The organism is Blastococcus sp. URHD0036 (assembly GCF_000701365.1).
Lineage (GTDB): Bacteria > Actinomycetota > Actinomycetes > Mycobacteriales > Geodermatophilaceae > Trujillonella.
On the sequence record NZ_JNIK01000021.1, the window covers coordinates 1 to 229,096 of the forward strand.

Consider the following 229,096-nt stretch of genomic DNA (forward strand, 5'->3'; position numbering starts at 1 on the left):
GCGCCCGGCTGCAGCCGGCGCAGCACGTGGAACAGCGCGATGAAGATCGGGATCTGCGGCAGGATCGGCAGACAGCCGGCCAGCGGGTTGACCCCGCGCTCCTTCTGCAGCTTCATCATGGCCTCGGAGAAGCCCTGCCGGTCCGACCCGTACTGCTTGCGCAGCTTCTGGATCTCCGGCTGGAGCTCCTGCATCGCCCGCTGGCTCTTCACCTGCTTGATGAACAACCGGAACAGCAGGATCCGGATCGTGACCACCAGCATCACGATCGACAACGCCCAGGTGATGCCCGAGGCGGGATCCAGGAACGTGGAGAACAGTGCGTGCCACTGCTTCATCACCCACGCGATCGCGGTGTACAGCCAATCGAGCATGAACGAACCTGCCTATCCGTCGAGAGGGCATGACTGACGGACGGCTGAACCCAGGGGCGCGCTACGCGCTCGGCGATCGGGGGGTCAGCCGCGGCAGGGCTGCGGTGCGCGCGGGAGCGGTCTCCCGGGCGCCGACGGATGACTCACCCGCTGGAAGACACCCTGTCGGTGCTGTTCCTCGCCGGAGACGCGAACGCCGGCGCGCAGCGAGGGCGCCTCACGTCGGACGGCACCCAGGGCGCGCGCCACGACGCTCGCGATGACGACCCCGAGAACTGCGATGCCCGAGACCGTGGAGGACTCGACCGGTGCCGCGCTGACCAAGAAGGGCAGCGTCATCAGCGCGACGAGGATCCCCGACCACTCACTCATGGCTGGGCGCGCGGGCACGTCGACAGTGTCTCGGGCTCCCCCCGGTTCCACAACCGCCTGCACCCGCCCGTATGGCGCGACGATTCGGACCTGAGCGGCTCCCTGAGCGACCGGCTCGAGGACACGACCGTCCCCCGAGGAGCCGCCGTCAACTGGCGACTATCCGCTGCACGAAGTCGGCCTTGCGAGCCGTGTACTCGCTCCAGTCGTCGGTCGATCGGGCGATCTCCCGCTTCAGCGCCACGTACGCCTCGAGCAGTGCCCGGTCCGCTCGCAGCGCGTCGCGGAACCTCGTCCGGCGACGCCACTCCGCCCCAGCGAGGTCCACGACGTGCACCACCGTCACGCGCTGCTGATCGACCATCCGTGCCAGCCAGGAGTGGCGTTCGCCCTCTGCCGTACGGCGTATCCCGTCCAGCTGGTAGCCCGCCTGCCTGAGGCGGGTTATCGCGGAGTCGTGCTGCTCGGGCTCGACGCCCACGAGGACGTCGACGACGTCCTTGCTCTCGATCGCCAACGCCGTCGAACCGATGTGTTCGATCTCCGGCACGTGCCCGAGACTCGCGCGGAGCACGGCCATCTCGTGGTCGAACCGGCGCGACCAGCCGGCGTCGTCTGGAGGGACCAACCGCACAGGGCACGGTAGAACGGACGCGCCGAGCACATCGCTCGAGCAGCCGACGGGGTGCGCGGAAGCCGCACTTTCCGCCTGGACATGCGGCCTCAGCGCACACGCTCGAGAACCGCCGAGTGCGTGGTGGCCGAACCTAGAAGCGGCGCTCGCCGGGATCGGTCTGCAGGGTCTGGCCCGACTCCGCGGGGCTCCCGGCCGGCAAGGCCTGGTCGCGACCCGCTTCCGGGGTGCGGCCGAGGTCCTCTCCGGCGGCCAGGAGAGTGGCCACCACGTAGACCAGGACGGCGACGAACGGGGCCACGGCCAGGGCCGGCATCGACGCCAGCTCCAGCCGCGTGGTGACCGTCGCGCCGACGTCGGTGAGGTCCTCGGCGGTCGGGCCGGGTCCCAGCAGCTCCCCCAGCTGCCAGGCCAGCACCCCGGCCAGGCCCGTGCCGACCGCGAGGGCGGCCAGCAGGGTGACCCCGCGCCGGCGGCGCAGCAGCCAGCCGCCGATCCCGGCCAGCAGGCCGAGCCCACCCAGGATCAGCACGAAGACGCCGTCGTCGGCGGCGAACAGCTCCGAGGACGTGTCGCCCAGCGCCTGCACCGCGCCGTCGGCGAGGACGCGGTAGTCCTCGCGCGGAGCCAGCAGCCACCACAGGAGGCCGGCGGGGATCCCGGCGAGCACGAGGACGGCGGTCAGCCGCAGCGCCGGCGCGAGGTCGGCACGCAGCTCGGCCACCCCGCCCCAGCGGCCGGCGACGGCAGCCGCCCGTCGCTCGACGTGCCGTCCGACGGTGGCCGGAACCCCCGCTTCCGGGGCAGCCGGCAGCGGACCGGCGGTGTCACTCACCCCTCCAGTGAACCCTCCCGAGCTGGACGTCATCGGCAGGGGCTCAGAGCAGCGCGACGCTGGTCGGCCCGAGCAGTGCCTTGATGTCACCCATCAGCGCGGTGCTCGGCCGCACCCGCAGCCCCTGGTCCAGCCGCAGCACCGTCTCGCGGGCGCCGTTGACCAGCTTGAGCTGCACCTCGGTGGTCCCCGGGTGGCTGCCGAGGACCTCGCGGAGCCGCTCGACCACCGGCGGGGTGCATCGGGCGGCCGGCATGGAGACGAGCACCGGCCCGCGCGGCCCCTCGGTGAGCTCGGGGACGGTCACCTCGGACCCGAAGAGCGACGGCTGGTCGTCGCGCCGGCTGATCCGGCCCTTGACCACGACGATCTGGTCGCGGACGACCTTCTCCGACACCTCGGCCCAGGTCTTGGGGAAGAACAGCACCTCGATGCCGGACTCGAGGTCCTCCAGCGTGGCGATGGCCCACGGTGCGCCCTGCTTGTTGGTGCGCGGGGAGACCGCAGTGAGGATGCCGGCGATCGTCACGTTCGCGCCGTCCTCGACGCCGCCGGCGTTGATCTCGGCGATCGGGGTGTCGGCGTGCGAGGTGAGCACGTGCTCGACCCCGTGCAGCGGGTGGTCGGAGACGTAGAGGCCGAGCATGTCGCGCTCGAACATCAGCCGCTCGTTCTTCGACCAGTCCGCCGTCGGGATGGTGATGTCCAGGGCCCCGGCGAACGGGTCGTCGGCCGGGTCGTCGCCGCCGAAGCTGCCGAAGAGGTCGAACTGGCCCTCGGCCTCCTTGCGCTTGAGGCCCATCGCGGAGTCGACGGCCTGCGCGTGCACGGCGACGATCCCCTGCCGGGAGTGCCCCATGGAGTCGAACGCGCCGGCCTTGGCCAGGGACTCGATGACCTTCTTGTTGCAGGCCACCGTGTCGATCTTCTTCATGAAGTCGGCGAAGTCCTTGAAGGCGCCCTTCTCCTCACGGGCCCGGACGATCGAGTCGACGACGTTGTGGCCGACGTTGCGCACCGAGGCGAGCCCGAACCGGATGTCGGTGCCGACGGCGGTGAAGTCCCAGGACGACTCGTTCACGTCCGGCGGCAGCACCTTGATGCCCATCCGCCGGCACTCGGCCAGGTAGACGGGACGGCGGTCCTTGTCGTCCTGGACGCTGGTGAGCAGACCGGCCATGTACTCGGCCGGGTAGTTGGCCTTGAGGTACGCCGTCCAGTAGGAGACCAGGCCGTAGGCGGCCGAGTGCGCCTTGTTGAACGCGTAGTCGGCGAACGGGACGAGGATGTCCCACAGCGTCTTGACCGCCGCGGCCGAGAAGCCGTTCTCCTTCATGCCGGCCTCGAAGCCGACGTACTCGGCGTCCAGGACCGACTTCTTCTTCTTGCCCATCGCGCGGCGCAGCAGGTCGGCCTTGCCGAGGGAGTACCCGGCGACCTTCTGCGCGATCGCCATGACCTGCTCCTGGTAGACGATCAGGCCGTAGGTCTGGCCGAGGATCTCCTCCAGCGGCTCGGCGAGCTCCGGGTGGATCGGCGTGATCTCCTGCTGGCCGTTCTTGCGCAGCGCGTAGTTCGTGTGCGAGTTCGCGCCCATCGGACCGGGCCGGTAGAGCGCGCCGACGGCGGAGATGTCCTCGAAGTTGTCCGGCCGCATGAGGCGCAGCAGCGAGCGCATCGGCCCGCCGTCGAACTGGAAGACCCCGAGCGTCTCGCCCCGGGACAGCAGCGCGTAGGTCGCCGGGTCGGTGAGGTCCTTGCTGATCTCGTCGAGGTCGATCGCGTCCTTGCCGTTGGCCACGATGTTGCGCAGCGCGTCGTCGATCACCGTGAGGTTGCGCAGCCCCAGGAAGTCCATCTTGAGCAGCCCGAGCGTCTCGCACGTCGGGTAGTCGAACTGCGTGATGATCGCGCCGTCGGCCTCGCGGCGCATGATCGGGATGCTGTCGATCAGCGGGTAGCGGCCGATGATGACGCCGGCCGCGTGCACGCCCCACTGGCGCTTCAGGCCCTCGAGCTTGCGCGCCTGGTCGACGACCTCGGCGGCACCGGGGTCGGACTCGTAGCGGGCGCGGAACTCCGCGGCCTCCTTGTAGCGGTCGTGCTTGGGGTCGAAGACGCCCGACAGCGGGATGCCCTTGCCCATCACGTCCGGCGGCATGAGCTTGGTCAGCTCGTCGCCCACCGAGAAGGGCCGGTCGAGCACGCGGGCGGCGTCCTTGATGGCGGCCTTGGCCTTGATCGTGCCGTAGGTGACGATCTGGCTGACCCGCTCCTCGCCGTACTTCTGCGAGACGTACTGGATGACCTCGCCGCGGCGGCGGTCGTCGAAGTCGATGTCGACGTCGGGCATGGAGACGCGCTCGGGGTTGAGGAAGCGCTCGAAGATCAGCCCGTGGGCCAGCGGGTCGAGGTCGGTGATGCCCATGGCGTAGGCGGCCAGCGAGCCGGCGGCCGAGCCACGGCCCGGACCGACGCGGATGCCGTTGTCCTTGGCCCAGTTGATGAAGTCGGCGACCACGAGGAAGTACCCCGGGAAGCCCATCTGGCAGATGATCCCGGTCTCGTAGTCGGCCTGCTTGCGCACGTGGTCGGGGATGCCGCCGGGGTAGCGCTTGTGCAGCCCGCGCTCGACCTCCTTGATGAACCAGGAGGTCTCGTCCTCGCCCTCCGGCAGCGGGAAGCGGGGCATGAGGTCCGCGCCCTCGGTGAACTGGACCTCGCACTGCTCGGCGATCAGGAGGGTGTTGTCGCAGGCCTCGGGCATCTCGGCGAACAGCGACCGCATCTCCGCGGGGCTCTTGAGGTAGTACCCGTCCCCGTTGAACCGGAAGCGGTTGGTCTCGTTCAGCCGCGACCCGGTCTGGATGCACAGGAGCGCGTCGTGGGCCTGCGCGTCCTCCTTGTGCGTGTAGTGCAGGTCGTTGGTGCCCAGCAGCGGGATGCCGAGGTCCTTGGCGATGGCCAGCAGCGCCGGCTTGGTCTTCTTCTCGATGGACAGCCCGTGGTCCATCACCTCGGCGTAGAAGTTCTCCTTGCCGAAGATGTCCTGGAAGTCCGCTGCGGCCTGGCGGGCCTTGTCCTCCTTGCCGGCACGCAGCCACATGTTGACCTCGCCCGAGGGGCAGCCGGTCGTGGCGATCAGGCCCTTGCCGTAGCGCTCCAGCAGGTCACGGTCGAAGCGCGGCTTGCGGTACTGGCCCTCCAGGCTGGCCAGCGAGGAGATGCGGAAGAGGTTGTGCATGCCCTCGGTGGTGCGGGCCAGCAGCGTCATGTGGGTGTACGCGGCCTTGCCGCGGTTGTTCCCGCCGTCGCCCTCCTCGTCGATCAGCTTGTCGCCGAAGTCGAACGGCGCCCGGTCGAAGCGGGAGCCGGGCGTGTAGTAGCCCTCCATGCCGATGATCGGCTTCACACCGGCCGCGTTGGCCTGCTTGTAGAAGTCGTAGGCGCCGAACACGTTGCCGTGGTCGGTCATCGCCAGCGCCGGCATCCCGTGCTCGGCGGCGGCCTTGGTCACCTCCGGGAGCTTCGCCGCGCCGTCCAGCATCGAGTACTCGGTGTGGACGTGCAGGTGGACGAAGGAGTCGGGGGTGCTGCTCACGGACGGTCGTGCTCCTCAGTGGTCGTGCCTGCCCGCCGTCGGGATCCGGCGGACGACCGGCGGGGAAGACCGGTGCTGCGGGTGCCCTGTGTGTCGCCGAGGGCGGGGTCGGACGGTGCCCCGATCCTCGCACCGAAGAGGTCTACTCCGGGGGACCGACAGGAAGGTGTCTCGACACAGTCGGACCGATCCCTCACAGCACCCGGCGCATGGTGACGTGCCGGATCCCCGCCTCCTCGAACTCCTCACCCACCGCCGTGTAGCCGGCCCGCTCCCAGAAGCCACGCGCCCCCACCTGCGCGTGGATCTCCACCTCCGGCAGGCCCCGCCGGGCCGCTTCGGCGTGCAGCACCGCGAGCACCGCGGCACCGTGGCCGCCGCCGCGGGCGCCGGCGTCGACCGCCATCCGGCCGATCACGCCTCTGCCGTCCCGCTCGAACAGCCGGCCGGTGGCGACGACCCGGCCGGAGTCGTCCCGGCCGACCGCGTGCACCGCCACGGCGTCGGTGGCGTCCTGCTCCATCTCCGGCGGCACGCCCTGCTCCTGCACGAAGACGCGGGTGCGCAGCGCCACCACCTCCGGCATGTCCGCCGGCTGCGCGACCGCCGCGCTCACCGCACGCCCGCCGAGGGCAGCGCCCGGCTGGGGACGGCGAGGAAGCGGAGGTCGATCAGCGCGTGGAGCAGGACGGGCAGCAGCAGCGAGCCGGTGTCGAGGTACAGCGCCGCCATGACCGCGCCGAGGACGGCGGTCGTCAGCACACCGCCCACCCCCTGGTAGGCGTGGGCCAGCCCGAACGCGACCGCGGCCACGGCCACCAGCGCGAGGTCGGGCAGGTCCCCGGCGATCGCCGTGACCACCGCCAGGAAGAAGCCGCGGTAGAGCCACTCCTCGCAGATGCCGGCGGTGAGCCCGACCACGGTGAACAGCCGCCGCTCCGACCGCGTCCGCGGCAGCAGCGCCAGGGTGGCGTGCACGGGCAGCTCCGCGTGCCGACCGGCCGCCGCGTCCGCCGCCGGCGCGGGGAGCTCGTGGAGCACGCCGCCGCGCAGCGCGCGGGTGGAGGCGACGACGAAGACGACGACCAGCAGCGCCAGCCCGCCGGCGACGGGGCCGGGCCAGCCGTCGGGCCAGGCCAGCCCCACCGCGGCGGCGTCGACGTCCGGCGCCGACCACCAGATGACCAGCGCCAGCAGCGCCAGCCCCCACTCCAGGATCAGCAGCCGGAGGTAGAAGGAGCGCCGCGCCCCGGCGTCGGTGCGCAGCCGCCCCTCGAAGCGGCGGTGCAGCACCGCGCCGACCACCGGTTCCCCGGCGACGAGGTAGACGGCGACGGCGACGGCCGACAGCGCCGCCGGACCGTAGTCGGCGAGCGACGTCGGCAGCCCGTCCATCCCTGACCCCGGTCCTACCCCTGGGCCTCGGCCCGGAGGATCGCCAGGGCGCCGGCCAGGTCGGCGGGGTAGTCGCTGGTGAACTCCACCCACCGGCCGTCCGCCGGGTGCGCGAAGCCGAGCCGGACGGCGTGCAGCCACTGCCGCGACACCCCGAGCCGGGCGGACAGGGTCGGGTCGGCGCCGTAGAGCGGATCGCCCACGCACGGGTGGCGCATCGCGGCGAAGTGCACCCGGATCTGGTGGGTGCGGCCGGTCTCGAGGTGGACGTCGACCAGGCTCGCGGCCCGGAAGGCCTCGATCACCTCGTAGTGGGTCACCGACGGCCGGCCGCCGCTGACGACGGCGAACTTCCAGTCGTGCTTCGGATGCCGGTCGATGGGCGCGTCGATGGTGCCCTTCGTCGGGTCGGGGTGGCCCTGCACGAGGGCGTGGTAGCCCTTGTCGACCGTCCGCTCCTTGAACGCCGCCTTGAGCGCGGTGTAGGCCCGCTCGCTCTTCGCCACGACCATCAGCCCGGTCGTGGCGGCGTCCAGCCGGTGGACGACGCCCTGGCGCTCGGCGGCACCGGAGGTGGAGACGCGGTAGCCCGCGGCCGCGAGCCCGCCGATCACGGTCGGCCCGTCCCAGCCCGGGGAGGGGTGGGCGGCGACCCCGACCGGCTTGTCGACGACGACGAGGTCGTCGTCGTCGTACACGACCGCCATGCCGGGGACCGGCTGCGGCGCGGCGGGCTCACCGGGCGGCGGCGGGAGCTCGACCTCCAGCCAGCTGCCGCCGGACAGCCGGTCGCCCTTGTCGCGCACCCGCCCGTCGACGACCACCGCGCCGGCGTCGGCGAGGTCCGCGGCGGCGGTCCGGGTCAGCCCGAACAGCCGGCTGAGCGCCTGGTCGACCCGCTGGCCCTCCAGCCCGTCCGGCACCGGCAGCGCGCGGTGCAGGCCGGAGGTCACGAGTCCATTGTGACCGGTGGGAGCGACAGCCGGACCCCGCTCGACGGACGCGGCTCAGCCACGGTCGCCGTCCGCATCGCCCGCGCCCGCCCGCGACCCGTCGAACTCGATCCCCCGCAGCGCCAGCACCGCACCCAGGATCCCGCCGCAGGTGATCGCCGAGTCGGCGAGGTTGAAGATCGGGAAGAACTCGCCACCCGGCGCGAACACCGAGATGAAGTCGACGACGCCACCGCGCAGGAACCCGGGATCGCGGAACACCCGGTCCAGCAGGTTGCCCACGGCGCCGCCGAGCACCAGGCCGAGCGCGATCGCCCAGCCCAGGGAGAACAACCGGCGGGACGCGCGCACGATGACGACCGCGACGGCCACGGCGATCAGCGTGAACACCACGGTGAAGCCCTCGGCGAAGGAGAACGCGGCGCCGGTGTTGCGTGCGTGGGTGAGGTGCAGCGCCCCGCCCAGCAGCCGGACGTCCTCCCCGCGGTCGAGGGTGGCGACCACGATCAGCTTGCTGGCGATGTCGAGCAGCAGGACGCCGGCGGCGATCGCCAGCAGCAGCCGGGTCCGGGGCCGGCGCTCCGGCGCGGTGCTCGCCGGGGTGGCTCCCGGCTCGTCGCCACGGGCGTCCTCGGACTCAGCGGACAGCACGCGCTCCAGGGATCTCGGGGGCCGGAGGTGGCCGGCCGGCGGCCCGACCTTACCGTTGAGCGGGTTCCCGCCCGGCCCGCCGCGGCCGGTCCCGGCGTACCACCGGCGTCCGCGTGATCCATGTCATGACGGGTACGACGCATCTCACACCGATGAGGGAGCGTGCCCGGGCCTGCGAGGGCCGATGGTCGGTGTTGGACCTTCTACCCGGCCAGAGAGGCAACGCGTGTCCACCGAGCTCGCCCCCGTCACCGATCCCGACGTAGTCCTCGTCGGCGGCGGAATCATGAGCGCGACCCTCGCGTCGCTGCTCGGCATCGTCGCTCCCGACTGGAGCGTCGCGGTCTTCGAGTCCGGCCCCTCGGTGGCCGAGGAGAGCTCCGGCCCGTGGAACAACGCCGGGACCGGCCACGCCGCGCTCTGCGAGCTCAACTACACGCCCGCCGGGCCCGACGGCCGGGTCGACGCGACCAAGGCCGCGACCATCAACGAGCAGTTCCAGCTGTCGCGCCAGTTCTGGTCGCACCTGGTCCGCCGCGGCATGACCGGCTCGCCCAAGGACTTCATCACCCCGGTCCCGCACATCAGCTTCGTGACGGGCGAGAAGGGTCGCGCGTACATGCGCAACCGGTACACCTCGCTCGTCGCGCACCCGCTGTTCGAGGGCATGGAGTACACCGACGACCCGTCGACGTTCGCCGAGTGGGTCCCGCTGATGATGGCCGGCCGCGACCCGGCCGAGGTGATCGCCGCGACGCGCGCCGTCGCCGGCACCGACGTCAACTTCGGCGCGCTCACCCGGCTGCAGCTGGAGGACGCGGAGAACCGCGGGGTGCACGTCCACGTCGGCCAGCGGGTCGACGACCTCGAGCGCATGGACGACGGCCGCTGGAAGGTGACCGTCGAGGACGCCGTCACCGGCGAGCACCGCACGGTGCGGGCCCGCTTCGTCTTCGTGGGCGCCGGCGGCGGCGCGCTGCCCCTGCTGCAGAAGGCCGGGATCCCGGAGATCGGCGGCTTCGGCGGCTTCCCGGTCAGCGGCCAGTTCCTGCGCACCCGCTCCCCCGAGCTCGTCTCCCGCCACCAGGCCAAGGTGTACGGCCAGGCCGCCGTCGGCGCACCGCCGATGTCCGTGCCGCACCTGGACCTGCGCCTGGTCGACGGCGAGTACTCGCTGCTGTTCGGCCCCTACGCGGGCTTCTCCCCCAAGTTCCTTAAGGCCGGGTCGATGTTCGACCTGCCGCTGTCGGTGAAGCCCAACAACCTGGGCTCGATGCTGGGCGTGGCCCGCACCGAGCTGGCGCTGACGCGCTACCTGATCGGCGAGCTGCTGCAGTCCCGCGCCGCCCGCCACCGCACGCTGCAGGGCTTCGTGCCGCTGGCCGAGCAGGGCGACTGGGACATGATCACCGCCGGTCAGCGGGTGCAGGTCATCAAGAAGGACCCGAACAGCGGCAAGGGCATCCTGCAGTTCGGCACCGAGCTCATCACCGGCGCCGACGGCAGCATCGCCGGTCTGCTCGGCGCCTCCCCCGGCGCGTCGACCGCGGTGTCGGCGATGCTCACGCTGATGGAGCGTTGCTTCCCCCAGCAGATCGACGGCTGGCGGCCGGCGCTGCAGGAGGCCATCCCCTCCTACGGCCGCAGCCTCGCCACCGACCTGACGCTGCTGCGCGAGGTCCGCGACGAGACGACGAAGACCCTGGAACTGGTGGGCTGACACCGAGCGACTCCGCTCAGTCGGCCTCGGTGGGGCTGCCGGTCTCGCCGCGCCAGGTCGCCAGGCGGCCGGCGCGGCTGACCGCCCGCAGCCGGCGCTCGGCCTCGGCCCGCGACCGCCGCGCCGACACCAGCAGCGCCTGGTCCCCCCGCATCAGCCGGGTGGTCGCGTCGGGCACGAACGACCGGCCCGCGCGCACGATGAGGACGACGGCGGCGTCCTCGGGCAACCGCAGCTCCGGCAGGTAGACGCCGTGCAATCGCGACCCCGCCGGCACGGTCAGCTGCATGAGCTCGGCGTCCAGCTCCTCCAGGGGCGCGGACTCCACCTGGACCTCGCGCGGGGTGATCGGCGCGGCGATGCCCAGCCGGCGGGCCACCCACGGCAGCGAGCGGCCCTGGATCAGCGTGAAGACGACGACCAGCACGAAGACGGTGTCGAAGACCTGCGTCGCCTCGGGGACGCCGGCCGCGACCGGGAACGTGGCGAGCACGATCGGCACCGCACCGCGCAGGCCCGCCCACGAGATGAAGGCCATCTGCGAGAACGGCATCCGGAACGGCGCCAGGCTGGCCACCACCGACAGCGGCCGCGCCACCAGCAGCAGCGCCCCGCCGACGACGAGCGCCGGCCCGAGCGCGTCGAGCAGCCGCTCCGGTGAGGCGAGCAGTCCCAGCAGCACGAACAGCCCGATCTGGGCCAGCGACGCCATGCCCTCGGCGAAGCCGATGCTCGCCGACCGGTGCGGCAGCGGCGCGTTGCCGAGCACCAGCGCGCACAGGTAGACGGCTACGAACCCGGAGGTGTGCAGCAGGTCGGCCGAGGCGAACGCCAGCACGCACAGCGCCAGGGTCGCCAACGGGTAGAAGCCCGACAGCGGCAGCGCCGAGCGGCGCAGGAGCCACGCGCCCGCCGCCCCGAGCGCGACGCCGATCACCGCTCCCCCGGCGAGCTCGCCCACCACCTCGAGCAGCGTCACCCACCAGGCGGCCGGCTCACCGCCGGTGAGCCGCTCGGCGAGGACGACGACGAGGAGGATGACCGGCGCGTCGTTGAGCCCGCTCTCCACCTCCAGGGCGGCGACCATCCGGCGGGGCAGCGGGAGCCGGCGGAGGGTGGCGAACACGGCCGCGGCGTCGGTGGAGCTGACGACGGCGCCGAGCAGCAGGGCGGAGGCCCAGGAGAGGTCGAGCAGGGCGACCCCGATCGCCCCGGTGACGGCCACGCTCACCGCGACGCCGACCGTGGACAGCGCGATCCCCGGCCCCACCGCGCGGCGCACGTCGGCCCACCGGGTGGTCAGGCCGCCCTCGGCGAGGATGACCACGAGCGCGGCGACCCCCAGCGTCTGGGTCAGCTCGACGTCCTCGAACTGGACCCCCGCGCCGCTCTCCCCCAGGGCCACCCCGAGCGCCAGGTACAGCAGCAGGCTGGGCAACCCCAGCCGGTCGGCCAGCCGCAGCGCCACCGCGGCGACGAGGACCACGAGGGCACCGACAGCGAGCGCGACGGTGACCGTCGTGTTCACCGCCCGGCCCCCGTCACGGGGGCAGTCTCCCGTACGCGCGTGTCGGTCCTGTTCCACCAGTGCGGGAGCCGCTCGACGCCTCGGGGACAATGGGAGCGTGAGCTCTCCCGGCCCCTTCCGCGCGCTGCCCCCGCAGGTCGACCTGCCCGCCCTGGAGCACGACGTCCTGCGCCGCTGGGAGGAGGCGGAGGTGTTCGCCCGGAGCGTGGCGGAGTCGCAGGGCCGGCCGCAGTGGAACGTGTACGAGGGTCCGCCCACGGCGAACGGCCGGCCGGGCACCCACCACATCGAGGCCCGCGCGTTCAAGGACGTCTTCCCCCGCTTCAAGACGATGCAGGGCTGGCACGTGCCCCGCCGCGCCGGGTGGGACTGCCACGGCCTGCCCGTCGAGATCGCCGTCGAGCAGGAGCTGGGCTTCGCCGGGAAGCCCGACATCGAGCGGTTCGGCATCGCGGAGTTCAACGCGAAGTGCCGGGAGTCCGTGCTGCGGCACGTCGACTCGTTCTCCGAGCTCACCCGCCGGATGGGCTACTGGGTCGACATGTCCACCGCCTACTGGACGATGGACCCGCAGTACGTCGAGAGCGTCTGGTGGTCGCTCAAGCAGGTGTTCGAGAAGGGCCTGCTGGTCGAGGACCACCGGGTGGCGCCCTACTGCCCGCGCTGCGGCACCGGGCTGTCCGACCACGAGGTGGCCCAGGGCTACGAGTCGATCACCGACCCCTCGGTGTACGTCAGCCTCCCCGTCACCAGCGGCGAGTGGGCCGGCCGGGCCGACCTGCTGATCTGGACGACGACGCCGTGGACGCTGCCGTCCAACACCGCCGTCGCGGTCAACCCCGACGTGACCTACCTCGTCGTCCGCACCACGCACGACGGCCGGGAGCGCACCGTCGTCGTCGCCGAACCGCTGGTGGACGCCGTCCTCGGTGCCGACACCCCGCGCGAGGTCCTGGCCACCACGACGGGCCGCGACTGGGAGCGCGTGCACTACCAGCGGCCGTTCGAGCTCGTCGACTTCCCCGAGGGCGACGCGCACTACGTCGTCCTCGCCGACTACGTGACCACCGACGACGGCACCGGCCTGGTCCACCAGTCCCCCGCGTTCGGCGCCGACGACCTCACCGTCTGCCGCGGCTACGGGCTGCCGGTCGTCAACCCGATCGACTCCAGCGGGCACTTCCTCGCCGAGGTCCCCCTGGTGGGCGGGCACTTCTTCAAGGCCGCCGACGACCGGCTCGTGGTCGACATGACCGAGCGTGGGGTGCTGTGGCGCGAGCAGCGCTACGAGCACAGCTACCCGCACTGCTGGCGCTGCCACACGCCGCTCATGTACTACGCCCAGCCGTCCTGGTACATCCGGACCAGCACCGTCAAGGACCAGCTGCTGGCGGAGAACGAGAAGACCCGCTGGTACCCCGAGACCATCCAGTGGGGCCGGTACGGCGACTGGCTGCACAACAACGTCGACTGGGCGCTGTCCCGCGACCGCTACTGGGGCACCCCGCTGCCGATCTGGCGCAACGACGCCGACCCGACGCGCGTGGTCGCCGTCGGCTCGCTCGCCGAGCTGTCGGAGCTGACCGGGCGCGACCTGTCCGACCTGGACCCGCACCGGCCGTTCATCGACGAGATCACCTTCACGCTGGACGGCGAGGAGGGCACCTTCCGCCGGGTGCCGCAGGTCATCGACGCCTGGTACGACTCCGGCTCGATGCCGTTCGCCCAGTGGGGGGCGCCGTACCGCAACCAGGAACAGTTCGAGGCCGCCTACCCGGCGCAGTTCATCTGCGAGGCGATCGACCAGACCCGCGGCTGGTTCTACTCGCTGATGGCGGTCGGCACGCTGGTGTTCGGGCAGAACTCCTACGAGAACGTCCTGTGCCTGGGCCACATCCTCGCCGAGGACGGCCGCAAGATGAGCAAGCACCTGGGCAACATCCTCGAGCCCATCCCCCTGATGGACCGGCACGGCGCCGACGCCGTCCGCTGGTTCATGCTGGCCGGCGGGTCGCCGTGGTCGGCCCGGCGCGTGGGGCACGAGACGCTGTCCGAGGTGGTCCGCAAGGTCCTGCTGACCTACTGGAACACCGCGAGCTTCTTCACCCTCTACGCCGAGACCAACGGCTGGGACCCGGCCACGACGCCGGCACCGCCGCGCGCCGAACGGCCGCTGCTGGACCGCTGGGCACTGGCCACGCTCGCCGAGGTCACCGAGGGCGTCACCGCCGCGCTCGAGGACTTCGACACCCAGGGTGCCGGCCGGCAGCTGGCGCAGTTCGTCGACGACCTCTCCAACTGGTACGTCCGCCGCTCCCGCCGCCGCTTCTGGGACGGCGACCCGGCGGCGCTGGGCACGCTGCACGAGGTGCTCGACGGGCTGACCCGCCTCATGGCGCCGTTCACGCCGTTCGTCACCGACGAGGTGTGGTCACGGGCGGTGGTCGCCGGTCGCGCGGGCGCCGTCGACTCCGTGCACCTGGCCACCTGGCCGACCGTCGACGCCGAGGCCCGGGACCCCCAGCTGGTCGAGCAGATCGCCCTGGTCCGCCGGCTGGTGGAGCTCGGCCGCTCGGCGCGGACGTCGTCGAAGGTCCGCACCCGCCAGCCGCTGGCCCGTGCGCTGGTCGCCGCCCCCGGCTGGTCCTCGTTGCCCACGGACCTGAAGGCCGAGCTCGCCGACGAGCTGAACGTGCAGGCGACCACCGAGCTGGCGGCCGAGGGCGGGCTCGTCGACGTCAGCGTGAAGGTGGACTTCCGGGCCGTCGGCCGGCGGCTGGGCAAGCAGGTCCAGGCCGTGGCCCAGGCCGTCGCCGCGGCCGACGCCGTCGGGCTCGTCGCGGCCTACCGCGCCGGGACGGCGTCGGTCGAGGTCGACGGCGCACCGGTGCCGCTGGAGGACGGCGACCTGGTCGTCACCGAGACCCCGCGCGAGGGGTGGACGGTCGCCAGCGGCGGCGGCCTCACCGTGGCGCTGGACCTCACGCTCACCCCGGAGCTGGAGCGCGCCGGGCTGGTCCGCGAGGCGGTGCGGCTGGTGCAGGAGGCCCGCAAGGCCACCGGCCTCGCGGTCAGCGACCGGATCGAGCTGCGCTGGACCGGCGAGGGCGCCATCGCCCAGGCGCTGACCGAGCAGGCGGACCCGGTGGCGGCCGAGGTGCTGGCCGTCGCCGTGCACGCGCAGACGGCGGGCGAGGGGCCGGGCATCGACGGCCCCGGCGGGTCGCGCTTCTGGGTGGCCCGCGCCGAGGGGTGACGGAGCCGATCCCGGGGCCCGGGCCGCGCGGAGCTACTTCTGCGCGGCCCTGCGGGCGCGGGCGATCTCGGCGAGGTGGCCGTCGGGGCAGCACACCGCGCACGGCGTGAAGCCGTCGCTGCGCGCCTCGGCGACCGGGAGCGGGATGGTCGCCCGCCCGCGCAGCCAGCGGCAGTCCGCCAGGTGGTAGCGCGGGTGCTCGTCGACGACGAGGACCTGGTCGCGCATGTCGACGACCATGAGCAGGTCGGTGAACTCGACCTCCTCCTCCGCGGGGTCACCCCCGTCGGAGTCCGGGCCCGCGTGCTGGCGGGAGGACCGGGCGGCGGAGCGTCCGGCCGCGACCGGCTCACCGGCGGTGGGGGTCTCCCCGGTCGCGGCGCCGGCCCGGTCGGAGTGCCGCCCGGTGGGCGCCTCCGGCTCCTGGGCGGGTGCCGCGTCGCGCTCGGAGAGCACCGGGGGGACGGTGATCGGCGGAGTGGTGGTCGGCCCCCGCGTCACCGGAGGGGTGGGCGGCGGCGCCGAGCGGGCCGCGAGCCGTTCCCGTGCGGCCCGGTCCTCGGCCTCCCGGCGCTCCTCGTCCGACGCCTCCGGGGCACGCGGGGCCACCCGCACGAGGACGAGGAGCGCGGCGGCCAGCGCACAGCAGGCGACGCACCCCCAGTAGAAGCTCGTCGTCCCGGTGGCGAGGCCACCCACGAACAGACCCAGTCCCGCGAGGACCAGCAGTCCGGCCGCCAAGATCACCGTTCGACTGTAGCGGCGGACGTCCACGCGGCGCGCCTCGAGGCTGCCCCGGCCGTGGACGCACGAGGGCCCCCGGACCGATGCGGTCCGGGGGCCCTCGTCGGGCGGTGCGGGCGTCAGGCCGACGCGTGCTGGTTCTGCCGGCCGGCCGGGGCGGGCTCGGCGGAGCCGCGGCCGTCCAGGTCGCGCAGGTGCGACTCGAGGTAGGACCGCAGGCGGGTGCGGTACTCGCGCTCGTAGGTACGCAGCTCCTCGATCTTGCGCTCGAGGCTGCTGCGCTTCTGCTCGAGGCCGCTGACGGCCTCGGAGTGCCGCCGCTCGGCGTCCTGCTCCAGGGCGGCGGCCTTGGCGCGCGACTCGCGCTCCAGGGTCTCCGCGCGGGTGCGGGCGTCGCCGAGCATCGTGTCGGCGCGCATCTTGGCCTCGCTGACCATCTGGTCGCTCTTGGCCCGGGCGTCGGACAGCAGCCGCTCGCTGTTGGTCTTGGCACCGGCCAGCATCTCGTCGGCCTGGGCCTTGGCCTCGTTGACGTACCGGTCGGCCGTCTCCGTGGCCAGGGCCAGCATCCGGGAGGCGCGGGCGCTGTCGTCCTCGCGCGGCGCGGCCGGCGGCGGCGCCTGCACGGGGGCGGGGGCCGGGGCGGGCGCGGGCTGCTCGACGACGGTCGCGGGCGCGCGGCCGGTGGTGGCGCGCAGCTCGTTGTTCTCCTCGATCAGCCGGGCGAGCTCGGCCTCGACCACGTCGAGGAAGGCGTCGACCTCGTCCTCGTCATAGCCGCGCTTGCCGATCGGCGGCTTCTTGAAGACGACGTTGTGGACGTCGGCAGGCGTGAGTGGCAACTAGCTCACCTCGGGTCGGACGGCGGGAACAGGGACGTTCTCGGACGGGCGGCGGCAGCCACCAGCCGACACGCGGCGACGCCGCGACGGGGACAGGGAGGCGCTCACGCGCGGAACGCCAGCCCGTCCACGATCCCCTTCAGGATGAACACGGCTATCAGGAGCACCATAAACCCGAGGTCCAGCCGGATGGCCCCCAGGTTGAGTGGCGGGATCACCTTGCGGACGGCCTTCAGCGGTGGGTCCGTGGTCGAGTAGACGACCTCCAGACCCGCCGCGACCAGCCCGGACGGGCGCCAGCTGCGGGCCAGCACCATCACCCAGTCGACGACGAACCGCGCGAACAGCAGGATGAGGAAGACGAGCAGCACTGCTGACAGGATCTCCCAGAAAACGGCCACGGTCCTCGTTCGTCCAAGGGCACAGGCGTGCCGCGGTGACCACCGGCCACGTGCGGCCGATGGCGCCTAGGACTGGTTGAAGAAGCCGCCCTCGCGGATCTTCGCCTTGTCCTCGGCGGTCACGTCGACGTCCCGCGGACTGAGCAGGAACACCTTCGCCGTGACGCGCTCGATACTACCGCGCAGCCCGAACGACAGACCCGCAGCGAAGTCGACCAGGCGCTTGGCGTCGGCGTCGTCCATCTCGGTCAGGTTCATGATCACGGGCCTGCCTTCGCGGAAGCTCTCGCCGATCTGGCGGGCCTCGTTGTAGGTGCGCGGGTGCAGCGTCGTGATGCGGTAGGGCTGCGGAGCCGGAGCCGGCTCGGGCACCGCGACGGCCACCGGCTCGCGCACCTGGGCGACCGCGGCACTCCCGGCCGACCCCAGCGAGGACCCGCCGGAGGAGCCGGTCGAGGACATCGGCGACGAGGCGGCCAGCCGGCCGGCCGCGGTCGAGCCGGCGGCGGGCGCGACACCGAGGCTCCGGGCGGAGCCGCCGCGACGCAGCACCACGGGCTCGGGCGCCGGCGGCGGCTCGGGCGCGGCCAGCTCCTCCTCGTAGTACTCGTAGTGGTCGCGACCCTCGAGGTGCCCGTCGTCGTAGCCGTCCTCGGGGAGGTATCGGCCGTAGCGGCGGTCGTCGTAGCGGTCGTCGGACTGGCGGGCGTCGTACCGGCCGTAGGCGCGGGCGTCGTCGTCCTCGACGAGCCCCAGGTAGATGCCCATCTTCCGCATGGCTCCGGCCATCGGACCTCCCCCTCTACTCGGACCCCCGGGGTCCGTGTGACTGGTGTGACTCGCGTGGCTGGTGAGCCGCATCTGACGGGGAGGGTAGAAGCCGCCGGCCGAAGATCGCGGTTCCGACACGCACGACGGTGCTGCCGGCCGCGACCGCCGCCTCGAGGTCGCCGCTCATCCCGGCCGAGATCCCGACGGCCTCCGGGTGGTCGGCGCGCACCCGCGCGGAGAGCTCGGCCAGCCGCCCGAACGCCGCCGCCGGCTCCTCGCCCCGGGGCGCCACCGCCATGAGCCCGGCCAGCCGCAGCCCGGCTTGTCCGGCGACGGCGTCGGCCAGCGCGGGGACGTCGCCCGGCGCGGCTCCACCGCGGGCGGCGAGCTCCCCCTCCGGGCCGCCGAGGTCCACCTGGACGTAGACCTCCACCGGACGACCGGCCTCCTCCCCCACCCGGCCCAGGACCGCCACCAGTGCCTCCCGGTCCAGGGAGTGCACGACGGCCCCGAGACGGGCGACGGCGGCGGCCTTGTTGCGCTGCAGCTGGCCGACGAAGTGCCAGCGGACGGCCACACCCTCCAGCTCCCGCGCCTTCGCGACGAGCTCCTGGACGCGGTTCTCGCCGAAGTCGCGCTGCCCGAGCGCGGCGAGGGAGGCCACGTCGTCGGCCGGCCAGGTCTTGCTGACCGCCAGCAGCGCGACCGAGGCCGGGTCGCGGCCGGCCGCCCGGGCGGCGGCGTCGACCCGGGCCCGCACGGTGCGCAGGTGCTCGGCGAGCTCGCTCATGCCGGGATCATCCCCGGCCGCGCGAGCGGGCCCTCACCCGAGCCAGACCACCCCGGCCTGTCGGCCGGTGACCCCGTCGCGTCGGTGGGAGAACAGCTGCCGGTCCTCGACGGTGCAGCGCGGGTCGTGCACCACCTCCGGGATGCCGGCCCGGCGGAGGATCTCCTCCACCCCGGCGCGCAGGTCCAGCCCCGGGGTGCCCTTCCGCGTCGGGACGGCCGCTGCGGGCGCCACCCGAGCCACCTCGGCCTGCATCTGCTCGGGCACCTCGTAGCACGCGCCGCACACCGCGGGGCCCAGCAGCGCCGACACGTGCCGCGCGCGGGCCCCCAGGCTCGCCATCGCCGACAGCGCGGCGGGGACGACGCCCTGGCGCAACCCCTCGCGGCCGGCGTGCACCGCGGCGACCACCCCGGCCTCGGGGTCCACCAGCAGGATCGGCACGCAGTCGGCGACCAGCACGCACAGCACGAGCCCGGGGGTCGCCGTCACCACGGCGTCGGTGGCCGGCAGCGGGCCCTCCACCGGCCCGTCGACGACGGCCACGCCGCGGCCGTGCACCTGGTCCATCCAGACCAGCCGGTCGCCGGGCACGCCGATCTCCCGGGCGAGCCGCTCCCGGTTGGCGGCGACCGCGGCCGGGTCGTCGCCGACGTGCCCGCCGAGGTTGAACGTGTCGTAGGGAGACGAGGACCGGCCGCCCCGTCGGTCGGTGACGACCCGGCGGGGTCGCACCGCCGAGGGGGCGGCCGGTACGGAACTCATGGGCCCGACGCTACCGGGCTCCTCCTCACTGGCGGAGGAACTCCGGGATGTCCAGCTCCTCCTCGAAGTCCTCGCTCGACAGCGGTCGCCGGCCGGCCGTGCTCGCCGACACCGGACCCGGGATGGGCGGCAGGGGCGGAACGGTGATCCCGCCGCCCTGCGTGCCCGGACGGGCCGCCACGGGTGCCGGAGCCGGAGCGGGCGCCGGAGCCGGCGCGGGGGCCTGCGGCAGCAGCCGCTCCCCCGTCGCCGCCGGGGCCGTCGCCGGGCGGACCGGCTGCGGCACGGCGGCCGGCCGCTGGGCCGTGGCCGGCGGAGCCGCCGGCGCCGCCGGCGTCACCGCCCCGAAGCTCGGGTCCTTGCGGGCGCTGGGGCGGCCGCTGTCGAACCCGGCCGCGATGACCGTGACCCGGACCTCGTCACCGAGGGCGTCGTCGATGACGGCGCCGAAGATGATGTTGGCGTCGGCGTGCGCGGCGTCGGAGACCAGCGAGGCGGCCTCGTTGATCTCGAACAGGCCCAGGTCCGAGCCGCCGGAGATCGACAGCAGGACGCCGTGGGCGCCCTCCATCGAGGCCTCCAGCAGCGGGCTGGCGATCGCTTGCTCCGCGGCCAGCAGCGCACGGTTGTCCCCGCGGGCGCTGCCGATGCCCATCAGCGCCGAGCCCGCCCCGGACATGACCGACTTGACGTCGGCGAAGTCCAGGTTGATCAGCCCGGGCGTGGTGATCAGGTCCGTGATGCCCTGGACACCGGACAGCAGCACCTGATCGGCGGTGCGGAACGCGTCCATGACGCTGACGTTGCGGTCACCGAGCTGCAGCAGCCGGTCGTTCGGGATCACGATGAGCGTGTCGCACTCGTTGCGCAGCTCCTCGATCCCCGACTCGGCCTGCACGGCCCGCCGCTTCCCCTCGAAGGAGAACGGGCGCGTGACGACGCCGATGGTGAGCGCGCCGAGCTTGCGGGCGATCGACGCCACGACGGGCGCCCCGCCGGTGCCGGTGCCACCACCCTCGCCGGCGGTGACGAAGACCATGTCGGCGCCCTTGAGCACTTCCTCGATCTCTTCGCGGTGGTCCTCGGCGGCCTGCCGTCCGACGTCGGGCTGCGCGCCCGCGCCGAGGCCGCGGGTGAGTTCGCGGCCGACGTCGAGCTTCACGTCGGCGTCGCTCATCAGCAACGCCTGGGCGTCGGTGTTGATGGCGATGAACTCGACCCCCTTGAGGCCGACCTCGATCATCCGATTGACCGCGTTCACCCCGCCGCCGCCGATGCCGACGACCTTGATGACCGCGAGGTAGTTGTGCGGAGGTGTCATGTTGGGGCTCCCGACCTCGACCCTCATCCTCAAGTAAAGCCTTATAGTTATGTCAACTGGGTCGACGCGGACGAAGCTAGGTGGGGCCAGAGGGGCCTACAAGCACCCTCACCGATGCGGCGTGTCGCACGGGCCAGACCTCACCGGGATCAGGCGGCGCAATCGTCACAACAACACCACTGATGGTGACGACCCGCTGCCCATCCGTCTCATGTGCGGGTGCAGCCCACCGGTCCCGCCGTCGGTGGCATCACCGCAGAACCTTTTTCGTGTCGGGCGTGTCGCGGGGCCGCGCGTGTCGGTGCGCAGGCCGTGCCGACGCCCGGGTCAGCGCAGGACGACGGCGGACGGCGCGCTGACGTCGATGGTCGCGGCCGGTTCCAGCGCCCCGGAGGCGATCTGGCCCAGCAGGGCGACCAGGACGTCGGCCTTCTCGCCGGACTCCTCCGCCGTGCCCCACAGCACGGTGGTGCCGTCGGTCAGCGTCAGCGTCACGTCGTTGGCCGACCGCGCGGTGACCGAGGCGAGCTGACCGCGCACGTCCCGGGGCAGCTCCACCAGTGCGGCGAGACCGGCGCGGGTCGCCTCGTCGTCGGGGCCGGGATCGGCGACCTCGAGCGGCACCGCCCCGGCCGGCGGCGCACCGGTGACGGTGTCGAACAGCACACCGTCGGCGTCCACCAGCGACCGCGTCCCCGCCCGCTCGACCACGGCGACGGCCACCCGCTCCTGCACGGTGACCACCACCGTCTGCGGCCAGCCGCGGGTCACCTGCACCGAGGCGACCTGGGGCAGCTGCGCGACGCGGGCGGCGGCGGCGTCGACGTCGACCCGCAGCAACGGCGTCCCGTCGGCGATCCCCGCCGCGGCCCGGACCTGGTCGGCGGTCAGCGACCCGGCGCCGTCCACCCGCACGGCGTCGACCGCCAGCAGCGGACTCCCCCACACGACCCACACCGCGGCGACCACCGCGGTCAGCGCCAGGCCGATGCGGACGGCGAGCCGGCGGCGGGGGTCCAGCGGGCGACGCCGGCGCGGCGACCGGTCCGGACGGCGGGCCTCGGGAGGCGCGCCCCGCGACCGGTCGCGGGTGGTGGCGGCCCGGCTCACCGGCCCGGGGCCGCGTCGCCGGGCGGCACGGCCTGGGCGCGCGGCGACGGAGGCGCCCCGGTGTCGCGGGCGGTCAGCGCCGCGATCACCTCGGGACCCACCATGGACACGTTGCCGGCCCCCATCGTGATCACCAGGTCGCCGGGCCGGGCACGGTCGGCCAGCGCCGGGGCCGTCGCCGACCACGAGGGCTCGAAGTGCACCCGCCCGGCCGGCAGCGGCACGGCGTCGGCCACCAGCGCGCCGGTGATCCCGGGCACCGGGTCCTCGCGGGCGCCGTAGACGTCCATCACCACGACCTCGTCTGCCAGCCCCAGGGCCTCCCCGAAGCCGGCGGCGAACTCCCGTGTCCGGCTGTACAGGTGTGGCTGGAACGCCACGACGACCCGCCCCGCCCCCGCCACGGCCCGGGCGGCCAGCAGCTGGGCACGCACCTCGGTCGGGTGGTGGGCGTAGTCGTCGTACACGCGGACGCCGCCCACGACGCCCTTGAGCTCGAACCGGCGGTGCACGCCGCCGAAACGGCCCAGCCCGGCGATCAGCCCGTCGGCCGGCAGCCCGAGCTCGAGGCCGGCCAGGAGCGCGGCGGCGCTGTTGCGGGCCATGTGCTCACCGGGCACGAGGATCGAGATCCGGCCGAGGGTCTCCCCGTCGAGCACCGCCGTCCAGGTCGTGGTCTCCGCGCCGACCTCGATGTCGACCATCCGCAGGTCGGCGTCGGGGTGGGTGCCGTAGGTGCGCACCCGGGCCGGCGTCGGCACCGACCGCAGGCGGGCCGCACCCGGGTCGTCGGCGCACAGGACGAGGAAGCCGTCGGGAGCCAGCGTGCCGAGGAACCTGTCGAAGGCCTCCTCGACGGCGGCGAGGTCCCCGTAGTTGTCGAGGTGGTCGGCCTCCACGTTGGTGACGATCGCGCCGTGCGGGGCCAGCAGCAGGAACGACCGGTCGCTCTCGTCGGCCTCGGCGACGAAGACGTCGCCCTGGCCTGCGTGGGCGTTGCTGCCGGACTCGTTCAGGTCGCCCCCGATGGCGAACGAGGGGTCCGCGCCGCAGGCCTGCACCGCGACGGTGAGCATCGACGTGGTCGAGGTCTTGCCGTGGGTACCGGCCACGGCCACGCTCCGCCGGCCGGCCATGACGGCGGCCAGCGCCACCGCCCGCGGGATCACCCGCAGCCCGCGCTCGCGGGCGGCGGCCAGCTCGGGGTTGTCGTCGCGGATCGCGGTCGAGACGACGACGGTGTCGGCGTCGCCGAGGTTCTCCGGCGCGTGGCCGAGGACGACCCGCGCGCCCAGCGCCCGCAGGGCCAGCAGCGTCGGGGTGTCGCGCCGGTCGGTGCCCGACACCCGCACACCGCGGGCCAGCATGATCCGGGCGATGCCGCTCATGCCGGCTCCCCCGATGCCCACGAAGTGGACGGCGCCCAGGTCGGCCAGCGCGGGGATCGGGTCCTTCCAGGCAGCCACCGCTGCGGCACTCACGGTCTCGCCACCTCCAGCACGATGTCGGCCAGCCGCTCGTCGGCGTCCGGGACGCCGGTGGCCGCGGCGTGCGCGGAGTACCCGGCCAGGGCCGACGGATCGGTCAGGAGCGGCACCAGGTGCTCGGTGATCCAGGCCGGGGACAGGTCGGCGTCCTCCACCAGCATGCCTCCCCCGGCCTCGACGACGGGCAGCGCGTTGCGGCGCTGCTCCCCGTTGCCGATGGGCAGCGGCACGAACGCCGCGGGCAGGCCGACCGCGGAGAGCTCCGCGACGGTCACGGCCCCGGCCCGGCACAGTGCCAGGTCCGCGGCGGCGTAGGCGAGGTCCATCCGCTCCAGGTAGTCCACGACCACGTACGGCGCCTCCCCGGCCGGGCGGGCGGGCACGGTGACGTCGGTGTTCTTCGGGCCCCGGGCGTGCAGCACCTGGACCCCCGCGGCGGTCAGCGCGTCGGCCGCACCGGTGGCCGCCCGGTTGAGCGAGGCCGCGCCCTGGGACCCCCCGAAGACCAGCAGCGTGGGCCGGTCGGCGTCCAGGCCGAAGGCGGCCCGCGCCTCCGCCCGACGTGCCGGGCGGTCCAGGGAGCTGATCGCCGTCCGCAGCGGCATGCCCACGTGCTCGCCGCGGTGCAGCGGCGTCCCGGGCATGGTGACCGCGACGCGGGCGGCGAGCCGCGCGCCGATCCGGTTGGCCAGCCCCGGCAGCGCGTTCTGCTCGTGCACCACGATCGGCACCCGCCCCCGGGCGGCGAGGTAGGCGGGCAGCGCCACGTAGCCACCGAACCCGACGACGACGTCCGCGGACAGTTCCCCGAGCAGGTCGCGGGTCTCCCGGACGGCGCGGCGGACCCGGCCGGGCACCCGCAGCAGGTCCGGCGTCGGCTTGCGCGGCAGCGGCACCGGCGGGATCAGCCGCAGGTCGTAGCCGCGGGCCGGCACCAGCCGGGTCTCCATGCCGCGGGCGGTGCCCAGGCAGGTCACCCGCACGCCGCCGGGGACGGCGCCGGCGCGGCGCAGCAGTGCGTCGGCCAGCGAGAGCATCGGCTCGATGTGGCCGCCGGTGCCGCCACCGGCGAGCACCACGCTGAGGGGCCGCCCGGTCGCACCGCTCACCGGGGACGCCTCGGGACGTCCGGTGCCGCGGCGCGGGCCCGGGCCGGCGGCTGGCGGCGCGCCTCCCCGGCCCGCGGGCGCTCGGGCACGGACCGCCGGTCGCGCGGCGCCGCGGCGCGGGGAGCCGCGGAGCCCCGGGCGGACGGCGCGGGCGGGACGCGCACGACGGTGCGGGCGCCCGCCGCCTGCCGGCGGGACGGCGGCTCGGCCGGCCGCCGCCGGCTGCGCGGGCGGACCGGCTCGACGGCGACGGTGGGGATCGGCAGGAGCAGCCGGCCCAGGCGGCCGGTCTCCCGCTGCTGCAGGTACTCGACGGCCGCGGGCTCGGACCGGGCGAAGCGGATCAGCAGGCCCACGATGAAGAGGGTGAGGACCAGCGAGGTGCCGCCGGCCGAGATCAGCGGCAGCGTCACGCCGGTCACCGGCCCCAGTCCCACCACGTACCCCATGTTCATCGCTGCCTGGCCGACCAGCCACACGGTGATGGCCACGCTCGACATCTGCACGAACCGGTCGGCCGAGCGGCGGGCGATCCGGAAGCCGGCCCAGGCCAGCACGCCGTAGAGCGAGACGACGACGAGGCAGCCCAGGAAGCCCAGCTCCTCGCCGATGATGGCGAAGATGTAGTCCGACTCCGCCTCGGGGAGCAGGTTCCACTTCATGGCGCTGTTGCCCAGGCCCACGCCCCAGAAGCCGCCGGTCGCCAGGGCGTAGAAGCCCCGGATCGCCTGGAACCCGGCGTTGGTCGGGTCGGCCTCGGGGTTCAGGAACGACGTCAGCCGCTCGAACCGGTAGGACGCCGACGTGACCAGGACGGCGGCGCCCACGGCGCCGGCGAGCAGGAGACCGGCCCACACCCGCCACGGGGCGCCGGCGGCCAGCAGCAGCCCGCACAGCACCAGGCCGAGGGTGACGCTCGCGCCGAAGTCCGGCTCCAGCATGAACAGCGCGCAGATCAGCACGAACACCGGGACGAGCGGCACGAGCAGGCTCTTCACGGTGAGGTAGCGGGCCCGCAGCGCCAGCATGTGCGCACCCCACAGGGCGAAGACGAGCTTGGCCACCTCGGAGGGCTGGAAGTTGGTGAAGCCGAGGTCGAACCAGGCGCGCGACCCGTTCAGCTCGGTGCCGATCCCGGGGACGGCGACCAGCAGCAGCAGCCCGAGGACGGCGAGCAGCGCGATCGGCGCCCAGCGCCGGAGGACCGCGGTCGGCAGCCGGACCGCCACCAGCAGGGCGACCACGCCGATGGCGGCGAAGACGAGCTGGTCGACGCCCGGTCGCCAGGCGGGCTGGTCGGCGAGTGCGGCCTCGATGGCCGAGGCGGAGAAGACCATCACCAGGCCGATGGCCAGCAGCATGCCGGCCGCCCCGATCACCAGGTGGCTGCTGGTCATCGGGCCGTCGATCCACCGGGGCAGCGCGAGCGCGCGCCGGCGGCGACCGTCGGTGGGGTCCATCCCGCCATCGTCGCCGGTACGGGCCGTCGCGCCCGGGAGCCGCCGGGCGTGTCGCGTGGGAGTCGAGTGGTGTGCGTGACTGGCGGGGGCCCCGGAGGCCGGCCTCACAGGCCGGTGAACGACAGCCAGTCGGCGTAGAAGAGCCCCAGCCCGAAGGCCACCGCCATCGCCGTGACCAGCCAGAACCGGACGATCACGGTGTTCTCCGTCCAGCCGGCCAGCTCGAAGTGGTGGTGCAACGGGGCCATCCGGAACACCCGCCTGCGGGTGGCGCGGAAGAAGGCCACCTGGATCACCACCGAGAGCGTCACCGCGACGAACAGGCCGCCCAGGACGACGAGCAGCAGCTCGGTCCGGGTGACGATCGCCAGCCCCGACATCAACCCGCCGAGGGCGAGCGAACCCGTGTCGCCCATGAAGATCTTGGCCGGGCTGGTGTTCCACCAGAGGAAGCCCAGGCAGGCGCCCATGGCGGCCGTCGCGACCAGCGTGACGTCCAGCGGGTCGCGCACCTCGTAGCAGCCCTCGACGGCTGCGGTCGCGCAGTCGTGGGTGAACTGCCAGAACGAGATGACGACGTAGGAGCCGAACACCATCGCCGAGGCGCCGGCGGCCAGCCCGTCGAGACCGTCGGTCAGGTTCACCGCGTTGGAGAAGCCGGCGATGAACAGGTACGCCAGGACGACGAAGAGCACCGGACCGAGTGCGAGAGGGGCGATGTCGCGGACGTAGGAGACCCAGGTCGAGGCGGGGGTGACCCCGTCGGACGAGAAGTTGATCGCCAGCACCGCGAAGGTCACGCCGACGACGAGCTGGCCGACCAGCTTCGCCGTCTTGTTCAGGCCCAGGCTGCGGCGGTAGCGGATCTTGAGGTAGTCGTCGAGGAAGCCGACGGTGCCCAGGCCCGCCATCAGGAAGAGCAGCAGCAGGCCGGTGGCGGTGACCCCACGGCCCTCCTGTCCGGCCAGGAACAGGTGCGCGACCAGGTAGCCGCCGACGGTCGCCCCGACGATGACGGTGCCGCCCATCGTGGGCGTGCCCTTCTTCGACAGGTGGCTCTCGGGGCCGTCGTCGCGGATCTCCTGGCCGAAGCCGAGCCGGCGGAACCGGTGCACGGCCACCGGAGTGGCCAGGATCGAGAAGATGAGCCCGAAGGCCCCGGCGATGAGGACGGACTTCACGCGGTCGTCCCGTCGTCGAGCAGGTCGGCGGCGAGCAGCTCCAGCCCGTAGGCACGGCTGGCCTTGACCAGCACGACGTCGCCGGGCACGAGCACCTCCGTCAGCAGCGCTCGGGCGGCAGCCCGGTCCGGCACGTGCACCGACCCCTCTCCGTCCGGGGCACCCGCGGCGCGGGCCCCGGTCGCTATCCCTACCGCATCGGGGCCCACGGCCACGACGATCTCGACGCCGGCGGCGATCGCGTCGCGGCCCAGCCGCTCGTGCTCCTCGGCCGCCGTGGGCCCCAGCTCACCCATCGCACCGAGGACGGCGACGCGGCGGGTGCCGCTCATCCCGGTCACCGCGGCCAGGGCGGCGCGCATGGACTCGGGGTTGGCGTTGTAGGCGTCGTTGACCACGGTCACGCCGTCGGCCCGGCGGGTGACCTCCATCCGCCAGCGGCTGCGCACCTGCGCGGCCGACAGCGCGGTGGCCACCGCGGCGGGCGCCATGCCGGCGGCGAGGGCGGCGCCGGCGGCGGACAGGGCGTTCGCGACCTGGTGCCCGCCGACCACCTGCAGCCTCACCGGGTGCTGCTCGCCGGCGGCGACGAGGGTGAACGCGGCACGCCCCTCGCCGTCGAGCGCGACGTCGACCGCCCGCACGTCGGCGCGGTCGCCGAGGCCGGTGGTGAGCACCTGCGCGCGGGTGCGGGAGGCCATGCCGATCACCCGCGGGTCGTCGGCGTTCAGGACGGCGGTGCCGTCGGCCGGCAGCGCCTCCACGAGCTCGCCCTTGGCCTGGGCGGTGCCCTCCGGGGAGCCGAACTCGCCGAGGTGGGCCGAGCCGACGTTGAGGACGACGCCGATGCGGGGCCGGGCCACGGCGCAGAGTCGGGCGATGTGCCCGATGCCGCGGGCGCCCATCTCCAGGACCAGGTAGCGGGTGGCGGCGTCGGCGGAGAGCACGGTCAGCGGCAGGCCGATGTCGTTGTTGAAGGAGCCGGGCGGGCTCACCGTGGGGCCGTCGGCGGCGAGCACCTGGCCGAGCAGGTCCTTGGTGGAGGTCTTGCCCGAGGACCCGGTGATGCCCAGCGTGACCAGGCCGTCGCCGGTCAGCCGGCCGTGGACGGCGGTGGCGAGCCGGCCCAGGGCGGCGACCGGGTCGTCGACGACGACGACGGGCAGCGCGTCGTCGGCGCGGGTGGCCAGGGCCCCGGCGGCGCCGGCGGCGGCCGCGGCGGGGAGGAAGTCGGCCCCGTCGACCCGCTCGCCCGGCAGCGCCACGAACAGGTCACCGGCGCCGACCGTGCGGGAGTCGATCGTGACAGCGCCGGTCACCGGCGCGCCGGCGTCCCCGCCGGTGAGCCGGCCGCCCACGGCGTCGGCCACCTCGGCCAGCGTCAGGGCGATCACGGGGCACCGACCCGGGTGAGCGCCTCGCGGAGCACCTCGCGGTCGTCGAACGGCGTCACCACTCCGGCGGTCTCCTGCCCGGTCTCGTGCCCCTTGCCGGCGACCAGCACGGTGTCACCGGGCCGCGCCCGGGACACGGCCTCGGCGATCGCGGCCCGCCGGTCGCCGATCTCCACGACGGCGGAGCGACGGTCGGCGGGCACACCGGCGAGCATGGCGGCGCGGACGGCGGCCGGCTCCTCGGAGCGCGGGTTGTCGTCGGTGACCACGAGCAGGTCGCTGCCGGTCGCGGCGGCGGCACCCATCGCCGGCCGCTTGCCCGGGTCGCGGTCGCCGCCGCAGCCGAGCACGGTGATCAGCCGCCCGGGAGTGGCGCCGCGCAGGGCCGCCAGCGCGGTGGCGACGGCGTCGGGGGTGTGCGCGTAGTCGACGACGGCGACGAACGGCTGGCCGGCGTCCACCGGCTCCATGCGGCCGGGGACGACCGTGCCGGCGATCCCCTCCAGGGCGGCGTCCACGGGCACGCCGACGGCGTCCAGCAGCGCGACGGCCAGCACCGCGTTGGCGACGTTGAACCGGCCGGGCAGCCGCAGCGCGGCCGGCCAGGACCGGCCGCCGGGGCCGTGCAGGGTGAACGTGGAGCCCCCGCCCGGAGCAGGCGCCAGGTCCGACGCCGTCCAGTCCGCGGGGCGCTCGCCGGCGCTCGCGACGGTCACCGCGCGGCGGCCGCCGAGCATGCCGGTGAGCCGCCGGCCATGGGCGTCGTCGACGTCGACCACCTCGACCGCGGCGCGGCCGTCGAACAGCAGCGCCTTGGCCTGGAAGTAGTCCTCGAGGTCGCGGTGGAAGTCCAGGTGGTCCTGGCTGAGGTTGGTGAAGCCGGCGGCGGCGAACGCCACACCGCCGACCCGGCCCAGCACCAGCGCGTGGCTGGAGACCTCCATGACCACCGACTCGACGCCGGACTCCGCCATCCCGGCCAGGAGCGCGTGCAGCACCGGCGCCTCGGGGGTGGTCCGGGCGCTCGGGATCGCCGTCGGCTCCGCGCCGGGCAGCCGGGTGCGCATCTGCACCGTGCCGATGAGCCCCGTGCCCCGGCCGGCGGCGACGAGGCCGGCCTCGACCAGGTACGCCGTCGTCGTCTTGCCGTTCGTCCCGGTGATGCCGATGACCTGCAGCCGGCGGGCCGGTTCCCCGTACACGCGGGCGGCGACGGCGCCGAGCGCCGCGCGGGGGTCGTCGGTCACGCAGACCGGCAGGCCGGTGGCGCAGGCGTCGTCCCGCCCGGTGGGGTCGGTGAGCAGCGCGCGGGCCCCGCGGGCAGCGGCGTCGGCGGCGAACCGGACGCCGTGGGTGCGGGCGCCGGGGAGGGCCGCGTAGAGGTCACCGGGGCGCACGTCGTCCGACGCGAGGGTGACGCCGGTGACCGCCGTGGCGGGGTCGCCCTGCACGGGCGCACCGATCAGGTCGGCGAGATCGGCGAGGGGCAGGGGCGCGGTCCCCGCGGGCCGGGGGGCCGCCCCGGGCGCGGTCGGGGTCACGGGGCTCCAATCTACCGGCGTACCGACCGGCGGCTGTGCAGCGCACGCGGGCAGAGCACGGCCCCCTCGCAGGGGCCCGCCGCGAGCCTGCGAGGGGTGGGGGGCGAGGGGGTCCTTCTAGTCGCCGGCGGTGAGGACGAACTCGGGCCGGGCGGTGCCGGAGGGGACGACGCCCCCGGCGGTGAGGGCGTAGCGCATGACGTCGGCGAAGACCGGCGCGGCGACCTGACCGCCCTCGGCGGAGCTGGTCGGCCGCTCGAGGTCGACGGCGACGACGTACTGCGGGTCGTCGGCCGGGGCGAAGCCTACGAACGTCGTCACGTACCCGCCGCCGTCGTAGCAGCCGCACTCGGGGTTGGCCCGCTGGGCGGTCCCGGTCTTGCCGGCCACGCGGAACCCGTCGACCTGGCCGAGCGGGGCGGTGCCGCCGGGGCCGACCACCGCCTCGAGCATGTAGGCGAGGTCGTCGGCGGTGTCCTCGCTGACCACCCGCGTGGGCTCCGGCTGCTCGACCGGGGTGACGGTGCCGTCGGCGGCGGTGACCGAGGAGACCAGGCGGGGCTCGACGCGGACGCCGCCGTTGGCGATGGCCTGGTACACCGAGGCCATCTGCAGGGTGGTGACCGAGACGCCCTGCCCGATCGGCACGTTCGCCGCGCGGCTGGCCGTCCAGTCCTCCGCCGGCTCGAGGATGCCGGCGCTCTCCCCCGGCAGCTCGACGCCGGTGGCGGCGCCGACGCCGAAGGCCCGCAGGTACTCCTCGAGCTTCTCGTCGCCCAGCCGGCGGGCCAGCATGATCGTGCCGACGTTGCTGGACTTGGCGAGGATGCCGGTCACGGTCCAGTCGACGGGGGCGTGGTCGTGGGCGTCGGTGACGACGGCGTCGCCGGCCTGGATGTGCCCGGGAACGGAGATCACCTCGTCGGGGGTGGTGAGCCCCTCCTCGATCGCGCCGGCCATGGTGACGGCCTTCATCACCGAGCCGGGCTCGAAGACCTGGGAGACCACCGGGTTGCCCAGCAGATCGGGGTCGGTGCTGCGGGCCGCGCCCGGGTCGTAGCCCGGACAGCTGCCCATCGCGACCACCTCGCCGGTGTGCACGTCGAGGACGACCGCCGAGGCGCGGGTGGTGGCGCCGTCGCTGCACGCCGCGGCCAGCCGCTGCTCCATCACGTACTGCACGTCCTCGTCGAGCGTCAGCTGCACCGAGCTGCCGTCGACGGCCGGGGTGGACTCGTCGATGCCCGACGGGATGGGGTTGCCGCCGCTGCCGACCTCGACGCGGCGCTCGCCGTCGGTGCCGGACAGCTGCGCGTCGAAGCGCTGCTCGATGCCGGCCAGCCCCTCGCCGTCGCGGCCGATGAACCCGACGACCTGGCCGCCCACGAAGCCGGCCGGGTAGAGCCGCATCGGCTCGTCCTCGAAGCGGATCCCGTCGAGCTCGAGGTCCTCGATCGCCGAGACCGTCTCCGGGGTCACCTGGTGGGCGAGCTCCACGTACCGGCCGTCGCGCTCCAGCAGCTCGGTGAGCTCCGACGCGGGGACGTCGAGCAGCGTGGTGAGGGCCAGCGCCGTCCGCTGGGGGTCGGCGACCAGCGAGGGGTCGGCGACGACGAGCGAGGCGTCGACGGTGTAGGCGAGCAGGTTGCCGTCGCGGTCGAGGACCTGGCCCCGCAGCGCCGCGATGTCCACGGTGCGCAGCCGCGCCTGGGACGCGGCCTCGGCGTACTGCGCGCCGTCCACGCCCTGCAGCAGGACGAGCTTCCCGGTCACCAGCAGCAGGGCGGCGGCGATGAGTGCCATGCCGACCCGCAGGCCGCGGGGACGGAGGACCGGCAGCGTCTCGCGCCGGCGGCGGCCCGGGTCGCGGCGGGGCACGAAGGCGCCCGTCGAGCGGGGCGGGACGTCCGATCCGGAGCGGACGGTGCGGCCCGGCGCCGGGCGGCGGCCGGGCGGCGGGCGGTGCGGAGTGGACACGGTCAGCCGCCGGGAGCCGGTGCGGGGGCGGGAGCCGGTGCGGGGGCGGGGGGCTCAGGGGCGGGCGGCGCCTCGGCGGGCACGGGCGCGCCGCGCAGCACGACCGCGCCGTCGGCGCCCAGCACGAGGTAGCCGGCGGTCCCGGCGGGGACGAGACCCGCCGCGGCGGCGGCAGCGGCCATGGCGGTCGGGGTGCCCGCGTCCACGACCTGCTGCTCGAGCTGCTCCAACCGCTGGGTGCGCTCGGTGTTGGCGGTGCGCGCCTCCGTGGCCTTGAGCGAGTTGACCGCGATCGCGGTGTTGAGGAACAGCAGCGCCAGGGTGGTGCCCAGCAGGAGGCCCACGACGAGCAGCACGAAGGGCGCCCGACGGGCGCTGGACCCGGCGGCGGCCAGCCGGCGACGACGGCTCGCGGGAGCGGCCACGGGCGCCGGGACCTCGCGGGGCACGGCCGCCGGGCGGGCGCGGACGGGGCCGGTGCGGACCGGCGCCGAGTGGGCGCGCCCCCGGACGGGAGCCGCCCCCGCGGCCGGTCGGGACGGTGCAGCGGTCCGGGGCGTGGCCGTCGTGGACGTCGCCTTCGGAGGCGCGGCCGTCGTGGCCGCCTTGGGCGTGGCGGTCCGCGGGGTGGCGGTCCGCGCGCTGGTGGCGCGGGCCGTGCCGATCCGGGAGCGGGGGGTGCCGGACCGCGGGCCGTCGTCCTCGGGACGGGCGGCGCGGGCGGCGGCGCTCATGCCGCCCGCCGGATGCGCTGGGCGGCGCGGACCCGCGCCGAGGCGGCCCGCGGATTGGCCGCGAGCTCGGCGTCGGAGGGGCCCTCTCCCCCGCGGGTGACCAGCTGCAGGACCGGGGCGAGCTCCGGCACCGGCAGCGGGAACTCCGGCGGGGTGCGGTCGGCGGCGCCGGCGGCGAGGACCTGCTTGACGATGCGGTCCTCGAGCGAGTGGAAGGTGATGACGACGACGCGGCCGCCCACGGCCAGGGCGTCGAGCGCCGCCGGCAGGGCCCGCTCGAGCACGCCGAGCTCGTCGTTGACCTCGATGCGCAGCGCCTGGAAGGTCCGCTTGGCGGGGTGGCCGCCGGTGCGCCGGGTCGCCGCGGGGATCGAGGCGCGCACCAGCTCGGCGAGCCGGCCGGTGCGGGTGAACGGCTCGGTGCGGCGCTCGCGCTCGATGGCGGCGGCGATCCGGCCGGCGAAACGCTCCTCGCCGTAGACGCGCAGCACGCGCGCGAGCTCGCCGGCGCTGTAGGTGTTCACCACGTCGGCGGCGGTGCGTCCGGTGCTCGGGTCCATGCGCATGTCGAGGGGGGCGTCGGCGGAGTAGCTGAAGCCGCGGTCGGGCCGGTCCAGCTGCAGAGACGAGACGCCGAGGTCGAACAGGACGCCCTGCACCTCGTCGATGCCCAGGTCCTCGAGCACCTGCGGCAGCTCGTCGAAGACGGCGGGCACGAGGGTGGCGCGGTCGGCGTGACCGGCGGCGGCGATCCGGCGGCCGGCCTCCGCGCGGGCGTCGGGGTCGCGGTCGAGGCCGACCAGGCGCAGGCCGGGGTGGGCGTCGAGCATCGCGAGGGAGTGACCGGCCAGGCCGAGGGTCGCGTCGACGAGGACGGCGCCGGGCGCGGCGCAGGCGGGGGCGAGGAGCTCGGTCACCCGCTCCAGCAGGACCGGGACGTGCACCGGGTCAGGGCGCGCGGAGCCCTGCGCGGGCTCGTCGCTGCTCATCGTCGGCTGCTCCTCGAACGGGTCGGATGCGGGCTCGTCCATGGTGGCGCGGAGCGGGGCGTCGGCGGTGTCAGCGGCCGGGCGGGTCGCCGGGAATTCCGGGAGGCCGGGGAGTGCGGGGGCGGGTCCCGGGCGCCCCGCGGAGCGTTCGCCTGGCGCCGGGGAAGTGCGTCAGGAGGAGTGCTCCGCGGGGGCGCCGGAGTCCGCGACCCGGCCGGGTGGCCGGGGAGCGACGTGCCGACCGGGGTCGGCGGATCCGCGCGGGGTGGACCGAGTTGCGGGGAAGGCGACTCGGGCCGGAGCCGGTCGAGCCGCGGGGAAGGCGGCTCGGTCGGACGGGGCGCGGAGGAGGTCGCGGGGCGGGGCGGCTCAGGACAGGGTGGGCATCCCCTCGCTCTCCATCGCGGCGTACGCGGCTTCCTGCTCGGCCACGTAGGTGTCCCACATGGCGGAGTCCCAGATCTCGAACCGGGTGTCGACGCCCACGACGACGACGTCACGGTCCAGACCGGCGTACTCGCGCAGGCTCGCCGGGATGGTGATGCGGCCGGTCTTGTCCGGCTCGACCTCGACCATGGAGCCGAAGCTCATGCGGGCGCGCATGCGCGCCGCGGCGGTGTCGGAGGGGGCCATCGCGGCGGCGGTGGCGCTCTGCTCGGCGACCCGGGCCATGGTGAGGCCGTAGATGCAGCGCTCCTGGCCCTTCTTGATCACCATGCCGTCGCCGACCTGCTCGCGGAAGCGCACCGGGAGGGCGAGCCGGCCCTTCTCGTCGAGGCGCAACGGGTAGCTGCCGACGAACACCGGATCACCTCCCCCATGGGTCCTCCCTGCCATCCGCGGGGACCCCGGGATGGGCCCTGCCTCCCCACCGGGCCACACAGTAACCCACTACGCCCCACTGGACACCACTCGACACCATGTCGTGATTCCGCTCCCCCACCGCGCGCACCGGCCGCCCCCGTGCAGGTCAGACGGACGCCGCAGCAGCGCCCCTCGGCGGCTCGCGGGGGTCTCCGAGCACCTCCCGAGGGGGCCGCGACCGCCCTGCGACGCCCGGCGAGGAGGCCCGGTGGACCCCGGGTGGGGACCGGTGGGGCGGCCGGGAGGTCCGGGGAGGGAGAGCCGTGGGGCGCGGTGGGGCCGGAGGTGGGGCGGAGTGGGGACGCCCGGTGGGGCGGGGTGGGGACGCCGGGAGGGACAGGGGCCCAGGCCCCGTGTGCGGAAGGCCCCCCGGCGTGGCGCGCGGCACGTACCGTGGTGCCGGTGACCGACGTGTACCGGCCCGTGCCGACGGCCGACGTCGCTGCGACCGGCGCACGCATCCTGGCCAACGTGGACGGCGTCGTCCGCGGCAAGCCCGAGGTCGTCCGGATGGCACTGGTCGTGCTGCTGTCCGAGGGACACCTGCTGGTGGAGGACGTGCCCGGCGTCGGGAAGACGACCCTGGCCAAGGCGCTGGCCGGGTCCATCGACGCGAGCGTGCGCCGCATCCAGTTCACCCCGGACCTGCTGCCCAGCGACGTCACCGGCGTGGCCGTCTACGACCAGGAGTCCCGGGAGTTCGAGTTCAAGCCCGGGGCGGTGTTCGCCAACGTCGTCGTGGCCGACGAGATCAACCGGGCCTCGCCCAAGACGCAGTCGGCACTGCTGGAGTGCATGGAGGAGCGTCAGGTCACCGTTGACGGCGTGAGCTACGAGCTCGCCCGGCCGTTCATGGTGGTCGCGACGCAGAACCCGATCGAGATGGAGGGCACCTATCCCCTCCCCGAGGCCCAGCGGGACCGCTTCACCGCGCGCGTGTCGATGGGCTATCCCGACCGCGAGTCGGAGCTGGCGATGCTCGACGACCAGACCGGTGTCGACCCGCTGAGCACGCTGCGCCCGGTCGCCGACGCGGCGACGATCCGCGACCTCGTCGCCGCGGTCGGCGGGCTCCACGTGTCCGACGCCGTCCGGCGCTACGTCGTGGCGCTGGTGGAGGGCACCCGCCGCTCGCCGGACCTGCGGCTGGGCGCGTCGCCGCGGGCCGGGGTGCAGCTGCTGCGCACCGCCCGGGCCGCCGCGGCACTGGCCGGCCGCGACCACGTGCTCCCGGACGACGTCCAGGAGCTGGCCGTCCCGGTGCTGGCCCACCGGCTGCTGCTGTCGGCCGACGCCGCCGGTGCCCGTCGTACCGGCGAGCAGGTGGTGACCGGACTGCTGCGCACCACCCCGGTGCCCCGCGGGCGCTGAGACCGGTGCCGGGACCCGTCGGCCGGGCGCTGTCGTCCCTCACCGTGCGCGGCCGCTGCCTGATCGCGGTGGGGCTGGCGCTGCTCGCGCTCGGCGCCCTGCTCGGTGAGCTGTCCCTGGTCCAGGTGGCCGTCTTCGTGCTCGCGCTGCCGCTGCTGTCGACGCTGAGCGTCGCCCGCCGGCGGTTCCGGCTCTCCACCCGCCGCACCGTGACCCCGGGCCGGGTGCCGCGCGGCGCGGTGTCCGACGTCCTGCTCGAGGTCACCAACGCCGATCGGCGGGCCGGGGGCCTGTGGCTGCTCACCGAGCCCGTGCCGCCCGAGCTCGGCCGGTCCCCGAGCTTCGTCCTGGAGCGGCTCCCTGCCGGCGCCACGGCCTCCCTCCCCTACCGCGTCGCCGGCTCCCGGCGGGGCCGGTACCCCCTGGGACCCCTGCGGCTGCGGCTGGTCGACCCCTTCGGCCTCGTGCTGCGCTCGGTCTCCGGCACGGACGCCGGCTCGCTGCTCGTGGTGCCCCGGGTGCGCCCCCTCTCCGCGGGCGGGCTGACCGGCGGCGCCGGCCGCACCGGCATCGGCGCCCGCCGCTCGATCGCCGTCCACGGCGAGGACGACGTCAGCACCCGCGCCTACCGGTCCGGCGACGACCTGCGGAAGGTGCACTGGCGGGCGACCGCGCGGACCGGCGAGCTGATGGTGCGCCTCGAGGAGCGTCCCTGGCGCTCGTCGGCCACCCTCGTGCTCGACACCCGGATCCGCGCCCACCTGCTCGCCCCGACCGGGTCGGCCCCGGCCGGCGACGACCCGGTGGACAGCCTCGAGTGGCTGGTCGAGGCGGCCGCGAGCATCGGCAGCGCGCTGGCCACCGGCGGAGCGGCGCTGCGGGTCGTCACCGACGCCGGCGAGCTGACCCCCGCCGATCCGCGCCGCGGGCTGGACGCAGAAGGGCTGCTCGACCGGCTCGCCGTCCTGCAGCCCTCGCGGCGCCCGGATCTCGCGGTCGCGGCCGAGCACCTGACCCGGGCCGGCGCGGACGGCCCGGTGGTGGCGTTGCTGGGCGCCGTCGGCACCGACGACGCCGCCCGCCTGGCACACGCCCGGTCGGGGCCGGGCGCGGACCTGGCCGTGCTGGTCGACGTCGGCGGCTACGGCGCGACCGGGGGGCGCAGCCGCCGTTCCTCGACCGAGGCCGCGCGCACGCTGCTGACCCGCCAGCAGGACGAGGTCACCACACTCCTCCGGGACGCCGGCTGGCAGGTGGCCGTCGCCCGCGCCGGGCAGCCCGTGGAGGACGTGTGGGCCGCCCTCACCGGCGCCCGGGGCGTGCTCGGGGTGGGCGCGTGAGCGGGGTCGTGGGCGAACGAGCGGCCCTGGCCGCGGTCGCGCGGGAGGACGCCGGGGCGACGCTGGCCGCCGCCGTGGCCACCGCGCTGGGGTCGGCGGCGCTGGCCCCGGTCTTCAGCGCGGCCGACTGGGTGCCGGGCGTGCTGGCGGCGGTCGCGGCGGTCGCGCTCAGCGGCCTGGCGCTCCGGCTGGCCGGCCCGGCGCTGTGGGCCGGGGTCTCCCGGAACGCCCCCGCGCCGGGATGGGCGGCACTCGCCGTCCCGCTCGTCGCCGTCGGGCAGCTGCTCGCGCTGGGGTGCGCGCTGACCGCCGTGTTCGCCTCGGACCAGGCGGTCCTGGGCGTCATCCCGACCCCGGGGAGCGTGGCCGACCTGGGCGGCGTCCTCGTCGACGGCAGCGCCCAGCTGCGCGAGCAGTTCACCCCCGCCGCACCGCTTCCCGGGCTGTGCGCCCTCACCGCGCTCATGGTCGGGGTCGTCGCGGTCGTGGTGGACCTCGTGGCGGTCGCCGGCCGGCAGCCGGCGCTGGCCGCCCCGGCGCTGCTCGCCCTGTTCTGCGTTCCGCTGGTCACGGTGACCGGCGGCGTGGGACTGGCCGCCGTCGCCCTCCCGACCGCCGGCCTCGCGCTGCTGCTGTGGTCCGACCAGCACCTCCGGCTGACCCGCGGCCCCCGTCGTCCCGGCGGGCCGCGGGCGGCGACCGGCGCCCTCACCGCCGTCCGCACCGCCCTGCTGGCTCTGACGGCGGCCCTGGTGCTCGGGTCGATGGTGCCGATCCTCGGGGAGGGCGAGCTGGCCGACCGGTGGGGCTCGGGCTCGGGTGGCCGCAGTTCCACCGGCACGTCGCTGGACCCGGCGGCCGCGCTGCAGGGCGAGCTGACCCGGGAGGACCCGATCGACCTCCTCCGGGTGCAGGCCTCCGTGCCGGACCCGGGATACCTCCGTGCGGTCGCCCTCGACGCCTACGACCCCGAGCGCGGCTGGGTCCTCGACGGCGACCTCGGCGACGCGCCGTCGCTGGAGGAGATCGGCGCGCTCGCCCCGCTCCCCCGGGGACTGCCGCGGCGGGTGGTCGACGCGACCGTGACGGTGCTCGAGCACGACGACCGGTTCCTCCCGGTCCTCTCCTCCCCCGTCGCCGTGCAGATCGCCGACGCCGGCGACTGGTCGTTCGACCCCGCCTCCGCGACCGTGTCCGGCATCGACGGGACGAGCACCTCCGAGGGGCTCACCTACGGCACCAGCGGTGAGGACCCCCGCCCGCTCCCGGAGCAGCTGGCCGGGGCGCCGGCGGTGTCCCCGGCGCGGCCGGAGGCGGCACTGGCCGACCCGCCGCAGCTGGACCCCTCGGTCACCGACCTCGTCAGCGAGGTGACGGGCGGGGCGGACACCACCGCGGAGGTCGTGCAGGCGATCTACGGCTTCATGACCGACCCGGCCAACGGCTGGGTGTACAGCCTCGCCACCGACCCCGGCACCACCGGCGACGACCTCGCCGACTTCCTGCAGAACCGGCGGGGCTACTGCGAGCAGTACGCCGGCGCGATGGCGGTGATGGTCCGCGAGGCCGGGGTGCCGGCCCGCGTGGTGCTGGGCTACACGCCCGGGCTGGTGCAGCCCGACGGCAGCCGGCTGGTCACCAGCAACGACGCGCACGCCTGGGTCGAGGTCTACTTCGAGGGCCTCGGCTGGGTGCCCTACGACCCCACCCCGATCGACAGCGACCGCGCCGTGACGCTGCCCTGGGCGCCCCGCCCGCCGGACCAGGAGGTGGACCCGCGGACCGACATCCCCGCGGCACCGCTGCCCGCGCCCGCACCGATCGCGCCGGAGGTCGACGCCGGCGCCGAGGACTCCGCCCGGGCCGCGGGCGCGGACGACTCGCTGGACTGGACCGGCACGGTGCTCCCGGCGACGGCCGCCGCGCTGCTCGGGGCGGCACTGCTGGCCGCGCCGGCCACGGCGCGGGGAGCGCAGCGGCGCCGTCGGCTGGCGACGGGCAGCGCGGCCGCCGCCTGGGACGAGCTCGCCGCCACGGCACTGGACCTCGGCCTGCCGTGGAACTCGTGGCAGACGCCTCGTCAGATCGGTGTCCGGCTGGGCCAGTGCCTGCCGACGCCGCCGCCCGCCGTCCGGGGCGCCGGCCCCTCCGACCCCGCCGCTGAGGCGCGTGCGGCGATCGCGTACCTGGCCCGTGCGGAGGAGGCCGCCAGCTTCGCCGCACCGGGTGCCGGGCCGGCCCCGGACGAGCTCGCCCAGGCGGTGCACCGCGCCCGCCGGGGGCTGCTGGCCGCGGCGGAGCGCGGGACGCGGCTGCGGGCGCTGCTCTGGCCGGCGTCCCTGCCGGCCACCGTGCTGGCCGACGCCGGGCGCGGTCGGGGACTGCTGCGGCGGCTGCGCCCGTCGTCCTGACGGCCGGCCGGGCTCCCGGCGGTCTCCCGGGAACGACGGCAGCCGCCGTCCCTCAGGGGGGACGGCGGCTGCCGGGAGTGCGGGGCTGGTGGTCGCTACTGGTCGTAGCGGCGGCGGAAGCGCTCCTCGAGCCGGCTCTTCAGCGGCTGCCGACGGGCCTTCCCCGCGCGGCCGCGGCCGGCGGGGCCGCTCGCGCCCGGTGCGGCGCCGGACGCCTGCTCGGGCGCACCGGTGGCCGATCGGTAGTTGAGGACGGCGAGCGCCGCGCCGGCGAACATCACGAGGAAGCCGACGACCCCGAGCGGGATCCACTTCGCGACGCCGCCGATGAGCAGGCCCAGGCCGATCAGCACCAGCAGGGCGCCGAGTTGCAGCTTTCGCCGGGCCTTGAGCCGGCGGTCGCCGGTCCGTACGGAGGAGGCGAACTTGGGATCGTCGTCGACGAGGGCGCGCTCGATCTGCTCCAGCAGTCGCTGCTCGTGCTCTGAGAGCGGCACCGGGACCTCCATGTGGGCGGAGCCATGGCCGTCGGAGGCTCCCGCCGACGGTGACACCGAGGATACGAGCCGTTCGCGGGGCGCGAAAGGCGAGTCTGCCTCGACCCGCCGAGTAGACACCCGAGATCACTCCCGGGGGGTGACTCCGGAGCTCCTCCGGGGCCTCCGCGCGGGGTCGCGGCGGCCTCGGGGTGGGTTTCGGGGCGGTTCGTGGCTGGTTCGTGGCCTCAGGGGATCCGACGAGCGGGAGGGGCCTGGGGTTCCCGGCGGCCGGGCACGCTCCGGTCCCGGTCCGGCGACCCGGTCCGGTCCCCCGCACGGTGCAGCAGCGTCGCGGGGCGCACCGCCCCGGCACCGAACCGGCGGGCGGCCCGGTCGGCGGCGAGCTCGGCGTCCCGGCGGCCGTGCTCGCGGGCTCCGAGCTCGAGCTGCTGGGGCGCGGAGCCGGCGTCGACCAGGCGCTCGGCGCGCACCCCGACCAGCCGGATCCGGGCCCGGTCCAGCCCCAGCGCGTCGAACAGCGCCCGGGCGGTGTCGTAGAGCTCCTGCCCGACGTCGGTCGGCACGTCGAGGGTGCGACTGCGGGTGATCGTGGCGAAGTCGGCGAAGCGGACCTTGATGCTCACCGTGCGCGCCAGCCAGCCGCCGGACCGGAGCCGGCCGGCGGTGCGCTCGGCCAGCCGCAGCAGCTCCCGGTGGATGACGACGGGGTCGTCGACGTCGGTGCCGAAGGTCTCCTCGTGACCGGCCGACTTCTCCGGCTCGCCGGGGACGACCCGGCGGGGGTCGCGACCCCACGCCAGCTCGTGCAGGTGGCTGCCGGCGGCCGCGCCGACCGCCCGCTGCAGCGTCCGGGCGGGCACGTGCGCCAGGTCGCCCACGGTGCGCAGGCCCAGCCGCAGGAGCACCTCCTCGGTCTTGGCCCCGACCCCCCACAGCGCGCCCACCGGCAGCGGGTGGAGGAAGTCCATGACCTCCGCGGGACGGACCACCCGCAGCCCGTCGGGCTTGGCGGAGGTGGAGGCGAGCTTGGCGACGAACTTGGTGCCCGCCACGCCCACCGAGCACGTGATGCCCTGCTCGTCGAAGACCCGCGCCCGGATGTACTCCCCGATCGCGACGGCGTCGCCGAGCCGGCGCCCGGCGCCGGAGACGTCGAGGAAGGCCTCGTCCAGCGACAGCGGCTCGACCAGTGGCGTGATCGACCGGAAGAGGGCCATGACCGAGCGCGAGACCTCCCCGTAGAGCGCGAGGTCCCCCGGCAGCACCGTGGCGGTCGGGCACAGCCGCAGCGCGCGGGCGGTCGGCATCGCGGCGTGCACCCCGTAGCGGCGCGCCTCGTAGGTGGCGGAGGTGACCACGCCGCGGTTGCCCTGCCCGCCGACGATCACCGGCGTGCCCGCCAGCTCCGGGTGCCGGCGCACCTCCACGCTGGCGAAGAAGGCGTCCATGTCCACGTGCAGCACGGTGCATCCCGCTGCGCGCTCCCCCGTACGCCCGACCGCCCGGACCACCCCGCACCTCCACTCTCTCGAACTGGTGTTCGACCCGATGGGAGGACAGTACGGCCCGTCCGGTCCGTCCGGCACGTCGGCGGCGTGTCGTGACCGACCCGTTGCCCCGCCCTCTCCCGGGCCGGATCTCCGCTGGTCAGCGCCTGTGTGTGAGGGCACGATGATCGAGGTAAGGCAGGTTCGGCGGGCCACCGTTCGGTGGCCCACGACGGATGGGAGCAGCATGGCGCTCGACGACGAGGACATGACCAGCACCGAGGGCCCGGCCGACGGCGGCGCCGTCGGCGGCGGTTCCGACGGCGGTGCTGACGGCGGTGCGGACGGCGGTGCCGACGGCGGCGCGGACGGCGGCGCGGACAGCGGTGCCGGTGACGGTGGCGCCGACGGCGGTGCCGACAGCGGCGCGAAGCACGGCCCGGCCGACGGTGGTGCCGGTGGCGGCGACGGCGGTGCCGACGGTGGGGCCGACGGCGGCGCGGACGGTTCCGCCTGACCTCCGACCTCACCGGACGGGGCCGGCCGGTCGTCGACCGGCCGGCCCTGCGCCGGTGCACCTCCCTCGACCCGCGGACCTTCGCCGCGGAGCACTGGGCCCGCCGGCCCCTGCTGACCCGTGCCGCCGACACCGGCGCGGACTTCTCCGACCTGCTCGACCTCGCCGCGATCGACGAGTTGCTGTCCCGGCGCGGCCTGCGGACGCCGTTCCTGCGCATCGCCAAGGACGGCGCCGTCGTCGACGCGAAGCGCTTCACCACCTCCGGCGGCGCGGGCGCCGAGGTCGCCGACCAGGTCTCCTCCGACGCGGTGCTGCGGCTGTTCGCGGAGGGCAGCACCGTCGTCCTCCAGGGGCTGCACCGGCTCTGGCCGCCGCTGATCGAGTTCGCCGACCAGCTCGCCGCCGACCTGGGGCACCCCACGCAGGTCAACGCCTACGTGACCCCGCCGTCGTCGCGCGGGTTCGCCGCCCACTACGACGTGCACGACGTGTTCGTGCTGCAGATCGCCGGCGAGAAGCACTGGCGCATCCACCCCCCGGTGCACCCCGACCCGCTGCGCTCCCAGCCCTGGGAGCAGCACCGCGACGAGGTCGCCGCCGCGGCCGAGGGCGAGCCGGTGATCGACGCGGTGCTGCGCCCCGGCGACGTCCTCTACCTGCCGCGCGGCTACCTGCACGCCGCCACCGCGCTCGGCGAGATCAGCGCCCACCTGACCGTCGGCGTGCACTCGGTCACCCGGTGGTCCGCGGCCGAGGCCGCGCTGGACCTCGTCCGCGAGCTCGCCGCCGACGACGTGGAGCTCCGCCGGTCGCTGCCCCTGGGCGTGGACCTGGCCGACCCGGACGCGACCACCGACGACGTGGCCGCCGTCCTCTCCGGGCTGCGGGACTGGCTGGACCGGGTGGACCCGGCCGAGGTCGCCGACCGGCTGCGCGGGCACGCCTGGGCGCAGGTCCGCCCCGAGCCGGTCTCCCCGCTGACCCAGGCCACGGCGGTCGCCGCCCTGTCGGCCGACACCGTGCTCACCCTGCGCACCCGGCTGCGCTGCCAGCTCCGCGAGCCCGACGGCGGCCGGGTCGTGCTCGTCGCGGGCCGCCGCCGGCACGACTTCCCCGCGGACACCGGGCCGGCACTGGCCGCTCTGCTCACGACCGGTGAGCTGAAGGTCGCCGACCTCCCGGGCCTCGACCGGGACGACCAGCTGACGCTGGCGCGCCGCCTGCTGACCGAGTCGATCGCGGTCGTCGCCGACGCGGTGCTGCCTCCCGCGTGAGGCGCGGTGCACGATGGGCCCCGTGACGGCGCTCGCGGGACAGGACGGGGACACGCCCGCCCCCCGCTCCCCCCGCCCGGCCGGGAAGCTCGACGAGACCCGGTGCTCGGTGCGGGCGGCGAACCGGGGCGACTCCCCCACCGCCACCGCCGCCCCGGCTCAGCGCTGGGTGCTGGTGGAGCAGCCCGGCCCGTGGGGGCGGGACGCGCTCCTGCAGTCGCGGATCGACCCGCTGGTGGCGGCCCGGCTGGCGCAGCGGGCGCGGTCGGAGGGCGTGCGGGTGCTGCTCATCCGGCGTCCGGACGCACGCGCGGGCGAGACCGGGCACCGCTGGGCCTACGTCGACGGCCGCCCGGGCCGGCAGGGCGCCTGGTGGTCGGTGCGCGGGTCCGACGCCGAGATCGCCGATGCGCCGTGGGACGGCAGCGTCGGCGAGCGCCGCGACGAGCTCAGCTACCTGGTCTGCAGCCACGGCGGGCACGACGCCTGCTGCGCCCTGCGCGGCCGGCCGGTGGCGCGCGGACTGCTCGAGGCCGGTGCGGACGTCTGGGAGTGCAGCCACCTGGGCGGCGACCGGTTCGCCGCCAACGTCGTCGTCCTGCCGCTGGGCGTCTACTACGGGCGGGTGCCCGGGGACGGCGCGGAACTGCTCGCCGCGCACGCGAAGGACCAGGTGGCGCTGCCCTGGCTGCGCGGGCGCGCCGGGCTGCCGCCGGCGGTGCAGGCCGCGCAGCACCACGCGCGGACCGAGCTCGGGCTGCTCGGCGTCGACGACCTGCCCGCCCGGCGGGCGACCCGGGTGACCCCCGCCGGCCAGCCCGTCGAGCGCTGGGAGGTCGCGCTCGCGGGGGCCGACGGCGACGTCCTCGTGACGGTCGAGTGCCGGCCGACCGAGCAAGCGTTCCGGCTGACCTGCTCGGCCACCCACGAGGCGCACGCCCGCGTGTGGGAGGTGGTCTCGACCGCCGTCTCCTCGGGCGGCCGGACGACGACCTCGACGGAGCGCCGCCGGCTCTAGCGCTGCTTGCCCTCGCGGAACAGCGCGAGCGCCTTGTCGATCCGCCGCTGCCGCGTCTCGGCCGTCTTCGCGCCGGTGACCTGGTCGCAGTGGTAGCGCTGCAGGCTGTTGGACAGGCCCGCGAAGAAGGCGCCGGCCGGAGGGTCAGCGGCGAGTGCCGCCGCGAGGTCGTCCGGGACGTCGACCTCGCGCGGGGTGTCGGCGACGGTCAGCGTGACGGTGACCGGGTCGCCGCCGGCCAGGCCGGTGGCCTTCCGGACGGCGGCGCTGACGCTCACCATCGCGGTGCCGCCCATGACGCCGACGGTGGTGCGGTACCCGTGGCCGTCCAGGTCGACCAGCACGGGCGGCCGCTTGCCGGCACCGAGCTCGGCGATCAGCTCGGCGGGCACTTCGATGCCGGTGTTGTTGCCGACCGCGGTGACGGTGGTCTGGAAGGTGACGCTCTTCGGCGCGGTCATGGGGTTCTCCTCGTCGTCACTGCAGAGCCCGGCCGCGGGCGAGCAACAGCGGGATGGCGAGCTCCACCCCGGTGAGGGAGCCGTGGTAGGCGGCGAGCCGGCTGGGACCGGGCTCCTGACGGGTGGCGGTGAGCGCCCAGCTGCCGCGGGCGAGAGCGACGACGTCGCCGATCCGGGCGGCCAGGGCGTCCTCGACCGGACCGAACACCCCGGAGGCGACGGCCTCCTCCCGCGAGACGACCCACGCCCGGTCACCGAGGACGGCGCGCCAGCGCTGCACCAGGTCCTCGGCGGCACCGGGGACGGCGTGCACGTAGCGGGCGCGCGGCTCGCCGGCGAGCAGCCGGACGCCCTCGAGCAGCTCCGGCTCGTCGTCGACGTCGAACCGGGTGTACTCGGGGACGTCGAGCATCCCGTGGTCGGCGGTGACCAGCAGGGCCGCGTCGTCGGGCAGGCCGGCGAGGACCTGCTCGACCAGGCGGTCGACCAGCGCCAGCTGGGCCCGCCAGGCCGGCGAGTCGACGCCGCGGACGTGCCCGGTGAGGTCCAGCTCGGGCGTGTAGCCGTAGGCGAGGGCGCGCGGGCCGGCCGCGAGCGCCTGCACCAGGCCGGCGGCGAGGTCGCCCGCGCCGACGGTGCCGCTGTAGGCCGCGCCCCGGTAGGCGGCGTCGGACAGGCCCGAGCCGCGGTAGGCGTAGGGCGCCACGGCCGTGACGGCGATGCCGGCGTCGGCGGCCTGCTCGAAGACCGTGCGCTGCGACTGCCACGCGCGCGGGTCGGGGTCGTCGGCCCACTGCGTGTGGTTGAGCGCGCGGTCCTCACCGGGAACCGCCGTCACGAAGCCGAGGATCCCGTGGCTGCCCGGCGGCAGGCCGGTGCCGAGCGTGGTGAGGCTGACCGGGGTGGTGCTCGGGCAGGGGGCGGTGAGGTCGCCGGCGGGGGTGTCGAGCGCGGCGAGCGTGGGCGCGATGCCCGCGTGCTGCCGCAGGAGGTCAGCGCCCAGCCCGTCGACCAGGAGGACGGCGACGCGGCGGGCACCGGCCAGGGCGCCCGTGAGGCCCAGGGGGTCGGGGGGCAGGTCCCCGCGGCGCACCGTCGCGCCGAGGGCGGTGGCTACGCCGGGCAGGACGTCGGCCAGCGTCGAGCGCCCGTAGGCGGGGGCGGCCAGGTCTGCGGGGAGGGCCGTGCTCACGGGCGGGTGGCTCACGGGCGGGTGGCGAGGACGTGCAGGCCGGCGGCGGCGTCCCGGTAGGGCGAGACCTCCGCCAGCCGGAGCTCCAGCCGGCGCACGGCGTCGGAGTCGGCACCGGAGGCGGCCCCGAGCAGGTCGGCGACGACGGAGACGCCGCGCCACTCCCCCGGCTCCAGTCCGGCGTCGCGGACGAGCGCCAGCAGGTCCCCGGGTGCGAAGCGGCGGGCGGCCGGACGGCTGCGGCCCGGCGCCGGGTCGCGGTCGTCGACCAGGGCGAGCGCCTCCACCGGGTGGCCGGCGAGCGCCCGCGCGAGGACGGCGCCGGCGCGGTTGGCGGTGGCGACGCTGACCGTGCCGCCGGAGCGGACGGCGCGGGCGACCTCGCCAAGGGTGACGGCGGGGTCGTCGACGACCTCGAGCACCGCGTGGCACAGCGCGAGGTCGTAGTCGCCCGCGGCGCCGCCGAGGGGCAGCTCGTGCAACCGGTCGCCGTCGCCCTGGACGGCGTGGACGTTGTCGCCCACCCCGGCGGTGTCGGCGCGGCGGCGCAGGGTGGCGAGGGCGTCGGCGCTCGGGTCGACGACGGTCACCTGGTGGCCGAGCCGGGCCAGCGGGACCGCGAGGGTGCCGCTGCCGCCGCCGACGTCGAGGACCCGGAGCGACGTGCCGCCGGCGACGAGCGGGTCGAGGGCGGCCCAGACGGCGGCGGTACGGGCGGGCAGCTGCTCCCCGGCGGGTGTGGCGGAGGCGGAGGGCGGCACCCGTCCGAGCCTAGTGCCGCCGTCCCCGACCGGCCGGAGACCTCAGGCCGGCACCGCGTCGGCGGCGCGCTCCAGGTCGGCGATGACGATCTTGCGCATCGTGAACATCGCCTGGACGGCGCGCTGGCGGCGGTCCGGGTCGGGGTCGGCCTGGAGCTCCATCAGCCGGGTGGGCACGACCTGCCAGGAGACGCCGAAGCGGTCCTTCAGCCAGCCGCACTGGCTCTCCTCGCCGCCGTCGGTCAGCCGGTCCCAGTAGTGGTCGACCTCGGCCTGGTCGGCGCACATGATCTGGAAGGAGATGGCCTCGCTGAAGGCCCAGTCCTGCTTCCCGCCGTTGAGGCCCATGTACTCGGTGTCGCCCAGACGCCAGCTCACGGTGAGCGGCTCGCCCTCCCGCTCCGGGTCCTCCTCGCCGTAGGTGAGGTCGTCGAGGATCTCGGAGTCGGGCCAGACGGAGGTGTAGAAGCGCGCCGCCTCCACGGCCTCGGTGTCGAACCACAGGCAGATCACGGTCTTCGGCATGGTGTCGTCCTTCTCTTCTGCGTGTCCCGGGCAGAGGTAGGACGTCCCGGGGGTGGCGGACTCATCGCGGTCCGGCGAGCCACCGCTCCCAGTGCGGGGAGACGAGGTCGGCCAGCACCGCGTAGCCGGCCGACCCGGGGTGGGCGCCGTCGCCGGTGGCGACCTCCCGCCGCCAGGTCGGGTCGGCGGCGAGCGCCCGCGCGACCGGGACGTAAGGCACGCCGGAGTCGGCGCAGACGCTGCCGAAGCGGTCGTCGAGGGCGGCGATCCGCTGGTTCTGGGCGTCGTCGGCCACGGACGGCGGGCCGACCACGAGGACCGGCCAGCCGGCGGAGGCCGCGCCGGTGAGCATCTCGCCCAGGGCGGCGACCGACCGCGCCGGCGCCAACCGCGGGGCGCCGTCCTCCTCCGTCGTGTCGTTGACGCCGAGGGAGAGCACCACCCGCGACTCCCAGTCCCCGCCGGTCAGGCGGGGCGCGCACTCGGCCGCCCACCGGGCGGCGATCTCGGCGCTGGTCTGCCGGCGGACGCCGAGGACGTAGCGGGTGAGCGGCCGGCCGTCGCGCTCGCTGCGGGCGGCCAGCCGGCCGGTCCAGCCGAGGTGCTCGGGGTCGCCGACGCCGGCCACGAAGGAGTCGCCGACGAAGCAGACGCGCAGGTCCCGGGTCACGGCTCCATCCTGACGGTCCGGGGATGCGTGCGTTTCGCATACATTGGGCTCATGGACGTCGAGGAGGACGGAGTCGTGCGCCGGTGGCACGCCGCGGTGAACGCGGGGAACACCGCGGCGGCGATGCGCACGGTGACCGATCCGGTGGTGGTCAGCGGGCCGCGCGGTGCGGGACGAGTTCCGGCCGAGGAGTTCGTCGCCTGGATCGAGCGGTCGCGGATCTCGATGGACGCGCGGCGCTGGCACCCGGTGGGCGCGCGGGTGACCGTGGTCGAGCAGCACGCCACCTGGCCCGAGGACCCGGAGGGGGCCGAGATCGCCACCTGCTTCGTCACCGCGGGCGAGCGGGTGTGCGCGGCGCTGCGGTACCCGTCCGCCCAGGAGGCGCTGCAGGTGGCGTCGGCGCTCGCGGAGGTCCTGGCGCTCGAGTCCGGCCTGCGGCCGTGACCGGGCCGGAGCCGCCCGGTCCGGGGCAGACGCTGTTCCGGTTCGTCCGCCACTGGTCGCGCCGCTGGACGGCGACCGGGGAGGCGGCCGGATCGGTGCGGGGCCGGGACGTGATGGCCGTCGAGGCGGTCTCGACCCGGGCGCCGGCAGCCGCGTCGGTGCGCGACGTCGCCGAACACCTGGGACTGGACCACTCCGGAGCCAGCCGCCTGGTCGCCGAGGCGGTCGGCCGAGGGCTGCTCGCGGACACGGCGGCCCGCGGGGACCGGCGGCAGCGACGGGTCGTGGTGACCGCCGCGGGCGAGCACCTGGTCGAGGCCGCCCACCGGTGGCAGGAGGAGGTGTTCGGCCGGCTCACCCAGGACTGGCACCCCGAGGAGGTCCGGCACTTCCACCGGCTCATGGCCCGGCTGATCGACGGCGGGTCCTGAGCTCCGCCGTCGGTCAGTGGCCACTGCTGCCGGGGCTGGAGTGCCACAGCTTCCGGGGCGCGGACGCCGCAGCCCGTCGCGCGGCGGTCCCGGCGTCCTCCCCGGCGGGCTTGATGTCGGCGTAGGGCGACATCCGGAAACCGGTGGGGTGGACGAGCACCGGCTTGACCACCACCGGCCGCGAGCCGTGCGAGGCGGCGGCCCCGGCGATGGCCTGCTCGGTGTAGGCGCCCGGTGCGGCCATCTGCTCGGCGACCGCGGCCAGGCCGCCGGTCTCCCAGGACTCGTACAGGGCCGGCAGCTCCCACGCCCCGGTGGCCCGGATCGACACCCCGCGCGGGCCGGTGCGCCGCAGCACCCCGCGGATCACCAGCAGCCACGAGTGGAAGACCGTCGCGGCGTAGGGCCCCTGCACGTCCTCGAAGAAGGTGGAGTCGGTGCAGCCGGTTCCGTCGTCGAGGGTCACGAAGACCACCCGGCGCCCGGAGCGGATGGGCGGGGTCTGGGTGGCCACCTTCACGCCGGCGACGAGCACCTCCGACCCGCTCCGGCAGCCCAGCAGCTCCCCGGCCGGCACCGCCCCGATGGCCGACAGGAAGCGGCGGTAGAAGTCGACGACGTGCCGGCTGGCGTCCAGGCCGAGCACCTCGAGCTCGGCGCGGACCAGTTCGGCGTCGGTGAACTCGGGCAGCCCGCTGCCGGCCGCCCAGCCGAGCGCGGTCTCCTCCGGCTCCCCGGTCCCGCTCGCGTCGGCCTCCGCCTCGTCGGGCAGGTCGACACCGAGCAGGTCGAGGCTCAGCTGGCCGACCGCACCGGCCCGGGCGCCGCTGCGGCTCCACCGGTCCAGCTCGCTGATCTGCAGCAGCAGGTCGCGGCGGGTGACCGCGGTACGGCTGCGGGTGGGCCGGCCGGCCTCGCGGTCGCGCACGCCGAAGCCGTAGAGGGAGTCGAACCCGCCGGCCAGCACCAGCCGCTCGACGACCGGCCGGGACACCGACGCGCGCTGCCAGAAGTCGTTGAGCGAGCGGTAGGGCTGGCCGGCGACGACCCGGGACACCTCGTCGCCGGAGATGCCCTTGACGTCGGCGAGGGAGAGCCGGATGCCGTGCCGGGAGGGGTCGGGCACCGCCGGTGGCATCCACTCCGGCCGCCGCCACCCGCGCGGGGCCTCCTCGTCGTCCTCCGGCCGGCCGGGCTCCACCCGCTCCACGCGGTAGGTGGCGCCGGAGGCGTTGACGTCCAGCCCGAGCACGCGGACGCCGAAGTTGCGGGCGTCGTCGAGGATCAGCCGCTTCGGGTACATGCCGGGGTCGTGGGTGAGCACCCCGGCGAGGAAGGCCGCGGTGTGGTGGGTCTTCAGCCACGCCGACTGGTAGGTGGGCAGGGCGAAGGCCGCGGCGTGGGCCTTGCAGAAGCCGAACGAGCCGAAGGCGACCAGGACCTGCCACACCTGCTCGACCACCTCGACCGGGTAGCGCCGCAGCGCCACCGGCATGAACCAGGTGCGCACCTCCTCGTGCAGGTCGCGGTCGCCCAGTGCGCGGCGGGCCTCGTCGGCCTGGGCGAGGTCGCAGCCGGTCATCTGCGACACGATCTGCAGCACCTGCTCGTGGAAGACCACCACCCCCGCGGTCTGCTCGAGGTAGGGCGCGAGGTCGGGGTGCGGGTACACCGGCTCCCGCCAGCCGTTCCGGGCCATGAGGAACGGGGTCACCATGTCGCTCTTCACCGGTCCGGGACGGAACAGCGAGATGTCGATGACGATGTCCTCGAACGACTCCGGCCCGAACTTGCCGACCAGCTCGCGCTGGCCGGGCGACTCGATCTGGAACATGCCGAGGGTGCGGGTGCTGCGGATCAGCTCGAACGTGGTCGGGTCGTCGCGCGGGATCGCGTCGATGTCGACGGTCTCCCCGTCGACTCGCGCCACCTCGTCGAGGGCGTGCGCGATCGCCGACTGCATGCGGATGCCGAGCAGGTCGAGCTTGAGCAGCCCCAGCTCCTCGACGTCGTCCTTGTCGAACTGGCTCATCGGGTAGCCGAGGTAGCTGTTCTCGACCGGGGTGCGGTCGAGCAGCGTGGCGTCGGACAGCAGCACGCCGCAGGGGTGCAGCGCGATGTGCCGGGGCAGCCCGTCGAGCCGGGCGACGAGGTCGAACAGCAGGTCGAGGTCGCCGGAGCCGCCGCCGCGCTTGGAGCCCATCCGGCTGGCGCGCAGCTCCGGGAGGTCCTTGAGCGCGGCGTGCACCTGGTTGGCCCGGATGTGCGGGAAGGCCTTGGCCACCGCGTCGACCTCGGCCGGGGGCAGCCCCAGGGCGGCGCCGACGTCGCGGATGGCGTGGCGCACCCGGTAGGTGTCCATCATCGAGATGCAGCTGACCCGGTGGGCGCCGAAGCGGTCGATCACCGCGTCGTAGACCTCCATGCGGCGGGCGGACTCCACGTCGATGTCGACGTCGGGCAGCTGGTGGCGCAGCGGGGAGAGGAAGCGCTCCATCAGCAGGCCGTAGCGCAGCGGGTCGACGTCGGAGATGCCCAGCAGGTAGGTGACCAGGCTGCCCGCACCGGATCCGCGCGCCGCCGCCCGGACCCTCAAGCTCTTGATGAGGTCGACGACGTCGGCGACGGTGAGGAAGTAGGAGGGGTAGCCGAGCTGCTCGATGACGGCGAGCTCCTCGTCCAGCCGCCGCTCGACCTGCTGCGACAGGGGCATCCCGCGCCGGCCCAGCCCCGCCTCGCAGCGGGCGCGCAGCACCTGCGCCGGGCCCATCCCGGCCTCGGCGGGCGTGGTGACGACGTCGAGCTCGGGGTAGCGCACGGTGCCGATGCCGAGGTCCTCCCGGACGTCGACCACGCACTGCTCGGCCAGCCGGGCGGTGCGCTCGAGGAGGCGGAGCGCGGCGGCGCGGTCGGGGCCGACGAGGTCCTCGGCGACGTCGGCCATCTCCTTGCCCGACTTCAGGTAGCCCTCGGCGGTGCGCCGGTCGACGTGCCGCTGGTCGAGGGCGACCAGGCGCCGGGAGGCGTCGAGCACGTCGGCAGTGGGCGCGTCCATGGCGTCGACGTACCGGACGGCGTTGCTGAGCACCACCGGCATGCCGGTCTCGTTGGCGAACCGCAGCATCGCCTGCGCCCGGGAGCGGTCGCCGCGACCGCGGTGGTGCACGACCTCCAGGGCCAACTGCCCGGGCCCGAACACCGCACGCCAGGCCGACAGGCGGGCGGCGGCGACGTCGGCCCGGCCGGCGGTCAGTGCCCGGCCCACCGGGGAGTCCGGCCCGAGCAGCGCGACCAGCCCGAGCGGGTGCTCGGCGGCCATCGCCAGCGAGCTGACCGGCTCGCCGCGGGTGCCGCGCAGGTGGGTGGCGCTGGTGAGCCGGCACAGCGACCGCCAGCCGGCGCCGTCGCGGGCCAGGAAGGTGACCCGGGGCAGGCGTGGGTCCACGCTGGCCCCGCCGCGGGCCGGTGACCGGCGGGGACTGCGCCAACTCTCACCCTCTCCCTGATCGTCCGGGTCGGGCGGGAGCGGCCGGCGCGCGCGGTGCCGGGCTCCCGCCACCCCCGACGGTCCGGTGCCGAGGGCGTGCGCGAGCGCCGGGGGGACGCTGCTGTCGACCGAGGCGGTGACGGCGAGGTCCACGCCGAACAGCGGGCGGATGTCGGCCGCCCGGCAGGCCAGCGCGAACTTGACCGCGCCGTAGAGGCCGTCGCGGTCGGTCAGCGCCAGCGCCTGCATGCCGTGCTCGGCGGCGCGGGTGACCAGGTCAGCGGGGTGGTTGGCCCCGTAGCGCATGGAGTAGCCCGAGGCGACGTGCAGGTGGACGAAGGGGTCGCTCACCGCCGGGGACGGGTGCCGCTGCCGGAGACACCGCCGCGGTGGGCGGTGCCGCCGACCACCCGGGGCCGGGGAGCCGGCTCCGGGAGCTGCGTCAGACCGGTCTCGAGCACGCCGAGGAAGGCCTCGACGTCGCGGACCAGGTCGTCGGCCTCGCGCTCGGTGACCGCGTGGGACAACCCGGCCTCGGCCGCGGCCCGCTTGGCGGCACCGGCGGCGAAGAAGGTGGCCCACTCCCCCATCTCGGGAGCGACCTCGCCGAGCAGCACCCAGGCGCTGCGCGGCCGCCGGCGGCCGCTCTCGGGCCGGGTGCGGGCGGCCAGCATCGCCGCGGCGCCCCGCAGCGCCGCGAGGTGCGCGGTGGCGTACCGCTCCCGCGGATCGGTCGCGGCGGCGGCCTCGATCAGCCCGCGCCGGGCCTGGTCGAGCAACCCGGCGGCGGCCGCCGGCACCGGCGGGGGCAGCGGCAGCTGACCGTCGGACCGGTCGTAGGCCAGACGCTCGTAGGACGGGCGGTCGTAGGGCATGGCTCGCAGCGCGCCCATCAGTCGTGCACCCGCACGAGGGACCAGCGGTTCTCCGTGGCATCCCAGGACAGGTCGTAGACACCGGCGAAGCTCATCCGCGACCGGCCGGCCCGCACCGCCTCCAACCGCCACACCTCCCGCGTGGAGACCAGGTCACCCGAGGCGCCGCCGGCGGTCGCGCGCTGCCACCAGGCCGGGGTCTCCACCCACGAGTCGAGCAGCTCCCCCACGACGTAGCGGGACTCGCCGCGCCAGAACTGGACCGGGCCGAGCGGGCCGCGCTCGACCTGGACCTCCTCGCCGACCCGACCGCCGACCTCGCTCAGCACCCGGCTCATGTCAGCCTCCCCACCGCTCGCACCCGGCGCGTCGACCCGCACCACGACCGCCGAGGGGGAAGACCCGGTGGACGCGGGGAGCGACGCTGTTCGAACGCGTGTTCGAACACGACGAGTAGACCCGACCCCCGCGACGCCGTCAAGCCGGACGCGCCCATCTGGGGACACCGCCCCGGACGCCACCTCCGGGACCGCACGGCAGCCATCCCGGTCACCGGCGGCCCGGGTCGGGTGGGGCGGTCTCGTCGAGCCAGGGTGGGTCGGGTTCGGGGTCGTGGGCCCAGCCGGGTGGTCGGGTGGTGCGGGTGACCCCTGCGGGGGTGCGGACGACGAGCCGGCCGTCGGGCAGCAGGGTGAAGGCCCAGCCGCGGGCGAAGGTCTTGATGCGGTGGTGGCGGCGGCACAGGCAGCACAGGTTCTCGCAGGCGGTGGGCCCGCCGTCGGCGTACGCCGTGACGTGGTCGAGGTCGCAGCGGCCGGGTGGTCGACGGCAGCCGGGCATGCGGCAGTGCCGGTCGCGGGTGGTCACAAGTCGGTGCTGGGCGGCGGTGTGGCGGTAGGCCGGCGTAGCTGGTGGCAGCCGCAGCCCCGGCCCGTCCGCGGTGTCGCGCTCGGGGCGGGTGCGGCCTCGGCGGCGGATGCGGCGGCCGGTCCCGGCTGCCCGCTTCAGTTCGGCGCGGGTGGCCACGGCGACGGTCTGGCCGGTGGTGGGGTCGTCGAGGGCGATGAGGATCGAGCCGCCGGTCGGCGGTGCGGTCAGGTCGAGCATGTCGAGGTCGGCCAGGACCTCGCGGCACTGGGCGGCCGTGACCACCTGCCCGTCCAGCTCAGCCGGCGGGGCGTCTGCCGCCGCGTCGGAACGCAGTGACGGGATCGCGGCGTGCACGGTCAGGACGGCGGTGACCGGCGGCCGAGAGGTGTCCCACGGGCGCAGGATCAGGTCGAAGGCCGTCGTCGACCGCAGCACGCCGATCGGACGGGCATCGCCGTCGGCGCGCCGCCAGCGGGCGTGCTGACCCAGCGCGTCGCGGGCGGCGTGCACCAGCGGAAGCGGGCCGTCGATGACCAGCTGGCCCATCCCCTCCGTCGTGCGCTCGACGTGGATGTCGGCCCTGCTCTCCGCCTCCCGGCGGCGACGGTCCTTCGCCTCGGCGTCGGCCCGGTAGAGGTGGTAGCGGGCCCGGTCGGCCAGCCGGGACGGCTCGCACTCCTCCGCAGCCGGGAGCACCTTCGCCTGCACGTACGCGGCCACCTCGTCCGACGCATCGCCGAGCAGGTCGAGCAGGATCCGTGCCTTGCGGATGGTGATCCGCCCGCACCACAGCTCCGACCAGGTCGCGGCCAGCTTGCCGGTCAACACGAGCGCCTCGACGGCCAACTTCGAGGCCTCGCCGTCCGAGCAGCCGCGGATGACGGCCAGCTCGGTCACGAAGTCCTCGGACACATCGGCCAGCGCAGCCGGCCGCACCGCCTGCGCATCCTGACCCGCCCCGCCGCGCGGCCCGGAGTCCGCATCCCGCGACACCCGCCGTCGCCGGGCGAGCTCGGCGATGACCGCCGCCTGCTTCGCGTGCTCGCGAGCCATGTGGGCGTCGGTGGACCAGATGTCGGCGACCAGCTCCAGGTCCGCCGACCGCGCCGACACCACCTCCGACGGCGACACCGCGACCGGCACGCCGACCAGCCGCGGCACCGACCCGATCGACATACCCGCACGCTAGGCCGGGGGTACGACAGTTCCCGCAGCTCAGGAGGCCGATTGGCGTCCCGTCGTCCCCCACTCGTCGGTGCCGGCTGACAACATGCGCGACGTGGACGAGACGACCGCCTGGACCACCATCGCCGCCGAGCGCACGGCCCTCGCCGACCTGCTGGAGACGCTGACGCCCGAGCAGTGGGCCACGCCGAGCCTCTGCGAGGGCTGGACGGTCCGACACGTGGCCGCGCACCTGATGGTCGGCCCCACCGGCTCGACACCCGGCTTCATCCGCGCGCTGGTCCGCGGCCGGGGTTCGTTCGCGCGCGCGAACACCCTCCTGGCCGACGATCGCGCGCAGCTCCCCACGCAGACGCTCGTCGACGACCTCCGCACCCGCGCCGGGAGCCGGTTCACCCCGCCCGGCATGGACTGGCACGCCCCGCTCACCGACCTGTTGGTCCACCGGCTGGACATCACCGTCCCGCTCGGCCTCGACCACGGCCGTCCGCTGCAGCCGTGGGCCGACGCCCTGGACCTCCTCACCAGCAAGCGCGCCTCTCCCGCCTTCATCCCGAAGGGCCTGCCCCACCTGACCTACGCCGCTCCGGAGATCGACTGGTCCCGCGGGAGCGGGGTCCGAGTCGAGGGGCCGGCCGAGGCCATCGCGCTCGCCGTCACCCGCCGCCCCGTCCGCCTCGAGCAGCTGACCGGTCCCGGTAGCGCGGCACTCAAGACCTGGGCCCGCGGCTGACGGTCCTCACCAGGCGGTGGTCGGCTGGAGCACCGCCTCGGTGAGCGCCTCGGTGCGGAAGCGGGTGAACTGCTGGTACTCCGGGTCGGCCACCATCCGGCTGAACGCCTCGCGGCTGGGATAGCGCACGAGCAGCACCGCGTCCCACGCCTGCCCCTCCTCGGCGACCAGCGGGGTGGCGCCGTCGCCGGCATAGACGACCTCGGCGCCGTATCGCGGGAGGAACGTCTCGCGGATCGCCGTCGCGTACGTCGCGTAGGACTCCCGGCCGCCTTCGGTGAACCGGAGCAGGTTGAGCATGACGACGGGTTCGCCCGGTTCCTCCTGGAGGAACCGCTTGAGGTCGGCGCCGCGCGGGTCGATGGCCATGGCCGGACGCTAGCCGGGGCAGCCCCGGAGCGGGTCGCCCACCCGACCGCACCCCGGGAACGGGTGGGAGGATCGCCGGCATGCCTGCCGCCGACTCCCCCCGGGTCGCCGAGGTCGTCCGCCGGCTCCGCGCGGCCGGTGCGACCGGCGAGGTGCGCGAGCTCGCCGAGAACGCCCGGACGGCCGCGCTGGCGGCGGCCCAGCTGGGCGTCCCCGTCGGGGCGATCGCGAACAGCCTGGTCTTCGACGTCGGCGGGAACCCGCTGCTCGTGCTGACCAGCGGCGCGCACCGCGTCGACACCCGGCAGGTCGCCGAGCTGCTCGGCGTCCCCGAGGTGCGGGTCGCGCGGGCCGACTTCGTCCGCGAGCACACCGGCCAGGCGATCGGCGGCGTCGCCCCGGTCGGCCACCCCGAGCCGATCGGCACGCTGGTCGACGTCGAACTGGCCCGCCACGAGACGGTGTGGGCCGCCGCCGGCCATCCGCACACCGTCTTCCCGACCACCTACGACGAGCTCCTCCGGCTCACCGACGGCACTCCGGCCGAGGTCGGTCCCGGACCGGCGGAGACGCTCTCCCCCGAGGCGGTACAGGCATGACCGGCACCAAGCCCGCCACGCGGGTCACCCAGCTGCCCACGGACTGGATCCGTGACCACATGCACGAGGCCCTCGCGATCTACGGCGCGGCCATGGGCTACTCGTCCTCGGTCGTCGCCGGCCGCTACGGCTACGCCATCCAGCACACCGAGCGGCCGGGCTTCCGCGCCGTCGGGGCGTTCGTCGCCGATCCCGACGGCGAGCGGATGGCCGGGTTCGGCTACGGGTACGAGGTCGCCCCCGGCCAGTGGTGGCACGACCAGGTCCGCGCCGCGCTGGACCGGCGGACGGCGAAGCGGTGGCTCCCGGGCGCCTTCGAGGTGTGCGAGCTGCACGTCCACCCCGACGCCCAGAGCGGCGGACTCGGCCGCCGGCTGCTGCACGCGCTGGTCGCCGACCTGCCCAACCCGGTGGCGCTGCTCTCGACCCCCGACGCCGACACCAAGGCCTTCCGGCTGTACCACGCCGACGGGTTCGTCGACCTCGCCCGCGGCCACCACTTCCCCGGCGACGCGCGGCCCTTCGCGATCCTCGGCGCGCACCTCCCGCTGCATCCACGGCCCCCCGCGGTACCGAACGACGAGGCGTGACCCCCGCCGATCCGCCGTCCCGCACCAGCGACCTCGACGCGATCGTCGTCGGCTCCGGCCACAACGGGCTGGTCGCTGCCTGCTACCTGGCCGCGGCCGGGCTGACCGTCGAGGTCGTCGAGCGCGACGAGGTCCTGGGCGGCGCGGTCTCCACCGTCGAGCGCTGGCCGGGCGTCCGCGTGGACCGCGGGTCGAGCGCGCACGTGATCGTGCGGCACAGTGGCATCGTCGAGGAGCTCGACCTCGCCGCCCACGGGCTGGACTACGTCGACTGCGACCCCTGGGGGTTCGCCCCGGCGCCGGTGCCCGGGGACGACGGTCCGGACGGGCGCCCCCTGGTCTTCTCGGTCGACCTCGACGCCACGTGCGCCTCCATCGCGGCCGCCTGCGGAGCGGCCGACGCCGCCGCCTACCGCCGGTTCGTCGCCGAGTGGGGCCCGCGCAGCCGCGCGGTCGTCGCCTCGTTCGGCGGCCCGCCCAGCCCCGGCCGGCTGGTGCGGGCGTTCTGGCCGCTGGGCGCCCCGCGCGACGGGCGGCCACGCACGTCCGGCGGCGACCTCGCGGTCGACTTCCTCTCCTCCGGCGACGCGCTGCTGGACCGCTGGTTCGCCAGCGAGCGGCTCAAGGCCGCCCTCGCCTGGTTCGGCGCGCAGTCGGGGCCGCCGATGAGCGAGCCCGGGACCGCGGCGATGGTCGGCTGGGTGGCGCTGCTGCACGACGTCCCCCCGGGACATCCCGTGGGTGGCTCCGGTGGACTGACCGCGGCCCTGCGCCGGCGGCTGGAGGCCGACGGCGGCCGGGTGGTCCTCGAGGACGCCGCGCAGCGGCTGCTGGTCGAGGACGGTCGCGTCGCCGGCGTGCGGACGGCGTCCGGGCGGGAGCTGCGCGCGCCGGTCGTGGTCGCCGCCTGCCACGTGCTGGCCACCCGCGACCTGGCCGGAGCTGCCGCTCCCCCCGCCCTCGCCGACGCCGCTCCGCCGCTGGGCAACGGGTTCGGCCTGGTGCTGCGCGCGCTGACCGACGCGCCGCCGTCCTACCCCGGCGTCCCGGACGAGCTCGCGCAGGGCGGGCTGCAGCTGCTGTGCACCGACCGCGCGCAGCTGGCCGCCGCCCACGGCGACTTCGCCGCCGGCCGCCTCCCGCGCGAACCGGTGCCGCTCGCGATGTGCTTCTCCGCGACCGACGACACCCTCGCCCCGCCCGGGCAGCACGTGGTGACCGTCTGGGGTCAGTGGTACCCGTACGACCTGGCCTCGGGCGAGGACTGGGACGCCCTCGCCCAGCCCGCGGCCCGGCAACTGCTGGCCGCCGTCGACGCGTACGCGCCGGGGTTCGCCGACTCGGTGCGGAGGCTGCACGTGCAGACGCCGGTGCTGCTGGAGCGCGAGCTGTCGCTGCCGCGTGGCAACGTCATGCACGTGGAGATGGGCCTGGCGAGCATGTTCTCGCTGCGACCCACGCCCGCGCTGTCGGGTCAGCGGGTGCCCGGCCTGCCCGGCCTCTACCTCGCCGGGGCCTCCACGCACCCCGGCGGCGGCGTCTCGGGCAACTCCGGGCGGACGGCGGCGCGGCTGGTGCTGGACGACCGCCGCCGCGTCCCGCGCGCCCGGCGGGCCCTGGCCGCCCGCCTCCGCCGATGACCGCGGTCCTCGGGGCGCGCACCGCGGGGCTGCGCGCGCTGGTGCCCTGGGCGCTGACCGCCCTGCTGGTGCTGACGGCCATCGCCTACCCGCTGACCGACGGCGACGCGCGCAACGCCGTGAGCTGGGCGATCGTGCTGCTGGGCGCCACGCTCTCGGTCACCCACGCCGCGCTGAGCCGTGGACTGCGCACCGGCGCCGGGGTGCTCGCGCTGGTCGCCGGTACCGCGATCGTGTTCGAGTCGCTCGGCCTGGCCACCGGCTTCCCCTACGGCGAGTACACCTACAGCGGCGACCTCGGACCGACCCTGCTCGGCGTGCCGTTCCTCGTCCCGCTGGCCTGGCTGATGATGGCCTGGCCCGCCTGGTTGCTGGGGGCGCTGCTGACCCGCGGCATGCGGACGGGCCGGCGCCCGGCGCGGGTGGGCGCCGCCGCGTTCGTCTTCGCCGCGTGGGACGTCGTCCTGGACCCGCAGATGGTGCAGGCCGGCTACTGGACGTGGGCGCACCCCTCCCCCGGCCTGCCCGGCATCGACACCGTGCCGCTGACCAACCTGGCCGGCTGGCTGCTCGCCGGGCTGGTGCTCATGGGCCTGCTCGACGTGCTCGTCGCCCGCACCGCCAGCAGGCCTCGGATCGGGGACGGCGCCCCGCTGGCCGCGCTCGCCTGGATGACCCTCGGCGGCGCGCTGGCCCACGCCGGGTGGCTGGACCTCCCCGGTTCCGCCGCGTGGGGGGCGCTCCTGGCGGTCCCCGTGCTGGTCGCGCTCGTGCTCCAGGCGCGCCGGTGAGCGGCCGCCTGGTCCGCGGGCTGTCGGCCGCGGCGGTGGTGATGGCCGCGCACGCGGCGGTGAACGTCCGGCTGCTGCGGCGGCCGCCCGAGCGGCACCCGCCGGTCATGCGGCCGGTGACGGTGGTGCTGCCGGTGCGCGACGAGGAGCGGCACGTCGGCGAGTGCCTCACCGCCGTCCTCGCGCAGCGCGGCGTGCCGGACCTGACGGTGGTCGTGGTGGACGACGGCTCCACCGACGGCACCGCCGACGCCGTCCGCGCCGTCGGCGACCCCCGGGTCCGGCTGGTGACGGCACCGCCGCCGCCGGCGGGGTGGCTGGGGAAGCCGCATGCCTGCGCGATCGGCGTCGCGGAGGTGCCGGCGGACCCCGACGGGGTGCTGGTGTTCCTCGACGCCGACGTCCGGCTGTTCCCCGACGCGGTGGCCCGCGCGGTCGCCGTCCTCGACGCGCACGCGCTCGACCTGGTCTCCCCGTGGCCGCGGCCGCTGGCCGGCACCCTGGCCGAGCGGCTGGTGCAGCCCCTGTCGCCCTGGCTGTGGGCGACGACGCTGCCGCTGCGACTGGCCGAGCGCTCCCCCCGTCCCTCGCTGACCGCGGCCAACGGCCAGTTCCTGGTGCTGACCGTGCCCGCGTACCTGGCGGCCGGCGGCCACGCCGCGGTGCGCGGCGAGGTCCTCGAGGACGTCGCGCTCGCCCGGGCGGTCAAGCGGGCCGGCGGGCGGGCGGTCCCCGTGGCCGGCGCGGAGCTCGCCGCCTGCCGGATGTACGACGGGTGGCCGGCGCTCTCGGCGGGCTACGCCAAGTCGCTCTGGGCCGCGGTCGGCGGCTCCCCGGCGGCGAGCGTCGGCGCCGCGGCGGTGCTCACCGCCATCGGCGTCGTCCCCGCCGTGGCCGCGCTGCGCGGGTCCCGGGCCGGCCTGGTCGGCTACGCGGCCGGGGTGGCCGGGCGGGCGGTGAGCGCGGCCGCGACCGGCAGCCGGGTGTGGCCCGACGCCCTGGCGCAGCCGGTCTCGCTCCTGGCCTTCGACGTGCTGCTGGCCCGCTCGGTCGCCGGGCACCGCCGCGGCACGCTCACCTGGCGCGGCCGCCCCGTCTGATCAGGGCTGCTCCTCCAGGTAGACCAGCCCGTTCCCATCCGGGTCGAGGAACGAGAACATCGGCGGCATCCCGTCCAGGCGCAGCACCTCGCCGTTGTGCAGCACCACCCCGGCCTCCCGGATGCGGGCGTGCGCGGCGTCGGCGTCCGGGGTGCCCAGCCGGACGGCGATCGGGATCTCGCTGTCCGGGGGGAGCAGCAGGATCGCGACCGACGAGCCGGGCGGCGTGACCTCCACCAGCCGGGTCCCGGGCCAGATCTCCGCGTCGAGCGTGAGCTCGCACCCCAGCACGCCGGTGTAGAAGGCGATGGCCTCGTCCTGGTCCCGCACCGGCACGGTCACGCTGATCACCCTGGTCGTCGTCATGCAGCAGGGACGGCGGGCGCGGCCGGAACTCATCGGACCCGGCGCGCTGCGGCCGGCCCGGTGGCAGAGGATGACCGGGTGACGGAGCAGCGCGAGCGGACCACCTTCGACCCGACGGCCATGGAGACGCGGGCCTTCTACCGGGTCCTGAACTCGGTGGTGGTGCCGCGGCCCATCGCGTGGGTGTGCAGCCGCTCCGCCGAGGGGGTGCACAACCTGGCGCCGCACTCCTTCTACACGGTCGCGTGCGTCGACCCGCCGGTCGTGCAGTTCACCTCGGTCGGCCGCAAGGACTCGCTGAACAACGTCGAGGCCACCGGGGACTTCACGATCAACCTGACGCCCGAGCCGCTGTTCGAGCAGGTCAACGCGACCGGCACCGACTTCCCGCCGGACCACAGCGAGGCCGAGCACACCGGGGTGCGCCTGGAGCCCAGCGAGACGGTGACGGCGCTCCGGGTGGCCGAGTCGCCGGTGTCGATCGAGTGCACGCTGCACTCGACCCTGCGGCTGGGCGACAGCACGGTGGTCTTCGGGCGGGTGCAGGCCATCAGCGCCTGGAGCAGCGCCGTGCGCGACGGCCGCCCGCGGATCGAGGAGCTGCGGCCGCTGGCCCGGCTCGGCGGCAACGAGTGGTCGACGATCGGCGAGGTGCTGGAGATCTCGCGGATCCCCTTCCGCGCCTGGGCCGAGGACCCCTCCATCGGCGAGAAGGTCCGCGACCGCTGAGCGCGGGTGCTCCGACGTCCTCCCTCGCCGTGCGGTGTCCTCCCGCGCCGCAGACCGTGAGGCAGGACGCGCGGGGATCAGGTCACCTGATCCCGGCGCGGCCCCGTCAGGCCGGGAGGTGCTCGGCGATCTCCGCGGCGGCGCCGGGACCGAAGGCCTCGGCGAAGCGGGCGAGGAACGGCTCCCGGTGCAGCTCGTACTCCTGGGTGCCGATCACCTCGACCGCCTCGGTCGCCACGGCCGAGCCCAGCTGGGTGGCCCGCTCGAGCGACAGCCCCCACGCGCGTCCGGCGATGAAGCCGGCGCGCAGGGCGTCACCGCCGCCGGTGGGCTCGACCGGCTTGGTCTCCGGCACCGCCTTGACCTCGATCGGCTCCGCGCCGGCCGTGCGGACGAGGACGCCGTCCGCGGCCCGGGTGGTGACCCACTGGCCCACGCGGGCGAGCACCTCGGCGTCGGTCCAGCCGGTCTTCTGCAGCAGCAGGTGGGACTCGTACTCGTTGGTGAACAGCAGCTCCGCGCCCTCGACGAGCTGCCGGATCATGGCGCCGTCGGCCCACGCCAGCTGCTGGCTGGGGTCGGCGGCGAAGGCGTAGCCGCGCTGCCGGCACTCCTCGGTGTGCCGGACCATCGCGGTCGGGTCGTTCGGCCCGATCACGACGAGGTCCAGCGACCCCACCCGGTCGGCCACCGGCGCGAGCTCGATCTCGCAGGCCTCGGCCATCGCGCCCGAGTAGAACGACGCGATCTGGTTGTTGACCTGGTCGGTGGTGCACACGAAGCGGGCGGTGTGCTTGAACTCCGACCAGTGCACGCTCGCGGTGTCGACGCCGTGGCGCTGGAGCCAGGCCTCGTAGTCGGCGAAGTCGCTGCCGACCGCGCCCACGAGGACCGGGCCGACGCCGAGCAGGCCCAGCCCGTACGCCATGTTGGCGCCGGCGCCACCCCGGTGCTGGACGAGGTCGTCGACGAGGAAGGAGAGCGAGACGTTCTCCATCTGGCCCTCGACGAACTGCTCGGTGAACTTCCCGGGGAAGGTCATGAGGTGGTCGGTGGCGATGGAGCCGGTGACGGCGACGGGCACGAGCGCTCCTCGACTGGGAGACCAGCGCCGGCGGCGCGGGATCGGGCCCGCCAAGAGTAGGAGAACTCAGTCCGGAAGTGCCCGCCGGATGCCGCGGCTGAGTTGAGCGACCGCCACGACGCCGAGCAGCGCCCCCACCGCGGTCCCCGCGGTGACCACGACCGCCGGCACGTCCGGGCCGACTCCGGCCACGACGCCGGCGCCGCCGAGGGTCATCCCGGCCATGGCCACGCGGGTGGGCCGCTCCCAGACCGAGATGTCCCCGGTCTCGTCGACCCCGGCCTGACCGGCGCGGGCCCGCAGGTAGTCGGGCAGCCAGCACAGCGCCCCGAAGACGACGGCGAGCCAGCCCGGCGCACCGGCGGCCCAGAGCGCCGCGGCGTACGCGGCCTCGGTGAGCCGGTCGACGGCGGAGTCGAGCACGAAGCCGCGGCGGGAGGCCCGGCCGGTGGCGAGGGCCAGCGCCCCGTCGAGGGAGTCGAGCAGGCCGGAGAGGCCCACCAGGGCCCCGGCCGCGACCAGCCAGTACCCGCCGGCCAGCGCCGGGCCGACGGCGGAGACCGCCACGAGCAACCCGGACGCCGTCGCGGCCACCGGCGGGAGGCCGGCGACCGGTCGGGCCAGCGCGTAGGCAGCGGACAGCCACCCGCGGACCAGCCGGCTCCCCGCCGGATCGGTGCCGCCGTGCCAGCGGGACCACTCGGCGAGGTACTCGTCGCGGCTCAGCACGCCCGGTCCGTCAGCCGGCCGGGGACGGCGAGGCCATGACCGAGCCCGCCACCACCCAGTCCGTGGAGACCAGGCGGGAGGCGATCAGCCACCGCTCGCCGACCGGGACGAGGGTGTCGCGGTACCGGCCCGCGTGGTCCAGCCCGATCTCGGTGACCACGGTGAAGTAGGACTCGGCCGTCGCCTCCTCCGGCGAGAGCGCCCGGAACCGGGTGTTGGTCAGCACGTGCCGGACCAGCTTCGGCCCGACCGGGCCCCCGGACGACGACCCCGCGGCCTCCCGCCCGGCGACGCCGCCGATGAAGTCCCGGATGGCCGCCCGCCCGCGGTGGGCCGCCCCGCCCCGCACCTGCAGCACCCCGTCGGGGGTGAACGCCGCCGACAGCTCCTCGGCGCGGCCGGCGTCGCCGGACCAGTTGTAGTGCGCCAGCGTGTCCCGGATCCGCTCCCGCGCGACCAGCTCCCACAGCTCCACCGGGTGTTCGTATCACCCGATCGGCCCCCGGCCCCGCATGACCGGGCGCCGGCTGTGGGTAGGGGTCCTCCATGGCCCCGCCGAACAGTGATGCCGCCGTCGTCGACGTGCTCCGCCGCGTCGACCGGCTGACCGCACCCCTGGTCCGCCGGATGGGGCGGCCGCCGCACCTGTCGCAGGCCGATCGCGACCAGTGGTGGGCCGACCGCGTCCCCGTGCTGGCGGCGGGGCTCTCGGCGGCGCCCCGCTTCCTCGGCCGGCTGGCCGACCTGCTCCCGCTGCAGAACACCGTCGGCTCGGCGGTGCAGTCCGTCGTCGTGCTGGGCGTGGCCGGCGAGCACGGCGTCGTGGACCCGGCCGAGCGCGTCTCGCTCCTGGCCAGGGTGCTGCTCGACCGCGACCTGCCGCCCGACCGCGTGCGGCCGCTGCTCGAGCGCAGCCGCGGCACCTACACCGAGGCGACCATCGGGGGGCCCGAGGAGCGCGCCGGGTTCCGGGGCCGGGCCCGCACGCTCTGGCGGGTCTCCCGGCTGCTGGGCCGGATCGACGACGCCCTCGACGCCCGCCCGAAGGGCCGGCTCGGCGCCCGCGCGCTGTCGAACATCCCCGTCGTCGGCGTGCTCGGCGGGTACGCCGCCGAGCGCGAGGGGCTCCGCCGCGCCGCGGCCCGGGCAGCGGCCCTGGCCGACGGCCGTGCCGCCGTCAGCTGACGGGCGAGGAGACGGCTTCGGGGACGAGGTTCGCGTAGACCTCTCGCGTCGCCGTCGACCTGTTCATGGTGATGAAGTGGATGCCGGGCACGCCCTCGTCCAGCAGGGTCGTGCACATCGCCGTCGCCACCTCGACGCCGTAGGCCCGGACGGCCGCCTTGTCCTCGGGCCGGTCGCCGTCGAGCTCGGCGAAGCGCGCCGCGAGCTCTGTCGGGAAGGCCTGGCCCGACAGCTGCACGATCCGGGTGATCTGCCGGGCGTTGGTCACCGGCATGACGCCGGCGATGATCGGCACCTCGCAGCCGGCGGCGGCCACCCGGTCGCGCATCCGCAGGTAGTCCTCGGTGCGGAAGAACATCTGGGTGATCGCGAAGTCGGCGCCCGCCCGGCACTTGGCGACGAACATCTCGACGTCGCTGTCGAAGTCCGGGGACCGCGGGTGCCGCTCCGGGAACGCGGCGACGCCGACGGAGAAGTCACCCATCGACCGGATCAGCTCGACCAGCTCCGCGGCGTAGGACAGCCCCTCCGGGTGGGCGATCCAGTCCGCCTGCGGGTCGGCGCCGGGCGGGTCGCCGCGCAGCGCCAGGAGGTTGCGCACCCCGGCCGCGGCGAGCCGGCTCACCACGTGCCGCAGCTCGCCGATGCTGTGGTCGACGGCGGTCAGGTGCGCGAGCGGGGTCATGGTCGTCTCGGTCGCGATCCGCTCGGTGACCGAGACGGTGCCCTCGCGGGTGCTCCCCCCGGCGCCGTAGGTGACCGACACGAAGGAGGGCCGCAGCCGCTCGAGCTCGCGCAGCGCGGTCCACAGCTGCTGCTCGCCCTCGGTCGTCTTGGGCGGGAAGAACTCGAAGGACCACGTGGGCGACCCCTCGGCCAGCAGCTCGCGGACGGTCCGGGTCATGGCTCGGGAGGATACGGCCGCCGCCGCGTCCCCGGTTCGCAGGACCGCTGCATCCAACCGCCGCCCCCGGCCGGAAGAGCTCTGAGCACCGGAACGAGGAGGCCACCGGCATGACCCCGCACCAGCTCCCCCGCCCCGCAGCTCGGCAGCGCACAACCCCCTGGGGCGATACTGACGCCGTGATCCCCGGTCCGGAGCGTCGCCGGCACGCGCTCCCGACACCGGTGCCGCTGAGCAGCGCTGCGCTGGAGAGCGCCGACCTGCCGCGGATCCGCAGCGCGGTCGCCGCCGCGCTGTCGGGGTTCCTCGAGGAGCAGCGCGCCGTCCTCACCGGCATGGACGCCTCCCTCGCGCCCGTGGTCGACGAGGTCACCGCCGTCGCCGACGGCGGCAAGCGGCTGCGCCCGGCGTTCGCCTACTGGGGCTGGCGCGGCGCGGTCGAGACCGTGTCCGGTCCGGCGGAGGACGACGCCGCGGTGCTGCGCGCCGTGGCCGCGCTCGAGTTCGTGCACGCCAGCGCGCTGGTGCACGACGACGTCATGGACGGCGCGCTGACCCGCCGCGGCCGCCCCGCCACCCACGTCGGGTTCGCCGCCCGGCACACCGACCACGACCTCACCGGCGACGGCACCACCTTCGGGGTGGGTGCGGCGATCCTCGTCGGCGACCTCGCGCTGGTGTGGTCCGACGAGCTGCTCCGCCGCTCGGGGATCTCCGCCGCCGCGCTGGCCCGCGCCCGTTCGGTCTGGGACACCATGCGCACCGAGGTCACCGCCGGCCAGTACCTCGACCTGCTGCGCGCCGCCGGCGGGCTGCCCGGCGCGGACGGCGCGCTCACCGTCGCCCGCTACAAGAGCGCCGGCTACACCGTGCAGCGCCCGCTCCAGCTGGGTGCCGCGCTCGCCGGCGCCGGCCCGCGCGCCGCGGAGGTCTACACCGCGATCGGCCTGCCGCTGGGCGAGGCGTTCCAGCTGCGCGACGACGTCCTGGGCGTGTTCGGCGACCCCGCGGTCACCGGCAAGTCCGCCGACGACGACCTGCGCGAGGGCAAGCGGACCCTGCTGGTCGCCCTCGCCGAGGAGGCCGCCGACGACGCCGGCCGCCGGCTGCTCGCCGAGTGCCTGGGCAACCCCGACTGCGACACCGCGGCCCTCGACGCCCTGCGTGCCCTGATGGAGAGCACCGGCGCCCGGGACCGGGTCGAGCAGCGGATCGCCGAGCAGACCGCGCGCGCCCGGGCCGCCATCGCCGACGCCCCCATCGCGGAGGAGGCCCGCGCCGCGCTCGACGCGCTCGCGGTCGCCGCGACCTCCCGCACCGCCTGAGGGCCGACGAACACCGTGCGAGTCGTCCCCGGGCGCACCGACCGCGTCGTCGTCGTCGGCGCGGGTCTGGCCGGGCTCTCGGCCGCGCTGCGGCTGCGGGGGGCCGGCCGCGAGGTCACCGTCGTCGAGCGCGGTCCCGGTCCCGGCGGCCGGGCGGGCGTGGTCACCGAGCGCGGCTACACGCTGGACACCGGCCCGTCGGTGTTCACCGCCCCCGAACTCGTCGCCGACGCCCTGGCCGCGGTCGGCGAGAAGCTCGACGACCGGCTCGAGCTGCTGCCGCTCCCGACGTCCTACCGGGCGCAGTACGCCGACGGCACCCACCTGGACGTGCACGCCGATCCCGACGCGTTCGCCGCCGAGGTCGAGGCGCTGTGCGGGCCGGCCGAGGCCGCCGCGCTGCGCCGCTACCTCGCCGACCTCGCCGAGCTGTACCGGCTGCAGCTGCGCACCTTCATCGACCGCAACCTCGACTCCCCGCTGGACCTGCTCGGCCCCGAACTCCTCCAGCTCGCCCGCCGCGGCGGGTTCGGCCGGCTCTCCACCCACGTCGAGAAGTACTTCGCCGACGACCGGCTGCGCCGGCTGTTCAGCTTCCAGGCGCTCTACGCCGGGGTCTCCCCGTACCGCGCGATCGCCGCCTACGCCGTCATCGCCCAGCTCGACATCGGCGCCGGCGTCTGGCACCCGGTCGGCGGGATCGGCGCGGTCCCGCGGGCCATGGCCGGCGCGGCCGCCGACGCCGGGGTGCAGTTCCGCTACGGGACGTCGGTCGACCGGCTCGACCTCACCGGGCGGCGGGTCACCGGGCTCGTGCTGGACGACGGCGAGCGGCTGCCCGCCGACGCCGTCGTCGTGACCGCCGACGCCCCGCACGAGCTCGTCCCCGGGCTGCGCGGCCCCCGCCGGCCGGTGTACTCCCCCAGCTGCGTCGCCCTGCACCTCGGCGTCGGCACCCCGCTGCCCGGCGCGGCGCACCACACGATCAGCTTCGGGCAGTCCTGGCGGCAGGTCTTCGACGAGCTCACCCGCGACGGCCGGCCGATGAGCGACCCCAGCCTGCTGATCAGCGCGCCGTCGGTCACCGACCGGTCACTGGCACCCGACTCCGCGGACGGACGACAGAGTCAGGTGCTCAGCGTCGTCGCCCCGACGCCGAACCTGGACCGGCGCAGCGGTGGCAACCCGGACCTGGACTGGACGGCGCTGGCGCCCCGCTACCGCGAGGAGCTGCTGGCCACCCTGGAGGCCCGCGGCTACACCGGTGTCTCGGACTCCATCGAGGTCGAGCACATGGACACCCCGCTGACCTGGGCCGAGCAGGGCATGGCCGCGGGCACCCCGTTCGCCCTCGCGCACACCTTCGGCCAGACCGGCCCCTTCCGTCCGCCGACCCTCCCCCGGCGCGGGCCGGAGAACGTGGTCCTCGCCGGCTCGTCGGTGCAGCCCGGCGTCGGCGTCCCGATGGTCGTCATCAGCGGGCGGCTCGCCGCCGAGCGCATCACAGGACGGATCTCCGCATGACCCTCGTCGAGCCGCCGCCCACCCGGGAGCAGCAGCAGGCCCAGCTCGCCGCCGCCTACCGGCACTGCGCGGCCATCGCCGCGGAGCACGGGAAGAGCTACTTCCTGGCCACCCGGCTGCTCACGCCCGACCGGCGGCCCGCGGTGCACGCGCTCTACGCCGCCGCCCGCGTCGCCGACGACCTCGTCGACCACCCCGGCGCCGACCCGGAGCGCGACCTCGGCGACTGGTCGCGCGCGGTGCTGGCCGAGCTGGAGACCGGGTGGTCGGCCGATCCGGTGCGGCTCGCCCTGGTGCACACCTACCGCCGCTACGGCATCGCCGTCGAGCACCTCGTCGACTTCCTCGCCGCGATGACCAGCGACCTCACCGTCACCGGGTATGCCGACATGGACGCCCTCGACCGCTACATGTGGGGCTCGGCGTCGATCATCGGGCTGCAGGTCCTGCCCGTGCTCGGCACCGCACCCGGCGTCCGCCGCGAGGAGGCCGCGCCGCACGCCGTCGCGCTGGGCGAGGCGTTCCAGCTGACCAACTTCCTCCGCGACGTCGGCGAGGACGTCGACCGCGGCCGGGTCTACCTGCCCGCCGACCTGATGGCCGCGCACGGGGTGACCCGCGAGCAGCTGGCGGAGAAGCGGCACGACGCCGCCTTCGCCGCGCTGATGCGGGAGATGATCGCCATCGTCCGCCGCCGCTACGACGACGCCGCCCCGGGCACCCCGTTGCTGGCCCCGGAGTCCCGCGACTGCGTGCGCGCCGCCACCGACCTGTACGGCGGGATCCTCACCGAGATCGAGAAGGCCGACTACCGGGTGCTCGACCGCCGGGTGTCGGTGTCCAAGCCCCGCCGCCTGGCGGTGTTCGCCCGCCGGTTGACCGCCGCCCAGCTGGCGAGGGTCAGGGTCACCATCGCGAAGCCGAACAGCAGGTCCTCCACCGGCGCGTAGGCGATCCGCGGCCCCCAGATGGCGTCGGAGTCGTAGACGACGACGTCCAGGCCGGTGAGGACGCCGTTCATCAGCAGCTGGAACGTGATGACGATGGCGTAGGCCGCCCAGAACACCCGCCGGGTGACCATCCGGGTGCGGTAGACGGCCAGGTCGACGACGAGGACGCCGACGACCGCGATCACCGCGAGGGCCGAGTAGCTCACGGGCGATCGGCCTCCTCAGCGGGATAGCCGGCGTCCCAGCCGGTCACCTTCCGCACCGCTTCCAGCGCCAGCACCGCGCACAGCGGGACGACGAGGAAGAACAGGACCTCCTCGACCGGGATCCCGCCGGGCAGCCGGACGTCGAGGGTGCGCTCGGCGGAGTAGTCCCAGTGGTCCTGCGCGATCGCGTAGAGCACCCAGACCACGAAGACGACGAACTCCGGCAGCATCGCCAGCAGCAGCCGCCGCCAGCGGGCGTAGACCCGCACCCGCAGCACCAGCTCGAGCGGCGCCGTGACCACCAGGCACCCGACGAGCAGCGCCAGGTACGTCAGGTGGCCCATCAGGCGACCGTCAGAACGCCATGGCCTGGGCGCGGCGGGTGACCTCGGTGTGCCGGTCGTCGCGCAGCGCCTGCACCGGCGTCCCCGGCAGCGTGTCGTCCTCCCGGAAGAGCCAGTCGAAGGCCTCGTCGTCGCGGAAGCCGCCGTCCTTGAGCACGGTGATCAGGCCGGGCAGGTGCTTGAGCACCTGTCCGTCCTGCAGGAAGTCGGCCGGGATGCGGCTGTTGCCGCTGCCGGGCACCGCCATGAGCTTGTACTCGCGCAGCAGCTGGCGGACCCGGTTGGGCGAGACCCCGAGGGCCTGGGCGACCTCCGCGGGGGTGAGCGTCTCCATAGGGTGCGAGCCTATGGCGCCCGCGGAGCACCCACCCACCCCGGACCCGGCCCACCCCTCCGTGGGGGCCGGGGCACCGGGTCACTCCCGCCGCGGCGAGGTGCTGCCCGACGATCCGGGCAGCCGGCCCGAGCTGCTGGACCTCGCCGCCCTGGAGGAGCAGGCCCGCGGGCTGCTCCCGCCCGACGTCACCGCCTTCTACGCCGGCGGGGCCGAGGGCGAGGTGACCCTCGGCGAGGCGACCCCCGCCTGGCGTGCGTGGCGGCTGCGACCGCGTGTGCTGACCGGCGTCGGCGCCGTCCGGCTCGGCACGTCCTTGCTGGGCAGCGAGGTCGCGATCCCGATCGGCGTCGCGCCGTGGGCCTACCAGGCCCTCGCCCACCCGGACGGCGAGCTGGCCACGGCCCGGGGTGCGGCCGCCGCCGGCGCCCTGATGACCGTGTCGACCTCGGCCACCGCCGCCCTCGCCGACGTCGCCGCGGCCGAGCCCACCGGGCCGCGCTGGTTCCAGCTGTACCGGCTGCACTCCCCCGCGTACACCGACGAGCTGGCCCGCCGCGCCGGGGCGGCCGGCTACCGGGCGCTGGTGCTCACCGTGGACCTGTCGGTGCTGGGCCGCCGCCTGCGCGAGACCGCGCACCGGTTCGCGCTGCCCGACGACCTGCCGCTGCCCAACCGCCCCGACGGCACGGTGCCGACGGCGGACAGCCCGGTCTGGACGCTCGACGACGTCGGCCGGTTCGGCCGGCTCTCCGGGCTCCCCGTCGTCGTCAAGGGCGTCCTCCGGGGCGACGACGCCGCTCGGTGCGTCGACGCCGGTGCCGCTGCGGTGTGGGTGTCCACCCACGGCGGGCGGCAGGCCGATCCCGTCGTCGCGTCGGCGGTGGCGCTGCCCGAGGTGGTCGCGGCCGTCGGCGGCCGGGCGGAGGTCTACGCCGACGGCGGGATCCGGTCCGGCTCCGACGTCCTCACCGCGCTGGCGCTGGGTGCCCGAGCGGTGTTCGTCGGCCGCCCGGCGATCTGGGGCCTGGCGACCGGCGGGGCCGACGGCGTCCGCGCCGTGCTGGACGGCCTGGCCGCCCAGCTGGCCACCACCATGCTGCTCTGCGGGCTGGGCGACGCCGCGGCCGTCCCACGGGACACGGTGACCCAGGCCCCCGGTAGCATCGCCGGCGGGCCGTGACTGGCGCATCGAGGTGGAGCCGACCACCGGGGAGCGGCCCTGCAACCCCGCCGGGCGCCTGGGCACACACTCCGACGACGCCGCGCAGGAGCCCGCCATGACCCACGCCACCCCCTTCGACGCCACCGCGGCCAGCACCGCCTACAAGGCCGCGCTGGAGGTCATCTCCGCCGTCGAGCCGCGGGTCGCCGCCGCGATCTCCAGCGAGCTGGCCGACCAGCGGGCGTCGCTGAAGCTCATCGCCAGCGAGAACTACGCCAGCCCCGCGGTGCTGCTCACCATGGGCAACTGGTTCAGCGACAAGTACGCCGAGGGCACCGTCGGGCACCGCTTCTACGCCGGCTGCCAGAACGTCGACACCGTCGAGGCGCTCGCCGCCGAGCACGCCCGCGAGCTGTTCGGCGCCCCCTACGCCTACGTGCAGCCGCACTCCGGCATCGACGCCAACCTCGTCGCCTTCTGGGCCGTGCTGGCCACCCGCGTGGAGTCCCCCGCCCTGGAGCGGGCCGGCGCCAAGCACGTCAACGACCTCAGCGACGACGACTGGACGACGCTGCGCCGGGCACTCGGCGACCAGCGGATGCTCGGCATGAGCCTGGACGCCGGCGGGCACCTCACCCACGGCTTCCGCCCGAACATCAGCGGCAAGATGTTCGCCCAGTCCTCCTACGGCACCGACCCCTCGACCGGGCTGCTGGACTACGACGCCGTCCGCGCCCGGGCCAAGGAGTTCAAGCCGCTCATCCTCATGGCCGGTTACTCCGCCTACCCGCGCCGCGTGGACTTCGCGAAGATGCGCGAGATCGCCGACGAGGTGGGCGCCACCCTCGTCGTCGACATGGCCCACTTCGCCGGGCTCGTCGCCGGCAAGCTGTTCACCGGCGACTTCGACCCGGTGCCGCACGCCCACGTCGTCACCAGCACCAGCCACAAGTCGCTGCGCGGCCCACGCGGCGGGTTCGTGCTCGCCCAGCCGGAGTACGCCGACGCCGTCGACCGCGGCTGCCCGATGGTGCTGGGCGGGCCCCTCCCCCACGTGATGGCCGCCAAGGCCGTCGCCTTCGCCGAGGCCCGCCGGCCCGACTTCGCGCAGTACGCGCAGGCCGTCGCCGACAACGCGAAGTCGCTCGCCGAGGGGCTGTCCCGCCGCGGCGCTGACCTGGTCACCGGCGGCACCGACAACCACCTGGTGCTCATCGACGTCACGTCCTTCGGCCTCACCGGCCGCCAGGCGGAGTCCGCGCTGCTCGACGCCGGCATCGTGACCAACCGCAACGCCGTCCCCGCCGACGTGAACGGCGCCTGGTACACCTCCGGCGTCCGCATCGGCACCCCGGCGCTGACCAGCCGCGGCTTCGGCGCGGCGGAGTTCGACCGGGTCGCCGAGCTGATCACCGACGTGCTGGGCGCGACGACGCCGACGGCGACCCGCGACGGCAGCCCGTCGAAGGCCAAGTACGCCATGGACGAGGGGCTGGCCGACAAGACCCGCGCCGCGGCCGCCGAACTGCTGGCCGCCCACCCGCTGTACCCGGGTCTGGACCTCAGCTGAGCTGACCGCGTAACCCGTGGGACTGCTGCTCCGGCCGGGAACGGGCGCCCGCGTGTGACGGCCTCGGCGGGCCGCCCGGCTCCTACACTCGGCCCGTGGACACCACTGTGACCGACCCCGTGGTGGGGCTGGTCCTCGAGGGGCGCTACCGCCTCGAGGAGCGGCTCGCGCGGGGCGGCATGTCCACCGTCTACGCCGCGACGGACCTGCGCCTGGACCGCACGGTCGCGGTCAAGGTCATGGCCGAGCACCTCATGCACGACCCGTCGTTCGTCGAGCGCTTCACCCGCGAGGCGCGGGCCGCGGCGATGCTCAGTCACCCGAACGTCGTCAGCGTCAGCGACCAGGGCAGCGACCAGGGGCTGGTCTTCCTGGTCATGGAGCTGGTCCGCGGCCGCACCCTGCGCGACCTGCTGCAGGCCCGGGGCCGGCTGACCGTCGCCGAGGCCCTCGCCGTCCTGGAGCCCATGCTGTCCGGGCTGGCCGCCGCCCACCGGGCCGGCATCGTGCACCGCGACATCAAGCCCGAGAACGTGCTGATCGGCCTCGACGGCGTGGTCAAGGTGGCCGACTTCGGCCTGGCCCGCGCCGTCGCCGGCACCGGTCAGACCAGCCACACCGGCGGCGTGCTGATCGGCACGGTCGCCTACCTCTCCCCCGAGCAGCTCGAGCGCGGCAAGGCCGACGCCCGCAGCGACGTGTACGCCGCCGGCATCGTGCTGTTCGAGATGCTCACCGGGCACCCGCCCTTCGGGGGCGACACCCCGCTGGCCGTCGCCTACCAGCACGTCCACCACGACGTCCCCGTGCCGTCGGAGGAGATACCCGGGCTGGCCTGGCAGGTCGACGAGCTGGTCGCCCGCACCACCCGCCGCGACCCCGTCGTCCGGCCGCTGGACGCCGGGGCCTTCCTCGCCGACCTCGAGGACGTCCGCAACGACGTCGGCATCCCGCGCGTCCCCGTGCCCACCGGCCGCAGCTCCGCCGGACCCGACACCATCCGGCCGACCAACCGGCCGCGCACCACCGCTCCGCAGCGGCACCCCAGCGCCCCCGGTGACGGCACCGAGGTGCTCGGCGCCAGCAGCCGGCGCAGCGGGTCCCGGACCAGCATGCTGCCCGGCATGGGCGTGGGCCCCACGACCGACGTCGCCGGCGCCCGCCCGGCACCGCCGCGCCCCCGCCCGGGCGTGCCCGACCACATCCGCCGCCGCCGGGCCCGCGTCGCCGTCGCGATCGTCGTGCTGCTGGTCGTCACCGTCGGCGCGGTCGGCTGGTGGTTCGGCTCCGGCCGCTGGACGACGGTGCCGAGCCTCGTCGGCCTCGACCGCGAGGCCGCCGTCGGCCAGCTGCAGGAGGCCGGCCTGGAGCTGGGCGCGGTGGAGGAGGTCTTCGACGAGACCGCCCCCGTCGGCCAGGTGATGTCCGCCGACCCCGACGGCGGCGACGCGATCCGCGGCACCGACGTCGACCTCGTCGTCTCCAAGGGCCCGGAGCGCTTCACCGTCGACCCGGCGCTCGTCGGCCGCCCGATCGAGGAGGTCCGGGCGGCGCTGGACGAGCTGACGGCGATCACCTACGTCGAGACCCTGGACTACGACAACGAGATCCCGGAGAACGACGTCACCGGCTTCGAGCCGGCGGCCGGGACCCCGCTCCCCCGCGATGCGCAGATCACCGTCTACGTCTCCCGCGGGCACGAGCCCGTCGCCGTCCCCGCGGTGGTCGGGGTCGCCGCGGACGACGCCCAGGCCACCCTGGAGCAGCTCGGCTTCACCGTCACGCGGGAGACCGGCCGTTCCCCCGACGTCGACGAGGGCGAGGTCATGGCCGTCACCCCGGGCACCGGCGAGGTGGTCCCGTGGCAGAGCACGGTGACCATCACCGTCTCCGAGGGCCTGCCCCGGGTCGAGGTCCCCGACGTCCGGGGCAAGGACGCCGACACCGCCACCGCCGAGCTCGAGGCCCTGGGCCTCCGGGTCGACCTCAACACCTTCATCGCGGGCTCCACCGTCCGCCTCCAGAACCCCAGCGGCGGGACCGTCGACTGGGGGACGACGATCCGGCTCGTCGTCACCTTCTGAGGGAGCACGTGCACACACCCCGAGTGGCGCCGCCCGTCGGCGCCCACATCCAGATCAAGGGCGGCCTGGCCAAGGGCGGGCTGCCGTACACCGACGCCACCGGCGCCCGCGCGGTGCAGGTCTTCGTCGGCAACCCGCGCGGCTGGAAGCTGACGGCCGGGACGCCGGCGCAGGACCTGGCGTTCACGGCCGGCTGCACCGAGCGCGGGATCCCGTCGTTCATCCACACGCCGTTCCTGGTCAACGTCGGCTCCCCGACCGAGGCCACCGTCGAGGCGTCGATCGCGAGCATCGCGCACAACCTCGCCCGCGGCGCCGAGCTCGGCTGCGCGGGCGTCGTGGTGCACGCGGGCTCGGCCGTCGGCGAGGACCGCTACGAGGCGGCGCTGCGGCAGCTGCACGAGCGGCTGCTGCCGGTGCTCGACGCGGCACCCGCGGACGGTCCCCGGCTGCTGATCGAGCCGACCGCCGGCGGCGGCAAGTCCCTCGCGGCGACCGTCGAGGACCTCGGCCCGTACCTGGCCGCGCTGGACATGCACCCGCTGGTCGGCGTCTGCTTCGACACCTGCCACGCGTGGGCCGCCGGGCACGACCTCGCGACGCCGGGCGGGATGACCGCGACCCTCGACGCGCTGGAGGCCGCCGTCGGACCGGGCCGGCTGGGGCTGGTGCACGCCAACGACTCCCTCGACGGCTGCGGGTCCAAGCGGGACCGGCACACGACCATCGGCGAGGGCTCGATCGGGGTCGCGCCGTTCGCCGAGCTGCTGGCCCACCCCTCGACGTCCGGCGTCCCGGTCGTCGTCGAGACGCCCAGCGAGGCCGACGGAACGCCGTGGGGCGGCCACGCCCGCGACATCGCGCTGCTGTGCTCGCTGCGCGACGAGGGGCTCGCCGAGGACGGCGCGGCTGCCTGACCAGCGGCTCTGCGATTCACCCGCGGTGACTCTTGGCACACAGGCAAGGCTCGGCTAACTTAGGGGCGCCTTCCCGTCGCCACCCTGGAGCGCGCCCGTGTACGTCTGCATCTGCTACGCCGTCACCGAGACCGAGCTGACGGGCGTCCTCGCGGCGGGCGCGCGCAGCGAGGAAGAGGTCGGCGACGCGTGCGGCGCGGGCACCGGATGCGGCAGCTGCCTGGACCGGATCTGCGACCGGCTCCGCGCGGTCGACCCGCTGCACGGCCTCCAGGTCGCGACCTCCGCGGCCTGACGGAGTGGCAAAACCGCAGGTGAGCCTGCCCTCTCTTAGTCTTACCTGACGAGGTGACACCCCCACGGCTCCGGCTAGCCTCGTCCCAGCCGGACCCCAGGGAGGACCCCATGCAAGGCGACGCACGCGTCATCCAGATGCTGAACGAGCAGCTGACGAGTGAGCTGACGGCCATCAACCAGTACTTCCTGCACGCGAAGATGCAGGAGAACTGGGGCTACAACAAGCTCGCCGCGTACACCCGCAAGGAGTCCATCGAGGAGATGGTCCACGCGGAGCGCATCACCGAGCGCATCCTCTTCCTCGAGGGCCTGCCGAACTACCAGAAGCTGCTGGCCCTGCGCATCGGCCAGACCGTGCGCGAGCAGTTCGAGGCCGACATGGCCATCGAGCTGGAGGTCGTCGAGCGGCTCCGCCCGGCCGCGGCCTACTGCGACGAGGTCGGTGACCGGGTCACCAAGAACCTCTTCGAGGAGATCCTCACCAACGAGGAAGAGCACATCGACTACCTCGAGACCCAGCTCCACCTCATGGACACGATCGGCGAGCAGCTCTACCTGGCCGGCCAGATCGACCACCCCACGACCGGCGCCAACTGACTCCCGTCGACGGGCCCGCACTCCCCCGGGGTGTGGGTCCGTCGTCGTTTCCGCGAGGAGGAGTGCCCGTGACCGACGTCCGGCTGGGCCCGCTCGGCGCCGCCGCCGCCGGTGAGCTGCTCACCCTCCAGCGCGCGGCCTACGTGACCGAGGGGCAGCTCTACGACGACGTCCGGCTGCCGGCGCTCGTGCAGTCCCTCGACGAGCTGACCGCCGAGCTCGCCACGGCCCGCTGCACGGGCGCCTGGCTGGGCACCCGCCTCGTCGGCGCCGTCCGGACGCGGGAGGACGACGGTGTCCTGCACGTCGGGCGGCTGGTGGTCGCGCCGGACCTGCAGGGGCGCGGCATCGGCAGCAGGCTGTTGCGTGCCGCGGAGGAAGACACCGACGCGGGGACGGCGGCGCTGTTCACCGGGCACCTGAGCACGGCCAACATCCGGCTCTACGAGCGCAGCGGCTACCGCGAGCAGCGCCGGCAGGTCGTGCACCCCGGGCTCTCGCTCGTGCACCTCACCAAGCCCCTGCGCTGAAGCCGGCGTCCGGGGCGACCGGACCGTTGGCCCTGCACCGGCCACTCTCCGGAGGATCCTGGCCGGTGGAGGGACAACGCCTCCGAGCGAGGCGGCTCACCGGCCGACCAGGCCGCCGACGACCTTCGCGGCGCGCTCGATCCCGGCACGGTCGACGTCCAGGTGGGTGACCAGCCGGATCCGGCGGGCGCTCACCTGGCCGACCAGCACGCCCTCGGCCTTCGCGGCCTCGGCGACCATCGGCGCGGCCACGTCGTCCACCACGACCATGTTCGTCTCGACGGTCGCCGGGTCCACGCCCAGCAGCTCGGCGAGGAGGCGCGCGTGCTCGTGGTCCTCACCCAGCCGCGGGAGGTGGTGCTCGAGCGCGTACGTGCAGGCGGCGGCGAGCACCCCGACCTGGCGCATGCCGCCGCCCAGCCGCTTGCGCCACAGCCGCGCCGTCGCGATCCGCTCGGCCGAGGAGACCAGCACGGACCCGACCGGCGTCCCGAGGCCCTTGGAGAAGCAGACGGAGGCGGTGTCGGCCAGTCGCCCGTAGGTGGCGAGATCCACGCCGGAGGCGACGGAGGCGTTCCAGATGCGGGCCCCGTCGAGGTGCACGGCGACGCCGGCGCCGCGGGACCACTCCCACAGCGCCTGCAGCTCACCGAGCGGCTGCACCCGGCCGAAGCCGCGGTTGTGGGTGTTCTCCACGGCGATCGCGGCGGTGGCCGTCAGGTGCCAGTCGTCGCGCGGCCGGACCTGGGCGATCAGCGCCCGGGCGTCGAGCAGCCCGCGGTCGGAGACGACGGTGCGGGTGGAGATGCCGAAGACGGCGGCCGCGGCACCCATCTCGTAGGTGACCACGTGCGCGTCGGCGTCGCAGAGCACCTCCTGGCCGGGCTCGCAGACCAGGCGCATGCCGATCTGGTTGCCCATCGTCCCGGAGGGCACGAACAGCGCCGCCTCGTGGCCGAACAGTGCCGCCACGCGCTCCTCGAGCGCGGTGACCGTGGGGTCCTCGCCGTAGACGTCGTCGCCGACCTCGGCGTCGGCCATCGCCCGGCGCATGCCGGGCGTCGGCCGGGTGACGGTGTCCGAACGGAGGTCGACGAGGTCAGCCACGCAGCATCTCGGCGACGAGGAACGCGAGCTCCAGGGACTGCCCGGTGTTCAGCCGCGGGTCGCAGGCGGTCTCGTACCGGCTGTTGAGGTCCTCGTCGCTGATCTCCATCGCGCCGCCGAGACACTCGGTGACGTCCTCGCCGGTGAGTTCGACGTGGATGCCGCCGGGCCAGGTGCCCAGCGCCCGGTGCACCGAGAAGAAGCCGAGGACCTCGTCGACCACGCGGTCGAAGTGCCGCGTCTTGTAGCCGGTCGAGGACTCGTGGGTGTTGCCGTGCATCGGGTCGCACTGCCAGACGACGGTGTGCCCGCTGGCGGTGACCTTCTCCACGATCGCCGGGAGGACGTCGCGGATCTTCCCGTTGCCCATCCGGCTGATCAGCGTCAGCCGGCCGGGGATGCCGTCGGGGTCGAGCCGCTCGACCAGCTCGACGGCCTGCTCGGGCGTCGTCGTCGGGCCGATCTTGACGCCGATCGGGTTGGCGATCCGGGAGAAGAACTCGACGTGCGCGCCGTCCATCTGGCGGGTGCGCTCGCCGATCCAGACGAAGTGCGCCGAGGCCGCGTAGGCCCGGCCGTCGTGCACGCGGGTCAGCGCGCGCTCGTAGTCGAGGATCAGGCCCTCGTGGCTGTTGAACAGCTCCACCCCGCGCAACGCGTCGGAGTCGATGCCGCAGGCCTTCATGAACGCCAGCGCCCGGTCGATCTCGCGGGCGATGACCTCGTAGCGCACGCCGGCCGGCGAGGTGGAGACGAAGTCCTTGTTCCAGTCGTGGACGGCGTGCAGGTCGGCCAGCCCGCCTCGGGCGTAGGCGCGGATCATGTTCATCGCGGCCGCGGAGTTGGCGTAGGCGCGGACCAGCCGGTTCGGGTCGGGGATCCGCTCCTCGAGCACCGGGTTCAGCGAGTTCACCATGTCGCCGCGGTAGGAGGGCAGACCCAGCGCGTCGAGGTTGGAGCTCCGCGGCTTGGCGTACTGACCGGCCACCCGGCCCACCTTGACCACCGGGACGCTGGCGCCGTAGGTGAGGACGACGGCCATCTGCAGCAGCGTCCGCGTGGTGCTCTGCAGGTGCGGCTCGGTGTTCAGGTCGAAGGTCTCGGCGCAGTCGCCGCCCTGGAGCAGGAACGCCCGCCCCTGGGCCACCTCCGCCAGCTGCGCCCGGAGCGCGTCGACCTCGCTGGGCGCCACGATCGGCGGCACGGTCGACAGCGTGCCGAGGACGGTGTCCAGCGCCGCGCGGTCGGGCCACTCGGGCTGCTGGGCGGCGGGCAGCTCCCGCCACCGGTCCAGGTCGGGGACCAGCTCAGCAGATTCGGTCAGGCTCACCCGCCCAGAGTACGGCGCCCGCTGCGCCGTCCCGGACGACGGCGCTCAGCCGAAGAACACCTCGGCCTCGGCGTACCTCTCCAGGGGGACCAGCTTCAGCCGCGCGGTGGCCTCGGCGAGCGGCACCCGGACGACGTCGGTCCCCCGCAGCGCGACCATGACCCCGCTCGCGCCGTCGTGCACGGCGTCGACGGCGGCGAGGCCGAACCGGGTGGCCAGCACGCGGTCGAACTGCGAGGGGGTGCCGCCGCGCTGCACGTGGCCGAGCACGACCGCGCGCGCCTCGCGGCCGGTGCGCTCCTCCACCAGCTGCGCCAGCGCCGCGCCGATCCCGCCCAGCCGGACGTGGCCGAAGGCGTCGGCCTGGCCGGTGGAGGTCACCAGGTCGCCGTCAGCCGGCCGGGCTCCCTCGGAGACGACGACGATCGGCGAGTAGCCGGACTCGAACCGGTGCAGGCAGTGGGCCACCACGGCGTCGACGTCGAACGGCCGCTCGGGGATGAGCACGATGTTCGCGCCGCCGGCCATCCCGGCGTGCAGGGCGATCCAGCCGGCGTGCCGCCCCATCACCTCCACGACGAGCGTGCGGTGGTGGCTGTCGCCGGTGGTGTGCAGCCGGTCGATGGCCTCCATCGCCACCCCGACGGCGGTGTCGAAGCCGAACGTGTAGTCGGTGCCCTCGAGGTCGTTGTCGATGGTCTTGGGGACGCCGACCACCTGGACGCCGTGCTCGCCGAGCCGGGCCGCGACGCCGAGGGTGTCCTCGCCACCGATCGGCACCAGCGCCTCGATGCCCAGCCGCTCCAGCGTGGCCAGCACCCGCTCGGGCCCGCCGTCGAGGGCGAAGGGGTTGGTCCGCGACGTCCCGAGGACGGTGCCGCCGCGGGGCAGCAGCCCGCGGACCGCGGCCACGTCGAGCGCGACCACGTCGCCGTCCAGCACCCCGCGCCAGCCGTCGCGGAAGCCGACCACCTCGTCGCCGTGCTGCTCGACGCCCTTGCGGACCACCGCGCGGATGACCGCGTTGAGCCCGGGGCAGTCGCCGCCACCGGTCAGGATGCCGATCCGCATGGGCTGCCTCCGGGAAGGATCCGCGCCGGTCAGGGGTTGGTCGGCGTCATGATGCTCCCGTGAACGGCACCGTCGCGGTCACCGGCGCGACCGGAGGGCTCGGCCGGCGCGTCGCCGAGCGGCTCTCGGCCGCCGGCGCCGACCTCCGCCTGGTCGTGCGCGACGCCGGCCGGTCCCGCTTCCTGCCCGGCTCGGAGGTCGCGGAGAACCCCGGCGGCTACGCCGACGGCGACGGGTTCGCCGCCGCCCTCGACGGGGTGCACACCCTCTACCTCGTGTCCGCTGCCGAGGCCGAGGACCGCGTGCAGCAGCACCGCACCGCGGTCGCCGCCGCGGCGCGGGCCGGGGTGCAGCGTGTCGTCTACACGTCGTTCCTCGGCGCCGCGCTGGACTCGGTGTTCACCCTGGGCCGCCACCACGCCGCGACCGAGGAGGCGCTCGCCGCCTCCGGCATGCGGTGGACGGCGCTGCGGCACTCGCTCTACGCCGACTTCGTGCCCGCGCTGGCGGTCCCGGGCGACGGCGGAGCGGTCATCGCCGGCCCGGCGGGCGACGGGCGGGCCAGCTTCGTCTCCCGGGACGACTGCGCCGACGTCGCGGCCGCCGTCCTGCTCGACGACTCGGGCGCCTGGGACGGCCGCAGCCCGGGCGTCACCGGGCCCGCGGCGGTGTCGCTGGCCGAGGCCGCCGCGGTCCTCACCGAGGTGAGCGGCGTCCCGGTCACCTACCGGGAGGAGACGCTCGAGGAGGCGTGGGCGAGCCGGCGCCCCTCCGGGCACCCGGACTGGGAGATCGAGGGCTGGATCACCAGCTACACCTCCATCGGCTCCGGCGAGATGAGCGCCGTCACCGACGCCGTCCCCACGCTGACCGGGCACCCGGCGCGCACGCTCGCCGAGCAGCTGCGCACCCATCCGGAGGACTGGGCGCACCTGCGTCAGGCCTGAGCGGCCTCGATGACCTCCCAGCGGGCCAGGTTGTAGCGGGCGTCGACCAGCGCGTCGTGCGTGCCGGTGGGCTTGGGCGGCAGCGGCGGCTGGCCGGCGTCGTCCCAGCGCTGCCGCAGCTCCCGGGTGAACCGCGGGATCGCCCGGGGCAGCGCCGGCATGGCGCCCCACAGCTGGGCCAGCGCGACGTGGTCGTAGGCGGCGAACCAGGCCCAGAGCTCGATCTCCTCGCCGGGCCCGGTCAGGAAGGCGAGCAGGTCGTCGCGGATCTGCCGCCGGCTGCGCCAGGCCTTGTCCGCGGGCGGCGGCAGCTGGTCGAGGACGTTGCGCCGGACCCACGGGATCGCCTTGCGGTCGTCGAACTCGGTGCTCACGGCGTAGAACTCGCGGCCGGTCTCGTCCACCACCCCGATGGAGACCAGGTCGATCGTCGTCCCGTCCTCGATGAACTCGGTGTCGTAGAAGAAGCGCCGCACGCGCGCCACCGTACGGGCGGTTAGGTTGCGGCTCATGCCGGTGCTGGCGATCGACGCAGGGACGACCGGGGTGACCGCGCTGGTCGTGGGCGAGGACGGCGGCGTCCTCTCCCGCGGCTACCGCGAGTTCGCGCAGCTGTTCCCTCGCCCCGGGTGGGTGGAGCACGAGCCCGAGGACATCTGGACGGCGACCCTGGCGGCCTGCCGGGAGGCCCTCGCCGGCGCCCCCGAGCAGCCCACGTGCATCGGCATCACCGACCAGCGCGAGACCGCCGTCGTCTGGGACCGGCGCACCGGCCGGGCCCCTCGGCCGGCGATCGTCTGGCAGGACCGGCGCACCACCGGCATCTGCGACCGGCTGCGCGACGCCGGGCACGAACCCCGGGTGGCCGAGCTGACCGGCCTGCGGCTGGACCCCTACTTCACCGGCACCAAGTTCTGCTGGCTGGCCGCCGAGGAGCCCCGCGTGTGGGAGGGCGTGCGCGACGGCGCGCTGGCGCTGGGCACCGTCGACTCCTACCTGATCGCCCGGCTGACCGGCGGCGCCGTGCACGTCACCGACGCCAGCAACGCCAGCCGCACGCTGCTGTTCGACCTGGTCGCCGGTACCTGGTCCGACGAGCTGTGCGAGCTGTTCGACGTCCCCCGGTCGGCGCTGCCCGAGGTGGTGCCCAGCTCCGGCGTCGTCGGCACCACCGACCCGGACGCGTTCCTCGGGCTGGAGCTGCCGATCGCCGGGATCGCCGGCGACCAGCAGGCCGCGCTGTTCGGTCAGGCCTGCTACTCCCCCGGCCAGAGCAAGTGCACCTACGGCACCGGCTCGTTCGTGCTCACCAACACTGGGACGACGCCCGTGCGCTCGGACGCCGGGCTGCTCACCACCGTCGCCTGGGACGTCGGCGACGGCCTGGTCTACGCGCTCGAGGGGTCGATCTTCGTCACCGGCGCCGCCGTGCAGTGGCTGCGCGACGGGCTCGGCCTCATCGACTCCGCCGCCGAGATCGAGGGCCTGGCCCGCACCGTGCCCGACTCCGGTGACCTCGTCTTCGTCCCGGCGCTCACCGGGATGGGCGCGCCGCACTGGGACCCGCACGCCCGTGGCGCGATCGTCGGCATCACCCGCGGCACCACCCGCGCCCACCTCGCCCGGGCGACGCTGGAGGCGATCGCGTTCGAGGTCCGCGACGTCGTCGACGTCATGGTGTCCGAGGCCGGGCTCGAGGTGCCGGAGCTCTCGGCCGACGGCGGCGCCAGCGCCAACGACCTCCTGCTGCAGCTGCAGGCCGACCAGCTCGCCGTCCCGGTGCGCCGTCCGCGGGTGACCGAGACGACGGCGCTGGGCGCGGCCTTCCTCGCCGGTCTCGGCACCGGCGTGTGGAGCAGCCAGGACGAGCTGGCGGCGACGTGGGCCCTGGACCGGCGGTTCGAGCCCGAGCCCGGCCGCCGCGACGACGGCCGGCACGACCGCTGGCGCGAGGCTCTCGGCCGCGCCGGGCACTGGACCTCCTGAGGAACGCGCCGGTTCCGGAGCGCCCTCGACCGCGGTCGGCGCCACTGCTACGTTCCCCGCTGAACGCGGCTCAGTGCAGAGCCGTTCGACGCACCGGGAGTGCGCACGTGAGACGTCTCGTCATCGCCCTGGCCTGCCTGGCCGTCGTCACGACGGCCTGCTCCGAGTCCGACGACGGCGACGCCGCGGACGAGGCACCCGAGAGCTCCGCGCCGGCCGAGCGCACCCCCACCGTCTCCGAGGCCACGATCTCCGACCCGCTGCCCGACGGGTTCACCCTCGCCTCGAACCCCACCATCGACTACGCCGCGCAGGGCTACGAGCAGGTCGAGTACCTGCTCTCGGGGACGGCGACCGCCTACAGCCCCACCGGCGAGCTGACGCCCGAGGGCGACTGGACCGTCGAGCCGTCGTCGGAGGCGCCGTACACGACCCGCGTCGTCGTCACCCGGCCCGTGGACGCCGACGACTTCAACGGCACCGCCGTCGTCGAGTGGCTCAACGTCTCCGGCGGCGTGGACGCCTCGCCGGACCTCACCCTGGCCCACGTCGAGCTGCTGCGCCGCGGCTACGTGCACGTGGCCGTGTCGGCCCAGCAGACCGGCATGGAGGCGACGAAGAACGCCGACCCGGCCCGGTACGCGGAGCTGTCGCACCCGGGCGACAGCTACTCCTACGACATGTACTCCCAGGCCGGTCAGGCGGTCCGCTTCGACGCCGAGACGCTCCTCGGTGGCCTCGAGCCCGAGCGGGTGCTGGCGATCGGCGAGTCGCAGTCGTCCTTCCGGCTGCTCACCTACATCAACGCCGTCGACCCGCTCGTGCACGTCTTCGACGGGTACCTGGTGCACAGCCGTTTCGGCGCCGGCGCGGCCCTGTCCCAGGCGCCGCTGCCGCAGGTCGACGCCCCGACGCCCACCAAGGTGCGGGAGGACGTCGAGGTGCCCGTGCTGGTGTTCCAGACCGAGACCGACGCCGCCGCCCTGCAGGCGCGCCAGCCCGACACCGACGTGTACCGGCTGTGGGAGGTCGCCGGGACGGCGCACTTCGACATGTACGGCCTGGCGACCGGGGCCTCCGACGCCGGCGACGTCGCCGGAGCCACCGCGTGGTTCGACGCCATGCGGGCGCCCAGCACGAACCCGGTCTCGATCCTCACCTGCTCGCTGCCCGTGAACGCCGGCCCGCAGACCTACGTGCTGCGGGCGGCGATCGCGGCCCTGGACGAGTGGGTCCGGACCGGCACCCCGCCGCCCAGCGCGCCGCGCCTCGAGGCGACGAACACCGACCCGACCAGCCCCGAGTACGCCGTCGACGCCCAGGGCATCGCGAAGGGCGGCATCCGCACGCCCGCCGTCGACGCCCCGGTCGCCCGCATCACCGGCCTGGGCCAGCCGGCCGGGGAGCCCGACCAGCTGCAGCGCTTCTGCCGCCTGTTCGGCGTGACCGTGCCCTTCAGCGCCGAGGAGCTGACCGCGCTCTACACCGACCACGACGGCTTCGTCGAGGCGTGGAACGCGTCGCTGGACCAGGCGGTCGAGGACGGCTACGTGCTGCCCGAGGACGCCGAGATGCTCCGCGAGGTGGCCGAGCAGGCGGCGATCCCGAGCTGACTCAGGCGGGCCGGCGCCGGCCGCCCACCGAGGAGCTGCCGAACTCGCGGCCCTGCAGCGCCTCGATGTCGCGCTCCAGCTGCGGCACCGCGGTGGCCGAGATGCGGGCCATGAGCTTCTCGGACACCGCTCCGGTGACCACCTGCCGCAGGGCGGCGATCGTGCCGACCGAGCGCGGCACGAAGACCCGGCGCCCGCGGGTCTCCAGGTTGTCGACCAGCGCCTCGGCGCAGTCCTCGACGGAGGTGAAGGCGCCCAGCGGGCCGGGCAGCCGCCTGCGCGTCTCGGCGAACGTGGGCAGCGCCGCCTCGGTGTCGCGGACCATGTCGGTGTCGATCCAGGTGGGGTGGGCGCTGGCGACGGTGACGCCGCGGTGGGCGACCTCCAGGCGCAACACGTCGCCGAAGCGCTCGACGCCGGCCTTGGACGCGCAGTAGGCGCTCATCCCCGGCAGCACGGTGAACGCGGCGGCGGAGCTGATGAGCAGCACGTGCCCCTTGCGCTTCTCGATCTCCGGCAGCGCCGCGTGCGCGGTCAGCATCGTGCCGATCAGGTTGACCTCGATCGTCCGGGACAGGGCGTGCGCGGAGCTGGTCATGACCGTCGTGAGCGGCGCGATGCCGGCGTTGGCGACGACGACGTCCAGCCCGCCGAAGGTGTCGACCACCCGCTGCACCGCGATCTGGAGCGCGTCGGCGTCGGTCACGTCGCACTCGACCCAGAGGTGCTCGGGCCCGAGCTCGTCGGCCACCTGCGCGAGCAGCTCCGGCTCCAGGCCGGCCAGGGCGACGCGGGCGCCCCGTGCGGCGGCCTTGCGGGCCAGCGCCGCCCCGATGCCGCGGGCCGCCCCCGTGATCAGGACGGTCTTGCCCGCCAGCGGCGTGCGGGTGCGGGACAGAAGCGCCATCAGGGGACTCCAGGGCTGTCGACGGGTCGGTGCGCTCGTGTTGAGCACTGCTCAACAGCCGTTGTAGCTTCTTGACCGTTGCTCAGCAAGCCGAGGCCACGAGGGAGCCCCCACACGGTGACCAGCACGCTCGACACCCAGCCCGAGGCCGCTGCGGCGGCTCCCCGCACGGTGCGGGTGGCCATCATCGGCACGGGCTTCGCCGGCCTCGGCATGGCCATCGCCCTGCGCCGCCGCGGCGAGGACGACCTCGTCCTCCTGGAACGGGCCGACGATGTCGGTGGCACGTGGCGGGACAACGCCTACCCCGGCGCGGCCTGCGACGTGCAGTCCAACCTCTACTCGTTCTCCTTCGCCCCGAACCCCGACTGGCCGCGCTCCTACTCCGAGCAGCCGGAGATCCAGGCGTACCTGCAGGCCACCGCCGACCGGTACGGCATCCGGGAGAAGTGCGTGTTCGGCGCGGAGGTGACGGCCGCCCGGTGGGACGACGCCGCCCGGCACTGGGTGGTCAGCACCGGCGCCGGCGAGTTCCGCGCCTCCGTGCTGATCTCGGCCGCCGGTGCGCTGGCCGACCCCACCTACCCCGACATCCCGGGGCTGGACTCGTTCGCCGGCACCGTCATGCACTCGGCCCGCTGGGACGCCGGCCACGACCTCACCGGCGAGCGCGTCGCCGTCATCGGCACCGGGGCCTCGGCCATCCAGATCGTCCCGGCGATCCAGCCGCGGGTCGACAGCATCGCCGTCTACCAGCGGACGCCGCCGTGGATCGTGCCGCGCACCGACCACCCGGTGAAGCCGTGGATGCAGCGCCTCTACCGCTGGCTGCCCGGCTTCCAGAAGCTGGTGCGCGCCGTCCTCTACGTCTTCCGCGAGTTCCTCGTCGTCGGCCTGGCCAAGCGCCGCCGGTTCCTGCGGCCCGTCGGCAGGCTCGCGAAGACGCACCTGACCCGGCAGGTCCGCGACCCGCGGCTGCGAGCGGCGCTGACGCCGGACTACACGATCGGCTGCAAGCGGATCCTGATCAGCAACGACTACTACCCGGCGGTGTCGGCACCCAACGCCGAGCTCGTGACCTCGGGCATCGCCGAGATCCGGCCGCACTCGATCGTCACCCGCGACGGGCTGGAGCGGCCCACCGACACCCTCGTGCTGGCCACCGGCTTCTCCGTGACCGACCTGCCGATCGCCCGGCGCATCACCGGCCGCGAGGGCCGCACGCTGGCCGACGTCTGGTCCGACGGCATGGTGAGCAACCGCAGCACGACCGTGGCCGGCTTCCCGAACCTGTTCCTGCTGGTCGGCCCCAACGTCGGCGTGGGGCACACGTCGATGGTCTACATGATCGAGTCGCAGGTGGCCTATGTCGACGACGCCCTGCAGACCATGGCCGCCGAGGGCCTGGCCGTGCTCGAGACGACCCCCGAGGCGCAGCGGGCCTACCGCGACCTGATCGCGGCGAAGTCGAGGAACACCGTCTGGCTGGCCGGTGGCTGCGCCTCCTGGTACCTGGACTCCCACGGGCACAACACCACGCTGTGGCCGGACTTCACCTTCCGCTTCCGGCGGATGACCCGGCGGCTGGACCGGGAGAACTACGTCGGCACCCCGGAGGCGGCGGCGTGACCTCCGCGCAGACGCGCGAGCGGCGCACGGCCGCCGTCCGCACCGACGACGGCGCGGTGCTGCACGTCACGATCGACGGCTCCGACGACGCCCCGGTCACCCTCGTGCTCGCCCACGGCTGGACGCTGTCGCAGGCTTCGTGGGACGACCCGGTCGGGCGCCTGGTCCCCCGCATCGCCGCCGGGGAACTGCGCCTGGTCCGCTACGACCAGCGCGGTCACGGCCGCTCGACCTGGGCGCCCGCCGACGACGACCCGGCCGCGGTCACCATCGACCGCCTCGGCCTGGACCTGGGCTGCGTGCTCGACCGGCTCGCACCCTCCGGGCCGGTCGTCGTCGCCGGCCACTCGATGGGCGGCATGACGATCATGTGCCTCGCCGCCGCGCGGCCCGAGCTGTTCGGCGACCGGGTGCGCGGCGCCCTGCTCGTGTCGACGTCGGCCGGTGAGCTCGGACCGCCGCCGGGCACCGCGAAGGAGCGGATGGCCCGCCGGTTCGCCCCGGGACTGGTCGCCGCCGCCGTGGGCGGGGCGCGCGTGATCGAGGGGTTGCGGCGGCTCACCCCGCCGGAGAGCCGGCAGCACCGGAGGATCGTCCGCGGCCTGCTGTACGGCGCCGACGCGACCGACGAGATGGTCCGCGAGGGCGCGGAGATCATGCACGCCACGACCGTGCGCGCCTTCGCCGTCTTCTACCCGGCGCTCGGCGACCACGACAAGCGGACCGAGCTGGCCGCCCTGGCCCGCGTCCCGGTCGAGATCCTCGTGGGCACCAGCGACGGGCTGACGCCGGTGCGGCACAGCCGGGCGCTCGCCGAGGCGCTGCCGGACGCCGTGCTGCACGTCGAGCCGCGCACCGGGCACATGCTGCTGCAGGAGCGTCCGCAGCTGGTCGTCGACGCGCTCGGCCGGCTGCTCGCCCGCGCCGCCGACCGGGTCACCGCCTGAGCGGGGACGACGTGGTCGCCCCTCCCCCGCCCCGGGTCCGCCGATCGGCCGGGGACCGGCGCGCCCAGCTGGTGGCGATCGGACTGGAGCTGCTGCCGGCGACCCCGGTGCAGGAGCTGACCATCGACGAGGTGGCGCGACGGGCCGGCATCAGCCGGAGCCTGCTGTTCCACTACTTCGCCAGCAAGCGGGACTACTACACGGCGGTCACCCGGGCGGCGGCCGACGTGCTGCTCGAGCACCTCTCCCCGCGCCCCGGCGTGCCCGCCGACGAGCAGGCCGCCGGCATGCTCGAGCGCTACGTCGGCTGGGTGGAGACCTACCGGGACGCGCACCTGTCGTTCGTCCGCGGCGCCGCGGCCGGCGACCCGTGGGTGGCCGAGGTCTACGAGGAGACCCGCGAGCAGCTGGTCGACCTGACGCTCGGCGCGCTCGGGCTGCCCGACGACCCCCGCCGGCGTCAGCTGGTCCGGGCCTGGTTCGCCTTCACCGAGGACCTCGTCGACCAGTGGGTGCGGGAACCCACGTTGGACCGCGCGGAGCTGGTCGCGCTGCTCCGGACGTTCCTCGACCGACTGCTCGTCTAGCTGGCGAGGGTCTCCGGGGCGCGGGTCGCGGCCTCCGACGGCGGCGGCTGCAGGCCGCTGACGGCCTCCGAGGCGCTGATGCCGGTGCTGTCCATCGACTTCTTCACCGAGGCGCCGTAGACGTCGACGTACTCCTGGCCCGACAGCGTCATGACCTCGTACATGATCTCGTCGGTCACCGAGCGCTCGACGAACCGGTCACCGGCCAGCCCCTCGTAGCGGCTGAAGTCCAGCGGCCGGCCGAACGTCACGACCACCTTCGGCAGGTGCCGGCCGATGACCGGGATGTTCCGCTTCCGGTAGACCATGGCCACCGGCACCACGGGCACCCCGGTCTCCAGGGCCATCCGCGCGACGCCGATCTTGCCGCGGTACAGCCGCCCGTCGGGCGAGCGCGTGCCCTCGGGGTAGATGCCCAGCAGCTTGCCGTCCCGGAGGATCGAGGTGCCGGTGCGGATGGCGTCCTCCGCGGCGGACGCGCTCGACCGGTCGATCGGCACCTGGCCGGCGCCGGAGAAGAAGGCCCGCTGCAGGAAGCCCTTCACGCCGGTCCCGGTGAAGTACTCCGCCTTGGCGAGGAAGGTCACCCGCCGGCGCAGCTGCAGCGGCATGAAGACCCAGTCGGCCGCGGAGAGGTGGTTGCTGGCGAGGATGGCCGCGCCGGTGCGGGGCACGTTCTCCACACCGTCGGCCTGCGGCCGGCAGGCGAGCGTCACCCACGGACCGATGCCCACGAACTTGAGGAACCAGTAGAACAACACGCCTCCCTCGACGAACTGTCAGACTAGGGAGCCGCGCCGCGGTTGGACAATCCGCCCGTCCCCGTACCGCACCCGCCGCCGGAGCCGAGGGTGCCGCCCGCCGAGGAGATCCGTGTCACCCACCGCACCGACCGGGGGACCGTCGACCGTCGTCCCCGGCGCCGAGCCCTTCGCCCTCGCGGGCGGACCGGCCGGTGCCGGCACCGGCGTCCTGCTGGTCCACGGCTTCACCGGGTCCCCGTTCAGCATGCGGCCGTGGGGCGAGCACCTGGCGGCCGAGGGCTTCGCCGTCCGCGCCCCGCTGCTGCCCGGGCACGGCACCCGCTGGCAGGACTGCAACCTCAGCACCGAGCAGGACTGGGTCGACGCCGTCACCGGTGCCTTCGACGAGCTGCGCGCCGAGTGCGACCGCGTGGTGGTGGCGGGGCTGTCCATGGGCGGGACGCTGGCGATCCGGCTGGCCGAGCTGCGCCCCGACGACGTCGCCGCGCTGGTGCTGGTCAACCCCTCGCTGCTCACCGAGCGGCTCGACGCCAAGCTCCTCCCCCTGCTGGCCCGGCTCACGCCGAGCTGGAAGGCGATCGCCAACGACATCAAGAAGCCCGGGGTCGACGAGCGGGCCTACGCCAAGCTCCCCACCCGCGCGGTGCTCGGGCTGCGCCGGCTGTGGACGGCGACCCGGGCCGACCTCGCCCGGGTGACCGCACCGCTGCTGGTCTTCCGCAGCGTCACCGACCACGTGGTCGAGCCCGCCTCCGTCCGGGTGCTCCTCGCCGGGGTCACCAGCACCGACACCACCGAGGTCCTGCTGGAGGACAGCTACCACGTGGCGACCCTCGACAACGACGCACCGGAGATCTTCGGGCAGTCGGTGGCGTGGCTGCGCGAGCGCTTCCCCGCGCCGGGGGCCGGCTCGTGAGCGAGCCGCGGCGCGGCCGGGGGCGGCAGGACAACGGCCTCGACGCGGCGCTGTGGTCGCCGCTGCGCGACGTCGACCCGCGGGTGGGCGAGCACCTGCTCGAGGTGCTGCGCGAGGCGGGCATCCCGGCCTACCTGGAGCCGGCCACCGACGTCGGCCCCTACACCCGCACGGTCTTCCTCCCGAGCCCGCCGATCGACCGGCTGTTCGTCGACCGCACCCGGGTCACCGAGGGCAGGGAGCTGGTCGCGCAGCACGGCGACGAGGACGCGCCGGCCCCCGAGCGCCCGGCTCCCCGGCGGGAGGTGGACGAGGAGGCCGAGTGGGCGCGGATCGTCTCGGCCTTCGAGGCGGAGAACGGCCGGCTCGTGGTGGACCGCGCACCGGCCGACCTGCCCCCGCCGACCCCGCACGAGGTGCCGGTGCTCGACCGGCCCGACGAGCACTTCGAGCCCCCGCCGCCCCCGCCGGTCGGGCTGCCCTCGCCGCACGTGCTCTACGCCGTCCTGCTCATCGCGGTCGGCGCCCTGCTCGTGGTCGCACCCGGAGTGCTCGGCCTGACCCTCGACGTCGGCCTCGTGCTGGGCGTGGCCGCCGTGGTCGGCGGCGTCTTCCTGCTGGTCTCCCGCATGCGCGAGCGGTCGGTGGAGGACGGCGACGACGGGGCGGTCGTCTAGCCGCTCTCGGCGCGGACGAGGTCGGCGGCACCGACCAGCCCCGCCTGCGGTCCCAGGACGGCGGCCACCACCTGCGGCCCCGGCCGGAAGCCCCGCCCCGGCAGTGCCCGCTGCAGCCGTTCGCGCGCCGGACCCAGCACCGCCTCGCCGAGTGCGCTGACCCCTCCGCCGATGACGACGACGTCGGGGTCCAGCACGGCCGACAGGTCGGCGATGCCCTGCCCCAGCCAGTGCCCGACCTCCGCGACGAGCTCGCGGGCCAGCGCGTCGCCGGCCTCCGCCGCCTGCGCCACGACCTCACCGGTCAGGTCGGCCGCGCGGCCCGACACCCGCTCGAGCAGCGCCGCGGCCGCCGCGGGGCTGCTGTGCGCGATCTCCCGGGCGGTCTGGGCCAGCGCGGTGCCACTGGCGTACTGCTCCCAGCACCCGCGGTTGCCGCAGGCGCACAACCGGCCGTCGGGGACCACGCGCATGTGCCCCCACTCCCCCGCCACCCCGTGCGCGCCGCGCTGCAGCCGGCCACCGAGCACGATGCCGCCCCCGATGCCGGTGCCCAGCGTGACCATGAGCGCCAGCTCCGCGCCCCGGGCGGCACCGAAGCGGTACTCGGCCCAGGCGGCGGCGTCCGCGTCGTTGCCCACCCAGAGGGGCAGCCGCAGCCGGCGCATGAGGTCCCGCCGCAGCGAGGTGTTGCGCCAGGCCAGGTGCGGACTGAACAGGATCGTGTCGCCGCTGCGGTCGAACCAGCCGGCCGCGCCGACCCCCACGCCGACCGGGAGCTCGTCAGCGGCAGCCGTCAGCTCGGCGACCACGGCCACGATGGCGCCCTCGGTCTCCGCCGGTGACGCCCCGGGCGTGCTGCGGCGTGCCGTCGAGAGCACCGTGCCGTCGGCGGTGACCAGCCCGCCGGCGACCTTGGTGCCGCCGATGTCGACGCCGACGGCGGTCCCCTCCACCTAGGCGATCTCGATGTGCTGCACCGCCGGGGCGCCGGGGCCGTCGGCGGTCCCCTCCTCCGGAGCGGCCTGCGGCGCGGTCCGCGGCGGCTCGGCGGCGAGCGTGCGCAGAGCGGCGGCCGCGGCGGTCAGCGCGTCCGCGATCGCCGCGGTCACCTCCGGCCGCTCGCCCCGCAGGACGCCCGCCGCCTGGCACAGCGGGCACCAGCGGCAGTCGCTGCCGTGCGCGGCACTCGCCTCGGGACCGGCGTCGCTCCCCTGCGGCGGCGGGCCGGCGGCGAGCGCCTGCCCCAGCCCGGTCACCAGCCGTCGCGCCTGGTCGAGCCAGTCGTTGCCCGGAGTCATGCGGTGCTCCCCTCGGCGGCCAGCAGGTCGGCCGGCCACTGACGCGGATCGGGTGCGAAGTCGACGACCAGCCGCGCCCCGGCGGTACCGGCGCCGGCCAGGGATCCGCCGGTGACCACGCAGCGGCGCAGCAGCGCGTCCAGCCGCAGCGACCGCCGGGCTCCGCCCACCGTGAGCACGAGGTCGTCGTCCCACCGGGTCAGCCCCAGCGCGTCGCGGCGGGCGAACGGCAGCGGGACGGTCAGCTGCCAGCCGCCGGCCACACGCACCGGCGCGGGCGCCCCGGGGGCAGCCGCGGGCGGCGGGGCGTCGTCGGCGACCAGGGCGGCCAGCGCGTCGGCGTCCGCCGGGGACGTCGCCCTCTCGGGCACGTGCGCCACGGGGGCCAGGTCGGCGAGCGCGTCGAGGGCACGGGCCTGCTCGGCCGTGCGCGCGGACCACCACTCGCCGGCGCCGCCGTCGGGCAGCACGCGGGCGTGCACGGCGACCGGCCGCTGGCCGTGCAGCGCGAACACGGGGAGCGCCTCGCGCAGGACGGCGACCGCCGACTCCCGGGCCTCGGTCACCAGCCGCACCTCGGTGGCCGCGGGGTCGGAGAGGTCGACCCGGGAGAGCAGCCGCTCCACCACCGGCACGGCGGCCAGGACGGTGTCGACCGGCCCGGACCGGACGGCCCCGGTGCGCACCGCCGCGGTGCGGACCGCGCCGAGCATCCGCAGCCGGGTCGGGAGCGCCTGTCCGAGCCACCAGTGCAGCGCGCCGGGGAGCGCGAGCAGGGCCAGCGCCGAGTCCAGCGGGCCGGCGTCCACCACGACGACGTCGGCCTCCGCGCGGGCGAGCTCGGCCATCAGCGCGATCTCGGCCGCACCCGGCGGCGCGACGACGGAGCTGGCCGGCGGCAGCGAGAGGTCGGGCACCGCGCCCGCGAGGGCCGGCCCCACCGAACCCCAGAGCTGCTCGAACCCCTGCTGCGGATCCGGGACGACCACCTGCAGGCCCTCGACCGGCCCGAACGGCGCCGGGCGGCGCGACACCAGCACCGTGCCGCTCCCGGCCCGGGCGGCACGGACGGCCAGGGCCGCCGCCACGGTCGAGGTCCCGGCCCCGCCGGGGCCGGTCACGAGCACGGTGGTCACGGGGATCAGCCCTCGACGCGCTTCTTGAGCTCCTTGAGCGCGGTGTCGAGGATGACCTTCTCGGCCTTGCGCTTGATCATCCCGAGCATGGGGATGGAGAGGTCGATGGTGATCGCGTAGGTGACGTCGGTGCGGCCGCCGGACTCGACGAGCGTGTACGAGCCTTCCTGGCGCTTCTGCATCTGCCCCTTGACCAGCGTCCAGGAGACGCGGCGGTCGTCCTCCCACGTGTAGTCGAGGACGTAGTCGTCCTTGACCGCACCGGCGTCGAGGACGAAGTGCACCCGCTTGGCCCGGCCGTCCGGGCCGGTCTCGACCACCTCGACCCGCTTGGCGGCCGCCACCCACGTGGGGTACGCGTCGAAGTCGGCGATGACCGCCATCACATCGGCTGCGGGCGCCTCGACGACGATCGACTGGGTGGACTGGTCGGCCATGCGGAGCAGGCTAGCCGTTCCCCCGTCCGCCGCCCCGGTGAGACGCCCGCCTCAGCTACTCACCAGTAGCCGGCTGCGGCTAGATTTGCAGGCCACACGTCCCCACCGGGACGGGCCGGGCGACGGTGCCCGGGTCCGGTGCGGGGAGAGAGGACCAGGCGTGCGCGAGTTCAGCGTCCCGGCGACGACCGAGGTGGGGCCGGACGAGGCCCTGACCGACATGCTGACCGAGAACGTCACCGAGCACGGCGACGAGGTGGGTCTGCGGATCCAGCGCGGCGGCCGCTGGGAGGACGTGACCTGGCGGGAGTTCGGTGAGCAGGTCCGCGGTGTCGCCAAGGGGCTGATCGCCGCCGGTGTGCAGCCCGGCGACCGCGTCGCCCTGCAGGCCAAGACCCGCTACGAGTGGACCGTCGTCGACTTCGCGATCTGGACGGCCGGCGGCGTCGTCGTCCCGGTGTACGAGACGTCCAGCCCCGACCAGGTCGCGTGGATCCTCTCCGACTCGGGCGCGACGGCCATGATCGTGGAGAAGGGCGAGCACGCCTCGGCGGTGGACGCCGTCCGCGACCAGGCGCCGGACCTCGGCCCGGTCTACGTGATCGAGGACGACGCCCTCGGCACCCTCACCGCCGCCGGCGCCGAGGTGCCCGACAGCGAACTCGACGCCCGCCGCGCCACGCTGAACGCCGACAGCCTGGCGACGCTGATCTACACCAGCGGCACCACCGGCCGGCCGAAGGGCTGCGAGCTCACGCACCGCAACTTCCTGTTCGAGATCGGCAACGGCATGAGCCTGCTCGACCGGTTCATGAACGTGCAGGGCTCGCTGCTGCTGTTCATCCCGCTCGCGCACGTGCTGGCCCGCGTCCTGCAGGTCGGCGCCGTCAAGACCCGCACCGTCATCGGCCACACCCCCGACGTGAAGAACCTCGTCGAGGACCTCGGGGAGTTCAAGCCGACGTTCGTGCTGGCCGTCCCGCGGGTGTTCGAGAAGGTCTTCAACCAGGCGAAGGCCAAGGCCGAGGGTGACGGCAAGGGCAAGATCTTCGACAAGGCCGCCCAGGTGGCCATCGACTGGTCGCGGGCCCAGGACACCGGCGGCCCCGGCATCGCACTGCGGGCGCAGCACACCGTCTTCGACAAGCTCGTCTACGGCAAGCTGCGCGCCGCGCTCGGCGGCCGCTGCCTGGGCGCGATCTCCGGCGGCGCTCCGCTCGGCGACCGGCTGGGCCACTTCTTCCGCGGCATCGGCGTGCCGGTGTTCGAGGGCTACGGCCTCACCGAGACGACGGCGGCCGCGGCGGTCAACCACGACGACGCGCTGCGCATCGGCACCGTGGGCCGGCCGCTGCCCGGCGTCGGCTTCGCGATCGCCGAGGACGGCGAGATCCTCATCCGCGGCGGCGTGGTCATGCGCGGCTACTGGAAGAACGACCAGGCCACGGCGGAGGCCATCGACGCCGACGGCTGGTTCCACACCGGCGACATCGGTGAGATCGACGCCGACGGCTTCGTCAAGATCACCGGTCGCAAGAAGGAGATCCTGGTGACCGCGGGCGGCAAGAACGTCGCCCCCGCCGTCCTCGAGGACCGGCTGCGCGCGCACCGGCTGATCAGCCAGTGCATCGTCGTCGGCGACCAGCGGCCCTTCATCGGCGCGTTGATCACCCTCGACGAGGAGGCCCTCCCGCAGTGGCTGGAGTCCAAGGGGAAGCCGGCCGACACCAAGATCGCCGACCTGGTCGACGACGCCGACGTGAAGGCGGAGGTCGACGCCGCGGTGGCCGACGCCAACAAGGCGGTCTCGCAGGCCGAGGCGATCAAGAAGTACAAGGTGCTGGCCACCGACTTCACCGAGGACAACGGGATGCTCACGCCGAGCCTCAAGCTCAAGCGCAACGTGGTGATCAAGGAGTTCGGCGACGAGGTCGAGTCCCTCTACACCCGTTAAGGACCCCCTCGCCCCCCACCGCTCGCAGACTCGCGGCGGGCCCCTGCGAGGGGGCCGCCGCGAGTCACTGGAGCAGACCGGCGAAGGTGTCGGCGATGTGCGTCCACGACCAGCGCTGCTCGACCCACGCCCGTCCCGCCGCTCCCATGGCCCGGGCCCGCGCGGGGTCGTCCAGCAGCCCGGACACGGTGTCGGCCACGACCTCGGGCGAGCGGGGATCGGTCACCACGCACCCGGTGATGCCGTCCCGCACCGCCTCGGGAGCGCCGCCGGAGGTGCCGGCCACCACGGGGAGGCCGCAGGCCGCGGCCTCGAGGTAGACCATCCCCAGTCCCTCGACGTCGAGACCGCCGCGCCTCGTGCGGCACGGCATGGCGAACACGTCCCCGGCGGCGAAGTGCTCCGGCAGCTGCCCGGGGGCGACCGGCCCGGTGAGGACGACGGAGTCCCCCAGCCCCCTCCCGCTCACCTCGCGCCGCAGGGCCGACTCCTGCGGCCCGCCGCCCACCAGCAGCAGGCGCGCGCGGGGATGCCGGGCCAGCACCCGGGACCAGCCGGCGACGAGGACGTCCTGCCCCTTGCGCGGGACCAGCCGCGACACGCAGACCACGACCGGGCCGTCGCCCAGGCCGTGCCGGCGGCGCACCTCCGTCCCGTCGACCGCCGGGGAGAAGACGTCGACGTCCACGCCCGGCGAGAGCTGGGCCAGCCGGCCGCGGCCGGCCAGCGCCGGTTCCAGCCGGCTGCGGGTGTAGTCGCTGATGTAGGTGAGGACGTCGAGGTCCCCGGCGATGCGCCGCATGAGCTGGCGGCCGCCGGGCACCGCCACCCAGCCCGTCTCGTGCCCGTGGGTGATGCCGATCTGGCGCTCCACCCCCGCCGCACGCAGCGCCGGCGCGAGCAGCCCCAGCGGTGCGGCCGCGCCGTAGACCGCGCTGTCGCAGCCGTACCGGCGGGCCAGTTCGACGGCGGCGCGGCGGGTGGCCGGCGTCGGCAGGAGCATGCCCGTGGGACGGCGGACCACCGGGTAGGGCAGCGCGGCGTCGTAGGCCTCCCAGCCCGGCGAGCGGGACGCCAGCACGACCAGCGACTCCGGCGGGCGACGGGCCAGGAGCGCGGCCACGAACGTCTGGATGCCGCCCTGCCGGGGTGGGAAGTCGTTGGTGACGACCAGGGTCCGGCTCATCTCCGGCCCTCCGCCCGGAGCCAGTCCTCGGCGAACGCCAGGCGCTGCGCCGTGGTCGGGTGCGAGCCGAAGAACCAGTGCCAGGCCGCCGGCGGATCGGGATCGGAGATGTTGGTGGCGGCCAGCCGCTCCTGCATGGCGGTGAACGCCGCGGCGTCGCCGGTGAGGTCGAGCGCGTGCAGGTCGGCGCGGGCCTCCACCTGCCGCGACACCAGGTTCTGCACCGGCGTCGCGACCAGCGTGCCGACGGCGATCAGGAACAGCAGGAGGGGCACGACCCGGGGGTCACCCGGGGAGTCGACGCCGGCCCGGCGCAGCAGCGGCGTCCAGCTGAGCAGCCAGCCCAGCAGCGCGACGGCACCCGCCGCGCCCAGGGCGCCCATCAGCGTCCCGGTGAGGACGTCGTCGTCGGACACGTGCCCCAGTTCGTGGGCGACGATCGACTCGATCTCGTCGTCGGGCAGCCGGTCGAGCAGCGTGTCGTAGAGGACGATCCGCCGGGTGCTCCCGAACCCGGAGACGTAGGCGTTCAGCGCCGTCGTCCGCCGGGAGGCGTCGGAGACCAGGACGTCGTCCACCGGGGTGCCGTTCTCCTCCGCCAGCTCCAGGAGGTCGGTGCGCAGCTGGCCGGCGGGCAGCGGCTGGAAGCTGTTGAACGCCGGCTCGATGACCACCGGGTAGAGGAACGAGCCGACGACGACGAGGGCGGCGGCTGCACCGGCCGCCCACGCCCACCACCACCGGGGCACCCGGCGGATGAGCCAGACGAGCAGCAGCAGGCCCGCACCGGTCAGCGCGGCGTCGATGGCCAGGGAGACGCCGACGTCGCGCAGCCACAGCGGCCAGCTCCGGGTCGACAGCTGGTAGCGGTGCCGCACGATCTCGCCGTAGACGGCGATCGGCAGCGTGACCAGCCGGCCGATCGCGAGGATGGCGAGCGTGCCGAGCAGGACCTGCCAGACCCAGCCGCCGCCCAGCGGACGGGCCACGGCCCGCACCAGGCGCGCGCCCAGCGGGGTGAGGCCCAGGACGGCGGAGACCGCGAGGCTCAGCACCAGCGCGGCCAGCGACGCCGGGCGCAGCGCTCCGGCGAAGGACTCCGCCCGCCGCACCACCTCGGCCGGCAGGCCGGCGGTGGGATCGGGACGGGTGGTACCGCCCGGCAGGTCGGGCAGCAGCGTCCACGGCGTCCGGAGCACCACCACGAGGACGAAGGCCGCACCGAGGACGACCGCGGCCACGAGCGCGGCCCGGCGGGCGGACACGCCCCGAGCTTAGAAGCACCGGGCCGGTGACCCCTGGAGGGATCACCGGCCCGGAGCGCGTGCGGGTGCGGGTGCGGGTGCGGGCTACACGATCCGGCGCATGGCGGTGATGCCGCCCATCGAGTCGATGCTGACGACCTTCACCGGCTGGCTCTCGGTGGAGGCGTGCACCATCTGGCCGTTGCCGATGTACATCGCGACGTGGCTGACCGGGCTGTAGAAGAACAGCAGGTCACCCGGCTGGAGCTCGCCCCGGGAGACGGCCCGACCCATCTGGGACTGCATGCGGCTGGAGTGCGGGAGGCTGACCCCGGCCGCGGCGTAGGCGTACTGCGTGAGGCCGGAGCAGTCGAAGGCGTCCGGTCCGCCGGCGCCGAACACGTACCGGTCGCCGACCTGGGCCAGCGCGGTGTCGACGGCGGCCTGGGCGGAGCCGCTGGCGGCCGCCGGACGGGCCACCGCGGCCGGTGCGACGGGACTGCCGGTGTGCACGACCTCGGCCTGCCGCACCTGCTGCTGCTGGGCGGCGGTCAGCGCGGCGAACTGCTGCCGGTAGTCGGCGATGTCGGCCTGGAGCTGGGCCTCCTGGGCGCTGAGGTCGTCCAGGGTCTGCTGGGCGGCGGCCGCGGCGGCGTCCGCGTCCGCCTGCGCCTGCTCGGCCTGCTCGGCGGCGTCGGACACCTCGTCCAGCACGCCGGTCGTGTGGCCGGCGATCTGGTCCAGCATCGACATGCTGCTGACGAAGTCCTCGGCCGAGTCGCTGGTCATGAGCAGGTCCAGCGTGGCGAAGTCGTCGCCGGTCCCGGTGTAGGCGCTGCGGGCCACCTGACGGATCTGGCCGTCGAGCGCGTCGAGCTGGGCCCGGCTCTGCTCGACCTGCTGGTGCGCGGCGAGGGCGGCCCACTGCTGCTGGGCCAGCACCTCGCGGGCCTCGTTCACCTGCTCGCTGAGCCCCTCCAGCCGCTGGCTGGCGTCGGCGGCGAGCTGGGCGGCCTGCTGGGGCGTGGTCGCGGTGGCCGGATCGGCGGCCGCGGTGCCGGGCAGCGTGGTGATCGCCAGCGCTGCGGCGGTCCCGATCAACACCCCGCGGGCGACCCGGCGGGAGGAGGGACGGGCGGACCCGGCCGGTCGGCCGGGATGGAGCTGTACTCGTGCATGCCCCAGGGCAGGGCGAGGCGTCGCCACGGTCGGCGGCTCTCCGTTCTTCCTCAATCACCGCCTACCGAGTTAGCTGACGGGTTCGGGCTGGGAAGACGTGCCCTATCTCTGCGCGGCCGTGAGGACGCACACGAGAACTCACCCCAGTGCTGCGGTGGGTCCCCGGCTCACCTCGGCGTTCACGCCGCCCGTGAGGGCGATGCGGACACCAGCGGTGACTCGGCGGTGTCCGGCCGAGGCCACCCCGTCGGGGGCGGCGACCACCCGGTCGGACGGGCCCACGCTACGGAGGACATGCACATGTGACAAACGGGGGCAGCGTGAGTTGTGGGAATCAACACGATTCGCAGGCTCGCCACTCCGGTGGGTCACCGACACGGCCGGTGGGTGCCCCGTCAGCCGATCCGCCGGTGCCCGCCGCTCCCCTCACCGGTGCCCGGGCGGTGCCGCAGCGGGGGCACCAGGCCCCCCTCGGCAAGCGCGCGGACGGCCCGGCGCTCGACCTCGTCGAGCTCCACGACGACGCCGCTCGCGGCACCCTCGTACGGCTGGTCCTCGGCGGCCGGGTGGGGCGCCCGGCGGGTCATCGGCACCACGGCCGGATCGGTGTCCTGCCATCCAGGCGGGACCCCCAGCAGCACCGTGACCACGCAGTCGGCGCAGCCGGCCCCGCGGGCGGTGCAGGTGTCGCAGTCGATCAGCATGGCCGCTCTCCTCCCGGTCCTCTCGTCGGTGAGAGCGACGCTAGGTCCGCCCACCGACAGTTCCGGTCAGGTCCCGGCGAACTCCCAGTGCCAGGGCTCCTCGCGGCCGTTGCCGGGATCGGCCCACGTGGGGTGCAGCCAGCCGAACCGGCCGGCGTTGGCGACCATCCACCGGTACTGCGGCGTGCCGTACCCGTCGATCCCCCCGCACAGGTCGACCGCCAGCCCCCAGCCGTGGTTGCTGGTGCCGGGCACCGCCGCGAGGGCCGGCTTCTCCCCGTAGAGCCGGACCTGGCCGGCGTAGGTGCGGTAGGAGTCGGTGATGCAGATGGGCGACCCGAACGCGGCGGTGTAGGCGGCGTCCATGGCCCGGTAGGAGGCCGCGGCGTCGCAGCGCAGCGAGTGCGCCCCGGAGCCGAGCTCGCACAGCGCGCTCGGCGGGATGAGGCCGTTCGGGTAACCGCCCCAGGACCGCGCCCCGTCGAAGCTGGGCGGGTAGACGGTGTTGCCGCACTCCACCCGCAGCGCTCCCGGGGTCACGCCGGGCGCGGCCTCCGGCGGGCGCTGCCCGAGCGTGGGCCGGCCGATCATGAGGACCTGGTCCATCGGCAGCGAGCGGACGACGACCGCCCCAGCACGCGCGTCCGCGGCCAGCATCGAGCGCGTGTCGAGCGCCAGGCCCACGTGACCGAGTCCCGCCTCGGGTGTCCCCAGGAAGACCAGGTCCCCCGGGAGCACGTCCTCCTTCGCGATCGGCCGGGTGACGGCGAACAGCCCGGCCTGGTCGCCCGGGAGCTCCACGCCGGCGGCGCGGTAGGCCGACTGCACCAGCGATCCGCAGTCGTAGGACTCCGGCCCCGCCGTCCCCGGCGCGTAGGGCAGACCCAGCCGGTCCATGACCGTGGTGACCGCCGTGACCGCCTCCCGGGGCAGCACCAGCAGCGACGTCGGCTGACGGGGCAGCTGGGCGGCACCGGGCTGGGCGCTGCCGGTGACCGAGCCGACCGGCGCCAGCCCGGCCGGGAGGCCCGCGATCGGGTCCAGCAGCTCCGCGGCCGGCGGCGAGGTGACCCCGGCCGCCACGAGTTCGTCGAGGTAGGCGCGCCAGTTGGCGGCGGTCTGCTCGTCGACCTCGACCTGCTGCCGCTGCAACTGCGCCAGTTGGCGGTCGACGTCGCCGAGCGCGGCGTCCAGCTCCCCGGTCACCGCGGTGGCGGCGTCCTCCAGGGCCTGCACCTCCGCCGCCACCTGGTCGGCGCGCGCCTGCGCCTGCGCCAGGGACGCCGCGGCGCGGTCCCGCTCGGCCACGGCCGCCCGGCGCTGCCGTTCGGCCGCGCCCACGACCTCGGCGGCGTGCGCGTCGACCGCCTCGAGGTAGCCCATGGCGGCGACGACCTCCCCCGGCTCGCCGCCGGAGAGCAGCAGCGTCAGGGGGGTCAGCGCCCCGCCGTCGCGGTAGACGGCGGAGGCGTAGTCGGCCACGGCCTCCTGGTACCCGGCCAGCTGAGTCTCGAGGTCGGCGACCACGGACTCCGCCGCGGCGGCGTCGTCCCGGGCGTCGGCGAGCGCCTGCTCGGCCGCGACGACCTCGCCCTGGTGGGCCAGGAGGTCGGCCTGGACCTCCGCCGCCCGCCGCTGCAGCTCGTCGAGGGCGTCGCTGTCCAGCACGCCGGTGGTGCCGCCGGGCTGGTCGCTCGGGGCGGCCGCGGCCGGCCCGGCCAGCGCCAGCACGGTGGCGGAGGCGACCGCCGCCAGGAGGACCGACGGACGACGTGCGCGCCACCGGGTGCGCGGGAGCATCGATCACCTCTTGCCGGGGCGGGGACCGCCCTGGTCCCCGACGTGCATGGTGACCCCCGTCATGGCGACGCGCCACCGCGACCAGCGCATTCGCCCGGCCGGGGGAACCCCGCACCGTCCTCCGGGCCACCGGACGGCCGTCGCGGGGCCGGCCGGGCACCCGGCGTGGGTCCCGGAGACTGTCGGTGGCCCGACCTACCGTCCGCCGCGTGCCACCGTCCACCGCTCCCGCCCCCGGGTGGGTCCCCGGGGCCTCCGCCGCCGGGGCCGGGCCGGCGCCCCGGTTCGACCCGGGCCCGCGGTACGTCCAGGGCACCATCGAGGAACTGGGCACCCCCCTCGCCGGGGTCACGTTCGTGGTGGTCGACCTGGAGACCACCGGCGGGTCCCCGCGCGACAGCGCGATCACCGAGATCGGCGCCGTCAAGGTGCGCGGCGGCGAGGTGCTCGGGGAGTTCCAGACGCTGGTCGACCCCGGCCGGGAGATCCCGCCCTACATCAGCGTCCTGACCGGCATCACGACGACGATGGTCACCGCGGCGCCGCGGATCGGCAGCGTGCTCCCCGCCTTCCTGGAGTTCGCCCGGGGCGCGGTCCTGGTGGCCCACAACGCCCCGTTCGACCTGGGTTTCCTCAAGGCGGCGTGCGCCGAGAACGGGATCGCCTGGCCCGCCGCGGCCTCGGTCGACACCGCCGTCCTCGCCCGCCGGCTGCTCAGCCGCGACGAGGTGCCCAACTGCAAGCTGGCGACCCTCGCGCCCTACTTCTCCGCCACCACCGATCCCTGCCACCGCGCGCTGGCCGACGCCCGCGCCACCGTCGACGTCCTCCACGGGCTGTTCGAGCGGCTCGGCCCGCTGGGCATCACCTCGCTGGAGGAACTCACCGGCCTCACCCGGCGGATCGACCCGGAGCGGCGCCGCAAGCGGCACCTGGTGGACGACGTGCCCGGCGGGCCGGGCGTCTACGTCTTCCGCGGGCCGAAGGACGAACCGCTCTACGTGGGGACGTCGAACGACCTGCGCAGCCGCGTGCGCAGCTACTTCACCTCCAGCGAGCAGCGCAGCCGGATCACCGAGATGGTGGCGCTGTCCCAGCGCGTCGAGGCCATCCCGTGCGCCCACGACCTGGAGGCGGCGGTCCGCGAGCTCCGGCTGATCGCCGAGCAGAAGCCCCGGTACAACCGCCGGTCCCGGTTCCCCGAGCGCGCGCTGTGGATCCGGCTGACCGACGAGGCCTTCCCGCGGCTGTCGATCGTCCGGCGGGTCCGGCCGGGGGCCGGGGTGTTCCTCGGCCCCTTCCCCGACCGGCGGGCCGCCGACGCCGCGGCCGCGGCCATCCACGAGTCCCTGCCACTGCGCCAGTGCACGCCGCGCCTGTCGGTCCGGGTCCTCGGCACCGCGTGCGCCCTCTTCGGCATGGGGCGCTGCGGTGCGCCGTGCACGGGCGCCCAGACCCCCGAGGAGTACGGCGAGATCGCCGCCGTGCTGCGCGCCGCGGTCGCCGCCGATCCGGAGGCGCTCGTGGCGCCGCTGCTCGCCCGGGTGGACCGGCTCGCCGCCGACGAGCGGTTCGAGGACGCCGCGGTGCTCCGCGACCGGATCGCCGTCCTCGTGCGCGCCGTGCGCCGCCGCCAGCGGCTGGAGTCGCTCGCCGCCGTCCCGCAGCTGGTCATCGCCCGGCCCGACGGCTCCGGCGGCTGGCACCTGTCCGTCATCCGCCGGGGGCGGCTCGTCGCGGCCGGCGGGGCGCCGCGCGGCACGTCCGTGCGGCAGACGCTCGCCGGCCTGTTGTCCACCGCGGAGACGCCGTTGGCCCCCGACGGCGAGCTGGCCGCCACGGTCGACGAGACGGAGCTGGTGCTGCGCTGGATGGAGAAGCCCGGCACCCGTCTGGTCGAGGTCGACGGCACTCTCGCCTGCCCCGTCCCGGGCACCGGCTCCTACAGCGCCTTCCTGGACCAGGTCGACGCCGGCCGCCGCGAGCGCGAGCCGTTCGCCGACGGCCGGGCGCTGGGCACGCGGGCCCGGCCGGACCGGGTCTCCCCGGCGCCGCGCGGCGCGGGCGGCCGGGTGCCGCCCCGGCTAGCATCCCCGGCGTGATCACCGCCATCGTCATGATCGACGCGGCCACCGACGCCATCCCCGAGGTAGCCCAGGCCGTGGCCGACCTGGAGGGCGTGAGCGAGGTCTACTCGGTCGCCGGCGACACCGACCTGATCGCGATCGTCCGGGTCCGCGAGTTCGAGCAGATCGCCGAGGTGATCGCCGGCCGGATCAACAAGGTCCCCGGCGTGCTCGAGACCGACACCCACATCGCCTTCCGGTCCTACTCCCGGCACGACCTCGAGGCCGCGTTCGCCATCGGCCTCGAGTAGCGCCCCGTCAGCGGGCCGGCGCGACCTCGCGGCTGACGGCCACCCACCGGTCCAGCAGCGCGGCGGCAGCCCCGTCGTCGACGGCCGCGGCCGCCCGCGTCATCGCGGCCGCCAGCGCACCGTGCAGGTCGTCGCCGATGCCGTCGAAGGCGGCGAGGGCGGCCGCCGCGTTGAGCAGCACCGCGTCGCGCACGGGCCCCCGCTCCCCGCCCACCACGCGCCGGAAGACGTCGGCGTTGAACGCCGGGTCGCCGCCCCGGAGCGCGTCGACCGAGGCCGGGGCGATGCCCAGGGCCGCCGGGTCCACCCGGTCCGGCCGGACGTCCCCGTCGCCCACCACCCACACCGCCGACGTCGTCGCGGTGGTCAGCTCGTCGAGGCCGTCGTCGCCGCGGAACACCAGCGCGCGGGTGCCGCGGCCGGCGAGCACGGCGGCCAGCACCGGGGCCATCCGCAGGTCGGCGCAGCCGATGGCGGCGGCCACCGGGCGGGCGGGGTTGGCCAGGGGCCCGAGGAAGTTGAAGACGGTGCCGATGCCCATCTCCCGCCGCGGCGCCCCCGTGAACCGGAACCCGGGGTGGAACACGGGCGCGAAGAAGAAGCCGATCCCGGCCTCCGCCACGCACCGGGCGACGGCGGGCGCGGGCAGGTCGATGACGACGCCGAGGGCCTCCAGCACGTCCGCCGACCCGGAGGACGACGACGCGGCCCGGTTGCCGTGCTTGGCCACGGGCACGCCTGCCGCGGCGGCGACCACCGACGCCATCGAGGAGATGTTGACGGTGTGCGCGCCGTCGCCGCCCGTGCCGACGACGTCCACGCAGTCCACGGCCAACTCGACGGGGGTGGCGCGGGCGAGCATCGTGGCCGACAGGCCGGCGACCTCGGCCGGCGACTCGCCCTTGGCCCGCAGTGCCACGGCGAAGGCGGCGATCTGCGCGGGGGTGGCCTCGCCGGCCATGATCTCGCGCATCGCCCAGGCGGCGTCGTCCGCGGTCAGGTCCTCCCGGCCGAGGAGCCGGGTGAGCAGGCCCGACCAGGTGGGGGTGCCCACGACGCTCAGCGGCGGACGGCCGGCACGCCCACCCGGGACCGCAGCACGTCGGCGACGACGCGGGGGGCGGTCAGCGGGTCGAGCGGCATCGGCAGCGTGGCGTCGGCCTGCGACCAGTGGGCCAGCCACCGGTCGGGCTGCCTCGCGATGAGGACGCACAGCGCCGGGCGGTCGGCGAGCTCGACCGTGATCTGGCGGGCGAGCGCCAGGCCACCGGTGGGCTGCGCCTCGCCGTCGAGGACGCAGAGGTCGATGCCGCCGGCGTCCACGGTGTCGATGACGTCCTCCCCCGTCGCGCACTCGATCCAGGTGATCGGGCCGACGTCGGCAGCGGGCCGGCGACCCACCACCGTGCGCACCAGCTCCCGCACCTCGGGCCGGGAGCTGTAGACCAGGACGGTGGCCGCGACGGCCGGGCTGGCTGAGGGCGAACTCACGTCGGGGAGCCTAGTGCCCGCGATCTCCCGGCACGGGGAGCGCGCGGGAGGATCTCGACCCGGTCACGGAGCACGCCACGCCCGATGACCCACGGTCGTCCCTGTCGGCGGGCGGTGCCATGATGGCGGCGTGACAACGGCTCCCGTCGCGAGCGGCACCTTCGACACGTCCAGGGTGCACTCCCTGACCCGACCGAACATGGTCAGCGTCGGCACGATCGTCTGGCTCTCCAGCGAGCTGATGTTCTTCGCCGGCCTGTTCGCCATGTACTTCACCGCGCGTGCCCGGGCGGTGGACGGCTGGCCTCCGGAGCCGACCGAGCTGAACCTGCCGTACGCGCTCACCTTCACCGTGATCCTGGTCGCGTCCTCGATCACCTGCCAGCTCGGCGTCTTCGCCGCGGAGCAGGGGAACGTCTACGGCCTGCGGCGGTGGTTCACGATCACCTTCGTGATGGGCCTGATCTTCGTGCTGGGCCAGGCGAACGAGTACCGCACCCTCGTCGAGGAGGGCACGAAGATCAACACGAGCACCTACGGGTCGGTCTTCTTCCTCACGACCGGGTTCCACGGCCTGCACGTGATCGGGGGCCTCGTCGCCTTCGTCTACCTGCTCATCCGGTCCACGATGGGCCGTTTCACGCCGGCACAGGCGACCTCGGCGATCGTGGTCTCCTACTACTGGCACTTCGTCGACGTCGTGTGGATCGGGCTCTTCGCCACGATCTACCTGATCCGCTAGGGAACCGGTGTCCACCACGAACCCGCAGTCCGACGCCCGGCCCGACGACGAGCCGCGCCGCGCACGCCTCCGCCGGTCCCGTCCGGCCGAGGGCACCCCGGCCGCCGCCGCGCGCTCGCGCCGGCTGTCCAAGACCCGCCGCCGGGTCGCCAACGTCGCCGGCCTGATGGCCGCCCTCGTGCTCACCGGCGGGCTCTACTCGACGATCGCCCCGGCCCAGGCCGAGGAGCCCGAGGCCGCCGGTGACCCCAACTACGAGGCCGGCCGGGAGATCTACGAGAACAGCTGCATCACCTGCCACGGCGACAACCTCGAGGGCGTCGAGGGCCGCGGCCCGTCCCTCATCGGCGTCGGTGGTGCCGCCGTCTACTTCCAGGTGCACACCGGTCGCATGCCGCTGGTCCGCCAGGGCGAGCAGGGTCCGGACAAGCCCGTCGTCTTCAGCGACGAGGAGATCGACCAGCTGGTGACCTACGTGCAAGCCAACGGAGGCGGCCCCGCCGTCCCCACCGGCGACCTGCGCGACGGTGACCTGGCGCTGGGCGGCGAGCTGTTCCGGCTCAACTGCTCCTCGTGCCATAACTTCGTCGGCGAGGGCGGCGCGCTCTCCTCGGGCAAGTACGCGCCCTCCCTCGAGGACGCCACCGACACCGAGATCTACACCGCGATGCTGACCGGGCCGGAGAACATGCCGGTCTTCGGGGACAACCAGCTCACCCCCGAGGAGAAGCGCTCGATCATCAACTACGTCCAGACCGTCAAGGAGATGCCGGACCCGGGTGGCGCGGGGATCGGCCGCACCGGCCCCGTCGCCGAGGGTCTGGTCATCTGGCTGGTCGGGATGAGCGCCCTGTTGTTCGGGATCTTCTGGATGGGGACCAAGGCGTGACCACGCACGACACCCGCCCCGGCTCGGCCGGCGGCGCGGACACCGCCGGACCGCTGCACGGTGGGCCGGACGACGACTACACCCCGGAACAGCTCGCGGCGATGCCCCGCGAGGAGCTGGACCGCCTGGGCGCCTCCTACGACGGCGTGCAGATCCTGCACGTCGACCCTGGCCCGGAGCCGGGCTCTGCCCTCGAGCGGCGCTCCGTCCGGCAGGTCGGCACCGTCTTCGCCCTCGCCGGTCTCGCCGCCTTCGGCTTCGTCGTCATCTACATCGGCTCCGGCTGGTTCCTCCCCGAGTGGGAGTGGACGATCGACAGCGGCACCTGGAGCTCGTGGTTCACCCCGATGCTCGGGGTCCTGATGGGTCTCGCGCTGATCCTCGTGGGCCTCGGACTCGTGCTCTACACCCGCAAGCTGCTGCCGCACGAGACCGCGGTGCAGGACAAGCACGACGGGTCCCACTTCGACCGGGTGACCACCGGGGCGACCCTGGTCGGCGGCCTGCACAACAGCGGCCTGGCCCGGCGCAAGCTCATCACCCGGTCGCTGGCCTTCATGGGCGGCGGCCTGGGCCTGATGCTGCTGATGCCGCTGGGCGGTCTGATCAAGAACCCGAACACCGGGAACCCGCTCGGCACCACGTCCTGGGCCCCCGGGGTGCGCCTGGTCCGCAACGACGGCACGCCGATCCGCCCGGGCGACGCCGTCCCCGGCTCGCTCGAGACGGTGTTTCCGGAGGTGCCCGGCGGCAACCGCGAGGCCGACGCCGCCACGATGCTGATCCGGCTGCGTCCGGAGCAGGTCGCCGTCGAGGAGCCCCGCGAGGGCCAGGACGGCTTCGGCTACGGCGACTACGTCGCGTTCTCCAAGATCTGCACGCACGCCGGCTGCCCGGTGTCGCTGTACGAGCAGGAGACCAGCCGCATCCTGTGCCCCTGCCACCAGTCGCAGTTCCTCGTCACGCAGGGCGCCAAGCCGGTCTTCGGGCCGGCCACCCGCGCGCTGCCCCAGCTACCGCTGGATGTCGACGAGGACGGCTACTTCGTGGCGCGCAGCGACTACCTTGAAGCCGTGGGTCCCACCTACTGGAACCGGGAGCGCATCTGATGGCTCGTACCGCCACGGCGCCCGGCGCCCCGACCAGCCGGCTCGGCAAGACCGCGCACGAGATCGACGACCGGCTGATCGTCGCCGGCCCGCTGCGCCGGACGCTGAACAAGGTCTTCCCCGACCACTGGTCGTTCCTGCTCGGCGAGATCGCGCTCTACTCGTTCATCGTCCTGCTGCTGTCGGGTACCTACCTGACGTTCTTCTTCGACCCGTCGATGCGCGAGGTCACCTACGAGGGCGCCTACGCGCCGCTGCGTGGCGTGGAGATGTCGGCGGCGTACGACTCGGCGCTCGACCTCTCCTTCGACGTCCGCGGTGGCCTCTTCATGCGGCAGGTCCACCACTGGGCCGCCCTGCTGTTCATGGCGTCGATCATCGTGCACCTGCTGCGCATCTTCTTCACCGGCGCGTTCCGCCGGCCGCGGGAGACCAACTGGCTCATCGGCGTCGGGCTGCTGGTCCTGGCCATGCTCGAGGGCGCGACCGGCTACACCCTCCCCGACGACCTGCTGTCGGGCACCGGCCTCCGGATCATCAGCGCGATCATCCTGGCCATCCCCGTGATCGGGACGTGGGCGCACTGGGCGGTCTTCGGTGGCGACTTCCCGGGTGAGCTGATCATCGGGCGGTTCTACATCGTCCACGTGCTGCTGATCCCGGCGATCCTGCTCGCGCTCATCGCCGTGCACATGCTGCTCCTGGTGAAGCAGAAGCACACCCAGTTCCCGGGGCCCGGCCGGACCGAGCACAACGTCGTCGGCAACCGGCTCTTCCCCACCTTCGCGGGCAAGGCCGGTGGTCTGTTCTTCATCGTGTTCGGCGTCATCGCCGCGCTCGGTGGGCTGGTGCAGATCAACCCGATCTGGCTGTGGGGTCCGTACAACCCGGCGCAGGTGTCCGCTGCCTCGCAGCCGGACTGGTACGTCATGTTCCTCGACGGGTCGACCCGGCTCTTCCCGGCCTGGGACATCAACCTGCCGGGCAACTACCAGATCCCGGCGCTGTTCTGGCCGACCCTCGTGCTGCCGGGCATCCTCTTCACGCTGCTGGCGCTCTACCCGATGATCGAACGGAAGCTGACCGGCGACACCGCGGCGCACCACCTGCTGCAGCGTCCCCGCGACGTGCCCGTCCGCACCTCGCTGGGCACCATGTCCGTGGCGTTCTACTTCTGGCTGATCATGTCCGGCGGCAACGACGTCATCGCCGACAAGTTCGACGTCAGCCTGAACGCGATGACGTGGGTCGGCCGGCTCGGGCTGATCGTGGTGCCGCCGCTGGTGTACGTCTTCACGTACCGCATCTGCCTCGGCCTGCAGAAGCACGACCGCGAGGTCCTCGAGCACGGCATCGAGACGGGCGTCATCCGGCGCCTGCCGCACGGTGAGTTCATCGAGGTCCACCAGCCGCTCGGCCCGGTGGACGAGCACGGCCACGGCCAGCTGGCCTACGGCGGCGCCTCCGTCCCGAAGAAGATGAACCAGATCGGTGGCGCCCGGCGCGCCATCCGGGGCTTCTTCCGGCCGATCGAGTCGCCGGCGGCCGTCGAGCTCGAGCAGCGGCAGGAGGAGCACGGCCTGGCCAGCGCGGAGTCCCGCGAGCTGACCAGCTCCGGTCGTCCCTCCGAGGGTGGCCGCCCCTCCGAGGGCGGCAAGCCGCAGGAGCCTCGCGACTGATCGACCCGTACGTCGAGAGGGCCCGGTGGACATCGTCCACCGGGCCCTCTCGCGTTCCGGGGCCATCGACCCGGCCCAGGTGGCGCCGAGGTGCCCTCATGGCCGTGGCCGACCCCAGGACGTGAGGTGGTGGCAGGAGGCGGTGGTCGTCGTCGGGACGGTCCCCTCCCCCGCTGCCGGGTCGTCCCTGGCGAGCGCCTGGACCGGAGGGGATCCGTGGGCGTGACACCGACCGATTCCCTCCGGGACCTCAGTCGGCCGGAGCGTCGTCCTCCAGCCGGCCATCCCCAGCACAGGAACGGCCGGCCGAGGGACAGCGCTCAGCCGTCGGTTGCGTCACAGACTCCTCGGCATGTCCCCGGCCCGAGCGGGTGCGCTGACGCGGCAGGAACGGTCCGGGAGCGCGGCGTGGGCGCACCCGCTCGGCGACGCCCACCTCCGGGCCCCACGGACAAACCCGGAGACGACGAAGGGCCCCTCCCGCCGGAGCGGGGAGGGGCCCTTCGTGGACGTACGGAGCGGATCAGCCGTGGGCGTTCTGGCCGACGTAGTACTCGAACAGGAGGCCGCCGACGGCGAGGATGATCGCCACGGCCCCCGTGATGATGAGCCACGGGTAGAAGAACGCCAGCCCCAGGGCCGTGGTCCCCACGGCGCAGGCGATGGTGAAGGGCCAGTAGCTGGCGGGGCTGAAGAAGCCCAGCTCGCCGGCACCGTCGGCCATGTCGGCGTCCTTGCGGTCCTCGGGCCGCGCGTCGATGCGCCGGGAGATGAACCAGAAGAACCCACCGACGAGGATCGTCAGACCCGCCGAGAGCGCCAGGGCCGTGGTGCCGATCGGCTCCTTCGCCCACACGCCGTAGACCACCGCGAAGGCGGCCAGGACGACGGAGATGACGCCAAAGACTGCTGCTTCGACCTTCACGAGCGTCCTCCCGGCTGCGTCGTGGTGGGGAACGTGTTCGGGGAGCCGGCGTCAGCCATCGGACCGCTGCGTGTCCTCGGCGAAGTCCCACGGCCGGGTGGCCACCGCTGCGCCACCGCGCTCCGGGTCCACCTCCTCCAGCGCGTCGAAGGTGCTGGCGCCGCCCTCGCGGAGCTGGAGGTAGCGGTCGTAGTCCTCACCGCTGAGCACGCGGACCTCGAAGTTCATGTACGCGTGGTAGGTCCCGCAGAGCTCGGCGCAGCGACCGACGTAGGCGCCTTCCTGGCCCTCCTCGATGGTGACCTGGAAGACGTTGTCCCGGCCGTTCTCGTTACCGGGGATCACGTCGAGCTTGAAGAGGAACTCCGGCACCCAGAAGGAGTGGATGACGTCGGCCGAACGGAGGAAGAACTGGATCGAACGGTCGGTCGGCAGGACGAGGATCGGGATCTCCTCGCTGTTGCCGACGGTGCTGACCTGGTCGGCCTCGTCCTCGGCCGTGTCGGCGTAGAGGAACTCCCAGTTCCACTTGAACGCCTGGACGGTGATGTTCACGTCCGGGTCGTCACTGCGGTCCTGGACCTCGTTCTGCACCTTCACCGTGAAGAAGAACAGCCCGGCGATGATCAGGAACGGGATGATCGTGTAGACGATCTCCAGCGGCAGGTTGTAGGCCGTCTGCCGGGGCAGCTCGTCGCCGCGCTTGCGGTGCCGCACGATCGACCAGCCCATGAGGGCCCAGACGAGGACGCCGACGATCAGGGCGGCGATGACCGACCAGATCCACAGGTCCTTGATGTCCTGCGACTGGTCCGTGATGCCCGCGGGCCAGCCCCAGCGCCAGAACTCGTTGTCGGGGGTGCACCCCGAGAGGGTCGGGACCCCCAGGAGACCGAGCGCGGCGACCCGCGCGAGCCTGTTGCCTCGAGCCACTGCTCGCTGCCTCCTCGTCCGCCGCCCGGAAGCCCGGACGGTCATCCCCGGCGGCGCCTCCCACCGGTCCGGGCGGGTGGTCGCGCACCGACCACAGTCTGCGGCGAGACTAGCCGACCCCGCTCGGCGGGTGAGCACCGGAGAGGTCCGACCCGCGGGGCCGTCGCCGGGTCGTGACCCGACGCCGGGGAACGCCCCGGGAGCGCCGACGACGCAGGCCCGCCGCGGTCGTGACGGCCCTCACGACCGGCACCGGACGCGACCGGCCGGCGGTTAGAGTCGGGGGGTGTTCTCCCGGCTGCTGACCCCCAAGTGGGTGGCGTTGCACCTGCTGGTGGCGGCGCTCTTCGTGGCCACGTTCTTCCTCGGGCACTGGCAGCTGTCCAAGGCCGAGGACGGCGGCGGCGCGGTGAACTGGAGCTACGCCCTGCAGTGGCCGCTCTACGGGTTCATGGGCCTGTGGTTCTACGTGCGCATGGTGCGCGAGGAGCTGCACCGCGACCCCGACGAGGACGAGCCGGGCAACGCGCTGGTCCTGTACCAGCGGCCGCGGATCGACACGACCGGCGACCCGGAGCTCGCGGCCTACAACGCCTACCTCGCCGAGCTCAACGAGAAGGCGCTCGGACAGGAGACCCCCCGTGGCCGTTGACACCCCCACCCTGACGCCGCAGGTCGCCGGGGCGCTCCTCCGGTACCGGGTGATGGCCTACGTCGTCGGCGTCATGCTGCTGGTGCTCGTGGCCGTGGCCATGCCGCTGAAGTACGCCGCCGACGTCCCCGAGGTCTCCGCGGTGGTCTCCCCCGTGCACGGCTTCCTCTACATCGTCTACCTGGTCACGGCCTTCGACCTGGCGCGGAAGTCCCGCTGGACGGCGAAGGGCACGGTGCTGGTGCTGCTGGCCGGCGTCGTCCCGTTCCTCTCCTTCTGGGCGGAGCGACGGGTCAGCACCCGTGTCCGCGCCGGCCAGCCGCTCTGACCGTCCCGCCCCGACCGACCTCCCCGGGAGACCCCTGCGCATGTGCGGCCTGCTGGCGTACCTGTCCACCGACGCCGACCGGGTCGGCGAGCCGCTCGTCGACGGCGTCCGCGAGGCGCTGCACTGCCTGCACCACCGCGGCCCCGACGACACCGCGGTCTGGTCCGACGCCAACGTCGTCCTCGGCTTCAACCGGCTGTCGATCATCGACCTCGAGGGCAGCCCGCAGCCGCTCCCCTATGCCCGGGACCGCTACCGGATCCTGTTCAACGGGGAGATCTACAACTACCTGGAGCTGCGCGAGGAGCTGCAGGCCGCCGGCGCGGAGCTCGCCACCCACGGCGACACCGAGACGATCGTCGCCGGCTACCACCTGTGGGGCCAGGACGTCGTCCGGCGGCTGCGCGGGATGTTCGCCTTCGTCATCTGGGACACCGAGACGCGGACGGCGTTCGGCGCCCGGGACCCCTTCGGCATCAAGCCGCTCTTCACCGCGCGCCTGGCCGACGGCGGGCTGGTCTTCAGCTCCGAGAAGAAGGCCGTGCTGGAACTGCTCGGCGGCAGCGCGGCCGCCGGCGGCGTCGACCCGGCCTCGCTGCAGCACTACCTGACGCTCCAGTACGTGCCCGAGCCCGCGACCCTGCACCGCGGGATCCGCCGGATCGAGAGCGGCACCAGCTTCACCGTCGTCGACGGCGAACTGCACACCAGCCGCTACTTCCACCCGGCGTGGGCACCGCAGCCCGTCCCCGCCGGCCGCGAGCAGGAGCTCTACGAGCGGATCGCCGACGCGCTGGACGAGTCGGTCGCCAAGCACATGCGCGCCGACGTGACCGTCGGCTCGTTCCTCTCCAGCGGCATCGACTCCACCGCGATCGCGGCGCTCGCGCACCGCTACAACCCCGACCTGATGACGTTCACGGTCGGCTTCCAGCGGCAGGAGCAGTCGGAGATCGAGATCGCGGCCGAGTCGGCGGGCATCCTCGGCGTCCGCCACGTCCCGGTCGAGATCACCGCCGAGGAGTTCGCCGACGCGATCCCGACCGTCGTCTGGTACCTCGACGACCCGGTCGCCGACCCCGCCCTCGTGCCGCTGTACTTCGTGGCCCGCGAGGCCCGCAAGCACGTGAAGGTGGTGCTCTCCGGCGAGGGCGCCGACGAGCTGTTCGGCGGCTACACGATCTACCGCGAGCCGATCAGCCTGGCGTGGGCGAAGAACCTCCCCGCACCCGGCCGCCGGGCGATGGCGCGGCTGGCCGACCTGCTGCCCGAGGGCGTCCGCGGGCAGGACCTGCTGCGCCGGGCGTCGATGCCGCTGGAGCAGCGCTACTACGGCAACGCCCGCAACATGCGCGACGACGAGCTGGCCGCCCTGCACCCCGGCTACGACCCGGACCTGTCGCACGTGGCCGTCACCGAGGACCTGTACCGGCAGACGCGCGCGGCCGGCTACGACGAGGTGACGGCGATGCAGTACGTCGACCTGTTCACCTGGCTGCGGGGCGACATCCTGGTCAAGGCCGACAAGATGACCATGGCGCACTCGCTGGAGTTGCGGGTGCCGTTCCTGGACACCGAGGTGTTCGAGGTCGCCCGCCGGATCCCGCTCGAGCAGCGGGTGCCCCGCCGCGGGGACGCGACGAAGTACGCGCTCCGTCAGGCGATGGCCCAGATCGTGCCGCCGCGGATCATGAACCGGCGCAAGCTCGGCTTCCCGGTGCCGACGGCGGACTTCCTGGCCGGGCCGCTGCACGACTGGGCGCGGGGCATCGTGACCGAGAGCCAGACCGACGAGTGGCTCGACCGCGACCACGTCCTCGGCCTGCTCAACCGGCTGCGGGAGGCCGAGGTGCCGAGCAAGCGGACCGCCCGCCAGGTGTGGGAGGTGCTGGTCTTCATGGTCTGGCACGGGATCTTCGTCGAGGAGCGGATCCGCCCGGAGATCCCCGAGACGGTCTACCCGGTCAGCCTGTAGGGACGACGAAGGCCCGGCCCCCGCACGGGGGACCGGGCCTTCGTCGGACTACGTCAGCTGAACGAGTCGCCGCACGCGCACGAACCCGTGGCGTTGGGGTTGTCGATCGTGAAGCCCTGCTTCTCGATGGTGTCGACGAAGTCGATGACCGCGCCGCCCAGGTACGGGCCGCTCATCCGGTCGACGATGACCTCGACGCCGTCGAAGTCGAAGGTCTGGTCGCCGTCCATGAACCGCTCGTCGAAGAAGAGCTGGTAGCGCAGACCCGAGCAACCGCCGGGCTGCACCGCGATCCGCAGCCGCAGGTCGTCGCGGCCCTCCTGGTCGAGCAGCGCCTTGACCTTGCCGGCTGCCGTCTCGCTCAGGACGACACCGGTCGCCGTGGTGTCCTGCACCGTCATGTGTGTTCCTCCCACGTCCGAGTGGTGCCTGCTGCGGCAGGTCCCGCAACACGCCAACACCGCCGCAGCGGGTCCTCTTCCCACTGTACGGCTCCGTGTCGCGGCAGGAGGGGAACGTGCGGGACCCCACGTAGACTCGATGGTGTGAAGCTCCGTCTGCCCGGCCGCCGCGACCAGGCCGCGACCACCTCGGACACGTCCGCCGACCTGACCGCCGAGCTGGTCCGCGCCGCCGGCAAGGGCCGGCCGACGCCCAAGCGCAGCGAGGCGCAGGTCCGCCGTGCCGGGCCGCCCCCGCCGCCGCCGACCACCCGCAAGGAGGCCTACAAGCGGATGCGGGAGCAGCAGGCCGCGCGGCGCGGCAGCACCCGCGAGCGCATGGCGATGGGCGACGACTCCTACCTGCCGGCGCGCGACCGCGGTCCCGTGCGCAAGCTCGTGCGCGACGTGACCGACGCCCGCCGCAACCTCGCGTCGTTCTTCCTGCCCTTCGCCGGGCTGCTGCTGGTCAGCTACGTCGTCCCACAGTTCCAGGGCATCGTGATGCTGATGTGGATGGCCTACTTCCTGGTGCTCATCGGCGACTCGGCGATGCTCGGCCGCCGGATCACGAAGACGGTGAAGGCCCGCTTCCCCGACGGTCAGCACAAGACCAAGGGCCTGATCTGGTACGGCATCAGCCGGTCGACGATGATCCGCCGCTGGCGCTTCCCGAAGCCCGAGGTCGCGGTCGGCGCCGACGTCTGAGCAGGCCGGGCCCGGCGTCGCGGGCTAGCGTCGGAGGACGTGGAACACCGACGCCTGGGCCGCTCCGGCCTGACCATCAGCGAGATCGCCTACGGCAACTGGCTCACCCACGGCGGCCAGGTCGAGGAGGACGCCGCCCACGCCTGCGTGGCGGCCGCGCTCGACGCCGGGATCACGACGTTCGACACCGCGGACGTCTACGCCGGCACCCGCGCCGAGTCCGTGCTGGGCCGGGCGCTCGCCGGTCAGCGGCGCGAGGGGCTGGAGATCTTCACCAAGGTCTACTGGCCGACCGGCCCGGGTCGCAACGACCGCGGGCTGTCCCGCAAGCACATCACCGAGAGCTGCCACGCCTCGCTGCGGCGGCTGCAGACCGACTACCTGGACATGTACCAGGCCCACCGGTACGACACCTCGGTCCCGCTCGAGGAGACGATGACCGCCTTCGCCGACCTGGTGCGGCAGGGCAAGGTCCTCTACATCGGCGTCTCGGAGTGGCGCGCCGACGAGATCGCCTCGGGGGCGGCGATGGCCCGCGAGCTGGGCATCCAGCTGATCAGCAACCAGCCGCAGTACTCGATGCTCTGGCGGGTCATCGAGCAGGAGGTCGTCCCCACCTCCGAGCGGGAGGGCATCGCGCAGATCGTCTGGTCGCCGCTGGCCCAGGGGGTGCTGACCGGCAAGTACCTCCCCGGCGAGCAGCCCCCCGAGGGCAGCCGCGGCGCCGACGCCGAGGTCGGGGGCTCGATGCGCGGCTTCCTGCGCGACGACGTCCTCACCCGCGTGCAGGGCCTGCGCGCCGTCGCCGACGACGTCGGCCTGTCGATGGCGCAGCTCGCCGTCGCCTGGGTGCTGCAGAACCGGAACGTCGCCGCCGCGATCATCGGCGCCAGCCGACCCGAGCAGGTGCAGCAGAACGTGGCCGCGGCCGGGGTGCGCCTGGAGGACGACGTCCTGGCCCGCATCGACGAGGTGCTGGGCGACGTGGTCGAGCGGGACCCCGCCAAGACCATGCGCGGCTGACTCAGCTCGGCGCGAGGCCCATCGGGCCGTAGACGAGGGTCTCCCCGTCGAACAGGGTGACGGCGGAGACCCCGCGGGCCAGCAGGTCGCGCCAGTGCTCGCCGAGCCAGGACTCGGCGTCGGCCTGGTTCTCCGACGGCGGCACCGTCACGTCGACCGCGACCGGGTCCACCGTCTCCCCCGCCGGGCCCTCGAGGCGCCAGGTCCAGCTCACGACAGGGTCCGGCTCGACAGCGTCCAGCTCATGACCGCGAGGCTAGCCACACCCGGGCGGCGGTGCCGGCGCCCGGGTGTGTCCGGTCCGTGATCACCGGCGGGTTACGGCGGCGACCGCCGGGGGCATGCAGGAGCGACCGCTCCCGAGAACCGGAGGACCCATGACCGACCCCTCCACCGCCGGCGCCTCGCGCGCCACCCCGCCGCCGCCGGCACCGGCCGACGCCTCGACCGGTGAGCTGATCAGCCGGCTCACCGAGCAGATCAGCACGCTCGTCCGCGACGAGGCGAAGCTCGCCCAGGCCGAGGTGACCCAGAAGGCGAAGCGGCTGGGGCTCGGTGCGGGGCTGTTCGGCGGCGCCGGGCTGTTCGCCTTCTTCGGCCTCGCGGTGCTCATCAGCGCGGCCGTCCTGGGGCTCGCCGAGGCCGTCCCGGGCTGGCTGGCCGCGGTGATCGTCGCCGTCGTCCTGTTCGCCGTCGCCGGCGTCCTGGCGCTGATCGGCAAGAAGGACGTCCAGCAGGGCAGCCCGCCCGTCCCCTCCCAGGCGATCGCCAGCACCAAGGCCGACATCGCCACCGTCAAGAAGGCGGCCTCGCGATGACCGACCCGACCGCGAACGGGTCACCGGACCCCGACGCCATCAAGGCCGAGATCGAGGAGACCCGCGCCCAGCTGGGCCGGACGGTCGACGAGCTCAGCGCCCGCCTCGACGTCCCCGCGCGGGCGAAGGAGGGCGCGGCGCGCGCCAAGGACACCGCGGTGGAGACGTACCGGGAGAGCCCGCCGGCGGTCATCGGCGCCGGCGCCGCCGTCGTCGGTCTCCTCGGGCTGCTCGTGTGGCGTCGGCGCACCCGCCCGCAGCGCCGGGCCCGGCGCGAGGTGCGGCGCGAGGCCAGGCAGGCGGAGAAGGCGCTGGCCGCCCGCCGGGCCGCGACTGAGAAGGTTGCCCGCAAGGCCGCGAAGAAGGCCGCCAGGACGAAGCGGAAGGCCAGGAGGGCAGCTCGATGAGCAAGCGCAGCAAGGCCGCGGACACACCGGGCAAGGAGAAGAAGAACAAGAGCAAGGGCAGCGCCCTGCTCTACCGCCCCATCGGGCTGCTCGGCGGCGTCGCGGCCGGCATGATCTCCGGCGCGGTGTTCAAGCAGGTCTGGAAGCTCGCGGCCAACGAGGACGACGCCCCCGGTGCGCTGCAGAGCGAGTACCGGATGCGCGAGGTCGTGATCGCCGCGGCCCTCCAGGGCGCCATCTTCGCCGCGACCAAGGCCGCCATCGACCGGGCCGGGGCCCGCGGGTACAGCAAGCTCACCGGTAGCTGGCCCGGGGACTGATGACCGGCACCAGGCCGCGCGAGAGCGCCGTCGACCGGATCCGCGAGCGGGTCGAGGAGAAGGCCGCCCGCCGGGCCGCGGCCCGGGAGACGGCCGACCGGGTCGCCGCCGGCGCCGCGGCCCAGGACCCGGGACTCCCGCCGCCGGGGTCCCCGGGACCCGACGCCCTGCCCGGCCTGCACGCCGACAGGCCCACGCAGATCCCGTGGCGCGGCTGGAAGCAGATCGTCAAGCGGGCGTGGGCGGAGAACAACGCCGACAACATGCCGATCATCGCCGGCGGCGTCGCGTTCTTCGCCTTCCTGGCGGTCTTCCCGGCGCTGATCGCGACCATCTCGCTCTACGGACTGGTGGCCTCGCCGGAGACGGTGGCCCGGCAGGTCGAGGACCTCGCCGACCAGCTGCCGGCCAGCGCGGCGGACCTCATCGGCGAGCAGCTCACCGAGATCACCTCCAACAGCGGCGGCGCGCTGTCGGTCGGGCTGGCGATCTCGGTGCTCGCGGCGCTGTGGTCGGCGGCCGGGGGCACCGGCAACGCCATCACGGCGATCAACATCGCCTACGACGAGGTCGAGACCCGCAGCTTCGTCAAGCGCAAGGGCCTCGCGCTCGGCCTGACGTTCGGCGCGATCGTCTTCGTGCTCGTCGCCTTCGCCCTGGTGGCCGTCGTGCCGGCGGTGCTCGACGCCCTGCCGCTCGGGATCGTCGGGACGGTGCTCGCCCAGGTGGTGCGCTGGGTGTTGCTGCTCGGTGTCTTCGCCGGGTCCCTCGCCGTGCTCTACCGGGTCGCCCCCGACCGGGACGCACCCCGGCTGAGCTGGGTCAGCCTCGGCTCGATCGTGGTGACCGTCGTCTGGGCGCTGGTCAGCCTCGGCTTCAGCTTCTACGTCGGGAACTTCGGGTCCTACGACAAGACCTACGGAGCCATCGCCGGCGTCATCGTGCTGATGCTGTGGCTGTACCTCACCTGCTACCTGGTGCTACTCGGTGCGGAGATCAACGCCGAGGCCGAGCACCAGACCGCGGAGGACACCACCGAGGGTGCGCCGGTCCCCATGGGGCAGCGCGACGCCGCCGTCGCCGACACGCTGCCCGATCCGCCGGAGCCGACGAAGGAGTCGCACCCGAAGCGTTAGCGGACGTGGGACTCCACGAACGGCGGGCGCACCACCGTGACCGGCTGCGGCTTCCCGCGGACGTCGACGGCGACCTCCGCGCCGTCCTCGACGCCCGCGGCGGTGTCCAGCAGGGCGAGCGCGATCCCGGTGCGCAGCGTCGGCGAGAACGTGCCGCTGGTGACCTCGCCGACCCGGTTGCCGTCGGCGTCCAGCACCGCCATGCCCGGCCGCGGGATGCCTCGCCCGGTCGCGCGCAGGCCCCACAGCACCCGGGCCGGGCCCGTCTCCCGCTCGGCCAGCAGCGCCTCCCGACCCCAGAACGCCGGCTTCTTCCAGCCGACCGCCCAGCCGCTGCGCGCCTGGTTGGGGGTGATGTCGCGGGAGAGCTCGTGCCCGTGCAGCGGGTAGCCCATCTCGGTGCGCAGCGTGTCGCGGGCGCCGAGCCCGCACAGCCGCAGCCCCTCGTCGGCGCCGGTGGCGACAAGCGCGTCCCACAGGACGGCGGCCCGGTCGGCGGCGACGAGCAGCTCGTAGCCGTGCTCCCCGGTGTAGCCGGTGCGGCAGACGGTCACCTCGGTGTCCCCGCCCCCGACCCCGGTGACGAACGACATGTAGCCCAGTTCCCCGGGCAGCCCCAGCAGCGACAGCACCTGCGGCGAGCGGGGCCCCTGGACGGCGAGGACGGCGACCTCCGCGTGCCGGTCGGTGACCGTCACCCCGGCCGGCGCGGCGTCGGTCAGCCGGGCGACGACCTCCGCGGCGTTGGCGGCGTTGGGCACCAGCAGGACGTCGTCGTCGGCGTGCAGGTAGACGATGAGGTCGTCGACCACGCCGCCGGCCTGCGGCTCGCCGTCGGGCACGCAGCAGAGCGTGTACTGCGCCTGCCCCGGACCGATCCGCCCGAGGTCGTTGGTCAGACAGGAGTCGACGAACGCCGCTGCCCCCGGCCCCCGCACGGTGGCCGTGCCCAGGTGGGAGACGTCGAAGAGGCCGACGCCCTCCCGCACGGCCGCGTGCTCGGCGAGGACACCGCCCCCCGCGTACTCGATGGGCATCGACCAGCCACCGAAGTCGGCCAGCTTGGCGCCGGCCGCGACGTGCCGGTCGTGCAGGGGCGAGGTGCGCGGATCCACGCGGGAACGCTAGCGCGGCCCCGCTGCAGGGGCCCGGGGCGAGCCTGCGAGGCCCGGGGGGCAGCGGGGTCCTTTGTCTAAGCTCTCCCCCGTGCCGCCGACGATCTCCGCCACCGACCGCCCGATCGAGAAGGTCCCCGGCGACGCCGTCGTCGTCGGTGTGGGCCGCGGCCCCGCCGGGCTGCTCGCCACCCCCGGCGCCGAGGCGGTGGACCGGCTGCTCGGCGGCCGGCTGCTCCCGGCGCTCGCCGACCTCGGTGCCCGCGGCGGCGAGGAGGAGGTCACCCGGGTGGCCACCCTCGGCCAGGCGCCCTTCCCGGTCGTGGCAGCGGTGGGTCTCGGCGCCCCCGACGCCGACGGGCGCTACGCCGCCGAGGCCGTGCGCCGCGCCGCGGGTGCGGCCAGCCGCGCGCTGACCGGCCGGGGATCGGTCATCAGCCTGCTGGCCGCCGTCGGCGGGGCCCCGGACGCCGAGCGGCTGCACGCCGTGGGCGAGGGCGCGCTGCTGGGCGCCTACGAGTTCACGACCTACCGCTCCGACCTGCCCGCCGACCGGCCCACCCCGCCGCGGGAGTACACGGTCGTCGTCCCGGACGCCGGCGACGCGAAGGCCCCGCTCGCCCGGGTGCGCGCGGTCGCCGCGGCGATCGAGCTGGCCCGCGACCTGGTGAACACCCCGCCGAACGACCTGCACCCCGCCGAGCTCGCCGCTCGCGGCGCCGCGGCGGGCAAGAAGGCCGGACTGTCCGTGGAGATCCTCGACGAGGACGCCCTGGCCTCGGGCGGGTACGGCGGCGTCCTCGCCGTCGGCGCCGGCTCCAGCCGCGGCCCGCGCCTGCTGCGCCTGACCTACCGGGGCAAGCGGGCCCGCAAGAAGGTCGCGCTCGTCGGCAAGGGCATCACCTTCGACAGCGGCGGCCTGTCGATCAAGCCCGCCGCGAACATGCACCACATGACCAGCGACATGGCCGGCGCCGCGGCAGTCATCGCCACCGTGTGCCTGGTCGCCGAGCTGGGCCTGCCGGTCGAGCTCACCGCGACGGTGCCGATGGCGGAGAACCTGCCCAGCGGCACCGCCTACCGCCCGGGCGACGTCCTCACCTTCCGCAACGGCAAGAAGGTGGAGATCACCAACACCGACGCCGAGGGGCGGCTGATCCTGGCCGACGCCATCGTGCGCGCCGCCGAGGACTCCCCCGACCTGCTGGTCGAGACCTCCACCCTGACCGGCGCCCAGCTCGTCGCCCTCGGCAGCCGCACCGCCGGCGTCATGGGCACCGACGCGCTCCGGGACGCCGTGGTGGCCGCCAGCCTGCGCAGCGGTGAGCCGATGTGGGCCATGCCGATGCCGAAGGAGCTGCGCAAGGGCATCGACTCACCGCTGGCCGACATGGTCAACGCCAACGCCGACCGGATGGGCGGCATGCTCGTCGCGGCGCACTTCCTGGCCGAGTTCGTGCCGGCGGGGCTGCCCTGGGCGCACATCGACATCGCCGGGCCGAGCTACAACACCGGCGGTCCGTGGGGCTACACGCCCAAGGGCGGCACCGGCGTCCCCGTGCGCACCCTCCTGGCCACGATCGAGGACGCGATCGCCGAGGCATAGGAAGCTATCCCCACGTCTCCGGGTCGGCGACGTGGGGAGAGGTTCCTATACCGCGTCACTCGAGGCGGTTGGCCTTCTGCCGCGCCGACCAGTCGCGCATCCGCTGGGGGTAGCCGGTGACCTGGGCGTCGTACACCGGGATGGCCAGGTCACGGGAGAGCTTGCGGGCCACATCCGGACCGGAGATGCGGCGGCGGGTCCACTCACCGTCCGCGGCGACGAGCAGGATCGTCGTCTCGGTGACGGCGGTGCGCGGCTCGACGTAGCCCTCGACGCCGCGGCGGCTGGCCACGAACTGCTCGAGGTGGCCGAGGTCCTCCCGGACCGAGGCGCGGTCCAGCGTGCCCCGGCGGTCCCCGCCCCCGCCCCGGCGCCTCCCCCGCAGTCGGCCGAACAGCCCCATCGCGCCGCCTCCGTCCCTCGGTGCCCCGCCCTGCTGAGCAGGTGTGTCGAAGCACGCCCGAGGACACCAACGGGGTGTCCGGCCGCACCGTTCCCGGGGTGGCAGGATGGACCTGACCATCCCCCGTCCGAGCGACACGGGGGCCGCAGGAACTCGAGGAGCCACTCGTGAGCGCACCCACCACCCCCGCCGACCTGGTCATCCTCGGCGGTGGCTCGGGTGGATACGCGGCCGCGTTCCGCGCGTCCGAGCTCGGGCTGGATGTCGTCCTCATCGAGAAGGACAAGGTCGGCGGCACCTGCCTGCACCGCGGCTGCATCCCGACCAAGGCGCTCCTGCACGCCGGCGAGGTCGCCGACCTGGCCCGCGACGGCGAGCAGTTCGGCGTGAAGACCTCCCTGGCCGGCATCGACATGGACGGCGTCAACGCCTATAAGGACGGCGTCATCTCCAAGCTCTACAAGGGGCTGCAGGGCCTGGTGAAGGCCCGCAAGATCACCTACGTCGAGGGCGAGGGGCGGCTCACCTCCCCCACCACGGTCGAGGTGGGCGGCCAGACCTACGAGGGCAAGCACGTCCTGCTGGCCACCGGGTCCTACGCCCGGTCGCTCCCGGGGCTGGAGATCGACGGCACGAAGGTCATCACCAGCGACCACGCGCTGAACCTCGACCGGGTACCCGCCTCGGCGATCATCCTCGGCGGCGGTGTCATCGGCTGCGAGTTCGCCAGCGCCTGGAAGTCCTTCGGCGTCGACGTCACCATCGTCGAGGCGCTCCCCCACCTGGTGCCGCTGGAGGACGAGTCCTCCTCCAAGCTGCTGGAGCGCGCCTTCCGCCGCCGCAAGATCGCCTTCGAGCTGGGCAGCCGCTTCTCCGGCGTCCAGAGCACGGAGAACGGCGTCAAGGTCTCGCTGGAGAACGGCAAGGAGATCGAGGCCGAGCTGCTGCTCGTCGCCGTCGGCCGCGGGCCGGTCAGCCAGGGCCTCGGCTACGAGGAGGCCGGCGTCGCCATGGAGCGCGGCTACGTACTCGTCGACGAGTACTGCCGGACCAACGTGCCGACCATCTCCGCCGTCGGTGACCTGATCCCGACCCTGCAGCTGGCCCACGTCGGCTTCGGCGAGGGCATCCTCGTCGCCGAGCGGGTCGCCGGGCTGAACCCCGCCCCGATCGACTACGCGGGCGTCCCCCGGATCACCTACTCCGACCCCGAGGTCGCCTCCGTCGGCCTCACCGAGGCGCAGGCCAAGGAGCGCTACGGCGACGTCACCACGCTGACCTACGACCTCGCCGGCAACGGCCGCAGCCAGATCCTGAAGACGGCGGGCGCGGTCAAGCTGATCCAGGCGCCCGACGGCCCGGTCGTCGGCATCCACATGGTCGGCAGCCGCGTCGGCGAGCTCATCGCCGAGGCGCAGCTCATCTACAACTGGGAGGCCGAGGCTGACGACGTCGCCAGCCTCATCCACCCGCACCCGACCCAGAGCGAGGCCCTCGGCGAGGCGCACCTGGCGCTGGCCGGCAAGCCGCTGCACGTGCACGGCTGACCCACCACCACCCCACCAGCGCCACCACAGAAGGAGCCCCGCACCGATGCCGACGTCCGTCACCATGCCCGCCCTGGGCGAGAGCGTCACCGAGGGCACGGTCACCCGATGGCTGAAGCAGGAGGGTGACCAGGTAGAGGTCGACGAGCCCCTCCTCGAGGTCTCGACCGACAAGGTCGACACCGAGATCCCCTCGCCCGCGGCCGGCGTGCTGTCGAAGATCCTGGTCGCCGAGGACGAGACCGTGGACGTCGGCGCCGAGCTCGCGGTGATCGGTGGCGACGGCGACGGCGGGAGCGACTCCGCGAGCGCGCCGCCCGCCTCGGCCGAGGACGCCGACACCACCCCGCAGACGCCCGACCAGCAGGTCCAGGACACCGACCCCGCCTCCGACGCCGACGCCGGCCAGCCCGCTCCGGCCGCGGAGGCACCCGCACCCTCCGGCGACGGCGGTCAGGCCGGTGGGGGTCAGGGCGGCGGCGAGGGCACCCCGGTGACCATGCCGGCGCTCGGCGAGAGCGTCACCGAGGGCACCGTGACCCGCTGGCTCAAGGCCGTCGGTGACGAGGTCAGCGCCGACGAGCCGCTGCTCGAGGTCTCCACCGACAAGGTCGACACCGAGATCCCCTCTCCCGTCTCCGGCACGCTGCTGTCCATCGCGGTCCAGGAGGACGAGACCGTCGAGGTCGGCGCCGAGCTGGCCGTGATCGGAAGCGCCTCCGGTGGCGCGGCCCCCGCCGCGCAGCCGCAGCAGGCCGCTCCGCAGCAGGCCGCGCCGGAGCCGAAGGAGGAGACCCCGACGGCCAAGCCGGCGTCGGAGACCCCCGGTGGCGACTACGGGTCCAGCGGCTCGCTGCCCTCGACGTCGCCCACGGACGCCCCGGCCCCCGCGCAGGCGGTGGCCCCGCAGGCGCCGGCCGCCCCGGCTCCGGCCGCATCCGCGCCGGCCCCCTCGGCCCCGGCCGCCGCGAGCGACGACGGCGGGCAGTACGTCACCCCCCTGGTCCGCCGGCTGGCTGCCGACCAGGGCGTGGACCTCTCGTCGGTGACGGGCACCGGCGTGGGTGGCCGGATCCGCAAGCAGGACGTGCTCGCCGCCGCCCAGCAGTCGGCACCGGCCGCCGCTCCGAGCGCCCCCGCCGCGTCCTCGGCTCCGGCAGCCCGGTCGGCGACCCCGTCCCCGGCCGCCCAGCCCGACACCTCGCTGCGCGGCCGCACGGAGAAGATGCCGCGGCTGCGCAAGGTCATCGCGCAGCGGATGGTCGAGTCGCTGGCGATCAGCGCCCAGCTGACCACCGTGGTCGAGGCCGACGTCACGAAGATCGCCACCCTGCGGAACCGGGCGAAGCGCGACTTCGAGGCCCGCGAGGGCGTGAAGCTGTCGTTCCTGCCGTTCTTCGCGAAGGCCGCGGTGGAGGCGCTGAAGTCCTACCCGTCGGTCAACTCGTCGGTGGACATGGAGGCCGGCACGGTCACCTACCACGACGCCGAGAACCTGGGCATCGCCGTCGACACCGACCGCGGGCTGCTCGTCCCGGTCATCCACGGCGCCGGCGACCTCAGCATCGGCGGGCTGGCGCGCAAGATCGCCGACCTCGCGGACCGGACCCGGAACAACAAGGTCAGCCCGGACGAGCTCGGCGGCGGCACCTTCACGCTCACCAACACCGGCAGCCGGGGCGCGCTCTTCGACACCCCGATCATCAACCAGCCGCAGGTCGCCATCCTCGGCACCGGCTCGGTGGTGAAGCGCCCGGTCGTCGTCTCCGACCCCGAGCTCGGCGAGGTCATCGCGATCCGCTCGATGGTCTACCTCGCGCTGACCTACGACCACCGCATCGTCGACGGTGCCGACGCCGCCCGCTTCCTCACCGCGGTGCGGGAGCGGCTGGAGGCCGGCCAGTTCGAGGGCGAGCTCGGCCTCGCCTGAGTAAGGACCCCCCTGCCCCCCACCACTCGCGAGCTCGCGGCGGGCCCCTGCACGGGGGCCGCCGCGACCTCCGTCCCTGAGGAGGGTCCATGAGAGTCGCCGTCACCGGTTCGTCCGGTCTGATCGGTTCCCGCCTCGTCCCCGCACTGACCGAGGACGGCCACGAGGTCCTGCGCCTGGTCCGCCGGACGCCGCGGACCGCCGAGGAGCACCGCTGGGACCCCCAGCACCGCCGGATCGACCCGTCGCTGCTCGCCGACGTCGACGCAGTGGTCAACCTCGCCGGCACCGGGGTCGGTGACAAGCGGTGGACCGAGAAGCGCAAGCAGGAGATCCTGCGCAGCCGGGTGGACGCCACGACCACGGTGAGCGCGGCACTGGCCGAGGCGGCGGCGAGCGACCCCGGGCGGGAGCGCGTCCTGCTCTCGGCCTCGGCGGTGGGCTGGTACGGCGACACCGGTGACCGGGTGGTCCGCGAGAACGCGCCGGCCGGGAAGGACTTCCTGGCGCACGTCTGCGAGCAGTGGGAGACCGCCACCGCACCGGCCGAGCAGGCCGGCGTGCGGGTGGTGCGGCTGCGCACCGGGCTGGTGCTGGGGCGCGGTGGCCTGCTAAAGCGGCTGGCCCCGCTCTTCCGGCTCGGGGTCGGTGGCCGGCTCGGCTCGGGCGAGCAGTACTGGCCGTGGATCAGCCTGACCGACGAGGTCGACGCCATCCGCTTCCTGCTCACCGCGCCGGTCTCCGGTCCGGTGAACCTCACGGGCCCGGCTCCGGTCACCAACGCGGAGTTCACCCGGGCCCTGGCGCAGGTCCTGCACCGTCCGGCGGCACTCCCCGTGCCCGGGGTGGCGCTGCGGGCGGTGGTGGGCGAGTTCGGCCCCGTCGGGATCCTGGGCGGCCAGCGTGCCGTTCCCGCGGCGCTCGAGGCGGCCGGGTTCACCTGGACCCACCCCGACGTGACGTCGGCGCTGCGCTCGGCGCTCGGCAAGGACTGAGCGCCCGCCTGTCGCCGCTCAGCCCGGGCGGCCGGCGGCGGCGATCCGCCAGCCGTCGGTTCCGCGGACCAGCTCGACCCTGACGGGTGCGACGGCCCGGGCCGGGACCTGCTGCACCGACCGATCCGGCTCCGCGGCCGACACGACCGCATACCCCTCCCAGCCGTCACGCGCCTCGATGCGCACCCGGTCGCCGTCCGCCACGACCGTGACCGGCCCCTCCACCCGCGGCGCGAAGCCGGCCAGCCGCTGCCCGGCCGCGGCCAGGCGGGCCACGGCGGCCTCGTCCGCCGCCCGCAGCGGGCTGCCGGGCGGGTAGACCGCGGCGAGCTCCGCAGGATGGGCCCGGGTGAACGCCTCGGCCCGCCGCGCGTACAGCTCCGTCAGGACGGCCAGCCAGTCGGTCTCCGCCGCAGGCGTGGGCGCGGGCGCGCCCGGCCCAGGAGGCGGCGCGGTGGTCGCCGCGGCCGGTCGCGCGGAGGCACCGGGATCGGCTGCCGAGCCGGCCCAGACGCCCCCGATCGCGGCGGCTGCACCCAGCAGCAGGGCAGCTCCCAGCAGCACCGCCACCGTCCGCGGCGCCCGCCCGGCGGGGATCCGGAGCTGCGGCCTCCGGCGGCGCTGCTGGGCCGCCGGGGCGGGACCTCTCCGGCGTGCGACCTGGTGCGTGAGCTCGGTGCGCGGCCCGCGTCCGGTGGCGCCCAGCTCGGCGTCGGGCACCCCCGCGCCCGGCAGCCGCACCGGCTCGGGACGGCAGGCGTGCCGTAGGTCCAGGGCGAACTCCGCCGCGGTGGGCCGGTCGGCGGGGTCGGCGGCCAGCCCCCGGGCGATGACCTCGCGCAGGGCGGGCGGTGCCTCCGGAGCGAGCAGGTCCAGGTCGGGCAGCTCCCCGGTCGCCGCGACGGCGAGGGTGTCGGCCGGAGTGGCCGCGTTCCAGGGTGCGACGCCGGTCAGGGCGTGGAAGGCGGCCGCGGCGACCCCGAAGACGTCCGACGCCGGCCCGGTCGCACCGCCGCGCGCCACGGTGGGATCGACGTAGGCCGGGGTGACCTCGCCGGACGACTGCTCACCCAGCACGCGGGCGACGCCGAGGTCGGTGAGCACCGGCCGGCCCTCGGCGGTGAAGACGACGTTGCCCGGGGAGAGGTCGCCGTGCACGATCCCGGCCCCGTGCGCGGCGGCCAGCGCGGCCGCGACCGGTGAGACGGCGGTGACCACCTCGCCCGGGCGCAGCCTCCCCCGCCGGGCGAGCAGCGCCGCGAGGCTGCCACCGGCCAGCAGCTCCAGCACGAGCGCGACCCGCGCCCGCCCCCCGCGCCGTGGCTGGTGCACCACCTCGATGAGCCGGACCAGGTGCGGGTGGTCGAGTTCTCCGAGGAGTGCCGCCTCCCGGGCCTGCCGTTCGGGGTCGCCGGTCACGAGGACCTTGACCGCCACCGGCTCGCCGCCACCGCGGGGCACCGCCCGCCACACCTCTCCCGAGCCGCCCCGGCCCAGGAGCTGCTCGAGGCGGTAGCCGGGGACGACGGGGGCCATGGGGACCGGGTTCTCGTCGGACACGGGCGGCACCGTAGGCGGGATCGGCGACCGCCCGCTGCCGCCGTCCACAGGGGGGCGGACGCTACAGCCGCTGTACCGGCGGCCCGCCGGGTGGCAGCCGCGGCGGCCCCTTAGGTTCGTGGCGTGGTCCTCCCCGCGCGCGCCGAGGTCGTCGTCATCGGTGCCGGCCTCGCCGGGCTCTCGGCAGCGGGTCGCCTGGCCCGGGCGGGGATCGACGTGCACGTGGTGGAGGCGGGCCGGCACGCCGGAGGGCGGCTGGCCACCGAGCGCATCGACGGCTTCGTCGTCGACCGCGGCTTCCAGGTGCTGAACACCGGATATCCGCGGGTGGCGGCCGACCTCGACGTCCCCGCGCTGGAGATGGGCTGGTTCTGGCCCGGCGCGGTGCTGCGCCACGAGGGCCGCACCTCCCGGGTCGTCGATCCCCGCCGGCACCCGGCCACCGCGCTGGAGACGCTGCGCGCGCCGATCGGGTCGATCGCCCGGAAGACGGCGATCGCGGCGTACTCCGCCCGGGTCGGGTACGGCCCCGTCGGCGGCGGTGGACCCGAGACGACGGCGGAGCAGCGGCTGCACTCGGCCGGTGTCGGCGAGGAGGCGCTGGAGCGGTTCTTCCGTCCCTTCCTCGCCGGTGTGCTGCTGGAGTCGGAGCTGGCGACGTCCAGCCGCTACCTGGACCTGCTCTGGCGGAGCTTCGCCCGCGGCCGCATCGGCCTGCCCCGGGCCGGGATGCAGGCGGTGGGCGAGCAGCTGGCCGCTCAGCTCGATCCGGCAACACTCCACCTCGACGTGAGGGTGAGCTCCGTCGCCCCGGGCGTGGTCACCTGCGCCGGGAGTCCGGTGCGGGCGGACGCCGTCGTCGTCGCCACCGACCCCGACACCGCAGCCGCCCTGCTCCCCGGCGTCGAGGCAACCGCGCCCCGGCAGGTCACCACCCACCTGCACGTGCTGCCGTCGTCCCCATGGGAGGACCCGCTCATCGTGCTGGGGACGCCGGAGGGGCGGCTGGTGAACAGCGTCGTCCTCACCGACGCGCAGCCGGCCTACTCCCCCGACGGCCGTGCGCTGATGGCCAGCTCGACGCTGGAGGTCACCACCGAGGCCGACGTCCGGGAGGAGATCGCCCGCCTGCACGACGTGCCGACCACCGACCTGCAACACCTCACGTCCGTCACGGTGCCGAACGCCCAGCCGGCCGCGCTCCCCCCGCTGCAGCTGCGCCGGCCGGTCGACCTCGGCGACGGCGTCTTCGTCTGCGGCGACCACCGCGACACCCCGTCCATCCAGGGCGCCATGGCCAGCGGCGCGCGGACCGCGCGGGCCGTGCTGCGCACCCTCAGGCCCCGGGAGACCTGACCGTGCCCGCCTCCGCGCCGACGATCCTCGCCACGAGCATCGGCTTCGACTCCCGGGGCCGCGGCCCGTACGACTGGTCGCCCGGGCCGGTGTTCGACCTCGCCGTCCAGCTCGCCGGCGCACCCGCCGAGCCGCGACTGTGCTTCCTCGGGACCGCCACCGGGGACGACCCGGCGCGCATCGCCGGCGTCTACGGCGCCTTCGCCGGCAGCGCCGTCCGGGTCAGCCACCTGAGCCTCTTCCCCATGCCGACCGTGCCCGACGTGCGGGCGCACCTGCTGGCCCAGGACGTCGTCTGGGTGGGCGGCGGGAGCGTCGCCAACCTGCTCGCGGTCTGGCGGGTGCACGGCCTGGACGAGGTCTTCCGCGACGTGTGGGGGGCCGGCGTCGTGCTGGGCGGGGTGTCGGCCGGGTCGCTGTGCTGGCACGTCGGCGGGAACACCGACTCCTTCGGCCCCGACCTGCGGCCGGTGACGAACGGGCTGGCGCTCATCCCGACGTCCAACAGCGTCCACTACGACTCCGAGGCCCAGCGCCGTCCGCTGTACCAGCGGCTGGTCGCCGACGGCACCCTGCCGCCCGGGCACGCCACCGACGACGGCGTGGGCCTGGTCTACCGCGGCACCGAGCTGGTGGAGGCCGTCGCCGACCGGCCGGGGGCGGGCGCCTACCGCGTCGAGCGGGGTGCCGACGGCACGGCGGTGGAGACCCGGATCCCACCCCGCCGCCTACGCTGAGACCGTGAGCGAACTGCAGGTGGTCCGGGCCGGCCTCGTCGACTACACCGACGCCTGGGCGCGGCAGCGGGAGATCCACGCCGAGCGCGTCGCCGGCGCCGTCCCCGACACGATGCTGCTGCTGGAGCACCCGCCGGTCTACACCGCCGGGCGCCGCACGGAGCCGCACGAGCGACCGTTCGACGGCACCCCGGTCATCGACGTCGACCGCGGCGGGAAGATCACCTGGCACGGCCCGGGCCAGCTGGTCGGCTACCCGATCGTCGCGCTGCCCGACCCGGTGGACGTCGTCGCCCACGTCCGCCGTCTCGAGGACGCGCTGATCGAGGTGTGCGCCGGGTTCGGTCTGCCCACCCAGCGGGTCGAGGGGCGCAGCGGCGTCTGGGTGACGGCCGACGACCGCGGTCCGGACCGCAAGGTGGCGGCCATCGGCGTCCGGGTGGCCCGCGGCGTGACCATGCACGGCTTCGCGCTCAACTGCGACCCCGACATGTCCGCCTTCGGCAACATGATCCCGTGCGGCATCCCGGACGCCGGGGCGACGTCGCTGACGGCCGAGCTCGGCCGCGACGTGACCGTGGCCGACGCGATCGACCCGGTCGAGACGGCGATGCGCCGGGTGCTGACGCTCCAGCCCGCCTGAGCGGAGTCGCTCGAGCGCGGGATCCGTCACCCAGCGACTCCGCCGGCGCGGTACCCCCACATCGACAGCTGCCCGGCGGGGACGAAGCCCAGCGCGTGGTTGACGGCGACCATCGGCTCGTTGCCCTCGAGGTTGTAGGTGGTGATCCGCTCGATCTGCGGGAACGACCGGCCCAGGTCCCGCAGCACGGCCGCCTTGAGCAGGGCGCCCAGGCGGTGACCCCGGTGCTCGCGCAGCACCAGCGTGCCGGCCTGGTGCGCCCGTCGGGACCCGGTCAGCGGTACCTGCAGGTCGGTGTAGGCCACGAGCCGGCCGTCGATCGTGGCGCCGGCGGAGAGCACGGTCCGGCCGCGCGCCACGTGGGCGGCCTCCTGCTCGCGCACCCGCGCCGCGTCCCACCGCTCGGCGCCCATCGGGATGTCGCCGTGCGGCGCGTCGGTGCTCATCCGCTCCTCGAGCAGCGCCCGGTCCTCGACCAGGTGCTCGGGGACGGCGTCCCGCCAGGTCACGACCTCGTAGTCCCGCGCCGCCGTCCGCGCCTCCGCCTCGACGGCGGCCAGCCGGACCTCGTCCGGCGGCAGCACGAGGTCGCGGCGGGTCTCCAGCAGGTCGCACGTCCACCCGTGCCGCAGCGCGAACAGCCGTCCGGGTGCGTCGGACGACGGCTCGTCGACCTCGGTCATGAACTCGGTCCGCCCGGCGGCCGCGGCCAGCCCGAGCGCCTCGTGGAGCAACGCGGTGCCCACGCCCCGACGCCGGTGCCCGGGATGGACGGCGAGGTCGACGATCGCGACGGTGGTGTTGTCCAGGAGCGGGAACAGCAGCCGGAGGGCGCCGACCACCTCGCCGTCCACCACAGCCGCCCGGTGCGTCCCGTCCCGCGAGCCACCGGGCGTGACGAGCCGGCGGCCGAGGGCGACGTGGTCGGTCGGCGTGCGGGGCGGGTCCGCCGGTCGGTCGGCGCGCTCGGACGCCGCCCAGACCTCGCACCAGGCGGGGAACAGCGCGTCCTCGGGGCCCAGCTCGACCAGCCGGAGGGATGTCGTCGTCACCCCTCGGGTCTACCGCCCCTGGCAACCGGTTTGCGGAGTGCGAGAGCGCAGGATCCCTGCGCTCTCGCACTCCGCATCAGCCGAGGACGAAGTTGACCAGGCGGCCCGGGACGGCGACCACGCGGCGGACCGTCTTCCCCGCGAGCTGACCGGCGATCTTCTCGTCGGCCCGGGCCGCGGCCTCGAGCGCGGCGGCGTCGGCGTCGGCCGGCACGGTCACCTGGGCCCGCACCTTGCCGTTGACCTGGACGGCGACCTGGACGGTGTCCTCGACGAGCCAGCGCTCGTCCGCGACCGGGAACGGCGCCCACGCGACCGACCCCTCGTGCCCCAGCCGCGCCCACAGCTCCTCGGCGATGTGCGGGGCCAGCGGGGCCACGAGCAGCACCAGGGGCTCGGCCACCGACCGCGGCACCGGCCGGTCGGCACCGAAGGTCTGGGTCAGCGTGTTGGTCAGCTCGGTGATCCGGGCGATGGCGATGTTGAACCGCAGCGTGTCCATGCCGTCGCGGACGCCGGCGATCGCCTGGTGCAGCGCGCGCAGGACGGCCTCGTCGGGCTCGACGTCGTCGGTGGCGCGGACCGCCCCGGTCTCCTCGTCGACCACCACGCGCCAGATCCGCTGCAGCAGCCGCTGCGAGCCGACGACGGCCTTGGTCTCCCACGGCCGGGACTGCTCCAGCGGCCCGGTCGACATCTCGTAGACCCGGAAGGTGTCCGCGCCGTACGCGCCGATCATCTCGTCCGGCGTGACCATGTTCTTCAGGCTCTTGCCGATCTTCCCGTACTCGCGGGTGACCGGGTTGCCCTCGAAGAGGAACTGCCCGTCCTTCTCCACCACCTCGGCCGCGGGCACGTAGAAGCCGCGCTCGTCGGTGTAGGCGTAGGCGGAGATGTAGCCCTGGTTGACCAGCCGGCGGAACGGCTCCTCGCTGGAGACGTAGCCCAGGTCGAACAGCACCTTGTGCCAGAAGCGCGCGTACAGCAGGTGCAGCACCGCGTGCTCGACGCCGCCGACGTACAGGTCCACGCCGCCGACGTCGCCGGGCTCGCGCGGGCCCATCCAGTAGCGCTCCAGCTCCGGGTCGACCATCCGCGTGTCGTCGCTGGGGTCCAGGTAGCGCAGGTAGTACCAGCAGGAGCCGGCCCAGTTGGGCATCGTGTTGGTCTCGCGGCGGTAGGGCTTCGGCCCCTCGCCCAGGTCGAGGGTGACCGTCGTCCACTCCGTGGCCCGCGACAGCGGCGGCTCGGGCGCGGAGTCGGCGTCGTCGTCGGCGAACGTCTTCGGCGAGTAGTCGTCGACCTCGGGCAGCAGCACCGGCAGCATCGACTCCGGCACGGCCTGGGGCCGGCCGTCCTCGTCGTAGACGATCGGGAACGGCTCGCCCCAGTAGCGCTGCCGGCTGAACAGCCAGTCCCGCAGCTTGTATGTGGTCGTGGCCTCGCCGGCGCCCTGCGCGACCAGCCACTCGGTGATCCGCGCGATCGCGCCGGCCTTGTCCAGCCCGTCCAGGGAGATCTCGTCGTTCGACGAGTTGATCATCCGGCCGGCGCCGGTCCACGCCCCGCCGTCCCAGTCGGCCGGCGGCTGGACCGTGCGCACGTGCGGCAGCCCGAAGGCCTCGGCGAAGTCCCAGTCGCGGGCGTCCTCGGCCGGCACCGCCATGATCGCGCCAGTGCCGTAGCCGGTCAGCACGTAGTCGGCGATGAACACCGGCAGCTCGCGGCCGTTCACCGGGTTGGTCGCGGTGACCCCCAGCCAGACGCCGGTCTTCTCGCGGGTCTCGTTCTGCCGGTCCAGGTCCGAGCGCCGGGAGGCCTGGCGCTGGTACTCGCGGACGGCCTCGGCGGGGGTGGCGGCTCCCCCGGTCCAGCGCGGGTCGGTGCCGTCGGGCCACGCCCCGGCGGTCAGCGTCTCGACCAGCGGGTGCTCGGGCGCCAGGACGACGTACGTCGCACCGAACAGGGTGTCGGGCCGGGTGGTGAAGACCTCGATGGTCTCGGAGCCGCAGCTGAAGCCGATCCGGGCGCCGGTCGAGCGGCCGATCCAGTTGCGCTGCATCTGCTTCAGCGAGTCCGACCAGTCCAGCCGGTCCAGGTCGCTGATCAGCCGCTCGGCGTAGGCGGTGATCCGCATCATCCACTGGGTCAGCGGACGCCGGAACACGGGGAAGTTGCCGCGCTCGGAGCGCCCGTCGGCGGTCACCTCCTCGTTGGACAGGACGGTGCCCAGCCCCGGGCACCAGTTGACCGGCGCCTGGTGCAGGTAGGCCAGCCGGTGCGCGTCGACCACCCGCTTGCGCTCGTCGTCGGAGAGCTCCGCCCAGGGACGGCCGGAGGGGTTGGTCCCGGGAGCGGGCTCACGGGTGCCCGCGTCCAGCTCGGTGACCAGCTCCTCGATGCGGCGCGCCTTGTCCGCGTCCTCGTCGAACCAGGAGCCGAAGATCTGCAGGAAGATCCACTGCGTCCACTTGTAGTAGCCCGGGTCGATCGTGGCGAAGCTGCGGCGGTCGTCGTGGTCGACGCCCAGCCGGCGCAGCTGCGCGCGGATCGCGGCGATGTTGGCCTCGGTGGTGATCCGGGGGTGCTGCCCGGTCTGGACGGCGTACTGCTCGGCGGGCAGACCGAAGGCGTCGTAGCCCATCGGGTGCAGCACGTTGTCGCCGTCCATCCGGCGGAACCGGCTGGTGACGTCGGTGCCCAGGTAGCCCAGCGGGTGCCCGACGTGCAGGCCCGCACCCGAGGGGTACGGGAACATGTCCATCGCGAAGAACTTGGGCCGGTCGGCCACCCGCTCGAAGCCCTCGGCCAGCCGGCCGACCGGGTTCGGGGTGTGGAACGTGCCCTCGGCCTCCCAGCGGTCCTGCCAGGCCAGCTCGATCCGCTGGGCCAGGGCCGGGGTGTAGCGGTGGCGAGGGATGTCCCCGCCCACCCCGTCGCCGGTCGGCTCGGTGCTGGCAGCGCCGGTCTGGCTGCTCGCCGTCTGGCTCATCGTCGGTGCTCCGGTCTCGGGTGCTGGGGCGCGATCGGGCGCGCACATGGAAAGACCCCTCGCACAGGAGGGGTCGCCGCGCTGTCCTCGCAGGTGGGGGTCAGCGCGGCCCGGTGAGGAGGAAGCGCCCGGTCACGCCGCTCACTCTACCGCCGGCGCCGCGTACACCTCCGCGAGTTCCCGGCCCAGCCCGGCCAGCCGGTCCCGGGCCTCCGGCGGGTCGAGCACCTCCACCTGCCGCCCGAACCCGGCGACCTCGGCCGCGACGAACTCCACCGCCGGTCCGGCGAGTTCCACCTCCACCCGGCCGTCGGCGCCGGCGTCGCCGACCGTGAGGCGGGTGCCGAACCGGACCCGCAGCCGACCCAGCACTCCCGGCTCGGCGCGCGCCCGCACCCGGACACCACCGCGACGGCCGGCCACCGCCGCGGCGCTGGCCGCCCAGGCCGCCGCCAGGTCGAAGTCCGCCGGCCGCTCGACCGCCTCGCCGGTGCCCTCGACGGTGCGCACCCGGTCCACGCGGAAGGTCCGCACCCCGGCCGCGGTCCCCGCGACGAGGTACCAGACGCCGCTCTTGCTGACCAGACCGAGCGGGTCGACCTCCCGGGAGCTGGGGTCGCTGCCCCGCCCGGCGTAGTCGAGGCGGACCCGCTCGCCCTCGACCACGGCCCGCTCCAGCGCCGACAGGTGCTCCGGCGCCGGCGGGGCCTCGCGGTCCCAGCCGGCGGCGTCGACGACGACGGCCGTCGCGGCGGTGCGGGCCGGTTCGCGCAACGGCGCCGGCAGCGCCTGGGCCAGCTTGCGCAACGCGCCCTGGACGGCGGGCAGGGCGGCTCCGGCGGGTCCCGCGGCGAGGAACAGTGCGCGGGCCTCCCCCGCCGTGAGGCCGGAGAGGTCGGTGCGCGCCCCGCCGACCAGCGCCCAGCCGCCGCCGCGGCCGGCCACGGAGTACACGGGCACCCCCGACAGCGCCAGCGCCTCGAGGTCCCGCCGCGCGGTCCGCACCGACACCTCGAGCTCCCGGGCCACCTGCGCCGCCGTGACCCGGCCGCGGGCCTGCAGCAGCAGGAGGGTGGCGATGAGCCGGTCCGCGCGCACGGGGTCAGGATGCCGTGCAAAGTGGCCAGGAGGTGACCACTTCGCCCGTCAGGGTGGCGCCATGACCGCTTCCGCACAGACCCTCACCGACCCCCGTCCCGCCTTCGCCGCCGCCTCCGCGACCGCTCTGGCCACGGTCGCCGGCGTCCGGCCCGGCCTGCTCGACCGGCCGACGCCGTGCACGGAGTACGACCTCCGGGCGTTGCTCGGCCACCTCGTGTCCGTGTTCCGGCGGGTGGCCGCCGTGGGCCGCGGCGAGCCGCCCGCCTCCGTGCCGCAGGTGACGACGGACGTCCCCGACGACGGGTGGGCGGCCGCTGCCCGCGCGGCCGCCGACGAGGCGCTCGCCGTCTGGGCCGACGACGCCCTGCTCGACCGCGAGCTCGTGCTGCCCTACGGCCGGCACCGCGGCGCCGTCGCGATGGCGACCTACACCGGGGAGGTCACCACCCACACCTGGGACGTCGCCGTGACCTCCGGCCAGACCCCGGCGTGGGACCCCGACGTGCTGGCGGTCGCACTCGCCGCGACGCACCGCATGCTGCCCGCCGACGGCCGCGGGGAGCGCATCCCCTTCGGGGCGGTCGTGCCGGTGCCCGCCGACGCACCGCTGGTCGAGCAGGTCGTGGCCTGGCAGGGCCGCGACCCCCGCTGGACCCCCTGAGCGGAGTCGCCGGGTGACGTCCGGCGTTCCCCGGCGACTCCGTTCAGGCGAGCTGCGGGGCGACCTCGGCCGCGATCAGGTCCAGGTGGTCGAGGTCGGCGAGGTCGAGCACCTGCAGGTACACGCGGGTCGCCCCGGCCTCGGCGTAGCGGCCGAGGGTGTCGACCGCCTCGGCGGGGGTGCCGGCGACGCCGTTCTCGCGCAGCTCGTCCACCTCGCGGCCGATCGCGGCGGCCCGGCGGGCGAGCTCGGCCTCGTCGCGGCCGACGCAGACCACGAGCGCCGAGCTGTAGGTCATCGACGCCGCGTCCCGGCCCGCCTCCTCGCACGCGGCGCGGACCCCGCCGAACAGGCGGGCGTTGTCGGCGGCGGACATGAACGGCACGTTGAACTCCTGCGCGTACCGCGCCGCCAGCCGCGGGGTGCGGCGCGCACCGCTGCCGCCGACCAGCACCGGGATGCCCCCGGCCTGGACGGGCTTGGGCAGCGCCGGCGACCCGGTGATCCGGTAGTGCTCGCCGGCGAAGTCGAACGTCTCCCCCGGTGGCGTCGACCACAGCCCGGTGATGACGGCCAGCTGCTCCTCGTAGCGGTCGAAGCGCTCGCCCAGGTCCGGGAAGGGGATGCCGTAGGCGTCGTGCTCGGCGTCGAACCAGCCCGAGCCGATGCCCAGCTCCACCCGCCCGCCGCTCATCTGGTCCACCTGCGCGACGGAGATGGCCAGGGGCCCGGGCAGCCGGAAGGTGGCCGCCGTCATGAGCGTGCCGAGCCGGATCCGGCTGGTGTCGCGGGCCAGGCCGGCCAGCGTCACCCAGGCGTCGGTCGGCCCGGGCAGGCCGTCGCCGCCCATCGCCAGGTAGTGGTCGGAGCGGAAGAAGGCGTCGAAACCCGTCTCCTCCGTCCGCCGCGCGACGGCGAGGAGGTCGTCGTAGGTGGCGCCCTGCTGGGGTTCGGTGAAGATCCGGAGCTGCACGTCGCGAACGCTATCGCCGCAGAGACCGTCGTGCTCCGGGATGTGCTGGCCGCACGGACCGGGCAGGATGGCCGGCGAGACGATCTACGTGGAGGTACATCCCGTGTTCCGCAAGAAGACCAGAGGTCAGGTCATCGCAGCCGAGCTCCAGGAGGGCCTCAGCCACATCCAGACGGCCATGACCGAGGCCGGTCGCGCGGCCGCGGACGAACTGGGCCCGCGCATCGTGGCCGCCCGCGAGGCCGCCGGCCCCAAGGTGGCCGCCGCCCAGTCGGCCGTCGCCCCGAAGGTCGCCGCGGCCGTCGCCGTCGCCGCTCCGGCCGTCGCCTCGGCCCGCGACGCCGTCGGCCCGCGCTTCGAGGCCGCGCAGAAGACCCTCGCGCCCCGCATCGAGGCCGCGCAGAAGACCCTCGCGCCCCGGGTGGAGGCCGCCCGCGAGGCGGCCGACGCCCGGCTCGCCGCCGCGGTCGAGGCGCTGAACCCGCGGATCGATGCCGCCCGGGCCGGCGCCGGCCCGGCGCTCTCCACCGCGGTCGCCGCCACCACCGCGGCTGCCTCCAAGGCCGCGGCCGACCTCGCCCCGCGCGTCGAGGCGGCGCAGAAGGCCGCACAGAAGGCGATCACCCACGACGTCCTTCCCAAGGTGGCCGCCGCCCGCGAGGCGGTCGGGCCGGCGCTGGAGAGCGCCCGCGGCACCCTGGCCGCCGGCGTCGAGAACGCGCTCAGCGAGATCGAGGCCCGCCGCGACGAGCTGGCCGTCGCCGCCGGCAAGACGACCAAGAAGGCCCGCAAGAAGGCGCGGAAGGCCAGCGCGAAGCAGAAGGCCAAGGCGGCGAAGGTGGCCGGCAAGGCGTCGAAGAAGGCGGGACGGGGTACGAGGGACAAGTCGCGCCGGTGGCCCTGGCTCGCGGTGTTCGCCGCCGTCGGCGCCGTGGCCTTCGCGGTGCTCCGCCGCCGCAACGACGCCGACGCCTGGACCCCCGCCCCCACCGGTGACGGGCCCGTGCCCAGCTACCGAGAGGACCCCGTGCCCAGCTCCCCCAGCAACGACAACGCCGGCAAGACCGTCTCCAGCGCGACCTGGGAGTCCGGCGACTCCGCGCCCGCCGAGTCCGACATGGGCATCCGCGACGCGCAGATGGTCGACTCCGACGGCCCCACCGACCCGGTGGACCCGAAGAACAACCCGGAGCCGTTCACCAGCGGCGGCAGCGACGACCCGGGCCCGACCGCCGGACCCTCGGGCGCCGGCCAGGCCTGATCGACCGGTCCGGCGGGACACCGCCGAGACACTGCCCACACCGCCCCCGCTGCCCTCCCGGCAGCGGGGGCGGTGACGTCCTGCGGGCGTACCGTGCAGGTCATGAGCGAGACGGTGGCCCCCACGTCCTCCGCATCCGCCCTCGAGCCCGCCGGCCGCAAGCTGCTGCGCCTCGAGGTCCGCAACAGCCAGGTGCCGATCGAGCGCAAGCCGGAGTGGATCAAGACCCGGCTGAAGACGGGCCCGGAGTACACCGAGCTGAAGTCGCTCGTCCGCCGCGAGGGCCTGCACACGGTGTGCGAGGAGGCCGGCTGCCCCAACATCTACGAGTGCTGGGAGGACCGCGAGGCCACCTTCCTCATCGGCGGTGACCAGTGCACCCGGCGCTGCGACTTCTGCCAGATCGACACCGGCAAGCCCGCCGAGCTCGACACCGACGAGCCCCGCCGGGTCGCCGAGAGCGTCGCGGCGATGCAGCTGCGCTACGCCACGGTCACCGGAGTGGCCCGGGACGACCTCCCCGACGGCGGCGCCTGGCTGTACGCCGAGACGGTGCGCCAGATCCACGCCGCCGTCCCCGGGTGCGGCGTCGAGCTGCTGATCCCGGACTTCACCGCGGACCCCGCGCAGCTGGCGGAGGTGTTCTCCTCCCGTCCCGAGGTGCTCGCGCACAACGTCGAGACCGTGCCGCGGATCTTCAAGCGCATCCGCCCGGGCTTCCGGTTCGAGCGCTCGCTGGCCGTGATCACCGCCGCCCGCGAGGCCGGGCTGGTCACCAAGTCCAACCTGATCCTGGGCATGGGCGAGGAGCCGCACGAGGTCGTGGAGACGATGCAGGCGCTGCACGACGCCGGCTGCGACCTGCTCACGATCACGCAGTACCTGCGCCCGACGCCGCGGCACCACCCCGTCGTCCGCTGGGTGAAGCCGGACGAGTTCGTGGGCTTCCAGGCCGAGGCCGAGCGGATCGGGTTCCCGGGCGTGCTGGCCGGCCCCTTGGTGCGCAGCTCCTACCGCGCGGGGCGGCTGTACCAGCAGGCCGTCGAGGCCCGGGGGCTCGCTCCTCAGGGGTGACCCCGGCGTCGTCGTCCGGGAACGGCGGCGCGCGGCCCTATCCTGGGGGCATGGCACGCAGCAAGCCCACCGACTCCCCCGCCCCCGCCGGCAAGGCCGGCCGGGCACCCGGCTCCGGCGGCCGGAGCCGGGGCGCCACCGCCGCGGGCGCGACGGCGTCCGGTGCCGCCGGCAAGCCGGCGAAGAGGGCCAAGGCGCCGAAGCTGGGCAAGGACGGCCAGCCCAAGGTCGGCCGGATCGCGAAGCTCCGCAAGAACGTCGGCATGATGAAGCAGGCGTACTCGCTGACGTACAAGAACGACCGCAAGCTCCCCTGGCTGATGCTCATCGCCTTCGTGGTCGTGTTCGGCGTCGTCGAGCTCATCGGCATCCTGCTGAGCGCGCCGCTCTTCACGCTGTTCTTCGCGCTCGTCGCCGGGTTGCTCGCCGCCCTCATCGTGTTCGGCCGGCGCGCCCAGGGTTCGGCCTACCGGCAGGTCGAGGGCCAGCCCGGCGCGGCCGCGTGGGTGCTCGAGGGCATGCGCGGCGACTGGCGGGTCAGCTCCGGCGTCGCGGGGACGACGCAACTGGACGCCGTCCACCGGGTCCTCGGCCGCCCCGGCGTCATCCTGGTCGCCGAGGGCGTGCCGTCGCGGGTCCGCCCGCTGCTGGCGCAGGAGAAGAAGAAGCTCGCCCGCATCGTCGGCGACACCCCGATCTACGACATCACCGTCGGCGACGACGAGGGCCAGGTCCCGCTGAAGAAGCTGAACACCCACGTCGCGAAGCTGCCCCGCAACCTCAGCCCGGCCGAGGTCAACGCGCTCGCTCGGCGGATGAGCGCGCTGGGCGGGCCGAAGATGCCGGTGCCCGGCGGCCCGCTGCCCGGTGGCAAGCAGATGTCGGTCAGCCAGCGCCAGGTCCGCCGCCGGTAGACCCGCGGACGGCGTCCTCCCCCACCGCAGCGCGTCCTCCCTCAGCGCACACCGCGAGGGAGGACGCGCCGGGATCAGGTCACCTGATCCCGGCGCCGGTCACCTCTCGCGGACGACGGCGGTGTCGGTCAGCCGGTCGTGCAGCCCACGGCCGTCGGCGTCCACCACGAGCGCGGGCACGAGCAGGCACAGCAGCGCGGTCCGGACGACGGCCCGCCACCAGGCCAGCCGCTCGCCCGGGCGGGGGTGTGCCAGGCGCAGGCCGAGCAGGCGCATGCCCGGGGTCTGCCCGAACAGCACGAGGGAGACGACCGTGACGACGGCGAAGGTCAGGAGGGTCCACCACCCCCGGCCGGGACCGAAGATGGCGACCGCGACCAGCCCTGAGCCGACGGCGTCCACCAGGTAGGCCTGGACGCGGGTGCCGAAGCCGGCCAGCGCCCCCGGGCCCTCCGCGGGCAACCCCAGCGCGGCACCGCGACGGCGCTCCTGAGAGGGTGGCGGGGCATCGCTGACCATGCATCCAGCGTAGGACCCCGCACGGCGCAGACCTCGCGGTCGAGGGAACGGGCCCGGCGACACGCCGGGGCCGGTGTTACCGCTCCGAAACACGAGAGACACCCCGGGGCAACTCCTCGCTCGTAGGTTCGCGACCGGCTGTTCGCCCACTCCCGGAGGATCGATGTTCACCAGTCCCGACGAGGTCGCCGCCTACATCCGCGACAACGACGTCGAGTTCGTCGACGTGCGCTTCTGCGACCTGCCCGGCGTCATGCAGCACTTCACCATCCCGGCGTCGACGTTCGGCGAGGACACGTTCTCCGAGGGCCTGGGCTTCGACGGCTCCTCGATCCGTGGCTTCCAGGCCATCAACGAGTCGGACATGCTGCTGCTGCCCGACGCCAACAGCGCGTTCGTGGACCCGTTCCGCAAGCACAAGACGCTGAACGTCAACTTCTTCATCCACGACCCGATCACGCGCGAGGCCTACAGCCGCGACCCGCGGAACGTGGCGAAGAAGGCTGAGGCCTACCTGGCCGCCAGCGGCATCGCCGACACCGCCTACTTCGGCCCTGAGGCCGAGTTCTACGTCTTCGACTCGGTGCGCTTCGACACGAGCATCAACGAGGCGTACTACCACCTGGACTCGGTCGAGGGCTCCTGGAACACCGGCTCGCCGACCGGCGAGAACGGTGCCGGCCCGAACCTCGGCTACAAGGCCCGGATGAAGGGCGGCTACTTCCCGGTCGAGCCCTACGACCAGCAGAGCGACCTGCGCGCCGACATGATGGTGAACCTGGCGCGCGCCGGCCTGCAGCTCGAGCGGGGCCACCACGAGGTGGGCACCGGCGGCCAGGCGGAGATCAACTACAAGTTCGACACGCTGCTGCGGTCGGCCGACAGCCTCATGCTGTTCAAGTACATCATCAAGAACACCGCCTGGGCCCACGGCAAGACGGCGACCTTCATGCCGAAGCCGCTCTTCGGTGACAACGGCTCGGGCATGCACTGCCACCAGAGCCTCTGGAAGGACGGCGAGCCGCTCTTCCACGCCGAGACCGGCTACGCGGGCCTGTCCGACACCGCCCGGCACTACATCGGTGGCCTACTCGCCCACGCCCCGTCGCTGCTGGCGTTCACCAACCCGACGGTGAACAGCTACCACCGCCTGGTGCCCGGCTACGAGGCCCCGATCAACCTCGTCTACTCCGCGCGCAACCGCTCGGCCTGCTGCCGCATCCCGATCTCCGGCGACAACCCGAAGGCCAAGCGCATCGAGTTCCGCGTGCCCGACCCGTCGGCCAACCCGTACCTCGCCTTCTCGGCGATGCTGATGGCCGGCCTCGACGGCGTGAAGAACAAGATCGAGCCGCCGGCCCCGGTCGACAAGGACCTCTACGAGCTGCCGCCCGAGGAGGCCCTGGGCATCGACAAGGTGCCCGCGTCGCTGGACGCCGTCCTCGACCGGCTCGAGGTCGACCACGACTACCTGATCGACGGCGGTGTCTTCACCCCCGACCTGATCGAGACGTGGATCGACTACAAGCGGGCCAACGAGATCGACCCGATCCGTCTCCGCCCGCACCCGCACGAGTTCGCGATGTACTACGACATCTGAGCCCCACAAGCCGCTGACCAGCGCTTTCAGCGCTGGTCAGCGGCCGTAGTCCGCAACGAGTCCGCACGAGCAGCCAAGACCGCACCTACGGCAGCGCGTGCGGACTCGTTGCTGTCCGGCCACAGATGGCCATACGTGTCGAGCGTCGTCTTCGCGCTGCCGTGCCGGAGCCGGTGCTGGACAACCTTGACGTCCAGACCAGAGGCGATCAGCAGGGACGCCAGGTAGTGCCGGAGATCATGAAAGCGGAAATCCTCCGGCAGGCCGTCGACCTTTCGCCGCGCCGCCCTGATGGCCCGCTCGACGGCCCAGGTGGACGTCTGCCGGCCGAGCCCGTCCGTGACGACGTAGTCGCCACCCCACCGCGCCACGGCAGCTGACAGCTCGAGCGCGAGTTGCTGCGGAATGGGCAACGGCGTGCGCGACGTCTCGGTCTTGAGCTCCTCCCCCGGTCCCTGCTGGACCGGGCGGACCACACCGCGCATGAAGTCGACGTCGGCAACCCGCAGCCCAACGGCCTCCGCCGTTCGCAGTCCCACGAATGCGCCGAGGAGGACAGCCGGCCTCAGATGCGCCGGGACCGCGTCGTGCAGTGCCCAGACCTGGGCTGTAGTGGCGACGAGGGGACGCGGCTTGCCGGCGCCGGGAGACGTCCGCCTCGAGCACGGGCTACGGACGAGGATGCCGTCATGCACGGCATCGCTCATGACCTGTGACAGCCGGTTGTGCAGCGCGTAGACGTACGAAGGCGCCAGGCCCGCATTTTTCAATTTCGCTGTCCACGAGCGGACGTCGGACGGGCGCACCGCGGCGAGCCGACGTCCGCCGAAGTGTGCCTTGATCTGCGCCAAGTGCACTTCAGCCTGGCGCACTGTCCGTGGACGCCGGGTGCCGTAGCCAATCAGCCAGGTGTCACACCAGTCGCTGACCGTGACCTTGGCCGTCTTCGGGTCCGCCCACGTCCCGTTAACAAGTGCGGCAGTCTGCTCGTCGAGCCACCTCTGAGCATCGGCCTTCCTCTTGAAGTGCCGAGCGTGCTCCTTGCCCGTCGCGTCACGAAAGCGTGGCCGATAGGTGCCATCAGGTCTGCGGGCGATGCTTGCCATGTCGGGTCATCCCTGTTCGCGGTTCGACTTGCCGCGTCGATACCAGAACGACCAGGGCCGCAGTGGGTCCGGCGAGAATCTGGGGATACCGCTGGCCTGTGGACAAGCGGGGGCGTGCGGCAGTCGCTCGGAGGTCCTCCGGTAGTTCTCCAGTGAGCTCGGCGGGGACCAGATACAGCGAACGTGTCCCTGAAGGCGGCTTCAGGGACAGCACTATCCGGTCGGCGGCCTGCGGGACCGATCGGTGTCGACTCACCACGTCGCGGGCCATGATCAAGGCCGTGACGGTCGCGATAGGGACTGCGGTCCTCGTGCTGGTGAGCATCCCACTGCTCGTCTGGTAGGTGGGCGGCCGTCGAGCTGCGACCAGCCGACAGACCCCTATGTCCCTCTCGACACGGTGCGCCGGCACGCGCCACAGCCAGACGAGCTCGGCTGGCGATGAGGAGGGCAGGAGCCCGTTCAAGCCGGGCCGGGGGGAGCTGGCCTCGGGGCGCTGCATCGTGGTCCGCCGCCTGGTCGGGTGAAGTCACGCTCTGCTACCCCCTGAGCGGTCCTGCAGACAGCAAGGCTGTGCTTGAAACTCCACCACGTGAGTTCCCCGCACGACGGATCGTTGCCTGCCGCCGCCGATCTCATGTCGGTGCTGGACGGGCTGCCGGTGATGCTCACCGTCACGGAGGGCGCCGAGCTGCGGCTGGTTGCCATGAGCGCCATCGTGCAGACCCTGGCCGGCCGACCGGACTGGTTCGGGGAACCGCTGGGCGAGGTGTATCCCGAACTCGTGGTGCAGGGGATGGTCGACGGAATCCTCCAGGTGTACCGGACCGGCCAGCCGTTCAGCGCCCCCGAGTGGCGGGTCGAGCTGTTCGACGGCCCGGACGGCAAGGTCACCGAGGCCTTCGTCAGCTGGACGGCGGTGCCCTGGACCCGGCCGGACGGTTCGATCCGCGGGGTCATCAACATCGCCGTCGACGTCACCGATCAAGTGGTGGCCCGCCGCCGGGCCGAGGAGCGGGCGGCCGAGGCCGGGCAGCTGTATCGGCAAGCCCTGGACGTCGTCGGTCAACTGCAGCAGGCGCTGCTTCCGGCCACGGTCCCGGTGTTGCCGCGGGTCGATGTCGCGGCCCGCTACCTGGTGGCAGGCGAAGCGCAGTCCGCCGGCGGCGACTGGTTCGACGTCCGACCGCTGCCCGGCGGTCGGGTCGGCCTGGTCGTCGGGGACGTTGTGGGGCACGGCGTGGCGGCGGCGGCGGCGATGGGCCAGCTGCGCGCCGTCCTCATGCACGCCCTCACCCGCACCGGGGACTCGGCCGCAGCCGTGACCGAGTTGGAGGCGTTCGCCGAGTCGGTGCCCGGGGCGCGGTCGGCGACCGTGGTGGTCGCCGTCCTGGATCCCGTGGCGGGACTGCTCGAGTACGTCACCCGTGGACATCCCGCCCCCCTCCTGGTGAGCAAGGGCGAGGGGCGGCAGCTGCTGGGCAGCGGCGGCGGCCCGCTGGGGAGTAGGACCGGCGGACCGGTCCAGCGGACCACTCTTGCCGAGGGGGACGTCGTCGTGCTGTTCAGCGATGGCCTGGTCGAACGGGCCGACCGGCCCTACTCCGAGGGACTGGACGAACTCACCAGGCTCGCCCAACTGGCCACCGCCGGCCAGCTCTGGCCAACTGGCATCTCCCCCTCGGCGGTCGACCGGATCTGCGCCGACGCCGTCGAGCTGCTCACCCGCCGCGGCTTCGACGACGACGTCACCGTCCTGGCCGTGTCGCTGCAACCAGAGGTGCCGAAGCTACGGACCAGCATCGTGGCCACCGCCGACGACCTGCCCGGAATGCGCCGAGCGGTTCGGGACTGGCTCGCCGCGCTACGGGTCGCCCCGGACGACGAGCTCGCGCTCGAGCTGGCCGTCGGGGAAGCGGTCGACAACGCCGTCGAGCACGGGTTCGGTCACCTACCTACCGGCACGGTCATCGTTTCCCTGCGACTGGACAGTGACGGGCGCGTGAGGGTGCGGATCGACGATGACGGCATCTGGCGGCCGGCCGCTTCCGGCAGCCACCGCGGGACAGGCCTGGGCCTGATCGACTCCCTGGGGGACGACCTGGTCGTGGACGGCCAGCCGACCGGTACGACGGTCACCTTCTCTCGTCGCCTGTCTCGGCCGCTCCTCACTGGCAAGGCAGCCACCACCCCCCGCACTGCACCGATCTCGCCGACGCAGCAGTACGCGAGCGCGGTGTCCGGCCAGCCGCCGGTGCTCCGGGTATGGGGCCCGGTCGACGCAGTCGCCGCGGCACGGTTCCGCCAGGAGCTGAGTACGCACTTCCGTGGCGGCGCCGTTCCGCTGACCGTCGACCTCACTGGCGTCACTCATCTCACCAGCGTGGGTGTGGCCGCCCTTGCCGACCTGCTGCGCACTGGTGAGCAGGCCGAGCGGTCAGTCGTGCTGATCGCCTCCACCGGCAGCCCGGCGGCTTTCGTCCTCGACCTCGTGGGGCTGCCCCGACAACCCACTCGACCCCCTTCGGACGGCGCCGGCTCCCCACCAGGAGCTTGACTGCGCCATCGCCCGGCTTGGCTCCGTCGCTCCGGCCGGGGGCTCACCTCCGTCGTCGAGGCGGCCCACGTCGACCGGCTCCGGAGGAGGGATCAGCGCGGCGAGAGGTCCTGACCGCGGTGACTCGACCACCACTGACGCCCGGCACAGCAGCGGTTCAAGCGATACAACGAACCTCGGACGGGCAGGACAGGAGGGACGAGCTCGGAACAGGCTCTGGCGACGGCAACCGCGGTCCGGTCCTGGTACGCCACCGCGCAGGGCCGTTGCCGGCTGATGCCGTTCCCTCTCTTCGCTCTGAGCGAGGCGACGTTCTTTGTCCGCCTCCTGGGGCCGATGCGCCAATCGTAGGATCGTGCGGCTGCACCGTGTGGGGCGGGAGCACGGAGTTCGGTCCAGCAGTGGACATGTCGGGTTCGGCAATCGCGGGCCGCCGGTCCTCACCGACCGTCGGCTCCTCCTTGGGCTCACCGCCGGTGGTCCCGGACGTCGCGAGCGATCACCCAATGATGCTGGCCACCCGGGATGGCCAGAAGCGCGCCGGAGCGATCCGGCCGGCGGCGGACGCCGTCACGACTTCGTTGCGCCCGGCCGGGTTCATCCCATAGCACACCGACGGTGTCCGCGGCTGACGGCAGAGGCAATGAGCCGCTCACGGGCAGGGTGTCCCTTAGTGGGCCGCTCAGGGCAACCTCACTGCTACGAGCCCAATTCGTTGCCGGGATGTAGGACGGCGGCCTCCGCAGCGACTTCGGGATGGAAGCGGGTCAGCACGCACGCCGCATGCGCGAAGAACTGTTGCTCCTGCTGCTCATCCTCTGGACTTCGCCAGTTCGTGACCACGATCAGCGCGCAGGGGTCGGGGTCAGCAGTCTCAACGGAGTCACCACAGAAGGCACACATCACCGGGTGGGGCACCGAAGGAGTGTCTCTGAGTGGGCCGCTCGAGGACGGCAGTCAGCCGGCCCAGCCAGCGAGGAAGCCGGCGACCTGGTGGGAGGCGTGGCGTTCGAGGGCTTCGCCGGTGATGTCGTAGCTGCCCAGGGTGGTCTCGGGTCGAGCGTGACGGAGCAATCGTTGGACGTCGCGCAGCGGGATGCCCTGGTTAAGCCCGACGGTGCCCACCGTGCGACGCAGCGCGTGGGGACCGATTGGCCGGGAGATGCCGGCCGCCCGCGCGGTGGCGGCGACGTAGCGGTGCACCGACCGCCGGTCCATCCGCGCTCCGGTGAGGGTGCGTAGGAGCGGTCCGGTGCTGCGGCCGTCGATGGCGGCCTGAACGGCGCCGAGCGCGGGGATGGGTACGGGGACGCGGGCGGGCTTGTCGCCTTTGCCTATGACGATGAGGGTGGCGTAGCCGCGGACGGTGCCGAAGGACTCGACCGTCAGGGTGGCCATTTCAGTGGCTCGCAGGCCCATCATGCCGCCGAGCACGGCGATGGCGTGGTGGGTTGGGCCGAGTGTGCGGGCGGTGGTGAGGAAGGCGGCGTACTCGAGGACCGTGAGGACCTCGCGGTGCTGCAATTCGCGCTGGATCTTCGGCCGGGTGATGCGGGCGCAGGGGTTGGCCTCGACCAGCTCCTCCTCGTAGGCCAGGCGGTAGATGCTGGCCACGGCGTCGTAATGCGCGGCGACCGAGGCCCGGGACAACCCGGAATCGGCGACGCTGCGCAGCCAAAGCTCGACGTCGGCTCGGCGCGCGGCCAGCGGATCGATCCCACGGTCGGCGCACCACTGACGCCAGCGAGGGAGGTAGGTGGCGTAGGTCCGCTGGGTCGACGGCTTGTAGCGGGACAGCCACCAGGAGGCGAGCTCCTCCCAGGGCACACGGTTTGAGGACTGCATGGTCGCGGAGGTCATGCACGACCAGACCTGGATCAGCGGTGGTCGTCTCGCCGTGGAGCTGGCACGGCGGTCAAGACGACGCGAACGAGCGATCAACCGCCGCCCACGGGAGTGAAGCTGGCTGGCTGCGTGGACGTGCGACAGAGCGGCCCACTTAGACATCCCACGGTCGCAAGTCGTCAAGCGGCGGCGATGGCTGCGCCGGTATTGGTGTGCCAGGCAGTTGCCTCGTCGTAGCGGGCGTGGTGGCGCAGGCAGCCGTGCAGGATGCTGACGAGCCGGTTGGCCAGGGCCCGCAAGGCCTGGTGGTGGGAGGCGCCGCGGTCGCGCTGGCGGTCGTAGTAGGCCCGCGCTCCGGGTGAGACGCCGAGTGCGGTGAACGCCTGGCGGTAGAGGGCGTCGGCGAGCCGGCGGTTGCGCGTGTAGCGCGCCAGAACCAGCCGCTTGGTGCCCGAGGCGCGGGTGATCGAAGCCATCCCGGAGTAGTTCTTGCGGGCCTTGGGATCGGCGTAGCGGTGCGGGTCGTCTCCGAACTCGGCGAGCACCCGAGCGCCGAGGATCGGCCCGAGCCCGGGCTGGCTCAGGTAGATCTCAGCGTCCGGGTGCTGGCCAAAACCCGCCTCCACCTCGCCCTGCAGCACAGCGGTCTGGATGACCAGCGCGGTGATCACGGTGACCAGCGAGCGCACCGCGGCGGCGTAGGCGCCGACCACGCCGGGATGGGCTTCCAGTTGCGGAGCGCGCAGCGCGGTCTGGATGCGCTCGGCGGTGGGCTCGAGGTTGCGCTGCCGCCCGGCCCGCCGCAGCGAGGCCGCGATCTTGCTCTGCGAGAGACGGCGACCGGCCTCCGGTGCGGGGGCGATCGCCAGGATGGCCAGCGCGTCCCGACCAGCCAGTTCGTCGCCGAAGGCCGCCAGCGCGCCGGGATAAAACTCGCGCAGCATCGATCGCAGCGCATTAGTCTGCCGCTGCCTCGACCAGATCAGCGACTGGTGGGCGCGGGTGAGCACCTTGACGTGCTCGGCCAGCGCGGAATCGCCGGCCACCGGCCGGTGATGGGCCCGGTCCAGGCGGACGAGCTCGGCCAACACGTGCGCGTCGCCGGGGTCGCTCTTGGCGCCGGAGGTGCCGTGCCGTTCCCGATAGCGAGCGACCTGCAGCGGATTGATCGCATAGACCGTGTAGCCGGCGGCGACCAACGCACCGACCCCGGTCGGTCTCGACGCCGACGATGACCTGGTCAGCGTCGGCGTCCTCGGCGAGGTGATCGGCGATCAGGGCGTGCATCGCCGCCAGCCCCTCGACTCCTTCGGGCAGCCGCCGGCGGGCCAGCCGCCTGCCGTCCTCGTCGACGAGCTCGATGTCGTGATGGGCCTCGGCCCAGTCGTTCCGGATGAACAGCACCGTCAGCGGCCTCCTCCGGTCCGGGGCATCACCAGTCCGAACACTGGAGGAGAAGGCTGCGGCTACCTAATGGATCAGTGCTCGTGTGGCACGCCATCCCACCGGCCATCCGCTTCTCCTCGCGCAACGGCGGCGGGGGCACGGTCTAAGCGTGGGCCTCAAAGATCGGACCCAGGACACGCAGTGCTCACCCGCCGGCGGCTCGGACACCCGGATCCTGCTGGAGATCACCGGATGCAGCCCCATTAGGGACAGGTCGAACCCGGTGGGCTCATGTGGTTACGACGATCGGCGAGCGGTTCACAGGACTGAGCGCAACCGCCAGTTAGTAGACGGCGGCGTCCGCTCTGCGCTGGAATCCTCGCGTGCGACGCAGCGATCGGCTCAGGTGCGCAAAGCCGCCCGGTGCCCGGGCGGTCCGAGGACTGACCGCAGTGACGGCGCTGGTGCTGGGCCTCGGGGGGTGTGCCGGACCGTCCACCGAGGACGCCGCGCCTGTCACCAGCGGGCCGCTCACCGACGGGTTCGACATCGAGCCGAGCTCGAGCCTGCTCGGGGCGGTGTTCCCGATGCCCTACCCGTATGGCGGTGAGGGCCACCAGGCGATTCTCCGTGTCGATGGAGACGTCGAGCGTGTCTTAGAGGGCTACGTCCAGCAGGCGGAGGGCCTCGGCTATCTGTTCGATGTGGAGTACAACCGTCCGGAGGGGCAGCGGTGCAGCCGCCAGTACAGCTCGCTTCCGGCCGACTACCCGGAAGGCTGCAGCGCCTACGGCGCCATCCCCGATGATCTGGGACAAGACCGCGTGAGACTGGGTCTGCAGGGCCTAGTTGAACCGGACGGCCAGGGCTACATCACCCTCAGCATCGGTCTGTACTCCAACGACGCGCCGGACTTCTCACCAGTCCCGGACGGCCCGGTGGCGCATGTTTCCGACGATGAGCTCGCTCCCGAGCTCAATCCGTCGACGGACGATCCGCCCGTCCACCTCGTGGAGGGCAGCACTTCGATGATCGATCCGCTCCCGTCCACCTGTGCGACCGGCGGCTACGTTGCGGTGCTCCAGGTGACTGGCGAGCTCACCCGGGTCCTGCGTGGATACGAGGACCAGTTCAGCAACGCCGGCTTCACCGGCAGTTATGAATTGATCGAGCTCGGCGACGGGCTGATCGTCGCGACCGAGGCGGCTGGTGGGGGCACCATGACCGCGGTCGGTGTGCCGGGTGACCCCTCGTACGTGCTGGTCGAGCGCTGCAACGACTGAAGTTCGACGCCGGGACCAGCGGGCCGGTCCGGGTGTCCGGATCAAGAGGCGTGCACTGTGACGAGGCCGCTTGGTCCGGGACACACCGATTGGCTCGCCCACTGTCGACCCGGTCCCTAAGTGCCGCCGACGGTGGCGTCCCTGAGCGGCCCACTCAAGGACACTCCTTCGGTGCCCCACCCGGTGATGTGTGCCTTCTGTGGTGACTCCGTTAAGACTGCTGATCCTGACCCCTGCGCGCTGATCGTGGTCACGAACTGGCGAAGTCCAGAGGATGGGCAGCAGGAGCAACAGTTCTTCGCGCATGCGGCGTGCGTGCTGACCCGCCTCCATCCGGAGGTCGCTGCGGAGGCCGCCGTCCTACATCCCGGCAACGAACTGAGCTCGTAGCAGTGAGGGTCGCCCTGAGCGGCCCATTTGGGGACAGGTGGTCCGCGCCAGTCGGCGCAGTCCTTCGACTGGGGTTGTTTAAGCGTTGAGTCGCGTCAGAGCCGGTCGCTGCCCGAGTCTCCGCCCAGTGCTCGGGCGAAGATCACCCCGACGGCGAGCGGAGCGACTCCGAGCCTGACGGTAATCAAGAAGACGCCAGCCACCCCGGCGAGCGACAGCCCATCGGAGGCCAGCAAGGCCCATGACATCGCGAACAGCGGCACGGTCACCACTCCGGTGTTGAGCGCAGCAGACGTGCGCGCTCGGCCGTCGTGACCACCGAAGATCAGGCCCGCAACGACAGCGGGGACGAAGGTGAACAGCCAGTGGAAGATGGGGATAATCGCGCCGAAGGCAATGGTGGACAGCGCAGCGGAGTAAAGCGCATTCCAGATCAATGCCGCGGCGGCCAACACCGTTAGCACCAGCCACAACCAGAACGCGACGCCTCGCAGCCGCAGGCTGGACGAACGCCAGGTGAGGATGACAGCTGTCGCCATGCAAGCGACCGTCATCGCCAACACGAACACCCATAAAGCTGCAGGAACGTCTTCAATTAACCAGCCGCCAGCTGATCCCGCCCAAACTGGCGACGGCCACTGCAGCAGGCCCAGGATCGTCGCTGCTGAACCCAGTGCCGTGATCGCAGCCACCGGCACACGCAGAAGTCCCGGAGCCCCCGGTGGCATCGGCGGCGGAGGCGGGGCGGCCGGGAACACGCTGAGGACTCTGTCGCACGCGAGCGGCGAAGCGCGACTGCGTCCCCCATTTGGGGACGCCTGAGGACCGAAGGGTCGTCAAGGCAAGCGAGACTTGCTCCTGACTCTGAGCGGCCCACTATGAGACACCTCGCGAACCTGCCGAGGGGCTGTCCCGGCAGACTCCGTCCATGCCGGCGTGGGAGATCGCCTTGTCGTACACGAAGGTCCTCGTCTGGCCTCTTCTGCTGATGCTGTTCCTCTTCGCCTATCGCAGGGAGATCCGTACGCGCCTCGGTGAAGGGGACATAGAAGTGCCCACTCCCCTGGGCGCCGTGAGGCTCAGCCAGCGCCAGCGGGAGTTGGCCACGATCGCTCTGAGTCCGGAGAAGCCGGAAGGCGAACGGCGGGAGGCCCTTACCGCGCTCCTGAACGAGGCGGCCGAGGTCGGGCGCCGGCGCGGAGTAGCTGGAGACGAGACGGTCGTACTCCGCCTGGACTGGATCGGCGAACTGCCGCAGTTCAAGAAGGCGCCCGACGCGGCGAACTACAGGTCGTCGATGGAAGGGCACGAGCGCGCTATAGGCAAAGCAGAGGTGCAGGCGCGGGACGCTCGTAACGCGGGGAACGAGCAGCTGGCGGAGGCGTTCGAGAGGGAAGCTGCTCGTCTGCGCGAGTCCGCTGAAGAACTCTAGGGCCCGTCGCGCAAGTTTCAGCTGCAGCTGCCCATCCGGACGTGCGGTACCGCGCCATGCAGATCGCAGCCGCCACGAATTGAGGGAGCACCAGCGCACCACCGCGGCGATTGCTGTCGTGCGTCGGAGACGGGCGCAGGCTGCAGGAGGGGGCACGAGCAGCAAGCCAGACCCCACCAGCCGCTGCTGAATTCCCTCGTGTAGTTGTTTCCACCAAGCGAGACGACGCGGCTCGCGGTCACCAAGGCGAGGACGGCGACCGCGGATGAGAGCACGAAGACCTCACCACAGCGACGAGATCGCGGACCCTCGGTCGCGGCCCAAGACCTCTCACGTGGGAATCATCGGCTCTGAGCTCCTGCCCCTAAAGCTGCTGTCGAGCTGGATGACTCGCGCGCACTGTCGGCCGGCCGGCCACTATGGGGCACCTCTTATCGGTCGGCGGTCCAGATGGCTAGTTCCCCGCCGGGTGTGCAGACGACCTTCTCGCCCTGCCGACCGTCGTAGGACCACGCCTCGTAGTCCGGGTCGCTCGCGCACCAGACGGTCGCGTCACCCAGCGTGAAGGACAGTCGCCCGCTCGGGCCGATTTCCACTGCAGTCACTTCGGTGCTCAGTAGCGGCAGAAGCAGCGTGACCCCGTCGAGGGAGTACGGCCGGACGAGAGCAGCGTCGCCGATAGAGACGCCGATCGTGGACCACAGGGAGACCGTCGAGTGGGTGAAGCGGAGCTGGGCGTCGCCGACGCCCAAGCAGAGTTGGTCGAGGGACTGTCCGAGCAACTCCTGAGCGAGTGCGGTGGCGTGCGCGACATCGTCCGTACGCATCGTCGGACGGTAGCGCTGCCTGTCGTGGGTGTCCTTGAGCGGCCCACTTGGGGACAGCCCTGTGGGAACTAGCCTCTCGCTGTGGCGAGAGGCAAGGTCAAGATCGAACTGCCGTCGGACGTGGCCCTCGTTCTCTTCGAATGGGTGGAACGTCAGGCTGACCAAGATTGGGTGCAACTGCCGGATGCGCACTCTGGCGAGCTTGGGGCGCTCGGCGTTCTCGCCGGAGCGCTAGAGAGCAAGCTGGTGGAGCCCTTCGCGGCGGACTACGGCCAGTTGGTCGAGGCCGCCCGGCATCGATTGGCCGACCAATACGGGATCGGACCGAACGGCGGGGAGTAGGTGTCGGCGGCATGTGTCCCTTAGGCCGCCTTCAGGGACACCCCCGCGACCTCGCGCTGGCCACGCGACCGAGGCCTTGACGAGCTGTCCCCCGCAAAGCCGCGACCGGGGAGAGCCACGACTGGAGATCTTCAAGATCACGACGCCACACACCTCTTGCACCGTCGGGTCTCGCATCTCGTTGTGACGAGAAACTGGAGGCTCGGCAGGACCCTCAGCGGCATGGGCAGCAAAGGGACGGCGGACTACCGACGGCGGCGCAAGGAGGCTGAGCGCCGACGCCGCCAGAAGGCGGAGCTGACGCAGAGTGAACCCAAGCAATCGGACGCGGCCATCAGCAGGGGGCTCTCTCTCGGACGACGCGACGCGGCGACCGACTGCGCCTGGTGCGACGGACCGATCACCCCGCGCAGACGCGGGCCGATCCCGAAGTGGTGCTCGGCCACTTGCCGGCACCGCGCCTGGGAGCAGACCCGGGCCGCCGCCTCCGGCCGGTCCGCCGTGCAGGTGGTCGAGCGGCGCGTTGAGGTCCTCGTTCCCGCTACACCGGCACGCCGGGACTGGCCGGCCCTGCTCGCCGAGCTCGCCCGCCAGATCGACGACGGCCGCATCTACGACCGCGACCTGATCGACCTGTCCAACGCCCTCGGCACCGTCCTCAAGGCGTACCGCCGCCGCCCCCATGTGGTAAGTGGCTCCATCAACTCCCAGCGCCAGGCAAGAGCCCGGCAAGAAGCCCGCCAGGGGCGGGTCGGCTGAGCGCCGACCGCGCCGGCGAACTGCAGCTCAACTGGAGAAGCGCTCGCACGCTGGAGATCGGCTGGATTGGTTGACCGGCGTTGGCCGCCGTCATCGACAACTCCGGGCCCCGACGCAGCCCGATGCAACCGCCTCAGGAGGACCCAGATGCCGCACGCCGACGAGCCCCGCTTCGGGAACGACCTCATGACTCTCGCGGAGACCGCGGCCTACCTGCGCACCCCGGTCGCCACCGTGCGCTACTGGCGGCACCTCGGCATCGGACCGGCCGGCTTCCGGCTCGGTCGGCGCGTCATCTACCGGCGAGCTGAAGTGGACCGCTGGCTCTGCCAACGGCAAGCCACCGACGGCCAATGAGAGGGCGACTCCCCCGGCCCTGGACCTACCGTGCGGACGACCTGCTCCGAGCAGCCCCCGCCTGGGCCTGACAGGCATGCCGGCGCCCATCAGCTTGAGGACCGCTGGTCCGGCGGTCGGCAGAAGCCGCGCCCCCAGTCCCGGGCGGGGTGGCAGGTCGAAGCAAGGCACCGCGGCCCCTGCCAGTCCGCAAAAAGTCCGCAACTCGTCCGCGGATCGCCAACCATGCCAATTCAAGGTCAACAGCAAAAGGCCAGCTCAAGACCCATATCCGTGCTCGACCACGACGACTCAACGGCAGGGCAAGAGTTCGCGATGTACTACGACATCTGATCGCCGTCGTCCGAGCCTCCCGCTCGGCAGCGCAGCCCCCGCCGGGTCCACCCGGCGGGGGCTGCGTCGTCTCCCGACGACGACCGGTGCGCGCTCCCTCCGGAACGAGAACGGGCGCGTGGCGTGGCCATAAAGACGATGACAGTCCGGAACCGTCTCGCTAGCGTCCTGGCCGCACTGTTCCGCGCCGGTGCCGGGGTCGGCGCTCACCGGAGGGCGCTCCCATGGGCCGGTCGTTCGCATCGCGCGTCAGCAGTCCCCGCCTCAAGTGGGTGATCCTGGTCTTCTGGATCGTCATGGCCGCGGTGGCCATGCCACTGGCCGCCGGGCTCACCGACGAGCAGGAGAACGACATCGCGGCGTGGCTGCCCGGTGAGGCCGAGTCGACCCAGGCGCTGCACGCGCAGACCGAGCTCGGTACGGACCCCGACCTGATCCCGGCGGTCATCGTCTACGAGCGCAGCGGCGGGATCACCGCCGAGGACGAGGCGGCCGTCGACGAGGACCTGCAGTCGTTCCAGGAGCTCGAGGCCCTCGACGGCGAGATCACCGGCCCCATCCCCTCGGAGGACGGGGAGGCGCTCCAGGTCATCGTCCCGCTCAACGTCGGGCCGGACGGCTGGGAGGCGATCGGGGCGGTCGTCGACGACATGCGGGCCGTGACCTCCGACGGCCCCGACGGGCTCGACGCCTACATCACCGGTCCGGCCGGCAGCGCGGCCGACTCCTCCGAGGCGTTCGAGGGCATCGACGGCGCGCTGCTGTTCGCCGCACTGGGCGTCGTCATCCTGATCCTGCTCGTCACCTACCGCAGCCCGATCCTGTGGATCCTGCCGATCTTCTCCGCGGTCATCGCGCTGTTCGTCTCGCAGGCCGTCATCTACCTGCTCGCCAAGTACGCCGACCTCACGGTCAACGGGCAGAGCGCGAGCATCCTCACCGTCCTGGTGATCGGCGCGGGCACCGACTACGCCCTGCTGCTCGTCGCGCGGTACCGGGAGGAACTCCGGCTGCACGCCGACCGGCACGAGGCCATGACCGAGGCCGTGCACCGCGCCGGACCGGCCGTCCTGGCCAGTGGCGGCACCGTCATCCTCGGCATGCTGTGCCTGCTCGCCTCGGAGATGAACTCCACCGCCGGCCTCGGTCCGGTCGCCGCGATCGGCGTCGGCGTGACGCTGATCGTCCTCATGACCCTGCTCCCGGCGCTGCTGGTGATCTGCGGGCGCTGGGTGTTCTGGCCGGTGCGGCCGACCGTGGGCAGCGCCGAGCCGAGCGCCACCGGCCTGTGGTCCCGGGTGGGCGGCTGGATCAAGCCCCGCCCCCGGGCTACCTGGATCGTCACCTGCCTCCTGCTGCTCGCCGCCTGCCTCGGCGTGCTCCGGCTGCACCCCGACGGGCTCTCGCAGGCCGACAGCTTCCGCGGCTCCCCCGAGTCGATCGAGGGCGACGCGGTGGCGGCGGCGCACTTCCCCGCCGTCGCGGGCAACCCGGTCTACGTCATCACGACGGCGGACACGGCCGACGACGTCGCCGACGTCGTGGCGGACGAGGCCGGCATCGCCGACGTCGGGGAGCCGACCGTCCAGGGCGACACCGCCCTCATCCAGGCGACCCTCTCCGACCCGTGGGACAGCGAGGCCGCCGCCGCGACCGTGCAGGACCTCCGCGTCTCCCTCGACGACGTCGGCGACGGCGAGGCCCTGGTCGGCGGCAACACCGCGATCAACCTCGACGTCGAGAACGCCTCCCAGCGCGACAACTGGGTGGTCATCCCGTTGATCATGCTCGTCGTCCTGGTGGTGCTCGGGCTGCTGCTCCGGGCCCTGGTCGCCCCGGTGATCCTGATCGCCACGGTGGTGCTGTCCTACGGCGCCGCACTCGGCATCAGCACGCTGATCTTCGACTGGGCGCTGGACGTGCAGACGACGGACGCCTCGTTCCCGCTGTTCGTCTTCGTGTTCCTCGTCGCCCTGGGGATCGACTACAACATCTTCCTGATGACCCGCGTCCGCGAGGAGGCGGTCGACCACGGCACCCGGCGGGCGGCCCTCATAGCGCTCTCGGCCACCGGTGGCGTGATCACCTCGGCCGGCCTGGTGCTGGCCGCGACGTTCGTCGTGCTCGGGACGCTGCCCCTGACGTTCCTGACGCAGCTGGGCATCGCGGTGGCGCTGGGCGTGCTGCTGGACACGATCATCGTCCGGTCGGTCCTGGTGACCGCGCTCAACCTCGACGTCGGCCGGTGGATGTGGTGGCCGAGCAAGCTCGCGCAGCGCCTCGACGAGCCGGAGCCGCCGGCGGGCGAGGCGGTGCCGGCGGCGTCCGTGGCCGGCGTCGCGCGGTGAGGGTCAGGCGGCGTCGGACTCCGGCGTGCCGCCCTCCCACGCCGCGAGGACGTCGTCCATCTGCAGGCTCACGAGCCAGCCGAAGGTGACCTCCTCGACGGACTGGCCGGTCACCTGTGCCATGGCGAGCAGTTGGGCGGCGAGCACGCCCCGGGCCGCGCGGTAGAGCTCGATCGCCGAGACGGCCGCGCCGACGTCGGCGAGCCAGAGCCGGCCGTCGGGCAGGACCCGGACCTCGGCGGCCTCGCCGCACCCCAGCTCGGCCCCGGCGCCGGCCACCAGCTGGGCCCCGGCGCGCCGCTCGGCCGGCCGGCGGCGGTCGGCGCTCACCGGGCGCGCCCGGCGACAGGACGGGGGTGGGACGGCGACATGGCGGCCTCCTCCGGGAGTCCCGGAGCGGTCCCGGGACGGGGTGTCACCCTCGGAGTCGGCAGCCCGCGGTGCCCGTGCGACCACGGCGGGTGCCTGTTGGGGCAGCAGGGCGCGTCCGGGACGGATGAGGCGTCCGGTCAGCGCGCGGCGAGCACGTCCGACTCGTGGCCGGCCACCATGCGCGCGGCGACCTCGCGGAGCTTCTCGTTGTTGCGCTGGCTGGCGCCCTTGAGCAGGTCGAAGGCCTCGTCCGCGGTGCACCGGCGCTGGGCCATGAGCAGGCCGACCGCCTGCCCGATCACCTGGCGGGTCTCCATCCCCTGGGTGAGGTCACCGACCGCCTTGGCCCGTTCGGCCATCTGCCAGGCCACCAGCATCGCCCCGCTGGCCTGCCCGGCCCAGTCGCGCCCGGCCTCGCCGTCGGCGTCGGTGAAGGCGTGCGGCCGGCTGGCGTAGAGGTTGAGCGCACCGCGCCCGCGCTCCCCCAGCGACAGCGGGAACGACAGCGACGAGTGCACGCCGGCCTCGAGCGCGCGCTCCGGGTAGAGGCCCCAGCGCGACTCCTCGGCCATGTCGGCCACGGCGACGACCTCGCCGGTGCGCAGCGCCTGCAGGCACGGCCCGTCGTCGAGCTCGTACTGCCGCTCGTCGCCGCGTGCCGCGAGGTCCCCGCTGTAGGTCACGGTGACCCCCCGGCCGGCCTCCTCCACCGTCAGCCCGCAGGCCTCGGCGCCCGGCGTCCGGTCCACCGCCCACCGCACCAGCCCGTCCAGGAAACCGGTGACGTCCTCGAACCGGTCGAGCAGCCGGACGACGTCCGAACCGCTGTCCACTCCGGCACCGGAGCCAGCCCCTGCCACGCCTCTCACCCCTCGATTGTGCACGACCTTTCGGAGGGATTATGCCGGAGCCGAGCGCGTCCCGCCGCTCCGGCGCCGGATCGCCGGTCAGCAGCAGCGGCCGACGGTCAGAGGATGTAGAGCATCTCCTGGTAGGTGGGCAGCGGCCAGAGGTCGTCGGCGACGACCCCCTCCAGCGCGTCGGCGGCGCTGCGGACGGCGGCCATCGCCGGGAGGAGCGCATCGCGGGCGTGCTCGGCCTCCGCCAGCGCCGTCGACCCGGCCTCCTCGGCGAGCGCGGCGCGCAGAGCCGACAGGGCGGTCCGGAGCGCGGCGAGCGGCTCCCCGATCTCGGCGAGGACCGCCTGGTCGGGGTCGATCCCCAGCGCCGCGAGGGCGCCGAGGTTGGTGGCGACGTCGGTCTGGTGGCGGACGGCGGCCGGGAGCACGGACGTCGTCCCGATCTCCAGCGTCGAGCGGGCCTCGACCCCGATGCTCAGCGCGTAGTGCTCCAGGCCGATCTCGTAGCGGCTGTGCATCTCGCGGTGGGTGAACACCCCGTAGGTCTCGAACAGCTCCATGGCGGGCTCGGAGATGAGCTCGGGGAGGGCGTCGAGCGTCGTCCGGAGGTTCGGCAGGCCGCGGGCGGCGGCCTCGACCTGCCAGTCCTCGGAGTACCCGTCGCCGTTGAAGACGACGGCGCCGTGGTCGGTGATCAGCTCCTCGAGGAGCTTCTGCACGGCCAGGTTGAACTCGGTGCCGGCGGCCGTGGCGGCCTCCAGCCGGGTCGCGACGTGGTCCAGCGCCTCGGCCATGATCGTGTTGAGGACGACCATCGGACCGGCGACGGTCTGCATCGAGCCGGGCGCGCGGAACTCGAACCGGTTGCCGGTGAAGGCGAACGGGCTGGTCCGGTTACGGTCGCCGGGGTCTGTGGGGAGCACCGGCAGCGTGTCGACGCCGATGATCAGCGTGCCCTTCTCCTTGGACGACGTCGCGCCGCCCTTGGCGACCTGGTCGAAGACGTCGGCCAGCTGGTCGCCCAGGAAGATCGAGATGATCGCCGGCGGGGCCTCGTTGGCGCCGAGCCGGTGGTCGTTGCTCGCCGACGCCACCGACGCCCGGAGCAGGCCGCCGAACTTGTGCACCGCCCGGATGACGGCTGCGCAGAAGACCAGGAACTGGGCGTTCTCGTGCGGGGTGTCGCCGGGCAGCAGCAGGTTGCCCTCGGTGGCGTTGCCGATCGAGAAGTTCACGTGCTTGCCGGAGCCGTTGATGCCCTCGAACGGCTTCTCGTGGAAGAGGCACTCCATGCCGTGCTTCCGGGCGATCCGCTTGAACGTCGTCATCAGCAGCTGCTGGTGGTCGGCGGCCACGTTCCCGCGCTCGAACATCGGCGCGATCTCGAACTGGCCCGGCGCGACCTCGTTGTGCCGGGTCTTGGCGGGGATGCCCAGCATGAACAGCTCGCGCTCGGTGTCCATCATGAAGCCGAGGACCCGCTCGGGGATGGCGCCGAAGTAGTGGTCGTCGAACTCCTGGCCCTTGGGCGGCTTGGTCCCGAACAGGGTGCGGCCGGCGTTGAGCAGGTCCGGCCGGGCGAGGAAGAAGTGCCGGTCGACGAGGAAGTACTCCTGCTCGGGACCGCAGTAGGAGACGACGGCGGCCGGGTCGGCGTGGCCGAACAGCCGCAGCACCCGCTCGGCGTGCCGGGCCATCGCCTGCTGGGAGCGCAGCAGCGGCGTCTTGTGGTCCAGCGCGTCGCCGTTCATCGACACGAAGACCGTGGGGATGCACAGCGTGTTGCCGTTCGGGCTCTCCAGCACGTACGCCGGGCTGGTCACGTCCCAGCCGGTGTAGCCACGAGCCTCGAACGTGTTCCGCAGCCCGCCGCTGGGAAAGCTCGACGCGTCCGGCTCCCCCTGCGTCAGGGTCTTGCCGGCGAACTCCGCGAGAGCGGAACCGTCCCCGGCCGGCTCCAGGAAGCTGTCGTGCTTCTCCGCGGTCAGCCCGGTCAGCGGGTAGAAGACGTGGGCGTAGTGGGTGGCGCCCTTCTCCATCGCCCAGTCCTTCATGGCGGCGGCGACGGCGTCGGCCACCAGGGGGTCCAGCGCGGCGGACTCCTCGATGGTGGCCATCACCGACCGGAACACGGACTTGGGCAGCCGCTTCTGCATGACCGCCTTGCTGAAGACGTTCGCGCCGAAGACCTCACCGGGGGTCTCCCCCGCGCTGAAGCTCACGGCCGGGGGCACGTACGCCTCGACGTCCTGGATGGCCTGCACACGGACGGCGTTCCCACTCACGGTGGCTCCTCGGGTCGGCGGTTGCTCGCGGGCCCGACCGAACCCGCACCGCGACGCTAGGAACGGCGCGCACCGGACGTGTTTCGCCGCGATGAACACTGGGCCCGTCGCCGCCCCCCGGCCACGACGGGGCGCTCGCCTGCGGTCATGCGGCTGCCCTCCCCAGGTCCGCGCGCTGACACCTCCGGCAGCGGTCGTGATGCCTCCCGGCTGTTCCTCGTGGTGCTGCTCCTGTGCGCGGCGGCCCGCGTGCCGAGCATGGATGCATGACCAGAACCAGCAGGACGGCCGCCGCCGCACTCCTCGCCGCCGCGTCCCTGACCCTCGCCGCACCCGCCTCCGCCTCCGCGGGGCGCCACCTCGATCCCGCCCAGCACTCGTGTTCCGCCTCCCTGGCGCGCGCCCACGGGTGGCCCGGCACCATGCCGCTGCACGGCGGCACGTACGTCCTGGTGTCCGACGCCTTCGTCACCCACCTGGGGGCGCTGCCCTCGTGCCGGGGCGGTCCGCCGGCCCTGAGCTGACCCGTCCCGCCCGCTCCCCCACGTCCGTCCCGGGCGGCGCCGACCGCCCGCCCGGGCGACATCACAGTCCTCGACGCTTCGGCACCCGGCCGCCGGGGCATCATCGGCACCATGCAGTCTCCCGAGCCCAGGGGCCCCCTCAGCAGCGCGCTGCGCGCCGATCTGCGCGCCGGGGAGCTGTCACCGGACACCGTCGCCCTCGCCGCACGGACCGCGGCCGGGAGCACGGACCCGCTGCGCGACGACGACCTGCAGATCACCCTCGCGACCTGCTACGAGCTGCACTACCGCGGGTTCGACGACGTCGACGAGCGCTGGGAGTGGGACCCGGCACTACTGACGCTGCGCTCCCACCTGGAGCAGGCGCACCTGACGGCGCTGCGCGAGCTGGTCGGGCCGCTCCGGCCCTCCGACGAGTCGGTCGACCGGCAGCTCGCCGCCCTGATCGCGGCCGACGACGGTCCGTCCCTGTCGCTGTACCTGGGCCGCTCCGGCTCCCTCGAGCAGTGGCGGGAGTACCTGGTCCTGCGGTCGGTCTACCACCTCAAGGAGGGCGACCCGCACACCTTCGCCCTCCCCCGGCTCAGCGGGCGCACGAAGGCCGCCATGGTGGAGATCCAGGCCGACGAGTACGGCGGCGGCACACCGGCGCGGATGCACAGCGAGCTGTTCGCCGGGCTCCTGCGCGACCTCGACCTCGACGACACCTACGGCGCCCTCTGGGACGCCGCCCCGGCTCCGGCCTTCACCTCGGTGAACACGATGTCGCTGTTCGGCCTGCACCGGCGCTGGCGGGGTGCCGCGCTCGGACACCTCACGGCGGTCGAGATGACGTCGTCGGAGCCGAGCCGCCGCTACTCGCTCGGGCTGCGCCGGCTGGGCTTCGACCGGTCCACCACCGTCTTCTACGACGAGCACGTCGAGGCCGACGCCGTGCACGAGCAGATCGCCGCCGTCGACATGTGCGGCTCCCTCGTCGCCGGCGAGCCGCACCTCGCGGCCGACGTGCTGTTCGGTGCGGCCTGCTCCCTCGCCCTCGACGGGCTGACGGCGCACCACCTGCTGGACGCGTGGGAGGCGGGTCGATCGGCCCTCCGGGAGGCCGGTCGCGCGCTGGCCGCCTGAGCGACCGGGGACGTCCGAATCCCTTCCGGAACCGCGACGGTCCGGGTGGATTCCGGTCGTCGGCTGCCGAAAGGACAGTCGCAGGTTCCCGACCCCCGAAGGACTCCCATGTGGCGACGCTCTGACCCCGCCTCCCCCGCCGCTCCCGGGCCGACCGCGATGCCCCGCGACGTCGAGGCGCTCGAGCACGTGATCGCCGTCCTCGACCGGGGGGTCACCAGCGAGGCCGACGCCCACGTCAAGGTCACCGGCGCCCTGGTCGAGGCGCTCGCCCTCGAGTACGGCGCCGTCTGGCTGCCCGCCGGCGGCGGGTTCCGGCTGGCCGCGGAGCTGGGCGAGCTCGCTCCTGCCATGGCGGCCCAGTGGGACCGCGACAACATCATGACCAACCGGGACGGTCTCGGCGGCAAGGCCATGCGCGAGAAGCGCCCGGTGCTCATGGACGGGCAGACCGACACCAGCTCGTGCCTGCGGTGGGCCGCCGCGGTCCGGTCCGGCGTCCACCGCGGCTGCGTCCTGCCGGTCGTCGAGGACGGCGTCGTGGTGACCCTGCTCGAGTTCTACACCCGCGGCGAGCTGCCCTTCTTCAACGGCCGGGAGGAGAAGTGGCAGGCGATCGGCCGGATCGCCGCCCACGCCCGCCGCGCGGCCCTCGACTCCCGCCTCCTGCGCGAGACCCTCGACGACCGCGAGGCCGTGACCACCGTCGTGGCCCAGGTCGGGCAGGCCACGGACGAGCAGTCGGCGATGCGCACCGCGCTGGAGACCGTCCGCACCGCCTTCGGGTGGGCCTACGGCTCCTACTGGGCGCTGGACGAGGAGGCGAACGTCCTCCGGTTCGCCGTCGAGTCCGGATCGGCCGGCGAGGAGTTCCGGAAGGTCACGCTGTCGGCCAGCTTCGCCGAGGGCGTCGGCCTCAGCGGGCGCGCCTGGCGCAAGCGGGATCTCGTGTTCGTCAGCGACCTCGCGGAGGTCACCGACTGCGTGCGCCGGCCGGCCGCGATGCGGGCCGGGGTCAAGTCCGGTGTCTGCTTCCCGATCATGAGCGAGGGGCGCGTCGTCGGGACGATGGACTTCTTCGTCACCGAGACCATCGAGCTCACCGAGTCCCGCGCTTCCGCACTGCGCAACGTGCAGCAGCTGGTCTCCCAGCGGATGGACATCCTGCGCCGTGCCGAGGCCGACGCGGTCAACTCCCGCGCGCTGCTGGAGACCGTCTCCCTGCTCCGCGAGGCCGCCGACGAGGCCGGCCGGGTGGCCGAGACCGCGGTGAGCCAGGCCTCCTCGATGACCGCCGAGGTGGAGGCGCTGGGCACCGCCTCGGCCGCCGTCGGCGACGTCATCCAGATCATCTCCGGCATCGCCGACCAGACCAACCTCCTGGCGCTCAACGCCACCATCGAGGCCGCCCGCGCCGGAGAGCTGGGCCGCGGGTTCGCCGTCGTCGCCAGCGAGGTGAAGGACCTCGCGCGGGAGACCGCCGCGGCGACGAAGAAGGTGTCGGAGCAGATCGCCGGCATCCAGGTCAGCAGCGAGCAGGTCTCCGCGGGCATCCACGCGACCGGCGAGGTCATCCGCCAACTCGACGCCGTCCAGAACCGGATGGGCGAGGTGCTCGAGCAGCAGGTGCAGATGGCGAAGGCGTTCGAGGGCCGGTCCTAGCCGCCGGGGCTAATCCAGCTCGGACACCGGTCGGGGCCGGTCGGGGGCGCTCGGCGCGGTGAAGCCGGACCGCTTGTGGGTGCCGTCGCAGAAGGGCTTGATGCCGGACTTCCCGCAGCGGCAGAGGGCGACCGTGCCGCGGCCCGGGTCGATCTCGGCACCGTCGGCGTCCACCAGCCGGAAGTCGCCCCGGACGATCAGCGGACCGTCCCGGTAGGGCGTGATGGTGGCGCCCCGCTGCTCGGCCGGCGGGGCGTCGTCCTCGGGTTCCAGGAGGGTCACCCCTGGAGCCTGCCCCGGCGGCCGCCTGCGCACACCCGCGGTCCCCCGGTCCGGCGACTACGGCTCCCGTGCGGTCCGCGCGCCGGGCGCGCCGTCGGCGGGCCGGAGCTCCGGAGGCAGCTCGGCTCCGGTGCGGTCCTCCCGCGCCACGCCCTCCGGCGTGGTCGGCTCGGGCTCGTCCAGGGCGGAGGTGGCCAGGACGCGGGACACCGCGACCGCGAGCGCGCCACCGATGAGGGGCGCCACGATGAACAGCCACACGTGGGAGAGCGACTCGCCCCCGTCGAACAGCGCCGGGCCCAGGGAACGGGCCGGGTTCACCGAGGTGCCGTCGAGCTGGATGCCGATCAGGTGGACAGCGGTCAGCGCCAGTCCGATGGCGAGCCCGGCGAACCCCGGGGCGGCCGCCTTGCCGGTGACCAGCAGGATGACGAGGACGAAGAGGAACGTCAGCAGGACCTCGAGCACGAACGCCCCGCCCAGGCTGATCCCGTCGCCCCAGTTGTTGCTGCCCAGGGCGCCGGTCTGGTCGGTGACGTCGCCGAAGTCACTGGTCAGCAGCTTCAGCACCGCCGCGCCGGCGATGCCCCCGGCGAACTGGACGATCCAGTAGCCGACGGCGTCGCGGGCGGCGATCCCGCCGGACAGCAGGACCCCCAGGGTCACCGCGGGGTTGATGTGGCAGCCCGAGATGGGACCGAAGGCGTAGGCGAGCGCGAGCAGGGTCAGCCCGAAGGCGAAGGCGACGCCGGTGGGGCCGAGCGCGTCCAGGCCGGCCACCGCGGAGCCCACCGCGAGGAACACCAGCAGGGCGGTGCCGAGGAACTCGGCGATCAGGGAGCGGACGAGGACTGGCGACACGCGGCACCTCCGGTCGGCGGCAGCCCCTGGCCGGCTGGTCGCCGGTCACCCCCCATCGGGCCGGCCCCAGCCTGGCCTGGCCCCGGCCGACACGCCAGACCTCAGCCGACGGCGGACTGCCCGTAGAAGACCTGCTCCACGACGGAGCGCGCGTGCCGGGTGGTGCGGCCGTACTCGTCCAGGAACTGGCCCGGGTCGACGTCGGGACCGGCGCCGCTGGCCCGCGCCACCCCGGCCAGCTCCACCCCCGGCCGGGGCAGCTGGTCGCTGGGCCGACCGCGCACCAGGAACACGGCGTTGCGGGCCCGGGTCGCCAGGTCCCAGGCCGACCGCAGCGCCTCTCCCTGCTCGGCGTCGAGGTGATGGGCCTCGACCAGCGCCGTGAGCGCGTCGACCGTGGAGGCGACCTGCAGCCGCGGGTCACCGGCGGCGTGCTGGAGCTGCAGCAGCTGGACGGTCCACTCGACGTCGGCCAGCCCGCCGCGGCCGAGCTTGGTGTGGGTGGCCGGATCGGCGCCACGGGGCAGCCGCTCGCGCTCCACCCGCGCCTTGATGCGGCGGATCTCGGCGACCTGCTCGGCCGACAGCCCCTCGGCGGGATAGCGCAGCGGCTGCACCATCTCCACGAAAGCGGCGCCGAGGGCCCCGTCGCCGGCGACCGGGACCGCCCGCAGCAGCGCCTGCACCTCCCACACGGAGACCCACCGCTCGTAGTACTCGCGGAAGGCCTCGAGGCTGCGCACGAGCGCGCCCTGCCGGCCCTCGGGGCGCAGGTCGGCGTCGACCTCGAACGCCGGGTCGGGCGCGGGCTCCCCGAGCAGCCGGCGCAGCGTGTGTGCCACGGCGTTGGCCGCCTGGACGGCCTTGGCCTCGTCGGCGCCCTCCCGGGCGCGGTGCACGAAGAGCACGTCGGCGTCGGAGCCGTAGCCCATCTCCGCGCCGCCGAGCCTGCCCATGCCGATGACGGCGAGCTCCATCGGCACCTCCTCGACGCCGATGCCGGCCTGCGCGGCGTACGCCCGGACGGCGACGTCGAGACCGACCTCGAGCGTGGCGACGGCGATGTCGGTCAGCGCCCGCCCGACCCGGACGACGTCGAGCCGGCCCAGCAGGTCCGCCGAGGACACCCGCAGCAGCTCCTGGCGGCGCAGACCCCGCAGGACGCGGATGCCCGCCTCCGGGTCGGGGGCCCGGCCGGCCGCCTGCCGCCACGCCCGGGTGAGGACGGCGGCCGAGCGCGGCTCGAGCTCCTCGTCGTCGGCCAGCAGCCGCAGCGCCTCCGGGGCACGGGTGAGCAGCTGGGCGACGTACTGGCTCGACCCGAGCAGCTGCGCCAGCCGCTCGGCGACCTGGCCCTCGTCACGCAGCAGGCGCAGGAACCACTGGTTGCCGCCGAGGGCCTCGCTGACCTGCCGGTAGGCCAGCAGGCCGGCGTCGGGGTTCGGGCAGGAGGCCAGCGTCTGCAGCACGACCGGCAGCAGGTACTTCTGCATCGACGCCGACCGGGACACCCCGCCGGTCAGCGCGCCCATGTGCCGCAGCGCGCCCTCGGGATCGGCGAAGCCGAGGGCCCGGAGCCAGTCCCCGGCGGCTTTGGACCCCAGCTGCGCGGCCTCGGCCGGGACCTTCGCGACGGCAGAGAGCAGCGGCCGGTAGAAGAGCTTCTCGTGCAGCCGGCGCACCTCGCGGGTGTGCAGCGCCATCTCCGCGTCGAGCACGGCGACGGCGTCGCCCCGCTGGTCGGGCTTGTAGCCCAGCGACCGGGCCAGCCAGCGGAGCTGCTGCTCGTCGGTGGGCAGCAGGTGCGTGCGGCGCAGACGGAGCAGCTGCAGCCGGTGCTCGACGGTGCGCAGGAACCGGTAGGAGGCGATGAGCGTGGCGGCGTCCTCGCGTCCCACGTAGCCGCCGGACGAGAGCGCCATCAGGGCCGGCAGCGTCCCCCCGACCCGCAGGGTGGGATCGACCCGGCCGTGCACCATCTGCAGCAGCTGCACGGCGAACTCGACGTCCCGCAGGCCGCCGCGGCCGAGCTTGAGCTCCCGGTCGGCCTGGCCGGCCGGGATGTTCGCCTCGACCCGCCGCCGCATGGCCTGGACCTCGGCCACGAACCCCGGCCGGTCCCCGGCCTCCCACACCCGCGGGAACAGCTCGTCGACGTAGGCCCGGCCCAGGTCCGGGTCGCCGGCGACCGCCCGCATCTTCAGCAGCGCCTGGAACTCCCAGGTGTGCGCCCACTGCCGGTAGTAGCTCGCGTGCCCGTTAAGCGTTCGCACCAGGGCGCCGGCCTTGCCCTCGGGGCGCAGGGCGGCGTCGACCTCCCACGCCGCCTCGTGGCAGATCCGCATGAGGGCCGCGGCCACGCGCGTGGCGCTGCTGAGTGCGGGCGCCTCGGGGTCGCTGGGGTCGACCGGCTCGGCGACAAAGACCACGTCGACGTCGCTGACGTAGTTCAGTTCCCGGCCGCCGGTCTTGCCGAGGGCGATGACCGCGAGCCGGCAGGGTGCGGCCGACGCCGGCTGCTCGGCGACGGCGATGGCCAGCCCCGCGCTGAGGACGGCGGCGGCGATGTCGGACAGCTCCGCCGCGGCCTCCTCGGCGACCAGCCCGTCGCCCAGGTCGCGGCCGGCCAGGGAGAGGATGGCGCGCCGGTAGGCGAGCCGGAGGGCGGCCACCCGCTGCGGGCTCGCGTCGGGGGCGCCCCTGCCGAGCCGCACGCCCCACGGCGGGTCGTCGGGATCGGCGCCGACCGCGGCGAGCATCTGCCGCTGCAGCCCCTGCGGCGAGGGACGGGTCGCGCCCTCCCCCTCGTCGTCCAGCTCCATCCAGTCGCCGGGGTGGGCCGCGAGGTGGTCGGCCAGCCCGGAGCTGGCGCCGAGGACGGCGAGCAGCCGGGAGCGCAGCTGTGCCGAGCCGCGCAGCCGGGCCAGCAGGGAGGCCGCCCCCTCGCCGGTGGGGTCGGCACGGTCCAGCGACTCGACGAGGCGGCGCAGGGAGAACGCCGCGAGGTCCGGGTCGCCGGCGCGGGCGAGCGCCGAGACGACCGACGCGGCCTCGGGGTCGGCCGGCTCGTTGTGCTCGAGGTCCCAGAGCCCGATGGCCGGGTCGGAGAGGAGCTCGGCGGCCTTCTCGCCGTCCTGGAAGCCGAACCGCGCCAGCCGGACGACCGCCCGCCGCGGGATCTCGCGGGAGGCCGTCACGGGTGTGCCGTGGCGCCGCGCACCAGCTCGGCGAAGCGCTCGGCGAAGGGCGCCCAGACGGCCTCGAGGTCGTCGGCGGCCGCGGCGGTGCGTGCCTCGTGCTGCGCCGCGTCGTAGCGGGACGAGGCCAGGCCCACCGCGTCGCTGTCGGCCCACGCCCGCACCATCTCCGGCGTCGGCTCGACGTGGAACTGCAGCCCGTAGCAGTGCCGCCCGAGCCGGAAGGCCTGGTGGCCGTACACCGGGCCGGCGGCCAGCAGGGTCGCGCCGGGCGGCAGGTCGCAGATCTCGTCGTGGTGCCACTGGACGACGTCCGGGGACAGCGGCAGCGGCCGGAACAGCGGATCGGTGTCGGCGGCGTCCCGCCGGGCGACGAGCGTGACGCCGACCTCGGGGCCCTCGACCCCGACGCGCACCCGCCCACCACCGGCGATCGCGAGCATCTGGGCGCCGAGGCAGACGCCGAGCACGGGGCGGTCGGCCGCGACCGCCTGGGCCAGCAGGTGCCGGATCCCGACCAGCTCCGGAGAGGTCGCCTCGTCGTCCAGCGACGACTGCGGACCGCCCATCACCAGCAGCCCGTCGTGCCCGGTCAGGTCGGCAGGCAGCTCGTCGCCCTCGCGCACCGACCGCACGTCGAGCTCCAGGCCGGCCGCGCTCAGCCACTCCCCCAGCCGCGCCGCCGGATCGGTCGGGTGCGGGACGGCGACGAGCAGCCGGGCGGATCGGTCGGACACGCGTCGAGGTTAGCCGCGGCACCCCGGAGGGGTGACCGGCCGCCGCCGACGACATGACCCCGGGCTCCGCCGCGGCCTACGCTCGCCCGACCGTGCCGGACCAGTCGGGAGGAGGCGCCGCCCGATGACGGTGACCGCCCCCGAGCGCATCGCACTCCCGGAACCGCCGCCCGCCGGTGCCCGCCCGTCGTCGACCGCCCGCTGGGTCCGCGCCGCCGCGGTGCTGCTCGTCGTCGCCCAGCTCGTGGTGCGCTGGCGGCTGGTCGCGGGCCGGGACTTCTACGGCGACGACTTCGTGCTGCTGCACATGGCCCGCGACAACGGCCTGCTGTCCTGGGACTACCTCGCCTACGACTACAGCGGGCACTTCATGCCGGGCGGTCTGCTGCTGGCCGGGCTGGTCGAGCGGTTCGCCCCCCTGCAGTGGGGCGGGGCAGCGCTCACGCTCGTCGGGATGCAGGCGCTGGCGTCCTTCGCGCTGCTGCGGTTGCTGCGGGTGCTGGTCGGCGACCGGCCGCTGCTGCTCGTGCCGCTCGCCCTCGGGCTGTTCACCCCGGTGACCCTGGGGTCGCTGGGCTGGTGGGCCGCGGCGCTGAACTCGCTGCCGCTGCAGATCGGCCTCGCCTGCTACCTGACCGAGGCCGTCCTGGCGGCCCGGACGGGGCGGCGGCGGCACGCGGTCGCCGGCACCGCGGTGCTCGCCCTGACCTTCTGCTTCTACATCAAGGCCGTGCTGGTGCCCCCTGTCGGCGCGGCACTGGCCGTGCTCGTGCTGCTGCGCGACGGCGAGCGCCGGCCGATCTCCCTGGCCTGGCGCCGGGCCTGTCCGCTGTGGTGCGGAACGGTGCTCGTGACGGCCGTCTGGGCGGCGGTCTACTCCGCCACCCGCAGCGCTCCCCCGGCGACCGGCAGCAGCACGGAGAACTACGTGCAGACGGTCTGGACGGGCATGCGGGTGCTCGCCTCGGGCGTCGTCGCCGGTCCGCACGCCTGGGTCGGCACGAACGGCGCACCGAAGGCGGACCTGCACCCCTGGGCCGTGGCGCTGGGCGGCGCGCTGCTCCTGCTCGCGTTCCTCTGGACGACGGTCACCCGCCGGGGCGCCCTCGCTGTCTGGGCGCTCGTCGTGCTCGAGACGGTGGCGGGCCTGCTGCTGGCCGCCGCAGGCCGCGGCTCGATCGACGCCGGCGGCGTGCTCCCACTGGCCTGCCGGTACTTCCCGGCGGAGGCGGTGCTGCTGCCGGTCGCCGCCGCCCTCCTCTGGACGCTGCCGCCGCGACGTCCGCGCCGCCACCCGGGCGCGGAACACCGGCCGCGCGGTTGGGCGGTCCCGGCAGCGGTCGCGGTCGCCGCGCTCGTCGCCGTCGTCGCCACGCAGTCGACGGTCCGCTACGCCCGGGTCTGGGCGGCCGACCCCTCGGAGGACTACCTGGGCGCCGCCCGGGAGTCGCTGGCCGCCGCCGGGCCGGCGCCGGTCCTCGACCAGCCGGTGCCCGGCACGATCATCTGGAGCCTGCTCTACCCGGCGAACCTGGTCTCCTACGTCCTGGCGTCCTACGAGGACCGGCCACCGATCGCCGACTGGACCGACGACCTGCAGCTGCTCGACGACGACGGTCACCTGCTCCCCGCCGCGGTGCAGCCGGTCGCCGCCGTCGTCCCCGGACCGATCGCCGGTTGCGGCTGGGGGGCCGGGACCGCCGGCGTCGTGGACGTCGCGCTCGACGCTCCGCTGTCCGAGCAGGTGTGGGTCGTCCGGCTGGACTACATCGCCGCAGCGGACGGCACCGTCGACGTCGCGCTGCCCGGCGGCGACCCCGTCCGCGCGCCGGTCAGCGCGGGCCTCCACTCGGTCTTCCTCCGCCTGACCGGGAGCGGGCCGGCACTGCAGGTGAGCGCCGACCCCGGGCTGTGCGTGGCCGGCGGAGTCGCCGGCGACATGGTCGCGCGGTGACCCGCCGGCGGCGTCAGAGACCGGGCAGGTAGCGCTTCAGCTCGAACGGCGTGACGTTCTGCCGGTAGGAGTTGAACTCCTCCCACTTGTTGCGCAGGAAGAACTGGAAGACGTGCTCGCCGAGGGTCTCGGCGACCAGCTCGCTGCTCTGCATCGCCGTCAGCGCCTCCCCGAGGGACACCGGGAGGTCCTCGTACCCGGCAGCGCGCCGCTCGGTGTCGGTCAGCGACCAGACGTCGTCCTCGGCCTCGGGCGGCAGCTCGTAGCCCTTCTCGATGCCGCGCAGCCCGGCGGCCAGCAGGACGGCGAAGGTCAGGTAGGGGTTGGACGCCGAGTCCGGGGAGCGGACCTCGACCCGCGCCGACTGGCCCTTGTTGGGCTTGTAGCTCGGCAGCCGGACCAGCGCCGACCGGTTGGCCCGGCCCCAGGTGGCCGCGGTGGGGGCCTCCGTGCCGGCCAGCAGCCGCCGGTAGGAGTTCACCGTCTGGTTGGTGACGGCGGTGACCTCGCGGGCGTGGGTGAGCAGGCCGGCGATGAACTGCTTGCCGGTCGTCGACAGCTTCATCGGGTCGGCCGGGTCGTGGAAGGCGTTGCGGTCGCCCTCGAACAGCGACAGGTGGGTGTGCATCGCCGAGCCGGCCAGCTCGGTGAACGGCTTGGGCATGAACGTGGCGTGCACGCCCTGGGCCAGCGCAACCTCACGGACGACGTGCCGCAGCGTCATGATGTTGTCGGCCATCGACAGGGCGTCGGCGTAGCGCAGGTCGATCTCCTGCTGCCCCGGCGCGACCTCGTGGTGGCTGAACTCGACCGAGATGCCCATGGCCTCCAGCGCGAAGACGGCCTCGCGCCGGAAGTCGTGCGCAACGTTGTGCGTCGACAGATCGAAGTAGCCACCGGTGTCGGCCGGCTGGGGCGAGCTGCCGTCGGTCGGCAGGTCCTTGAGCAGGAAGAACTCGACCTCCGGGTGCGTGTAGAAGGTGAACCCCATGTCGGCGGCCTTGCCCAGCGCCCGGCGCAGCACGTGCCGGGGGTCGGCCCACGACGGCGAGCCGTCCGGGAGCGTGATGTCGCAGAACATCCGGGCGGTGTCGCTCGGCTGGCCGTTGCGGGCCGGCATCACCTGGAAGGTGCCCGGGTCGGGCTTGGCGAGCATGTCCGACTCGTAGACCCGCGCGAAGCCCTCGATGGCCGAGCCGTCGAAGCCGATGCCCTCGGCGAACGCGGCCTCGATCTCCGCGGGGGCGACGGCCACCGCCTTGAGGTAGCCCGAGACGTCGGTGAACCACAGCCGCACGAAGCGGATGTCTCGTTCCTCCAGGGTGCGCAGGACGAACTCCTGCTGTCGGTCCATGCTCGCCATGATCCAGTCCGCTCGTTGCTGCGATGTGAACTGCCGGGGGTGCAGCCGCCCCCCAGCCTGCCTCCTCCGGCCCCGGAGCACACGTGCTGGGGCGGTCGTGTCGCCCGCGGGTCAGCTGCGGCGGTGCAGCAGGAGGACGACGTCGTCGTCCGTGCCGCCCGGGACCAGCGTCTGCAGCAGGTGGTCGGCGAGCTCCTCCTCGGGCAGGTCGCGCGCCGCGGACAGCACGGCCGCCGCCCGGTCCAGGCCCGCGTCGACCGGCCGCCGACGACCCTCGACCAGGCCGTCGGTGCACAGCAGCAGCACCGAACCGGGACCGAGCAGGTCCTCGTCCTCCGGGCGGGCGGCGGTGTCGTCGACCGCCAGCGGCAGGGACCGGGTGCCGTAGAGGAAGCGGGTCCGACCGTCCGGCTCGGCGACCACGGCCGGGAGGTGCCCGGCGCGGCTGTACCGGATCCGGCCGCTGGCCCGGTCGAGGACGGCGCAGAAGACGGTCGCCATCGGCGCACCCGGCACCAGCGCGGCCACGGCGTCCAGCGCGGCGACGACCGTGCCCGGCGAGCCACTCTGGAGCAGCACCGCCCGGGCCGCGCTGCGCAGCTGACCCATGACGGCGGCAGCGCCCAGGCCGCGGCCGACCACGTCGCCGACGACGATGCCGACCGCGCCGTCGGCGAGCTCCACGACGTCGTGCCAGTCGCCGCCGACCTCCAGCCCCGCAGATGCCGGCACGTACCGGACGGCGAAGCCCGGCGGCAGGACGGCGGGCCCGAGCATCGCCCGCTGGAGCGTCGTCGCGACCTCGGCGCTGTGGCGGGCGACGGCGCGCTCGGCCTGCAGGCGCTGGTCGACCAGCCGCAGCTCCGCCTGGTGGGCGAGGGTGTCGCCGAGGACGGCGCCCATCTGGCCGGCGAGGAGCTCGAAGAACGCCAGGTAGTCGGCGTCGAGCTCCAGGTGCGGACTGACCCCGAGCACCAGGACCCCGACGGGGGTCTGCCGCCCCGCCGTCGTCAGCGGCAGCGCGACCGCGGTGTCGACGCGGCCGCCGCTGACCGCCGCCTGCGACAGCCCCGGCAGCCGCTCGTCGAGCCCGCGCAGCACCGCCACCTCTCCGCCGAGTGCGGCGAGCAGGCCTCCCCGGCGGTCGCGGTCGCCGTCCCGGTCGGGGTCGACGAGCACGGGCACGGCCGCCTCGCCGGTGCCGGTCGTCGCGTGCAGCCGGAGCCGGGAGTGCTCGGCCGACGGCCCGCCCTCCAGGCCGTCGACCAGGTACAGCGCGGCGCACGGGACGTCGGAGCGGGCGACGCCCAGCACGTCGACCAGCGCGGAGGCGGCGGCCTCGAGCACCGGGCGGCGCACGGCCACCACCCCGCCGAGCCGGTTGGCGAGGTCCAGCCGGCGCAGCGCGAGCACCTGGCGGGTCGTCTCGATCGCGGTGTCGAGCACCCCGACGATCCCGCCGGTGGGGTCGAGCAGCGGGCTGTAGGAGAAGGTGAAGTAGGTCTCCTCGGCGAAGCCCTTGCGGCCCATCACCAGGTGCAGGTCCTGCGCATAGGTGGGCGTCCGCTCGTCGCGGACGGTGTCGAGCATCGGGCCGATGTCGGCCCAGACGTCGGCCCAGACCTCGTCCATCCGGGCGCCCATGGCACCCGGGTGCCGGTCACCCAGCATCTCGGCGTACCCGTCGTTGTAGACCATGACCAGCTCGGGCCCGGCCATGACCAGCATCGGGAACCGCGAGGTCAGGCAGGTGCTGACGGCCGAGAGCAACGCCGGCGGCCAGCTCTCGAGCGGACCCAGCGCGGTGCCGGCCCAGTCGGTGCCGACGAAGAGCTCCTGACAGGGCGTGGCGGCCTCGGTCGGCAGGAGGCCGGCCAGGATCCCGCGCACGGCCACGCGATGATCGTCCCACGTCGTCTCGACCACCCCACCTGGCCCGTCCCGGGGCCGCGGAGTTGGATGGGCGCGTGGGAGAGCAACTGCAGCTCAGAGTGGCCCTGGCCCAGGTGGACACCCGCGTCGGGGACATCGCCGGCAATGCCGAGCTCGTCATGGACTGGACGGCGCGGGCGGCCCGGGCGCAGGCGCACGTCGTCGTCTTCCCCGAGATGACGCTGACCGGCTACCCGGCCGAGGACCTCGTGCTCCGCGAGTCCTTCGCCCGTGCCAGCGAGCGGACGCTGGTCGAGCTGGCCGCGACGCTGGCCGACCGCGGCCTGGGCGGCACGGCCGTGGTGGTCGGCTACCTGGCACACACCGAGGGCCGCGGTCCCGCCGCCGTGGACGAGCCGCCGACGGCCGACCAGGACCGCCCCGCCGACGCCAACCCCCGTCACGGCGCGCCCCGCAACGCCGCCGCGCTGCTGTACGGCGGCGAGGTCGTCGTCCGCTACCACAAGCGGCACCTGCCCAACTACGGCGTCTTCGACGAGGCGCGCTACTTCGTGCCCGGGACCGAGCTGCCGGTGGTGCGACTGCACGGAGTGGACGTCGCGCTGACGATCTGCGAAGACCTGTGGGTCGAGGGCGGCCCCTGCGGGGTCGCCGGTGAGGCCGGGGTGGACGTCGTCCTCTCCCCCAACGCCTCGCCCTACGAGCGGGCCAAGGACGACGCCCGGCTGCCCCTGGTCCAGCGCCGCGCGGCCGAGGCGCGGGCGTCGATCGTCTACTGCAACCAGGTCGGCGGCCAGGACGAGCTGGTCTTCGACGGCGATTCGATGGCCGTCGCCCCCGATGGCACGCTGCTCGCCCGCGCACCGCAGTTCGTCGAGCACCTGATGACCGTCGACCTCGCGATCGACCCCTCCTCGGTGCCGGAGCGGCGCGACGGGCGGATCGGGCCGATGACGGTCACCCGGCACGTCGTCTCCACCGAGCCGGTGCCGGCCTTCGAGGCCCGGCCGGGCACCGTGGCCGACCCGCTGAGCGACTGCGAGGAGGTCTGGCGGGCGCTGGTCCTCGGGCTGCGCGACTTCATCGAGAAGAACGGCTTCCCCTCGGTGGTCCTGGGGCTGTCCGGTGGCATCGACTCCGCGCTCGTGGCCGCGATCGCCGTCGACGCCCTCGGCGCCGACCGCGTGCACGGCGTCGGGCTGCCGTCGAAGTGGTCCAGCGAGCACTCCCTCGCCGACGCCGAGGACCTCGCCCGGCGGACCGGCGTGCACTACTCGGTGGTCCCGATCGCGCCGATGGTCGACGCCTACGAGTCCTCGGTCGACCTCTCCGGCGTCGCCGCGGAGAACCTCCAGGCCCGGGTGCGCGGCACCCTGCTCATGGCGCTGTCGAACCAGCACGGGCACCTGCTGCTGACCACGGGCAACAAGAGCGAGGTCGCCGTCGGCTACTCGACGCTGTACGGCGACTCGGCGGGCGGGTTCGCGCCGATCAAGGACGTGCCGAAGACGCTGGTCTGGGAGCTGGCCCGCTGGCGGAACGCGTACGCCCGCGACCGCGGGGAGACCGAGCCGATCCCGGTCAACTCGATCGAGAAGCCGCCGTCGGCCGAGCTCGCCCCCGGACAGCAGGACTCCGACTCGCTGCCCTCGTACGAGGAGCTGGACGCGGTGGTGGCCGACTACGTCGACCGCGACCTCGGCATGGCCGAGCTGCTCGAGCGCGGCCACGACCCCGAGGTGGTGGCCCGGGTGCTCCGGTTGGTCGACACGGCGGAGTTCAAGCGCCGGCAGTCCGCGCCGGGTACCAAGATCAGCCTCAAGGCGTTCGGCCGGGACCGTCGGCTGCCCGTCACCAACCGCTGGCGGGAGACCCTGCCGACCGTCGTCGAAGGAGCGTCGTGAGCGAATCACCGCTGTACGGGGGGACGTCGACCGCGCGGGTGCGGATCCACCACCTCCAGCAGGCCAAGGAGCGCGGCGAGAGGTGGTCGATGCTCACCGCGTACGACACCTACAGCGCGGCGATCTTCGAGGAGGCCGGCATCCCGGTGATGCTGGTCGGCGACTCGGCCGGCAACGTCGTCATGGGGCTGACCAGCACGGTCCCGGTCACCGTCGAGGACATCCTCTTCATGACACGTGCCGTCACCCGCTCCACGAAGCGGGCGCTGATCGTGGCGGACATGCCCTTCGGCTCCTACGAGTCCGGCCCCCAGCAGGCCTTCGAGACCGCGGTGCGGCTCATGAAGGAGGGCGGCGCGCAGGCGGTCAAGCTCGAGGGCGGGGTGCGGGTCGCGCCGCAGATCCGGCTGCTGCACGAGTCAGGCATCCCGGTGATGGCGCACATCGGGTTCACGCCGCAGAGCGAGCACGCGCTCGGCGGCTTCCGGGTGCAGGGCCGCGGCGCCGGCGCCGAGCAGCTGCTGGCCGACGCGCGGGCGGTGCAGGAGGCGGGCGCGTTCGCCGTGGTCATGGAGATGGTGCCGGCCGAGGTCGCCGGGCAGGTGACCAAGGAGCTGTCGATCCCCACGATCGGCATCGGCGCCGGCCCGGAGTGCGACGCCCAGGTGCTGGTCTGGCCGGACATGGCCGGTCTCAACGGCGGGCGGGTGCCGAAGTTCGTGAAGAAGTACGCCGACGTGCGCGCGGAGCTGCTGCGGGCCGCGCAGGAGTTCGCCGACGAGGTGCGCGGCGGCGTCTTCCCGGGCCCCGAGCACTCCTTCGAGTAGCCGGTCCGTCCCCCGGCGTCCCCCTCCGTCGGCCATTGCGGGTGTTCCTCGGGCGTCGGCGGTCCTGCAGGACCCGCGACGGACGAGGAACACCCGCAATGCGCGGCGCGGGGGGGGGGGGGGTCAGACGTCGGTGATGCGGACGCCGGCGTGCACCTTGTACCGGCGGTTCACCGACACGAGGTTGATCGTCAGCGCCTCGACCTGGCGGGCGTTGCGCAGCCGGCCGGCGTAGACCCCGCGCATGCCCGGCAGCCGCCCGGCCAGCGCCTGCACCAGATCCGTGGAGGGCCGGTCGTCGCCGACCACCATCACGTCGCCGTCCAGGGTCGGCTTGGAGAGGTCCTCCAGGAGGACGGCGGACAGGTGGTGGAAGGCCCCGACCACGTGCGAGTCCGGCAGCAGCGCCGCCGCCTGCTGGGCGACCGACCCCTCCGGCACGTCGTGGACGTAGGCGCCGAGCTCGTCGAAGCCCATCGGCACCACGCAGTTGACGACGACCTTGCCGGCCAGCGGCTCGGCCAGGTCGCGGATGGTGTCGGCGTGCCCGGCGAACGGCACCGCCACGATCACCAGGTCCGCAGCACCGGCGACGTCGGCGTTCCCGCCGCCGGTCACCGACGCCTCGATGCCACCGGCGGCCGACGCCCGCTCCGCCACCGACGTGGCCACTTCGGCGGCCCGGTCGCCGTCGCGCGAACCCAGCAGGACCCGCTGACCCGCGGCGGCCAGGCGGACCGCCAGCCCGCGGCCCTGTGGTCCGGTGCCGCCGAGCACCCCGACGACCAGTTCCTCCACGGCACGACCGTCCGACACGGTGCCTCCTCGCGGCGCGGACCGTCCGGCGCCTCGAGGCCGATCATGCCCGGGGTGGTGGACCCGGGTTCAGTCGCCCTCCCAGGCGCGGTCCTCCTGCGTCAGCTTCTGCTCGCGGTCGGCGACCGACTGCAGCGCGTGCTCGGCCTCCTCGCGGGTGACGTACGGGCCGAGGCGGTGGCGCTCGGCGCAGCCGTCACGGGTCTCGACGGCGTGGTGCTTGATGCAGTAGAACCACGGGCCCTCGGCCACGGTCACCTCCAGGTTCCGGCCCCCACCGGGGGCACTCGGTGCAACGGACGGTAGGACCTCAACGCTTCCCGCGCCGGTCCTCGACCGGACCGGGGCGGTGGCCGGTGTAGTCCCAGAGGCTGACCAGCCCGATGCCGAGCCGCACCTGCAGGTCCGCGGTCAGCTCCACCGACTCGTCGGGCTCCGTCGCCTCCTCGGAGTCCGGACCGAAGGCGGCCGCCATCGCCGCGCGGTGGGCGGCCGTGTCGCGGAGCACGTACCGGACGCCGTCCGCCGCCGGCAGGACGACGACGGTGACCTCCTCGTTCAGCAGGTATGCGTCGCCGTCCGTCAGCGCGTCAGACATCGACCATCACCTGGTCGTGCCGGGCGTAGAACGCCGTCATCTCCTCCGGCGACGGGGTCCGGCCGCTGCGCCGCAGCTCGGCCATCTCGGCGAAGAACTCCTCCCGGGCGATGCCGGGGGTGAACAGGATCAGGAAGGTCGCCGGCTCGTCGGAGTCGTTGCGGAACCCGTGCACGCCGCGCTCGTGCGCCAGCGCGAAGTCGCCGGGCCGGCACGGCTGCCAGCGGTCGCCCGCGTAGAGCGTCAGCTCTCCGGAGACGACGTAGAACGACTCGGAGAACGTCTGGTGGAAGTGCGGGGCGGCACCGCCGGTGCGCGGGGCGAGGCGGTACTCGACGAGGCCGAAGCGGCCCGCCGTCACGGCGCCGGGGGCGACCATGCGCAGCGCCGCGGAGCCGGCCTCCACCAGCGGGTGCTCGGCGAGGGTGCGGACGTCGACCAGACCGGGGCCGGCGCCGGGATCGAGGAGAGTCACGGCCCCACCCTGCCCCCGATCGGGTCGCCCGCCCACCCCTCGGTGCGACGACCCGCGCCCCGCGGCCCCCGGAGACCGCGCCCCGTGAGGCATCCTTCGCTGCGTGACGGGGTGGGGACGCAGCGACGCGACGACGGCCCCGGCCGGCCGAGGTGGCTCGAGCAACCCGATCGCGGCGCTGACCGTCGCCGTCCTGATGGTGGCCGGGGCCCTGATGGGCTCGGTCAACCTGCTCCTCGACGGCATCATCCGGCCCGACGCCCGCTGGGTCTACGGCGGCACGATGCTGCTGCTGGTCGTGCTCGCGGTGCCGGTGGGCCTGCGCCGGCGGATCGACCGGTGGTCGATCTTCGGGCTGGTGCTGCTCGGCGACCTCATCTACCTGGTGGTCGCGCTGACCATCGCCGACCCGCTGCGCTACGCGTCCCCGCTGATGATGCTGTTCTCGGCGTTCGTCGCAGCGTGGTTCCTCGACGGGTGGATGTTCGCCGCGCAACTGCTGGTGACGCCGGTCGTGCTCGCCTTCGCCCTGGCCGGCAGCTACGAGAACATGCCGGGGCTCGCCGTCCAGGTGTGCGTCGACGCCGGCGTGCTGGACCTGGTCGCCGTCGGCGTGTTCCTGCTCCGCCGGCGCAACGAGCGGCTCCTGGCGTCCACCCAGCAGCTGTCGCTGCACGACCCGCTCACCGGCCTGGGCAACCGCCGCCACCTCGAGGAGCAGGCGGCCCGGGTGTGGCGCCAGGCCCGCCGCGAGGGCGTCCGGGTGACCGCGATGGTGCTCGACCTGGACCACTTCAAGCAGCTCAACGACACGCACGGGCACGCCGCGGGCGACGCCGTCCTCCGCGCCGTGTCGCGGGCGCTGGGGACCACCGTGCGCCCGCAGGACGTCCTGGCCCGGCTCGGCGGCGAGGAGCTGGCGGTGCTCGGCATGGTCGGGGACGCCGGAGAGGCGCACCGGCTGGCCGAGCGCCTGCGCGCCGCGGTCGGTGACGCCCGGACCGACGCGGGGCACCGGGTGACGGCCTCCATCGGGATCGCCGTGGTGCGGCCGGCCGACGGCGAGGACCCCGCGGACAGCCTCTGGCGCCTGCTCGACAGCGCCGACGCCGCGATGTACCAGGCGAAGCAGGCCGGCCGCGACCGCGTGGTGGCGATGCTGACCCCCCGGCCCCGCCCACCCCTGGAGATCGAGTCCACCGACGGGTCCACCGTCGAGGCCGGCGCCGAGCCCGAGACCCGGGCCGGGTAGGTCCCCGCCCGATCTGTGGCGGGAGCGGTTCTCTGCTTCCCTGTGCGGTGTGGTCCGTGCCCTGCAGCCCGTCGGCAGCGCAGACGTCCGCACGGTCCCCCTGCCGCTGCGCGAGCAGGCCGACGTCCGCGACCGCTGGCTGACCCAGCGGCTGCTCGACGTGCTGCCCGACCTGATGGACGAGACCGGCATCGACCTCTGGCTGGTCTCCGGCCGCGAGAACGCCGAGGACCCGGTGCTGGGCACGTTGCTGCCGGCGACCTGGCTCTCCGCCCGGCGGCGCACGATCCTCGTGCTGCACCGCAGCGACGACGGCGTCACCCCGGTCGCGGTCACCCGCTACCCCGTGGGTCAGTTCCTGCCCGCCTGGTCACCGGAGGAGGTGCCGGGCGCCTCCGCCGACCAGTCCCAGTGGGCCGCCGTGCGCCGCTTCGTCGAGCAGGCGGCCCCCCGCGCCATCGGCATCGACGTCTCTGCCGCCTGCGCCGCCGCGGACGGGCTCTCGCACTCCGAGCACGCAACGCTCGTCGAGGCCCTCGGCCCGTGGGCCGACCGGCTGGTGTCGGCCGAGACGCTCGCCGTCCGCTGGCTGGAGACCAGGCTGCCGGAGGAGGTGGGCGCCCTGCGGGCACTCGACGCCCGCCTCCAGGCCGTCGTCGCCGAGGCGTACTCCCCCGCCGTCCTCCGCGTCGGGCGGACCACCGCGGCCGACCTCGCCTGGTGGCTGCGGCAGCGGCTCACCGACCTCGGCCTGGCCCCCTGGTTCCACCCGGTGGTCGACCTGCAGCGGGCCGGGATCCCGCCGCTCGCCGAGCGCGGCACGCTGCTGCCCGCGGTGCCCTACGACCAGCCGGTGCTCCCCGGCGACCTGGTGCACTGCGACGTCGGCGCGGCCACCCTCGGCCTGGCCGGTGACCTGCAGCGCTCGGCCTACGTCCTCCGACCCGGAGAGACCGCGCCGCCCGACGGGCTGACCGCGGCGTTCGCCCTGGGCACCCGCCTGCAGGACCTGACCACCGCCCGCATGCGGCCGGGCCGCACCGGCGACGAGGTGCTGGCGGAGACGCGCGCGGCGGCGGCCGCCGAGGACATCGACGGCGAGGTGTACTCGCACCCGATCGGCGTCCACGGGCACGGGGCGGGACCGGCGATCGGGTTGTGGGACGAGCAGGACGGCGTCCCCGGCCCGGGCGCCTCCCCCCTGCACCGCGACACCGCGTTCGCCCTGGAGCTGTGCGTGCGGGTGCCCGTCCCCGAGTGGGGCGGGCAGTGCGTCCGCATGGGGCTGGAGGAGGGCGTCGTCCTCACCGGCGACGGGGTGGAGTACCTCGGCGACCGGCAGGAGGAGCTGCTGCTCCTCCCCGCCGGCTGAGCCCGCCGGGCTACTTCTTCTTCTTGCGCGCCGCCGCGGTCTCCTTGGTGTTCGCCTTCTGGATGGCGTCGACCAGCTGCTTCTTCTTCATCGTCGTGCGGCCGGAGATGTCGAGCTTCTTGGCCAGCTTCAGCAGGTGCTCCTTGGTGGCGTTCGCGTCGACACCGCCCTTGGTCTTCCTCCCCGTGGCGCGGCCCCCGGCGGCCTGGGCGTCCGAGGGGCCCTTCTTCCCGCCCTCCTTGGGCTCCCAGTGGTCGCCGACCTTCTCATGGGTGTGCTTCACCGCCGACCAGGCCGTCTGGTTGGCCCGTCGACCCTCGCCGTAGGACTCGACCGCCGAGTCGTGCGCCTTGGCGAAGGTCCGCTGCGCCTTCTTGTCCGACCGCTTCAGGGTGCTCGGGAGCTCGCTCTGCTTCGCGGTCCCGCTCTTCGTCGTCTTCGGCATGGGCGCTCCCTACCCCGCCCCACCGGCCGGGATCACATGTCACCCAGGAAGGGGACCAGCGCGGCGACCAGGTCGTCCGGGGCCTCCTCGGCGACGTGGTGGCCGCTGTCGATCGCGGCGCCACCGCGCAGGTCGGCCGTCCAGCCGGCCCAGATGGCGCGCGGGTCGCCGTGCAGGTCCTCGAGGTCGTCGCGCCCGGACCACAGGACCAGCGTCGGGCAACCCACCCGGCGGCCGGCGGCGCGGTCGGCCTCCTCGTGCTCCCGGTCGACGCCGAGGCCGGCGCGGTAGTCCTCGAGCATGGCCCGCACGGTGTCCGGGTCCCGGACGGCGGCGAGGAAGTCGGCGTGGTTCTCCGCGCCCATGGTCTCGACCCGGCCGGGCCGGTGCGCGCCGTACCAGGCGTCGGGGTCGGCGCCGATCGCCTGCTCGGGCTTGTCGGGCTGGGCGAAGAAGAACCAGTGCCACCAGGCCGTCGCGAAGCGCGCGTCCGCGCGGTCGAGGTGCTCGACGACCGGGATGCAGTCGACGACGGCGAGGTGGCTGACCGCGGCGGGATGGTCCAGCGCCAGGCGCAGGGCGACGTAGCTGCCGCGGTCGTGGCCGACGACGGCGAACCGGTCGTGGCCGAGCCCGGCCATCAGGGCGACGACGTCGGCGGCCATGGCCCGCTTCGACGCCTGCGCGTGGTCGGCCCGCGGCGGGGGCGCGGTCGACCGTCCGTAGCCGCGCAGGTCGGGACAGACGACCGTGTGGCCGGCCGCGACGAGCTGCGGCGCGACCCGGTGCCAGGTGGTGTGCGTGCGCGGGTGACCGTGCAGCAGGACGACCGGCGGGCCGGCGCCACCGATCCGCACCCGGAGAATGACGTCGTCGGCCACGGCGACCCGCCGCTCGTCGAAGCCCGCGAAGAAGCTCACGCCTGGAAGCCGCTCCAGTACTCCCGCTCGGCCTCGGACAGCGGCCGGCTGCTGTCGGTGGCGAAGTCGAACAGCACCAGGACGGCGTCGGCGCGGATGGCCACCTCGCCGTCCTGCACGAGCTCCTGGCGGACGGTGAGCGACTTCGTGCCGAGCCGGAGCACCCGGCTCCGCACGCACAACCGCTCTCCGAGCCGGTAGCGCAGCTGGCGCAGGTAGTCGACCTCGAGCCGGGCCAGGATGATGTCCGGCTCGGAGCCCTCCGCCGTCCCGGGGCTGCCGGCCGCCATGGCCAGCCGCGCGTCCTCCAGCGGGCCGAGCGCGCGGGCGTGGTTGACGTGCCCGTAGGCGTCGGCGTCGCCCCAGCGGAGCTGGACCTCGTGCTCGTGCGTCGCGTTCAGGGCAGGTCCGCGGTGTCCGAGGACTGGCGGTGGCCGCCCTGCGCGTCGTCCGGGTCGGGGTTCACCGTGCGCTCCTCGGACTCGGCCAGGATCACCTCGGCCGCGGCCTCGGCCATGCCCGGGTCGCCGTCGGCCGCACCAGCCGCCTTCTCCTCCGGGAGGAGCTCCGACCTGGTCCGGATGTTGTCCTCGGTGACGTTCGCCAGCGCCTCGGGGCTGGGCTCCTTCTGCGTGACCACGTCTCTCCTCAGAAGCGCTTCTGCTCGGTGCCGAGGCCCAGTGCCTCGGCGACCTCCTGCACGTTGGTGAACTGCTGCCCGGCGGGCAGCCGCCGGAGGTCGGCGAGCACCCGGTCGGCGGCGTCGCCATCCTGCGCCTTGGCCACGAGGGCGTCGCGGTCGGCCGGCCAGACCTCCTTGCCCAGCGCCTCGGCGATCGCCGCACGGTGCTCGATGCTGCCCGGGTCGGTGCCGGGCGGGGTCGCGGCCTGGTGGGGGTCGGTCACGGGGTGCTCCTGTCGGTCGGGCCGGTCACTGCGGGGACGGGGTGGACTCGTCGGTGTAGCGGAGGACCGCCGCGACCGGGATGTCGCCCGGCATCGCCGTCCGGGGGACGACGACGACGGCCGCGTCGCTCGCGACCGCGGCGGCGAGCAGGGCCCGGTCGGCGGGAACGGCGGTACCGCGGGTCCCGAGCGCGTCCATGTCGGACTGCTGCACGCCCAGGACGGTCGGTGCGTCGCCGACGAGGAGCTGCTCGTCGTCGGGCCGGTCGGCCAGGACCAGCGTCTCCACCTGGCCCTTGCGCAGCGCCTCGACGACCGAGGCGGTCCCGGTGACGGCGAGGCCGTGGGCGCCGGCGGAGGAGATCTTCTCGACGGTCTCGGCCTCCTCGTGCGCCTCGTGCTCGGCGACCAGCTCGGCGGCGCGGCGCTCCACCGGCTCGCGGTCGGCGCCGGCGGCGCGGCCACCCTCGTCCATGGAGACGATCAGGTCGCTCCAGAGGTCGCTCGCCCGGTCGCCGAGGATCTGCCGGGCGCGCACGTCGCCGGCCAGCAGCACGAAGCGGGGCGAGAGCCGCCGCACCATGGAGCTGATGGTCTGCGCGACCTCCTCGGCGTTGTGGACCCACTTGTTCTCGGCGTTGTGCTGGTAGCGGTGGTGCGCCCAGCCGCCACCGGGGAACTTGCGGATCTGGAAGCTGTCGCCCTCCACCTCCTTCTCCTCCTCGACCTGCCCGGGCGTGCCGAGGAAGGAGATGTCGGCCCCCACGCGGTCGACGACCGCCACGACGTGCGGCACCCGGCCGGGGACCTGGCGCAGGACCGGCAGCAGGTGCGGCGACGGGGCGTACTCGGCGATCTCCTCGCGCGGCGCGTCGGTCAGCGCCTGGTCGAGGACGACGGTGCCGTCGGCGGCGACCACCAGCGCCCGGCCCCGCAGGGTCGCGATCTCGCCGCCCTCGTTGGCCTGCAGCAGCCGGCCGCGGACCGCCTCGACCACCGCCTGCGGTGCGCCCTGCTCGGTGAGCCGCTCCGCGACGGCGCGGACCCGCAGATCGAGCTCGGTGTCGGCCTTCTCGGTCGTGTGGGTCACGTCGGCGCTGACGGTGGCGTAGGGCCCGCTCGCTGCGAACACCGGCTGCAGGAAGGACACGTCCATGAGAGTGGAGAACTCCTCGGTCGATCAGGCCGCCGTCTCCTCAGCGGCTCTGGCCGCCTACCCACCGACCTGGGCCTCACACCCGGTGTCGTCCCCCCGGAGCCGGGGTAGGCGCCTGCCATGCCTCAGCACGACGAACTGCCGATCCCCGACTACGACCACCTGCAGACGGGAGCCCTCGTCTCCCGCATCCGCACGCTGGACGCCACCGGCCTGCAGACGCTGCTGACCTACGAGAAGGCGCACGCCAACCGCATCCAGGTGGTGCAGGCGATGCAGCACCGGCTGACCTCGGTGAAGGCCGGCGACCAGCCCTCCGGCGGCGATCCGGCGGCTCCGGCGGCCGACGACCCGGTGGCCGTCAGCGCCGGCTCGAAGGTCTCCGAGGCCACGAGCGGACCGCCGGTGAACCCGCCGTCCCAGGGGGACCCGACGAACCCGGCCCAGCCGCGGTAGACGCGCTGATCGCTCGTCAGCCGCCGAACACCTCCATCGCGACCGGCCCCAGCAGCACGATGAACAGCGTCGGCAGGATGCACAGGATGAGCGGGAAGATCACCTTCACCGGGATCTGCATCGCCTTCTCCTCCGCCCGCTGACGGCGCTTGAGGCGCATCTCGTGGGCCTGGGTGCGCAACACGTCCGCGATCGAGACGCCGAAGGCATCGGCCTGGACGACGGCCCGCACGAACCGGCGCAGGTCGTCGACGCCGGTCCGCTCACCCAGCGCCAGGTAGGCGTCCCGCCGGGGCTGCCCGACGCCGATGTCCTGCAAGGTGCGCACGAGCTCCTCGGCCAGCGGGCCCCGGCCGTTCCGGGCGGCCCGGGAGAGAGCGGACTCGAAGCCGAGCCCGGCCTCCACGGCGATGGTCATCTGGTCGAGGGTGTCGGCGAGCTCCAGGCTGATGGCCTGCCGCCGCTCTTGGGCACGGCTGATCAGCATCAGTTCGGGAACGAACCAGGTGACCACCGTGGCCAGGCTCATGACCACGACGAACAGGGGCTGGGGCTTCGCGGAGAGCACGAGCAGGCCGAGCACGGCAACCGCGGCGGCCAGCAGTGGTTTGGCGGCCAGCACCCGGCCGACCGGCCAGGCCGGCGGACGCCCGGCGCGGGACAGCAGCCGGTCGATCCGCGCGGCGGTGCCGCCGGGGGCGAGCGCCCGGGCCAGGCGCGCCCCGAACGACCGTGACGGACGCTGTCCGCTGCGGTCTGCGGCGCCAGCGTCGATGCCGCGCACGAGGTTGGCCCGGGCCATCGCCGTGGCGGCGCGCGGCCGGGCCACCACGGCCCAGCCGGCCAAGGGCAGGGCCACGCCGACGGCGAGGGTGGCCATCAGCACGAGCGGCGGGAGGTCTGGCGTCAGCACGGGTCCCCCTGGGGAGCAGCGTCGTCCATCAGAACCGGATGCTCACGGTCTTCTTCAGCCACAGGGCGCCGACCACGAGCAGCAGGACGACGCCCGCGAGCATCCCGTAGCCGAGGGCCGAGGAGGTGAAGGCGCCGAGGTAGCCGGGGTTGGTCATGAAGAGGAAGCCGGTGACACCGAAGGGAAGGGCCATCAGCACGTAGGCCGAGAGCTTGCCCTCGGCGGCCAGCGCCTTGACCTGCCGGCGCAGCGCGTTGCGCTCGCGGATGGTGTTGCCCACGACGTCCAGGACCTCAGCCAGGTTCCCGCCCACCTCACGGTGGATGGCGATCGCCTGGGTGACCCAGCGGAAGTCGTCGCTGTCCATCCGCTCGGCGACCTCCTCGAGTGCCGCGGTGAGGTCGCGGCCGACCCGGGTCTCGTTGACGATCCGGGAGAACTCCTCGGCGGACGGCGCGGCGGCCTCCTGCGAGACGGAGTCCAGCGAGCGCAGCAGGCTGTGCCCGGCGCGCAGGCTGCTGGCCATCAGCTGCAGCGAGTCGTCCAGCTGGTCGGCGAAGGCCGACCGCCGCCGGCCGGCGCGCACGGACACCAGCATCCGGACCACGAGAGGGGGCGCGGCCGCGAGCACCGCGGCGACGATCGGCCCTCCGATCACCCACCCGGCCGTGCCGAGGACGACGGCCGCCAGGCCGGTCAGCAACACCAGGTCGGGCAACGACATCCGCAGCCCGGCACGCTCCAAGGCCGCGCTGCCCGAGGCCATCCGGCCGCGCCGCGCCAGGGCGCGCTCGATCGCGGCCCCGGTCACCACCCCCACTCCGGCGAGGGCCGAGGACGCCGGCGCCGAGGCAGGGTCCAGACGCGCCATCGGCACCCGCGGCGGTCCCGCCGGGACCACGGCGAAGACGACCAGCAGCAGCGCGCCCGCCACGGCGAGGAGGCCGAGCGCCAGCAGGGCACCGCTCACCCTGCCCACCCCCGGGAACGGGTCGGCTCGGGCATCCCGAAGACCCGTGGCGAGACGGTGATCCCGAGGTCGGCGAAGCGTTCGACGAACCGCGGGCGCACGCCGGTGGGCACCGGCTTGCCGAGGAACCGGCCCCCCGCGTCGACGCCGGCCGCGTAGTCGAAGAGGAAGGCGTCCTGCAGGGTCACCGTCTCCCCTTCCATGCCCTGTACCTCGGTCACGTGGGTGACCCGGCGGGTGCCGTCGCGCAGCCGGGTGAGCTGGACGACGAGGTCGACGGCGGAGGCGATCTGCTCGCGGATGGCCCGCAGGGGCAGGTCCATGCCGGCCATCAGCACGAGGGTCTCCAGGCGGGCGATGGCATCGCGCGGGGAGTTGGCGTGCACCGTGGACAGGGAGCCGTCGTGGCCGGTGTTCATCGCCTGGAGCATGTCCAGGCTCTCCCCGCCACGGCACTCGCCGACCACGATCCGGTCCGGCCGCATGCGCAGCGAGTTCCGCACGAGGTCGCGGATGGTCACCGCTCCCCTGCCCTCGATGTTGGGCGGCCGCGACTCGAGCCGGACGACGTGGTCCTGCTGCAGCTGGAGCTCGACGGCGTCCTCGATCGTGACGATCCGCTCGCCCTCCGGGATGAACGACGAGAGCACGTTGAGCAGCGTCGTCTTCCCGGTGCCGGTGCCACCGGACACGATGACGTTCAGCCGGGCCTCGACGCAGCCCTGCAACAGCTCGGCCATCTCCGGCGACAGCGTGCCGAAACCGATCAGGTCCTCGACACCGAACGGGTCCTTGGCGAACTTGCGGATCGTGAGCGTCGACCCGCTGAAGGCCAGCGGCGGGATGATCGCGTTGACGCGGGACCCGTCGGCCAGGCGGGCGTCCACCAGCGGCGAGGACTCGTCGATCCGCCGTCCGACCCGGGACACGATCCGGTCGATGACCCGCCGCAGGTGCTCCTCGGAAGTGAACCGGGCGGCTGAGCGGACCAGCTTCCCGGACTGCTCGACGTAGACCGTGTCCGGCCCGTTCACCATGACCTCGCTGACGGTGTCGTCGTCGAGCAGACGCTGCAGCGGACCGAGACCGAGGACGTCGTCGGCCAGTTCGGCGGTGAGCCGGGCCCGCTCCTCGGCCGACAGCGGGACCTTCTCCTCCTCGACCACCTCGTCGAGCTCGCCGAGCACGAGGGTGCGCAGTTGGTCCTCGCCGAGGCTGGGGTCGTTGAGCCGGGCACCCATGCGCTCGAACAGCGCCTTGGCGACCCGGTCCTTCAGGCGGGCGAGCGCGTCGTTCGGCGGTGCGATCGGCACCGGCGGCAGCACGCGCGGGGCCGGCCGGGGCACCGGGGTCGCCGGCACCGCGGCACCCGGAGGCGCCGCCGCGGGGACGGCGGAGGTCTGCCGGCCGGAGATGTTCGCCAGGCGGGAGGTGAGGTCCATCAGCGCCTCCGGAGGACGGCGGGGGCGGTCACGACGCCGCGGCCCGGTGCTTGGCCCGGTACCGGCCCGGGCGGACGATGGGGGTGGCCGAGAAGCGGGCGACGAGCCGGCGCAGCTCCTTGGTCATCGGGTCACGCCCGCCGCTCTGCAGCAGCGGCACGCCCGTGTTCGTCGACACGGGCACGGCGGCCGACCGCGGCAGCACCACGTCGACTCCGGTGCCGATCGCCGTCTCGACGTCTCGCACGGAGAGGCCGGTCTTCGGGTCGGCGAAGTTCATGACCACGTGGCGGCCGGCCGGGATCATGCACAGCTCACGGAGGACGTCGAGCTCCTTGCGCAGGCCGCGGACACCGGGCACGTCCATCGAGCTCAGCATCACGACGTCGGTGGCCCGGTCGAGAGCGGCCAGCGTCTGCTCGGACAACCCCGGCGCGGTGTCCACGACCACGTAGCGGAACTCCCGGGCGAGCGCGGCCAGGAGCCGGCTCACGTCGTCGCCGGTGATGCGGTCCCCCGCGGCCGGTGACTCGCTGCCGCACACGGCGAACAGACCCGAGGTGTGCTGGGTGAGGAAGGTCTTGAGGACCATCGTGTCCTGGCTGGCCGCGCCCTGGACGACGTCGGGCAGCCCGTATTCGGGGACCAGGCCCAGGGCGTACGCCACGTCGCCGAACTGCACGTCGAGGTCGACCAGGACCGTCGACTGCGGCGCCGTCTCGGTGAGCCCGACGGCCAGGTTGGTCGCCACCGTGGTCTTCCCGACACCGCCCTTGGGCGAGGCGACGGTGAGGACCCGGCCGGTGTAGCGGGCCGCGTCCTCGACCGGCCGCAGCACCCGCCGCCGGGACAGGGCCGCCCCGCCCGCGTGGTCGATGGCCGCGCGCAGCGCGGACACGTCGGCCGACGGGGTCACCAGGTCACGGATGCCGGCGCGCATCGCCGCCTGCCAGAGCTGGGGCCCGGGGTCGGCGATGAGCACGACGCTGATGCCCGGGCACTGGACGTCCAGCCGCGAGGCCAGGGTGAGCACCTCGTCGGACGCGGCGTCCGGGCCGATCACGAGGACCTCCGGCAGCTCGCCGTCGACCAGCTGCTCGAACAGTCGCGCCGGGTCGCCCGGCAGCCGGCCCGGCGGCAGGACGTACATGTCGCCGTCGGCCGCGGCGTGGATCCGCGCGCTCAGCTCCGCGTCCGCCGCGGCCAGTACCACCCTGGTCATCGCGGCGTCGCCTCGCCGTAGACGTTACCCTGGGTGAGCACCTGAGTGCCGCTGGTGTCGGCGCCCTCCGGCTCGAGAGAGAGCCACAGCGTGCCGTGCTCCTGGCCGAAGACGATCTGCTCGGCGTCACGGGAGACGACCGCCAGGGTCACCATCAGCGATGCCGACGGGGGCTCCGCCGCGGCGCCGTCGTCCTGCGTGGCCTCCGCGCCGTCGCCGGCCCCGGCCGCTGTGGTCGCGCCCTGCACGCGGGTGACCAGGACCTGGTGCTGCACGGCGTGGGTGTTGGCCGTGCCGTCCTGGAAGACGATGGACAGGTAGACGCCGACCGTGTCCCCGGCGGCGAGCCGGCCGCCCACCACGCGCTGCGGCTCGAGCAGGACGCTGATCTCCTGCATGCCGTCGGGCACCGGCACGGTGCCCGCCTCGGCCTGCCGCGCCGCCGGGTCGCCGAAGCGCGCCGCGAGCAACTGCTCACCCGGCTCCAGGTCGACGTCGGCGACCAGGCCCTCGAGCTGGTCGAGGTCGGTCACCCGGCCGTCGACCGCCGTCTTGGCCGGCACGAGCTCGGTGCGGACGAACTCGGCGAGGTCATCGGCGGGCGTGCCGGCCGGGATCTCCTCGTCGACGACGAGGACCTCGACGGACTGCACCCCCTCGAGGGCGCGCGCGTCGGCGCCGCGCACGTATGCCATCAGCACCACCGCTCCGACGGCGGCGAGCAGAAGGGCGGCGAGGGCGGCCAGAAGTCGTCTCACGGGGGCACCTATCGGATCAGCCGGAGGAGTTCCGCACCCAGGTCGGGCGCGGTCGGGGACGTGGTGAAGTCGTCGGAGAGCTCGACCCAGCGGGTGAAGTAGCCGGAGATGCAGCGCTCGTTCCCGGTGCACGGCCGCGGCGTCGTGCCGAACTGGCCGCCCAGGAAGTAGCCGGTGATCTTGAAGGCCGCGTAGGCGTAGACGTGGTACCAGGCGTTGCTGCCGGTACCCCCGGACTCGTCGAAGATCGGCAGCAGCACCGTGGTCCCGACGAGCGCGGCGAAGTCCGCCGGCTGGCAGTCCGACGACGGCGTGTTGCCGGTCGATGAGGCGGATCGGCCGCCGACTGCGCCGGTCGCCCGGCAGTGTCCCGGGTCGGTCACCAGATAGCCGAAGCCGCCCGGGACGATGTTGCGCGAGGGTCCCGTGCAGCCCACGGTCCCCGACGTCTTGGTCAGCCGGATGGTGCGCACCGTCGTCCCCGAGGGCACGCCGTGGAACCCACCGCCGGCCTGCTGCGCGAACTCGCACACGGAGAACGCGAGCGGCAGCCGCGCCGTCCCGGCGGAGGGGGCGCCCCACGTGACCGTGGCGCTGGCTGTCACCTGCGTGGAGTCGATGCCGAGGATCGGCGCGAACCAGTGCTCGGTGGGGTGGCGGCCGGTGACGGTGACGGTGGAGGGGTTGCTGGTGAGGACCGGCGGCGCGGTGGTGGCCTCGCCTGCGTTGGCGGCGACGAGGGCGTCCGCGGTGGCCTGCATGTTCCCGCAGGCGCCCCGGGCGCAGTCCTGGGCGACGGCGAGCGCGGCTGCGTCGGCGGCCACCTGCAGGCGGGCCCGCTCGGCGTACACGGCGCCGACGTCGACGGCGATGGCGGCGAAGCCCAGCATGGGCACGAGCAGCAGCGAGATGAGCACCGCCGCGGCCCCCCGCTCGTCGCCGGCCCGGAGCCACCGCGCGGTCAGCCGCCGCATCGCATGACTCCTGTGCCGTGGAGGTCGACCGAGGTGCCGAACCAGCCGGTCATGAGGGGCAGGTCGTAGGTGATCGTCATGCGCACGGTCGTCGTCCCAGGGGTCGTGGGGCAGGAACTGGGCGTGATGGTGATCTGGGCGTTCGTGAGGGCCGGGTCCAGCGAGGAGGCCACCGATCGGGCGGCGGCTCGGGCGGCGGCCGGGTCGTTCTGCAGGGCCATGACGCGCACGCCCTCACGGGCGGCGGCCGAGAGGGTCCCCGACACCTGGAACCCCCGCCCGAACTCGACGATGCCGAGGACGAGCAGCAGGAGGATCGGCAGGATCAAGGCGAACTCGACGGCGCTCGCGCCGCGCTCGTCCCGGATTCGTCGCATGGTCCTGCCTCCTCTCGCGGGTCACGTGGGTCGGGATGGGTGGTGCCGGTGTGCGTCGGCGCGGCGGCCCCGGGGGATGGGGCCGCCGCGCCGACGGAGGATCCGGTCGGGATCAGGGCAGGGCGTCGACGACGCTCTGGAACAGGCCGGCGAGCTGGCCGCCGAGCAGCGCGACGACGGTGATGATCGCGACGGCGATGAGGCCGACCATCAGGCCGTACTCGACGGCAGTGGCGCCGTCCTCCTCCTTGCGGAGGCGGTCCTGGGCGAGGGTGTAGAGGCTGACGATCGCGGCGTAGGCGTTGAACACGGGTGCTCCCTGGGGGATGAGCCGACCGGGACGGGCCGGGGGTGGCCCGCCGTCGCGGCTGTGGGGAGCGCTTCGGGTCCCGCCGGGGAGCTCTTGAGGGATCTCCACCCGGACGACGTACGCAGTCACCCGCCCGCATGCACGGCCGGAGCCGTCGTCACGGACCGCGCACGCCCGACCGTGGGGAGCCGGAACGAGAAGGGCCGCTCAGACCGCCGGGGTGACCACCGCGACGGCCAGCGCCGACCCCAAGAGCATGGCCGGACCGAAGGGCAGGGCGCTGCGCAGGGTGACGCGGCCGGCGGCGAGCAGCACCACCGCGAGGAGGGCCTGCACCACGAAGGACGCCAGGACGCCGAACAGCACCGCGGGCCAGCCGAGCCAGCCGAGCGCGAGACCGAGGAGGGCGGCCAGCTTCACGTCGCCCATGCCCAGTTGCCCGGGGGCCAGCAGCGCCATGACCAGGAAGACGGCGAACAGGACGACGGCCCCGAGGAGCGCCCGGCCGAGCTGCGCCCAGTCGCCGTCGACCGCCGCGGCGGCGGTCAGCAGGAGCGCCACGACCGCGATCGAGGGCAGGACGACCCGGTCGGGCAGCAGCCGGTGCTGGACGTCGATCACCGCGAGCAGCACCGCGGCGACGGCGAGGACGACGAAGGCGGGGAGCTCGGGGGACGGTCCCGGGCGCAGCGCGGTGAGTGCGCACAGCACCGCCGTCCCGGCCTCGACCCAGGGCGGGCGGACGGCGAGCCGGCCGCGGCCCAGCAGATCCCGGACACCGGCGCCGGACGGCCAGGGGAACCGGCCGGCGAGGCGGTTGACGAACACACCGGTGAGCAGTCCGACCAGGCCGGCGACCACCACCGCGAGCGCGGTCACCGTCGGCGGGCGACGTCTGCGGCGGGCACGGGAGGCACCCTTGCACAGCCGCACCGGGGATCCGCGCCGCCCCGCGGGAGCGTCCGAGCGGGGAGGCGCCCCGTGGTCGCCTCCCCGTCGGGCGCTACGCGGCGCGGGTCTCGCGGAGCGAGGCGAAGACCACGATGTTGTCCAGGTAGCTGCGCGCCGAGCTGTCGAAGTCGCCGCCGCACGTGATCAGCCGCAGCTGCGGGTCGGGGGTGTTGCCGTAGACCTCGATGGTCGGGAACTCGTCCTTGGGGTGGCGCTCCACCCGGTCGACGGCGAACACGGCCACGGTCGCGTCCGCGCGGGTCACCTCGATCTCGTCCCCGGGCGTCAGCGCACCGAGGTCGAAGAAGACGCCGGGGCCGAACTCGGCGGAGTCCACGTGCCCGAGGATCACCGCGGGGCCGACGGCGCCGGGTTCCGGTCCGGGCTCGTACCAGCCCGCCCGGTCGTCGGCGGCCAGCGGCGGCACCTCGACCGTGCCGTCGTCGTTGAGGCCGAGGTCCATGAGGTCACTGCGGACGCCGATGGCCGGCACCGACACCGACACCGGGGCGGCCACCGGCACCGACGGGGACGCCGGCGCGGGCGTCTGCGGCGACGCCTCCAGGGACGGTGTCCCGGTACCCGGCGTCGTGGGAGCCGTCGTCCCGGCCGCGGCGTCGGGCTGGGGCGGGGAGTGCTGTCCGGTCAGGGCCACCACGAGCGCGAGGACACCGGCGACCGCCAGCGCGAGGGCGGCGAGCAGCCAGGTGGTGCGGGAGCCGGGGATGCGTCGCTCGGTCATGGGGGTCCTCCGGAGTCGGGAGCGGGCCGGCCGGGCCGTGCCGCGCGGGAGGAGGCTCCGCGCGGCACGGCGGTCGGTCAGGCCTGGTCGGCGGCCTGGCGGCGGCGGTAGGCGACGGCGCCGGCGGCAGCCGCACCGACGAGGGCGGCAGCGCCCACACCGATCGCGGTCTGCTGCTCGATGCCGGCAGTGCTGCCGCCACCGGTCTCGGCGCCACCGGCGGGCGTGGTGCCCATCTGCGCGGCGTCGAAGGCCCCACAGGCGGCCGGTGCGGTGGCCTCCATGGGCAGCGACGGGTCGAGGTCGCTCTTGATGTCACCGTCGTAGGTGCCGCTGCCGTCCTTGTCGACGCCGTGCAGCACGAGGACCGCGGTCCCCTGCTCGAAGGCGGCGGCCACGTCGGGCGTGAGCTCGATCGTGCGCGTGTAGGACTCGTTCGCGTCGGTCGGGAAGCGGTCGATGGCCAGGCCGCTGTCCGGGCTGGTGTCGCCGCTCGTGGTCAGCGACGTGCCGATGGCGCCGTACCGCGCAGCCGCCTCGGTCACGGCCACGAAGCCGTCACCGTTGGCGTCGTCGGCCTGGGTCGGGCAGGTGCCGGCCGCGCCGAAGTGGAAGTGCTGGGCGTGCGGTGCGCCGGCCAGCAGGCCGGAGGCGTCGATCGTCACCGTGGCGGTGTTCCCGTCGAGGGTCACCATGCCGGTGCCGGTGACGCCGGAACCGTTCACCGCGCCCAGGTTCGCCTGGAAGCTGTGGGCGCCCTCGTGGGCGGAGGCACCGGTCATGGTGAGCAGCGGGAACGCCGCCGCGGCCAGGGCGACGGTGGGCAGTGCGAAGGCCTTGCGCATGGGACTTCTCCTCGGGTTGGGAGGTGTACGCCGGCGCCTCGGAGGCGCCGGCCGCGGTTCAGGCCCGGGGAAGGGGCCGGACGGCGACTCGTGCCCGGGACCGGGCCCTGCTGCCGTCTCTGCACGGTCTTCGGCGGCCGATCCGGGATCGGTTCACTCGCGATCGGCGGAGGCACCGGCGAACCGGCGAGGGGGCGGCGGCCGAACGCCGTGCATGTCCTCCCGGATCGCCCTGCCGTTCCCATCCCTGCGACGCTCGGTGCTGCTGACGGCGCTGGCCGCCGTGGCGTCGATCGCGCTCCTGGGGCTCGGGGTGCCGGCGGCCTCCGCGCACGACGCGCTGACCGGTGCGGCACCCGCCGACGGCGCCGCGGTGGCCACGCCCCCGGACCGCGTCGAGCTGCAGTTCAGCGGCGTCGTGCAGGAGCTCGGCGCGCAGGTCGTCGTCCGCGGGCCGGACGGGACGACGGTGAGCCAGGGCGACCCGGAGGTCGTCGACACGACGCTGGAGCAGCCGCTCGGGTCCCGGCTGCCGGCCGGCACGTACACCGTCGAGTGGCGGGTGACGTCGGCCGACGGTCACCCGATCTCGGGCACCACCTCGTTCACCGCCACCACCGGCACCGGAGCCGGCCCGGCGGCGGACGGTGCGAGCGCGGCGTCCTCGACCCGGCCGGCGGCGGCGTCGTCGTCGTCCGGCCCGGGCATCGCCATCGCCGCCGGGATCGCCCTCGTCCTCGCGGTCACGGTCGGGGCCCGATCGCTGCGCAGGCGCGCGTGACCGCGCTCCTCCCGGGACCCGCCCCGGCGGTCGAGGCACCGGAAGGCCCACCCGCCGTCCGGAGCTCCTCGAGCCTCGTCGTCGCCGGCGCGGTGGCCCTCGGTGCGGTGCTGGTGCTGGCGCTGCTGGTCGGCGGCGGCGCGCCGGGCGGGGAGGCGTCCGGGCTCGCCGACGCGGGGCCCCTGGTGGGCTGGGGCCTGCCGGTGGTCACGCTCGCCGCCCGGATGACCGCCCTGGCCACCATCGGGACGCTGCTCTTCGCCGCCGTCCTGCTCCCCGGCGCGGTGCTCCCCGGCGCCTCCCGCAGCGCCGTCCGGGCGGCCTCCCGCTGGGCGCTCGCCTGGGCCGCCACCACCGTGGTGCAGGCTCTGCTCACCGTGAGCGAGCTGGTCGGCGTGCCGCCGACCGCCCTCACCGCCGAGTCCGTGCGGACCTTCCTCACCCACCTCCCGGCCGGGGACGCCGCCGTCGGCACGCTCGCCGCGGCGACGGCCGTCGCGGTCGCCGCCGGGCGGTGCGCCGGCTCCGGCGGAGCGCGGCTGCTGCTCCTGATCGCCGGCGCGGGCGTGGTGCTGCCGGCGGTGCTGACCGGGCACTCCGCCGCCGCCGAGGACCACCTGCTGACGACGACGACGCTGGCCGTGCACGTCGTCGCGGCCAGCGTGTGGGTAGGCGGTCTCCTCGCCGTCCTGGTGCACGGACGGGGCCGCGACGACCTCTCCCGCGCCGCCGGCCGGTTCAGCGTGGTGGCGCTGGGGTGCGCGGCAGCGGTCGGCGTCTCCGGCCTGCTGGCCGCCTGGCTGGTGCTCTCCGACGGCCCGGGGATCGGAGCCGGACTCGGCTCGGGGTACGGCCTGCTGCTGATCGGCAAGACCGTCGCCCTGGGCGCGCTCCTGGCCTTCGGTCGGCAGCACCGCCGCCGGACGCTGCCGGACCTCGGCGAGGGGCGGCCGGGCGCATTCCGCCGGTTCGCCGCCGTCGAGGTCGGCGTGATGCTCGCGACGGTCGCCCTCGCCGTCGCACTCGCGGCCTCTCCCCCGCCCGCCGCCGCGGCGAGCACCCCGGGCCCGGTGAGCGCGCCGGCGTCCGCGGGTGCGACGGCGGCCCCTCCGCCCGGGCACGACCACGGCGACCTCGTCGTGCCGGTGCTGGTCGACCCGAGCGGGTTCACCGTCACCGAGACCGTGGCGCCCGGCTCGGTGGTCACGGTGCACAACCCGACCGATCTCGACGTCACGGTCACGGCCGACGACGGCTCCTTCGACAGGGTGGTGCCCGCCGGCAGCCTGACCTCGTTCCCGGCGCCCGAGACCCCGGGCAGCTACCCCTTCACCAGCCGGCACGACCCCGCGTTCACCGGGGTGCTGGTCGTCGGCTGACCCGGATCAGCCGACCGGCACCCCGGCGAGGCCGGCGACCAGACCGACCAGCGCGCAGACGCCGAGGGTGCGCAGCACCGACCAGCGGAGCCGGAACAGCAGCAGGGCGGCCAGGGCGGTGATGCCCACCGCCAGCCAGCGCACCGAGCCGAGGTCGGGCACCTCCAGGCCGACCGGGCCCCAGCCGACGCTCGAGCTCTCGGCGAAGAGCGTGTGCACCGCGAAGAAGAGGCCCAGGTTCGCGATGACCCCCACGACGGCCGCGGTGATGCCGGCCAGCGCCGCCGACAGCGACCGGTTGCCGCGGAGCCGCTCCATGTACGGGGCGCCGAGCAGCACGAACAGGAAGCTCGGCACGAAGGTCACCCAGGTCACCAGGAACGAGGCCAGGACGGCGGCCACCCACGGGTCCAGCGTGCCCGGGTCCCGGTAGGCGCCGAGGAACGCGACGAACTGCACCACCATGATCAGCGGCCCCGGGGTCGTCTCGGCGAGGGCCAGGCCGCGGACCATCTCCCCCGGCGCGAGCCAGCCGTACACGGAGACGGCCTGCTGGGCGACGTAGGCCAGCACGGCGTAGGCCCCGCCGAAGGTGACGACGGCGGTCCCGGAGAAGAACAGCCCCTGCTCGGCGAGCACCCCGCCGCTGCCGAACACCAGGGCGACCGCCGCGACGGGGAGGGCCCACAGGACCAGCCCGACGGCCAGCACCCGCAGCGTCCGGCGGCCGGACGGCACCTCGGTGTGCAGGACGTCGTCGGAGACCACCGGTGCGGGCCCCGCGTCCGCCGCGTCCCCCGCGTTCTCCGGCAGCGCGCCCGGTCGCACCCGCCCGAGCAGCCACCCGGCCAGCCCGGCGAGCGCCACCACGGCCGGGAACGGGACGCCGAGGAGCGCCAGCGCGAGGAACGACGCGACGGCGATGGCGACGAGCACCGGCGCGTGCAGCGCCCTCCTGGCCACCCGGACGACCGCCTGGGCGACGATCGCGACCACGGCCGGAGCGAGCCCCGCGAAGAGCGCGAGGACCGCCGTCGTCGTCCCGAAGGCGACGTACACGGCCGACAGGGCGAGCAGCGCCACGACGCCCGGCAGCACGAACAGCCCACCCGCGACCAGGCCGCCGCGGGTGCCGTGCAGGAGCCAGCCGACGTAGGTGGCCAGCTGCTGGGCCTCCGGTCCGGGCAGGAGCATGCAGTAGTTCATGGCGTGCAGGAACCGGCGCTGCCCGATCCACCGCCGCTCGTCGACGAGCGTGCGCTGCATGACGGCGATCTGGCCCGCCGGGCCGCCGAAGGTCTGCAGCGAGATCAGGAACCAGGCCCGCACGGCCGTGCGGAACGGGACCACCGGGGTGGGCAGGACGTCGTCGGTCATCGGCCCCCCTCCCGGTCGGCAGCCGGCAGCGTAGGTACCCCAGGTGAACGGCCGGTGCGCGTGCGGCGCCGGACCGGGGAGCGGAGCTCGGAACCCGGTCCGGTGCCCGGCCGGGGAGTCCCCCTCCACCCGGTCGGGCGCGGCGCTGCGTCGCCGGAGGCGACGTCTCCGACGATGGTGCTCCTCCGTCGGGCCGCGCGCATCCCGGCCGCATCAGGTCGGGCCAGGGGCTCCCGGGGCAGGGCGCCGGTCTCCGGCCGACACTGGGTCCCGACGGACCAGGCGAGAGGGGGCAGTGGACGTGACGGAGGACGGCGCGGCGGGCAGCGGCCGGGACGACCTGCCGCGCTCCCCCACGGGGCGGGTGCCGCAGTGGGTGGTCGCCGAGGCCGCGCAGCCTCCGCCCTCCGCCGCCCCGGGGCCGGTCCCCCCGGTCGCTCGGCACCGCCCGCGCCGGCAGCGGCGGCGGCCGCTCCGCGCGCTCGTGCTCGCCCTGCTGGCCCTCGCGGTGTGGGCCGTGGCCACCGGGCGCCTGGACTCGCTGACCGAGGCCCCCTCGCTGTCGGCACCCCCGGCCGCCGCGCCGACCACCCCCGCCGACCACCCGACCCCGAGCCGGGAGGCGGCCGGGGAGCCGCTGGGCACACCCGCCGCCGTGTCGGGGTCCAGCGACTCGTACCGGTTCGCCCAGACCGCCCCCGGCCAGTCGTTCATCGCCTACGACCCGTGCCGTCCGGTCCACTACGTCGTCCGCCCCGACGGCGCGCTCCCGGACGGGGACGCGCTGCTCGCCGAGGCCATCGCCCGGGTCTCGGACGCGACGGGCCTGGTCTTCGTGGCCGACGGCCCCACCGCCGAGGCGCCCACGCCGGAGCGCGCGCTGTACCAACCCGACGTCTACGGGAACCGCTGGGCGCCGGTGCTGGTGGTCTGGGCGACCGAGCAGGAGAGCCCCGGCCTGGCCGGCGACATCCTCGGCCAGGCGGGCAGCGCGGTGGTCGGTCTCGGCGACGGACCGCGGGTGCTCGTCACCGGGCAGATGGAGCTGGACGGCCCCCAGCTCACCGAGCTCCTGGAGCGGCCGGACGGCCGGGAGATCGTCCGCGGGGTCATCCAGCACGAGCTGGCCCACGTGGTCGGCCTGGACCACGTCGACGACCCGTCGCAGCTGATGTACCCGGAGACGTCCCCCGGGGTGACCGACTTCGGCACCGGCGACCTCACCGGCCTGGCCGTCCTCGGCCGCGGCCCCTGCGTGCCCGGCCTCTGACCCCGCCGCGGCCTCAGGCCGGCACGGCCCCCGAGAACACCGCGGGGAAGCGGTACCCGTCGACGTCCACGGAGAGGGCGACCGCGCCGAGGCGGTCGGCCGGGATCACGAACGAGTAGACGGCGGTGGCCGTGGCCCCCGGGGCCAGGGTCCCGGCGAAGTCGATCGTCTCCCGGTCGTAGAGGGGGGCGGCCTGGGTCGCCGGGTCGCCGTAGGCCGCCTGGACCACCACGGCGTCCAGGACCACGGGCGCTCCCGAGGCGTTGACCAGCTCCAGCTCGAAGACCGTCTGCGGCTGGCCCGCCAGAGCGCCCGGTCCGCTGCCGGAGCTGACCTGCTGGCGGGCGGCGACCACCCGGACCGAGGCGCCGTCGGACCACGAGGCGGGGGCGGCGAAGTCCGCCGGTGCCGCCTCGATGGTGCGGGCGGCCGCGGCCACGCCCTCGCGGGCGACCACCGGCGGGGCCGGCAGCTGGGTGGCCGCGGGCGGCGGCTCGGTCGGGGTCGGGTCCTCGTCCGCGGCCGGCTCGTCCTCGTCCGGGGTCGGTGCCGCCGGGTCCGACGACGTCGTCGGGCTCGAGGAGTCCGCGGCCGCGGCGTCGTCGTCCCCCGAGCCGCGGAGGACGAGCGTGACCACGAGCGCGGCGACGAGGACCAGCACCAGGGTGGGGAGCACCCGGCGCAGCAGCAGGTCGCGGCGGCTGCGCGGGGCGGGGGCGGGAGGAGTCACGCGACCGGCCGAGCAGTGAAGGCGGTCAGCCGCACCGGCACCGCGGCGGTCGCGCTGCTGGACAGGTAGGCGGTGACGCCCACGGCGCCGGGGCCCTGCAGCGCGGCGGTGGTGTCCGTGCGGCTGACCGTCCAGGTCGCGGGCTCGGTGGTGCCGGTCCACGCCCGCGCCTCCAGCGTCGTGGTGCCCGAGCCCGAGACCCGCAGGCGCAGGGTGAGCGCCGTGCCGGGGGTGTAGGTGCCGGGCAGGGTCGCCTCCGCCCCGATCAGGGCCTCGGTGCCGCCGCTGATCCGGACGACGCCCAGCCGCACGCTGCCGTCGGCCAGGAAGCGCGCACGCAGGTCGTACTCCGAGCCCGCGCCGGTCCGGCGGCCGATCAGGTAGAGGCTGAGCCCGGACCCGGACGGCGCCGCGCCCAGCGACACCGTGGCGGTGACGTCGGCGCTGCCCTGCGAGACCGCGCCCAGGTAGGAGCCGGTGTTGTTCGCCGGCCCCACCGTCAGGGTCGCCGTCCCCGGGGCGACCGACTGGCGGGTGGCCCCGGCCGAGACGGTCCATGCCCCGCCGACGTCGGCGGTCCCGAGGCCACCGGTGGCCGTCCGGCCGAAGGCGTCGGCGGCGAACGCGGTGCCCGCCGGGGGCGGCGGCGGCGAGACGGTCACGGTGCGGGTGGTGGTCGCGGTGGCGCCGTCGTCGTCGGTGACGGTCAGCGTGACCGTGTAGGTGCCGGCCGCCGCGTAGGTGTGGGCGGCGGTGGCGCCGCTGCCCGCCGCGGTGGCATCGCCCCAGTTCCAGGAGTGGCCGGCCACCGTGCCGTCGGAGTCGCTGGACGCCGAGCCGTCGACGGTCACCGTCAGCTGCGCGGCGGTCGCGGTGAACGACGCCGTCGGCGCGGCGTTGGCCGGCGCGGCCGCCACCTGCACCGTGCGGGTGGTGGTCGCGGTGGCGCCGTCGTCGTCGGTGACGGTCAGCGTGACCGTGTAGGTGCCGGCCGCCGCGTAGGTGTGGGTGGCGGTGGCGCCGCTGCCCGCCGCGGTGCCGTCGCCCCAGTTCCAGGAGTGGCCGGCCACCGTGCCGTCGGAGTCGCTGGACGCCGAGCCGTCGACGGTCACCGCCAGCTGCGCGGCGGTCGCGGTGAACGAGGCCGTCGGGGAGGCGTTGACCGCCCCGCCCGTCGCCAGGCCGTAGTGCTGCGCCACCTGGGCCGGGGTGAGGGCGAACGGGTAGACGGCCACCTCGTCGATCGAGCCGGCGAGGTTCCCGCTGGCCGGGGCGTTCTGCCAGCCGGTCAGGGTGCCGCGGCCGAGCATCCAGTAGCCGGTGCCCAGGCGGGTGTTGGCGGTGGTCAGCGCGGAGTTCGTGGCCACCGAGGCGCCGTCGACGTAGAGCCGGGCGCCGCCGGTGCCGATCGTCGCGACGACGTGGTGCCAGGTGCCGTCGGTGACGGCCGCCGGGCTGCGGACGGCGGTGTAGGTCGTGGTCGGGGTCGCGCCGCCGCTCTGCCGGGTGACGCCGAAGGAGATCCGGCCGCCGCTGTCGACGTAGAGGCCGCGGTCGCTGACGGTGTTGGCGCCGGAGGCCGAGTCGCCGAACTGCGCGACGACCCCGCCGGCGGTCGAGGTGGTGCGGACCCACGCCTCGACGGTGAGGTCGTTCGCCGGCGGCGCGGTCACGGTCGTCGAGGTGGCCGCGATGCCCGTCGTCGTCCCGTTGGCGGTGACCGCCGGGTCACCGGCGACGGCACCGGCGGCGCCGCGGCTGATGCCGGCGCCCTCGGTGAGGGTCGTGGTGCCGACGGCGCTGTAGGCGGTGCTGCCCGTGGTCTCCCCGAGCCGCCAGTACGCCGTCGGTCCGTCGGCCCGCACCTGGTTGGCGTAGGCGCTGGTCGCCGTCGCGACGGTCACCGCGTTGCCCTGCGGGCTGGAGACCACGTTGCCGAAGGCGTCGCTGACGGTGACCCGGTAGGACGCCGAGGTGCCGGGCGCGAGCCCCGCGTCGGTGAACGTGAGCAGCGGCATGCGCCACCACTGCGAGGCGGCGGTGACCGTGTGCACCGGGGACGTCTCGCTGTTGCGGTAGACGCGGTAGGTCAGGTCCTCGTTGTCCATGTCCCAGGACGACGGCCAGCTGACGGTGACCTCGCCGGCGGTGGTGGACGACGCGGTGGGCCGCATCTGCGCGGCGGTCAGCTCCGGGCCACGGTCGTTGGGGGCCACGGTGCTGCTGGCCATGCGGACCAGCGACTGCTGGCCGACGCCGTTGACGGTGGTGAACTCCCCGCCCATGACCAGGTAGTCGCCGCGGCCGGTCAGCGACCACGCGGCCTGCGACTGGCCGGTGTAGGTGCCGGCGTTGAGGGTCGGGAAGAAGTTCAGCACCGTGGGCCGGGGACGACCGGTCCAGCTGGTGTAGCGCGGTGTCTTGGTGGTCGGCAGCAGCGTGCCGGTCGGCTCGATGGTGTTGGCGATGACCCGCTTCCACACCGTGGGCGACTGGTCCGGGTAGCTGCCCGACGTCTCGCAGTCGTGGGCGTGGCCGGCGGTGTAGACGACGGTGCCGGTCGAGTAGACGTCGTACGGGTCGCCGTGGCAGTCGTTCATCCACACCAGGGCGAGGGTGTTCGGGTCGAGCGCGACGGTCCCCTCGAGGTTGCCCACCTGGAAGCCGTAGACCACGACGAAGAGGTAGCGGCCGTCGGACCGGGCGTTCCAGATGCCGCCGGCGTCGCCGAAGTTGGTGACGCCGAGGGTCCACGGGCGGAGGTCGCCGCCGGCCAGGTCGACGTTGCCCAGCGCGATCGAGGACTGGCCGTTCAGGGTGGAGAACTGCCCGGCGATGTTGATCCGGGTGCCGTCGGGGCTGAGCACGATCCCGCGGACGGTGTTGTCGGCCGACGGCGCCCAGGCGGTCAGCGCGCCGGTGCTCGCGGAGAACGCCGCCAGGCGGGTGCGGGTCTGCCCACCGGCGGTCGTGAAGTCGCCGCCGGCGTAGACGGTGGTCGCGGTCGCGGCGAGGGCGAGGATCGGCCGGTTGGACGTCGGCGCGAAGCCGGTCACCAGGGCGCCGGTGGCGGTGCTGAACGCCGCGACGTGGCCGCGGGCGACGCCGTCGACGGTGGTGAAGTCGCCGCCGACGTAGACCCGGGAGCCGTCGGGCGAGGCGACGATCGTGCGGCCCTGGCCGTTGAGAGTGTGGTTGAACGACGTGTTCAGCACGCCGGTGGTCAGGTCGAAGGCCAGCAGGTTGCCGCGCGGGGTCTGCGAGGTGCCCGCCGCGGCCCCCGCCGGCCGGGCCTGGGTGAAGCTGCCGGTCGCGTAGACCGTGTTCCCGACGGTCACCATCGCCCAGACGACGCCGTTGACCTGCACGGTGGGCAGCCGGTCGGCGGCCACGGTGGTCGGGAGGCCGGGCGCCGGGGCGGTGTCGGCGCTCGCGACGGTCGGCAGGACGAGCCCGCCGAGCAGGAGCCCGAACGACAGCAGGACGCCGAGGGCCGCGGTCGCGCCCCGCCGGGGCAGGCGGGGGGCGCGGACGGGGACTGCGGTCATTCGCGGAACTCCGGACGTCGGGCGACAGGGCGGGCGGTGCGCACGCTCCGTCACCAGTGGGCCTCCGTCGAGGGGGGTCGACGCAGGCCACACGCGTGGAGCGGCCGCTGAACCATCGACGCAGAGTGATGGCGTGTCAACGACGCCGGCACGGTTCGGGGCGTTTTCACCCGCGGGTGCTCGTCAGGAGCCACCCGTCCCCCAGCTGTCCCACCCGCGTTCCCCTGATCGGGGGACGGGGCGGTCAGGGGGCGACGGACGAGTCGGCCTGTACGCCGGGTTCTGTCCCCGGGCGCCTCGCGGCCTCCCGGTGTGCGGTCATCCATCTAGGCCTGCCGTTGCCGGCAGGCTCGAGCGGTCCACCCGCAGGCTCGGGCGGGCAGCCCTCGAACGCCTGCGCAGGACTGCGGCCGGTCGCCCAGCCGCCGTCCCTCTCGACCTTGCTCCGGGTGGGGTTTACCGAGCCACACCGGTCACCCGGTGTGCGGTGGTCTCTTACACCGCCGTTTCACCCTTACCAGCCGCTCCTCCGAGGAGGGACCGCTGGCGGTCTGTTCTCTGTGGCACTGTCCCGCGGGTCACCCCGGGTCGCCGTTAACGACCACCCTGCCCTGTGGAGCCCGGACGTTCCTCGGCGACGGGGTCTCCCCCGCCGACGCGACCGCCCAGCCGACTCGTCCGTCGTACCGGGGAGTCTAGTGATCGCCGCGGACGGCGATCAGGCAGGTCGCGCACCCGCCCGCCCCGGTGCCGCGGTACGGGCGTGGGTGCCGCGCTGCAGCCAGGCACCGGCCCACACACGGCGGCGGTCGGCGACCGCACCGCCGCAGCCGAGGCCGGACCCGGCGCGTCAGCCGGCGAAGAGGGCGAACCCCGCGTACCGGCGGCCGTCCTCACCGAGGGGCGCCGACCGCTCCACGACGCTGCGCGCCTGCGCCTCCACCGGCTCGTCGGACAGCGCGGCCAGGTAGCGGCGGTGCTCGCTGAGCGAGGCGACCGCCGGTTCGATGCCGTCGGTGACGTCGACGGCGTGGGTGACCCCGGTCGGCGTCGTGACGGCGATCCAGCGCACCCCGCGCCACGGCTCGGGATCGGCGAGCTCGGCGAAGATCCACTCGTTCGCCGCGTCGCCGACCGCGTCGACGGCGCACCGGCCCAGCGCCCGGTGGTCGGCGCTGTTCCAGTAGGCGGGGGCCACACCCGGCGGCGTCCACGTCTCGCCCCAGTGCATGGTCACCACCAGCTCGGGACGGTGCCGGCGGATCGCCGCGGCCAGCGAGCGGCGCAGCTCCAGGCCCTCGGTCAGCCGGCCGTCGGGATGGCCCAGGAAGTCGACGACCGCGACACCCACGGCGGCGGCGGCGCGGCGCTGCTCCTCCTCGCGGGCCGGCCCGGCCACCTCCGGCGGGCACCCGGCGATGCCGGCCTCGCCGCTGGTCGCCAGGACGTAACGGACCTCGCGCCCGGCCGCCGTCCAGACCGCGACGGCGGCCGCGCAGCCGTACTCGATGTCGTCGGGATGGGCCACGACGACGAGGGCCCGCTGCCAGTCGTCGGGAAGCGGCTCGGGAGAGGTCATGCCCCGGCATCCTGCCCGGTCAGCGGCCGCGCGCCACCCTCAGCGCGATGCCGATCATCGGCACCTGCAGCGGCAGCCGCAGCGCTGCGACGGTCAGCGGCAGGGGCGCACGCGGGACCACACGGAACGTGTGCAAGTGCGCGGGGACGAACGCCGCGAGCAGCCCGGCGGCCGCCCAGCCCCCGGCCCGGCGGGTGGCCGGCACCGCCATCAGCGCCGCCGTACCGATCTCGGCGACCCCGCTGGCGAGCACCCACCGCCGGGCCTCGCCCAGCTCCGGCGGCACCAGCCACTCGTACGTCTTCGGACGGACGAGGTGGATCACCCCGGACCCGCCCAGCGCGGCCGCCAGCACCTTCGCCCTGCCAGGGAGTCCCATGCCGCCACCGTAGGGGCACGGCCGGCGACCGGCCGGTCCGTCACCGTGGTTCCGGAACCCGTCGTATCACCCGCAGGGGGGACGCGGCAGTGTGCAACGGTCCACACCGGGCACCGTCGCGCCGATCACCAGGCCATGCGCCTGCGTCCGCACGACCGGCTGCTGCCCGGGGCACCCCGATGGGCACTGGCCCTCACCGGGCTGCCCGCGGCTGCCCAGGTCGTGCTGGCCCTGCTGGGCTCCATGCCGGCGGTCGGGACGGCCGCCCGGCTGCTGCTGGCCGTCACGCCCTTCCTCGGCCTCGCCATCGTGCTCGGCTGGCGGGCGCGGCACGTGCCCCACGACCGCGAGGTGTGGGTGCGGCTCTCCCGCGGCTGCCTGGTCCTCCTCGCCACGATCGTCGGCGCCGGGGCGCTCACCGTCGTCCCCGGCCTCGCGTCGTCCGCCGCGAACGGGTTCGCGATCGGCGTGCTGCTCGCCTTCCCGTACCTCTACAGCGGCCTGGTCCGGTGGAACCGCTACCGGACCAACCTCGCCGACCCCGGCGACGTGCTCAACGGCACCGCGGGGGTGCTGGCCGCGATCAGCGTCGGCGCCGTGGTGCTGGAGCGCGGGACCGGGGACTGGACCGAGCTGCGCCGGGTGACGGTCGAGGTGGCCGTCGGGCTCGTGCTCGCCGGCACCGCGATCTCCGCCGCGTTCCTGGGCGGCATGCGCCACGACCCCCGCCCCTGGCTGGTGAGCGTCCCCTTCACCGTGATCACCGCCTCGGGCATCTGCACCCTCGCCACCGGCTCGGTGCCCGCCTGGCAGTCCCCCGCCTCGGCCGTCGGCGTCCTCTGCCTCGCGTGGGCGGTGGCGCTGCGCCCCGCGCCCTCGGCACCCCAGCCGACCGACCCGATCAGCTCGACGGTGGGCGCCTTCGTCGTCATCCTCGCCTCCGCCGCCGTGCTCGTCCTCGCCTCGCTGCGCGGCGGGACCCCCACGGCCGCGTGGTGCGCCGCGCTGGCCATCGCCGCCAGCGGACTGCGACTGCTGGTCAACGTGCGCGAGCTCGCGGTGCTGGCGGTCACCCGTCGCGAGGCCCTGACCGACGAGCTGACCGGCCTGGCGAACCGCCGCGCCGTCCTCCGCCGGACCACCGAACTGCTCGACGGCGGCGTCCCCACCGCCTTCGCGCTGCTGGACCTCGACCGGTTCAAGGAGGTCAACGACGGGCTCGGCCACGGCGCCGGCGACGACCTGCTGCGGCTGGTCGGCGAGCGGCTGCAGTCCGTGGTGCGCGACAGCGACCTGCTCGGCCGGCTCGGTGGCGACGAGTTCGCCGTCGTCGCCGTCGTCGACCCGGGCGTGACGCCGGAGGTCGCCGCCACCGCCCTGTGCCGCCGGCTGCAGGCCCAGTTCACCGAGCCGTTCTCGCTGCACGGGATGTCGGTGCACGTCGGCGCCAGCATCGGCGCGACGACGTGGCGCGCCGACGCGGCCCAGCCCGGCGGACCCACCGGCATGCTGCGGGAGGCCGACGCCGCCATGTACGGCGCCAAGCGCTCCGGCCGCGGCTCCACCCTCTACGACGCCTCCCTGCACGCCGAGGGAGGGACGACGCTCGTGCTGGTCGAGGAGCTGCGCACCGGGCTCACCCGCGGCGAGCTCGTGCTGCACCACCAGCCGCAGGTCGACGTCCGCACCGGGCGCACCGTGGGCGTCGAGGCGCTCGTCCGCTGGGCGCACCCCACCCGCGGTCTCCTCGGACCGGCCGAGTTCCTGCCGGTCGCCGAGGCACACGGCCTCATGGGCGCCCTCACCGACCAGGTGCTGGCCGGCGCGATCGCCCAGCTCGCGCAGTGGCAGCGCCGGGGCCTGGAGCTGCGCATGTCGGTGAACCTCTCGGCCAGCAACCTGCTGGACTCCCGGCTGCCGCGGCGGGTCGCCGACCTGTTGACCGAGCACGCGGTGCCGGCCGGGTCCCTGACGCTGGAGGTGACCGAGACGGTGCTGCTGGCCGACTCCGAGCGCACCGCCTCCGTGATGGCCGCGCTGCGGGCACTCGACGTGGACATCAGCATCGACGACTTCGGCACCGGCTACTGCTCGCTGGCCTACCTGCGGCAGCTGCCGCTGAGCGAGCTCAAGCTCGACCGCTCGTTCACCGCCGACCTGGTCTCCGACGCGCGCACCGAGGCGATCGTGGCCAGCACCGTGGAGCTCGCGCACCGGCTGGGCCTGCGCGTCGTCGCCGAGGGCGTCGAGGACGAGTGCACGCTCGCCCGCCTCTCCGCCCTCGGCTGCGACGAGAGCCAGGGCTTCCTGCACTCGCCACCGCTGGCCGCTGCGGAGCTCGAGGCGTGGCTGGCCCGGTCCCCGGCGCCCGCGACCCTGGTCGGCCTCGCGTGACCGCGGGCCCCGCCACCCGGCTGCTGCCCGGTCGCCCGCGCGTCCTGGTCGCCGTCGTCGCGGCCGCCACGGTGCTGCAGGTGCTCCTCGCGGCGACCGACCTGTCTCCGGCACTCGAGCGGCACTCCGAGCTGCTCGCCCTGCCCGCCTACGCCGGCCTGGTCGCCGTCCTCCGGTGGCGGGTCGCGACCGTGCACGCCGAGCGCGACGTCTGGCAGCGGCTGTCCCTCGGTGCGCTCGCCCTGGCCGTCCTCACCCTGGTGGGGGCGCTGCTGGAGACCGTTCCCGCCACGCACGACGCCGGCCCGGTCCTCGCCGCGTGGGCGCCGCTGGCGGCCTACGTGTTCCTCTACGGCGGCGTCGTGCGGTGGAACCGCTACGGCACCGAGGTCGCCGACCCCGACAACCTGCTGACCGGCGTGGCCGCCATGCTCTCCTGGGTCGCGCTCACCCAGTCCGCCGTGGACGGTTTCGGGGGGCCCGAGTCGCTGACCGGCTCCCAGGTCCAGCCGCTGGTCGTGCACATCGCCTTCGCCCAGCTGCTCTTCATCACCACGCTGATGCAGCGGGTGCTGGGCGACCTGCGCCGAGACGTGCGGCCCGTGCTGATCGCGGTCGGCTTCCTCGGCATCGAGCTGGCGGCCTGCCTCGTGCTGGCCGAGGTCGCCGCTCCCGCCTGGGGCCCGGTCGCCGGCACGTTCCTCTGCCTCGTCATGGCGGTCGCGGCCACGATCGCGCCGAAGCCGGCCAGGTCCCAGCCCAGCGACGCGGCGACGTCGATGGCCGGCGCCTTCACCGTGATCGTCATCGGCACCGGCGCGCTCATCGCCTCCGCCGTCGGCACCGCGTCGGCCGTCGCGCTCGTCGCCGGCGGGTCGGCCGTCATCGCTGGCGGCGTCCGCCTGCTGATGGGTGTCCGCGACCTCGCCCAGCTCACCGCCACGCGGGCCGAGGCGCTCACCGACCACCTGACCGGTCTGCCCAACCGCCGCGCGGTGCTGCGCCGCATGGCGGAGGACGGCGGCCGGGGTCCGGTCACGGTCTTCGCCCTCCTCGACCTGGACCGGTTCAAGGAGGTCAACGACGGGCTCGGGCACGCCGCCGGGGACGACCTGCTGTGCCAGGTCACCGCACGGCTGACCCCGGTCCTGCGCACCGGGGACCTCCTCGGCCGCCTGGGTGGCGACGAGTTCGCCGTCGTGGCGACCGTGGAGGACGGCGCCTCGCCCGAGGAGACCGCCGAGCACCTGTGCCGGCGGCTGCGCGAGTGCTTCGTCGAGCCGTTCCTGCTCGAGGACCTCGCCGTCCACGTGGGCGTGAGCATCGGCGTCACGACCGGCTCCCCGACCGGCGACGACGAGGGCACCGCCCAGCTGCTGCGCGAGGCCGACGCCGCGATGTACGACGCGAAGCGCGGCGGCGGCGGCCACGCGCTCTACGACCGCACCCGGCACTCCGGCGACGGCACCGCACTCACCCTCGTCGAGGAGCTGCGCGCCGGCATCGGGGAGGGCCAGCTGGTCCTGCACCACCAGCCGCAGGTCGACGTCGGCACCGGTCGGGTCGTGGGCGTCGAGGCGCTGGTGCGCTGGGCGCACCCCCGCCTGGGACTGCTCGCCCCGGATCGCTTCCTCGACCTGGCCGAGGCGCACGGCCTCATGGGCCCGCTGACCGACGAGGTGCTCGACCAGGCCGTCCGGCAGCTGGCCGCCTGGCGGCTGGACGACCCCGGCCTCCGGTTGTCGGTCGACCTCTCCGCCAGCACGCTGCTCGACGCCGGACTGCCCGAGCGGCTCGCCGCGCTGCTGGACGCCGTCGGCGTGCCTGCGGCGGCGCTGACCCTCGAGGTGACCGAGGGCGTGCTGCTGCGCGACCCCGAGCGCACCCGCGCCGTCGTCGGGGCGCTCCGCGCGCTGGGGGTGGAGATCAGCATCGACGACTTCGGCACCGGCTACTGCTCGCTGGCCTACCTGCGCGAGCTGTCGGTCAGCGAGCTGAAGCTGGACCCCTCCTTCACCGCGGGGCTGCTCGACGACGCCCCCACGGAGGCCATCGTCGCGAGCATCATCGACCTGGCGCACCGGCTGGGGCTGCGGGTGGTCGCCGAGGGCGTGGCGGACGAGGTCACCCTCGGCCGGCTGGCCGAGCTCGGCTGCGACCTGACCCAGGGCCACCTGCACGGCCGGCCGGCTCCCGCACCGGAGCTGGAGATCGGTGCGGGTGCGCTCCGGGGCTGACCGCTCCCCTCCCGCGGCCTGCCGGCGGCGACCGTAGGGTCGGTCCTCGTGCCCGGCGTGGACCCGATCGGCCTCGCCGCCTCGGGCGCGGTGCTGGCGGCCACCCTCGCCGCCGCCCTCACCTCCCGCCCCCGCGTCCCTGCGGCGGCCGTGGCGGCGGCCGGCGCCGTCCTCGTCGTCGCGATCGGCCTCGTCGGCCCGGAGGACGCCGGGGACGCCGTCCGCGACGTCGCGCCGACGATCGGGTTCCTCGTCCTCGTGCTCGTGCTGGCCGCGCTCGCCGACGCCGAGGGCCTGTTCACCTGGGCCGCGGCCGCCACGGCCGCCCGCGCGGGCCGATCGCCCACGGCGCTGCTCGCCCGGGTGGGGCTGCTGGCCGCCGGGGTGACGGCCGTGCTCAGCCTGGACGCCACCGTGGTCCTCCTGGTCCCGGTCGTGGTCGGCACGGCCGCCCGGATGGGGATCCCTGCGCGGCCGCACGCCGTGCTGACCGGTCACCTGGCCAACAGCGCCTCGCTGCTGCTGCCGGTGTCGAACCTGACGAACCTGCTGGCCTTCGCGGCCACCGGCCTGACCTTCCTGCACTTCGCGGGGCTGATGCTCGGCCCGTGGCTGGTCGCCGTCGCGGTCGAGTACCTCGTGCTGAGGTGGCTGTTCCGTGCCGAGCTGTCCGGGACGGCGGACACCGCACCCGGCCCCGTCCCGCCGATCCCCCGAGCGGCGCTCGCGGTCGTGGCCCTGACCGTGGCGGGCTTCGGCGTCGCCTCCCTGACCGGCGTGCCCCCGGCCTGGCCCGCGGCCCTGGGTGCCGCCGCCCTGGCCCTGCGCCGGCTGCGGGCACGGACGAGCCGGCCGGCCGACCTGGTGCGCGCGGCCGACCTGCCGTTCGCCGTGTTCGTGGCCGGCCTGGCCGTCGTGGTCCTGGCCGTCCGCCGCAGCGGGCTGGAGTCGATCGTCGCCGGCGTCGTGCCCGACGGCAGCAGCCTGCTCGCCCTGCTCGCGGTCGCCGGCATCGCCGCCGTGCTCGCCAACGTGCTCAACAACCTGCCCGCGACGCTGGCGATGCTGCCGGTCGTCGCCGCGTCCGGACCCGGCGCGGTGCTGGCCGTGCTGATCGGGGTGAACATCGGCCCCAACCTGACCTACGCCGGGTCGCTGGCCAACCTGCTCTGGCGGCGGGTGCTGTCCGGGCGCGCGCCGTCCGGGAGCCGGTTCACGTTGATCGGGCTGGCGACCGTGCCGCTGACCCTGCTGACGGCGACGGTCGCGCTGTGGCTGGCGCTCCGGGTCTGACCGGCCGTCACTCCCCGCCGCGGCCGGGCTCGCCGATGGCGATCATCGCCTCGACGGCCTTGCGTGCCCGGGCGGCCGTCTCCGGGTCGACGTCGATCACGCCCGAGCCGGTGCGCAGGGTGTGCAGCAGCTTCGCCGGGGTGATCATCTTCATGTAGCGGCAGGCGGCCCGGGCGTTCATCGGGATGAACTCGGTGCCGCTGTTCAGCGACCGCAGCTGGTGCAGGATGCCGACCTCGGTGGCCACCAGGACCTGCCCCGCCGTGGTGTTCTTCGCCGCCTCCGCCATCCCACCGGTGGAGAGCACCCGGGTGCGCTCGGCCGGCAGGTCGCCGTGGCTGACCAGGTCCAGCACCGAGGTGGTGCAGCCGCACTCGGGGTGCACCAGGATCTCGGCGTCCGGGTGCGCGGCGACCTGGGCGCGGACGTCGGACGGGCTGATCCCGGCGTGCACGTGGCACTCCCCCGCCCAGATGCGGATGTTCTCCCGGCCGGTGACGCGCTTGACGTGCGCGCCCAGGAACTGGTCGGGCAGGAAGAGGATCTCGCGGTCGGCGGGGATGGAGCGGATGACGTCGGCGGCGTTGGACGAGGTGCAGCAGATGTCGGTCTCGGCCTTCACCGCCGCGGTGGTGTTGACGTAGCTGACGACGACGGCGCCCGGGTGCTCGGCCTTCCACTCGCGCAGCTGCTCGGCGGTGATGCTGTCGGCCAGCGAGCAGCCGGCGGCCAGGTCGGGCAGCAGCACGGTCTTGTCCGGCGAGAGGATCTTCGCGGTCTCGGCCATGAAGTGGACGCCGCAGAAGACGATCTCGCGGGCGTCGGTCTCCGCGGCGACCCGGGAGAGGTAGAGGGAGTCCCCGGTGTGGTGGGCGACGTCCTGGATCTCCGGCACCTGGTAGTTGTGCGCCAGGACCACGGCGCCGCGCTCGTCGGCGAGACGCCGGACCTCCGCGGCCCAGCTCTCGTACTCGGCGGGCGAGAGGGTGCGCTCGTCGCCGACGACGGCGGGGGTGGCGGGCGCGATCGTCGAGGTCACTCGGGTCTCCCAGGGGTCGGGCGGGGGGCTCGATGATCCCCCGGGCCCGGGCGGGCCGGACGCACTGGGTGCAACACCGCCGTCCGGCGCCCCCTTCCCTCAGCGCAGGACGTCGTGGACCAGGAACGTCACCCGGCTGCCGGCCACGATCCGCGGGTCCGACAGCTGGATCTCCGGCGGCCCGCCCGCGCCGAAGTACGGCTTGCCCGAGCCGAGGACCACCGGCACCAGCGCGAGCACGACCCGGTCGACCAGCCCCGCGCGGAGGGCCTGGCCGCCGACGTCGCCGGCCGAGACGGTGACGTCGCGCTCCCCCGCCAGCTGCCGGGCCCGCTCGACGGCGGTGCGGACGTCGGGCGCGAAGGTGAAGGGTGCGGTGTCGGCGTGCGGCCAGTCCGTCACCGGCCGGTGGGTGACGACGACGACGTGCTCGCCGTTCGGCGGGACACCCTCCCAGCCGTTCGTGATGTCGAACAGGTGGCGGCCGCAGACCATGGCTCCGACCGGCTCGGCGAACCCGCGCAGGAACTCCGCGGTGGGGGGTGTGACCCGGAAGGGCCGGTCGCGGTCGCTGAAGGTCACCTCGACGTCGCCGTTGCCGTACCAGTCGAACAGCGGCCCGGGCATGTCGTCGTCCCGGCCCACGAACCCGTCCAGCGAGACCGCAGCGAACAGGACCACGGCGCCCATCGCGCACCTCCTCCGAGCCGGCTCCCTGGTGGAGCCGTCGAGAGGGAAGACGGCCGGGGCGCGCTCACCTCATCGGTCGAGGACTACGCCAGGTGCGACGCGTCGTTCACCAGGCGGACCGAGTGCCGGCCGTCGGTGGACCAGGCGACGGTCGACAGCGACGCCGCCGAGAGGAAGACCCGGTGCACCACGGCGTCGTCCACGTCGAGGCCGGCGGCCAGCATGAGCTTGATCGGCGTGACGTGGCTGACGACGAGCACGACGCGACCGCGGTGCTCCTTCAGCAGCCGGGCCCGGGCCCGCGCCACCCGGCGGCTGACGTCGGCGATGGACTCGCCGCCGGGCGCGGGCACGTCGATCTCGGTGAACAGCCGGCGCGTGGCCAGCGGGTGCTTCTCGCGTGCCTCCTCGGCGCTGAGGCCCTCGAGGTCGCCGAAGTCCATCTCGACCAGGTCGTCGTCGAACGCCACCGGCAGGCCGAGGCGGGCGGCCACGATCTCGGCGGTCTCCCGCGTCCGGCGCAGCGGCGAGGCGACGACGACGTCGACGCCCAGGGCCGCGGCCCGCTCGGCCGCCGCCTCGGCCTCCGCCCGGCCGACCGCGGAGAGCGGGAGGTCGTTGCGGCCGCTGAACCGGCGCTCGGGCGTGTGCTCGGTCTGCCCGTGCCGCAGCAGGTGGGTCACGGTGGTGACGGCCGGTGCCCGCTCGACGGGCGCCGGCTGGACGTCGTCCTCGGTGGTGCTGCGCTCGGCCCCGGCGTCGCGGTGGATCGGCTTGCCGTCCATGGCGCTGTTGGCCAGGGCGTCGGCCGCGGAGTTCTGCGCGCGCGGGACCCAGGTGTAGCGGACCCGGCCGAGCTGGCGGGCCAGCTGCTGGGCCTGGATCGCGAGCTTCTTCATGTCGGGGTGCTTGACCTGCCAGCGGCCCGACATCTGCTCGACGACGAGCTTGGAGTCCATCCGCACCTCGACCTCGGCGGACGACGCGGCGCCCCCGGTGAGGTCCAGCACCGCCTGCAGCCCGGCGACCAGGCCGCCGTACTCGGCGACGTTGTTGGTGGCCCGCCCGACACTGGCCGCCCGCTCGGCGAGCAGCTGCCCGGTGGCGGCGTCGCGGACCAGCGCGCCGTAACCGGCCGGGCCGGGGTTGCCCCGCGAACCCCCGTCCGCCTCGACGACGAAGCGGGCCGTCACAGCCCGGACTCGGCGGTGCGGACGAGGATGCGCCCGCAGTTCTCGCACCGCACGACCTCGTGCGGGTCGGCGTTGCGGACCGCGGCCAGCTCGCGCCCGTTCAGCTCGATCCGGCAGCCCTGGCAGGCGCGGGCCTGCAGCAGGGCCGCGCCGGTCGTGCCGGTCTGGGTGCGGATGCGGTCGTACAGCGTCAGCAGCGCCGCGGGGATGCCACCGGCGGCCGAGAGACGGGCCGCCTCGTGCTTCGTCGTCCCGTCGGCGATGTCGGCCAGGGCGTCGTCGCGCAGCTGCTCGGCGCGGGTGAGGGCCTCCTGCGCGGCGGCGTGCGCCTCCCGGGCCTGCGCGAGCGTCGACTCCGCCGTCTCGACCTGCTCCATGAGCTCGAGCTCCTGGTCCTCCAGGTCGCCCTGCCGCCGCTTCAGCGACGCGAGCTCGTGCTGCAGATCGGTCATCTGCTTGGCCGAGACGCTGCCGCCGTCCAGCAGCTTCTGGTCCTTGTCGGCGCGGGTCCGGACCGTCTGGACGTCGGTCTCCAGCCGGGAGACCTCGCGCTGCAGGTCGCGCACCTCGGTCTCGGCGCGGACGACGGCGCCGGCGGTCTCCCGCTCGGCCTCCGCCGCGGTCTCGACGGCGACCGCCTCGGGCAGGGTGCGCCGGCGGTGCGCGAGCTGCGTGAGCGCGACGTCCTCGGCGGCGAGCGCCAGCAGCTTCTGCTGGTCGAAGTGGTCGGCCTTCACCGGCTCAACCTACCGGGGCGCCGACCCCCGGCTGCGCCACGTGCGCCGTCCACGGATCGGTCCGCCGCCGGGAGACCGTCACCTCCACCCGGCCGCCGAGGTCGGCGGCCAGCACGCGCGCGGCGACCGGCAGCCAGGGCGCCTCCGTGGCCCAGTGCGCGACATCGACCAGCGCCGGGCCCGGCTCCTCGCCGGCCTCGGACACCGGGTGGTGCTTCAGGTCGCTGGTGAGCAGGACGTCGGCGCCGGCGGCGGCCGCCGCGGCGAGCAGCGAACCGCCGCTCCCCCCGCACACCGCCACGGTGGTGATCAGCCGGTCGGGGTCCCCTGCCACCCGCACGCCGCCCTCCGTCGCGGGCAGCGCCGCGGCGGCCAGTGCGGCGAACTCCCGCAGCGGCACCGGCTCCGCCAGCCGGCCGATCCGGCCCAGCCCGGCGCGGGGATCGCTCCCGGCCGGCTGCAGCGGCACGGCGTCGAGCAGCCCGAGCGCGTCGGCCAGGGCGTCGTTGACCCCGCAGCCGGGCGCGCGGTCGGCGTTGGTGTGCGCCACGAACAGCCCGGCGCGGGCGCGGACCAGCCGGTGCACGAGCCGGCCCTTCGGGTCGTCGGCCGGCACGCCGTGCACGCCGCTCAGGAAGAGCGGGTGGTGGGTGACGAGCAGCCCTGCTCCGGCGGCGACCGCCTCGTCGACGACGGCGGCCACCGGGTCGACGGCGAACACCACGCGGTCCACCGGGTCCTCGCGGTCGCCGCAGACCAGCCCGACCGCGTCCCAGTCCTCGGCCAGCGCGGGGTCGTAACGGGCTTCGAGCGCGGCGACGACCTCGCCCAGCGTCACGGTCACGCCGGGACCGTAGTCGAGCCGACGTCCCGGACGACTGCCGCGGTGTGGGGGCCGCGGCCGGGCTGCAGCGCGCCACCGGCCACCACAGCGCGGCACCCGCCAGCGGCACCCGCGAGCGTCGACTGCACGGTTGGCGCGTCGCGGACGCGGGGAAGGGGACGGCGTGGCGGAGCGGGCACTGCGGGCACCGGCGTGGCTGGAGGAGCTGCTCCGCACCACTCCCCCGGCGGTGCCGTGGCCCGACGTCGTCCGCTTCGCCGTCACCGTGCCCATGCCGCTGGCCGTCGCCGTCGCGGTGGCCGGTGGGGTGACACCCGGCCCGGAGCTGGGCGCCGGCGTCTTCGGGACCACCGGCGCCCTGGCCGCGACGCTCGCCCCGATGGGCGGCCCGCTGCGCGACCGGCTGCGGCGGACGGCCGCGGCGACCGGGTTCGGCGCCGTCGGGCTGCTCGTGGGGCAGTACGCCGCGGGCGGCGGGTGGCTGCCGGTGGTGGTGATCGCGCTGATCTCGGCGGGTGCGGCGCTGATCAGCGCGGTGAACGCGGCCCTCTCGCTGGGTGCGCTCCAGCTGCTGGTCTACACCGCGCTGGCGTCCGGCCTGGTCACGCCGCTGTCCTCGGCCGCCGAGGTGGGCTTCTTCTTCGCGGGTGCGGCGTGGGCGACACTGACCACGCTCGTGCAGGCCGCGACCGAGCGGGGCGATCCCGACCGCACCGCGGTCGCCGCGGTCTTCACCCGCACCGGCGAGCTCCTGGCCGCGGCTGGGACCGACGACACCGACGAGGCGCGCCGCCGGCTCACCACCGCGCTCAACGACGCCTACGACCGGGTCATCCGCAGCCGCAGCCACACCGCCGGCCGCAGCCGGGAGCTGTCGGAGCTGGCCGGGGTCCTCAACGCCGCCGCACCGCTGGTGGAGGGCACGGTCGCCGCGGTCCGCGGCGGCATGCCGGCCGACCCGGCCGACGTGACCGCCGTGCACGCGCTGGCGGCCGCCGTCACCGGCGACGGCGAGCTGCCCGAAGACCGGCCGGCACCGCTGGAGGAGGGGCCGCCGACCCGGCGGGCGGTGCGGCACGGCCTGCGGCTGGCGTGGAACGTCGTGGGCGATCCCGAGGAGCGGGCCGGCGCCGCGGTGCCCCTCCCCCGGCTCGACTGGCGCACCCGGCTGCGCGACGTCGCCGACCGCACCGTCGCCAGCCCCGACAGCCGCTCCTTCGCCGTCCGACTGGCCCTGTGCATGACCATCGGCGAGATCGCCCGGCAGCTGCTCCCGCTGGAACGCCCCTACTGGGTGCTGCTCACCGTCGCCATCGTGCTCAAGCCCGACTTCGGCTCGGTCTTCACCCGCGCCGTGCAGCGCGGCATCGGGACGCTGCTCGGGGTCCTCATCGGCTCGCTGCTGCTGGCCGTGCTGCCCCGCGACGCCTGGGTGCTCGTCGCGATGGCGGTGGCCGCCGGCCTGCTGCCCTGGGCGCGGGCGGCGAACTTCGGCCTGTTCTCGGTGTTCCAGACGCCGGTGATCATCCTGCTGCTCGACCTGGCGATGTCCGGCGGCCCGGGCCTGGTCGCCGCCCGGATGGTGGACACGCTCGTCGGCTGCGCGATCGTGCTCGTCTTCGGCTACGCGCTCTGGCCGCAGACCTGGCGGGCGCCGCTGGACGAGGCGCTGCGCGACGCCGCCCTGGCGCTCGACGCGTTCGTCGATGCCGCGTTCACCGGCAGCCCGGCCGAGACCCGCCGCGCCCGCCGGCGCAGCTACCGGGCGCTCACCGAGCTGCAGACGCAGCTGCAGCGCCGGCTGGCCGAGCCGCCGCCGATCAGCACCCGCGCGGCGGCCTGGTGGCCGGTCATCGTCCAGCTCGAGCGGACGTCGGACGCCGTGACCGAGGCCGTCATCGCCATCCGCACCGGCGAGCCGGTGCCCGACCTCGAGCACGTCGCCTCGCTGCGGCGGGCGATCCGGCGGCTGGAGGACGACGTCCGCGTGCACCGCGCCCCCGACGACGCCGAGATCCACGCCGAGGGCGTCCTCGCGCCGGTGGCCCGGGAGGTCGACGCCGCGCGCCGGCTGGTCCGCGACGCCGCGCCCGGCCGTCCGGGCTGACCGGCCCGCCCGGTTGCCGGGGCCTCCGCGCGGGCACGCAGAGCCCGTGCCCCTCCCGCCCGGCGTCGACGCGCCTGTCCCCGGCCCGCCCGGCCCGCCCCCGCCCGGGTCACGCACCGTCCGCACCGACGACGGGGTCGACCTGCACGTGGAGTTCGACGGGAGGGACGACGCGGAGATCACCGTCGTCTTCTCGCACGGGTTCACCGCCCGGCTGGCGGAGTTCGACGTCCACCGGACCGGCCGCGACCTCGGTCAGGTGCTCGACGCCGTCGTCCCCCAGGGCCCCGTCGTGCTGGCCGGGCACTCGATGGGCGGGATGAGCATCATGGCGCTGGCCCGGCAGCGGCCCGAGCTGTTCGGGCCGCGGGTGGTGGGTGCCTTCCTGCTCGCCACCTCGTCGGGCGGGCTGGTGAGCCGCGGGCCGCTGGGTCTGTGGGTCACCGCGGTCCGGCGGCTGCACCTGCTCGGCCTGTGGCTGCGCGGGCTCCAGCTGGTCGCGCCGCTGCTGGAGCGGTTCCGCCGCCGCGGGACGACGGCCGGCCGCTGGTTCACCCGCCGCTACCTGTTCGGCCGGTCCGACGCCGACCCGGCCGACGTCCGGGTGGTGCAGGACCTGCTCGAGGAGACACCCCTCACCGTCACACTCGCGTTCTGGGCGACCTTCCTCGACCACGACGAGACCGCCGCGCTGCCGGTCCTCGGCCGGGTGCCGACCACCGTCGTCGCGGCCACCGACGACCGGCTGACCCCCGTCGGGCACGGCCGGCGGCTCGCCGAGCTGCTCGGGGACGACGCCGAGCTGGTGGTGGTGCCCGGTGCCGGGCACAGCGTGAACCTCACCCGCACCGACGTCGTCGACGCAGCACTGTCGGAGCTGCTGGACCGGGTCGAGGAGCGGCGGCGCCGCTCGGCCGCGGCCGGGTGACGCGCCACACCCCCCTCGTCCCGCAACCGCCTCCGGCACCGCTCGTTGCCCGATTGCGGCGGCTGCAGAACAGCGGTTGGCTTCGCCGCACACCCGATGACGTGTGACGGGCCCCACTCGGGCCGGCGAGGAGCTGAACGTGGACCGCATGAGCCCGACGGATGCCGGCTTCTACTTCGCGGAGAGCGAGAACACCCCGCTGCACGTGGGCTCGGTCGCCGTGTTCGAGGGCCCGGCGCCGACCTACGGCGAGGTCATCCGGCTGCTGCTGAGCAAGATGCCGCTGGTGCCCCGGTACCGGCAGCGGGTGCGCCCGGTGCCGTTCGCGCTGGGCCGCCCGCTGTGGGTGGACGACCCGCACTTCCAGATCCTGTACCACGTCCGGCACACGGCGGTCCCGGGCCCGGGCAGCGAGGAGCAGCTGCGCAACCTGGCCGGGCGGGTGCTGGGCCAGCGCCTGGACCTGGCCAAGCCGCTGTGGGAGCTCTGGCTGGTCGAGGGCCTGGAGAACGGCCGCTGGGCGATCATCTCCAAGGTCCACCACTGCATGATCGACGGCGTCGCCGGCACCGACCTGATGCAGCTGATGTTCGACATCACGCCGGACGCCAAGCACCCGGAGCCGCAGGACTGGACGCCGCAGCGGACGCCGTCGAGCGTCGAGCTCATCGCGGGCGCGGTCCACGACGCGGTCACCCAGCCGCTGCGGCAGATCACCGCGGGCGAGGCCGGGGGCGGCGGGGTCACCGGCGTGGCCAAGACCGTCGTGGGCGCCGGCCGGTCGCTCGTGGGCGCGCTCCCGACCGTGGCCAAGCAGCTCACCACGCCGATCGCCCGGTCGCTGTCGGGCCCGATCGGCCCGCACCGGCGATGGGCGTGGACGGAGGCGGAGTTCGACGAGCTCAAGCCCATCCGGACGGCGCTGGGCGGCACGGTGAACGACGTCGTCCTCGCCGCCATCACCAACGGGTTCCGGGAGCTCCTCCGGCGCCGCGGTTCCCTGCAGGACGGCATGGTCGTGCGCTCCATGGTGCCGATCTCCATGCGCCAGGAGAGCGAGCGCGGCAAGCTCGACAACCGCATCTCCGCGGTCTTCGTCGATCTCCCGGTGGCCGAGCCCGACCCGGTCGCCCGGCTCGAGTCGGTGCGCCGGCAGATGGACGAGTACAAGCAGATGATGCAGCTGGTCGACGCCCGGTCGATCATCGCGATGGGCGACTTCGTGGCGCCCACCCTGCTGTCGCTGGGGGTGAAGGCCGCGCTCGGCGCCAGCCAGTTCTACTCGCAGGCGGTCACCACCAACGTGCCCGGACCGCGGATCCCGCTCTACGTGCTGGGCCGGCGGATGGACTCCGCCCACGCCTACGTGCCCATCGCCGGCGGGACGCGCGTCTCCATCGGCATCTTCAGCTACCTCAACACCATGACGTTCGGGATCAACGCCGACTTCGACGGCTTCCCCGACATCGACGTCCTCTCCGCCGGCATCCGGAGCGGGATCGACGAGCTGAAGGTGGCCGCGGGGACGGCGGGGCCGGAGGAGCCCGCCCGCCCGGCGGCAGCGAAGCCGAAGCCGAGGAAGGCCGCGGCGCGCTGAGCACGGTGTGACCGGTCGCCGGTCGGGTAGCGGGAGCAGATGCCCGAGACCGACCTGACCGTGGCCGTCACCGGCCCGACCGGCACGTTCGGCGCGGGGCTGGTCCCGCTGCTGCAGGACGACGACCGGGTCGGGCGGATCGTGGGCATCGCCCGCCGTCCGTTCGACCCGGCCGAGCGCGGCTGGACGAAGATGGAGTACCGCCGCGGCGACGTCCGCGACCCCGACGCGCTCGCCGAGGCCTTCGCCGGCGCCGACGTCGTCGTCCACCTGGCGTTCCTGATCACCGGCAACGCCTCCCGGCAGACCACCCGGGCGATCAACGTGGACGGGACGCTGAACGTGTTCCGGGCCGCGGCCGCCGCGGGGGCCCGCCGGTTCGTCTACGCCTCGTCGGTCGCCGCGTACGGGTTCGCCCCAGACATGCCGGACCTGATCGACGAGGAGTGGCCCGTCCGCCCGGCGGCGCGGCTGTTCTACGCCCAGGAGAAGGCGGAGCTGGAGGACCTGCTGACGACGCAAGCCGTCGGCGCGCCGGACATGGCCCTCTACCTGCTCCGGCCGCCGGTGGTCGTCGGGCCGAACGTCGTCGGCGGCAAGGACGTGCTGCCCGGTCCGCTGGCCCCGCTCGGCCGGGCGCTGTTCAGCCGGCCCCGGCGCCTCCCGGTGCCCGTGCCGATGGCCGTCCCGGCGCTGCGGCTGCAGCTGATCCACGAGGAGGACGTCGGCCGCGCGCTGCAGCTGTGCGTGGTCGCCGCCGGTCCGCCCGGCGCGTACAACATCGCCGGTGACGGCGTGCTGACCGCGGTCGACGTCGCCCGCGAGTTCGGCGCCGTCCCGCTCGGGGTGCCGGCCGGCCCGGCGCAGTTCGCCGCCCGCGCCGTCACCCGGCTGCCGTTCCTGCCACCTGCCGCCGAGTGGGTCGAGGCGGCGAGCCGGCCGGTGATCATGAGCACCGCCCGCGCCCGCGAGCAGCTGGGCTGGCAGCCGCGGTTCAGCGGCATCGAGGCGCTCCGGGACACCCTGCGCCCGCGCTGAGGCCGCAGACGCTCAGGCCGACGGGACGAGGACCTGCCGGAGCAGCGGGGCCAGCCGCGCCGAGTACGTGGTGGTCACGTGCTTGTCGTCGGCGTACATGGTGAGGCCCTCCGCGAAGGCGGGGCAGCGCCCGTCGTCGGCGCAGAACCAGGATCGGGTCTGCACGTACTGCACCGCGGTCGTCGGCCGCCCGAGCGCCGTCACCGCGGCGGACTCCAGCCCGACCCGGTGGAGGTAGGCCTCCGACACCGTCGTGGTGCAGTCCGACGGGTGGTTGAACCGCGTGGCGCACTCCCCCAGGCGCCGGGCGCCCGGCGGGTCGGCGAGCACGACCACCCGCCCCGCCGAGGCGGCCAGCCGGTCGACGGTCTGCGAGACCCCGGCGGTCCACTCCTGCTCCGCGGCCGCCCCCTCCGCGCCCGACGCCAGCCGCTGGATGCTGTTCCCGACCTGGGAGGTGACCACCAGCGCCGGCCGCATCCGGGCGATCTCCGACATGGCCCACTCGTGGTGGTCGTCGCAGGCGTCGGTGAACCCGGCCGGGCTGTCGACGTGGACGACCGACACCTGCACGGCCGGGCAGGCGTGGAACGTCAGGAGGACGACGGTCCAGTCCGGCAGCGCCGCGCGGATCCCGGGCAGCCACGTGAGCGCGATGGAGTCCCCGAGCAGCACCACGGTCTTGTCGGGCCCGCCCGCCCCGTAGGTGCAGGACGCGACGTTGTTCTCGGAGACGTCGAGGCAGCCCTCGTCGATCCACTCGCGCGGCAGCGCGTCGACGCCCAGCGCGTCCAGGCCCGGGGTCAGCTCGGGCCACTCCGGGGTCTCCAGCGCCGCGTCGATGCTCGCGGTGAGCACGTCCTGGGGGTCGTCCGAGCCCGCCGCGACGGTGCTGCCGGCCGGTGAGGTCGACGCGGGCTCGGTCGTCCACGGCCACCGCCAGGCGTTCCCGGCACCGACGGTGAACACCGCACCGGCGACGAGCGCCGCGGCCGCCGCGAGGGCCACCCAGCGCACCCTGCCGCGGGTCGGGGCCGGCCGGTGCCGTCCCCGCCGCGCCGCGGCACCGCCGGGGCGCAGCCAGTTGGACCGGCGGATCGGCTGCTCGACCAGGTGGTAGGACGCGGCGGCGGCCAGCGCCGTGATCCCGAGCGTCGCCGCGTAGTAGGTCGCGTCGACCTCCGGGAACACGGCCAGCCCGAGGACGATCACCGGGAAGTGCCAGAGGTACAGCGAGTACGACGTCGCGCCCAGGTACCGGGACACCGGGTTGGTCAGGAGGCCCAGGCCGCGCGCCCGGCCGCCGGTGCCCGAGGCGATCAGCAGCGCCGCGCCCAGCACCGGCAGCGCGGCCCACGGCGCCGGGAAGCCCGACTCCTCGGACACGACGAAGGGGCTGACGAGGACGGCGGCCAGACCGAGCAGCGCCACTGCGGTCCGCATCCGGACGGACAGGCCGCGCAGCCGGCCCGCGGCCACCGCGACGAGCGCGCCCACGCCCAGCTCCCACGCCCGGGTGGCGGTCGAGAAGTAGGCCCACGAGGGGTTCTCCGCGGTGTCCCACAGCGCGTAGCCGAAGCTCCCGGCGGTGATCGCCACGAGCACCGCGCCCACCGCCCGCGTGCGCGTGCCGGCCGACCACCCGCGGCGCCGGCCGCTCCAGAGCAGCAGCACCAGGACCAGCGGCCAGACGACGTAGAACTGCTCCTCGACGGCGAGCGACCAGTAGTGCTGGACCGGCGACGTCGGGCCCTCGGCGTGCAGGTAGTCGGTACCGAGGACGGCGAAGCGCCAGTTCGCGGAGAAGCCGAGCGCCCAGCCGACGTCGCCGAGGATCTCCTGCACGCGGCCGGCGAAGTAGAGCGTGGACGAGGCCACCGCCGTCACCGCGAGGACCAGCAGCGAGGCCGGGAGGATCCGCCGCACCCGGCGCCGGTAGAAGTCGGCGAACGAGATGCGGCCCGTCCGCTCGTGCTCGCGCAGCAGCAGGCCGGTGATGAGGAACCCGGAGATGACGAAGAAGACGTCGACGCCGATGAAGCCGCCGGACGGCCAGCCGAACAGGTGGTCGGCGATCACCAGCAGGACGGCGAGCGCCCGCAGACCCTCGATGTCCCCGCGGAAGTGGGCACCGCCGTCAGCGGGCAGGAGGTCCCCGCCCGCCGTTCCGGACGGCCGCGCCTCACTCTGCGTACCCGCTGACACTCGCCCCCCGTGGCGCTCGTCGGCCGCCTCGTGCGGCACGGCCCGCCAGCGTAGCCGCTGGTGGTGACGCCTCCCACACTCCGATGGGGTCAGGTGGTGACCGTGCGTCGCGAGGGGGAACTCAGCCGCGTGGGACGGGCTCCGCGTCCCCGGCGGTCAGCAGGCCGGTCTCGCGCAGCCAGTCCAGCAGGTGCCGGGCGGTCTCCTCCGGCACCTGCAGCTGCGGCACGTGCCCGACGCCGGCCAGCTCGACGTAGCGCCAGCCGGGATGGCGGGCGGCGATGTCCCGGGCGGCGGCCACGGGCACCAACCGGTCACGGTCGCCGTGCACGAGCAGCACCGGCCCCGAGATCGAGGCCATGGCCTCCCGGTAGCGCCGCGGGTCGGCGAGCACCCACAGCAGCGATCGCGCCGCGGCGAGGAACGCCTTGTCCATCCCGGCGATGTCGCGGCGCTCCTCCAGCAGGGTCACCGACCGGTCGATCACCTCCGCCGGCACCGCGTCGGGGTCGACGCCGCACAGCTGCAGCAGCTCGCGCACCCGGGCCAGGGGCGTCTTGCGCACCCGGTTGAGCCAGAGGACCCGCTCGGCGAGGAACGGCACGGCGTAGAGGGCGAACTGGAGGGCGACGGTCGGGTCCAGGGCCCGGCGCGGACCGGGCACCGCCGGGTCGAGCAGCACCGTCCCGCTCACCCGCTGCGGGGACCGCGCCGACGCGAACAGCGAGATCATCCCGCCCATCGAGTTGCCGACCAGCACGGCCGGCCCGTCGACGACCTCGCGCAGGAACCGGTCGAGCACCAGCACGTTCGCCGGCACGCTGGCCCGCCGCGTGCCGGGCTCGCTCCGCCCGAACCCGGGGAGGTCGAGGGCGAGCACCCGGGCGTGCGGGGTGAGCAGCGGGGCCAGCAGGTCCCAGTTGAGGTGGGAGCCGCCCAGCCCGTGCACCAGCACGACCGTCGGTCCGGTCCGCGCGCCACCGAAGTCGACGTAGTGCACGGGGCCGTCGAGGTCGACGGTCAGGGATCGTCCGGGGACCTGCGTCTCGTCCACGCACCCACCGTGACACGCCGCCGTCGGCACTGCCCGCCCAGGTGGGTGGGAGCGGTGGGACGGCTGGGACTCCGCCTGTGTCGCAGGCCACAGCGACTGCCGAGAACACGGGTGGGTCACGGGGGGTGTGCCCAGCGGGCCCGCGTGGGTAGTCGGAATGCGACCAACGACGGTCGACGAGGAGGAACTCCGTGGTACGACAGTCCGGCGGCGGCCCCGCACTCCCGCTCTACCTGAGCGAGCCCGGCCGCGCGGTGGCCGACTTCGGCCTCTACTTGGCCGCCCGG

General features: G+C 74.5%; 213 protein-coding genes, 1 other RNA gene, 2 pseudogenes and 2 riboswitches (1 of these 218 cut by a window edge). Of the genes and pseudogenes, 91 read left to right on the forward strand and 125 right to left on the reverse strand.

The genetic code is table 11. The features are described from left to right. The 8 genes from yidC to lspA all read right to left on the reverse strand — a co-directional run. The coding region (gene yidC / locus N555_RS0122145) for a membrane protein insertase YidC (protein WP_029433676.1) at positions 1-374 on the reverse strand (374 nt) is incomplete at its 3' end. A 520-nt stretch (positions 375-894) separates the two neighbouring features. Next, complete coding sequence (locus N555_RS28050) at positions 895-1,374, reverse strand: GrpB family protein (RefSeq protein ID WP_197029122.1); 480 nt, start codon at positions 1,372-1,374, stop codon at positions 895-897. 139 nt (positions 1,375-1,513) lie between these two features. Further along, positions 1,514-2,215 carry an LPXTG cell wall anchor domain-containing protein gene (locus N555_RS28055; RefSeq protein WP_051684364.1) on the reverse strand — a complete coding sequence of 234 codons (702 nt, stop codon included), beginning with the start codon at positions 2,213-2,215 and terminating at the stop codon, positions 1,514-1,516. A gap of 43 nt (positions 2,216-2,258) precedes the next feature. Continuing rightward, positions 2,259-5,816 (reverse strand): DNA polymerase III subunit alpha, encoded by a 3,558-nt coding sequence (gene dnaE, locus N555_RS0122165; protein ID WP_029433680.1) that lies wholly within the window; start codon positions 5,814-5,816, stop codon positions 2,259-2,261. Between the two features lie 193 nt (positions 5,817-6,009). Then, a complete protein-coding gene (locus N555_RS0122170; protein ID WP_029433681.1) occupies positions 6,010-6,432 on the reverse strand; it encodes a GNAT family N-acetyltransferase in 423 nt (140 codons plus the stop codon). Further along, positions 6,429-7,211: a CPBP family intramembrane glutamic endopeptidase gene (locus N555_RS0122175; protein WP_029433682.1), complete on the reverse strand. Its 783-nt coding sequence runs from the start codon at positions 7,209-7,211 to the stop codon at positions 6,429-6,431. The genes N555_RS0122170 and N555_RS0122175 overlap by 4 nt, the downstream gene beginning before the upstream one ends. 14 nt (positions 7,212-7,225) lie before the next feature. Continuing rightward, the gene (locus N555_RS0122180; RefSeq protein ID WP_029433683.1) at positions 7,226-8,164 is read right to left on the reverse strand and encodes an RluA family pseudouridine synthase; all 939 of its coding nucleotides are present in this window, start codon (positions 8,162-8,164) and stop codon (positions 7,226-7,228) included. Between the two features lie 54 nt (positions 8,165-8,218). Continuing rightward, positions 8,219-8,815, reverse strand: coding sequence for a signal peptidase II (gene lspA, locus N555_RS26315; RefSeq protein WP_231503090.1), 597 nt, complete (start codon positions 8,813-8,815; stop codon positions 8,219-8,221). Between the two features lie 226 nt (positions 8,816-9,041). Between lspA and mqo the strand changes: the two genes are divergently transcribed. Continuing rightward, positions 9,042-10,535, forward strand: coding sequence for a malate dehydrogenase (quinone) (mqo, locus tag N555_RS0122190; RefSeq protein ID WP_029433685.1), 1,494 nt, complete (start codon positions 9,042-9,044; stop codon positions 10,533-10,535). A gap of 16 nt (positions 10,536-10,551) precedes the next feature. On the opposite strand, the gene N555_RS0122195 is transcribed toward mqo, so the two are convergent. Next, positions 10,552-12,063: a potassium/proton antiporter gene (locus N555_RS0122195; protein ID WP_029433686.1), complete on the reverse strand. Its 1,512-nt coding sequence runs from the start codon at positions 12,061-12,063 to the stop codon at positions 10,552-10,554. A 97-nt stretch (positions 12,064-12,160) separates the two neighbouring features. Between N555_RS0122195 and ileS the strand changes: the two genes are divergently transcribed. Continuing rightward, complete coding sequence (gene ileS, locus N555_RS0122200) at positions 12,161-15,319, forward strand: isoleucine--tRNA ligase (RefSeq protein ID WP_029433687.1); 3,159 nt, start codon at positions 12,161-12,163, stop codon at positions 15,317-15,319. 33 nt (positions 15,320-15,352) lie between these two features. On the opposite strand, the gene N555_RS27115 is transcribed toward ileS, so the two are convergent. The 18 genes from N555_RS27115 to mraZ form a co-directional block, all read right to left on the reverse strand. Beyond that, positions 15,353-16,066 carry a hypothetical protein gene (locus N555_RS27115; protein WP_051684366.1) on the reverse strand — a complete coding sequence of 238 codons (714 nt, stop codon included), beginning with the start codon at positions 16,064-16,066 and terminating at the stop codon, positions 15,353-15,355. A gap of 116 nt (positions 16,067-16,182) precedes the next feature. Then, a complete protein-coding gene (locus N555_RS0122210; RefSeq protein WP_029433689.1) occupies positions 16,183-16,905 on the reverse strand; it encodes a DivIVA domain-containing protein in 723 nt (240 codons plus the stop codon). Between the two features lie 104 nt (positions 16,906-17,009). Next, positions 17,010-17,306 (reverse strand): YggT family protein, encoded by a 297-nt coding sequence (locus N555_RS0122215; protein ID WP_029433690.1) that lies wholly within the window; start codon positions 17,304-17,306, stop codon positions 17,010-17,012. A gap of 66 nt (positions 17,307-17,372) precedes the next feature. Then, positions 17,373-18,095 carry a cell division protein SepF gene (locus N555_RS29185; RefSeq protein ID WP_029433691.1) on the reverse strand — a complete coding sequence of 241 codons (723 nt, stop codon included), beginning with the start codon at positions 18,093-18,095 and terminating at the stop codon, positions 17,373-17,375. Positions 18,096-18,108: 13 nt separating this feature from the next. Continuing rightward, positions 18,109-18,867, reverse strand: coding sequence for a YggS family pyridoxal phosphate-dependent enzyme (locus tag N555_RS0122225; protein WP_029433692.1), 759 nt, complete (start codon positions 18,865-18,867; stop codon positions 18,109-18,111). Positions 18,868-18,900: 33 nt separating this feature from the next. Continuing rightward, positions 18,901-19,632: a peptidoglycan editing factor PgeF gene (gene pgeF, locus N555_RS0122230; RefSeq protein WP_081866418.1), complete on the reverse strand. Its 732-nt coding sequence runs from the start codon at positions 19,630-19,632 to the stop codon at positions 18,901-18,903. A gap of 25 nt (positions 19,633-19,657) precedes the next feature. Further along, the gene (gene ftsZ, locus N555_RS0122235) at positions 19,658-20,953 is read right to left on the reverse strand and encodes a cell division protein FtsZ (RefSeq protein ID WP_029433694.1); all 1,296 of its coding nucleotides are present in this window, start codon (positions 20,951-20,953) and stop codon (positions 19,658-19,660) included. A gap of 327 nt (positions 20,954-21,280) precedes the next feature. Then, positions 21,281-22,063: a cell division protein FtsQ/DivIB gene (locus tag N555_RS0122240; RefSeq protein ID WP_034512083.1), complete on the reverse strand. Its 783-nt coding sequence runs from the start codon at positions 22,061-22,063 to the stop codon at positions 21,281-21,283. Beyond that, the gene (gene murC / locus N555_RS0122245; RefSeq protein ID WP_051684367.1) at positions 22,060-23,544 is read right to left on the reverse strand and encodes a UDP-N-acetylmuramate--L-alanine ligase; all 1,485 of its coding nucleotides are present in this window, start codon (positions 23,542-23,544) and stop codon (positions 22,060-22,062) included. The genes N555_RS0122240 and murC overlap by 4 nt, the downstream gene beginning before the upstream one ends. Continuing rightward, the gene (murG, locus tag N555_RS0122250) at positions 23,541-24,659 is read right to left on the reverse strand and encodes an undecaprenyldiphospho-muramoylpentapeptide beta-N-acetylglucosaminyltransferase (protein ID WP_029433697.1); all 1,119 of its coding nucleotides are present in this window, start codon (positions 24,657-24,659) and stop codon (positions 23,541-23,543) included. The genes murC and murG overlap by 4 nt, the downstream gene beginning before the upstream one ends. Next, positions 24,656-26,119, reverse strand: coding sequence for a putative lipid II flippase FtsW (gene ftsW / locus N555_RS0122255; protein ID WP_231503091.1), 1,464 nt, complete (start codon positions 26,117-26,119; stop codon positions 24,656-24,658). Before ftsW ends, murG begins: the two co-directional genes overlap by 4 nt. Positions 26,120-26,223: 104 nt before the next feature. Beyond that, complete coding sequence (mraY, locus tag N555_RS0122260) at positions 26,224-27,300, reverse strand: phospho-N-acetylmuramoyl-pentapeptide-transferase (RefSeq protein WP_029433699.1); 1,077 nt, start codon at positions 27,298-27,300, stop codon at positions 26,224-26,226. Then, positions 27,297-28,694, reverse strand: coding sequence for a UDP-N-acetylmuramoyl-tripeptide--D-alanyl-D-alanine ligase (gene murF / locus N555_RS0122265; protein WP_029433700.1), 1,398 nt, complete (start codon positions 28,692-28,694; stop codon positions 27,297-27,299). The genes mraY and murF overlap by 4 nt, the downstream gene beginning before the upstream one ends. Then, entirely contained in the window at positions 28,691-30,235 is a 1,545-nt protein-coding gene (locus N555_RS0122270; protein ID WP_029433701.1) for a UDP-N-acetylmuramoyl-L-alanyl-D-glutamate--2,6-diaminopimelate ligase, read from the reverse strand. The genes murF and N555_RS0122270 overlap by 4 nt, the downstream gene beginning before the upstream one ends. Positions 30,236-30,352: 117 nt before the next feature. After that, entirely contained in the window at positions 30,353-32,212 is a 1,860-nt protein-coding gene (locus N555_RS0122275) for a peptidoglycan D,D-transpeptidase FtsI family protein (RefSeq protein WP_034512085.1), read from the reverse strand. Positions 32,213-32,214: 2 nt separating this feature from the next. Further along, on the reverse strand, positions 32,215-32,946 hold the full coding sequence (locus N555_RS27120; protein WP_051684368.1) for a cell division protein FtsL: 732 nt from the start codon (positions 32,944-32,946) through the stop codon (positions 32,215-32,217). Continuing rightward, entirely contained in the window at positions 32,943-33,935 is a 993-nt protein-coding gene (rsmH, locus tag N555_RS0122285) for a 16S rRNA (cytosine(1402)-N(4))-methyltransferase RsmH (RefSeq protein ID WP_029433704.1), read from the reverse strand. The genes N555_RS27120 and rsmH overlap by 4 nt, the downstream gene beginning before the upstream one ends. 369 nt (positions 33,936-34,304) lie before the next feature. Next, a complete protein-coding gene (gene mraZ / locus N555_RS0122290; RefSeq protein ID WP_029433705.1) occupies positions 34,305-34,739 on the reverse strand; it encodes a division/cell wall cluster transcriptional repressor MraZ in 435 nt (144 codons plus the stop codon). Positions 34,740-35,210: 471 nt separating this feature from the next. Here mraZ and N555_RS0122295 point away from each other — a divergent pair, with 471 nt between their 5' ends. Genes N555_RS0122295 through N555_RS0122305 form a run of 3 tightly spaced genes read left to right on the forward strand, consistent with a single transcriptional unit; the run spans position 35,211 to position 39,921 of the window. After that, positions 35,211-36,170 carry an AAA family ATPase gene (locus tag N555_RS0122295; protein ID WP_255347378.1) on the forward strand — a complete coding sequence of 320 codons (960 nt, stop codon included), beginning with the start codon at positions 35,211-35,213 and terminating at the stop codon, positions 36,168-36,170. A gap of 5 nt (positions 36,171-36,175) precedes the next feature. Further along, complete coding sequence (locus tag N555_RS0122300; protein ID WP_034512092.1) at positions 36,176-37,510, forward strand: DUF58 domain-containing protein; 1,335 nt, start codon at positions 36,176-36,178, stop codon at positions 37,508-37,510. Further along, positions 37,507-39,921, forward strand: coding sequence for a transglutaminase TgpA family protein (locus tag N555_RS0122305; protein WP_051684369.1), 2,415 nt, complete (start codon positions 37,507-37,509; stop codon positions 39,919-39,921). The genes N555_RS0122300 and N555_RS0122305 overlap by 4 nt, the downstream gene beginning before the upstream one ends. A 95-nt stretch (positions 39,922-40,016) precedes the next feature. On the opposite strand, the gene N555_RS0122310 is transcribed toward N555_RS0122305, so the two are convergent. Together N555_RS0122310 and dinB are read right to left on the reverse strand one after the other, a co-directional pair. Then, positions 40,017-40,418 carry a DUF3040 domain-containing protein gene (locus N555_RS0122310; RefSeq protein ID WP_029433709.1) on the reverse strand — a complete coding sequence of 134 codons (402 nt, stop codon included), beginning with the start codon at positions 40,416-40,418 and terminating at the stop codon, positions 40,017-40,019. A gap of 227 nt (positions 40,419-40,645) precedes the next feature. Beyond that, a complete protein-coding gene (dinB, locus tag N555_RS0122315; protein ID WP_231503117.1) occupies positions 40,646-41,869 on the reverse strand; it encodes a DNA polymerase IV in 1,224 nt (407 codons plus the stop codon). A gap of 286 nt (positions 41,870-42,155) precedes the next feature. On the opposite strand from dinB, the gene N555_RS0122320 reads away from it, so the two are divergent. The 3 genes from N555_RS0122320 (at position 42,156) to N555_RS26325 (ending at position 44,720) form a co-directional block, all read left to right on the forward strand. Next, positions 42,156-42,425, forward strand: a complete 270-nt coding sequence (locus tag N555_RS0122320) for a hypothetical protein (protein WP_029433711.1) — start codon at positions 42,156-42,158, stop codon at positions 42,423-42,425. A gap of 179 nt (positions 42,426-42,604) precedes the next feature. Further along, complete coding sequence (locus N555_RS0122325; protein ID WP_369794045.1) at positions 42,605-43,702, forward strand: cupin domain-containing protein; 1,098 nt, start codon at positions 42,605-42,607, stop codon at positions 43,700-43,702. Between the two features lie 13 nt (positions 43,703-43,715). Further along, positions 43,716-44,720: a sucrase ferredoxin gene (locus N555_RS26325; RefSeq protein ID WP_081866419.1), complete on the forward strand. Its 1,005-nt coding sequence runs from the start codon at positions 43,716-43,718 to the stop codon at positions 44,718-44,720. On the opposite strand, the gene N555_RS0122335 is transcribed toward N555_RS26325, so the two are convergent. The 5 genes from N555_RS0122335 to N555_RS0122355 form a co-directional block, all read right to left on the reverse strand. Then, positions 44,717-45,181 (reverse strand): YdeI/OmpD-associated family protein, encoded by a 465-nt coding sequence (locus N555_RS0122335; RefSeq protein WP_029433714.1) that lies wholly within the window; start codon positions 45,179-45,181, stop codon positions 44,717-44,719. The genes N555_RS26325 and N555_RS0122335 overlap by 4 nt on opposite strands. Positions 45,182-45,197: 16 nt before the next feature. Continuing rightward, complete coding sequence (locus N555_RS0122340) at positions 45,198-46,373, reverse strand: alkaline phosphatase family protein (protein WP_231503092.1); 1,176 nt, start codon at positions 46,371-46,373, stop codon at positions 45,198-45,200. Positions 46,374-46,384: 11 nt separating this feature from the next. After that, a complete protein-coding gene (locus N555_RS0122345) occupies positions 46,385-47,134 on the reverse strand; it encodes a methyltransferase domain-containing protein (RefSeq protein ID WP_029433716.1) in 750 nt (249 codons plus the stop codon). A gap of 42 nt (positions 47,135-47,176) precedes the next feature. Next, the gene (locus N555_RS0122350) at positions 47,177-47,659 is read right to left on the reverse strand and encodes a VOC family protein (RefSeq protein ID WP_029433717.1); all 483 of its coding nucleotides are present in this window, start codon (positions 47,657-47,659) and stop codon (positions 47,177-47,179) included. Between the two features lie 61 nt (positions 47,660-47,720). Continuing rightward, positions 47,721-48,329, reverse strand: a complete 609-nt coding sequence (locus N555_RS0122355) for a GDSL-type esterase/lipase family protein (protein WP_051684372.1) — start codon at positions 48,327-48,329, stop codon at positions 47,721-47,723. A gap of 51 nt (positions 48,330-48,380) precedes the next feature. On the opposite strand from N555_RS0122355, the gene N555_RS28475 reads away from it, so the two are divergent. Both N555_RS28475 and N555_RS28480 read left to right on the forward strand, forming a co-directional pair. Next, positions 48,381-48,776, forward strand: coding sequence for a nuclear transport factor 2 family protein (locus N555_RS28475; RefSeq protein WP_029433719.1), 396 nt, complete (start codon positions 48,381-48,383; stop codon positions 48,774-48,776). After that, on the forward strand, positions 48,773-49,207 hold the full coding sequence (locus tag N555_RS28480) for a MarR family winged helix-turn-helix transcriptional regulator (protein ID WP_029433720.1): 435 nt from the start codon (positions 48,773-48,775) through the stop codon (positions 49,205-49,207). Before N555_RS28475 ends, N555_RS28480 begins: the two co-directional genes overlap by 4 nt. Positions 49,208-49,220: 13 nt before the next feature. Here N555_RS28480 and N555_RS0122370 read toward each other — a convergent pair whose 3' ends face one another. The 4 genes from N555_RS0122370 to N555_RS26330 form a co-directional block, all read right to left on the reverse strand. Beyond that, positions 49,221-53,045, reverse strand: coding sequence for a DNA polymerase III subunit alpha (locus N555_RS0122370; protein ID WP_029433721.1), 3,825 nt, complete (start codon positions 53,043-53,045; stop codon positions 49,221-49,223). Then, positions 53,042-53,569: an SAV_6107 family HEPN domain-containing protein gene (locus tag N555_RS0122375; protein ID WP_156036495.1), complete on the reverse strand. Its 528-nt coding sequence runs from the start codon at positions 53,567-53,569 to the stop codon at positions 53,042-53,044. Before N555_RS0122375 ends, N555_RS0122370 begins: the two co-directional genes overlap by 4 nt. Positions 53,570-53,586: 17 nt before the next feature. Next, complete coding sequence (locus N555_RS0122380; protein WP_029433723.1) at positions 53,587-53,907, reverse strand: DUF6504 family protein; 321 nt, start codon at positions 53,905-53,907, stop codon at positions 53,587-53,589. A gap of 211 nt (positions 53,908-54,118) precedes the next feature. Continuing rightward, positions 54,119-55,615: an HNH endonuclease signature motif containing protein gene (locus tag N555_RS26330; RefSeq protein WP_051684373.1), complete on the reverse strand. Its 1,497-nt coding sequence runs from the start codon at positions 55,613-55,615 to the stop codon at positions 54,119-54,121. A gap of 103 nt (positions 55,616-55,718) precedes the next feature. Here N555_RS26330 and N555_RS0122390 point away from each other — a divergent pair, with 103 nt between their 5' ends. Continuing rightward, a complete protein-coding gene (locus N555_RS0122390; protein ID WP_029433725.1) occupies positions 55,719-56,357 on the forward strand; it encodes a maleylpyruvate isomerase family mycothiol-dependent enzyme in 639 nt (212 codons plus the stop codon). A 6-nt stretch (positions 56,358-56,363) separates the two neighbouring features. Here N555_RS0122390 and N555_RS0122395 read toward each other — a convergent pair whose 3' ends face one another. Continuing rightward, positions 56,364-56,726 carry a DUF1330 domain-containing protein gene (locus tag N555_RS0122395; protein WP_029433726.1) on the reverse strand — a complete coding sequence of 121 codons (363 nt, stop codon included), beginning with the start codon at positions 56,724-56,726 and terminating at the stop codon, positions 56,364-56,366. Positions 56,727-56,806: 80 nt separating this feature from the next. Here N555_RS0122395 and N555_RS0122400 point away from each other — a divergent pair, with 80 nt between their 5' ends. The 5 genes from N555_RS0122400 to N555_RS0122420 are packed head-to-tail and all read left to right on the forward strand — an operon-like array spanning position 56,807 to position 61,446. Then, positions 56,807-57,325 (forward strand): YbaK/EbsC family protein, encoded by a 519-nt coding sequence (locus N555_RS0122400; RefSeq protein WP_029433727.1) that lies wholly within the window; start codon positions 56,807-56,809, stop codon positions 57,323-57,325. Further along, positions 57,322-57,915, forward strand: coding sequence for a GNAT family N-acetyltransferase (locus N555_RS0122405; protein WP_029433728.1), 594 nt, complete (start codon positions 57,322-57,324; stop codon positions 57,913-57,915). The genes N555_RS0122400 and N555_RS0122405 overlap by 4 nt, the downstream gene beginning before the upstream one ends. Further along, on the forward strand, positions 57,912-59,555 hold the full coding sequence (locus N555_RS0122410) for a phytoene desaturase family protein (protein ID WP_051684375.1): 1,644 nt from the start codon (positions 57,912-57,914) through the stop codon (positions 59,553-59,555). The genes N555_RS0122405 and N555_RS0122410 overlap by 4 nt, the downstream gene beginning before the upstream one ends. Continuing rightward, positions 59,552-60,346, forward strand: a complete 795-nt coding sequence (locus N555_RS0122415; protein WP_029433730.1) for a carotenoid biosynthesis protein — start codon at positions 59,552-59,554, stop codon at positions 60,344-60,346. The genes N555_RS0122410 and N555_RS0122415 overlap by 4 nt, the downstream gene beginning before the upstream one ends. Then, a complete protein-coding gene (locus N555_RS0122420) occupies positions 60,343-61,446 on the forward strand; it encodes a glycosyltransferase family 2 protein (protein ID WP_029433731.1) in 1,104 nt (367 codons plus the stop codon). The genes N555_RS0122415 and N555_RS0122420 overlap by 4 nt, the downstream gene beginning before the upstream one ends. Here the strand turns inward: N555_RS0122420 and N555_RS0122425 are convergent, their stop codons facing one another. Next, positions 61,447-61,812, reverse strand: a complete 366-nt coding sequence (locus N555_RS0122425; protein ID WP_029433732.1) for a VOC family protein — start codon at positions 61,810-61,812, stop codon at positions 61,447-61,449. A 78-nt stretch (positions 61,813-61,890) separates the two neighbouring features. Here N555_RS0122425 and N555_RS0122430 point away from each other — a divergent pair, with 78 nt between their 5' ends. Beyond that, positions 61,891-62,541 (forward strand): flavin reductase family protein, encoded by a 651-nt coding sequence (locus N555_RS0122430; protein ID WP_029433733.1) that lies wholly within the window; start codon positions 61,891-61,893, stop codon positions 62,539-62,541. A gap of 106 nt (positions 62,542-62,647) precedes the next feature. On the opposite strand, the gene N555_RS0122435 is transcribed toward N555_RS0122430, so the two are convergent. From N555_RS0122435 to N555_RS0122445, 3 genes are all read right to left on the reverse strand, one after another. After that, a complete protein-coding gene (locus N555_RS0122435) occupies positions 62,648-63,625 on the reverse strand; it encodes a carbohydrate kinase family protein (protein ID WP_029433734.1) in 978 nt (325 codons plus the stop codon). A 66-nt stretch (positions 63,626-63,691) separates the two neighbouring features. Then, entirely contained in the window at positions 63,692-64,354 is a 663-nt protein-coding gene (locus N555_RS0122440; protein WP_029433735.1) for a CDP-alcohol phosphatidyltransferase family protein, read from the reverse strand. Between the two features lie 10 nt (positions 64,355-64,364). Further along, complete coding sequence (locus tag N555_RS0122445) at positions 64,365-64,829, reverse strand: nuclear transport factor 2 family protein (RefSeq protein WP_029433736.1); 465 nt, start codon at positions 64,827-64,829, stop codon at positions 64,365-64,367. Between the two features lie 71 nt (positions 64,830-64,900). Here N555_RS0122445 and N555_RS0122450 point away from each other — a divergent pair, with 71 nt between their 5' ends. Next, on the forward strand, positions 64,901-65,539 hold the full coding sequence (locus tag N555_RS0122450) for a hypothetical protein (RefSeq protein WP_034512103.1): 639 nt from the start codon (positions 64,901-64,903) through the stop codon (positions 65,537-65,539). Here N555_RS0122450 and metF read toward each other — a convergent pair. Further along, positions 65,532-66,443: a methylenetetrahydrofolate reductase [NAD(P)H] gene (gene metF, locus N555_RS0122455; RefSeq protein ID WP_029433738.1), complete on the reverse strand. Its 912-nt coding sequence runs from the start codon at positions 66,441-66,443 to the stop codon at positions 65,532-65,534. The two genes, N555_RS0122450 and metF, sit on opposite strands and share 8 nt — an antisense overlap. A 179-nt stretch (positions 66,444-66,622) precedes the next feature. Between metF and N555_RS0122460 the strand changes: the two genes are divergently transcribed. The 3 genes from N555_RS0122460 to N555_RS0122470 are packed head-to-tail and all read left to right on the forward strand — an operon-like array spanning position 66,623 to position 70,242. Continuing rightward, positions 66,623-67,768: a polyprenyl synthetase family protein gene (locus N555_RS0122460; protein WP_231503093.1), complete on the forward strand. Its 1,146-nt coding sequence runs from the start codon at positions 66,623-66,625 to the stop codon at positions 67,766-67,768. Positions 67,769-67,783: 15 nt separating this feature from the next. After that, on the forward strand, positions 67,784-69,292 hold the full coding sequence (gene crtI, locus N555_RS0122465) for a phytoene desaturase family protein (protein ID WP_029433740.1): 1,509 nt from the start codon (positions 67,784-67,786) through the stop codon (positions 69,290-69,292). Next, entirely contained in the window at positions 69,289-70,242 is a 954-nt protein-coding gene (locus N555_RS0122470; protein WP_029433741.1) for a phytoene/squalene synthase family protein, read from the forward strand. Before crtI ends, N555_RS0122470 begins: the two co-directional genes overlap by 4 nt. Here N555_RS0122470 and N555_RS28870 read toward each other — a convergent pair. The 3 genes and pseudogenes from N555_RS28870 to N555_RS0122480 form a co-directional block, all read right to left on the reverse strand. After that, positions 70,239-70,448 (reverse strand): annotated as a pseudogene (locus N555_RS28870) (lycopene cyclase domain-containing protein); the annotation flags it as partial. The gene N555_RS0122470 and the pseudogene N555_RS28870 sit on opposite strands and share 4 nt — an antisense overlap. Next, on the reverse strand, positions 70,445-70,792 hold the full coding sequence (locus N555_RS0122475; protein WP_029433742.1) for a lycopene cyclase domain-containing protein: 348 nt from the start codon (positions 70,790-70,792) through the stop codon (positions 70,445-70,447). The gene N555_RS0122475 and the pseudogene N555_RS28870, both read right to left, overlap by 4 nt. A 10-nt stretch (positions 70,793-70,802) precedes the next feature. Further along, complete coding sequence (locus N555_RS0122480; RefSeq protein WP_029433743.1) at positions 70,803-71,126, reverse strand: Rv2175c family DNA-binding protein; 324 nt, start codon at positions 71,124-71,126, stop codon at positions 70,803-70,805. A 13-nt stretch (positions 71,127-71,139) separates the two neighbouring features. On the opposite strand from N555_RS0122480, the gene N555_RS0122485 reads away from it, so the two are divergent. The 7 genes from N555_RS0122485 (at position 71,140) to N555_RS0122515 (ending at position 78,286) form a co-directional block, all read left to right on the forward strand. Next, a complete protein-coding gene (locus N555_RS0122485; protein WP_081866422.1) occupies positions 71,140-72,309 on the forward strand; it encodes an alpha-hydroxy acid oxidase in 1,170 nt (389 codons plus the stop codon). Beyond that, positions 72,296-72,380: riboswitch (ZMP/ZTP riboswitch) on the forward strand. (Overlaps the previous gene by 14 nt.) A 26-nt stretch (positions 72,381-72,406) precedes the next feature. Then, complete coding sequence (locus N555_RS0122490; RefSeq protein WP_029433745.1) at positions 72,407-73,861, forward strand: glycine hydroxymethyltransferase; 1,455 nt, start codon at positions 72,407-72,409, stop codon at positions 73,859-73,861. Between the two features lie 95 nt (positions 73,862-73,956). Continuing rightward, on the forward strand, positions 73,957-75,945 hold the full coding sequence (gene pknB / locus N555_RS0122495) for a Stk1 family PASTA domain-containing Ser/Thr kinase (RefSeq protein WP_029433746.1): 1,989 nt from the start codon (positions 73,957-73,959) through the stop codon (positions 75,943-75,945). A gap of 8 nt (positions 75,946-75,953) precedes the next feature. Continuing rightward, positions 75,954-76,862: a deoxyribonuclease IV gene (locus N555_RS0122500; RefSeq protein ID WP_231503094.1), complete on the forward strand. Its 909-nt coding sequence runs from the start codon at positions 75,954-75,956 to the stop codon at positions 76,860-76,862. A 97-nt stretch (positions 76,863-76,959) separates the two neighbouring features. Further along, positions 76,960-77,157: a (2Fe-2S)-binding protein gene (locus N555_RS26335; protein WP_034512113.1), complete on the forward strand. Its 198-nt coding sequence runs from the start codon at positions 76,960-76,962 to the stop codon at positions 77,155-77,157. Positions 77,158-77,267: 110 nt separating this feature from the next. After that, the gene (gene bfr / locus N555_RS0122510) at positions 77,268-77,756 is read left to right on the forward strand and encodes a bacterioferritin (protein ID WP_029433749.1); all 489 of its coding nucleotides are present in this window, start codon (positions 77,268-77,270) and stop codon (positions 77,754-77,756) included. Between the two features lie 68 nt (positions 77,757-77,824). After that, positions 77,825-78,286 (forward strand): GNAT family N-acetyltransferase, encoded by a 462-nt coding sequence (locus N555_RS0122515; protein ID WP_029433750.1) that lies wholly within the window; start codon positions 77,825-77,827, stop codon positions 78,284-78,286. A gap of 96 nt (positions 78,287-78,382) precedes the next feature. On the opposite strand, the gene N555_RS0122520 is transcribed toward N555_RS0122515, so the two are convergent. The 3 genes from N555_RS0122520 to N555_RS0122530 are packed head-to-tail and all read right to left on the reverse strand — an operon-like array spanning position 78,383 to position 81,794. Next, on the reverse strand, positions 78,383-79,393 hold the full coding sequence (locus N555_RS0122520) for a threonine aldolase family protein (RefSeq protein WP_029433751.1): 1,011 nt from the start codon (positions 79,391-79,393) through the stop codon (positions 78,383-78,385). After that, the gene (locus N555_RS0122525; RefSeq protein ID WP_029433752.1) at positions 79,386-80,723 is read right to left on the reverse strand and encodes a class II 3-deoxy-7-phosphoheptulonate synthase; all 1,338 of its coding nucleotides are present in this window, start codon (positions 80,721-80,723) and stop codon (positions 79,386-79,388) included. Before N555_RS0122525 ends, N555_RS0122520 begins: the two co-directional genes overlap by 8 nt. Positions 80,724-80,768: 45 nt before the next feature. Continuing rightward, a complete protein-coding gene (locus tag N555_RS0122530) occupies positions 80,769-81,794 on the reverse strand; it encodes an ATP-dependent 6-phosphofructokinase (protein ID WP_029433753.1) in 1,026 nt (341 codons plus the stop codon). Positions 81,795-81,853: 59 nt separating this feature from the next. On the opposite strand from N555_RS0122530, the gene N555_RS0122535 reads away from it, so the two are divergent. Further along, positions 81,854-82,741, forward strand: coding sequence for an NAD(P)H-binding protein (locus N555_RS0122535; protein ID WP_029433754.1), 888 nt, complete (start codon positions 81,854-81,856; stop codon positions 82,739-82,741). Here N555_RS0122535 and N555_RS0122540 read toward each other — a convergent pair. Continuing rightward, a complete protein-coding gene (locus N555_RS0122540; RefSeq protein WP_029433755.1) occupies positions 82,732-83,217 on the reverse strand; it encodes a polyadenylate-specific 3'-exoribonuclease AS in 486 nt (161 codons plus the stop codon). The two genes, N555_RS0122535 and N555_RS0122540, sit on opposite strands and share 10 nt — an antisense overlap. Before the next feature lie 34 nt (positions 83,218-83,251). On the opposite strand from N555_RS0122540, the gene glpK reads away from it, so the two are divergent. Next, complete coding sequence (gene glpK / locus N555_RS0122545; RefSeq protein WP_029433756.1) at positions 83,252-84,727, forward strand: glycerol kinase GlpK; 1,476 nt, start codon at positions 83,252-83,254, stop codon at positions 84,725-84,727. A gap of 107 nt (positions 84,728-84,834) precedes the next feature. Continuing rightward, complete coding sequence (locus tag N555_RS0122550) at positions 84,835-86,340, forward strand: alpha/beta hydrolase domain-containing protein (RefSeq protein ID WP_029433757.1); 1,506 nt, start codon at positions 84,835-84,837, stop codon at positions 86,338-86,340. Position 86,341: 1 nt separating this feature from the next. Here the strand turns inward: N555_RS0122550 and N555_RS0122555 are convergent, their stop codons facing one another. Continuing rightward, complete coding sequence (locus N555_RS0122555; RefSeq protein ID WP_029433758.1) at positions 86,342-87,247, reverse strand: SDR family oxidoreductase; 906 nt, start codon at positions 87,245-87,247, stop codon at positions 86,342-86,344. A 117-nt stretch (positions 87,248-87,364) separates the two neighbouring features. Between N555_RS0122555 and N555_RS0122560 the strand changes: the two genes are divergently transcribed. The 3 genes from N555_RS0122560 to N555_RS0122570 are packed head-to-tail and all read left to right on the forward strand — an operon-like array spanning position 87,365 to position 90,410. Next, positions 87,365-88,876, forward strand: coding sequence for a flavin-containing monooxygenase (locus N555_RS0122560; RefSeq protein WP_029433759.1), 1,512 nt, complete (start codon positions 87,365-87,367; stop codon positions 88,874-88,876). After that, positions 88,873-89,823 (forward strand): alpha/beta fold hydrolase, encoded by a 951-nt coding sequence (locus tag N555_RS0122565; RefSeq protein WP_029433760.1) that lies wholly within the window; start codon positions 88,873-88,875, stop codon positions 89,821-89,823. The genes N555_RS0122560 and N555_RS0122565 overlap by 4 nt, the downstream gene beginning before the upstream one ends. Before the next feature lie 11 nt (positions 89,824-89,834). Then, positions 89,835-90,410 carry a TetR/AcrR family transcriptional regulator gene (locus tag N555_RS0122570; protein WP_051684378.1) on the forward strand — a complete coding sequence of 192 codons (576 nt, stop codon included), beginning with the start codon at positions 89,835-89,837 and terminating at the stop codon, positions 90,408-90,410. On the opposite strand, the gene N555_RS0122575 is transcribed toward N555_RS0122570, so the two are convergent. Then, positions 90,407-91,171 (reverse strand): lysophospholipid acyltransferase family protein, encoded by a 765-nt coding sequence (locus N555_RS0122575; protein WP_231503095.1) that lies wholly within the window; start codon positions 91,169-91,171, stop codon positions 90,407-90,409. The genes N555_RS0122570 and N555_RS0122575 overlap by 4 nt on opposite strands. A gap of 112 nt (positions 91,172-91,283) precedes the next feature. Between N555_RS0122575 and N555_RS0122580 the strand changes: the two genes are divergently transcribed. Beyond that, positions 91,284-92,090, forward strand: a complete 807-nt coding sequence (locus tag N555_RS0122580) for an alpha/beta hydrolase (RefSeq protein ID WP_034512118.1) — start codon at positions 91,284-91,286, stop codon at positions 92,088-92,090. Further along, complete coding sequence (locus N555_RS0122585; RefSeq protein WP_029433764.1) at positions 92,087-92,767, forward strand: DUF308 domain-containing protein; 681 nt, start codon at positions 92,087-92,089, stop codon at positions 92,765-92,767. The genes N555_RS0122580 and N555_RS0122585 overlap by 4 nt, the downstream gene beginning before the upstream one ends. On the opposite strand, the gene N555_RS0122590 is transcribed toward N555_RS0122585, so the two are convergent. Genes N555_RS0122590 through N555_RS0122605 form a run of 4 tightly spaced genes read right to left on the reverse strand, consistent with a single transcriptional unit; the run spans position 92,764 to position 95,641 of the window. Further along, a complete protein-coding gene (locus tag N555_RS0122590; protein WP_034512121.1) occupies positions 92,764-93,723 on the reverse strand; it encodes an ROK family protein in 960 nt (319 codons plus the stop codon). The genes N555_RS0122585 and N555_RS0122590 overlap by 4 nt on opposite strands. After that, positions 93,724-94,068, reverse strand: coding sequence for a hypothetical protein (locus N555_RS27125; RefSeq protein WP_051684379.1), 345 nt, complete (start codon positions 94,066-94,068; stop codon positions 93,724-93,726). Beyond that, positions 94,065-95,204: an ArsA family ATPase gene (locus tag N555_RS0122600; RefSeq protein ID WP_029433767.1), complete on the reverse strand. Its 1,140-nt coding sequence runs from the start codon at positions 95,202-95,204 to the stop codon at positions 94,065-94,067. Before N555_RS0122600 ends, N555_RS27125 begins: the two co-directional genes overlap by 4 nt. Before the next feature lie 5 nt (positions 95,205-95,209). Beyond that, positions 95,210-95,641: an SRPBCC family protein gene (locus N555_RS0122605; protein ID WP_029433768.1), complete on the reverse strand. Its 432-nt coding sequence runs from the start codon at positions 95,639-95,641 to the stop codon at positions 95,210-95,212. A 160-nt stretch (positions 95,642-95,801) separates the two neighbouring features. Here N555_RS0122605 and N555_RS0122610 point away from each other — a divergent pair, with 160 nt between their 5' ends. Then, positions 95,802-97,595 carry an AMP-dependent synthetase/ligase gene (locus N555_RS0122610; RefSeq protein WP_029433769.1) on the forward strand — a complete coding sequence of 598 codons (1,794 nt, stop codon included), beginning with the start codon at positions 95,802-95,804 and terminating at the stop codon, positions 97,593-97,595. A gap of 64 nt (positions 97,596-97,659) precedes the next feature. On the opposite strand, the gene N555_RS0122615 is transcribed toward N555_RS0122610, so the two are convergent. The 5 genes from N555_RS0122615 to N555_RS0122635 form a co-directional block, all read right to left on the reverse strand. Continuing rightward, entirely contained in the window at positions 97,660-98,781 is a 1,122-nt protein-coding gene (locus tag N555_RS0122615; RefSeq protein ID WP_029433770.1) for a glycosyltransferase family 4 protein, read from the reverse strand. Then, positions 98,778-100,046 carry a M48 family metallopeptidase gene (locus N555_RS0122620; RefSeq protein WP_029433771.1) on the reverse strand — a complete coding sequence of 423 codons (1,269 nt, stop codon included), beginning with the start codon at positions 100,044-100,046 and terminating at the stop codon, positions 98,778-98,780. The genes N555_RS0122615 and N555_RS0122620 overlap by 4 nt, the downstream gene beginning before the upstream one ends. 84 nt (positions 100,047-100,130) lie before the next feature. After that, positions 100,131-101,129 carry a C40 family peptidase gene (locus N555_RS0122625; RefSeq protein WP_231503096.1) on the reverse strand — a complete coding sequence of 333 codons (999 nt, stop codon included), beginning with the start codon at positions 101,127-101,129 and terminating at the stop codon, positions 100,131-100,133. A gap of 118 nt (positions 101,130-101,247) precedes the next feature. Next, a riboswitch (cyclic di-AMP (ydaO/yuaA leader) is annotated at positions 101,248-101,392 on the reverse strand. A 207-nt stretch (positions 101,393-101,599) separates the two neighbouring features. Next, positions 101,600-101,908 carry a hypothetical protein gene (locus tag N555_RS0122630; RefSeq protein ID WP_029433773.1) on the reverse strand — a complete coding sequence of 103 codons (309 nt, stop codon included), beginning with the start codon at positions 101,906-101,908 and terminating at the stop codon, positions 101,600-101,602. A gap of 66 nt (positions 101,909-101,974) precedes the next feature. Next, positions 101,975-103,708 (reverse strand): NlpC/P60 family protein, encoded by a 1,734-nt coding sequence (locus tag N555_RS0122635; RefSeq protein WP_051684380.1) that lies wholly within the window; start codon positions 103,706-103,708, stop codon positions 101,975-101,977. Between the two features lie 209 nt (positions 103,709-103,917). Between N555_RS0122635 and N555_RS0122645 the strand changes: the two genes are divergently transcribed. Both N555_RS0122645 and N555_RS0122650 read left to right on the forward strand, forming a co-directional pair. Beyond that, a complete protein-coding gene (locus N555_RS0122645) occupies positions 103,918-105,810 on the forward strand; it encodes a DEDD exonuclease domain-containing protein (RefSeq protein WP_081866424.1) in 1,893 nt (630 codons plus the stop codon). After that, the gene (locus N555_RS0122650; RefSeq protein ID WP_029433776.1) at positions 105,807-106,085 is read left to right on the forward strand and encodes an Lrp/AsnC family transcriptional regulator; all 279 of its coding nucleotides are present in this window, start codon (positions 105,807-105,809) and stop codon (positions 106,083-106,085) included. The genes N555_RS0122645 and N555_RS0122650 overlap by 4 nt, the downstream gene beginning before the upstream one ends. Positions 106,086-106,092: 7 nt before the next feature. On the opposite strand, the gene trpD is transcribed toward N555_RS0122650, so the two are convergent. Next, entirely contained in the window at positions 106,093-107,139 is a 1,047-nt protein-coding gene (trpD, locus tag N555_RS0122655; RefSeq protein WP_029433777.1) for an anthranilate phosphoribosyltransferase, read from the reverse strand. A gap of 5 nt (positions 107,140-107,144) precedes the next feature. Beyond that, positions 107,145-107,576 (reverse strand): hypothetical protein, encoded by a 432-nt coding sequence (locus N555_RS0122660; protein ID WP_051684381.1) that lies wholly within the window; start codon positions 107,574-107,576, stop codon positions 107,145-107,147. A gap of 130 nt (positions 107,577-107,706) precedes the next feature. Here N555_RS0122660 and N555_RS0122665 point away from each other — a divergent pair, with 130 nt between their 5' ends. Genes N555_RS0122665 through N555_RS0122680 form a run of 4 tightly spaced genes read left to right on the forward strand, consistent with a single transcriptional unit; the run spans position 107,707 to position 111,995 of the window. Next, positions 107,707-108,318, forward strand: a complete 612-nt coding sequence (locus N555_RS0122665) for an aa3-type cytochrome oxidase subunit III (protein ID WP_029433779.1) — start codon at positions 107,707-107,709, stop codon at positions 108,316-108,318. Between the two features lie 7 nt (positions 108,319-108,325). Further along, a complete protein-coding gene (locus N555_RS0122670) occupies positions 108,326-109,207 on the forward strand; it encodes a cytochrome bc1 complex diheme cytochrome c subunit (protein ID WP_029433780.1) in 882 nt (293 codons plus the stop codon). Beyond that, positions 109,204-110,316 carry a cytochrome bc1 complex Rieske iron-sulfur subunit gene (locus N555_RS0122675; protein ID WP_051684382.1) on the forward strand — a complete coding sequence of 371 codons (1,113 nt, stop codon included), beginning with the start codon at positions 109,204-109,206 and terminating at the stop codon, positions 110,314-110,316. The genes N555_RS0122670 and N555_RS0122675 overlap by 4 nt, the downstream gene beginning before the upstream one ends. After that, positions 110,316-111,995 (forward strand): cytochrome bc1 complex cytochrome b subunit, encoded by a 1,680-nt coding sequence (locus tag N555_RS0122680; RefSeq protein ID WP_029433782.1) that lies wholly within the window; start codon positions 110,316-110,318, stop codon positions 111,993-111,995. Before N555_RS0122675 ends, N555_RS0122680 begins: the two co-directional genes overlap by 1 nt. Positions 111,996-112,518: 523 nt before the next feature. Here the strand turns inward: N555_RS0122680 and N555_RS0122690 are convergent. Both N555_RS0122690 and coxB read right to left on the reverse strand, forming a co-directional pair. After that, positions 112,519-112,920 carry a cytochrome c oxidase subunit 4 gene (locus N555_RS0122690; protein ID WP_029433784.1) on the reverse strand — a complete coding sequence of 134 codons (402 nt, stop codon included), beginning with the start codon at positions 112,918-112,920 and terminating at the stop codon, positions 112,519-112,521. 51 nt (positions 112,921-112,971) lie between these two features. Beyond that, the gene (gene coxB / locus N555_RS0122695; protein ID WP_029433785.1) at positions 112,972-113,853 is read right to left on the reverse strand and encodes an aa3-type cytochrome oxidase subunit II; all 882 of its coding nucleotides are present in this window, start codon (positions 113,851-113,853) and stop codon (positions 112,972-112,974) included. A gap of 286 nt (positions 113,854-114,139) precedes the next feature. On the opposite strand from coxB, the gene N555_RS0122700 reads away from it, so the two are divergent. The 3 genes from N555_RS0122700 to asnB are packed head-to-tail and all read left to right on the forward strand — an operon-like array spanning position 114,140 to position 116,808. Next, a complete protein-coding gene (locus tag N555_RS0122700) occupies positions 114,140-114,505 on the forward strand; it encodes a metalloprotease (RefSeq protein WP_029433786.1) in 366 nt (121 codons plus the stop codon). Then, on the forward strand, positions 114,495-114,833 hold the full coding sequence (locus tag N555_RS0122705; protein WP_029433787.1) for a DUF3817 domain-containing protein: 339 nt from the start codon (positions 114,495-114,497) through the stop codon (positions 114,831-114,833). The genes N555_RS0122700 and N555_RS0122705 overlap by 11 nt, the downstream gene beginning before the upstream one ends. A gap of 40 nt (positions 114,834-114,873) precedes the next feature. Continuing rightward, positions 114,874-116,808, forward strand: a complete 1,935-nt coding sequence (gene asnB, locus N555_RS0122710) for an asparagine synthase (glutamine-hydrolyzing) (protein ID WP_029433788.1) — start codon at positions 114,874-114,876, stop codon at positions 116,806-116,808. A 53-nt stretch (positions 116,809-116,861) separates the two neighbouring features. Here the strand turns inward: asnB and N555_RS0122715 are convergent, their stop codons facing one another. Then, the gene (locus tag N555_RS0122715) at positions 116,862-117,209 is read right to left on the reverse strand and encodes a HesB/IscA family protein (protein ID WP_029433789.1); all 348 of its coding nucleotides are present in this window, start codon (positions 117,207-117,209) and stop codon (positions 116,862-116,864) included. A gap of 144 nt (positions 117,210-117,353) precedes the next feature. Between N555_RS0122715 and N555_RS0122720 the strand changes: the two genes are divergently transcribed. Continuing rightward, positions 117,354-117,956, forward strand: a complete 603-nt coding sequence (locus N555_RS0122720) for a DUF3043 domain-containing protein (protein ID WP_029433790.1) — start codon at positions 117,354-117,356, stop codon at positions 117,954-117,956. Positions 117,957-117,995: 39 nt separating this feature from the next. Then, entirely contained in the window at positions 117,996-118,979 is a 984-nt protein-coding gene (locus N555_RS0122725) for an aldo/keto reductase family protein (RefSeq protein ID WP_029433791.1), read from the forward strand. A 1-nt stretch (position 118,980) separates the two neighbouring features. On the opposite strand, the gene N555_RS0122730 is transcribed toward N555_RS0122725, so the two are convergent. After that, a complete protein-coding gene (locus tag N555_RS0122730; RefSeq protein ID WP_029433792.1) occupies positions 118,981-119,193 on the reverse strand; it encodes a hypothetical protein in 213 nt (70 codons plus the stop codon). A gap of 163 nt (positions 119,194-119,356) precedes the next feature. Here N555_RS0122730 and N555_RS0122735 point away from each other — a divergent pair, with 163 nt between their 5' ends. From N555_RS0122735 to N555_RS0122750, 4 genes are read left to right on the forward strand one after another with little or no spacing between them, the layout of a single operon-like run. Then, complete coding sequence (locus N555_RS0122735) at positions 119,357-119,797, forward strand: phage holin family protein (RefSeq protein WP_029433793.1); 441 nt, start codon at positions 119,357-119,359, stop codon at positions 119,795-119,797. Then, the gene (locus N555_RS26340) at positions 119,794-120,204 is read left to right on the forward strand and encodes a DUF3618 domain-containing protein (protein WP_034512136.1); all 411 of its coding nucleotides are present in this window, start codon (positions 119,794-119,796) and stop codon (positions 120,202-120,204) included. The genes N555_RS0122735 and N555_RS26340 overlap by 4 nt, the downstream gene beginning before the upstream one ends. Next, positions 120,201-120,524: a DUF4235 domain-containing protein gene (locus tag N555_RS0122745; RefSeq protein ID WP_051684383.1), complete on the forward strand. Its 324-nt coding sequence runs from the start codon at positions 120,201-120,203 to the stop codon at positions 120,522-120,524. Before N555_RS26340 ends, N555_RS0122745 begins: the two co-directional genes overlap by 4 nt. After that, a complete protein-coding gene (locus tag N555_RS0122750; protein WP_029433795.1) occupies positions 120,524-121,660 on the forward strand; it encodes a YihY/virulence factor BrkB family protein in 1,137 nt (378 codons plus the stop codon). The genes N555_RS0122745 and N555_RS0122750 overlap by 1 nt, the downstream gene beginning before the upstream one ends. On the opposite strand, the gene gcvT is transcribed toward N555_RS0122750, so the two are convergent. Continuing rightward, on the reverse strand, positions 121,657-122,775 hold the full coding sequence (gene gcvT / locus N555_RS0122755) for a glycine cleavage system aminomethyltransferase GcvT (protein ID WP_029433796.1): 1,119 nt from the start codon (positions 122,773-122,775) through the stop codon (positions 121,657-121,659). The genes N555_RS0122750 and gcvT overlap by 4 nt on opposite strands. A gap of 91 nt (positions 122,776-122,866) precedes the next feature. Here gcvT and N555_RS0122760 point away from each other — a divergent pair, with 91 nt between their 5' ends. Then, the gene (locus tag N555_RS0122760) at positions 122,867-124,381 is read left to right on the forward strand and encodes a leucyl aminopeptidase (protein WP_029433797.1); all 1,515 of its coding nucleotides are present in this window, start codon (positions 122,867-122,869) and stop codon (positions 124,379-124,381) included. Between the two features lie 55 nt (positions 124,382-124,436). Here N555_RS0122760 and N555_RS0122765 read toward each other — a convergent pair whose 3' ends face one another. After that, positions 124,437-124,784 (reverse strand): hypothetical protein, encoded by a 348-nt coding sequence (locus tag N555_RS0122765; protein ID WP_029433798.1) that lies wholly within the window; start codon positions 124,782-124,784, stop codon positions 124,437-124,439. 167 nt (positions 124,785-124,951) lie between these two features. Here N555_RS0122765 and lpdA point away from each other — a divergent pair, with 167 nt between their 5' ends. The 3 genes from lpdA (at position 124,952) to N555_RS0122780 (ending at position 129,256) form a co-directional block, all read left to right on the forward strand. Beyond that, positions 124,952-126,331: a dihydrolipoyl dehydrogenase gene (gene lpdA / locus N555_RS0122770; RefSeq protein ID WP_029433799.1), complete on the forward strand. Its 1,380-nt coding sequence runs from the start codon at positions 124,952-124,954 to the stop codon at positions 126,329-126,331. 46 nt (positions 126,332-126,377) lie between these two features. After that, positions 126,378-128,261 (forward strand): 2-oxoglutarate dehydrogenase, E2 component, dihydrolipoamide succinyltransferase, encoded by a 1,884-nt coding sequence (gene sucB, locus N555_RS0122775; protein ID WP_029433800.1) that lies wholly within the window; start codon positions 126,378-126,380, stop codon positions 128,259-128,261. An 89-nt stretch (positions 128,262-128,350) separates the two neighbouring features. Next, positions 128,351-129,256, forward strand: coding sequence for a TIGR01777 family oxidoreductase (locus tag N555_RS0122780; protein ID WP_029433801.1), 906 nt, complete (start codon positions 128,351-128,353; stop codon positions 129,254-129,256). Positions 129,257-129,274: 18 nt separating this feature from the next. Here the strand turns inward: N555_RS0122780 and N555_RS0122785 are convergent, their stop codons facing one another. Further along, positions 129,275-130,816, reverse strand: coding sequence for a serine/threonine-protein kinase (locus tag N555_RS0122785; RefSeq protein WP_029433802.1), 1,542 nt, complete (start codon positions 130,814-130,816; stop codon positions 129,275-129,277). 123 nt (positions 130,817-130,939) lie between these two features. Between N555_RS0122785 and N555_RS0122790 the strand changes: the two genes are divergently transcribed. From N555_RS0122790 to lipB, 3 genes are read left to right on the forward strand one after another with little or no spacing between them, the layout of a single operon-like run. After that, the gene (locus N555_RS0122790) at positions 130,940-132,172 is read left to right on the forward strand and encodes an NAD(P)/FAD-dependent oxidoreductase (RefSeq protein WP_029433803.1); all 1,233 of its coding nucleotides are present in this window, start codon (positions 130,940-130,942) and stop codon (positions 132,170-132,172) included. Positions 132,173-132,174: 2 nt separating this feature from the next. Further along, a complete protein-coding gene (locus N555_RS0122795; protein ID WP_029433804.1) occupies positions 132,175-132,909 on the forward strand; it encodes a Type 1 glutamine amidotransferase-like domain-containing protein in 735 nt (244 codons plus the stop codon). 4 nt (positions 132,910-132,913) lie between these two features. Next, entirely contained in the window at positions 132,914-133,552 is a 639-nt protein-coding gene (lipB, locus tag N555_RS0122800) for a lipoyl(octanoyl) transferase LipB (RefSeq protein WP_029433805.1), read from the forward strand. A gap of 26 nt (positions 133,553-133,578) precedes the next feature. Here lipB and N555_RS26345 read toward each other — a convergent pair whose 3' ends face one another. The 3 genes from N555_RS26345 to N555_RS0122815 all read right to left on the reverse strand — a co-directional run bounded on the left by N555_RS26345 (position 133,579) and on the right by N555_RS0122815 (position 138,694). Next, positions 133,579-134,604, reverse strand: coding sequence for a GNAT family N-acetyltransferase (locus tag N555_RS26345; RefSeq protein ID WP_051684384.1), 1,026 nt, complete (start codon positions 134,602-134,604; stop codon positions 133,579-133,581). A gap of 76 nt (positions 134,605-134,680) precedes the next feature. After that, entirely contained in the window at positions 134,681-137,596 is a 2,916-nt protein-coding gene (leuS, locus tag N555_RS0122810; protein ID WP_029433807.1) for a leucine--tRNA ligase, read from the reverse strand. A gap of 141 nt (positions 137,597-137,737) precedes the next feature. Beyond that, positions 137,738-138,694 (reverse strand): helix-turn-helix transcriptional regulator, encoded by a 957-nt coding sequence (locus tag N555_RS0122815; RefSeq protein WP_029433808.1) that lies wholly within the window; start codon positions 138,692-138,694, stop codon positions 137,738-137,740. Positions 138,695-138,755: 61 nt separating this feature from the next. Between N555_RS0122815 and N555_RS0122820 the strand changes: the two genes are divergently transcribed. Further along, positions 138,756-139,358, forward strand: coding sequence for a TIGR03086 family metal-binding protein (locus N555_RS0122820; protein WP_029433809.1), 603 nt, complete (start codon positions 138,756-138,758; stop codon positions 139,356-139,358). A gap of 43 nt (positions 139,359-139,401) precedes the next feature. On the opposite strand, the gene N555_RS0122825 is transcribed toward N555_RS0122820, so the two are convergent. Continuing rightward, positions 139,402-140,331: an LLM class F420-dependent oxidoreductase gene (locus tag N555_RS0122825; RefSeq protein ID WP_029433810.1), complete on the reverse strand. Its 930-nt coding sequence runs from the start codon at positions 140,329-140,331 to the stop codon at positions 139,402-139,404. Positions 140,332-140,434: 103 nt separating this feature from the next. Here N555_RS0122825 and N555_RS27130 point away from each other — a divergent pair, with 103 nt between their 5' ends. From N555_RS27130 to N555_RS0122840, 3 genes are all read left to right on the forward strand, one after another. Further along, on the forward strand, positions 140,435-141,592 hold the full coding sequence (locus N555_RS27130) for a hypothetical protein (RefSeq protein WP_156036497.1): 1,158 nt from the start codon (positions 140,435-140,437) through the stop codon (positions 141,590-141,592). A 102-nt stretch (positions 141,593-141,694) separates the two neighbouring features. Beyond that, on the forward strand, positions 141,695-142,666 hold the full coding sequence (gene lipA / locus N555_RS0122835) for a lipoyl synthase (RefSeq protein WP_029433812.1): 972 nt from the start codon (positions 141,695-141,697) through the stop codon (positions 142,664-142,666). 50 nt (positions 142,667-142,716) lie between these two features. Further along, positions 142,717-143,580 carry a DUF4191 domain-containing protein gene (locus N555_RS0122840; RefSeq protein ID WP_029433813.1) on the forward strand — a complete coding sequence of 288 codons (864 nt, stop codon included), beginning with the start codon at positions 142,717-142,719 and terminating at the stop codon, positions 143,578-143,580. Between the two features lie 99 nt (positions 143,581-143,679). Here N555_RS0122840 and N555_RS0122845 read toward each other — a convergent pair whose 3' ends face one another. Next, entirely contained in the window at positions 143,680-144,099 is a 420-nt protein-coding gene (locus N555_RS0122845) for an RDD family protein (protein ID WP_029433814.1), read from the reverse strand. Positions 144,100-144,262: 163 nt separating this feature from the next. Here N555_RS0122845 and glnA point away from each other — a divergent pair, with 163 nt between their 5' ends. Next, positions 144,263-145,699 (forward strand): type I glutamate--ammonia ligase, encoded by a 1,437-nt coding sequence (gene glnA, locus N555_RS0122850; RefSeq protein WP_029433815.1) that lies wholly within the window; start codon positions 144,263-144,265, stop codon positions 145,697-145,699. Positions 145,700-145,725: 26 nt separating this feature from the next. Here glnA and xerC read toward each other — a convergent pair whose 3' ends face one another. Continuing rightward, positions 145,726-146,805, reverse strand: a complete 1,080-nt coding sequence (gene xerC / locus N555_RS0122855) for a site-specific integrase (RefSeq protein ID WP_029433816.1) — start codon at positions 146,803-146,805, stop codon at positions 145,726-145,728. A 592-nt stretch (positions 146,806-147,397) separates the two neighbouring features. Here xerC and N555_RS0122870 point away from each other — a divergent pair. Next, on the forward strand, positions 147,398-149,362 hold the full coding sequence (locus N555_RS0122870; protein ID WP_156036498.1) for a SpoIIE family protein phosphatase: 1,965 nt from the start codon (positions 147,398-147,400) through the stop codon (positions 149,360-149,362). A gap of 699 nt (positions 149,363-150,061) precedes the next feature. On the opposite strand, the gene N555_RS28065 is transcribed toward N555_RS0122870, so the two are convergent. The 3 genes and pseudogenes from N555_RS28065 to N555_RS26350 all read right to left on the reverse strand — a co-directional run bounded on the left by N555_RS28065 (position 150,062) and on the right by N555_RS26350 (position 152,611). Further along, entirely contained in the window at positions 150,062-150,280 is a 219-nt protein-coding gene (locus N555_RS28065; RefSeq protein ID WP_156036499.1) for a hypothetical protein, read from the reverse strand. Positions 150,281-150,319: 39 nt separating this feature from the next. Beyond that, positions 150,320-151,222 carry a tyrosine-type recombinase/integrase gene (locus N555_RS0122875; RefSeq protein WP_029433819.1) on the reverse strand — a complete coding sequence of 301 codons (903 nt, stop codon included), beginning with the start codon at positions 151,220-151,222 and terminating at the stop codon, positions 150,320-150,322. Positions 151,223-151,386: 164 nt separating this feature from the next. Continuing rightward, positions 151,387-152,611: pseudogene (locus N555_RS26350) on the reverse strand (IS110 family transposase). Between the two features lie 434 nt (positions 152,612-153,045). On the opposite strand from N555_RS26350, the gene N555_RS0122885 reads away from it, so the two are divergent. Then, positions 153,046-153,876, forward strand: coding sequence for a hypothetical protein (locus N555_RS0122885; protein WP_029433820.1), 831 nt, complete (start codon positions 153,046-153,048; stop codon positions 153,874-153,876). A 485-nt stretch (positions 153,877-154,361) separates the two neighbouring features. Here N555_RS0122885 and N555_RS0122890 read toward each other — a convergent pair whose 3' ends face one another. Next, positions 154,362-154,958: a hypothetical protein gene (locus tag N555_RS0122890; RefSeq protein WP_156036500.1), complete on the reverse strand. Its 597-nt coding sequence runs from the start codon at positions 154,956-154,958 to the stop codon at positions 154,362-154,364. Between the two features lie 236 nt (positions 154,959-155,194). Between N555_RS0122890 and N555_RS0122895 the strand changes: the two genes are divergently transcribed. After that, on the forward strand, positions 155,195-155,698 hold the full coding sequence (locus N555_RS0122895; RefSeq protein ID WP_029433822.1) for a hypothetical protein: 504 nt from the start codon (positions 155,195-155,197) through the stop codon (positions 155,696-155,698). A gap of 431 nt (positions 155,699-156,129) precedes the next feature. Here the strand turns inward: N555_RS0122895 and N555_RS0122900 are convergent, their stop codons facing one another. Next, positions 156,130-156,525, reverse strand: a complete 396-nt coding sequence (locus tag N555_RS0122900; protein WP_029433823.1) for a DUF6188 family protein — start codon at positions 156,523-156,525, stop codon at positions 156,130-156,132. A gap of 81 nt (positions 156,526-156,606) precedes the next feature. On the opposite strand from N555_RS0122900, the gene N555_RS0122905 reads away from it, so the two are divergent. From N555_RS0122905 to N555_RS0122920, 4 genes are all read left to right on the forward strand, one after another. After that, entirely contained in the window at positions 156,607-156,867 is a 261-nt protein-coding gene (locus N555_RS0122905) for a hypothetical protein (protein WP_029433824.1), read from the forward strand. A gap of 222 nt (positions 156,868-157,089) precedes the next feature. After that, on the forward strand, positions 157,090-157,626 hold the full coding sequence (locus N555_RS28485; RefSeq protein ID WP_029433825.1) for a hypothetical protein: 537 nt from the start codon (positions 157,090-157,092) through the stop codon (positions 157,624-157,626). A gap of 147 nt (positions 157,627-157,773) precedes the next feature. Then, the gene (locus N555_RS0122915) at positions 157,774-157,983 is read left to right on the forward strand and encodes a helix-turn-helix transcriptional regulator (RefSeq protein ID WP_029433826.1); all 210 of its coding nucleotides are present in this window, start codon (positions 157,774-157,776) and stop codon (positions 157,981-157,983) included. Between the two features lie 557 nt (positions 157,984-158,540). Further along, positions 158,541-160,664: an MMPL family transporter gene (locus N555_RS0122920; protein ID WP_029433827.1), complete on the forward strand. Its 2,124-nt coding sequence runs from the start codon at positions 158,541-158,543 to the stop codon at positions 160,662-160,664. Positions 160,665-160,667: 3 nt separating this feature from the next. On the opposite strand, the gene N555_RS0122925 is transcribed toward N555_RS0122920, so the two are convergent. The 3 genes from N555_RS0122925 to N555_RS0122935 form a co-directional block, all read right to left on the reverse strand. Then, positions 160,668-160,994, reverse strand: a complete 327-nt coding sequence (locus N555_RS0122925) for a hypothetical protein (protein WP_029433828.1) — start codon at positions 160,992-160,994, stop codon at positions 160,668-160,670. Positions 160,995-161,173: 179 nt separating this feature from the next. Beyond that, positions 161,174-161,869 (reverse strand): GAF and ANTAR domain-containing protein, encoded by a 696-nt coding sequence (locus N555_RS0122930; RefSeq protein ID WP_029433829.1) that lies wholly within the window; start codon positions 161,867-161,869, stop codon positions 161,174-161,176. Positions 161,870-162,003: 134 nt separating this feature from the next. After that, on the reverse strand, positions 162,004-164,181 hold the full coding sequence (locus N555_RS0122935; protein ID WP_029433830.1) for a glutamine synthetase III family protein: 2,178 nt from the start codon (positions 164,179-164,181) through the stop codon (positions 162,004-162,006). A 266-nt stretch (positions 164,182-164,447) separates the two neighbouring features. Here N555_RS0122935 and N555_RS28070 point away from each other — a divergent pair, with 266 nt between their 5' ends. The 3 genes from N555_RS28070 (at position 164,448) to N555_RS0122950 (ending at position 167,492) form a co-directional block, all read left to right on the forward strand. Beyond that, positions 164,448-164,705, forward strand: a complete 258-nt coding sequence (locus tag N555_RS28070; protein ID WP_029433831.1) for a hypothetical protein — start codon at positions 164,448-164,450, stop codon at positions 164,703-164,705. A gap of 111 nt (positions 164,706-164,816) precedes the next feature. After that, a complete protein-coding gene (locus tag N555_RS0122945) occupies positions 164,817-165,830 on the forward strand; it encodes an iron-containing redox enzyme family protein (RefSeq protein ID WP_029433832.1) in 1,014 nt (337 codons plus the stop codon). 108 nt (positions 165,831-165,938) lie between these two features. Beyond that, a complete protein-coding gene (locus tag N555_RS0122950; RefSeq protein WP_029433833.1) occupies positions 165,939-167,492 on the forward strand; it encodes a methyl-accepting chemotaxis protein in 1,554 nt (517 codons plus the stop codon). 9 nt (positions 167,493-167,501) lie between these two features. Here the strand turns inward: N555_RS0122950 and N555_RS0122955 are convergent, their stop codons facing one another. The 4 genes from N555_RS0122955 to N555_RS0122970 all read right to left on the reverse strand — a co-directional run bounded on the left by N555_RS0122955 (position 167,502) and on the right by N555_RS0122970 (position 172,569). Next, entirely contained in the window at positions 167,502-167,774 is a 273-nt protein-coding gene (locus N555_RS0122955) for a CDGSH iron-sulfur domain-containing protein (RefSeq protein ID WP_197029123.1), read from the reverse strand. 57 nt (positions 167,775-167,831) lie between these two features. Continuing rightward, the gene (locus N555_RS0122960; protein WP_231503098.1) at positions 167,832-168,635 is read right to left on the reverse strand and encodes an aquaporin; all 804 of its coding nucleotides are present in this window, start codon (positions 168,633-168,635) and stop codon (positions 167,832-167,834) included. 101 nt (positions 168,636-168,736) lie between these two features. Beyond that, positions 168,737-171,832 (reverse strand): bifunctional [glutamine synthetase] adenylyltransferase/[glutamine synthetase]-adenylyl-L-tyrosine phosphorylase, encoded by a 3,096-nt coding sequence (locus tag N555_RS0122965; RefSeq protein ID WP_029433836.1) that lies wholly within the window; start codon positions 171,830-171,832, stop codon positions 168,737-168,739. Beyond that, on the reverse strand, positions 171,829-172,569 hold the full coding sequence (locus N555_RS0122970) for a type 1 glutamine amidotransferase (RefSeq protein ID WP_029433837.1): 741 nt from the start codon (positions 172,567-172,569) through the stop codon (positions 171,829-171,831). The genes N555_RS0122965 and N555_RS0122970 overlap by 4 nt, the downstream gene beginning before the upstream one ends. A gap of 124 nt (positions 172,570-172,693) precedes the next feature. Here N555_RS0122970 and N555_RS0122975 point away from each other — a divergent pair, with 124 nt between their 5' ends. After that, positions 172,694-174,523 carry a hypothetical protein gene (locus N555_RS0122975; RefSeq protein WP_051684387.1) on the forward strand — a complete coding sequence of 610 codons (1,830 nt, stop codon included), beginning with the start codon at positions 172,694-172,696 and terminating at the stop codon, positions 174,521-174,523. Between the two features lie 13 nt (positions 174,524-174,536). Here N555_RS0122975 and N555_RS0122980 read toward each other — a convergent pair whose 3' ends face one another. Then, entirely contained in the window at positions 174,537-175,877 is a 1,341-nt protein-coding gene (locus tag N555_RS0122980) for a glutamine synthetase family protein (RefSeq protein WP_029433839.1), read from the reverse strand. Between the two features lie 120 nt (positions 175,878-175,997). Beyond that, positions 175,998-177,782 (reverse strand): SpoIIE family protein phosphatase, encoded by a 1,785-nt coding sequence (locus N555_RS0122985; RefSeq protein WP_029433840.1) that lies wholly within the window; start codon positions 177,780-177,782, stop codon positions 175,998-176,000. Positions 177,783-177,853: 71 nt separating this feature from the next. On the opposite strand from N555_RS0122985, the gene N555_RS0122990 reads away from it, so the two are divergent. Both N555_RS0122990 and panB read left to right on the forward strand, forming a co-directional pair. Beyond that, entirely contained in the window at positions 177,854-179,683 is a 1,830-nt protein-coding gene (locus tag N555_RS0122990; protein ID WP_029433841.1) for an NAD+ synthase, read from the forward strand. After that, positions 179,680-180,510 carry a 3-methyl-2-oxobutanoate hydroxymethyltransferase gene (gene panB, locus N555_RS0122995; RefSeq protein ID WP_029433842.1) on the forward strand — a complete coding sequence of 277 codons (831 nt, stop codon included), beginning with the start codon at positions 179,680-179,682 and terminating at the stop codon, positions 180,508-180,510. Before N555_RS0122990 ends, panB begins: the two co-directional genes overlap by 4 nt. 123 nt (positions 180,511-180,633) lie before the next feature. Here the strand turns inward: panB and npdG are convergent, their stop codons facing one another. From npdG to N555_RS0123015, 4 genes are all read right to left on the reverse strand, one after another. Continuing rightward, positions 180,634-181,326, reverse strand: coding sequence for an NADPH-dependent F420 reductase (gene npdG / locus N555_RS0123000; RefSeq protein ID WP_029433843.1), 693 nt, complete (start codon positions 181,324-181,326; stop codon positions 180,634-180,636). Positions 181,327-181,395: 69 nt separating this feature from the next. After that, positions 181,396-181,578, reverse strand: coding sequence for a hypothetical protein (locus tag N555_RS0123005; RefSeq protein WP_029433844.1), 183 nt, complete (start codon positions 181,576-181,578; stop codon positions 181,396-181,398). A 58-nt stretch (positions 181,579-181,636) separates the two neighbouring features. Next, positions 181,637-181,924: a hypothetical protein gene (locus N555_RS0123010; protein ID WP_029433845.1), complete on the reverse strand. Its 288-nt coding sequence runs from the start codon at positions 181,922-181,924 to the stop codon at positions 181,637-181,639. Beyond that, positions 181,917-182,399, reverse strand: coding sequence for a cupin domain-containing protein (locus N555_RS0123015; protein ID WP_029433846.1), 483 nt, complete (start codon positions 182,397-182,399; stop codon positions 181,917-181,919). Before N555_RS0123015 ends, N555_RS0123010 begins: the two co-directional genes overlap by 8 nt. 103 nt (positions 182,400-182,502) lie before the next feature. Between N555_RS0123015 and N555_RS27135 the strand changes: the two genes are divergently transcribed. Continuing rightward, a complete protein-coding gene (locus N555_RS27135; protein WP_231503100.1) occupies positions 182,503-183,651 on the forward strand; it encodes a GGDEF domain-containing protein in 1,149 nt (382 codons plus the stop codon). Between the two features lie 49 nt (positions 183,652-183,700). Next, positions 183,701-185,023, forward strand: coding sequence for a M24 family metallopeptidase (locus tag N555_RS0123025; RefSeq protein WP_231503102.1), 1,323 nt, complete (start codon positions 183,701-183,703; stop codon positions 185,021-185,023). A gap of 10 nt (positions 185,024-185,033) precedes the next feature. Here the strand turns inward: N555_RS0123025 and N555_RS0123030 are convergent, their stop codons facing one another. Genes N555_RS0123030 through N555_RS0123055 form a run of 6 tightly spaced genes read right to left on the reverse strand, consistent with a single transcriptional unit; the run spans position 185,034 to position 188,450 of the window. Beyond that, positions 185,034-185,468, reverse strand: coding sequence for a ChaB family protein (locus N555_RS0123030; RefSeq protein ID WP_029433849.1), 435 nt, complete (start codon positions 185,466-185,468; stop codon positions 185,034-185,036). Positions 185,469-185,500: 32 nt separating this feature from the next. After that, on the reverse strand, positions 185,501-186,388 hold the full coding sequence (locus tag N555_RS0123035) for an alpha/beta fold hydrolase (RefSeq protein WP_029433850.1): 888 nt from the start codon (positions 186,386-186,388) through the stop codon (positions 185,501-185,503). After that, positions 186,385-186,789 carry an acyl-CoA thioesterase gene (locus tag N555_RS0123040; protein WP_029433974.1) on the reverse strand — a complete coding sequence of 135 codons (405 nt, stop codon included), beginning with the start codon at positions 186,787-186,789 and terminating at the stop codon, positions 186,385-186,387. The genes N555_RS0123035 and N555_RS0123040 overlap by 4 nt, the downstream gene beginning before the upstream one ends. After that, positions 186,786-187,028: a hypothetical protein gene (locus N555_RS0123045; RefSeq protein ID WP_029433851.1), complete on the reverse strand. Its 243-nt coding sequence runs from the start codon at positions 187,026-187,028 to the stop codon at positions 186,786-186,788. The genes N555_RS0123040 and N555_RS0123045 overlap by 4 nt, the downstream gene beginning before the upstream one ends. Before the next feature lie 8 nt (positions 187,029-187,036). Beyond that, positions 187,037-187,294, reverse strand: a complete 258-nt coding sequence (locus N555_RS0123050) for a DUF2795 domain-containing protein (RefSeq protein WP_029433852.1) — start codon at positions 187,292-187,294, stop codon at positions 187,037-187,039. A 25-nt stretch (positions 187,295-187,319) separates the two neighbouring features. Further along, a complete protein-coding gene (locus N555_RS0123055) occupies positions 187,320-188,450 on the reverse strand; it encodes a baeRF2 domain-containing protein (protein WP_029433853.1) in 1,131 nt (376 codons plus the stop codon). A gap of 120 nt (positions 188,451-188,570) precedes the next feature. On the opposite strand from N555_RS0123055, the gene N555_RS0123060 reads away from it, so the two are divergent. After that, positions 188,571-188,906, forward strand: a complete 336-nt coding sequence (locus N555_RS0123060; RefSeq protein WP_029433854.1) for a hypothetical protein — start codon at positions 188,571-188,573, stop codon at positions 188,904-188,906. A 16-nt stretch (positions 188,907-188,922) separates the two neighbouring features. Here the strand turns inward: N555_RS0123060 and N555_RS0123065 are convergent, their stop codons facing one another. The 11 genes from N555_RS0123065 to N555_RS0123115 form a co-directional block, all read right to left on the reverse strand. Continuing rightward, entirely contained in the window at positions 188,923-189,819 is an 897-nt protein-coding gene (locus N555_RS0123065) for a type II secretion system F family protein (protein WP_231503104.1), read from the reverse strand. A 28-nt stretch (positions 189,820-189,847) separates the two neighbouring features. Then, complete coding sequence (locus N555_RS0123070) at positions 189,848-190,789, reverse strand: type II secretion system F family protein (protein WP_029433856.1); 942 nt, start codon at positions 190,787-190,789, stop codon at positions 189,848-189,850. Then, positions 190,786-192,231: a CpaF family protein gene (locus N555_RS0123075; protein ID WP_029433857.1), complete on the reverse strand. Its 1,446-nt coding sequence runs from the start codon at positions 192,229-192,231 to the stop codon at positions 190,786-190,788. Before N555_RS0123075 ends, N555_RS0123070 begins: the two co-directional genes overlap by 4 nt. Before the next feature lie 28 nt (positions 192,232-192,259). Continuing rightward, entirely contained in the window at positions 192,260-193,453 is a 1,194-nt protein-coding gene (locus tag N555_RS0123080; RefSeq protein ID WP_029433858.1) for an AAA family ATPase, read from the reverse strand. Beyond that, the gene (cpaB, locus tag N555_RS0123085; protein ID WP_029433859.1) at positions 193,450-194,211 is read right to left on the reverse strand and encodes a Flp pilus assembly protein CpaB; all 762 of its coding nucleotides are present in this window, start codon (positions 194,209-194,211) and stop codon (positions 193,450-193,452) included. Before cpaB ends, N555_RS0123080 begins: the two co-directional genes overlap by 4 nt. An 8-nt stretch (positions 194,212-194,219) precedes the next feature. Further along, a complete protein-coding gene (locus N555_RS0123090; RefSeq protein ID WP_029433860.1) occupies positions 194,220-195,185 on the reverse strand; it encodes a pilus assembly protein TadG-related protein in 966 nt (321 codons plus the stop codon). Beyond that, entirely contained in the window at positions 195,173-195,562 is a 390-nt protein-coding gene (locus tag N555_RS0123095) for a TadE/TadG family type IV pilus assembly protein (protein ID WP_029433861.1), read from the reverse strand. The genes N555_RS0123090 and N555_RS0123095 overlap by 13 nt, the downstream gene beginning before the upstream one ends. 112 nt (positions 195,563-195,674) lie before the next feature. Continuing rightward, entirely contained in the window at positions 195,675-195,872 is a 198-nt protein-coding gene (locus N555_RS26360) for a Flp family type IVb pilin (RefSeq protein ID WP_034512147.1), read from the reverse strand. 207 nt (positions 195,873-196,079) lie between these two features. Continuing rightward, on the reverse strand, positions 196,080-196,751 hold the full coding sequence (locus N555_RS0123105; RefSeq protein WP_029433862.1) for a prepilin peptidase: 672 nt from the start codon (positions 196,749-196,751) through the stop codon (positions 196,080-196,082). A 124-nt stretch (positions 196,752-196,875) separates the two neighbouring features. Continuing rightward, a complete protein-coding gene (locus tag N555_RS0123110) occupies positions 196,876-197,565 on the reverse strand; it encodes a class F sortase (protein ID WP_029433863.1) in 690 nt (229 codons plus the stop codon). 77 nt (positions 197,566-197,642) lie between these two features. Continuing rightward, complete coding sequence (locus N555_RS0123115; RefSeq protein WP_029433864.1) at positions 197,643-198,410, reverse strand: hypothetical protein; 768 nt, start codon at positions 198,408-198,410, stop codon at positions 197,643-197,645. 214 nt (positions 198,411-198,624) lie between these two features. Between N555_RS0123115 and N555_RS0123120 the strand changes: the two genes are divergently transcribed. Together N555_RS0123120 and N555_RS0123125 are read left to right on the forward strand one after the other, a co-directional pair. Then, positions 198,625-199,191 carry a copper resistance CopC family protein gene (locus N555_RS0123120; RefSeq protein WP_051684388.1) on the forward strand — a complete coding sequence of 189 codons (567 nt, stop codon included), beginning with the start codon at positions 198,625-198,627 and terminating at the stop codon, positions 199,189-199,191. Continuing rightward, the gene (locus N555_RS0123125) at positions 199,188-200,570 is read left to right on the forward strand and encodes a CopD family protein (protein ID WP_051684389.1); all 1,383 of its coding nucleotides are present in this window, start codon (positions 199,188-199,190) and stop codon (positions 200,568-200,570) included. The genes N555_RS0123120 and N555_RS0123125 overlap by 4 nt, the downstream gene beginning before the upstream one ends. A 6-nt stretch (positions 200,571-200,576) precedes the next feature. Here the strand turns inward: N555_RS0123125 and chrA are convergent, their stop codons facing one another. Beyond that, positions 200,577-201,947, reverse strand: a complete 1,371-nt coding sequence (chrA, locus tag N555_RS0123130; RefSeq protein ID WP_029433867.1) for a chromate efflux transporter — start codon at positions 201,945-201,947, stop codon at positions 200,577-200,579. A gap of 301 nt (positions 201,948-202,248) precedes the next feature. Between chrA and N555_RS0123135 the strand changes: the two genes are divergently transcribed. Next, entirely contained in the window at positions 202,249-203,217 is a 969-nt protein-coding gene (locus tag N555_RS0123135; protein WP_029433868.1) for a hypothetical protein, read from the forward strand. Positions 203,218-203,230: 13 nt separating this feature from the next. Here the strand turns inward: N555_RS0123135 and N555_RS27140 are convergent, their stop codons facing one another. The 5 genes from N555_RS27140 to N555_RS0123155 all read right to left on the reverse strand — a co-directional run bounded on the left by N555_RS27140 (position 203,231) and on the right by N555_RS0123155 (position 209,453). Next, entirely contained in the window at positions 203,231-203,947 is a 717-nt protein-coding gene (locus N555_RS27140) for a hypothetical protein (RefSeq protein ID WP_029433869.1), read from the reverse strand. Next, the gene (locus N555_RS0123145) at positions 203,944-207,495 is read right to left on the reverse strand and encodes a PKD domain-containing protein (RefSeq protein ID WP_051684390.1); all 3,552 of its coding nucleotides are present in this window, start codon (positions 207,493-207,495) and stop codon (positions 203,944-203,946) included. Before N555_RS0123145 ends, N555_RS27140 begins: the two co-directional genes overlap by 4 nt. A 255-nt stretch (positions 207,496-207,750) precedes the next feature. Next, positions 207,751-208,172: RNase P RNA component class A (rnpB, locus tag N555_RS27160), an RNA gene on the reverse strand. Between the two features lie 173 nt (positions 208,173-208,345). Further along, positions 208,346-209,074 (reverse strand): PIG-L deacetylase family protein, encoded by a 729-nt coding sequence (locus N555_RS0123150; protein ID WP_029433871.1) that lies wholly within the window; start codon positions 209,072-209,074, stop codon positions 208,346-208,348. A gap of 19 nt (positions 209,075-209,093) precedes the next feature. Beyond that, on the reverse strand, positions 209,094-209,453 hold the full coding sequence (locus N555_RS0123155; protein ID WP_029433872.1) for a DoxX family protein: 360 nt from the start codon (positions 209,451-209,453) through the stop codon (positions 209,094-209,096). 135 nt (positions 209,454-209,588) lie between these two features. Here N555_RS0123155 and N555_RS27145 point away from each other — a divergent pair, with 135 nt between their 5' ends. The 3 genes from N555_RS27145 to N555_RS0123170 are packed head-to-tail and all read left to right on the forward strand — an operon-like array spanning position 209,589 to position 215,377. Beyond that, a complete protein-coding gene (locus N555_RS27145; protein WP_051684391.1) occupies positions 209,589-211,847 on the forward strand; it encodes a putative bifunctional diguanylate cyclase/phosphodiesterase in 2,259 nt (752 codons plus the stop codon). After that, positions 211,844-214,084, forward strand: coding sequence for a putative bifunctional diguanylate cyclase/phosphodiesterase (locus N555_RS0123165; protein ID WP_156036501.1), 2,241 nt, complete (start codon positions 211,844-211,846; stop codon positions 214,082-214,084). Before N555_RS27145 ends, N555_RS0123165 begins: the two co-directional genes overlap by 4 nt. A gap of 48 nt (positions 214,085-214,132) precedes the next feature. Further along, entirely contained in the window at positions 214,133-215,377 is a 1,245-nt protein-coding gene (locus N555_RS0123170; protein WP_051684393.1) for an SLC13 family permease, read from the forward strand. 7 nt (positions 215,378-215,384) lie between these two features. On the opposite strand, the gene nadA is transcribed toward N555_RS0123170, so the two are convergent. The 5 genes from nadA to N555_RS0123195 form a co-directional block, all read right to left on the reverse strand. Further along, entirely contained in the window at positions 215,385-216,416 is a 1,032-nt protein-coding gene (gene nadA, locus N555_RS0123175) for a quinolinate synthase NadA (protein WP_231503106.1), read from the reverse strand. Positions 216,417-216,515: 99 nt separating this feature from the next. After that, positions 216,516-217,106, reverse strand: coding sequence for a dihydrofolate reductase family protein (locus N555_RS0123180; protein WP_029433877.1), 591 nt, complete (start codon positions 217,104-217,106; stop codon positions 216,516-216,518). Between the two features lie 83 nt (positions 217,107-217,189). Next, the gene (locus N555_RS0123185; protein ID WP_029433878.1) at positions 217,190-218,299 is read right to left on the reverse strand and encodes a bifunctional RNase H/acid phosphatase; all 1,110 of its coding nucleotides are present in this window, start codon (positions 218,297-218,299) and stop codon (positions 217,190-217,192) included. Beyond that, positions 218,296-219,036, reverse strand: coding sequence for a zinc ribbon domain-containing protein (locus N555_RS0123190; RefSeq protein WP_029433879.1), 741 nt, complete (start codon positions 219,034-219,036; stop codon positions 218,296-218,298). The genes N555_RS0123185 and N555_RS0123190 overlap by 4 nt, the downstream gene beginning before the upstream one ends. A 4-nt stretch (positions 219,037-219,040) precedes the next feature. Continuing rightward, entirely contained in the window at positions 219,041-219,880 is an 840-nt protein-coding gene (locus tag N555_RS0123195) for a Nif3-like dinuclear metal center hexameric protein (protein WP_029433880.1), read from the reverse strand. A 163-nt stretch (positions 219,881-220,043) separates the two neighbouring features. On the opposite strand from N555_RS0123195, the gene N555_RS0123200 reads away from it, so the two are divergent. The 4 genes from N555_RS0123200 to N555_RS0123215 all read left to right on the forward strand — a co-directional run bounded on the left by N555_RS0123200 (position 220,044) and on the right by N555_RS0123215 (position 225,550). Next, a complete protein-coding gene (locus N555_RS0123200; RefSeq protein WP_029433881.1) occupies positions 220,044-221,987 on the forward strand; it encodes an FUSC family protein in 1,944 nt (647 codons plus the stop codon). A gap of 46 nt (positions 221,988-222,033) precedes the next feature. Next, positions 222,034-222,915, forward strand: coding sequence for an alpha/beta fold hydrolase (locus tag N555_RS0123205; RefSeq protein WP_081866430.1), 882 nt, complete (start codon positions 222,034-222,036; stop codon positions 222,913-222,915). 148 nt (positions 222,916-223,063) lie between these two features. Further along, positions 223,064-224,512 (forward strand): WS/DGAT/MGAT family O-acyltransferase, encoded by a 1,449-nt coding sequence (locus N555_RS0123210; protein WP_231503108.1) that lies wholly within the window; start codon positions 223,064-223,066, stop codon positions 224,510-224,512. Positions 224,513-224,551: 39 nt separating this feature from the next. Then, positions 224,552-225,550, forward strand: a complete 999-nt coding sequence (locus tag N555_RS0123215) for an NAD-dependent epimerase/dehydratase family protein (RefSeq protein WP_029433884.1) — start codon at positions 224,552-224,554, stop codon at positions 225,548-225,550. Between the two features lie 12 nt (positions 225,551-225,562). Here the strand turns inward: N555_RS0123215 and N555_RS0123220 are convergent, their stop codons facing one another. Together N555_RS0123220 and N555_RS0123225 are read right to left on the reverse strand one after the other, a co-directional pair. Then, the gene (locus tag N555_RS0123220; RefSeq protein ID WP_081866431.1) at positions 225,563-227,794 is read right to left on the reverse strand and encodes an acyltransferase family protein; all 2,232 of its coding nucleotides are present in this window, start codon (positions 227,792-227,794) and stop codon (positions 225,563-225,565) included. Positions 227,795-227,876: 82 nt separating this feature from the next. Further along, a complete protein-coding gene (locus tag N555_RS0123225; RefSeq protein ID WP_051684394.1) occupies positions 227,877-228,809 on the reverse strand; it encodes an alpha/beta fold hydrolase in 933 nt (310 codons plus the stop codon). A 191-nt stretch (positions 228,810-229,000) separates the two neighbouring features. On the opposite strand from N555_RS0123225, the gene N555_RS0123230 reads away from it, so the two are divergent. After that, positions 229,001-229,096: the start of an esterase/lipase family protein gene (locus N555_RS0123230; protein ID WP_029433887.1), read on the forward strand. Its footprint extends 708 nt past the window's final position; the window shows 96 of its 804 coding nt (coding positions 1-96); the start codon lies at positions 229,001-229,003; the stop codon falls past the right edge of the window.

What these genes read in the sequence shown, in the direction of transcription:
- N555_RS0122175 (WP_029433682.1), bottom strand. Translation starts at nt 7,211, where the DNA reads ATGGACGGGCTGCCGACGTCGCTCGCCGACTACGGTCCGGCGGCGCTG.
- N555_RS29185 (WP_029433691.1), bottom strand. Translation starts at nt 18,095, where the DNA reads ATGGCCGGAGCCATGCGGAAGATGGGCATCTACCTGGGGCTCGTCGAG.
- N555_RS0122225 (WP_029433692.1), bottom strand. Translation starts at nt 18,867, where the DNA reads ATGAGCGAGCTCGCCGAGCACCTGCGCACCGTGCGGGCCCGGGTCGAC.
- pgeF (WP_081866418.1), bottom strand. Translation starts at nt 19,632, where the DNA reads ATGAGTTCCGTACCGGCCGCCCCCTCGGCGGTGCGACCCCGCCGGGTC.
- ftsZ (WP_029433694.1), bottom strand. Translation starts at nt 20,953, where the DNA reads ATGACACCTCCGCACAACTACCTCGCGGTCATCAAGGTCGTCGGCATC.
- ftsW (WP_231503091.1), bottom strand. Translation starts at nt 26,119, where the DNA reads ATGGACCCCACCGACGGTCGCCGCCGGCGCGCGCTCGCGCTGCCCCGG.
- N555_RS27120 (WP_051684368.1), bottom strand. Translation starts at nt 32,946, where the DNA reads ATGAGCGCCGCCGCCCGCGCCGCCCGTCCCGAGGACGACGGCCCGCGG.
- rsmH (WP_029433704.1), bottom strand. Translation starts at nt 33,935, where the DNA reads ATGAGCAGCGACGAGCCCGCGCAGGGCTCCGCGCGCCCTGACCCGGTG.
- dinB (WP_231503117.1), bottom strand. Translation starts at nt 41,869, where the DNA reads ATGGACGCCTTCTTCGCCAGCGTGGAGGTGCGCCGGCACCCGGAGCTG.
- N555_RS0122320 (WP_029433711.1), top strand. Translation starts at nt 42,156, where the DNA reads ATGGCGCTCGACGACGAGGACATGACCAGCACCGAGGGCCCGGCCGAC.
- N555_RS26325 (WP_081866419.1), top strand. Translation starts at nt 43,716, where the DNA reads ATGGGCCCCGTGACGGCGCTCGCGGGACAGGACGGGGACACGCCCGCC.
- N555_RS0122335 (WP_029433714.1), bottom strand. Translation starts at nt 45,181, where the DNA reads ATGACCGCGCCGAAGAGCGTCACCTTCCAGACCACCGTCACCGCGGTC.
- N555_RS0122350 (WP_029433717.1), bottom strand. Translation starts at nt 47,659, where the DNA reads ATGCCGAAGACCGTGATCTGCCTGTGGTTCGACACCGAGGCCGTGGAG.
- N555_RS28475 (WP_029433719.1), top strand. Translation starts at nt 48,381, where the DNA reads ATGGACGTCGAGGAGGACGGAGTCGTGCGCCGGTGGCACGCCGCGGTG.
- N555_RS0122375 (WP_156036495.1), bottom strand. Translation starts at nt 53,569, where the DNA reads ATGCCCTACGACCGCCCGTCCTACGAGCGTCTGGCCTACGACCGGTCC.
- N555_RS0122380 (WP_029433723.1), bottom strand. Translation starts at nt 53,907, where the DNA reads ATGAGCCGGGTGCTGAGCGAGGTCGGCGGTCGGGTCGGCGAGGAGGTC.
- N555_RS26330 (WP_051684373.1), bottom strand. Translation starts at nt 55,615, where the DNA reads ATGTCGATCGGGTCGGTGCCGCGGCTGGTCGGCGTGCCGGTCGCGGTG.
- N555_RS0122395 (WP_029433726.1), bottom strand. Translation starts at nt 56,726, where the DNA reads ATGGCCATCGACCCGCGCGGCGCCGACCTCAAGCGGTTCCTCCAGGAG.
- N555_RS0122400 (WP_029433727.1), top strand. Translation starts at nt 56,807, where the DNA reads ATGCCTGCCGCCGACTCCCCCCGGGTCGCCGAGGTCGTCCGCCGGCTC.
- N555_RS0122405 (WP_029433728.1), top strand. Translation starts at nt 57,322, where the DNA reads ATGACCGGCACCAAGCCCGCCACGCGGGTCACCCAGCTGCCCACGGAC.
- N555_RS0122415 (WP_029433730.1), top strand. Translation starts at nt 59,552, where the DNA reads ATGACCGCGGTCCTCGGGGCGCGCACCGCGGGGCTGCGCGCGCTGGTG.
- N555_RS0122425 (WP_029433732.1), bottom strand. Translation starts at nt 61,812, where the DNA reads ATGACGACGACCAGGGTGATCAGCGTGACCGTGCCGGTGCGGGACCAG.
- N555_RS0122450 (WP_034512103.1), top strand. Translation starts at nt 64,901, where the DNA reads ATGGCCCCGCCGAACAGTGATGCCGCCGTCGTCGACGTGCTCCGCCGC.
- metF (WP_029433738.1), bottom strand. Translation starts at nt 66,443, where the DNA reads ATGACCCGGACCGTCCGCGAGCTGCTGGCCGAGGGGTCGCCCACGTGG.
- N555_RS0122470 (WP_029433741.1), top strand. Translation starts at nt 69,289, where the DNA reads ATGACCCTCGTCGAGCCGCCGCCCACCCGGGAGCAGCAGCAGGCCCAG.
- N555_RS0122475 (WP_029433742.1), bottom strand. Translation starts at nt 70,792, where the DNA reads ATGGGCCACCTGACGTACCTGGCGCTGCTCGTCGGGTGCCTGGTGGTC.
- N555_RS0122480 (WP_029433743.1), bottom strand. Translation starts at nt 71,126, where the DNA reads ATGGAGACGCTCACCCCCGCGGAGGTCGCCCAGGCCCTCGGGGTCTCG.
- N555_RS0122485 (WP_081866422.1), top strand. Translation starts at nt 71,140, where the DNA reads ATGGCGCCCGCGGAGCACCCACCCACCCCGGACCCGGCCCACCCCTCC.
- N555_RS0122490 (WP_029433745.1), top strand. Translation starts at nt 72,407, where the DNA reads ATGACCCACGCCACCCCCTTCGACGCCACCGCGGCCAGCACCGCCTAC.
- bfr (WP_029433749.1), top strand. Translation starts at nt 77,268, where the DNA reads ATGCAAGGCGACGCACGCGTCATCCAGATGCTGAACGAGCAGCTGACG.
- N555_RS0122530 (WP_029433753.1), bottom strand. Translation starts at nt 81,794, where the DNA reads ATGCGGATCGGCATCCTGACCGGTGGCGGCGACTGCCCCGGGCTCAAC.
- glpK (WP_029433756.1), top strand. Translation starts at nt 83,252, where the DNA reads ATGCCGGTGCTGGCGATCGACGCAGGGACGACCGGGGTGACCGCGCTG.
- N555_RS0122555 (WP_029433758.1), bottom strand. Translation starts at nt 87,247, where the DNA reads ATGGCGCTTCTGTCCCGCACCCGCACGCCGCTGGCGGGCAAGACCGTC.
- N555_RS27125 (WP_051684379.1), bottom strand. Translation starts at nt 94,068, where the DNA reads ATGACTCCGGGCAACGACTGGCTCGACCAGGCGCGACGGCTGGTGACC.
- N555_RS0122605 (WP_029433768.1), bottom strand. Translation starts at nt 95,641, where the DNA reads ATGGCCGACCAGTCCACCCAGTCGATCGTCGTCGAGGCGCCCGCAGCC.
- N555_RS0122615 (WP_029433770.1), bottom strand. Translation starts at nt 98,781, where the DNA reads ATGAGCCGGACCCTGGTCGTCACCAACGACTTCCCACCCCGGCAGGGC.
- N555_RS0122630 (WP_029433773.1), bottom strand. Translation starts at nt 101,908, where the DNA reads ATGCTGATCGACTGCGACACCTGCACCGCCCGCGGGGCCGGCTGCGCC.
- N555_RS0122635 (WP_051684380.1), bottom strand. Translation starts at nt 103,708, where the DNA reads ATGCTCCCGCGCACCCGGTGGCGCGCACGTCGTCCGTCGGTCCTCCTG.
- N555_RS0122680 (WP_029433782.1), top strand. Translation starts at nt 110,316, where the DNA reads ATGGCTCGTACCGCCACGGCGCCCGGCGCCCCGACCAGCCGGCTCGGC.
- asnB (WP_029433788.1), top strand. Translation starts at nt 114,874, where the DNA reads ATGTGCGGCCTGCTGGCGTACCTGTCCACCGACGCCGACCGGGTCGGC.
- N555_RS0122715 (WP_029433789.1), bottom strand. Translation starts at nt 117,209, where the DNA reads ATGACGGTGCAGGACACCACGGCGACCGGTGTCGTCCTGAGCGAGACG.
- N555_RS0122735 (WP_029433793.1), top strand. Translation starts at nt 119,357, where the DNA reads ATGACCGACCCCTCCACCGCCGGCGCCTCGCGCGCCACCCCGCCGCCG.
- N555_RS26340 (WP_034512136.1), top strand. Translation starts at nt 119,794, where the DNA reads ATGACCGACCCGACCGCGAACGGGTCACCGGACCCCGACGCCATCAAG.
- N555_RS0122745 (WP_051684383.1), top strand. Translation starts at nt 120,201, where the DNA reads ATGAGCAAGCGCAGCAAGGCCGCGGACACACCGGGCAAGGAGAAGAAG.
- N555_RS0122750 (WP_029433795.1), top strand. Translation starts at nt 120,524, where the DNA reads ATGACCGGCACCAGGCCGCGCGAGAGCGCCGTCGACCGGATCCGCGAG.
- N555_RS0122765 (WP_029433798.1), bottom strand. Translation starts at nt 124,784, where the DNA reads ATGGGGCTGTTCGGCCGACTGCGGGGGAGGCGCCGGGGCGGGGGCGGG.
- sucB (WP_029433800.1), top strand. Translation starts at nt 126,378, where the DNA reads ATGCCGACGTCCGTCACCATGCCCGCCCTGGGCGAGAGCGTCACCGAG.
- N555_RS0122780 (WP_029433801.1), top strand. Translation starts at nt 128,351, where the DNA reads ATGAGAGTCGCCGTCACCGGTTCGTCCGGTCTGATCGGTTCCCGCCTC.
- leuS (WP_029433807.1), bottom strand. Translation starts at nt 137,596, where the DNA reads ATGAGCCAGACGGCGAGCAGCCAGACCGGCGCTGCCAGCACCGAGCCG.
- N555_RS0122820 (WP_029433809.1), top strand. Translation starts at nt 138,756, where the DNA reads ATGACCGCTTCCGCACAGACCCTCACCGACCCCCGTCCCGCCTTCGCC.
- lipA (WP_029433812.1), top strand. Translation starts at nt 141,695, where the DNA reads ATGAGCGAGACGGTGGCCCCCACGTCCTCCGCATCCGCCCTCGAGCCC.
- N555_RS0122840 (WP_029433813.1), top strand. Translation starts at nt 142,717, where the DNA reads ATGGCACGCAGCAAGCCCACCGACTCCCCCGCCCCCGCCGGCAAGGCC.
- N555_RS0122845 (WP_029433814.1), bottom strand. Translation starts at nt 144,099, where the DNA reads ATGGTCAGCGATGCCCCGCCACCCTCTCAGGAGCGCCGTCGCGGTGCC.
- glnA (WP_029433815.1), top strand. Translation starts at nt 144,263, where the DNA reads ATGTTCACCAGTCCCGACGAGGTCGCCGCCTACATCCGCGACAACGAC.
- xerC (WP_029433816.1), bottom strand. Translation starts at nt 146,805, where the DNA reads ATGGCAAGCATCGCCCGCAGACCTGATGGCACCTATCGGCCACGCTTT.
- N555_RS0122875 (WP_029433819.1), bottom strand. Translation starts at nt 151,222, where the DNA reads ATGACCTCCGCGACCATGCAGTCCTCAAACCGTGTGCCCTGGGAGGAG.
- N555_RS0122895 (WP_029433822.1), top strand. Translation starts at nt 155,195, where the DNA reads ATGCCGGCGTGGGAGATCGCCTTGTCGTACACGAAGGTCCTCGTCTGG.
- N555_RS0122900 (WP_029433823.1), bottom strand. Translation starts at nt 156,525, where the DNA reads ATGCGTACGGACGATGTCGCGCACGCCACCGCACTCGCTCAGGAGTTG.
- N555_RS28485 (WP_029433825.1), top strand. Translation starts at nt 157,090, where the DNA reads ATGGGCAGCAAAGGGACGGCGGACTACCGACGGCGGCGCAAGGAGGCT.
- N555_RS0122915 (WP_029433826.1), top strand. Translation starts at nt 157,774, where the DNA reads ATGCCGCACGCCGACGAGCCCCGCTTCGGGAACGACCTCATGACTCTC.
- N555_RS0122920 (WP_029433827.1), top strand. Translation starts at nt 158,541, where the DNA reads ATGGGCCGGTCGTTCGCATCGCGCGTCAGCAGTCCCCGCCTCAAGTGG.
- N555_RS28070 (WP_029433831.1), top strand. Translation starts at nt 164,448, where the DNA reads ATGACCAGAACCAGCAGGACGGCCGCCGCCGCACTCCTCGCCGCCGCG.
- N555_RS0122945 (WP_029433832.1), top strand. Translation starts at nt 164,817, where the DNA reads ATGCAGTCTCCCGAGCCCAGGGGCCCCCTCAGCAGCGCGCTGCGCGCC.
- N555_RS0122950 (WP_029433833.1), top strand. Translation starts at nt 165,939, where the DNA reads ATGTGGCGACGCTCTGACCCCGCCTCCCCCGCCGCTCCCGGGCCGACC.
- N555_RS0122975 (WP_051684387.1), top strand. Translation starts at nt 172,694, where the DNA reads ATGACGGTGACCGCCCCCGAGCGCATCGCACTCCCGGAACCGCCGCCC.
- N555_RS0122980 (WP_029433839.1), bottom strand. Translation starts at nt 175,877, where the DNA reads ATGGACCGACAGCAGGAGTTCGTCCTGCGCACCCTGGAGGAACGAGAC.
- N555_RS0123010 (WP_029433845.1), bottom strand. Translation starts at nt 181,924, where the DNA reads ATGTCTGACGCGCTGACGGACGGCGACGCATACCTGCTGAACGAGGAG.
- N555_RS0123030 (WP_029433849.1), bottom strand. Translation starts at nt 185,468, where the DNA reads ATGCCGAAGACGACGAAGAGCGGGACCGCGAAGCAGAGCGAGCTCCCG.
- N555_RS0123055 (WP_029433853.1), bottom strand. Translation starts at nt 188,450, where the DNA reads ATGGACGTGTCCTTCCTGCAGCCGGTGTTCGCAGCGAGCGGGCCCTAC.
- N555_RS0123060 (WP_029433854.1), top strand. Translation starts at nt 188,571, where the DNA reads ATGCCTCAGCACGACGAACTGCCGATCCCCGACTACGACCACCTGCAG.
- N555_RS0123075 (WP_029433857.1), bottom strand. Translation starts at nt 192,231, where the DNA reads ATGGACCTCACCTCCCGCCTGGCGAACATCTCCGGCCGGCAGACCTCC.
- N555_RS0123080 (WP_029433858.1), bottom strand. Translation starts at nt 193,453, where the DNA reads ATGACCAGGGTGGTACTGGCCGCGGCGGACGCGGAGCTGAGCGCGCGG.
- N555_RS0123090 (WP_029433860.1), bottom strand. Translation starts at nt 195,185, where the DNA reads ATGCGGCGGCTGACCGCGCGGTGGCTCCGGGCCGGCGACGAGCGGGGG.
- N555_RS0123095 (WP_029433861.1), bottom strand. Translation starts at nt 195,562, where the DNA reads ATGCGACGAATCCGGGACGAGCGCGGCGCGAGCGCCGTCGAGTTCGCC.
- N555_RS0123110 (WP_029433863.1), bottom strand. Translation starts at nt 197,565, where the DNA reads ATGACCGAGCGACGCATCCCCGGCTCCCGCACCACCTGGCTGCTCGCC.
- N555_RS0123115 (WP_029433864.1), bottom strand. Translation starts at nt 198,410, where the DNA reads ATGCGCAAGGCCTTCGCACTGCCCACCGTCGCCCTGGCCGCGGCGGCG.
- N555_RS0123120 (WP_051684388.1), top strand. Translation starts at nt 198,625, where the DNA reads ATGTCCTCCCGGATCGCCCTGCCGTTCCCATCCCTGCGACGCTCGGTG.
- chrA (WP_029433867.1), bottom strand. Translation starts at nt 201,947, where the DNA reads ATGACCGACGACGTCCTGCCCACCCCGGTGGTCCCGTTCCGCACGGCC.
- N555_RS0123145 (WP_051684390.1), bottom strand. Translation starts at nt 207,495, where the DNA reads ATGACCGCAGTCCCCGTCCGCGCCCCCCGCCTGCCCCGGCGGGGCGCG.
- N555_RS0123150 (WP_029433871.1), bottom strand. Translation starts at nt 209,074, where the DNA reads ATGACCTCTCCCGAGCCGCTTCCCGACGACTGGCAGCGGGCCCTCGTC.
- N555_RS0123155 (WP_029433872.1), bottom strand. Translation starts at nt 209,453, where the DNA reads ATGGGACTCCCTGGCAGGGCGAAGGTGCTGGCGGCCGCGCTGGGCGGG.
- N555_RS27145 (WP_051684391.1), top strand. Translation starts at nt 209,589, where the DNA reads ATGCGCCTGCGTCCGCACGACCGGCTGCTGCCCGGGGCACCCCGATGG.
- N555_RS0123180 (WP_029433877.1), bottom strand. Translation starts at nt 217,106, where the DNA reads ATGGGCGCCGTGGTCCTGTTCGCTGCGGTCTCGCTGGACGGGTTCGTG.
- N555_RS0123210 (WP_231503108.1), top strand. Translation starts at nt 223,064, where the DNA reads ATGAGCCCGACGGATGCCGGCTTCTACTTCGCGGAGAGCGAGAACACC.
- N555_RS0123215 (WP_029433884.1), top strand. Translation starts at nt 224,552, where the DNA reads ATGCCCGAGACCGACCTGACCGTGGCCGTCACCGGCCCGACCGGCACG.